The sequence below is a fragment of the Flavobacterium sp. genome (assembly GCF_004295795.1).
Classification (GTDB): domain Bacteria; phylum Bacteroidota; class Bacteroidia; order Flavobacteriales; family Flavobacteriaceae; genus Flavobacterium.
In genome coordinates this window covers 288,358-485,664 of record NZ_SEBR01000004.1, presented here as the reverse complement: position 1 = coordinate 485,664, position 197,307 = coordinate 288,358, and the positions used below count along the sequence as shown (strand labels likewise).

General features: G+C 47.9%; 178 protein-coding genes, 1 tRNA gene, 1 other RNA gene and 1 pseudogene. 84 read left to right on the top strand and 97 right to left on the bottom strand.

Features of this window, described 5'->3' with window-relative positions:
• Positions 1-817: 817 nt before the first annotated feature.
• The 10 genes from fabF to EOO49_RS05510 all read right to left on the bottom strand — a co-directional run bounded on the left by fabF (position 818) and on the right by EOO49_RS05510 (position 9,082).
• Positions 818-2,065: a beta-ketoacyl-ACP synthase II gene (fabF, locus tag EOO49_RS05555; RefSeq protein WP_290843551.1), complete on the bottom strand. Its 1,248-nt coding sequence runs from the start codon at positions 2,063-2,065 to the stop codon at positions 818-820.
• Positions 2,062-2,496 carry a PaaI family thioesterase gene (locus EOO49_RS05550; RefSeq protein WP_290843549.1) on the bottom strand — a complete coding sequence of 145 codons (435 nt, stop codon included), beginning with the start codon at positions 2,494-2,496 and terminating at the stop codon, positions 2,062-2,064. The genes fabF and EOO49_RS05550 overlap by 4 nt, the downstream gene beginning before the upstream one ends.
• A gap of 1 nt (position 2,497) precedes the next feature.
• Positions 2,498-3,241, bottom strand: coding sequence for an SDR family NAD(P)-dependent oxidoreductase (locus EOO49_RS05545; RefSeq protein ID WP_290843547.1), 744 nt, complete (start codon positions 3,239-3,241; stop codon positions 2,498-2,500).
• Positions 3,242-3,290: 49 nt separating this feature from the next.
• Positions 3,291-3,875, bottom strand: a complete 585-nt coding sequence (locus EOO49_RS05540; RefSeq protein ID WP_290843545.1) for a TetR/AcrR family transcriptional regulator — start codon at positions 3,873-3,875, stop codon at positions 3,291-3,293.
• 177 nt (positions 3,876-4,052) lie between these two features.
• Positions 4,053-4,532: a DUF1772 domain-containing protein gene (locus tag EOO49_RS05535; RefSeq protein ID WP_290843544.1), complete on the bottom strand. Its 480-nt coding sequence runs from the start codon at positions 4,530-4,532 to the stop codon at positions 4,053-4,055.
• Positions 4,533-4,759: 227 nt separating this feature from the next.
• Positions 4,760-4,981, bottom strand: coding sequence for a hypothetical protein (locus EOO49_RS05530; protein ID WP_290843542.1), 222 nt, complete (start codon positions 4,979-4,981; stop codon positions 4,760-4,762).
• Between the two features lies 1 nt (position 4,982).
• Positions 4,983-6,023, bottom strand: a complete 1,041-nt coding sequence (locus tag EOO49_RS05525) for a hypothetical protein (RefSeq protein ID WP_290843540.1) — start codon at positions 6,021-6,023, stop codon at positions 4,983-4,985.
• A 17-nt stretch (positions 6,024-6,040) separates the two neighbouring features.
• Entirely contained in the window at positions 6,041-6,763 is a 723-nt protein-coding gene (locus tag EOO49_RS05520) for a LytTR family DNA-binding domain-containing protein (RefSeq protein ID WP_290843538.1), read from the bottom strand.
• A complete protein-coding gene (locus EOO49_RS05515) occupies positions 6,760-7,848 on the bottom strand; it encodes a histidine kinase (RefSeq protein WP_290843536.1) in 1,089 nt (362 codons plus the stop codon). The genes EOO49_RS05520 and EOO49_RS05515 overlap by 4 nt, the downstream gene beginning before the upstream one ends.
• An 88-nt stretch (positions 7,849-7,936) precedes the next feature.
• Positions 7,937-9,082: a heparan-alpha-glucosaminide N-acetyltransferase domain-containing protein gene (locus EOO49_RS05510; RefSeq protein ID WP_290843534.1), complete on the bottom strand. Its 1,146-nt coding sequence runs from the start codon at positions 9,080-9,082 to the stop codon at positions 7,937-7,939.
• Between the two features lie 89 nt (positions 9,083-9,171).
• Between EOO49_RS05510 and EOO49_RS05505 the strand changes: the two genes are divergently transcribed.
• The 3 genes from EOO49_RS05505 to EOO49_RS05495 all read left to right on the top strand — a co-directional run bounded on the left by EOO49_RS05505 (position 9,172) and on the right by EOO49_RS05495 (position 11,633).
• A complete protein-coding gene (locus tag EOO49_RS05505; RefSeq protein WP_290843532.1) occupies positions 9,172-10,140 on the top strand; it encodes a sugar phosphate isomerase/epimerase in 969 nt (322 codons plus the stop codon).
• Positions 10,130-10,417, top strand: a complete 288-nt coding sequence (locus EOO49_RS05500) for a hypothetical protein (RefSeq protein ID WP_290843530.1) — start codon at positions 10,130-10,132, stop codon at positions 10,415-10,417. Before EOO49_RS05505 ends, EOO49_RS05500 begins: the two co-directional genes overlap by 11 nt.
• A 169-nt stretch (positions 10,418-10,586) precedes the next feature.
• Positions 10,587-11,633, top strand: coding sequence for an NAD(P)-dependent alcohol dehydrogenase (locus tag EOO49_RS05495; RefSeq protein ID WP_290843528.1), 1,047 nt, complete (start codon positions 10,587-10,589; stop codon positions 11,631-11,633).
• Positions 11,634-12,218: 585 nt separating this feature from the next.
• On the opposite strand, the gene EOO49_RS05490 is transcribed toward EOO49_RS05495, so the two are convergent.
• From EOO49_RS05490 to EOO49_RS05480, 3 genes are read right to left on the bottom strand one after another with little or no spacing between them, the layout of a single operon-like run.
• Positions 12,219-14,159 carry an OmpA family protein gene (locus EOO49_RS05490; RefSeq protein WP_290843526.1) on the bottom strand — a complete coding sequence of 647 codons (1,941 nt, stop codon included), beginning with the start codon at positions 14,157-14,159 and terminating at the stop codon, positions 12,219-12,221.
• Between the two features lie 12 nt (positions 14,160-14,171).
• Positions 14,172-15,095: a type IX secretion system membrane protein PorP/SprF gene (locus tag EOO49_RS05485; RefSeq protein WP_290843524.1), complete on the bottom strand. Its 924-nt coding sequence runs from the start codon at positions 15,093-15,095 to the stop codon at positions 14,172-14,174.
• A 33-nt stretch (positions 15,096-15,128) separates the two neighbouring features.
• Entirely contained in the window at positions 15,129-22,820 is a 7,692-nt protein-coding gene (locus EOO49_RS05480) for a gliding motility-associated C-terminal domain-containing protein (protein ID WP_290843522.1), read from the bottom strand.
• A gap of 398 nt (positions 22,821-23,218) precedes the next feature.
• Here EOO49_RS05480 and EOO49_RS05475 point away from each other — a divergent pair, with 398 nt between their 5' ends.
• From EOO49_RS05475 to EOO49_RS05440, 8 genes are all read left to right on the top strand, one after another.
• A complete protein-coding gene (locus EOO49_RS05475; RefSeq protein WP_290843520.1) occupies positions 23,219-23,941 on the top strand; it encodes a helix-turn-helix domain-containing protein in 723 nt (240 codons plus the stop codon).
• Between the two features lie 166 nt (positions 23,942-24,107).
• Positions 24,108-24,192, top strand: a tRNA-Ser gene (locus EOO49_RS05470).
• Positions 24,193-24,769: 577 nt separating this feature from the next.
• Positions 24,770-25,024 carry a hypothetical protein gene (locus tag EOO49_RS05465; RefSeq protein WP_290843518.1) on the top strand — a complete coding sequence of 85 codons (255 nt, stop codon included), beginning with the start codon at positions 24,770-24,772 and terminating at the stop codon, positions 25,022-25,024.
• Between the two features lie 445 nt (positions 25,025-25,469).
• Positions 25,470-25,865, top strand: coding sequence for a hypothetical protein (locus EOO49_RS05460; protein WP_290843516.1), 396 nt, complete (start codon positions 25,470-25,472; stop codon positions 25,863-25,865).
• Between the two features lie 13 nt (positions 25,866-25,878).
• A complete protein-coding gene (locus EOO49_RS05455) occupies positions 25,879-26,229 on the top strand; it encodes a DUF1330 domain-containing protein (protein WP_290843514.1) in 351 nt (116 codons plus the stop codon).
• Between the two features lie 45 nt (positions 26,230-26,274).
• Positions 26,275-26,820 carry a Crp/Fnr family transcriptional regulator gene (locus EOO49_RS05450; RefSeq protein WP_290843512.1) on the top strand — a complete coding sequence of 182 codons (546 nt, stop codon included), beginning with the start codon at positions 26,275-26,277 and terminating at the stop codon, positions 26,818-26,820.
• Between the two features lie 106 nt (positions 26,821-26,926).
• The gene (locus EOO49_RS05445; protein ID WP_290843510.1) at positions 26,927-27,778 is read left to right on the top strand and encodes an AraC family transcriptional regulator; all 852 of its coding nucleotides are present in this window, start codon (positions 26,927-26,929) and stop codon (positions 27,776-27,778) included.
• An 86-nt stretch (positions 27,779-27,864) separates the two neighbouring features.
• Positions 27,865-28,371, top strand: coding sequence for a DinB family protein (locus EOO49_RS05440; RefSeq protein WP_290843508.1), 507 nt, complete (start codon positions 27,865-27,867; stop codon positions 28,369-28,371).
• 199 nt (positions 28,372-28,570) lie between these two features.
• Here EOO49_RS05440 and EOO49_RS05435 read toward each other — a convergent pair whose 3' ends face one another.
• The 4 genes from EOO49_RS05435 to EOO49_RS05420 form a co-directional block, all read right to left on the bottom strand.
• Positions 28,571-28,834 carry an Atu4866 domain-containing protein gene (locus tag EOO49_RS05435; protein ID WP_290843506.1) on the bottom strand — a complete coding sequence of 88 codons (264 nt, stop codon included), beginning with the start codon at positions 28,832-28,834 and terminating at the stop codon, positions 28,571-28,573.
• A 63-nt stretch (positions 28,835-28,897) separates the two neighbouring features.
• Positions 28,898-29,788 carry an SDR family NAD(P)-dependent oxidoreductase gene (locus EOO49_RS05430; protein ID WP_290843504.1) on the bottom strand — a complete coding sequence of 297 codons (891 nt, stop codon included), beginning with the start codon at positions 29,786-29,788 and terminating at the stop codon, positions 28,898-28,900.
• Positions 29,789-29,798: 10 nt separating this feature from the next.
• Positions 29,799-30,647 (bottom strand): SDR family oxidoreductase, encoded by an 849-nt coding sequence (locus EOO49_RS05425; RefSeq protein WP_290843502.1) that lies wholly within the window; start codon positions 30,645-30,647, stop codon positions 29,799-29,801.
• An 88-nt stretch (positions 30,648-30,735) separates the two neighbouring features.
• On the bottom strand, positions 30,736-31,647 hold the full coding sequence (locus tag EOO49_RS05420) for a helix-turn-helix transcriptional regulator (protein ID WP_290843499.1): 912 nt from the start codon (positions 31,645-31,647) through the stop codon (positions 30,736-30,738).
• A 686-nt stretch (positions 31,648-32,333) separates the two neighbouring features.
• Between EOO49_RS05420 and EOO49_RS05415 the strand changes: the two genes are divergently transcribed.
• The 4 genes from EOO49_RS05415 (at position 32,334) to EOO49_RS05400 (ending at position 36,325) form a co-directional block, all read left to right on the top strand.
• A complete protein-coding gene (locus tag EOO49_RS05415) occupies positions 32,334-32,813 on the top strand; it encodes a hypothetical protein (RefSeq protein WP_290843497.1) in 480 nt (159 codons plus the stop codon).
• A 522-nt stretch (positions 32,814-33,335) separates the two neighbouring features.
• Entirely contained in the window at positions 33,336-34,322 is a 987-nt protein-coding gene (locus EOO49_RS05410) for a hypothetical protein (protein ID WP_290843495.1), read from the top strand.
• Positions 34,315-35,562, top strand: coding sequence for a S8 family serine peptidase (locus tag EOO49_RS05405; protein WP_290843493.1), 1,248 nt, complete (start codon positions 34,315-34,317; stop codon positions 35,560-35,562). The genes EOO49_RS05410 and EOO49_RS05405 overlap by 8 nt, the downstream gene beginning before the upstream one ends.
• Positions 35,522-36,325: a hypothetical protein gene (locus EOO49_RS05400; protein ID WP_290843491.1), complete on the top strand. Its 804-nt coding sequence runs from the start codon at positions 35,522-35,524 to the stop codon at positions 36,323-36,325. The genes EOO49_RS05405 and EOO49_RS05400 overlap by 41 nt, the downstream gene beginning before the upstream one ends.
• Positions 36,326-36,674: 349 nt before the next feature.
• Here EOO49_RS05400 and EOO49_RS05395 read toward each other — a convergent pair whose 3' ends face one another.
• Both EOO49_RS05395 and EOO49_RS05390 read right to left on the bottom strand, forming a co-directional pair.
• A complete protein-coding gene (locus EOO49_RS05395; protein WP_290843490.1) occupies positions 36,675-37,121 on the bottom strand; it encodes a hypothetical protein in 447 nt (148 codons plus the stop codon).
• 205 nt (positions 37,122-37,326) lie between these two features.
• The gene (locus EOO49_RS05390; protein ID WP_290843489.1) at positions 37,327-39,135 is read right to left on the bottom strand and encodes an amidohydrolase; all 1,809 of its coding nucleotides are present in this window, start codon (positions 39,133-39,135) and stop codon (positions 37,327-37,329) included.
• Positions 39,136-39,331: 196 nt separating this feature from the next.
• On the opposite strand from EOO49_RS05390, the gene EOO49_RS05385 reads away from it, so the two are divergent.
• Positions 39,332-40,021 carry a Crp/Fnr family transcriptional regulator gene (locus EOO49_RS05385; protein ID WP_290843488.1) on the top strand — a complete coding sequence of 230 codons (690 nt, stop codon included), beginning with the start codon at positions 39,332-39,334 and terminating at the stop codon, positions 40,019-40,021.
• Between the two features lie 60 nt (positions 40,022-40,081).
• On the opposite strand, the gene EOO49_RS05380 is transcribed toward EOO49_RS05385, so the two are convergent.
• Together EOO49_RS05380 and EOO49_RS05375 are read right to left on the bottom strand one after the other, a co-directional pair.
• Complete coding sequence (locus tag EOO49_RS05380; RefSeq protein WP_290843486.1) at positions 40,082-40,660, bottom strand: Crp/Fnr family transcriptional regulator; 579 nt, start codon at positions 40,658-40,660, stop codon at positions 40,082-40,084.
• A gap of 145 nt (positions 40,661-40,805) precedes the next feature.
• Positions 40,806-42,155, bottom strand: coding sequence for an alginate export family protein (locus tag EOO49_RS05375; protein ID WP_290843484.1), 1,350 nt, complete (start codon positions 42,153-42,155; stop codon positions 40,806-40,808).
• Between the two features lie 294 nt (positions 42,156-42,449).
• Between EOO49_RS05375 and EOO49_RS05370 the strand changes: the two genes are divergently transcribed.
• Positions 42,450-42,791: a nuclear transport factor 2 family protein gene (locus tag EOO49_RS05370; RefSeq protein WP_290843482.1), complete on the top strand. Its 342-nt coding sequence runs from the start codon at positions 42,450-42,452 to the stop codon at positions 42,789-42,791.
• A 48-nt stretch (positions 42,792-42,839) separates the two neighbouring features.
• Here EOO49_RS05370 and EOO49_RS05365 read toward each other — a convergent pair whose 3' ends face one another.
• Entirely contained in the window at positions 42,840-43,235 is a 396-nt protein-coding gene (locus EOO49_RS05365; protein WP_290843480.1) for a response regulator, read from the bottom strand.
• Positions 43,236-43,374: 139 nt separating this feature from the next.
• Positions 43,375-43,896, bottom strand: coding sequence for a GNAT family N-acetyltransferase (locus tag EOO49_RS05360; RefSeq protein WP_290843478.1), 522 nt, complete (start codon positions 43,894-43,896; stop codon positions 43,375-43,377).
• Between the two features lie 185 nt (positions 43,897-44,081).
• On the opposite strand from EOO49_RS05360, the gene EOO49_RS05355 reads away from it, so the two are divergent.
• The 3 genes from EOO49_RS05355 (at position 44,082) to EOO49_RS05345 (ending at position 48,928) form a co-directional block, all read left to right on the top strand.
• The gene (locus EOO49_RS05355) at positions 44,082-45,647 is read left to right on the top strand and encodes a helix-turn-helix domain-containing protein (protein WP_290843476.1); all 1,566 of its coding nucleotides are present in this window, start codon (positions 44,082-44,084) and stop codon (positions 45,645-45,647) included.
• Complete coding sequence (locus EOO49_RS05350; RefSeq protein WP_290843474.1) at positions 45,644-46,777, top strand: tetratricopeptide repeat protein; 1,134 nt, start codon at positions 45,644-45,646, stop codon at positions 46,775-46,777. Before EOO49_RS05355 ends, EOO49_RS05350 begins: the two co-directional genes overlap by 4 nt.
• A gap of 162 nt (positions 46,778-46,939) precedes the next feature.
• Positions 46,940-48,928: a GEVED domain-containing protein gene (locus EOO49_RS05345; protein ID WP_290843472.1), complete on the top strand. Its 1,989-nt coding sequence runs from the start codon at positions 46,940-46,942 to the stop codon at positions 48,926-48,928.
• Between the two features lie 78 nt (positions 48,929-49,006).
• On the opposite strand, the gene EOO49_RS05340 is transcribed toward EOO49_RS05345, so the two are convergent.
• Positions 49,007-49,372: a hypothetical protein gene (locus tag EOO49_RS05340; RefSeq protein ID WP_290843470.1), complete on the bottom strand. Its 366-nt coding sequence runs from the start codon at positions 49,370-49,372 to the stop codon at positions 49,007-49,009.
• Between the two features lie 364 nt (positions 49,373-49,736).
• Here EOO49_RS05340 and EOO49_RS05335 point away from each other — a divergent pair, with 364 nt between their 5' ends.
• Positions 49,737-50,072 carry a hypothetical protein gene (locus EOO49_RS05335; RefSeq protein ID WP_290843468.1) on the top strand — a complete coding sequence of 112 codons (336 nt, stop codon included), beginning with the start codon at positions 49,737-49,739 and terminating at the stop codon, positions 50,070-50,072.
• A 4-nt stretch (positions 50,073-50,076) separates the two neighbouring features.
• Here EOO49_RS05335 and EOO49_RS05330 read toward each other — a convergent pair whose 3' ends face one another.
• The 3 genes from EOO49_RS05330 to EOO49_RS05320 form a co-directional block, all read right to left on the bottom strand.
• Entirely contained in the window at positions 50,077-50,313 is a 237-nt protein-coding gene (locus EOO49_RS05330; protein ID WP_290843466.1) for a hypothetical protein, read from the bottom strand.
• 214 nt (positions 50,314-50,527) lie between these two features.
• Positions 50,528-51,010 carry a hypothetical protein gene (locus tag EOO49_RS05325; RefSeq protein ID WP_290843464.1) on the bottom strand — a complete coding sequence of 161 codons (483 nt, stop codon included), beginning with the start codon at positions 51,008-51,010 and terminating at the stop codon, positions 50,528-50,530.
• A gap of 36 nt (positions 51,011-51,046) precedes the next feature.
• On the bottom strand, positions 51,047-52,471 hold the full coding sequence (locus tag EOO49_RS05320; RefSeq protein WP_290843462.1) for an SDR family oxidoreductase: 1,425 nt from the start codon (positions 52,469-52,471) through the stop codon (positions 51,047-51,049).
• A 572-nt stretch (positions 52,472-53,043) separates the two neighbouring features.
• On the opposite strand from EOO49_RS05320, the gene EOO49_RS05315 reads away from it, so the two are divergent.
• The 4 genes from EOO49_RS05315 to EOO49_RS05300 all read left to right on the top strand — a co-directional run bounded on the left by EOO49_RS05315 (position 53,044) and on the right by EOO49_RS05300 (position 57,222).
• Complete coding sequence (locus tag EOO49_RS05315; protein ID WP_290843460.1) at positions 53,044-53,535, top strand: (2Fe-2S)-binding protein; 492 nt, start codon at positions 53,044-53,046, stop codon at positions 53,533-53,535.
• Complete coding sequence (locus EOO49_RS05310; protein WP_290843458.1) at positions 53,522-54,541, top strand: xanthine dehydrogenase family protein subunit M; 1,020 nt, start codon at positions 53,522-53,524, stop codon at positions 54,539-54,541. The genes EOO49_RS05315 and EOO49_RS05310 overlap by 14 nt, the downstream gene beginning before the upstream one ends.
• Positions 54,542-54,552: 11 nt before the next feature.
• Positions 54,553-56,793, top strand: a complete 2,241-nt coding sequence (locus EOO49_RS05305) for a xanthine dehydrogenase family protein molybdopterin-binding subunit (RefSeq protein WP_290843456.1) — start codon at positions 54,553-54,555, stop codon at positions 56,791-56,793.
• Positions 56,794-56,961: 168 nt separating this feature from the next.
• The gene (locus EOO49_RS05300) at positions 56,962-57,222 is read left to right on the top strand and encodes a hypothetical protein (protein ID WP_290843454.1); all 261 of its coding nucleotides are present in this window, start codon (positions 56,962-56,964) and stop codon (positions 57,220-57,222) included.
• Between the two features lie 10 nt (positions 57,223-57,232).
• On the opposite strand, the gene EOO49_RS05295 is transcribed toward EOO49_RS05300, so the two are convergent.
• The 3 genes from EOO49_RS05295 to EOO49_RS05285 all read right to left on the bottom strand — a co-directional run bounded on the left by EOO49_RS05295 (position 57,233) and on the right by EOO49_RS05285 (position 59,902).
• Positions 57,233-57,712: a DUF4385 domain-containing protein gene (locus EOO49_RS05295; RefSeq protein WP_290843452.1), complete on the bottom strand. Its 480-nt coding sequence runs from the start codon at positions 57,710-57,712 to the stop codon at positions 57,233-57,235.
• A 12-nt stretch (positions 57,713-57,724) separates the two neighbouring features.
• Positions 57,725-59,422, bottom strand: coding sequence for an FAD/NAD(P)-binding protein (locus EOO49_RS05290; protein WP_290843450.1), 1,698 nt, complete (start codon positions 59,420-59,422; stop codon positions 57,725-57,727).
• 69 nt (positions 59,423-59,491) lie between these two features.
• Positions 59,492-59,902: a response regulator gene (locus EOO49_RS05285; protein WP_290843448.1), complete on the bottom strand. Its 411-nt coding sequence runs from the start codon at positions 59,900-59,902 to the stop codon at positions 59,492-59,494.
• Positions 59,903-60,216: 314 nt separating this feature from the next.
• On the opposite strand from EOO49_RS05285, the gene EOO49_RS05280 reads away from it, so the two are divergent.
• The 4 genes from EOO49_RS05280 (at position 60,217) to EOO49_RS05265 (ending at position 63,330) form a co-directional block, all read left to right on the top strand.
• Positions 60,217-60,858, top strand: coding sequence for a (4Fe-4S)-binding protein (locus tag EOO49_RS05280; RefSeq protein ID WP_290843446.1), 642 nt, complete (start codon positions 60,217-60,219; stop codon positions 60,856-60,858).
• Between the two features lie 82 nt (positions 60,859-60,940).
• Positions 60,941-61,222 (top strand): GNAT family N-acetyltransferase, encoded by a 282-nt coding sequence (locus EOO49_RS05275; RefSeq protein ID WP_290843444.1) that lies wholly within the window; start codon positions 60,941-60,943, stop codon positions 61,220-61,222.
• Positions 61,223-61,276: 54 nt separating this feature from the next.
• Complete coding sequence (locus EOO49_RS05270; protein WP_290843441.1) at positions 61,277-61,819, top strand: YceI family protein; 543 nt, start codon at positions 61,277-61,279, stop codon at positions 61,817-61,819.
• 584 nt (positions 61,820-62,403) lie between these two features.
• Positions 62,404-63,330, top strand: coding sequence for a hypothetical protein (locus EOO49_RS05265; protein WP_290843439.1), 927 nt, complete (start codon positions 62,404-62,406; stop codon positions 63,328-63,330).
• Here EOO49_RS05265 and EOO49_RS05260 read toward each other — a convergent pair whose 3' ends face one another.
• A complete protein-coding gene (locus EOO49_RS05260; protein WP_290843437.1) occupies positions 63,331-63,990 on the bottom strand; it encodes a YceI family protein in 660 nt (219 codons plus the stop codon).
• Between the two features lie 139 nt (positions 63,991-64,129).
• On the opposite strand from EOO49_RS05260, the gene EOO49_RS05255 reads away from it, so the two are divergent.
• The gene (locus tag EOO49_RS05255; protein WP_290843435.1) at positions 64,130-65,023 is read left to right on the top strand and encodes a winged helix-turn-helix domain-containing protein; all 894 of its coding nucleotides are present in this window, start codon (positions 64,130-64,132) and stop codon (positions 65,021-65,023) included.
• 6 nt (positions 65,024-65,029) lie between these two features.
• On the opposite strand, the gene EOO49_RS05250 is transcribed toward EOO49_RS05255, so the two are convergent.
• From EOO49_RS05250 to EOO49_RS05225, 6 genes are all read right to left on the bottom strand, one after another.
• Positions 65,030-65,611, bottom strand: a complete 582-nt coding sequence (locus EOO49_RS05250; protein WP_290843433.1) for a Crp/Fnr family transcriptional regulator — start codon at positions 65,609-65,611, stop codon at positions 65,030-65,032.
• 142 nt (positions 65,612-65,753) lie between these two features.
• Positions 65,754-66,068 (bottom strand): hypothetical protein, encoded by a 315-nt coding sequence (locus EOO49_RS05245; RefSeq protein WP_290843431.1) that lies wholly within the window; start codon positions 66,066-66,068, stop codon positions 65,754-65,756.
• Entirely contained in the window at positions 66,065-66,448 is a 384-nt protein-coding gene (locus EOO49_RS05240) for a nuclear transport factor 2 family protein (RefSeq protein ID WP_290843429.1), read from the bottom strand. The genes EOO49_RS05245 and EOO49_RS05240 overlap by 4 nt, the downstream gene beginning before the upstream one ends.
• A gap of 42 nt (positions 66,449-66,490) precedes the next feature.
• A complete protein-coding gene (locus tag EOO49_RS05235; protein WP_290843427.1) occupies positions 66,491-66,847 on the bottom strand; it encodes a nuclear transport factor 2 family protein in 357 nt (118 codons plus the stop codon).
• A gap of 34 nt (positions 66,848-66,881) precedes the next feature.
• Complete coding sequence (locus EOO49_RS05230) at positions 66,882-67,535, bottom strand: hydrolase (protein ID WP_290843425.1); 654 nt, start codon at positions 67,533-67,535, stop codon at positions 66,882-66,884.
• A 196-nt stretch (positions 67,536-67,731) separates the two neighbouring features.
• Complete coding sequence (locus EOO49_RS05225) at positions 67,732-68,757, bottom strand: LLM class flavin-dependent oxidoreductase (protein WP_290843423.1); 1,026 nt, start codon at positions 68,755-68,757, stop codon at positions 67,732-67,734.
• A gap of 289 nt (positions 68,758-69,046) precedes the next feature.
• On the opposite strand from EOO49_RS05225, the gene EOO49_RS05220 reads away from it, so the two are divergent.
• Genes EOO49_RS05220 through moaCB form a run of 11 tightly spaced genes read left to right on the top strand, consistent with a single transcriptional unit; the run spans position 69,047 to position 78,841 of the window.
• Positions 69,047-70,165 carry an XdhC family protein gene (locus EOO49_RS05220; protein WP_290843421.1) on the top strand — a complete coding sequence of 373 codons (1,119 nt, stop codon included), beginning with the start codon at positions 69,047-69,049 and terminating at the stop codon, positions 70,163-70,165.
• Between the two features lie 2 nt (positions 70,166-70,167).
• Positions 70,168-71,148, top strand: a complete 981-nt coding sequence (gene moaA, locus EOO49_RS05215) for a GTP 3',8-cyclase MoaA (RefSeq protein ID WP_290843419.1) — start codon at positions 70,168-70,170, stop codon at positions 71,146-71,148.
• Between the two features lies 1 nt (position 71,149).
• Positions 71,150-71,740 (top strand): nucleotidyltransferase family protein, encoded by a 591-nt coding sequence (locus EOO49_RS05210; RefSeq protein WP_290843417.1) that lies wholly within the window; start codon positions 71,150-71,152, stop codon positions 71,738-71,740.
• Positions 71,737-72,915, top strand: a complete 1,179-nt coding sequence (glp, locus tag EOO49_RS05205) for a gephyrin-like molybdotransferase Glp (protein WP_290843415.1) — start codon at positions 71,737-71,739, stop codon at positions 72,913-72,915. Before EOO49_RS05210 ends, glp begins: the two co-directional genes overlap by 4 nt.
• A 33-nt stretch (positions 72,916-72,948) precedes the next feature.
• Positions 72,949-74,940 carry a TonB-dependent receptor gene (locus EOO49_RS05200; RefSeq protein ID WP_290843413.1) on the top strand — a complete coding sequence of 664 codons (1,992 nt, stop codon included), beginning with the start codon at positions 72,949-72,951 and terminating at the stop codon, positions 74,938-74,940.
• Between the two features lie 4 nt (positions 74,941-74,944).
• Complete coding sequence (locus tag EOO49_RS05195; RefSeq protein ID WP_290843411.1) at positions 74,945-75,679, top strand: sulfite exporter TauE/SafE family protein; 735 nt, start codon at positions 74,945-74,947, stop codon at positions 75,677-75,679.
• Entirely contained in the window at positions 75,679-76,176 is a 498-nt protein-coding gene (locus tag EOO49_RS05190; protein ID WP_290843409.1) for a molybdopterin-binding protein, read from the top strand. Before EOO49_RS05195 ends, EOO49_RS05190 begins: the two co-directional genes overlap by 1 nt.
• Positions 76,176-76,403, top strand: a complete 228-nt coding sequence (locus EOO49_RS05185; protein ID WP_290843407.1) for a MoaD/ThiS family protein — start codon at positions 76,176-76,178, stop codon at positions 76,401-76,403. Before EOO49_RS05190 ends, EOO49_RS05185 begins: the two co-directional genes overlap by 1 nt.
• Positions 76,400-77,515, top strand: a complete 1,116-nt coding sequence (locus EOO49_RS05180; RefSeq protein WP_290843405.1) for a HesA/MoeB/ThiF family protein — start codon at positions 76,400-76,402, stop codon at positions 77,513-77,515. Before EOO49_RS05185 ends, EOO49_RS05180 begins: the two co-directional genes overlap by 4 nt.
• Positions 77,499-77,939, top strand: a complete 441-nt coding sequence (locus EOO49_RS05175) for a molybdenum cofactor biosynthesis protein MoaE (RefSeq protein WP_290843403.1) — start codon at positions 77,499-77,501, stop codon at positions 77,937-77,939. Before EOO49_RS05180 ends, EOO49_RS05175 begins: the two co-directional genes overlap by 17 nt.
• Positions 77,939-78,841 (top strand): bifunctional molybdenum cofactor biosynthesis protein MoaC/MoaB, encoded by a 903-nt coding sequence (moaCB, locus tag EOO49_RS05170; RefSeq protein ID WP_290843564.1) that lies wholly within the window; start codon positions 77,939-77,941, stop codon positions 78,839-78,841. Before EOO49_RS05175 ends, moaCB begins: the two co-directional genes overlap by 1 nt.
• Here the strand turns inward: moaCB and EOO49_RS05165 are convergent.
• The 5 genes from EOO49_RS05165 to EOO49_RS05145 all read right to left on the bottom strand — a co-directional run bounded on the left by EOO49_RS05165 (position 78,835) and on the right by EOO49_RS05145 (position 84,771).
• Positions 78,835-79,968: a cysteine desulfurase family protein gene (locus EOO49_RS05165; protein WP_290843401.1), complete on the bottom strand. Its 1,134-nt coding sequence runs from the start codon at positions 79,966-79,968 to the stop codon at positions 78,835-78,837. The genes moaCB and EOO49_RS05165 overlap by 7 nt on opposite strands.
• Before the next feature lie 183 nt (positions 79,969-80,151).
• Entirely contained in the window at positions 80,152-82,311 is a 2,160-nt protein-coding gene (locus tag EOO49_RS05160) for a molybdopterin cofactor-binding domain-containing protein (protein WP_290843399.1), read from the bottom strand.
• 21 nt (positions 82,312-82,332) lie between these two features.
• Complete coding sequence (locus EOO49_RS05155; RefSeq protein WP_290843397.1) at positions 82,333-82,950, bottom strand: hypothetical protein; 618 nt, start codon at positions 82,948-82,950, stop codon at positions 82,333-82,335.
• Between the two features lie 18 nt (positions 82,951-82,968).
• The gene (locus EOO49_RS05150) at positions 82,969-83,433 is read right to left on the bottom strand and encodes a (2Fe-2S)-binding protein (RefSeq protein ID WP_290843395.1); all 465 of its coding nucleotides are present in this window, start codon (positions 83,431-83,433) and stop codon (positions 82,969-82,971) included.
• Positions 83,434-84,363: 930 nt separating this feature from the next.
• Positions 84,364-84,771 carry a response regulator gene (locus EOO49_RS05145; protein ID WP_290843393.1) on the bottom strand — a complete coding sequence of 136 codons (408 nt, stop codon included), beginning with the start codon at positions 84,769-84,771 and terminating at the stop codon, positions 84,364-84,366.
• Positions 84,772-84,990: 219 nt separating this feature from the next.
• Here EOO49_RS05145 and EOO49_RS05140 point away from each other — a divergent pair, with 219 nt between their 5' ends.
• The 4 genes from EOO49_RS05140 to EOO49_RS05125 all read left to right on the top strand — a co-directional run bounded on the left by EOO49_RS05140 (position 84,991) and on the right by EOO49_RS05125 (position 96,139).
• On the top strand, positions 84,991-85,500 hold the full coding sequence (locus EOO49_RS05140; RefSeq protein WP_290843391.1) for a DUF2004 domain-containing protein: 510 nt from the start codon (positions 84,991-84,993) through the stop codon (positions 85,498-85,500).
• 203 nt (positions 85,501-85,703) lie between these two features.
• Positions 85,704-89,039 (top strand): hypothetical protein, encoded by a 3,336-nt coding sequence (locus tag EOO49_RS05135; protein WP_290843389.1) that lies wholly within the window; start codon positions 85,704-85,706, stop codon positions 89,037-89,039.
• A gap of 151 nt (positions 89,040-89,190) precedes the next feature.
• Positions 89,191-94,632, top strand: coding sequence for a YDG domain-containing protein (locus tag EOO49_RS05130; RefSeq protein ID WP_290843386.1), 5,442 nt, complete (start codon positions 89,191-89,193; stop codon positions 94,630-94,632).
• 91 nt (positions 94,633-94,723) lie between these two features.
• Positions 94,724-96,139, top strand: a complete 1,416-nt coding sequence (locus EOO49_RS05125; RefSeq protein ID WP_290843385.1) for a glycoside hydrolase family 125 protein — start codon at positions 94,724-94,726, stop codon at positions 96,137-96,139.
• Here EOO49_RS05125 and ribB read toward each other — a convergent pair.
• From ribB to EOO49_RS05090, 7 genes and pseudogenes are all read right to left on the bottom strand, one after another.
• Positions 96,136-97,266 (bottom strand): 3,4-dihydroxy-2-butanone-4-phosphate synthase, encoded by a 1,131-nt coding sequence (gene ribB / locus EOO49_RS05120; protein WP_290843383.1) that lies wholly within the window; start codon positions 97,264-97,266, stop codon positions 96,136-96,138. The genes EOO49_RS05125 and ribB overlap by 4 nt on opposite strands.
• 584 nt (positions 97,267-97,850) lie before the next feature.
• Positions 97,851-99,284, bottom strand: a pseudogene (locus tag EOO49_RS05115) (LptF/LptG family permease); the annotation flags it as partial.
• A gap of 10 nt (positions 99,285-99,294) precedes the next feature.
• The gene (locus EOO49_RS05110) at positions 99,295-99,936 is read right to left on the bottom strand and encodes an outer membrane lipoprotein carrier protein LolA (protein ID WP_290843381.1); all 642 of its coding nucleotides are present in this window, start codon (positions 99,934-99,936) and stop codon (positions 99,295-99,297) included.
• Position 99,937: 1 nt separating this feature from the next.
• On the bottom strand, positions 99,938-102,448 hold the full coding sequence (locus tag EOO49_RS05105; RefSeq protein WP_290843379.1) for a DNA translocase FtsK: 2,511 nt from the start codon (positions 102,446-102,448) through the stop codon (positions 99,938-99,940).
• Positions 102,449-102,456: 8 nt separating this feature from the next.
• Positions 102,457-102,831, bottom strand: a complete 375-nt coding sequence (locus EOO49_RS05100; protein ID WP_290843377.1) for a diacylglycerol kinase family protein — start codon at positions 102,829-102,831, stop codon at positions 102,457-102,459.
• Positions 102,831-103,328 carry a thiol peroxidase gene (tpx, locus tag EOO49_RS05095; RefSeq protein WP_290843375.1) on the bottom strand — a complete coding sequence of 166 codons (498 nt, stop codon included), beginning with the start codon at positions 103,326-103,328 and terminating at the stop codon, positions 102,831-102,833. The genes EOO49_RS05100 and tpx overlap by 1 nt, the downstream gene beginning before the upstream one ends.
• Before the next feature lie 59 nt (positions 103,329-103,387).
• The gene (locus EOO49_RS05090) at positions 103,388-103,987 is read right to left on the bottom strand and encodes a hypothetical protein (RefSeq protein WP_290843373.1); all 600 of its coding nucleotides are present in this window, start codon (positions 103,985-103,987) and stop codon (positions 103,388-103,390) included.
• A gap of 65 nt (positions 103,988-104,052) precedes the next feature.
• Between EOO49_RS05090 and EOO49_RS05085 the strand changes: the two genes are divergently transcribed.
• On the top strand, positions 104,053-104,223 hold the full coding sequence (locus EOO49_RS05085) for a hypothetical protein (protein ID WP_290843371.1): 171 nt from the start codon (positions 104,053-104,055) through the stop codon (positions 104,221-104,223).
• Between the two features lie 118 nt (positions 104,224-104,341).
• Here the strand turns inward: EOO49_RS05085 and EOO49_RS05080 are convergent, their stop codons facing one another.
• From EOO49_RS05080 to EOO49_RS05070, 3 genes are all read right to left on the bottom strand, one after another.
• A complete protein-coding gene (locus EOO49_RS05080) occupies positions 104,342-104,599 on the bottom strand; it encodes a hypothetical protein (RefSeq protein ID WP_290843369.1) in 258 nt (85 codons plus the stop codon).
• Positions 104,599-104,913, bottom strand: a complete 315-nt coding sequence (locus EOO49_RS05075; protein WP_290843367.1) for a thioredoxin family protein — start codon at positions 104,911-104,913, stop codon at positions 104,599-104,601. Before EOO49_RS05075 ends, EOO49_RS05080 begins: the two co-directional genes overlap by 1 nt.
• Before the next feature lie 212 nt (positions 104,914-105,125).
• Positions 105,126-105,761 (bottom strand): peroxiredoxin, encoded by a 636-nt coding sequence (locus tag EOO49_RS05070; protein WP_290843365.1) that lies wholly within the window; start codon positions 105,759-105,761, stop codon positions 105,126-105,128.
• 241 nt (positions 105,762-106,002) lie between these two features.
• Between EOO49_RS05070 and EOO49_RS05065 the strand changes: the two genes are divergently transcribed.
• From EOO49_RS05065 to EOO49_RS05055, 3 genes are all read left to right on the top strand, one after another.
• On the top strand, positions 106,003-107,934 hold the full coding sequence (locus tag EOO49_RS05065) for an amino acid permease (RefSeq protein ID WP_290843364.1): 1,932 nt from the start codon (positions 106,003-106,005) through the stop codon (positions 107,932-107,934).
• Positions 107,935-108,026: 92 nt separating this feature from the next.
• Positions 108,027-108,593 carry a Crp/Fnr family transcriptional regulator gene (locus tag EOO49_RS05060; RefSeq protein WP_290843361.1) on the top strand — a complete coding sequence of 189 codons (567 nt, stop codon included), beginning with the start codon at positions 108,027-108,029 and terminating at the stop codon, positions 108,591-108,593.
• A gap of 78 nt (positions 108,594-108,671) precedes the next feature.
• The gene (locus tag EOO49_RS05055; protein ID WP_290843359.1) at positions 108,672-109,406 is read left to right on the top strand and encodes an SDR family oxidoreductase; all 735 of its coding nucleotides are present in this window, start codon (positions 108,672-108,674) and stop codon (positions 109,404-109,406) included.
• Positions 109,407-109,474: 68 nt separating this feature from the next.
• Here EOO49_RS05055 and EOO49_RS05050 read toward each other — a convergent pair whose 3' ends face one another.
• Positions 109,475-111,994, bottom strand: a complete 2,520-nt coding sequence (locus EOO49_RS05050; protein WP_290843357.1) for a T9SS type A sorting domain-containing protein — start codon at positions 111,992-111,994, stop codon at positions 109,475-109,477.
• A 128-nt stretch (positions 111,995-112,122) separates the two neighbouring features.
• The gene (locus tag EOO49_RS05045) at positions 112,123-113,337 is read right to left on the bottom strand and encodes an aminotransferase class I/II-fold pyridoxal phosphate-dependent enzyme (RefSeq protein WP_290843355.1); all 1,215 of its coding nucleotides are present in this window, start codon (positions 113,335-113,337) and stop codon (positions 112,123-112,125) included.
• Positions 113,338-113,495: 158 nt separating this feature from the next.
• Here EOO49_RS05045 and EOO49_RS05040 point away from each other — a divergent pair, with 158 nt between their 5' ends.
• A complete protein-coding gene (locus EOO49_RS05040; RefSeq protein ID WP_290843562.1) occupies positions 113,496-113,954 on the top strand; it encodes an Lrp/AsnC family transcriptional regulator in 459 nt (152 codons plus the stop codon).
• Here the strand turns inward: EOO49_RS05040 and EOO49_RS05035 are convergent, their stop codons facing one another.
• The 7 genes from EOO49_RS05035 to EOO49_RS05005 all read right to left on the bottom strand — a co-directional run bounded on the left by EOO49_RS05035 (position 113,955) and on the right by EOO49_RS05005 (position 117,840).
• A complete protein-coding gene (locus EOO49_RS05035; RefSeq protein ID WP_290843353.1) occupies positions 113,955-114,311 on the bottom strand; it encodes a hypothetical protein in 357 nt (118 codons plus the stop codon). It lies immediately after the preceding gene.
• 185 nt (positions 114,312-114,496) lie between these two features.
• Positions 114,497-115,249, bottom strand: a complete 753-nt coding sequence (locus EOO49_RS05030; protein WP_290843351.1) for a hypothetical protein — start codon at positions 115,247-115,249, stop codon at positions 114,497-114,499.
• Positions 115,250-115,305: 56 nt separating this feature from the next.
• Entirely contained in the window at positions 115,306-115,644 is a 339-nt protein-coding gene (locus EOO49_RS05025; RefSeq protein WP_290843349.1) for a hypothetical protein, read from the bottom strand.
• A 50-nt stretch (positions 115,645-115,694) separates the two neighbouring features.
• Complete coding sequence (locus EOO49_RS05020; protein WP_290843347.1) at positions 115,695-116,339, bottom strand: DUF1361 domain-containing protein; 645 nt, start codon at positions 116,337-116,339, stop codon at positions 115,695-115,697.
• A 40-nt stretch (positions 116,340-116,379) separates the two neighbouring features.
• Positions 116,380-116,676 (bottom strand): transcriptional regulator, encoded by a 297-nt coding sequence (locus EOO49_RS05015; protein ID WP_290843345.1) that lies wholly within the window; start codon positions 116,674-116,676, stop codon positions 116,380-116,382.
• 57 nt (positions 116,677-116,733) lie between these two features.
• Complete coding sequence (locus EOO49_RS05010; RefSeq protein WP_290843343.1) at positions 116,734-117,360, bottom strand: hypothetical protein; 627 nt, start codon at positions 117,358-117,360, stop codon at positions 116,734-116,736.
• Between the two features lie 210 nt (positions 117,361-117,570).
• Positions 117,571-117,840 (bottom strand): hypothetical protein, encoded by a 270-nt coding sequence (locus EOO49_RS05005; protein ID WP_290843341.1) that lies wholly within the window; start codon positions 117,838-117,840, stop codon positions 117,571-117,573.
• Positions 117,841-117,894: 54 nt separating this feature from the next.
• Here EOO49_RS05005 and lpdA point away from each other — a divergent pair, with 54 nt between their 5' ends.
• Positions 117,895-119,301, top strand: coding sequence for a dihydrolipoyl dehydrogenase (gene lpdA, locus EOO49_RS05000; RefSeq protein WP_290843340.1), 1,407 nt, complete (start codon positions 117,895-117,897; stop codon positions 119,299-119,301).
• A gap of 703 nt (positions 119,302-120,004) precedes the next feature.
• On the opposite strand, the gene EOO49_RS04995 is transcribed toward lpdA, so the two are convergent.
• Entirely contained in the window at positions 120,005-120,979 is a 975-nt protein-coding gene (locus EOO49_RS04995) for a DUF4349 domain-containing protein (RefSeq protein WP_290843339.1), read from the bottom strand.
• Positions 120,980-121,198: 219 nt separating this feature from the next.
• On the opposite strand from EOO49_RS04995, the gene EOO49_RS04990 reads away from it, so the two are divergent.
• The 3 genes from EOO49_RS04990 (at position 121,199) to EOO49_RS04980 (ending at position 126,255) form a co-directional block, all read left to right on the top strand.
• The gene (locus EOO49_RS04990; protein WP_290843337.1) at positions 121,199-122,494 is read left to right on the top strand and encodes an anthranilate synthase component I family protein; all 1,296 of its coding nucleotides are present in this window, start codon (positions 121,199-121,201) and stop codon (positions 122,492-122,494) included.
• 419 nt (positions 122,495-122,913) lie between these two features.
• Positions 122,914-124,224, top strand: coding sequence for a tRNA lysidine(34) synthetase TilS (gene tilS, locus EOO49_RS04985; RefSeq protein ID WP_290843336.1), 1,311 nt, complete (start codon positions 122,914-122,916; stop codon positions 124,222-124,224).
• On the top strand, positions 124,225-126,255 hold the full coding sequence (locus EOO49_RS04980; protein ID WP_290843335.1) for a cytochrome c biogenesis protein CcdA: 2,031 nt from the start codon (positions 124,225-124,227) through the stop codon (positions 126,253-126,255).
• A gap of 154 nt (positions 126,256-126,409) precedes the next feature.
• Here EOO49_RS04980 and EOO49_RS04975 read toward each other — a convergent pair whose 3' ends face one another.
• The 4 genes from EOO49_RS04975 to EOO49_RS04960 all read right to left on the bottom strand — a co-directional run bounded on the left by EOO49_RS04975 (position 126,410) and on the right by EOO49_RS04960 (position 129,517).
• A complete protein-coding gene (locus EOO49_RS04975) occupies positions 126,410-126,610 on the bottom strand; it encodes a helix-turn-helix transcriptional regulator (RefSeq protein ID WP_290843333.1) in 201 nt (66 codons plus the stop codon).
• Positions 126,600-127,079, bottom strand: coding sequence for a hypothetical protein (locus EOO49_RS04970; RefSeq protein ID WP_290843331.1), 480 nt, complete (start codon positions 127,077-127,079; stop codon positions 126,600-126,602). Before EOO49_RS04970 ends, EOO49_RS04975 begins: the two co-directional genes overlap by 11 nt.
• A gap of 586 nt (positions 127,080-127,665) precedes the next feature.
• A complete protein-coding gene (locus EOO49_RS04965) occupies positions 127,666-128,043 on the bottom strand; it encodes a PH domain-containing protein (protein WP_290843329.1) in 378 nt (125 codons plus the stop codon).
• A 274-nt stretch (positions 128,044-128,317) separates the two neighbouring features.
• Positions 128,318-129,517, bottom strand: coding sequence for a GAF domain-containing sensor histidine kinase (locus tag EOO49_RS04960; protein ID WP_290843327.1), 1,200 nt, complete (start codon positions 129,515-129,517; stop codon positions 128,318-128,320).
• Positions 129,518-129,637: 120 nt separating this feature from the next.
• Between EOO49_RS04960 and EOO49_RS04955 the strand changes: the two genes are divergently transcribed.
• On the top strand, positions 129,638-129,853 hold the full coding sequence (locus EOO49_RS04955) for a hypothetical protein (RefSeq protein WP_290843325.1): 216 nt from the start codon (positions 129,638-129,640) through the stop codon (positions 129,851-129,853).
• Between the two features lie 161 nt (positions 129,854-130,014).
• Positions 130,015-131,550, top strand: coding sequence for a YifB family Mg chelatase-like AAA ATPase (locus EOO49_RS04950; protein WP_290843323.1), 1,536 nt, complete (start codon positions 130,015-130,017; stop codon positions 131,548-131,550).
• On the opposite strand, the gene EOO49_RS04945 is transcribed toward EOO49_RS04950, so the two are convergent.
• From EOO49_RS04945 to panB, 10 genes are all read right to left on the bottom strand, one after another.
• Positions 131,547-132,737: an outer membrane beta-barrel protein gene (locus tag EOO49_RS04945; protein WP_290843321.1), complete on the bottom strand. Its 1,191-nt coding sequence runs from the start codon at positions 132,735-132,737 to the stop codon at positions 131,547-131,549. The genes EOO49_RS04950 and EOO49_RS04945 overlap by 4 nt on opposite strands.
• Positions 132,738-132,866: 129 nt before the next feature.
• Positions 132,867-133,070, bottom strand: a complete 204-nt coding sequence (locus tag EOO49_RS04940) for a hypothetical protein (RefSeq protein WP_290843319.1) — start codon at positions 133,068-133,070, stop codon at positions 132,867-132,869.
• A gap of 6 nt (positions 133,071-133,076) precedes the next feature.
• Positions 133,077-133,415 carry a DUF2085 domain-containing protein gene (locus tag EOO49_RS04935; RefSeq protein ID WP_290843318.1) on the bottom strand — a complete coding sequence of 113 codons (339 nt, stop codon included), beginning with the start codon at positions 133,413-133,415 and terminating at the stop codon, positions 133,077-133,079.
• A 45-nt stretch (positions 133,416-133,460) separates the two neighbouring features.
• Positions 133,461-134,318: a neutral zinc metallopeptidase gene (locus EOO49_RS04930; RefSeq protein ID WP_290843315.1), complete on the bottom strand. Its 858-nt coding sequence runs from the start codon at positions 134,316-134,318 to the stop codon at positions 133,461-133,463.
• 18 nt (positions 134,319-134,336) lie between these two features.
• Positions 134,337-138,353, bottom strand: coding sequence for a PAS domain S-box protein (locus EOO49_RS04925; RefSeq protein ID WP_290843313.1), 4,017 nt, complete (start codon positions 138,351-138,353; stop codon positions 134,337-134,339).
• Positions 138,354-138,440: 87 nt separating this feature from the next.
• Positions 138,441-139,232 carry a hypothetical protein gene (locus EOO49_RS04920; RefSeq protein WP_290843311.1) on the bottom strand — a complete coding sequence of 264 codons (792 nt, stop codon included), beginning with the start codon at positions 139,230-139,232 and terminating at the stop codon, positions 138,441-138,443.
• A 41-nt stretch (positions 139,233-139,273) separates the two neighbouring features.
• Positions 139,274-140,602: an aldehyde dehydrogenase gene (locus tag EOO49_RS04915; RefSeq protein ID WP_290843308.1), complete on the bottom strand. Its 1,329-nt coding sequence runs from the start codon at positions 140,600-140,602 to the stop codon at positions 139,274-139,276.
• A 39-nt stretch (positions 140,603-140,641) separates the two neighbouring features.
• The gene (locus EOO49_RS04910; protein ID WP_290843306.1) at positions 140,642-141,994 is read right to left on the bottom strand and encodes a hypothetical protein; all 1,353 of its coding nucleotides are present in this window, start codon (positions 141,992-141,994) and stop codon (positions 140,642-140,644) included.
• Between the two features lie 279 nt (positions 141,995-142,273).
• Positions 142,274-142,963 carry an RluA family pseudouridine synthase gene (locus EOO49_RS04905; protein WP_290843280.1) on the bottom strand — a complete coding sequence of 230 codons (690 nt, stop codon included), beginning with the start codon at positions 142,961-142,963 and terminating at the stop codon, positions 142,274-142,276.
• A gap of 43 nt (positions 142,964-143,006) precedes the next feature.
• Positions 143,007-143,825: a 3-methyl-2-oxobutanoate hydroxymethyltransferase gene (gene panB / locus EOO49_RS04900; RefSeq protein WP_290843278.1), complete on the bottom strand. Its 819-nt coding sequence runs from the start codon at positions 143,823-143,825 to the stop codon at positions 143,007-143,009.
• 405 nt (positions 143,826-144,230) lie between these two features.
• Between panB and EOO49_RS04895 the strand changes: the two genes are divergently transcribed.
• Positions 144,231-144,662 carry a DUF4440 domain-containing protein gene (locus tag EOO49_RS04895; RefSeq protein WP_290843277.1) on the top strand — a complete coding sequence of 144 codons (432 nt, stop codon included), beginning with the start codon at positions 144,231-144,233 and terminating at the stop codon, positions 144,660-144,662.
• Between the two features lie 62 nt (positions 144,663-144,724).
• Complete coding sequence (locus EOO49_RS04890; RefSeq protein ID WP_290843275.1) at positions 144,725-146,065, top strand: sigma-54 dependent transcriptional regulator; 1,341 nt, start codon at positions 144,725-144,727, stop codon at positions 146,063-146,065.
• On the opposite strand, the gene EOO49_RS04885 is transcribed toward EOO49_RS04890, so the two are convergent.
• Genes EOO49_RS04885 through EOO49_RS04875 form a run of 3 tightly spaced genes read right to left on the bottom strand, consistent with a single transcriptional unit; the run spans position 146,066 to position 147,458 of the window.
• The gene (locus EOO49_RS04885) at positions 146,066-146,449 is read right to left on the bottom strand and encodes a hypothetical protein (protein WP_290843273.1); all 384 of its coding nucleotides are present in this window, start codon (positions 146,447-146,449) and stop codon (positions 146,066-146,068) included.
• A gap of 1 nt (position 146,450) precedes the next feature.
• The gene (locus EOO49_RS04880; RefSeq protein WP_290843272.1) at positions 146,451-147,065 is read right to left on the bottom strand and encodes a hypothetical protein; all 615 of its coding nucleotides are present in this window, start codon (positions 147,063-147,065) and stop codon (positions 146,451-146,453) included.
• A 54-nt stretch (positions 147,066-147,119) separates the two neighbouring features.
• Positions 147,120-147,458, bottom strand: a complete 339-nt coding sequence (locus EOO49_RS04875) for a potassium transporter KefB (protein WP_290843270.1) — start codon at positions 147,456-147,458, stop codon at positions 147,120-147,122.
• A gap of 307 nt (positions 147,459-147,765) precedes the next feature.
• Here EOO49_RS04875 and EOO49_RS04870 point away from each other — a divergent pair, with 307 nt between their 5' ends.
• The 8 genes from EOO49_RS04870 (at position 147,766) to EOO49_RS04835 (ending at position 157,976) form a co-directional block, all read left to right on the top strand.
• Entirely contained in the window at positions 147,766-148,047 is a 282-nt protein-coding gene (locus tag EOO49_RS04870) for a hypothetical protein (protein WP_290843268.1), read from the top strand.
• Between the two features lie 86 nt (positions 148,048-148,133).
• Entirely contained in the window at positions 148,134-148,211 is a 78-nt protein-coding gene (locus EOO49_RS04865) for a potassium-transporting ATPase subunit F (RefSeq protein WP_290843560.1), read from the top strand.
• Positions 148,212-148,221: 10 nt separating this feature from the next.
• Positions 148,222-149,952 (top strand): potassium-transporting ATPase subunit KdpA, encoded by a 1,731-nt coding sequence (gene kdpA / locus EOO49_RS04860; protein WP_290843266.1) that lies wholly within the window; start codon positions 148,222-148,224, stop codon positions 149,950-149,952.
• Positions 149,949-151,997 (top strand): potassium-transporting ATPase subunit KdpB, encoded by a 2,049-nt coding sequence (gene kdpB / locus EOO49_RS04855; protein ID WP_290843264.1) that lies wholly within the window; start codon positions 149,949-149,951, stop codon positions 151,995-151,997. The genes kdpA and kdpB overlap by 4 nt, the downstream gene beginning before the upstream one ends.
• 186 nt (positions 151,998-152,183) lie before the next feature.
• Complete coding sequence (locus EOO49_RS04850; RefSeq protein ID WP_290843262.1) at positions 152,184-152,741, top strand: K(+)-transporting ATPase subunit C; 558 nt, start codon at positions 152,184-152,186, stop codon at positions 152,739-152,741.
• Positions 152,742-153,154: 413 nt separating this feature from the next.
• Complete coding sequence (locus EOO49_RS04845; RefSeq protein WP_290843261.1) at positions 153,155-154,471, top strand: outer membrane beta-barrel protein; 1,317 nt, start codon at positions 153,155-153,157, stop codon at positions 154,469-154,471.
• A gap of 677 nt (positions 154,472-155,148) precedes the next feature.
• A complete protein-coding gene (locus EOO49_RS04840; RefSeq protein WP_290843259.1) occupies positions 155,149-156,264 on the top strand; it encodes a sensor protein KdpD in 1,116 nt (371 codons plus the stop codon).
• Positions 156,261-157,976 carry an ATP-binding protein gene (locus EOO49_RS04835; RefSeq protein ID WP_290843257.1) on the top strand — a complete coding sequence of 572 codons (1,716 nt, stop codon included), beginning with the start codon at positions 156,261-156,263 and terminating at the stop codon, positions 157,974-157,976. Before EOO49_RS04840 ends, EOO49_RS04835 begins: the two co-directional genes overlap by 4 nt.
• A 398-nt stretch (positions 157,977-158,374) precedes the next feature.
• On the opposite strand, the gene EOO49_RS04830 is transcribed toward EOO49_RS04835, so the two are convergent.
• Positions 158,375-161,290, bottom strand: coding sequence for a gliding motility-associated C-terminal domain-containing protein (locus EOO49_RS04830; protein ID WP_290843255.1), 2,916 nt, complete (start codon positions 161,288-161,290; stop codon positions 158,375-158,377).
• A gap of 372 nt (positions 161,291-161,662) precedes the next feature.
• Between EOO49_RS04830 and EOO49_RS04825 the strand changes: the two genes are divergently transcribed.
• On the top strand, positions 161,663-162,733 hold the full coding sequence (locus tag EOO49_RS04825) for an AI-2E family transporter (protein ID WP_290843253.1): 1,071 nt from the start codon (positions 161,663-161,665) through the stop codon (positions 162,731-162,733).
• A 42-nt stretch (positions 162,734-162,775) separates the two neighbouring features.
• Here the strand turns inward: EOO49_RS04825 and EOO49_RS04820 are convergent, their stop codons facing one another.
• The 4 genes from EOO49_RS04820 to EOO49_RS04805 form a co-directional block, all read right to left on the bottom strand.
• Entirely contained in the window at positions 162,776-163,699 is a 924-nt protein-coding gene (locus EOO49_RS04820; protein WP_290843251.1) for a cupin-like domain-containing protein, read from the bottom strand.
• 150 nt (positions 163,700-163,849) lie between these two features.
• Positions 163,850-164,302, bottom strand: a complete 453-nt coding sequence (locus EOO49_RS04815; protein WP_290843249.1) for an NUDIX domain-containing protein — start codon at positions 164,300-164,302, stop codon at positions 163,850-163,852.
• Between the two features lie 67 nt (positions 164,303-164,369).
• Positions 164,370-165,812: a hypothetical protein gene (locus tag EOO49_RS04810; protein ID WP_290843247.1), complete on the bottom strand. Its 1,443-nt coding sequence runs from the start codon at positions 165,810-165,812 to the stop codon at positions 164,370-164,372.
• The gene (locus tag EOO49_RS04805) at positions 165,809-166,993 is read right to left on the bottom strand and encodes a hypothetical protein (protein WP_290843246.1); all 1,185 of its coding nucleotides are present in this window, start codon (positions 166,991-166,993) and stop codon (positions 165,809-165,811) included. The genes EOO49_RS04810 and EOO49_RS04805 overlap by 4 nt, the downstream gene beginning before the upstream one ends.
• 189 nt (positions 166,994-167,182) lie before the next feature.
• Between EOO49_RS04805 and EOO49_RS04800 the strand changes: the two genes are divergently transcribed.
• Both EOO49_RS04800 and EOO49_RS04795 read left to right on the top strand, forming a co-directional pair.
• A complete protein-coding gene (locus tag EOO49_RS04800; protein ID WP_290843245.1) occupies positions 167,183-167,629 on the top strand; it encodes a glycine zipper 2TM domain-containing protein in 447 nt (148 codons plus the stop codon).
• 143 nt (positions 167,630-167,772) lie between these two features.
• Positions 167,773-169,026, top strand: coding sequence for an NAD(P)/FAD-dependent oxidoreductase (locus EOO49_RS04795; RefSeq protein WP_366927232.1), 1,254 nt, complete (start codon positions 167,773-167,775; stop codon positions 169,024-169,026).
• Between the two features lie 33 nt (positions 169,027-169,059).
• Here the strand turns inward: EOO49_RS04795 and EOO49_RS04790 are convergent, their stop codons facing one another.
• The 3 genes from EOO49_RS04790 to EOO49_RS04780 form a co-directional block, all read right to left on the bottom strand.
• Positions 169,060-170,412, bottom strand: a complete 1,353-nt coding sequence (locus EOO49_RS04790; RefSeq protein WP_290843243.1) for a GH1 family beta-glucosidase — start codon at positions 170,410-170,412, stop codon at positions 169,060-169,062.
• A 278-nt stretch (positions 170,413-170,690) separates the two neighbouring features.
• Positions 170,691-171,005 (bottom strand): hypothetical protein, encoded by a 315-nt coding sequence (locus EOO49_RS04785; RefSeq protein WP_290843241.1) that lies wholly within the window; start codon positions 171,003-171,005, stop codon positions 170,691-170,693.
• A 106-nt stretch (positions 171,006-171,111) separates the two neighbouring features.
• Positions 171,112-172,536 (bottom strand): L-serine ammonia-lyase, encoded by a 1,425-nt coding sequence (locus EOO49_RS04780; protein WP_290843239.1) that lies wholly within the window; start codon positions 172,534-172,536, stop codon positions 171,112-171,114.
• Positions 172,537-173,403: 867 nt separating this feature from the next.
• Between EOO49_RS04780 and dnaK the strand changes: the two genes are divergently transcribed.
• Positions 173,404-175,299, top strand: coding sequence for a molecular chaperone DnaK (gene dnaK, locus EOO49_RS04775; protein ID WP_290843237.1), 1,896 nt, complete (start codon positions 173,404-173,406; stop codon positions 175,297-175,299).
• A 156-nt stretch (positions 175,300-175,455) separates the two neighbouring features.
• Here dnaK and EOO49_RS04770 read toward each other — a convergent pair whose 3' ends face one another.
• Positions 175,456-175,959, bottom strand: coding sequence for a hypothetical protein (locus EOO49_RS04770; RefSeq protein ID WP_290843235.1), 504 nt, complete (start codon positions 175,957-175,959; stop codon positions 175,456-175,458).
• A 100-nt stretch (positions 175,960-176,059) separates the two neighbouring features.
• On the opposite strand from EOO49_RS04770, the gene EOO49_RS04765 reads away from it, so the two are divergent.
• A complete protein-coding gene (locus EOO49_RS04765) occupies positions 176,060-176,653 on the top strand; it encodes a hypothetical protein (protein ID WP_290843233.1) in 594 nt (197 codons plus the stop codon).
• The gene (locus EOO49_RS04760; protein WP_290843231.1) at positions 176,640-176,855 is read left to right on the top strand and encodes a hypothetical protein; all 216 of its coding nucleotides are present in this window, start codon (positions 176,640-176,642) and stop codon (positions 176,853-176,855) included. Before EOO49_RS04765 ends, EOO49_RS04760 begins: the two co-directional genes overlap by 14 nt.
• On the opposite strand, the gene EOO49_RS04755 is transcribed toward EOO49_RS04760, so the two are convergent.
• From EOO49_RS04755 to EOO49_RS04740, 4 genes are all read right to left on the bottom strand, one after another.
• Positions 176,836-177,558, bottom strand: coding sequence for a carboxypeptidase-like regulatory domain-containing protein (locus EOO49_RS04755; RefSeq protein ID WP_290843229.1), 723 nt, complete (start codon positions 177,556-177,558; stop codon positions 176,836-176,838). The two genes, EOO49_RS04760 and EOO49_RS04755, sit on opposite strands and share 20 nt — an antisense overlap.
• Complete coding sequence (locus tag EOO49_RS04750) at positions 177,555-178,283, bottom strand: carboxypeptidase-like regulatory domain-containing protein (RefSeq protein WP_290843228.1); 729 nt, start codon at positions 178,281-178,283, stop codon at positions 177,555-177,557. The genes EOO49_RS04755 and EOO49_RS04750 overlap by 4 nt, the downstream gene beginning before the upstream one ends.
• Before the next feature lie 204 nt (positions 178,284-178,487).
• The gene (locus tag EOO49_RS04745; protein WP_290843226.1) at positions 178,488-179,342 is read right to left on the bottom strand and encodes an alpha/beta hydrolase; all 855 of its coding nucleotides are present in this window, start codon (positions 179,340-179,342) and stop codon (positions 178,488-178,490) included.
• Between the two features lie 533 nt (positions 179,343-179,875).
• Positions 179,876-180,925: a glutaminyl-peptide cyclotransferase gene (locus EOO49_RS04740; RefSeq protein WP_290843224.1), complete on the bottom strand. Its 1,050-nt coding sequence runs from the start codon at positions 180,923-180,925 to the stop codon at positions 179,876-179,878.
• 88 nt (positions 180,926-181,013) lie between these two features.
• Here EOO49_RS04740 and ffs point away from each other — a divergent pair.
• The 4 genes from ffs to fsa all read left to right on the top strand — a co-directional run bounded on the left by ffs (position 181,014) and on the right by fsa (position 184,313).
• Positions 181,014-181,112, top strand: an RNA gene (gene ffs, locus EOO49_RS04735) — signal recognition particle sRNA small type.
• Positions 181,113-181,237: 125 nt separating this feature from the next.
• The gene (locus EOO49_RS04730) at positions 181,238-182,053 is read left to right on the top strand and encodes an alpha/beta hydrolase-fold protein (RefSeq protein ID WP_290843222.1); all 816 of its coding nucleotides are present in this window, start codon (positions 181,238-181,240) and stop codon (positions 182,051-182,053) included.
• 470 nt (positions 182,054-182,523) lie between these two features.
• Positions 182,524-183,324, top strand: a complete 801-nt coding sequence (locus tag EOO49_RS04725; RefSeq protein ID WP_290843220.1) for an SDR family oxidoreductase — start codon at positions 182,524-182,526, stop codon at positions 183,322-183,324.
• A gap of 332 nt (positions 183,325-183,656) precedes the next feature.
• Positions 183,657-184,313, top strand: coding sequence for a fructose-6-phosphate aldolase (gene fsa / locus EOO49_RS04720; RefSeq protein ID WP_290843218.1), 657 nt, complete (start codon positions 183,657-183,659; stop codon positions 184,311-184,313).
• Between the two features lie 493 nt (positions 184,314-184,806).
• Here fsa and EOO49_RS04715 read toward each other — a convergent pair whose 3' ends face one another.
• Positions 184,807-186,255 (bottom strand): redoxin family protein, encoded by a 1,449-nt coding sequence (locus EOO49_RS04715; protein WP_290843216.1) that lies wholly within the window; start codon positions 186,253-186,255, stop codon positions 184,807-184,809.
• A 158-nt stretch (positions 186,256-186,413) separates the two neighbouring features.
• Here EOO49_RS04715 and EOO49_RS04710 point away from each other — a divergent pair, with 158 nt between their 5' ends.
• Positions 186,414-188,030 carry an ATP-binding cassette domain-containing protein gene (locus EOO49_RS04710; protein ID WP_290843215.1) on the top strand — a complete coding sequence of 539 codons (1,617 nt, stop codon included), beginning with the start codon at positions 186,414-186,416 and terminating at the stop codon, positions 188,028-188,030.
• Between the two features lie 36 nt (positions 188,031-188,066).
• Here the strand turns inward: EOO49_RS04710 and EOO49_RS04705 are convergent, their stop codons facing one another.
• From EOO49_RS04705 to EOO49_RS04690, 4 genes are all read right to left on the bottom strand, one after another.
• Positions 188,067-188,276 (bottom strand): hypothetical protein, encoded by a 210-nt coding sequence (locus EOO49_RS04705; RefSeq protein ID WP_290843213.1) that lies wholly within the window; start codon positions 188,274-188,276, stop codon positions 188,067-188,069.
• Positions 188,277-188,319: 43 nt separating this feature from the next.
• Complete coding sequence (locus EOO49_RS04700; protein WP_290843212.1) at positions 188,320-188,493, bottom strand: hypothetical protein; 174 nt, start codon at positions 188,491-188,493, stop codon at positions 188,320-188,322.
• Between the two features lie 71 nt (positions 188,494-188,564).
• Positions 188,565-188,732 carry a hypothetical protein gene (locus EOO49_RS04695; RefSeq protein WP_290843211.1) on the bottom strand — a complete coding sequence of 56 codons (168 nt, stop codon included), beginning with the start codon at positions 188,730-188,732 and terminating at the stop codon, positions 188,565-188,567.
• 95 nt (positions 188,733-188,827) lie between these two features.
• Positions 188,828-190,228, bottom strand: a complete 1,401-nt coding sequence (locus EOO49_RS04690; RefSeq protein ID WP_290843209.1) for a sensor histidine kinase — start codon at positions 190,226-190,228, stop codon at positions 188,828-188,830.
• Positions 190,229-190,863: 635 nt separating this feature from the next.
• Here EOO49_RS04690 and pyrR point away from each other — a divergent pair.
• From pyrR to EOO49_RS04655, 7 genes are all read left to right on the top strand, one after another.
• Positions 190,864-191,409, top strand: a complete 546-nt coding sequence (gene pyrR, locus EOO49_RS04685) for a bifunctional pyr operon transcriptional regulator/uracil phosphoribosyltransferase PyrR (protein ID WP_290843207.1) — start codon at positions 190,864-190,866, stop codon at positions 191,407-191,409.
• Between the two features lie 3 nt (positions 191,410-191,412).
• Positions 191,413-192,351, top strand: a complete 939-nt coding sequence (locus EOO49_RS04680) for an aspartate carbamoyltransferase catalytic subunit (RefSeq protein WP_290843205.1) — start codon at positions 191,413-191,415, stop codon at positions 192,349-192,351.
• A 1,207-nt stretch (positions 192,352-193,558) separates the two neighbouring features.
• Positions 193,559-193,888 carry a ribonuclease Z gene (locus EOO49_RS04675; protein WP_290843203.1) on the top strand — a complete coding sequence of 110 codons (330 nt, stop codon included), beginning with the start codon at positions 193,559-193,561 and terminating at the stop codon, positions 193,886-193,888.
• 134 nt (positions 193,889-194,022) lie between these two features.
• On the top strand, positions 194,023-194,928 hold the full coding sequence (locus EOO49_RS04670) for a ribonuclease Z (protein WP_290843201.1): 906 nt from the start codon (positions 194,023-194,025) through the stop codon (positions 194,926-194,928).
• 62 nt (positions 194,929-194,990) lie between these two features.
• Positions 194,991-195,635, top strand: a complete 645-nt coding sequence (gene pdxH / locus EOO49_RS04665) for a pyridoxamine 5'-phosphate oxidase (RefSeq protein ID WP_290843199.1) — start codon at positions 194,991-194,993, stop codon at positions 195,633-195,635.
• Positions 195,636-195,924: 289 nt separating this feature from the next.
• On the top strand, positions 195,925-196,425 hold the full coding sequence (locus EOO49_RS04660) for a CAP domain-containing protein (RefSeq protein WP_290843197.1): 501 nt from the start codon (positions 195,925-195,927) through the stop codon (positions 196,423-196,425).
• A gap of 268 nt (positions 196,426-196,693) precedes the next feature.
• Entirely contained in the window at positions 196,694-197,218 is a 525-nt protein-coding gene (locus tag EOO49_RS04655) for a CAP domain-containing protein (RefSeq protein WP_290843195.1), read from the top strand.
• Positions 197,219-197,307 lie beyond the last annotated feature (89 nt).

Genomic DNA, 197,307 nt, shown 5'->3' with positions numbered 1-197,307 from the left:
CTGAACTTCCTTAACTATCTCAATGGTTTAAAAATTTCCCGCGAAGGATTTCCAGTTCAGCGAAAGATGAAGCATCTTAATGTTCTTAATGTTCTTAATGTCCTTAATGGTTCAAAAAATGAAGGTCTGTCGATTTCTGTAAATCTGACAATCTGTAAATCCGTAAACCTGATATTTTACCAATTAAAAATACTTCGCAAAAAAATAAACCATTAAGGGCATTAAGTTCATTAAGCGTTGCGTTTTTGGCCCGATTATACAAACCGAAGCATTTTCATTTTAATGTTCTTAATGTCCTTAATTGTTCAAAAAATTAGCGTCTTATCGATTTACGACAATCCGACAATCTGACAAGCTGAAATTCATCAATCAAAAATACTTCGCAAAAAATTAAACCATTAAGGGCATTAAGTTCATTAAGCGTTGCGTTCGGAGTCCGGTTATATGAAGCTATTTAATCTGCTCAAATTTTTGAGCCGCGAATTGACAAATTTTTTCTTGTAATCGGCCAGTTTGCGTTACTCGGGTCGCAGGAAAAAGTATTTTGCCACGAATGCACGAATGATTTGGCCGATGATTTTTTTCCAACGGATACACAGGTTAAACGATTGCGCGGGTTTCTACGTCGTTTCCGGATTCACCACATGACCGAAACGCGCCACCAGCTAAACTTCCTTAACTATCTCAATGGTTTAAAAATTTTCCACGAAGAATTTCCGGTTCAGCGAAAAGCAAAGCGTCTTAATGTTCTTAATGTTCTTAATGTCCTTAATGGTTCAAAAAATTAGCATCTTATCGATCTCTGAAAATCCGAAAATCAAATATACTTCCCAAAAATGGTAGAAGCGGTATGTCCACCAAAACCAAAAGTATTGTTGACGACATAATTCAAATCGGCTCTGACGGCGTGATTGCGCACGATATCGACATCGAAATCAATCGCCGTATCAAGGGTTTCCAGATTGATGGTCGGCGGAACGATGCCGTGTTTGATCGACAGGATCGAAATCACGCTCTCGATCGCACCGGCCGCGCCGAGCAAATGTCCGGTCATCGATTTTGTGGCGGTGACCAAAACCCTGTGATCCCCAAAAACCGACTTGATCGCATTCAGTTCGCTCAAATCGCCTTGTGGCGTCGAGGTCGCGTGAGCGTTAACGCTGTCGATCTGTCCAGGTTTGAGGTTGGCGTCTTTCAAGGCTTTGAGAATCCCGAGTTTCGCGCCGTGGCCGTCAGCTGGCGTTCCCGTCAAATGGTAGGCGTCGGCGGCCATTCCACCACCGACGATCTCGGCATAGATTTTCGCGCCTCGGGCCAAGGCATGGTCCAGTTCTTCGAGAATCAACGCGCCCGCGCCTTCGCCGGCCACGAACCCGTCTCGGTCTTTGTCGAATGGACGGGAAGCTTCTTGTGGTGCGTCGTTGCGTTTGGACAAAGCTTGCGATGCGCTGAATCCGCCAAGCGAGGATTCGGTTATCGCGGCTTCCGATCCGCCTGCGATCATGACATCGGCTTTTCCCATCCGGATCGTGTCGAAAGCGTTGATGATGGCCGTGTTCGACGAAGCGCAGGCCGAAACTGTCGCATAGTTAGGGCCAAACAGTTTATGTCGGATGGAAATCACGCCCGCGGCAATGTCCACGATCATCTTCGGAATAAAAAACGGGCTGAACCGAGGCGTTCCGTCACCCGAATGGAATTCCTTGAGTTGTTGCTCGAACGTGGTGATTCCGCCGTTGCCCGATGCCCAAATGACTCCGACTTCGGCTCTTTGTTCGTCCGAAAAAGTCGAAAAATCGAGCCCGGAATCCAAAATCGCCTCGTCCGAAGCCGCGACCGCGTATTGCGTAAAAAGGTCGTATTTCCTGATTTCCTTGCGTTCGAAATAGTTTTCGGCATTGAAATCCTTGACTTCGTGGGCAAATTTCGTCTTGAATTTCGAAGTGTCGAATTTGGTGATTTCCGATGCGCCGCTTTTTCCGGCCACGATGTTTTTCCAGAATTCCCCAACCGAATTTCCTAGCGGCGTAATCGCGCCAAGTCCCGTAATCACTACTCTTTTCATCTTTGTTCGGTTTTAAGTAAGTTGGTGTAGCCTTTGGCCAGCAAGCACGTTCTGTCGGAATTCCAGATTTCGCATTGCGCATTCACGATCGTTTTGCCTTTTTTGTTTACCGATGTTTCAGCGATGATTTTCTCTCCGGCTTTGGCATTGGCGAAGTAATCCACGTTCAAATTGATCGACACGTAAAAAAATGGTTCTTCAAACTCGATCAGTGTCGCACCGATAGCATCGTCAATGATTGCAGCGGTGACGCCGCCGTGAAGCGTTCCGAAAGGATTCGTCATCTCGGGGCGCACTTCGTATTCGAAGACCAGATGGCCTTGCTCGACCTTGCGCAGCGTCGGCTTTAGCCAATTCATGAAAGCCGATGGTGAAGTCGACATCTCGCGCCCGACGTGGTCTGATAGAAATTTAAAAGCTCCCGGTTTCATATCAGCTGTTCAATGCGGCGAGCGCTTGTTGGGGCGATTGCAGGAAAAGTTGGTACAGATCGGCGGTCATTCCGGGATGGATTTCGTAAACATCGTCGGCAAAACCATCCAAAAGACTTTGGGCGACGGCTTGCGGTTCCATGCCATTTTCACCTCCGATTTCTTTCGAGAATTCCGTGTTGACCAAAGGCGGCATGAGCTCGAAAACCTTGGTATCATTGCCGTTTCTTTCGAGTGTGAGGCGCAAAGCCTGCGAATAGGAGTGAAGTGCGGCCTTGCTCGCGGCATAGGTTGGAAGCGTGATTCCGGGAACGAGTGCGACGATGGACGAGACATTCGCGATCGCTGCCGAACCGTTTTTGGAAAGCGTCGGAAGCAATTTTTCCGTCAGGCGGACAATCGATAGATAATTGGTCTGGATCTCGTCTGACGCTTTTTCGAACGCGTTGGCATTTTCGTCCGTAAGCTTGTAATATCGCGCGTTTCCGGCGTTGTTTACCAAGATGTTCAGCTTTGGAAATTTGTCTTTTACGGTGTCGGCAATTCTTTCGACGTCTTTTGGATTGGTCACATCGGCTTGGATGAAATCGACGTTTTGAAGTTTGGAAACCGCTTGTTCCAGCCGTTCTCTACTGCGACCCGTGATGATGACTTTGTTGCCGTTCTCGCTGAGGATTTTGGCGAGTTCAAACCCGATTCCCGAACCTCCGCCGGTAATCAAGACTGTGTTCTGTGAAGTTTTCATGTGTGTGATTTTAGATTATACCGATTGGTATATTTTGTTGAAAAAAAAATTAGAGCGTGTTTATGAAATCCCTCAAATTCGAGGTGATCATTTTCAGATGGGCTTCGTCCTGTGTGAGTTTTCCGATCATCGCCAATCCTTCGACGGTCGCCAGGATGAAGAAAGCCGCCGCTTCCGGATTGGTTTCGGCTTTGAATTCGCCCGCGTTTTTTCCGTTTTCGATCACGTCGGCAATTGACGATTTCCAACTCAGGAACGCTTTTTTGGTCACTGCTTTCAACTTGGGATGCGTGTCGTCGCTTTCTACCGACGTATTCAAAACAGGACAACCGCCGGCCAGGAATCGATCGGTAAAGAAATTGTCGTAAACGTTCGGGTAAACCATCAATTTCTCGCGATAGCTTTGCTTTTTGTCCATTTCCGACTGCAACAGCGCGCTCATTTTACCCAGATTGTACTTGAAAGCCTCGATCGCGACTTCGTCCTTGTTCTCGAAATTCCCGTAAATGCTGCCTTTCGTCAAACCCGTCGCATTGGTCAAATCCTGCAAAGATGTTCCCGCGTAACCCAGGCTGTTGAAGATCGGGGCGCTTTTTTCGATAATGAACTGGCGCGTGATTTCGGCTTTTTTCATGGGGATTTGAGTATTGAGTATTGAGTATTGAGATTTGAGTTTTGGGTTTTGAGTTTTAAGTTATGGGTTTTGAGTCTTAGGTTTGGGGATTTGGGATTTGATTTTTATAGCCCAAATTTATACCAATCGGTATATTTTATCCCAAAATTCCTATTGTTTTTTTCTATGAGAGGATTTTCAGGGTTGGTTGTGTCGGTAAATCCTGTCAATTCCGACAAAAGAGCAAACGATGCCGGACAGGACGACAAGCGAACGCACCCAATTCATCGAACTCCATTCCGAGGCAAGTCTTTTGAGCGTTTCGGTATCGGCGAGCTTTTCGGAGTTGAACATGATGTCGTTTCTTGGATGGAAGTAAATGAAGGTGAAAATGTCCGCAGCCAAGTACAGCGCGAAGGCCAATCCCAGATACAATCGCACCTTAGCCGATTTTTTCCAGTACAGAATCAGCGAAAGCAAAGCGAAAACCTGGGTCAGAGGTGAAAATATCTTGAAAAAATCTCCGGGATTTACGGTCTTGAAGTATGCTCTCGTCGCAATGACGCTGTTCGGGATGTCGCTTTCTACGGCGACCGCGTTCACCAATGAATTGTAGACGTTCACGAACAGGATTCCGCTGGCGAATGACACCGAGGCCAAAACGATCACTTTTCTCATAAATCCTATTTTTGGATGGGATTTAAAGATAGGATTTTTTGGATAAGTGTCTGAAAATATATGGCTTAATTGCCATGACAAATATATCCGACTTCAACTATTCGCCACGACGCAATCCGAGTAAGGTATATTTTCGAAGATTGATATTCGTGCATTCGTGGCCAATTGCAGTAAGCCACGAATTCACGAATCACTCTTGCCAAACGCATCGTTTCGCGGCAAAACTTTTATTCGAGCTCCACACAATCAAAACCGCGGCGGTTCAAAATGCCGATCACGATCACCGAAACCGGCATTTCACTGTCTACCCTAAGGATTTTGTCGCAGTCCTCGAGGTCGAAATTCCATTGTTTTACAAATTTTAACCGATTCAGATACGGCCGCAACGAGAGCGCTTTTCTCTCGCTTGTCACAGAAGTGCGAAAAACAGAAATGATGCTCGATTTCATACTATTTTTTTTTGGATGGAAGATTGTAGGAAAGCCCGAAAGACAAGTAACCAGTAGGTTTTTGGCTTGCGGACAGAATATAATCGTTGGTATTTTTTCCCCTTTCCGAAACACGCATGTTGAACATATTGGCCATTCCTGTCTTGGCGTAAGCGACGAATCCCGGATAGATGCAATGCTCGTAAGTAAGGCCAGACCGAAGTTCAAGCTGTCGGAAGTCGTAAACGTCGGCGTAATTCGGGTTGTTCGCATACATGTAGAATCCGTCGCCCGACAATTCGGTTCCGATAGAAATCCGTGCGTTGGAAAAAACCGGTCGCTTGAACAAAAGGCGTTGCGGCAAAATCAAGTCGAGCGACCATTCCGAATTCCGGAAACGGTGATCGACAGTAAAAACCGGAGCGGCCGGAACAGGCGACGCCGGATCGATCAGAACCACCAAACCAAGCCCGATCACGGTTCTTTCGGTGCGTTTCAAAAGCAACGTCGCGCCAATCGTTCCCTTGATTCGCTCGACGTCTTTGTGCGATCCATCGACGGTCAAACCTGCAATGTACACGATGGGTTTTTTGAATAAAGTCGCGTAATACATGCCGCCCAAAGTCGCGCCAATGTAGTGGTATTGGCCATTTTCCGAGAAAGGTCCGACGGCAGTCGAAAGCAATTCGGGATTTTTGATGTTGAAACTTTCGAATCGGTAATCGACATTGGCCGTCAAATTCCAGCGCTGTTTTTGGACAAGCGTTAAATTGGTCACGAATTTCCACTGCTGGTGATCGGTAATCCGGCCTTTGACGTAAGGTTTGTCATCCAATTCGGAATCGAAATCCGAAGGCGCATAAGCCCGATATTGCAGATCGAATGTACGCGTGCGTGGAAATTTGTCGGCAATCAGCTTGCGGACGCTGTCCTGGACTTTCTGCAACTTGTCCTGCGACTGCTTCTGCTCCTGCTCCTGCTCCTGCAACTGTTTCTGCTCCTGACCCTGAGCGGTGACGACAAGACACAGCGAGCCCACAAGCATTGTAAAACGCTTTTTCATAGATTGGTTTTTTAGGTTTAAAGAAGCGTAGTGTTGTTGCCCAGATATAGGTTTAGGAATTCTTTTCTATAGACTTCGCCAAGCGGGATTTCGACCGTGCCGATGTTCAGGCTGTGGTTGTCGAAAGCCGTGATATGTTTGGTGTTGACGAGATACGATTTGCTCACGCGCACGAATTTTTTTGCCGGAAGCAACTTCGAGATCGTGCGCAGGTTCATGGCCGTAATGAGTTTTCCGGAAGCGCAATGCACGACCACGTAATCTTTGAGGCCTTCGATGAACTGGATGTCGTCGAAAGCGATCTTGTGGAATTTCCTATCGGATTTTACGAGGATGAAGTCTTCGGATGCGCTCTCGACCGTGGTGCGCGACTCCTTTTCCCCGAGCAGTTCGTGATAGATCTTGGCCTTTCGGACGGCTTTCTCGAGACGTTCTTTCAAGATCGGCTTCACGATGTAGTCAACGGCTTCGACCTCGTAACTTTCGAGTGCGTATTGCGAAAATGCGGTCGTAAAGATCACGAGTGTGTCCGATGGGATCGTCGCTGCAAACTCCAATCCGTTGGTGCCCGGCATCTGAATATCCAAAAAAATAAGATCGACGGCATTGTCCTTGATGAAATCGGAAGCTTTTTTGGCGCCCGAGAAACTTCCCACGACCGAAAGCCCGCCAATTTCGCCCAGCAAAAGCAACATGCCTTCGCGCGCCAGCGGTTCGTCGTCAACGATGATGCAGTTCATATCGGCAAAATTAGGGTTAGGTCGTATTTGACAGGCGATTCGGAAATGTTCATTTCGTAGGTGTTGGAATACAAAAGCTCAAGACGTCTTTTGGCATTCGGCAGTCCGAGTCCGCCGCGGTTCTTTTCGCGTTTTTCGGTCGGTTTGGAATTCGTGCATCGGAACAGCAGTTTTTCATCCGATATCTCGAAAACGACTTCCACGTGCGTCGGGTTTTCGGAATCGGCGCTGTGTTTGATCGCGTTTTCGACAAAACTGATGAACAGGTTCGGCGGCAACATCAGATTGGTCAATTTGTCTGATTTGTGACTTTTATCGGCAACTTCGAGCGAAAAAGTAAAGTCGTCCCGACGCATTTTCTCGAGTTCGAGCAAGTCTTTTAGGAACTCAATTTCGGGCAGTAACAAAACCGATTGCGCATTGTTTTCATAAAGTTGGTACCGAAGAAAATCGGACAATTTGTGCACGGTCGCAATGGCCTGATCCGGATTTTTGCGAACCAAGACATTAACGTTATTCAACATATTGAACAGAAAATGCGGATTGACCTGATTGCGCAATTCGCGAAGTTCCAACTGAAGCGAATTGGTCTCGAGTTCGCTGATTCTCATATTGTCGATTGCCCAACGCTGGAACAATTTGATCGAAGTCGTCGAGAAAACCATCAGGACGATCATGTTTACGGCCACGAAATATTGGTGCATCATACTTTTGAATCCGTTTTCGTGCCCGCTTCTCGTAAAGACATAGCCGTCGAGGTAAGCGTCCGAGATGTAGGCCAACGAAAAATAGCCGCCGGAAATTATGGCAAGCAAGACCAAGAGGTACGCCAGATATTTTTCCTTGTAAAGCAATCTCGGAATCAACACATACATATTGAGGTAGAACATCGAAAGGAAATAAATGTTCCAGATGATCGATTTTTCCAAGGCGTACGGAAGTTCGATCTCGCGCGAATATCCGTTTCCGATAAAAACGATCCCAACGTAGATCCAAACCAAGGCGTGTCGCCAGAAACGAAAGCGCTTTTCGACCACGAAATCGATGAATCGGTTTTGGGAACAGGCTTTCTTGAATTTGTGCATGGATCGTGGTTGATGTCGCGAAATAACGACAATCGCCAAAGGTAAGGCGCGATTTTATACCAAACCCCGAATTTTTTCTACCAAACCCTCACAAGTAGCGTAACCAGGATTTGGCGTGTGCCGATTTGTATCGGGCGTACCACTTGACCGGAAAGTACAAGAGCGCGACGATTCCAATCCAGATCAAGTAAACCCAAGTGAGCGAAACGCCAGATTTTACCTGCATCGGATGTCCGAACCGCATGCCCGAGAAATCCATTTGGTCAAACGAAAAGCCTTGCGCCAAAAGCAAGATCACCAACGAAACGTGAATTGTGTACCAATGGATCAAATAGTAGAACATTGGGACTTTTCCGTAGGTTTTGAAGATTTCGGTCACTTTCGATTTTGTCTTTTCGGACAACCAAAGCAGCAAAAACATTACGCCTAAAGTGAGCAGACAGAACAAAAGCGTCGGCGGATACTTGGTCACGTTGAGGAATGACATTGCCGTAAAAACCAGATCTTTTTGCATCGACCAAGGCGAAATGTCACCGATGTTGAAATACCGCAATGTGACGAACAACGCCAGACAAGCGCTGCCAAAACCCAAAAGCAGGCTTTCGTATTTCCTTTTCAGGAAGAGATTTCCGAAGCCGAATCCCAGGAACAAGATTGCCGTCCAGGACAGAATCGGGTAGGCGTAGACGATCGCGCGTGTTCCAATCGGGATAAAATTCGGGAAGAACAGCAACGAGACCGATGTTTTGAGAGCGCCGTCGGTTACGGGCAAAATTGGTAGAATGGTTTGGATCAGAAGCAAAACAAGACCAATGATTCCGATGGTTTTTGGGGAAAGTTTTAAACAAAGTCCAAGCAAAATAAACCCAAAACCGATCGCGGCAATGACCTGAAACAAAAAGGTGTGGAAGCCGATATCGAACCAAATCCCGAAAGTGACGACGGTAAACTCGAGCAAAATCAGCCAAAGCCCTCGTTTCAAAAGAAAACTTTGGTTGGCGCGAACGTCGCCCGATTTCCGAAGCGACAAAAAAGCCGAAGTCCCGGCCAAAAACACGAACGTGGGCGCACAAAAATGCGTGATGAAACGCGTGAAGAAGATTGCCGGTGTCGTTGTGTTGAGATCGGTCGGATTCGCACCGATGGGAAAATGGAACAAATCGCGAACGTGGTCCAAGGCCATGACGATCATGACAATACCGCGTACGATGTCGATGCTTTCTATGCGCTTCATAAACAGTGATTTGGCCTAAATTTAAGCAACTCAATCGATTTCAGCCAAATTCCGATTAACTTTAAGCCGCAACTGCAAACACAAAAGCCATGAACAGACGACTTTTTCTCAAGCGCACGGGCCAATTCGGGCTTGCGACCCAATTTTCCCACCTTATTCTACCGCACATTTTCGGGGAAACCGACGAATGGTTCGACGCGAATCCAAAACCGTTCTTCAAACTTTCACTCGCCCAATGGTCGCTGCACCAAGCTTTCCAAAGCAAAGTGTTGCCCGCTCTCGAATTCGCCAAAGTCGCCAAGGAATTCGGGTTTGAAGGCCTCGAGTATGTGAGTTCGTTCTATTTGCCCGAAAAAGGACGCGAATCCGAACTCAAAGCCACCGTAAAAGAACTCAAAAAGAGAAGTTCCGATTTTGGGATGACGAACGTGTTGATCATGGTGGACGAAGGCGAAATCTCGACTGCCGACGAAGCCGTGCGAAAAACCGCGGTCGAGGCGCATTACAAGTGGATCGATGCCGCTGCCGAACTCGGTTGCCATTCGATACGCGTGAACGTATTTGGAGGCGAGACCGAAAAAACACCGGAAATCTGGATGGAAAAATCGGCCGAAAGCTTACGGAAACTTTGCGAGGTCGCGGCCAAATCGAAACTCAACGTGATCGTGGAAAACCACCAACTGCTTAGCGCCGACGCCGAAAAGGTCGCCAAGATCATGAAGATGGTCAACCTCAAAAATGTGGGAACACTTCCCGATTTCGGCAATTTCTGCCTTAAAAGAGAAGGCGGGGCGAGGTTCGAAGGCAAGTGCATCGAGGAATACGACCGTTACAAAGGCATGCAGGAATTGTTGCCGTTCGCAAAGGGCGTGAGTGCGAAGTCTTACGATTTCAACGCTTCGGGAGACGAAACGACAATCGATTACAAGCGCATGTTGCAGCTCGTGAAAGCGTCGGGTTATAAGGGGTTTATTGGGGTTGAATATGAAGGCACGCGTTTGAGTGAGGTAGATGGTTTGATGGCTACTAAGGCGCTTTTGCTGAAATATGGAGGATAGTTCGGTTGCAGAAGCAGAAGCAGAAGCAGAAGCAGAAGCAGAAGCAGAAGCAGAAGCAGAAGCAGAAGCAGAAGCAGAAGCAGAAGCAGGAGCAGTTGCAGAAGCAGAAGCAGTTGCAGAGCAGAAGCAGAAGCAGAAGCAGTTGCAGAGCAGAAGCAGAATCAGTTGCAGACGAAAAAATTGCAGAAGTATCAGACTTACTGCGGATAAATTTCCGGTGAAGTTTTCTTGTTTTGTGAATCGATCACATGTTCTGCCACTTTTTTCGGTTTCGTAAGTCTGCTACTGCTACTGCCACTGCAACTGCTACTGCCACTGCCACTGCCACTGCCACTGCAACTTTTGCACTCAACAACTCCCTGACCAATTAAACTCATCATTTCAAAGCGAAAAATCAAAAACCTTATCCGTAATTTCGTAAAACAATCTAAACAGATCAATCAACTATGACAACAAAAGCAAAAGGTTACGCGGCACAAACCGCCGAAACACCGCTCGCGCCTTGGGAATTCGAGAGACGCGACCTAAAACCGCACGACGTGCAATTCGACATTCTGTTCTGCGGCGTATGCCATTCTGATCTTCACCAGGCAAGAGGCGAGTGGGGCGGCGAAATTTTCCCGATGGTTCCGGGACACGAAATCGTAGGAAAAGTAGTGGCCGTAGGGAGCGAAGTCACCAAATTCAAAGTTGGCGATCTGGCCGGAACTGGCTGTTTAGTCGATTCCTGCCGCACTTGCGAAAACTGCGAAAAAGGCCTTGAGCAATATTGCGAAAACGTCGCCTCCCAAACCTACAACGGACTGGAGCAAGACAAGAAAACACCAACGTACGGCGGCTATTCGAACACGATCGTAGTCCACGAAGACTTTACGCTCAGGATATCGGAAAAACTGGATCTTGCTGCGACAGCGCCACTTCTGTGCGCGGGAATCACGACCTATTCGCCACTTCGCCACTGGAAAATAGGCAAAGGCGACAAAGTAGCGATCGTCGGTCTTGGCGGATTGGGTCACATGGGAGTCAAGTTCGCGGCAGCTTTCGGAGCCGAAGTGACTGTTTTGAGCACATCGGCAGACAAGGAAGCCGACGCCAAAAAACTCGGAGCCCACAAATTCGTCGTGACCAAAGACGCCGAGCAAATGAAATCGGTACGCGGCTATTTCAACTTCATACTCGATACGGTTTCTGCTCCGCATGACCTCAACGCATATTTGGGATTGCTTAAAACCGACGGCGTCCTTTGCGTGGTCGGAGTGCCGCCAAACGCGCAACCGGTGCACCATTTCAGTGTGATCGGAGGAAGAAAGTCACTGGCCGGATCGGGAATCGGAGGCTTGCCCGAAACTCAGGAAATGCTCGATTTTTGTGCCGAACACAACATCGTGTCCGAGATCGAGATGATCGACATCAAGGACATCGAAAACGCTTACGAGCGTATGACAAAAGCCGATGTCCGTTATCGTTTCGTGATCGATATGGCAACGTTGTAATCTCGAAATTCCATCGCGATGGCTATCGGGACCAGATTCCATTGGGAATCCAAAAAGCTCGGCTGTAACCTTTCGGTTTTGCCTCGAGCCTAAAAAAACAAAGAGTAAAAACTCCGGACTGAATGTTCGGAGTTTTTTGTTTGTAGACGATTCCTAATGTCAAGAGGTTTTGTTTTTGTTCATTTTGCGCCAACTAAGCAAAGCTTTGTGAAAGTTCCATGCTCAGTTTTAAAATTTGGTCCCGATAGCTATCGGGATGGAATTTCAAAAAAAAAACCGTCGATTAAGCGTCAACGGTTTAAAGTGCATTTAACTCAATTCCTATCTATGGCTTAAAGAATTGTGTCTCGCCAATTTCGGGCGGGCAATAAAGTGGAGTTGTTGTTCCGGATATGGGATCCGGTGGTATTTTGCTGTCGCGTTTTTTGATTGATTGCTGAGACTAATTTACATCAGGAGTTTGTGGTTCGATCGCCAAAACTAGCATTCGCGCAAATCGGTCGAGAATTCGCACGGAATTTCCCAAAAAGAAGAAAGCCGTCACGAAGACGGCTTTCAAAAACACCCAAACTTAAGTAACCTAACTTACTTATCGATTACGATGAAGTCGGAGCGGCGGTTGGCGAGGTGTTCGGCCTCGGTGCACTTGACCCCGTTCTTGCATCGGTTCGTTAGACGGCTCTCGCCGTATCCGATAGCACTCTCGATGCGACTGGCATCGATTCCTTTGGATATGATATAGTCTCTGGTAGATTTGGCGCGGTTGTCAGACAATTTGAGGTTGTAGGCATCTTTTCCTCTCGAGTCCGTGTGCGACTCGATCTTGATTTTGAGATGCGGGAATTTGGTCATCGCGAACACGACTTTGTCCAGCTCGACTTCGGCCAGTGGCGTGATCGCCCATTTGTCGTATTCGAAATAGATCGGGTTGACCGTAATTTTCTCGACATTGCCTTTTTTGGTGATCAGATCGTCATAGTTCGTGAGTTCGAAATTCACGTCCTTGGTCTGGTTGCCGTTCTTTTTGCCGATTTCGAGCTGTCGTTCCTCACGGCTGTGATTGGCCTTCGTCGCTGCAATCTTGTAGGTTTTCCCGCAAGGAACCGTTACGACATAATCGCCGTTTGCGTCGGTCGTGGCCGATGTGATTGGCGTGTCCATCAAGTCCGTGACGGAAACGGTCGCTTGTCCGATAGGCAATTTCGACTTGGCATTCGTGACTTTACCCGACACCAATTCGTCGCAAGGCGGCTGCACTTTCGTGAAGTAGTAGATGTCGTCGTCGCCTTTGCCCATTTCGCGGTTCGAGGAGAAGTATCCGAATTTATCCGTCGGATCGACGATGTAGGCGAAATCGTCCTTGTTGGAGTTCATCGGAGCGCCAAGGTTGCGAGGCTCGGAGAATTTCCAGTCGCCCGACATTTTCGATTCGTAGATGTCGAGTCCGCCCCATCCGAAATGTCCGTCAGAAGCGAAATACAGAGTGTTGTTGTTGAAAGACGGAAACATTTCCTCTCCGGGCGTGTTGATCATCGGACCCAGATTTTTGGCCGGACCGACCGTTCCCGCCGCATCGATCTCGGCTACGTAAATGTCGCTTCCGCCTTGTCCGCCGGGCATATCCGAAGCGAAGAACAACCATTTTCCGTCCGGACTCACTGAAGGATGTCCGGTAGAGTAGGCGTCGTTGTTGAACTGCATGTTCTCGAGCTTGCCCAATTTGCCGTCTTCCGAAAGCGATCCGCGGACGATCTTGAACTGGTTCGTGCCCGTCTTATCGTTCACGAGTTTTTTGTTGTTCTTGAGGATGTTCCTCGTATAATAAACCGTTTTCAGGTCAGGACTGAACGAAGCCGCAGCATCGTGATAGCGCGACATCGCATCCGAAAGGAAAGGCTGCACGTTTATGAGCGTCCCGTCGTTCACGTTTCTTTCGGCCACATAAAGATCGAGAAACGGCTGTTGGTTCCAATTGTACAGTTTTTGGTTGTACTTGGTCGTGTCCTTGGCCGATGCGTAGACGATTTTCTGTCCGTAGAATGCCGTCCCGAAATCAGATTTCGACGAATTCACGTCCAAAATCTTGATCGTGTAAAGCGGTTTTTCCTTCGAAAGGCTGTCCATCTGCTTTTTTTGGATGCCGTATTTGCTCATCAGCGCATTGTCGCCTTTGGACGAAAGGTAGTCCTTGGTCACTTTATCGGCCTTGGCATAATCGAGAGAAGCTTTTATCGACTCGGAATACTTGATGAAATAATCCTGTGGCAACGTGCTTCCCTGGATGTCATACAACATTTGGTAGTACTTGAGCGCTTCGCGTTTCTGACCGATGTTGTAATGCGAATCGCCGGCCATCTTGAGGATATCGGCACCCGGATTTTCCTTTTCGGCAAGCGCCTCGTCATACAACTTGGCCGCTTCAGAGAACGAATATTGCTTGTAAAGCCTTTCGGCGCGTTTTAGTTTCGACTGTGCCGATGCCATCGCGACCACGAGACACAGCATCATAATAAATAGCTTTTTCATGTTCGGGATGTTTTAGAAGAATCTTGGCGATTTGATCTGGGTCGTTTTCTTGTTCATCTGGAAGCGCAGCATGATCTCGTGCGTGCCTCTGTTGTACTTGTTGAGCTCGCTCGTCGTGAAATCGTAGGCATAGCCGATGAAGAAATCACGCGAGATCTGGAATCCGGCAAGGGCCGAAACCGAATCGTCGAAGCGATAAGCCGCGCCAAGCACGAACTTTTCCATAAACATGAAATTGGCCGAAACATCGAATTCTACCGGAGCTCCGGTCACGGCACGCGCCAGGACGGCGGGTTTGAACTTGAGCTGGTCAGAAAGATCGAATACGTAGCCACCGATGAGATAAAAGTGGAGGCGGTTGGGATCGACCTCTTCGGCTATGTCATCGTAATAGTCGCTTTTGATAAAACTGGGAACCGAAGCGCCTACATACCATTTTTCCCCGTACAGGTAAGCACCGGCACCAATCTGCGGAATGAACTTGTTGTCGATGTTCTGGTTCAGCAGTACATCGGCCTCGTCGTAAAAACGTCCTTTGGTCCAGTCGATGTTGAGTATTCTCGCCCCGGCTTTGAGTCCGAAGGCGAGTTTTGTGCTGTAACTCAAATCGATGGTGTAAGAAAAGTTCGCATCGAGGTAAATGTCGCGTGACGGCCCGAGTTTGTCCTGGACGGCCGAGAATCCGAGACCTAGTTTCTCATTCGAAAGCGGGCTGTGGATCGTGAACGATTGGGTTTCGGGCGCGCCCTCGATTCCCACCCATTGCGAGCGGTGAATCAGGACGGCTTCCAGACTTCCCGTAGATCCGGTATATCCGGAGTTTATTACAAGCGGATTGTACATGTATTGCGTATAACCCGGATCCTGTTGGGCATTTCCCTTAATGGCTAACATCAGGAAAAATGCCACACTGATTGTATATATGTTGAATCTCATGTTTACAAATTTTTGGTTTATGGCTTCTTCTGATTAGCGCAGGATGTATATCCAACCTGATTTCGTGACTCCGCTACCGTCGTTGAGTTCGAGCGTGTAGTAGTACGTTCCGGCAGGAAGCATCTTGTCCTGGTTGATCGGTCCGTTCTGGTTGGCCACGCCGTCCCAGTTGTTTAGGTAGCCGCGCTGTTTGTAGACCATGACGCCGTATCTGTTGAAAACCTGAAGCATGTTGTTCGGATAGTTTTCGATACAGTCGATGCGGAACGTCTCGTTCTGTCCGTCTCCGTTCGGAGTGAACTCGTTATACACGATGAGGCAGATCGGTTCTACCCAAGCCTCGGCTCCATTGTTCAGTACAGTCGAATCGTCAGGAACGGAATCTGCAATGTTCACCGCGTTCAGGTAACTTCCGGTAGGATTCACGGTCACAGTCACAGTCAATGTAGCCGATGTGTTTGCAGCGAGTGCAGGAATCGTCCACAATCCCGTTCCGGGAACATAAGTGCCGGCAGACGTATCGAAACTCACCAAAGTGTAACCTGATGGCAGATTCTCGTTGACAAGCACATCGGTAAAGTTGCTCGAACCGACGTTGTTCACGGTAATCGTAAAGGTCACCTGATCGCCGATTCCAGGATTGAACACATCAACCGTTTTCGAAATCGTAAGGTCAGAACAAACGTTGACGTTCACATTGAGCATAGCCGTCGCGGTGTTGCCGCAATTCGCATCGGTGTAAACCACAGTCAGCGCGCCAACGCCTATGTTCAGCCATTCGACCGTGATCGTATTGTCTGTCGAGCCACCGCCGGCGACAACTTGTCCGCCGACTACTGTCCAGAAATAATTGGTCATTCCGGCTTCTGTCGTGTACGTCACCTGTTCAGATACGCAAGATGTCGCAGCGCCGCCAGTGATCGTCGCCAATCCCGAACCAGAAACCATAACGTCGATCGCAAGTCTTACCGAGCTTTCGCAATTGCCTTGCACCAAAGCGGCATAATACATTCCGGTTTGCAATGGCGTTGTTGGCGTAAGGACTGTTCCGCCTGTCGCAGTCGTGTAGAAGACCACGTTGGGTTCGTTTACCTGCAGGTCGGCAACCGTCGGATTGTTCGCCAGACAGAATTGTTGTGAACTGTCGTTGGTAGTTGGCGTCGCAGGATTCACGATCGTGACTGCGATCTCCAATCTCACTGCACTTTCGCAACCGTTTGCGGCAATCGCGGCATAATACGTTCCGTTGGCCAAAGCCGTCGTAGGATCAAGAGCCGTTCCGCCAGTGGCAGTCGTGTAGAAAACCACTCCGGTTTCGTTGACCTGGATGCTCGCTACTGTCGGATTATCGGTTTGACAGAATTCCTGGGTCGCATCGTTCGTAGTTGGCGTTGCAGGATTTCCTACCGTAACCGCGATCTCGAGACGAATTCCGCTTTCGCAGACGCCATCTGAAAGGGCCGCAAAATACGTTCCGGTTACAAGTGGCGTCGTAGGAACAAGTGCCGTTCCGCCGGTTGCTGTCGTGTAGAAAAGCACTCCGGTTTCGTTCACCTGAATGTTGGCCACTGTCGGATTGTTCGCAAAACAGAAGTTCTGGCTTGCGTTGTTCGTGGTAGGCGTATTCGGGTTTCCGATCGTTACCGTAACCTCGAGACGTGTCGCGCTTTGGCAATTCACGTTTCCGAAAGCCGCATAGTAAATTCCGGCTACGAGTGGCGTCGTAGGGTCAAGTGTCGTTCCGCCTGTTGCGCCAGTAAAGAAAACCACGTTCGCTTCGTTCACTTGAATATCGGCAACCGTCGGATTATTGGCTTGACAGAAGTTTTGCGTGGCGCTGTTTGTCGTCGGAGTTCCCGGATCGTCGATCGTAACGGCAATCTCAAGTCGCACCGAGCTTTCGCATCCGTTCTCGACATTGGCCACATAATAAGTGCCGGCAGTCAAAGGTGTCGCAGGATCGATGGCCGTTCCGCCTGTCGCTGCGTTGTAGAAGACGACCGTGGTTGCATTGACCTGGATATTTCCGAATGTCGGATTATCGGCAATACAGAAAGTCTGTGTCGTATCGTTCGTCGTCGGAGCCGCCGGATCACTTACTGTTACCGCAATCTCGAGACGTGTTCCGCTTTCGCAGACGCCATCTGAAATGGACGCATAGTAAGTTCCGTTTGTCAAAGGCGTCGCAGGATCAAGTGCCGTTCCGCCTGTCGCAGTCGTGTAGAAAACCACTCCGGTTTCGTTGACCTGTATGTTGGCCACCGTCGGATTATTTACCAAACAGAAAGACTGGCTTGCACTGTTGGTCGTAGGCGTATCAGGATTCCCGATCGTTACCGTTATCTCGAGGCGGGTCGCGCTCAAACAAGTCACGTTTCCAAAAGCCGCATAATAGCTTCCGGCGACAAGCGGCGTTGTGGGATCAAGCGGCGTTCCACCGGTTGCGCTCGTGTAGAAAACCACTCCGGTTTCATTCACTTGGATATTGGCAACCGTCGGATTGTTGGCCGCGCAGAAGTTTTGCGTAGCGCTGTCGGTCGTAGGAAGTTCCGGATCGTCGATTATGACCGTGATCTCAAGTCTGATCGAGCTTTCGCATCCGTTTACGACATTGGCCACATAATAAACACCGGCCGTAAGCGGCGTCGATGGATCGAGAGGCGTTCCGACAGTAATTCCGTAGACGACCACATTCGGTTCGTTGACCTGGATATCGGCCACGGTAGGATTGTCCGCCAAACAGAAAGTCTGGGTCATGTTGTTGGTCGTAGGCGGCGCAGGATCGTTTACGGTAACGGCGATCTCAAGGCGCACATCGCTTTCGCAGACGCCATTGGTCAAGGCCGCATAATAAGTTCCTGTCATCAAAGGCGTTGCCGGATCGTAAGCATTTCCGCCATCGGCTGCATCGTAGAAAACCACTCCGGTTTCGTTCACCTGAATATTGGCGACCACCGGATTGTTCACGAAACAGAAATCCTGCGAATCATCGTTAGTCGTCGGTGTTCCGACAGAATCAACCGTAACGGCAATCTCGAGCCTTACCGAACTTTCGCAACCTGTTCCGGCTTCCACCAAAGTCACATAATAAGTTCCGGTGACCAAAGGTGTCGTGTCACTCAAAGGTGTTCCGCCCGTGGCAACGTCGTAAACGTTCACGTTGGTTTGGTTGATGGCCAGATCGGCAACCGTCGGATTCAAGCCCGAACAGAAAGTCTGTGTCGCATCGTCGGTAGTCGGAGTAGCTGGATTGCTGATCGTGACCGTGATGGCCAATCTGATCTCGCTTTCGCAAGTGCCGTCGACGATTGCCGCGTAGTAAATTCCGGCTACAAGCGGCGTTGTTGGATCAAAAGCCGTTCCTGCGATTGGAAGATTGTAGAAAACCACTCCGGTTTCGTTCACATGGATATCGGCAACCGTCGGATTGTTGGCCGCGCAGAAATTCTGGTTGGCATTTGTCGTGGTTGGCGTATCAGGATTTCCGATCGTCACGGTAATCGCCAGACGGATTTCGCTTTCGCAGACGCCGTCGGACAAAGTTGCATAATAGACGTTTCCGTCGACAAGTGGTGTCGTTGGAGCCAAAACGGTTCCGCCGATGGCCATGTCGTAAAAAAGGACGCCGGTTTCGTTCACCTGCAAATCAGCGACTGTCGGATTGTTGGCCGCGCAGAAATTCTGGGTTTCGTCAAGTGTGGTCGGAGTAGGCAATGCGCCAACTGTCACGATAACGGCCTCGAGGTTTCCGGCCTGGTTGATACAGGTCGTAGTGCTCGTTACCGCAACATAATAGGTGTAAGGACTGTTCGCATCGGTCAAACCTGTGATCGTGAGAACGCCTGTAGGTGAAATCGTGTAAGTCACGCCGCCCACGGTCAGTCCGTTTGTGATCGGTTGGGTCGTATCGTTCGTAAAATAGTAGGTGAAGACAGGATTTGTCAGTGAGCTCGACGGCGTGATCGTAGCCGTTCCGTCAAGACAGATTCCCGTATCGGAAACCGAAATATTTCCAGGTGTCGAGGCAGGCAAGATCGTAAAATTGATCTGCGTTCTGTCAGCCGGAGCTGTTTGGCAATATTCCGTTGAACTGAATCCGACGAAATACGTGTATGAACCTGGTGCAAGTCCCGTCAATTGAAGTGTCGCAGTCGATTGTCCGGCGATCAGAGTCTGTGTCGTGCCGTTGGACGAATACCAGTAGAATACAGGATTGGTGATCGTCAAAGCCGAGTTCAAGGTCGCGACCAAAGTCACGTTTCCGTCAGCGGCACAAATCGAGGTTTCGCTTCCGCCGTTGATCGTAACTGCTGAAATTCCGTTTGCCGGAGCGGTCGCAGTCACGTTTACCGTAACCGAGCCGCGGCTTAGGAAAGCACATCCGAAGCGAATGGGCTGAATCCAGTAAGTGCGAGGTCCGGCAGGTGTGTTGGCCGGAATCGTGAATGAGTTTCCGGTCGCCACGACGTTTCCGCCCACTTCGGCATCATACCAGATAAAATTGGTACAAGCGACCGGAGCGGCTTCAAGCGTAATGGTCTGACCTTGGCACACAGTGATCGTATTGGTTGGATCGGCACCGATGACGTGCGTATTGGCAAGTCTTTCGATGTCGTGAACGTTCAAGGATTCAAGTACTCCGGCAACGCCTCCAAATCTTATGCGAAGCCTGTCGAAAGGCGCGGTTGGCGTGAAAGTTCCGGCGGCAACCTGACCTCCGTTGAGCAATTGGAGTGAAAGTAGGGAAGAAGCAGATGCGGCGGCTCCCGAAGGCGCGTTGCCCAACATCGGCTGGATCGTGAGTCCGTTCAGCAAACTGAGGCTCAAAACCGTTCCGGGTCTTGAAAGCCTGATGCGAACCTGATCGCCCTGAACCGATGGCGTGTTGAAAACTACCGTCATTTCCGCGGCAGCGAGCACACCGACGCCGCTGAATATCGTGGCAGCCGTAGTCTGGCTCGCGTCGATGGCCTGGAAAGGATTCGTAACGCCAACCGTTGAGGTCAAAGCGCCCACTCCAAGGTCGACAACTCCATAAAGTACGTCTCTCGCATCGTCACCGCAGGCAACCTGAGTGGCCGGAGTCGCGTAGTAAGCTTCGAAAACTTTTGCGTTCTGCGCCAAACTTACAGTTGAGCCGATGATGATCCTTACGCCGTCATAGGCTTGCGGTCCTGATCCGTTTGCCGGCACGAAAGTGAATTCGAACGTGTTCTGTCCCGGAAGCAAATCGAGAATCGATCCCGAAACTGGTTGCGGATTCCCGATCTGGATTGGCGTTCCCGCTCCGTTTCTCTTTGTTCCGACTACCGAAAATCCGCCCAAAAGCGTCAATCCGCTGTATTCAGAACCGAGTTTTACGGTAACTGGCGTTCCGCCTGAAATCGTGGTTGGCCATTGCAAAGTCTGCCATGTCGTTCCTACGCCAAGCAGTCCGATTCCTGTCGTGATCGTCGAGAAGGTCTGAAGATTCTGGTCGACGGCATTCGGTCCGTTGGAAACGCCGCCAGTGATGATCGAACCCGAACTTTGGGTGGTGGCATAAACCGGTTGCGTCAACGGCGGACATTGTGTCGCGTCGATTACTGTAACGGTGATCGTGGTCGTGGCCGTACAAGTTCCCGTGGTAACGATTCCTGTAAACGTGTAAACGCCCACGGCAGTGAAAGCCGGAGTTACGTTAGAGGCCAAAGCCGTTCCGTTTTGATCGTACCACACGACTGTTCCATTTGGGGAAATCGCATTGAGCGTCACCGTGTTTCCGATGTTGGTCACGATGGCATTCGCCGGAACGTTGATCGTCGGTTGCGGCGTGATGGTTACGTTGACCGATGCCAAAGCCGATGCGCAAGTGCCGTTCGGACCTTGGGCTTGTATGAAATAAGTGCCGTTGGTCGTGATGTTCGCGGCAACTTCGGCGGTGATTGGAGCGTTGGCCGAGTTGAAGAACAGATAAGTGTTGTTCGGATCGAAATTCAAAATGGCATTGGCCAGATTCGCCGATCCGCAAGCTTGAAGATTCGCCTGCGCCTGAACGACCAACTGTTCCGAATACGTGACCACGACTTCCTTGAGCGTGCCAGCTGCATTCGTACAAAGTCCTTCGACCTGAAGCGCGATATAATAGGTTTGTGGCGAATTGGCCGCGGTAAGTCCGCTGATCGTAAGTGCGCCAGTCGTTGCGTCTTTTACATAGTTTACGCCCGGTGTGCCTGCAAAACCTGTCGTGATTTCCTGGGTCATGGCCTGACTGGTGTAGTATCGGATAACCGCATTCGGCAAAGCTGTCGTAGGCGTCAAAGTGATAGTTCCCTGACAGGCAGAAAGTGGAGAGGCGATATTGATATCAGCGGCCGTTGGAAGCGGAACGACATTCACGTTGATTCTCACTCTGGCCGATTGTTCCGGACATCCTGTGCGAACCGCGGCTACGTAATAAGCCGTTGTAGTATTCAGGACTGGGGTAACGAAAGGTTGGCCCGATTGCGTCGTAGCTAACGGCGTACCGCCTTGTGCCGCAGAAAACCATTGCAGTTCGTAGTTCGCGGCCGTGTTTGCCACGAGTGTCGCTGTGCTTCCGGCGCAAATTCTCGGATTCAAAGTGAACGGATCTGTTATTGTCGGGATTCTCGGTACGCGAGTGACTCCGAAAAGGTCGATACTTTGCTGTAATTGGACATTCAGCAACGAGTTGTAGCGCACCGTGATGCGGTTTGCGGGCTGTGTCGTCTGAAGTGAAATCGTCGCAATCTGGTTGGCCTGTAAAAGCCCGAGGACTTCTGGCGTGAGCAGTGATCCCAAAGTCACGGTCTGAACCGTATTCGGACCGTTTGCCGCAATGAATTGGATGCTGTTGGCCACGCCGACTTCCAACAAAGACGGACTCAATCTGAGCCTGATGTTGAATTGGTCGTTGGCATTGGAAACGCCGTCGAAGTAAACCGTTTGCTCGATCGATGCTGCCACGCCAAGGATTCCGAGACTCATCTGGGAGAAATTGGTCGTGCTGTCGTCTATCGCATTTTCAGGATTGGTCACTCCGGCTCCGGCAATCTGCAGCAAGTCGAGTGAGATACCGCTTCCGCTGAAAGACGTGTAGGACGGTTGTCCGCAATTGTCGGCGCTCGAAATGTAGAAACTGTCGTACACGTCGAGATTTCTCGTGTTGAAAAGTCCGACAAGACTTCCCAGGCGATTCGTCAGACGGATGCGATTGTAGGCTTGTGCAGGTGTAATGGCAATGAAGAAATCTCCATTCTTGTCTTTCACGATGCGCAGCCGGTTGGTCGCAAATTCGCCAATGTCCTGGCTGTCGCCTTGAAGAATTACGGTGCCGTCGTTTTTGGCTTGTACCGTAAATTCCTGGTTTCCGATCAATACACCGCCCAAAACATTCGACAAAAGTCCGCCAAGGCTTCCTCCTAGAAGGGCAGGCAAGAGGTTGTCGTCTGTTCTGATCTTGATGAATGACGTTGTGTTCGCGGGTAGCGTCGATCCGTACTGGAGTTCGACATGGCCCGAATAGGCCCCGATTCCCAAGGCTAATCCCGAACTGGCCCGAACACGTGCATGGGTGGTGAGGTTCCCATCTACAGCGTTCGCATTGTTGTCGGAATTACTTTGGCTTGAAATCGTCTCAGCGTAAACTCTTACCGACTGAGCAGTAACGCTCTGTGAGGATAAAATCGGTAAAAGTAAAAGCAAGATGTACAGGAACCCGTACATCCTAGGGAATGTAGAATTCAATTTCATAAAGTAAAATGTTAAGTTAATAGTAAGGTGTGGGGATCAAAGAGTATTTTTAACTATATCATTGTCTATTGTTTTAAAAATTAAGTTTTGTTTAATTGTTTGGTGTTTGAAAAATTTTATATTTGTCCACTGCTGTTTCTGTTTTTAAATACCACCTTACTTACAGACTGCGAGAGATTTCAAAAACAAAACTCCATAATGTCGCAAATTGTGATATTTGGAAACCCAGAACTAATCCGTCGATTGCGGGTTGTTTAAGGCCAACAGGCGTATAAATTGTAGCCCCCGACGATTTATATGGTTGAATTTTAACAAGAATTCATAACCATATTTTTATCTGCTGAGATAAAGATAACACACGTTTTGCGATTATGCAAGAAAAAAACTCACAAAATGCGAATGATGTTATCAATCGTTTAAAATTTTTATTGAAACTCAAGACTGATATTCAGCTTTCAGAGTTTCTTAACATCAAGCCAAACACCATTTCTACTTGGAAAAAGCGCAATAGTCTAGATTACGAAACAATAATCTCAATTTGCGATTTGTACGAGCTCGATCTTAATGAGGTTTTTCTTAATAAAAAGACTTTTGCGGATGCCGCAGGATCGACTCCGCTCATCACGAAGGAAGTGCAGTTCCAGTATGCAGCCGGAGCTGGCAGACCAGCTTTGTTAGAGAATGTTCCCAAATACAGTTTTCCGTTTATTGACGCGGCGAACTCGATGGCATTTCAGGTAGTAAGCAACAATATGTTTCCGCTGATCGACGAGAATTCGTTCGTTTTATGTAGCGCTTCGACAATTTCGGACGTTAAACAAAACAAGGTTGCCGTCGTCGTCGCCAAATCGAAAGGGATTTTCCTGAATCGCGTGACTTCCGAAGGATTCAAGAACGGTCAGCTTCACTTATTGAACGAGAATGATTTCTATAACGACATCGTGCTGGACGAATCGGAAATCGATGAGGTTTGGCTGGTGAAAGGCGTGCTTTCTTATGTGGTAAATACAGAAAGCAAGTTCACTTTCATCAACGACAGCCTCAAAAAGATCGATAGCTTCATCAAAAAGAACGAGATTACAGATAAGCGATAGGCTATTCTCGAAAGAAATGAATTTTTTTTCACCCGACTTGCGTTTGATTTCTAGGTCGTTATAAAGAGGAATTGCAATACTTTATTTTTTTGCCCAAAAATTGTTTGCAAAACAAAAAAGCGTTGTTATATTTGCAACCGCTAACGGAAACGGTGGCAGACTTATTGGAGAAATGGCAGAGTGGTCGATTGCGGCAGTCTTGAAAACTGTTGACTGTAACAGGTCCGGGGGTTCGAATCCCTCTTTCTCCGCAACAAAAGCCGGAAACTTTTCAGTTTTCGGCTTTTTTATTTTATGGCCGAAAGGTCAAGCTCCGCTTGAGCCTTTAGGCCATAAAATAAAAAAGCGAACGCTTGCCAAAGCGTTAGGCTTTTGTTGCAAGGATTCTCCTTTTGGGATCCACGAAGTAATCCCTCTTTCTCCGCTGAAATGCTTTTAAAGCACTTTAAAACCCCGTAAATCGCAGGATTTACGGGGTTTTTTGTTTTGTACAAATCATTTGGAATCGAATGAAACCAAAAAATAGGTGGAGGGAAAAATTTGATCGCTACTTCCACCTATTTTCTTTGGAGCCCTTGTAAGATAAGGCTGTTCAGAAAATAAACATCTTGGCCCGATTTGATAGTAAAAACTAATTTAGTACTATCAAGATAAAGATCGCTACAAAAATTTCCGCCTTATTTTATTTGAAAAGATCTAAGCCAACGTTAAAGACCTTGTTCCGCTTTTCCAACGCATCACTGTAAATAGCGAGGGATATGATTGTAGCGCAGGTAAGCTTGTTGATCCAGCGAAATTGTCGAACGCGGTCAGCGAAATATCATTGACATGAAACTGGTTCTTGCCAAAATTTATTTCCCTGAAGGAACTAACGGAACGCTGAAGCATAACGAACAAATTGGTTTGCCAGACCCTCAAATTACCATGGGGCAACAACAAGCGCAGGGTTTCGCGTGCAGATTTTGTGCAATTGAAGGCCCTGGCCTTGCTTTTTTACAACCTGTGCTGACCTTTACTTTCTATTTCTTCTTTTGTTTTAGAAATGATCACAGGGTAAAATTTCTCCTAAAAGTCACTGTCTAAAAAGAATATTCCATTCGAAAAAATAGTTTCCTGCCCGAAGATTGGCTGTTGGAAATTGGATTATTTAATGCCACATTGATGTTGCTTCGGAGATAAATTCCGGCGGGCGCGAAGGTTTTGGAAGGATGTCCCCAAAATAAAGTCAAAGCATCCCGGACAAATGGCGAAATTCTAAAACGGCATTTTCCGGGATGTAGAAAAAGCAGTGCATTTGATGGTTGATCACGAGACAGGTGGTGCTGTCCAAAAAAGTGTGACAGAAAAAACCTGGTGCGTTGGCCGCGCGCGTGGAACTTTGCGATATGACTTACATCCCGGTACAATCGTAGCCTTTTTTGAAACCTGTAACCTTTGTAGTAATTTGGAGTGAGCACGGTCTGACAATACCAATGTTGAAAATCAGAATGCTTGCGACTGGCAGTGCGATTTCAAAACGTTTAACTGGTTGAACTTTTTTATCGACACGATGGATGAACTTTACAGTATGGAAAATATAAACACAATTGAAAAAAGCATCCTCATTTATGTCAGCGCCTGGAATGAATGGGAGCCGGATGCGATTCGGGAAAAAATTGATCAATGCTGGGCGCCAAGGGGAACCTACGCGGACAAGCGCAACGAAACCGTATCCGGAACCGATGCTTTGACAGACCTCATCTTGCGCTCCCATGAATCGATGGGGCAACGGACAATGGAAATTTCAGGCCCTCCCGAGATCCACTTTAAAAAAGGACGTTTTTATTGGCTTGCAATCCGCCCTGATGATTATCCTATTCTGGGTATGGACTATTTCGAATTCGATGATAAGAACCTTATAACACGTATTGTGGGCTTTTTTTAAAAAAACAGAAACTATGATAACATTGCCAAATTTTGAATCGGGAAAAGGCCCGGTATCGATGTTCAACCTTGTGAAATTTAAGGACAGGGAGTATTATTTCGAAACCTATATTCCTGCTTTTGAACAGGCTTGCGCGGAGTTGGGATTGGAAGGCGTGAGAGTGTATATGGTCAATGACGTGGTTGCCAATATTCTTGGATCTGAAGATGATGACTGGGATGCCTTCGTGATCGTGGAGTATCCGGATGCGAATGACTTTAAGAAAGTGGCAGAAAGCGAAGCTTACCACAGAATTGCCGAACCTCACAGACTGGCCGCGCTTTCCGACCTTAAACTTTTTATGACAAGGCGCAGTGAACCATAATGCGTAAATTGCGTTATGCAGGAACTTATTTTGTCCAATTTTGCGATGCACGTTAAGCTGAATCTTGCCGAACAGGAAAAAGTGCTTTCGTTACTTCTTGAAAAAAAAGTAACGAAACGCACTTTCTTGTTGATGCCCGGCGAAGTCGAACGCCATATCTATTTCGTAAAAACCGGCTGCCTGCGCATGCTTTACACTGACGACAACGGGTATGAGCATACGATTTCCTTTCACCCTGAAAATTGGTGGTCGTGTGACATCGTCAGCTTTTTCAAAGAGAAACCCGCCGTCAATTCCATACAGGCCCTTGAAGACACAGAGGTATACTACATGTCTTTACAACAGCTTGAGGAACTGTTCATCGAAATCCCAAAATTCGAGCGCTTCTTTCGCATCCTTACCCAGAACGGTTACGAACTCTACCAGCGAAGGATTACCTCAAGTGTGTCTAAACCGGCAGAAGATCGATATTTGGAATTCAGGAAACTTTATCCGGGATTGGAGCACCGCATCGCCCAAAAACACATTGCTACTTATTTGGGCATAACGCCTGTATTTTTGAGCATGATGCGAAAGAGTAAGAAGTTATAGTTAGGAGGATTGGAAAACATAAGATCGGTTTCGGTAATCAGAATTTTGAATATGCGATCGCAAGCCGTTTGAAAATGCCAAAAGCCTACTAACTTTGCGGGTCATTATGAGCCTGCACGATACATCAAACCAATCAGCGAAAGAATCAGTATCGATAATTCGGTACCGTACTGACAATCCGATCGTCAAAGCCAAAATCGTGTTGAAGCAAAATTTGTTCACGTTTTTAATACAAGGTGAAAAATCGGTTCACTTTGCAGGGGAGCGGTTATCTGTGAAGCCAAATCAGTTTGTACTGTTAACAGCCGGAAATTGCCTGATGACGGAAAAAACAGCAATCGCGGGAGCGGATTATCACAGCTTACTGATGTTTTTTGACGGACAGTTGCTGCGTGATTTTTTTGTGCGCCATCCCTTCAATATCGCAAAGCCTGACATGACCAAAGCCAAGGCTTGTCTGTTGTTTGAGAAAGATTCTTTTTTGGAAAACTTCGTGCGATCGCTGGAATCCATACTTGAGGTGAAGGACGCCGTACATTACGAATTATGCAAGACCAAACTGGAAGAATTGCTGCTCTATATTTCTGGAAAGTATCCGGAAAAATTGATGGAGATACGAAATACCACCAATGAAACTAGCCAGGAATTGATTGTACGGAAAGCGGTCACGTCACATATAGGCGATGTGACAAGCGTTGACGAACTGGCATTTTTGTGCAATATGAGCCTTTCTACCTTCAAACGCCGATTCGCCGCCATCTACGGTACGAGCCCCAGTAAATGGTTGCTGGAAAAGCGAATGGATAAGGCGGCCAAATTGCTTCGGCAAGAAAAACTCACGGCAAGTGAGATCTACGTTGAACTTGGGTATGAGAACCTGTCCAGTTTTATCCAATCCTTCAAGCAACGATACGGGATGACTCCCAAACAGTATCAAATGTCCAGTTTGGACGTTTAGCGACACTTTCTGAACGATATCCCATCAGCCGACAGTAGTGTCCTCGGTTACCTTCGTACTACTAAAAAAACAGTACGATGCAAAACATGAAGGATTACTTTTTACAACTGGCGGAATACAATGCCTGGGCAAATAACCGGGCAATAGGTTGGATCACACAGATCAGCGACGAGCAATGGGAACGAAAGCTCGAAAGCAGTTTTGGCAGCATCAGGGAAACCGTTATTCACATTGCGAGTGCCGAAAAAATATGGGTTGATTTTTGGGCAATTACTCCCGAGCCTGTCTATCTGTCTTCTTGGTTCAATGGCACTAAGGAAGAACTGATCGCCATTTGGCAAAAGGCTTCAGCAGATCTCAAAAAAAACGTAGAAAATCAACCGGACGATAAGTTCGGACAAGAGGTGAATTTCGTATACTCGCACGGCGGCACTGGCCAAATGCCGTTTTGGCAAACTTTCGGTCACATCATCAATCACTCTACTTATCATCGTGGGCAACTCGTAACCTTACTGCGCACGTCAGGTTTTGTACGTTTGGGCAATACTGATTTGGCCACGCACTATCTTACCAATTATAATGCTAAAATATAATCCATGGAAAGTAAAAACCCTTAAAGCATACCGTTTAAGGGTTCTCGATACAGTAATTGTATTGTAAAAGCGTTTTGCCGTCCCGCTAACACCTTACTCTTCAAAAGAGGTCGAGTAAGACAATCTCTTCCATTTTTCCATTTCGGACTTCACGAGCGCCTGGCCCAGGCCTTTGGAAGCACCTGTGACCAACCAAACTTTAGCGCTCATCATCCTTTTTCAGGAAGATCATGCCGCCGTGATACAAAACGCCGTCCCTGAACTCGCCATCTGCACTGAAGCCGGTGTCGTCTTTGTAATCGATGTGATTCCCCGAGACGACAAAGCTGCCCTGATAGGCACTTTTTTTAGTGCCGCGCGCTTCGTCGTAACGGTTGCTTGGCAAGAGTTCCTGTTTAACATATCCGTCTTTTGTTACCCACATTCCCAGGTAATCTTTTGTTTCTTCCATTGTCGTTTCCATACTTTCAAAATTTAAGTGTATTAAATGCGAAAAGAATTCGGGGCTCAACACCCCGAAATCTTGTCACTTCTTGATCCTCAATAAGTGGCTGTAGCCCATAATCCTGAAGGCCCGCTCGGTCAGGGCTTCCCTGACGCCATTGCCGGGTTCGGCTACCCAGTCGGAGTAATCCACGGTATCCCTTAACGGCCTCTCACCTCTGGGCATCGCTATCAAATCGGCTATTTTGTCGGCGACGCTCTGGATTGGGGCATCCCCGAATCGGAAGAGGTTACGCAGCCCCGGCTCATAATTGTCGTAATCCTGTTGCAAGGAACCATAGTCCTTCAGGACGGATTCGTCTTTCGGGAACTCGGCCGTCGCGAAATGGGACGTGCCTTCCATGTAGACACCCGGCATCAGGATGGTGGTTTCGATACCGAACTGGCTGATCTCATAGGCCGTGTTTTCGGCCAAAGCGTCCAACGCCGCTTTCCCTACCACGTATGGCGTCATGAACGGAGCGGTAATGTTGGTGATACCGCTGCCCACGTAGAGAATAAGGCCGCTTCGCTGCTTACGCATGTACGGAAGTACGGCCCTGTTGAGCCTGTGCGCCCCGAGCAGATTGGTGTTCAGCGAACTTGTGAACTGCTCTGGCGTAAACGCTTCGGAAAAGCCGATGAACAAGTGGGCGGCATTGTGGACGATAACGTCTATGGTGCCTTCTTTCTCCATTATGACCTGCAAAGCGCTCCGACAGGAATCGTCTTTGTGGATGTCAAGGTCGACAATGTTGACGTTTTTGCCATTCTTTTCCACCTCATCGATCAAACGACTGGACTTTTGGATGTTCCTTCCTTGCGGATCGCGGATTCCCGCGTATACGATGTGGCCCTGGAGGGCAAGTGTCAAGGCGGTGTGATACCCCATGCCGGAGCCCGCACCTGTAATAAGTACTACTTGAGTTTTCATTTTGTAAGATCTAGATGTTTACGATCTGGGTCGAAGTTGCCAGACCTTCGTAAAAGGCGAGGTCGTTCTGGATAATGCCAATTTTGCGTTTGGCGACGGAGTAAGCATCTTTGCCGAGAAAGAGATGTACTGGCGAGCTTTCTTTTTCGGAAATTCCGATGAGGATTTCTACGCCTTTTTCGGGATCGTTCGGTTGGTTCCCGTTGATCTCATTGAGGTGATTCTGCTCGGACTCACGCGCACTTTTGTACTCCGCGATGGGGTTTGCCGCTCTTTTGACGGAGTCGCCGGTAAGGAATTCGGTACGGAAGTAGCCCGGGTAAACAAGGGTCACGTTCACGTCGAAATCTTTCATCTCCTCGGCAAGTGCTTCGGTGAATCCCGCAACTGCGAATTTGGTGGAGCAATAGACCCCGAAGACCGGATAGCCGCCATCGTAACCGCCAATCGAGGCGATGTTGAAGATGTGTCCGGATTTTTGCTTTCTGAGGAATGGCGCGGCATTGCGAATCACGTTCAGGGAACCGTAAACGTTTACCTCAAAGTTGTCTTTCACTTCGGCGTCGGTCAGTTCTTCCAATGTGCCGATAAGGCTGTAACCGGCATTGTTCACGATGACGTCGATTTGCCCGAAGTGGGCTACGCACGATTGGATGGCGTTTTTCACGTCTTGGTTGTCGACCAAATTCATCTTGAGAGGCAGAAACGATTCTGATGGCTGACCGATCAATTGCACGAGCGAGTCTACCGTCCTGGATGTTGCCGCAACCCGATATCCTTTTGACAACAGTTTTTTCACGAGTGTAAGTCCAAGGCCTTTTGAGGCACCTGTGACAAACCAAACTTTACCTTGTTTCATAATTTTAAGTTGTTAATTAATGATGAAACAAAGTTATTGTGACCGTACCTGTCTGGAATTGAAGCAATCAATCGAGAAGTTGAACAAATCAAATAATCGATTCCAGACGGTAGGCTTTTGGTGATTTGTGGACGGCTTTCCGGAAGAAATTGATGAAATGCGACAACTCTTCGAACCCAAGGCAGCGTGCAATTTCGTTGACGTTCCAAGTAGTTTGCTTCAACAGGATCTTGGACTCCTGCACTATCCTTTCTGAAATCAGCCCGGAGGTGGTCTTTCCGGTTGTTTCCTTGAGTGCTTTGTTAAGATGGTTGACGTGGATGTTCAGTTGATTTGCAAATTCAGAAGGTGAACGAAAAGATACCGTCTGGTTCAGGTCTTCAATGGGAAATTGGCGCTCCAGCAAATCCATGAACAAGGAAGATACACGCTCGGTGCCGTTTGATTTCATTTGCGACGGGGCTTTGAGCGTAGGCTGCAGCTTCAATGATAAGTGTATGATTTCGAAAATCTGGTTTCTAATGGCGTCATACTTAAACGGATAATCGGAATCCAGTTCCTGGAACATTTTCAGGAAGATGCTTTCGAACAGGGGAATCTGCTCTTTTTTGATTTCGATTATGGGATTGCCATCGGGCTGGAACATCGGATACTCTTTGAACGCACCGAACTGATTGAAGAAATCCTTTGAAAATATGCAGAAAAAACCGGTCTGTTTTTCATCGATAAAATCCCAGCTGTACGGAATGTGTGGATTCGCGAACAAGATTGCCTGCTCCTGTATCACTATTGATTTATCTGCGTAGTAGATATTGTTTTTTCCGACAATCAGGCTGACCTTGAAAAAATCTTTCCTGCTGTATGGCACCGGTTTGCTGTGAACGCCCGCGTATTCATCAAGCCTGAAAACGTTGAAATGTTCTAGTCCTGCATTTAAGTTTGCAGGGATATCTTCCACTTTTGTTTTATAAAAATTCTCTATTGATTGAGATGGCTCCATGTTTTTCTAGTAACAATTGGTAAAATACAATTCTGTTTAAATTTATGAAATTCCCCAATAGCTATTGATCTTGATCAGATTGTTATATAGTCAAATCTATAGTATGTCGCGACCTTAAGCGATTGTCATCTGAATATATTCGTTCATAGCATTACTTTTCTAGGTGCCTTATTAATGTTGGTTTTCAGGACGTGCATTTTTTTGATTTAGGATTTATGCGTTTCGGGTAATTTGCCAACTCCGGATTGGGCCGCACGTTCGGAGCCCAAACACCAATTGTTATCTATGTTAGGCGGCATCCGGGACAGTATCGTGGAACTAATAAACACACCAATGAGTACGATGGCTGATGGCGCAATCAGTGAAATTGTTCGTTAAAAACTTTACGAAGAGCTTACATCGCGGTTGCAGCATAAAGAAAGAATTGTAAAATGTTGTAACCGCAAGGGATTTATTTTTTTAACGCGATCGCCGGCAGTTTTTTAGTAGGTTAGGGGATATCTTACTTTAAGGATTCCGAACTCCCTTGTCAGAGAACATCTCGATGAGGCGGCTAGTTTGATTCGCAGCTTCGTGACGATCAATACAAAGTGGGAGCGGCGTAGTAGGAACTGAAAGCGGTACGATAATATGGCAATAGTGTGGAGCAACGCCACCCTCCAAAGTAATTTAATCACACGCGATAGATGAAATTTTTTCCAAGTACGGATTACGAATTTAAACTGAGCGGCAATCAGGTCGAGGCGATGGAAAGGCTTGAAAGAAGAACCGGAAAGTCAAGGGTCGCAGCGGCTAATCGACCTGAAAAGTCTTTTCTGGGTAGCGTTGATCAAAACCGCTTCACGCTCACCAGTTCACAAATTGGCGCCGGTGCGTTGTGTAAGCTTTCCGGGAAAATAGATAATGGCGTTGGCCGTGTAAAGGTAGAACTGAAGATGGCATTCAAAATAGTGTTTTCGGCCGTTTTTATTTTGCCAATTGGCGGGACGATATCTGAAATTTCGAAGACACCCGATAAAGCCTTGCTATTTGTCATAGTGGGCATCCTGCAATTCCTGATGATTCGTTTTTTCTTTATCGAATATTTCTTCTTTCGTCGATCTGCAAGAAAAAGCCTGGACAGGCTGAGCGATGTGCTTGACATAGAAAGCATAAAAAAGGTTTAGGCTGTGACACAGCGATTGCCTTTGAACCGAAATTATGCGAATTCATCACAGAAAGTGAACAGGTTAGCCAACCCTATACAAACGCATTTTTATATCTAAAATAATATCGTCACACCGGTTGTATCCGGTTTATCTTGATGTAAAGCTTTCGTCACCGCAGCATACGTAATCACGCTCAAGATACTTCTGCCAAAAGTCCCTGCGGTCGATCGCAAACTACCTGAAGTACAGGGAAAGCCGATAGCAAATCGGCCTCATATTTGGCGATCTTTTCCAAGAATACTTCCTTTTTTCCAACGCCTTTCCTTTCTAGGAACCAAGCAGTCCTTCTTCTTTTTCGTATCCATTAGGGTTGGGTTGTGTTGACTACAAAATATTGGATAGGTGTTTTTCCGGAATCCGATAGGGATTTGCATATTCCGAAATAACTGAAATATAGTAACTTACAGTCGTCGCTTTGATAGTTTGTCATCAGGTGATCTCTTGATGGAATAAATCAATTATTACTATAAATCAAATCTCATGAAAAAAATTTATGTTGTTTTGGGAGTACTGTCTATACTGGTTTCATACTCTCAGAAAAGAAACTTTACAGACAAAGGAAAAATCAATGTTTACGGCGAAACGGTGTGCCTCACTGTCACGGAGAATCCGGTTTGCGTGGACAGCTGCAAGAAGGCCGATGGCAGTTCGGTTTTAATCGGAGCTCTTGCTGCGACAGTAATTCCAGCGGTGGTTGACTTTATGGTTCCTGTAATCAAGCAAAAGGTCAAAAACAATGCATTGTCTTATACTGGCACATACAAAGCCGTTGTTTCGCGACATAATTTCTACAGCAAAAAATCCGAGGCATTGCTCCCGTCGTTCAAGATCGACCGTACGATTCTGGTTAAGGAAGGTGATGGGATCGTTCCAAGGCAAGCCACACAGATAGCTGTAGGTTCGGAGATTTCCAACGATAAAACAGCCTTTAGATTTTCTATTGCGGATGATTTGATCTACAGCTACAGTAAGGCGAAGACAACAGGTGATTACGATTATTTGGATCTACAGATCGAGATAAAGGTAAAATCGATGTCTGTAGTCAAAGGCGAACAAAAATTGATCGAGCTAAGAACTGTGCTGATCGACGTTCCTATCGTCCACGTTGGCACGACAAACAAGTTACGAAATACCTATTACAGTGGCTGGATTCCGCTTCCCGCAAGATCGCAAAGTAAAGGTGAGGTCAAAACAAAAACTACCGATCAAAAAACGACATCCACCAGTAAAGACAAAAAGTCTGCTGTCGTGGTTGAAAAGATTGAAAGCGAAAAAACAGAAAATGGTTTTGTCGATATTGATGGACCTAGTTGTCAATACGAACTTGAAGTTATAGTAACGGAGACAAATCCATACAAGATAAGGGCGGAAAATAAAAAAGAAATGATCGACGCTTCCAGCGAAGCCGGCGCAGCTGTTTTAAAAGCGCTAACTGCAGGATTGATAAAATCGGACGATAATGAATAGCTATAATCCAATGGCAATCAGACTTGCAATAGTATTGTGGTTTGGACTTTTCTTCATATCATGCAAGAATGAAAAAAACGAGAAGAATGAATCTGGCTCGGAAGTTTTTCCTGAAGAAAAATTCGTACAGTCGATTCCAGACGAATTCATACTAAGATATACTGACAAAGTGGTAGATAGCATGGACACGAATAAAGCAAATTTCGATGGAACAGAAAGGGCTGGAACCAACAAACGTGCTGTGGCAAATAAACTTGCAACCGAGCTGAGAAAGTTAGATTCCAAAGCGACAGTTCTAGGGTTTACGGAACGTTTCGCTTTGATAAAAACAGGACTGGGGAAAAATGCGTTGTCCTCGCTTCTCGGATCTAGCAGGATTCAATCTGTCCAACAGAATTATGTGATCAAATTCAAATTTGAGGAGATCAGGAAATTCACCGGTTCAACCAAAGAGCATATTCCTTGGAATATTTTGCGGGTGGGAGGTGGACGGTATTCTGTCATAAATGCGCGGGCTTGGGTTTTGGATACTGGGGTAGATCAAACTCACAAGGATATCAATTATGATGTGAGCTATTCAGCTTCATTTGTACCTGGCGAAGTAGCGGGTCGTGATTCGAAGGGACACGGAACGCATATTGCGGGCATAATCGGTGCGAGAGCGAACGGAGAGGGAGTCGTTGGCGTCGCACCGAACGTCAGAATTAGTTCAGTCAAGGTCATAGATAAGGATGGATCATTGAATTACGGCCGGTATTTGCAAGCCCTCGACTATGTCGCGTTGCATGCTGAGAGCGGCGATGTGGTCAATTTAAGTTTCGTCAGTAATCAGATCGAACCGAATGCAATCGAATTGGAGCTGTTGGAGCTGATTGTCGGGAAAGCTTCCATAGTGATAGCGGCCGGTAATGCGACCAATAATACAAATGGAGTGCGTCAGGATATCAATGATGTCCCAAAAGTATTTCCTGCTGCCTATAACATGCAAGGCGTTTATACTGTCAGTGCCTGCGACAAAAACGATCAACTCGCGTCGTTTTCGAATTACGGATTAGGTGTCGATTATGCCGAACCAGGTGTCGAAATTTTATCTACAGTGCCCGGTGGCTATGGTTATGACAGTGGGACAAGTATGGCCGCTCCTCATCTTGTGGGACTGCTACTCAAAGGAAACGTGAAATCGAACAGCTTTCTAAAAAGTGACCTGGACGGCCAGCCTGACCCTATCGGTACAAACTAATAATGCATCTATCATGGATTCTTTGAAAGAAATTTTTGGCGCGGTTGAAATAATTTTGCGATACGTCGTTTCGGGCTTCATAGCACTTTTGTCCTTGTCCTATTTGGACAACGTGTGTTTTGATTTGCTTTGCGATTTCTCGCTGATCTCGCCCTGGCTAATTTTTGGGATAGCAATCATCGTAGGAATATCTCTTTATGCGATACATCAGGCTTTATTCGACAAATTTTTTTACCAGAGGTGTCTGATCACATATTTGAAAAAAAGGGTTTTGGATCCGCGCCTTTACAGCGATGTGGTCGAGAGAAGGAAACAGCTGAATGAGGTCAAGAGCAACGAGTCGTCTGGAAATATATCGGCGACAGAGATCCGTTTCGAATTGTTCAGCCAGAGTTACCTTAGGAGAGCGAGTGGCAATGAGACGATACTTGCAATTCAAAAAATAATGGATCAGAAACTTGCTTTACTTAACTTCCTGTATTGCGCATCATATTCACTGCTCATTTCACTGATTCTTGGGTTCGGGCATCAATTTTTCTCGGAAAATAGTAGGATCACAACTTTAGATTTTTTTCATTTCGGGGTAATTTTAGCAATTTTGGTAGTTACTATCATGGCAGCGTTTAGATTGGATCTCAGAGTCACCGAAAGAGAAATGTGGGCAATCCAACATTACTACATCGAGCACTTTTCAGTAAGTGAACCTTCTAAACCCGTACGGAAAGCTGTTTTCATTGAAAAAGAGGAAGAACCAAATGATTGAAGTATGGATAACGAGCAAAGTGGCTATTTATCAGTATTTTTCCCACGGATTCCTTGATGATTACGAAGCAATCCCACTTTCCGCCAAGCGGATATTTTTCCGCGACGTCAACTCGCTATAAGATCACAAAGCCGCGATGGGTCGTGCCTTCTCAAATTTCGCAGCGATACGCGATCTGCAAAAAGAACGAAAACGGGTGTGCAAAGTCGTGCTGTATCCTTTGGCTTGATTGGAATTGAAGTCTGCAAAATAGAGTCTCATGAAGCGGGAGCATTTCTCTGAAACTCGTAGATAGATAGACTAGATGTAATAAAAAAGGCCTCCAACAGGAAGCCTTTTTGCTTTAGGATCATTTGGTGCCGCTACCAATGGAAGAACCCGGACCGCTAGTTGTGCCCGCGGCATTCGGTTTATTTACTGCGCCATTGCTGCCTTTATTTTCGGTTCCTGTGGTCGCGCCTGTTCCCGATCCGCTGTTTTTACTGCTGCCATCCGCTGCCGGTGTCATTGTGCCCGAAGCGTTCTTCGTAGTATTGGCGTTTTGGGTTTTCGTTTTGCCTGTACCTTTTTTGCCTGCCATTGGCTTTTTCTCTTTTCTGCTTCCGTTGTCTCCGGTCGTTCCCGTCGACGCAGGCGAAGTGTCGGTGCCCATTGTGCCGTTTTGCGCTTTAGTTGTCGTTGCGTTTTCCTTCGTTTTCTGTTCCGTCTTCATTTTGTCGGGCGAACGATTTTCTGTCTGAGCCGATGCAACGCCAAAACACAGCAATGCGGCGAGCGATAAAAATGCATTTTTCATGATAGTCGTATTTGGATTGTTGTTTTATTTCCGAAAGGTCAATATGTCTTTCTTAAGCATAAAGGTCTTGGATTGCCGCTGAAAGACATTACAGGATTATCCTTTCACGGGGCAAAGTTTCACAGCTACGACAGAAGATGTTTGACAGAAATCGGTGCTTCCGACAATCCGAAACATAGAAACTGCCATGAAATCACCACGGCTTTCATCGAGCTGTCGCCGAATCGGGTTGCTCTCCGAAATATCCGCCAAAGTATTTGATTGGCGACCAAGAAGGAACGACGTCAGGCAATTGCGGACTCAAGGAACGGTATTCTTGGACGCCATACACGACTCTTCCGCCAACGACGGTCAGCACGGCAGCAAGATTTTTGATCTCATCTTCGGCCACCGTGAAATAATCCGCATCCAAAAGCGCAAAATCGGCCAGATTTCCAGGTGCGATCCTGCCTTTATCACTTTCCTGATTTTCGAACCACGCGGCGCCTATCGTATATAATTTCAAGGCTTCTTCTCGCGTAAGGCGGTTGTCCTGTGCCAAGACGGTCGAACCCGAAACAGATTTGCCGGTGACCATCCAACTGAATCCAAGCCAAGGATTGCAAGAGGAAACCCGAAATGCGTCAGAGGTCATGGCCAACGGTATGCCGCTGTCGAACATAGCGCGCAACCTTGGCGTATACAACGCCTTTTCCCTGCCATGCGTTTTGGCGAATGCGTCTCCGTGAAGGAACATCTTGTTGTCCAAAGCGATGCCTCCCCCCAATTTCCTGACGCGTTCAACGTTTTCCATCGACAGTGTTTCCGCGTGTTCAATGCTCCAACGCATACCGTCAAGTGGCGTGGTCCGGTTCACTTTTTCGAGCGCGTCCAAAAAAGGCGTCGCGTTTTCATTGTAGGTAAGGTGCATCCGGAACGGGATTCTTTTTTCGATGAGTTTGCGCAGGTCTTCTTCGGCATATTTCATAATTTTTTCCTTCGGAATGATCACGGCCGGTTCGTCGAAATTCTCGTGGTCGTGCAGTTCAGGCCTGATCAGTTCACCCGTTCCCTCATATTCGTGGCCGTGCTCCATCGTCGGATGCAAATTTTGTCCGGGACTTATCGGGGCTAATTTCGTGATGCGCTCGATTTCGTTGTCTACCCAATTACTGTCGGGATTCAAATCAAGGCCAAGGTCGACGAACGGAAAACGCACATTGAGTCTGTTTTCCCGGATAAGTGTCTGCAAGGGAGCGTGTCCTTCGGGATAACCGATGATGCTGGCGCATTCGATTACCGAAGTGATCCCAAACCTGTTGAGTTCCTTGATGACGTAGGTTAGCGAGCTCACTTCTTCTTCGGGCGTCGGTCCCGGCGTCAACCCTTCGAGGGCGATGAACATGAACGTATTTCCGGTGATCACCCCGTTGTAATTTCCCTTTTTGTCTTTGTGGAGCTTTGTGCCATCGGGCATCTGAAACTTTGCTGTTCCCACACCCAAAGCTTTCCTCGCGGGTTGGTTTAGAAATCCCCAATTGTAGGCATAATGGAGCAGCAGCGGCCGGTTTGGAACGGCTTTGCTGAGTTCCTCGGGGGTAGGCATCCGGTTTTCGGCAAACTGATAAGGCGACCAGCCGCCGGTCACTCTTACCCATTGGCCTTCGGGCGTGCGCGCTGCCTGTTCTTTCAGCATCTCTAGTGCGCGTTTTAGTGTCGGAACGCCGTCCCATCTGACCTTGTGGTTGAAATTTCTTTCGTTGAGCGGATGGATGTGCGAATCCTGCAATCCCGGAATGAGTCGCCTGCCTTGTGCATCGATGATTTTGGTGTGGGAATCCTTCATGGCAAGAATCTCTGCGTCGTTGCCAACCGCATAGATTCGTCCGCCTTTTACCGCCAATGCCGAGGCCGTCGGTTGGGCAGCAGTTTGGGTGGTAATTTTGGCGTGGTGCACGATCATATCCGCACCAGATTGGCCGTGGAGTCCAATCGAAAGCATTGCCGTACAAAAAAGTGTAATTGTCTGTTTCATGATCTATTTTAGTTTGCGATTTCCTGATATTGCCGGCTTTTGGATTGCGGGACGTCTTAAAAGCCGATGGTGTTCCCAAATTTGAGTATATAGCATCTGCTTGGGTAAAATTGCGATCTGCTAAAGCCATTCCCTATGACTTTTGATAAAAAAAAACGTTGATAATTGTCAATGGTTTTTACCGCAAATTCGCTGTATGAACCGTTTGGCAAAGCCGATGCGACCCATTGCCAGGCATTCTGGAATCACCTATATTTATCGCATCGCCTGCAAGCTGCAAACCCAAGATTTTCATCAGATGCCAAACCAATTACTCCACTATATTTCCGATTATTCGGGTCAATCGCTAAGCGCTGCCGAAGCAGCTTTGATAAAGTCGATGTTCCAGGTAAAGAAAATGCGCAAGCGGCAGTTTTTTTTGCAGGCCGGAGACGAATGCACTGATGTCGCTTTCATCGTCAAAGGTGCGATGCGGCAATACAGGACAAGCGAGAAGGGAACGAAAAGCATCGTACAATTGGGCATCGAGAATTGGTGGGTAGGCGATAGGTCCAGTTTTTCGTTGGCACAACCTTCCATTTACAACATCGACGCCTGGGAACATACGGAGTTGAACGTAATCAGCAGGAAAGGGGTGCTGCAACTAATCGAGAATTCACCGGCTTTTGCCAAAATGGTCCGCGTCATGGACGAGCGTCATGCGGGCGCGACCCAGGAAAGGATCAGTGGCTACAATCTCCTTACGGCCGATCAGCGCTATGCGTCTTTCTCCGAAAGATACCCGGAACTCGCCAGCCGCTTTCCGCTGCATGTGATCGCTTCGTATCTGGGCATGACAAAAGAAACCCTGAGCCGGATTCGCGCCGCTTCAAAAACAGGAAAGTGACCGCGCGCAAAGTGCAGAAGATAAAATTTGTGAGGCAGAAAGCGTTTTCTTGTGATTTTTTCAGCAAAGCGACCGTCTGCGGATGCGGCTAAGCGTTTCCTTGGTGATGCCCAAAAAAGAGGCAACCATGCGAAGGGGAAAGCGATTGGCGAGTTGAGGGGAAGTTTGCAGAAAATCCTCGTAACGCTTTTCGGCGCTTGCCCCAATTTGGCTCTGCAGACGGCGTTGTGCGGCGATGCAGTGGTTTTCATCAAGTTTGATCCGCATTTCCACGAAAGCGGGAATGGCCATAAGGCGAGGGAAATTTTCCTTGTGGATGAGCAACAGATCGCAGTCTTCCCAAGCTTCGACATTATAAATGGACGGCGTTTCGCGAAAGTAGCTGTCACGGTCGCCGGCAAACCAATTCTCGATCTGGAGGCCGATGGTGATCTCGTTGCCTTTTTCATCAACCGAATATTGGCAAACCGCGCCTTTCAGGATAAAGCCCATGCACCTGCAAACATCTCCCTGATGCAGCAAATAGTGGCCTTTTTGATAATGTCGCGATACGAAAACCGCGCAGATTTCGGCGACCTGAGTTTCGGTCAGCGGCGTGACCGAGTGGTTTTCTATATAAGTGAGGAGTGCTTCGTGCATTTACCTTAAAAGTAGGGCATTTTTCGGTAGTAAAAACGTATGGTCTTCGCGAACGTCTTTTTGTGTGGAACTTTAGGTCAAGATAAACTTTGAGGCGATGTTGACCATTGTATATCCGTAAAAATATAGTTTTCTGATCGCCATCTTAAAATCGAAACGACAGCACCGATCCCACAAAAAATCCGTCCTTGTGATTTTGCACCGATTCGTCAATAAATGCGCCCGTTTGAAAATACTGCAAGCCCAGTCCTAGATTCACGAAGTCGTTGAAGCGGAAAGAAGCAGTGGTGATATAGGATGTTCCGATGTAGCGCCGATCGGAGCCCGCACCGGACAGATTGAGCATTCCGCCGGGCGTGTAAACACCGTCGTGTATAGATTGCCGCCATCCGAAGAGCGCCTCCAGACTCATACTCAGCCGCGGGCTGAAATTGCAGCTGAAATTTGGGTGTATCGATACCAGATTCGCCGGTCCGAGCTGTGGATTCATTCCGAAATAACCGCCGTTTGGATACAAGGCATTGAAAGTTTGCAGGTTGCCGTCGTCGCGCCGCTTGTCTCCGGAAATGATGTCGTTGCGCAGCTTGAAGGCAGGTTTTCCCCATAGTCTGTCGAACTGATAGCCGATTTCCGACGAAACGCCAAAAGCGCTGATTTGTCCGTTGCCGAATTTCCCCGATTGGTAGCCCGCTTCAAAATTGTAGGTAAATCCTTTGCCTTTTCGCCAGAGCCTTGCCCCGAAGGTATGCCGTATTTCTTTTGCCGTGCCTTCATCGAAAAAAGGTGTGTCGCGCGAGATCCCTAAATAATAAACATCGAGATTCGTGCTGCTGCCGACGGCTTGCGTGCCATAAACGCCCCATAAATTGGCTTTTCGCGTCGCGGAATTGTCGAAAAGTCCTTTCCGGACCGCGGGACTTGCCATGACAAAAGCGTCGAGTTTGAGCTTGGCGGATGCGAAGGCAATCTTGGCGCCATCGAAATACAATCTCAGGTTCGGTCCGTCGCGAACGTCGAGTATACGGCCGCTGCCATACTGGAGTTCCTGTCTGCCCAGGCGTACGGTCAATGTGTTTGCAGAATCCTTATAAGGTATGATATCCAAAAAAAGGTTCTGGACGTTGAGTCGGTCTTCGTCTATAGGACGCGGGCCCATTTTTCGACCGTCCTCGAGACCGCTTCTCAGTTGCACAAACAATCGGGATCTGGTTCCAAAATGGATATCGGTGTGAAGTTGGTAACGCTGCAACACATAGGTTTGGGCACCCGCGCCAAAACGTCCCCAATCCTCGTTGTGTGAATTGTCGACTTCCTGTCTTATTTCTCCTCCAAAAGAAAGATAATGCAGCCCATTTTGGGACAACCTGAAATATTTGATCTTTTCGTATGGTGTTCGGCTGCTGTCTTTCAAATGAGTATAATCCTCATCGAAGCGCATAAGTTTGAAGTTTTGGGCGTTGAGGTTGCGTTGCGATACGAGTAACAGCGATAGCATGAAAGTATATTTTACCGCAGTTGCAGCTTCTCGACAAGTCATTCGGCACAAACCGATGTTTGCGCTGTAGCTGCCAAAATGTACAAGGTTTTTTCCAAGGTGAAACAAGAGTTTGGTCATAGTACGATTATAGCGGAAACCTGCACAAAATTGCAGCTTAACCCACGCCTGAAAAATGACATTTGGTAAATAATTGCTTTGACATTTGTCAATAGCGAAAGTTTACGCGATTCCTACATTTGCTTGCGTTGGAGCCGAAGGTCGGTTGCCATTTAAACAATCAAAAACCATATCATGGAACTCGAAAAATTACAGAAAACACATGTGGCGGCATGGAATGAAAAAGACCGTGCGAAACGCGATGCACTTTTGGAAAGTATTTACGCGAAAGACATCAAGATGTACGACAAGGATTTCATTCTGAACGGAACTGCGGAAATTTCCGACTTCATCCAAAAACTGCAAGGCGATCCGGAATTCCTGTTTTCATCTGACGCAAACGCAGAACAACTGCAAGACAGCGTACGGCTTTATGGTCACATCCGCACCAGCGAAGGAATGCTCAAAAGTATGGATTTCTTTATTTTGGAAAGTGGCAAAGCCAAGCACTATTACGCGTTCATGAGTCCGGAATAAGGACGACGATGCGACTGGATTGTTCCGATGCCTGTCGCGTCGGGACTTTCAGTTTTTCAGCTCGGCATCCGGACGCAATTCAGTGGCAAGCAAATTTTTGAGGTCTTTGAGACTGTTGGGCTTGAGGTGATATTGCACGTCGTAGCGATCGAGCAATTCCCTGAAAAAATAAGGCACTTCTGTACCCGAAATGATGTGCACGGTAACTTTCGACATGTCTATTTTTTCCGAAAGGCTTTTGAGAAATTGCGGAGCCGTGGTTCCCGGAATCCAGAAGTCCATATAGATCAGGTCAGGCTGCGTGTGCGCCAAAGCCTTGAGTGCGGCCTCGAACGTCCCGAAAGAATGAAAATCCTTGCTGCCGAAACTTTCCAATGCTTCCTCGAAAAAAAGCCTGTCGTCCTGGTCGTCGTCCACGTGGAAAACGATTTTTTCCTTCTTCATGATGTTCCGCTAAATAGAGTCGCCCTAAGATACGACAGCAGACGTGAAACAGATTTCGACATTGCCTAAATTTTTGCAAAATTTCAATTCCGGTCAAATTTGTCAATTGCGTTGCCGATTTCCCTCGCGACAAGAAGCTTTATAATCTCAATCGGAACATCGAAAGCTCCGGATTTTCGGGCGCGGAATCACCCGATTTTTTGAAACCCAATCTCTCAAGAACCACGATAGATGGCAGATTGTCCTGGTGCGTCACGGCCTCGATCGACTTCATTTCAAGAACCTCGGCCGCATAATCCACGACCTTTTTGGCGGCTTCGGTCGTGATGCCCTGGCGTTGGTGATCGCGCAGGAGTTCGTACCCGATTTCACATTTGTCCGCATCGGACGCAAAGTCGAACAGGCAAATCGTGCCTATCAGTTTATCGCATCCGGTTTGGGTGATTGCCCAATACAAAAGGTCGTTGGCGTTTTTAGCCTGTATTCCGTCGATGAAATGCAGCGCTTCTTGTAGCGTTTCGTGCGGTTTCCTGTCGAGGAACTTGTTTATTTCGACGTCCGACCGCAATTGCAGGATTTCTTCGGAATCATTTTTCGACAGTTTCCGAAGCGTCAGTCGTTCGGTGGTCAGTATCGGGAAAGTTTGGACAATGCTTTTCACTTTTCAGGTGTTTTTCAGATGGTTGATTCGCGTTTTACTCCAGATCGTGACGAAGTTATGGAAAGATTCGCGAATTCGCGGTCGCAAAGCCAGTTCGGAAACCGCGAAAAATCAGATCAAGATCCCGAAGCTGGCCAAAGGGTAAGCATGCACTATTTAACACACATTTACTTTAGATTTGCAGGATGCGTCCGCCATTGGTATTTTTCGTTTTTTTCCACCTTTTCCTTTCTGGCCAAATCGCGGCCCAAAAGAATTCCGATCCGGATGCGCTGATCGCAAAGGCAAATGAATTCGTATCGAGCGACCCCGAAAAAGCGATCAAGATAGGCGAACACCTTTCAAAAACTATTTCGCTCGACCGACAGCGGTGCGATGTGGCTTTGTTCCTGGCAAAAAGCTGGTGCAACAAAGGACAGTTCGGCAACTCGCTGACTTCGGCATTTGAGGCAAAGAAACTTGCTGAGGCGAACGGGCTTAAGGAACAATTGTCAGATGCCGAAATCACCATAGCCTCGAATCTTCGGACGCTGCAACTCGATGACCAAAGTGTCCGCTATCTCGAAATGGCCGGCGACGATTTGGACGCTTCGGAAAAATCTGCCGCAAACAAACGACTGCTATTGGCTTACAACAACCAAAAAGCCTTGATTGCAAAGGAAAGAGGCGATTTTGAATCGGCATTGGTCTCACTTTCCAAATCCCGCGAAATTGGCGCGAAGTTTCCGGCGCAAAACCGCAACGAACTATCGGATGCGTTTTTTATTGGCGCACAAATCCATCTGGCGCGCAAACAGTACGATTCGGCTATCTCGAGTTTCTCGAAAAGCTTGACAACGTTGCCAAAAAACGGCAATGGTTCGGTTCAATATCTGCTTGTCGCGAATCAATTGGCATCGGTCTATTTTCAACAAAAACAACACCGGCAAGCCATCGATTTGTTGCTCAAAGCCGCGACGGTCGCCGACAAAATCGGGAACGTCCGTTTGCAGGAATCGGTAAACAGGCAATTGGCTTTCAATTATCTGGCGCTCGGAAATCAGGCAAAATACCGGTTTTACAACAAGCTGTATCAGCGTTTCGACGATTTGGCCGATACCTCGGAAAGCGAAGCCACGAACGTCGCCTTCAACCTGATAAGCGTCGATCTGGAAGCTGCCAATGCGTCTCGAAAGGCTGAATATGCGCGCTATTTTTATATGGCACTTTCGGCTGTTGTCGTGGCGTTGGCTTATTTTGCGTTTGTATTTTTCAGAAATAAAGCCCGTATTAGCCGTTTTTGCGAAATTCACGACTATCTGTCGCTGGATAAAAAACCAATCGATGAGGTCGCCGATGCAAACAAAAAAGAGCAGCCAAAACAACTTTCGATTCCAGCGGAAACCGAACAGAACCTGCTGGCCAAGCTCAGGAAATTCGAGTCCTCGAGCCGCTTCACGAGCAAGGAAATGTCGCTTGCGGTGCTTGCCGGACAATTCGATACGAACACCAAATACCTGTCGGAAATCATAAACAAGCACAGAGGCGACAATTTCAACACTTACATCAACAAGTTGCGCATCGCCTATATCGCCGACAAGATCAAAGGCGATCCGAAATACCGCAATTACAAGATCAAATACCTCGCCGACGAAAGCGGATTCTCCTCACACAGCAGTTTTGCCACGACTTTCAAAGCCATCGTCGGCATTTCGCCCACGGCCTTCATCGAGTTCGCGGGAGACGAAACTTTAAAGCCGAAAAAGACATGAGGAAAGCGATTTTTGGGATTTTTTGCAAAACCATTTTGCTGCTGTTTTTGTCGGTGGCGGGCTTGCACGCGCAATCGGGTGCGGTCGACAGCCTTTTCAAACAGGGCGCGTCGGAAATTTACGAGCATCCGGACAAGGCGATCCAAATCGGCAAGCGCATCGCCTCATCCGAAAACGCAAACATGCGCACGACCATCAAAGCTCTGGTCATGATCTCTGACGGCTATTCCTCAAAACGCGATTACAGGAAAGCGGTTGCCTATCTTATCGAGGCGCAGCATCTTTCGGACAAACTTGACGATCCGATCATCAGGATCCGGATTCTGACCAAGGCTGCCGTGCAATATCAGCAACTTCGCATTTACGACAAAGCCATCCGATTTCTGGACGAAGCGCGCGTTTTGAGTATGGCGTATCCGATAAAAGATTCGATCCAGCCGTTCCTGGGAACCAATTATACGATTCGCGGTTTTATCTACAAAGAACAACTGGATTGCGGAATCGCCATAGAATACTTCGACAAGGGAATCGCCGAATACAGCAAGATCAAAACGAATTTCCGCAATGCCAACCTGAGTATCATCAGCTACAACAAAGGCAATTGCTATATTTTGCTTTCGGATAATAAACTGGCCCGGAAGTGTTTCGACGAAGCCATCGCTTACGCCAAAATGATCGATGCCAAAAGTTTGCAGGCGTTCGCACAAAAAGGGCTTGCCGAAGTTTACGCGCTTGAGGGAAATTACAGCGCTGCGATTTCGGAACTGACCAAAGCCGAGAAGCTCGCTGCCAATGTTGGCGACCTTGTGCTGAATCAGGGACTGTATCGCGGACTCGCCGAAAATTACCTCGCGATCGACAACTGGGAAAAGTACCAGAGCTACCAGAACCTATATTTGATGACGCAGAACAAAATCGTCGAATCGGAACGCAAGTCGGTGGGCATTTCGCTTAAGGAACAACAGAAGCTTCTTGACGAGGATGCCGAAACCTCAAAGCGGAATCATCTACTTCTTACCGCAAGTCTTTTGGTTATACTCGCACTTGTGATTTTTCTGATTTTCAGAAACGAAAGCCGCACCGGAAGATCCATCAAAACACTCAAAACGGCTATCCAAAAACTTAAATAACGCGCCTTGCCCTGCATCGTGACGCTTTCGGAAAGGTGAACTTCAAGTTGCTGTGATCGTGTGGTTTGCGAGCTAAAAAAGCTTTCGTATTTCGTGAATTCGCAAAGCCATTCGCTTTATATCGGAAGGCTTTGTGAGTACATTGCGTAAAAAACGAAACAGATGAAATTGAATTTTACTCCTGGCAGGATCAAAGCCCTGGCGATTGCCGCGTTCGCGCTTCAAAGCGGATTGGCTTTCGCACAGATCGAATACCGAAAACTCGACGGATTCGGCAATGCATTGCTCGATATAAACGATTCGGGAAAGGCGATCAAAAAACAGGGCGTGTACGATTTTGCGACCGATGCGACCCAACCTATTGACGCCGAAGCGATCTCGCTCGCGGGCATCAACAACAACGGCGATCTGATCGGTTTGCTGCCGTGGATCGTCGACGGAGAAACCTATCTGCAAGCGGGTTTCAAGAAAAACGGGGTTTGGACGCCAATCGGCTATCTTGCGGGTGCGACTGTTGACGCTTCGGTAGTGTTGGGCCAAATCTCCGAAAACGGAAATTACATCACAGGCCAAATGACCTCGACCTGTTGCGACCAACAAGCGTTTTTGTATCACGTGGCGACGTCCAATCTCGAAAGGATCGCAACTGCCGAAACGCATTTTTCTGCGGGTTATTCGGTCAACGACTCGGGAATAATCGGCGGTTGGTATGACACCGAACCCGCCGGAGGCACTTTGCGCGTCCCGGCTTACATGACGACAGGCTCGATCACGACCAACGTACCGGACGAATTGCCGCAATTTCAGAACATCAACCAGGTTTCGGCCGTGACAAACGGGAACCTTATGGTGGGCGACCGCGACGGCGTGCCTTTCATTTTCGATCAAACCACGGGAACATTTACCGCATTCGAGGTTCCGGCGGGCTATTTCAACGCCACTTTTACGAGCGTTTCCGAAAACGGGATCGCGGTAGGCTATTGTCAGGCGGGATTTACGCGAGATGCTATCGTGTATCATCCTTCGCTTGGTCCACAACCGATATTGATCGCCGAAATCCTCGCGGCCAACGGCATCGAGATCACGTCATTTGACGGAAAACTGGGAACGGCCATCTCGATTTCGCCTAACGGAAATTACGTTTCGGGTTGGGAAAACGGGAACATCAATGCTGCTGATGGATGGGCGATCTATTTCGACGACCTTTTGTTGGGCAGCTGTTACATCGTTTGTCCGCAAGATATCGTGCTTGTCAGTCTTGACGGTCCTACGGTTGGCAACTACACTTTGAATTTCAATTGTTCCGACAATCCCGATGCGACAATCGTTTTGGTTTCGGGTCCGGCGTCCGGCTCGCTGTTTCCTTACGGTACGACAGAAGTTGTCCACAACCTTGTAGCTGCCGACGGAACGGTGTTGAACACTTGCAGTTTCACGGTCACGGTAAACGATTTCTATTGTATTCCGACTTTCGAAAGCGGGGAGGCGATCACTTTGGTGAGCGTTGCGGGCATCGTTAATGCATCCGCTGCCGATTCTACCGAAGCTTACGAAGATTTTACGGCCATTTCGGGCACGGTAAACATCGGATCGACCTATATCGCGACTTTCGAAGGCAACACGGGAGGCGAATGGACAGACTTTTTCACGGTCTACGCCGATTGGAACCAGGACGGGAATTTTTCTGAGGAAGAGCGCACCGACATCGGGACAATCAGCAATTCAAACGGAAACGACGGGGTTCAGATAAGCGGCGAGTTGATCGTGCCAGCGGATGCGTTGACGGGAACAACCACATTGCGCGTGATCAAGACTTTCGATGCTCCGGCCGAAAATGCTTGTAATCCGGGTTCTGATTACGGACAGGTCGAGGATTACACTTTGAACGTCGAGCCTGCGTTGGGAACTGGAGATTTCACTGATGCGCAGTTCAACTTCTATCCGAATCCGGTAAAGAACATTTTGCACATCTCACACACAACTTCGGTCAAGACGGTGACGGTTTTCAACATGCTTGGGCAGAAGTTATTGTCACAAGATGCGGGTAGCACATCGGTTGAAATCGATCTTTCGGCTTTGCCATCAGGACATTATTTGGTGAAAGCGACCTCGGACAACGCCGTGCGCACCTTCAAGATCGCAAAAAATTGAGCGTAATTATTTGAGTAGTGAGGCCGCTCGGAACTACTGGGCGGCTTTTTTTATTGCAACGAAATCAACGTGGAATTGTCAGTTTCTGGAAAAAGATCCGAAACCCTTTCGCAACATCTTGTCGAGTTCGTCCATGCCTTTGCCCAATGATGCGCGTCGCCAATCTTCGTAATCGCAAACGAAATAAGCGTCCGAATGGCGGTTGAGCAGAAATTCGACATTCTCGCAAAGATTCTCTAGTTGTTGCAACTCGATGAATTTCTTTTGGTCGGGCACCGAAATCAGGATGCGATCCCATTTGAAACATTCGCCTTCCTTGTAATCGGCTGGCTTAAGGCCGATGTACTCGAACACCGCACGAATTTTTGCCTCGTCCAATTCGCATTTTTTTTGGTTGAAGGCTTCGAGTTTATTGACTAACATAGTGTAAGAGGAATCGCTCATTTCAGATTTTGTTAGGAGATTTAGTCTTTAAGGTAAAAAATTCTCCCCGGTTTTGGAAAAATCAGGCGGAAAAATTTAAAAGGTGTCAAACACTCGCTACCACAAGTACAAATCGGTATAACGATTAAAAAAAATGATGTAAGCGATAGCATCCCGCAAACTGTAATTTTGCAGAAAACACTACGAATGAAATCTTTTATAATGCGCCTGTCAATCTCGATCCTAACAATAACGGTACTTGCCACAGTTTCGTTGCTTATTGTTGTCGTTCTGGGCTGAACTATTTGTCTTTGTTGTACTTACATGCCCAAAAAGGCGTCCGCGTTCAAAAAGGGCGTAACTTCGATTATTCAAATAAAACATATTGACAAACACGAACCTTGAACTCGACGGGATCCAAACGGCTTTCGAAAATATTCTTCACGGAAGCAAAAACTCTTACGAATCACACGAGGCCTTGCACAGGACTTTCAGTAATTTCACGGGACAGAATCTGTTGGTGCTCCAAAGTTATGTGACGCTGCCCAAAACCTATCATTTCACCAAATCGTCTTTTTTGACAAAATCGCTCAGCCCGATGGCTTTTACGTCAGATCAGATCATCTACAGCATTTGGTTCGTGCCCGCGAAAGATTCAAAGGAAGCGCTACAGATCCTCAATGATTTGCGTTTGCATCCCGAATATGAATTCCATTTTTGACAGCTCAATATCTGGCTTCGATTACGCTTTGGGCAAGTGCCCGTTGTATTTCATTTGCGACTTCTGCCGGCAACAAACGCTGGTAATGTTTGGCCACCGACGAAAAATACCACTCGCATCCCAGACAGTCGCCTACCGAAAAAGAGTAAGTGTAATAGGTGGCCAACTCGAAATATTCCAATTCAAAATCGGCTAATTTCTTGCCGTGTTCCGCCCGGATTTGTTTTAGCTTAAGACTCATACTTTCCCTCACGATCTTCTGCTCACGTATAAATCTCTCCATTGCTGCAAAGGAAAGCAATAGAGTTCGCAATCGGCGACTATTTTAGGGCTAAATGTGATAAACAGATGTTAAACTTGCGAAGTGCCCGACGAAGCCGAAATGCGACAAAGCCAACTATTTCGATATAACTAATTTTTGTCCGAACCAAATTCGGATAAGTTCGCGGTTCGCATTACGTGCCGGGATTTCCGGTTTTGAGATCCTTGTCGGATGGAATGGCCGAAAGCACGATCGCGCCTGCCACGATAAGGACGTTTTTGATGATGTATTGTCCTTCAAACGTCGGCATCAGAAACGCTTTCCAGGTTTCGGACGGAAAAAGGAGCAAAGGCGCAGCAGTTCCTATCAGATGCAAGACCAGCAAGATCAGAAATGGCTTGAGCCATCGTTTTACCAACAAACCGATTCCGATCACGCACTCAAGCACGGCCACGAAATACAGGCAACTAACGCCTTTGAGATATCCGAAAGTCAATTTTTCGAGTGTCCTTATCGCCAGTGAATCCGAAACACCCGATGGGCCGAGGAATTTCAAAATCCCAAACCACAATAGCACCGCGCATATCGAATACCGCAAAACCTCAAGCCGCCAATCTGTTTTATTTGCCTTGTTTTCCATAGTTTCGGTGAACGTGTTGTGTCGGTGAATTTTCATCCATCGGCAATTGATAAATCATTTTGAACCATCAGATCAGTCGTGCGTGGCGATCTTGTTTATCATGCCTCCAAAAATAAAATAGTGGAACGGCAACATCGCCAACCAATAAAGCCGACCCATCAAACCCAGCGGCCTGAAAGTGGCGGTTTGGTAAACCGTATCTCCTTTGATCTTGAATTCCAGCCAGGCTTCTCCCGGAATGCGCATCTCGGCGTAGAGCAAAAGGCGGTTTCGGTCTTTGTCCACGTGGATCACGCGCCAAAAATCGAGCGTGTCTCCAGCCGCCACCGAACCTGCGTTCTTGCGTCCGCGATTCAGCCCGACACCACCGAACATCTTGTCGAGAAAACCCCTGAAACTCCAAAGCCAGTTCGCGTAATACCAACCGTGAGCGCCTCCAATCGAGAAGATCTTTCTCGAAGCCTCGGCCGCATCTTCGGTCTTTCTCGTTTTCTTGTCGGTGTAAACGCCAAATTGTGGCACTTTGAGCAACTTGGCCACGGTTTTTTTGGAATACCTTCCGCCGTGCGCATCCTTCCAGCTCGAAAGCACCATGTTCTGTTCGATTTTGTCGAAAGCCATCCGGATCGCTTTTTCGTACGGAATGAGCGAAATCCCGAGGCGTTCGGCCAGGTCGTTTGGTTTTGCCACAACGTCTACTTTCATGCTTTCAACGAGATTGCGCGCCAGATCGTAAGAAGTCGAAGTCACAAAATACAGCCAAAACGAGGAAAGCTTCGGAGTCATTACGGGCAAGAGCAAAATCCTCCGCTTGAGTCCGCGTACGCGCGCAAATTCCAAAAGCATCTGTTTGTAATTCAGGATGTCCGGCCCGTAGATGTCGTAGTGTTTGTCGAATGTGAACTCTTCGAGCAAAACCTTGCTGAGAAATTGTATGACGTTGCGGATCGCGATGGGCTGGCATTTTGTCTTCAGCCATCTCGGGGCGACCATGACTGGCAGTTTTTCGGTCAGATCGCGGATGATCTCGAACGAAGCGCTGCCCGATCCCACGATGATTCCGGCGCGAAGAACGGTCGCGGGTATTTTTCCGCCAAATAAAATGTCCTCCACTTTCTTTCTTGAGGTCAGATGTTTCGACAACTGTTCCGAATTCACGATTCCGCTAAGGTAAATGACCTGACGGGCGTTGGTTCGCGACAAGGCAGTGGCGAAATTGCGCGCCGATTCTTCCTCGATCTTGCCGAAATCGGCGGTATTTCCCATGGAATGCACCAAATAATAGGCGGCGTCGATGTCCACAGGAATTTGCTCCAGCGATGCGGCGTCGGTGAGATCGACTTCAAGTACTTTCAGGTTCGAGCGCTTCCCGAAACGCGTCGCGTCGAAACCCGATACATTGCGCACGCAGCAGTAAACTTCGTGTCCCAATTCCAAAAGGGTCGGCAGTAGTCTTTGTCCTATGTAACCTGTTGCGCCGGTCAGCAAGATTTTCATGTCGTGAAATTTTACTTCAAGGTATCTCAAACTTGACGAAACACATCGGCTTTTGGCAATGTATTAGGAGTGTGTTTTTTACGGAACTGACAATCGGCCCATAAAATTGAAAATGTGGGAATTTTGCAATAGGCGATGTAACGGATTCGCGACGTCAGATAGTAATTTTGCCAACTCTTCATCCGAAAAAAAAATGAGAAACAGGCTCAACCACAACCGTCCCGATACTTTCGCCGTCTACTTTGGTTTTGCGATCGTTTTGCTTATCGGATGGTGTCTGTTGGCGATCCTCGAAGATTTTCCGAAATAACGCCCGTGGTCTTTCGCATCGGACAACGAATAAAATCCGCGAAATCCGTGAGAATCTGTTAAAATCGGCGTTCCAAATTATTTCCATCCGATAAAAAGGTCTCGATTTCGAACGGTTTGGAAACTTCTTTTCTGTAACGACTCTAAATAGCGCGACGCCCCAAACCATTAACATTCCCTTACCACGAAGCTTCGATTAAAAGCAGGAACTTACGTAGAAGGCCAATTTGAGTATTGGTTTCTGAGTCACTAAATCGGACAAAATGGATCAAACTACAACGCAGATCAATCTCCACGTAAACGGAAGAAACCATTCGCTTTCGGTCAGGCCGTGGGTTACATTATTGGATGCCTTGCGCGAACGCCTGCAGCTCACCGGAACAAAAAAAGGCTGCGATCACGGACAATGCGGGGCGTGCACGGTTTTGTGCGACGACAAACGCGTGCTGAGTTGCCTCACCTTGGCGGTAATGAAAGAAAATACTGTCATCACGACGATCGAAGGCATTGCAGAATCTGAAAACAGACTGCATCCTTTGCAGCAAGCCTTCATCGATCACGATGCTTTCCAATGCGGCTATTGCACGCCCGGACAAATTTGCAGCGCGATGGGAATGCTTATCGAAAACAAGGCGAATTCACGAGAAGAAGTCACGGAACTCATGAGCGGCAACCTTTGCAGATGCGGCGCAAACGAAGGAATCATCGATGCCATAATGTCCGTAAAGAAAAACCAGTCCCATGAATCCATTTAAGTACATAAAAGTCGCGAGCCAGCCGGAAGCCGTTTCGGTCGTTGCCGATATTCCGGAAGCGATGTTCGTCGCGGGCGGAACAAACCTGCTAGACCTTTGGAAATACGACATCGCCCATCCAAAAACGCTTGTTGACATAAACGATTTGCCCGAATCCAAGACCATAACGGAACTTCCAGACGGCGGATTGCGATTGGGCGCATTGGTGACAAATGCCGAAACCGCTTACCATCAATTGGTCGAGCAGCGCTATCCTTTGCTTTCCAAGGCGATCCTGGCGGGCGCTTCGGCACAAATCCGGAACATGGCAACCAATGGAGGCAATCTGTTGCAACGCACGCGCTGTTACTATTTTTACGATCCGGATGTGCCTTGCAACAAGCGAAATCCGGGTTCGGGCTGTCCGGCGAAATCGGGTTACAACAGAATCCATGCGATTCTTGGCGCGAGCGAGGACTGCATTGCGGTTTTTCCTTCGGATATGTGCGTGGCATTGGCGGCACTCGAGGCAACCGTGAATGTTTACGGAAGAAATGGCGAAAGGCAAATCCCGTTCTCGGAATTCCATCGGCTTGCCGGAGATTCGCCCCAAATCGACAACACGCTCGAAGCCGGCGAACTGATAACCTCGATCGATTTGCCCGCATCGGGTTTCCCGAAACATTCTTCGTACCTCAAATTGCGCGACAGACATTCCTATGCATTTGCGCTAGTGTCGGTCGCCACGGCTTTTGAGATGGACGGCAATACGATACGACAGGCCAGGATCGCACTCGGCGGTGTCGCCCACAAACCTTGGCGCGTTCCGACGGCCGAAGCTTTCCTCAAGGACAAAATCTATTCCGACGTCCTTCTCGAACAAGCCGCCGACATGATTCTGGAAGGCGCAAGAACATTCGAGCACAATGCGTTCAAGGTCGATCTGGCCAAAAAGGCGATCGTGAGAAATGCGCAAATGGCGTTGCATCCGGAAACACAGCGCATCGGCGCGCAACCTTCACTTTAAAACCACAGGAAATGTCGAAAGCACCTTATACCGGCCAAGCCATCAACAGAATCGAAGGTCCGTTGAAAGTAACCGGAAAAGCGAAATACGCAGCCGAATATGACGTTCAGGACTTGTTGCACAGCTACGTCGTGAACGCAAAAATCACCAAGGGAAGAATCGCGTCGATCGATACATCCGAAGCCGAAAAAATACCAGGCGTGATCAGGATTTTTACGCATGAAAACAGGCCGTCACTGGCTTGGTTCGATTTTCAGTATGCCGACATGGACGCGCCTCCGGGCAAGGTTTTCAAGCCGTTGTCTGACGATAGGATAAAATACAACGGACAGCCGATCGCGTTGGTCGTGGCCGACGATTTCGAGACAGCGCGTTATGCCGCCTCGCTCGTCAAGGTCGAATATGAACAGGAACCGCACGCCACCAAACTCGAAAGCAATCTCGACAAAGCGCGCGATCCGCAGAAAGGATTGGCCACGGCCTTGAAACCGCCTCCGCCAAAACCTACCGGAGATTTTGAAACCGCTTACGAAAATTCGGCATTCACACAAAATTCGATCTACCGCCACGGCACCGAACACCACAATCCGATCGAGCTTTTCGCATCGACCGTCGTTTACGAAGGCAAAGGAAAAATCACGATCTATGACAAGACGCAAGGCACGGTAAACAATCAGGTTTATGTGGCCAACGTTTTTGGGTTGCGTTTCAAGGACGTGCGTGTCGTCGCTCCTTTCGTGGGCGGCGGTTTCGGTTCCGGATTGCGTCCGCAGTACCAACTTTTTCTTTGTGTGATGGCCGCTCTCGAACTCAAGCGAAACGTGCGTCTGACTTTGGATCGGAAACAGATGTTCGCTTTTGGGCACCGTCCGCAAACGGTCCAGGAATTGAAGTTCGCGACCGATGAAAACGGGAAACTTACCGCGATGCACCACAAAGCCATTGGGGAAACCTCGACTTATGAGGATTATGCCGAGATTGTCGTGCCTTGGAGCCACAAGCTTTATCCGTGTGAAAATACGCTGTTCGAATACCAGTTGGCGCCGCTTGATCTGGCCAGTCCGATCGATATGCGCGCTCCGGGTGGCGTTACGGGAATGCCCGCCATCGAATGCATGATGGACGAACTCGCTTTCCAATTGAAGATCGATCCTTTAGAATTTCGGCTAAAGAATTATTCCGAAATCGATCCTTCATCTCAAAAACCTTTCACGAGTAAGGCTTTGCGCGAATGTTACCTCGAGGCGGCCAAGAAATTCGGATGGGAAAAACGCAATCCGCAGCCCGGAAAAACCGTAGACGGAAACCGACTCATCGGCTACGGAATGGCAACGGGAATTTGGGACGCCTACCAATTCCCGACGCGAATTCGGGCGACGCTTACCAAAGATGCGAAACTCGCGATCGACAACGCCACGACCGATATCGGAACTGGCACGCTTACGATCATGACGCAAATGGCCGCGGATCAAATGGGTTTGAAAATGTCTGATGTGAATGTTTCTTACGGCGACAGCAAAATGCCGTTTTCGATGTTTCAGGGCGGATCGGCGATGACTGCATCAGTGAGCGCGGGAATTGTCGTGGCGACAAAAGATCTTAGGAAAAAAATAGTGAAGATCGTCTCCAAGGCTGGAATCAAAGGTTTCGAAAAGGCAAACGAGGAATCGGTACTTTTTCAGGACGGGCGAATTTTGCTCAAAAGCGATCCGAAGATTTCAATTTCGCTGTCAGAAGTCATCCGAATCAACGAAAACCGCGAAATCAAAACAACCAAACTGGCCGGGCCTAAACTCCTCAAGCTTCGCAAATACAGCATGGCTACGCACAGTGCCGCTTTTGTAGAGGTGGAAATCGACAGGCAACTCAAGACGATAACCGTCAAAAAAGTCACGACCGCGATCGCCGCCGGAAAGATCATCAACCCTAAAACAGCGGGCAGCCAGATCAAAGGCTCGATAATTTGGGGCATGAGCAAGGCTTTGTACGAAGAAACGATCCTGGACGAAAACCTCGGGAAATACATGAATGCCAACCTTGGCGAATATCACATTCCTGTGCACGCCGATATTCCGGAGATAGACGTGATTTTTGTGGACGAGAAAGACGGAATCATCAACGAATTGGGCGTGAAAGGCGTGGGCGAGATCGGGATTGTCGCGGTTCCGGCCGCCATCGCGAACGCCATTTTCAATGCAACGGGAAAACGCTTGTATGATTTGCCTATCCACTTCGACGCTTTGTTCGAATGAATCCGTCAGAAAGCGACGAAATTGTTTTTTAGAATGCGGAATAGCTTCTAATATTGTTAAAATTTTTCATAAAGTGTAGTTTCGGAATTTTAAATATCGGTTATATTTAAAGTTACAATAACGAACACAAACACAAACCAACTGCGGTTAAATTGAAAAATTGTCTTTATGGAACAATTCGAGCAATTAGTTGAAAAGGCGCTTGGCAAACACTTGCTGGCGATGCGAAACGGCGGAAATCCCGAACTTGAATTTTCGGCCAATTACACAAAAGAGTATGTCTCGGAACACCTGGAAGCGTTCCGGAAAGAATTGCAGCAACTCGTGGCTTACGAGCTTCCGAACGAGATGAGTCGGGAAGAGGAACAGATTCGGGATTCGGTCCTGAAAAAGGCACTCGATAAATTTACGTCAGGCGGCGTTCTTTGATACCGATTTTTCAGCCGATGGTCTTTTTCCATTGCAGTTTGCGCTTTGCATAGTCAGGATTCGACTCGGCTTTTTTCCAGGCATCATAGAAAACTTTCGCGGCTTCGGCTTTTTCGGATTCACCCGTACCTTTTACCAGTTGGCGGTATCCGTCGTCTTTGTCGAACTTTTTTCCGCCTTTGTAGTTGGCGTATCTTCTGGCGCGCGTGAAGCCCATCTGCAAGTATTTTCGTGCCATGTCCGCGCCCACGAAGTCGTCTTTTTTGAGATAATCCAAAAACAATTCCAGGATTTTTTCGCTGCTTTCCGTGGCGATCTCACGCGTCTTGAATCTCCAGAATTTCCCGATTTCACCTTTGTAAGGCTCACAGATCAGAACGCCCTGTTCGCCTTTGCCGACCTTATAGCGTTCGGGATTTTCGCGGTAGTCGACCGTTGGTTTCCAGTCGTAGTTTTTGTTGTCGAAATCGAGATAGCTTGGCGTTTCCATCGGCTTTCACTTTCATGCTTTGACCAATCCCAATGCCTCGATAACCTTGCGCGAGGCCGTTTCACAAAAGTCCAGACCCGAATAATCCGGATTGAGTCCGCCAATGTGTGGCACGGCCATCACGAAAATCACTTCGTTGGCGTTTCCGAGCTCGTCGCAAACCTGGAAATTGTCGTTGATCTTGAGTCCGGGAACGGTCAGGTAGAAAGCATCGCCGTTACGCGTGACTTTTTCGGGCATGTTTTCCATATCGGATTTTCCCCTGGAGAAATCCCTGTAGCGAAGTTTTGCGGGAACCACCTTGCTCGAGGAAAGCAATCCTTTGAACGGAAACTCGGAAAACGGCAGATAATCCTGTCCGGTGCAGTCGATGAAAACTTTGTATTCCTCACGAAAGTAGTTTCCATTTCGCGAAAAAGTGACAGACGCGCCTTCTTCGCCCGGAACGATCTCGCTGTCTTGCCCAACGGCGACCAATTTCAGAATGCCGGCTTCGTGCAAAGCCATGAGTTCGCGGCCCGAACCTTGAGGCACGAAGGCGATGATAAGCGAAATGAGCGGCATCAACGATTTTTTGAGGCGCACCATGTCTTCGGCCGAAAAGTATTTCGCGGGATAATTCATGGCGTAACTCAAGGTTGCGAGCGCTTCTTTCCAGTGGATCGGTTTTTCTTTTTCTATGGAATTTTCGGCCTCTAGGAATTCGGCCCTGAACAATTCGAAAGGATCGGCGTCTTCGCGGAATTCCAGCACTTTTTCGGTGTATTCCTCGAGCGACAGTGCTTTTATCGATTCGTAATATTCCGGATGTTTGTTGCGAAGCGTTTTCAGGAAAATTTCCTCGTACACGAAATCGAGTGGCAGGAAACCGTCGTTCCTGGCGCGTTCGGACTCGATTTGTTCCTTGGTCAGAACTTGGTCTACAGAAAGATGCGTGTCGGCCAGATGGATTCTAACGGCGGGCAACAATCCGCTGCGGGAATGCATCACGATGCGGAAGTCGCGGCAATCGGGCGAAACCCTGTAATGCAATTTGTCGTTTTGTTCCTCAAAAGTTCCGTGTTGCCAAGCCAAAGTTTTTACCGCGTCGATCGCTGTCAACGAAGCGCCTTTTATGCCCACGGCGTGATTCACTTTCGAGGCGATTTTCGACGGCGGATATGGAGAATCGAAATAGCCCTTGACCTTTTGCTCGTTCCATTTTGGCCACACGTGTCCGGTGCAGATTATCACCGCGTCGCATTGCATTTCGGGTTTGTCGTGACAAGTGATCGTTATTTTGCCGTCTGCCGATTGCGCGGCATCGGTTACTTCATGTTCGAGAAAAATGTCGACCGTGATTCCGTCGCTTCTCAATTTGTCGATGAGGATTCGGAACTGACATTCGAGATAATCACCAAAAAGCAACCTGGGAACGACCTTGTATTCGTGGAAAGTCTCGACCTCGATGCCGTATTTTTGCGCGACCTCGGGATTTTTGATCACGAAATCGGTGAGGTCTTGCGGCAAATCCGGAATTTCGTTATCGGAAACATTCGTGACGTGTTCGCGTTTTGCACCGACCTCGCTGTATGGCATGCCCGCGCCCAATCGCGCACTCTTCTCGAAGACCGCTATCGAGGAATAGGGAAGGTCGTCCCTGAAATTTTTGAGCACGAACAACGCTGCCGGGCCGCCTCCGATTATGGCAAGTGTCTTGTTTTGGTTCATCGTTTGGTTTGCTGTTGTCGCATTGCGTTTTTTCCGATGGATTCGGAACTTGGAATTGGAAGCCGATAGCTAAATCCGGTTCACGTTCCCGTAAGAGAGCAAGTCGAGGATTTTTTCGGGCAGATCGTTGATTTCGGTCAGGTTCGACGGTTTCTTGAGAAAGTGGATGCCGGGCAACGATTCGATTTCGCTTTGTTCCGAATCGCTTTCGCCTCCGGAAAGCACGATAACGGCCGTCTTTTGCAGCACGCCGGCAACCGAGAGCAATTGCACTGCTTTTGTGCCAGTCAATTTGGGCATGTAATTATCCGTCAACAAAATTCTCGGCCTGGTGCCGCGTTCGAGGATTTCCTTGCAGATTTCTTCTCCGTCCGAAATCGTGCGTAAAACCTCAAACGAAGGATGGCGTTCGAACAAAAATTTGAGAAACTCTAGATCGTCCTTGTCATCTTCGGCGATCAGGATTTTTAGTGGCTCCATTGTCAAACCTTTTTTCAGTAAAATTCAACAAAAGCGCGCCGCCAAATCTTACGGATAAAATTTTTTTGATACATCATTTGCTTCTGTCGCCATTACTTCTGACTGATGCGATACTGTGCGGCAAGACCAAAGTAGGCCAATGCTGACGATTCGCGACAGTAGAAAACGTTGATAAATATCAACGCAATTTTTTATCATTTGTCATCGTGCTACGTGTGTGGTAATCGGCAACTTTGTAGGAGTTGCAAGGCTTGCTGACGAGATCCGGTTTGCTTGCATTTCATCCACAACCAAATTCAAAACTGTTACGCCCCATGCGCTATAATCTCGAAAAACCTGTTGTAAGCACGATCACTGACGAGAAATACAGATGTCACGTCGAGTGGCGAAACGGTTCGTTCATCGCGGACGAACCCGTAAAATACGGAGGAGGCGATACCGGCCCCGATCCTTACACGCTTCTGTTGTCGGCACTGGCTTCGTGCAAGATCGTCACGCTCCGGATGTTCATCGAAAAAGAAGGTTGGAACGTTCCCACGATAAGTGCGGCGGCCAATCTGTTCCAGGTGCGAAAAGAAGACGAAATGAAAACCACGATTGATTGCGACATCACGTTTCCCGACGCCGATCTCAACCGCGAGCAAAGGGATCGCCTTTTGAAAGTCGCCGAGAAATGTCCGGTTTCGAAAATCATCAAAGGTGAAGCCGAAGTGCGCACTTTCGTTTTCCACGACGAGCGAGAACTCAGCGGAAAAACGTATGCCAACGACTCGATTGCCGTCGAGTGGAAACCAAGTCTTTGTCAGCATTCAGGTCGCTGCGTGAGCCAGTTACCGGGCGTTTTCAAGTTGAAGGCAAGTCCTTGGATCAACGTGGACGGCGCTTCCGCGGATGCTTTGGCCGAACAGGTCCATAGATGTCCGACTGGCGCGCTTACCTTGGTCGATCCGAAATGAATCCGTGAAAATCTGTCAAGATCCGCGTTCCATCAAAATAACATCGGAACAAAAAAAAACACATAAAAAACGATCGAATCCAATGGAAATCAAGCAAAACAATACAGACAAAAGAGGCGAATTCGCAGCGTTCGTAAACAATGTCCAAGCCGGGCTGATGACTTATACCTGGGCAGGGAAAGACAAATTCATCATCGACCACACCGAAGTCGAACCCGATCACAAAGGAGAAGGCGTAGGGAAAGAAATGGTTTACAAGGCTGTCGCTTTCGCACGTGAAAACGGTTTCAAGATCATGCCGCTTTGCCCGTTTGCGCACGCGGTTTTCGATAAAAATGCAGAAATTGGCGATGTGCGTTGGTGATCAAAACGCAAAACCCGATCTCACATCCAAAAGCAACTTCACAAACCGAAACAAATGGAAACGAACAAAATCAAATGGGGAATCGATCCCGCTCACAGCGAAGTGGGTTTCAAGGTAAAACACCTCGTAGTGGCAAACGTGCGGGGCTTTTTTCGCGAATTTGACGCGAGTATCGTCACGACTGGCGAAGATTTCATGACGGCCGAGATCGATTTTTGGGTGAATCCGGCCTCGCTCGACTCGGGAAACGCGCAACGGGACGAACATCTTAGGGGAAGCGACTTTTTCGACGCTGACAACTTCAGGGAAATCAACTTTTCCGGCAATACATACGAGGAAGTCGACAAGGACGGCAGCTATGATATTTACGGCGATCTGACAATCAAAGGGATAAAACGCCAGGTGAAATTCCAGATCGAATTCGGAGGTATCGTCAAAGATCCTTGGGGAAATGAAAAAGCGGTCTTCCACGTAAACGGAAAAATCAACCGCACAGATTGGGGTTTGAGCTGGAATGCAACGCTTGATTCAGGAGGCGTTCTGGTTGGTGAAGACGTTTGGCTTACCGCCGAATTGCAGCTTGTGAGGCAATCTTGAACGTCGTGGAGACCTGATTTTGGAAGTAACGGCGAATATTCAAAAAACCTCGACGCGCACCTTAACTTCTCAATGGTTTAAAATTTACCACGAGAACTTTTGGTCAGCAAAAGCACAGCGTCTTAATGAACTTAATGCCCTTAATGGTTTTAAATTTGAGCCACGAATGCACGAATGATTTGCAGGTCTTTTTCGGACTTGATACACAAATCATACAGATTTCCGCTCCGCTTTTGGATTCCACGGATCGAACCAAAACACTGCCGCATCTGTAATGATTAATGAGTTTGCAAGCTTAAAGCCAAATTTTGCTTTAACCGCGAATGAGCGAATTTACGTTACAGGCGTGAAAGTAAATTCGCACATTGCTGGCGCCGGTTCACATTGCTCGGGTCGCCGCTAAATTTTTTTTCCACGAAAACTTTCGGTTAGCAAAGCACCGCGTCTTAATGAACTTAATGTTCTTAATGGTTTAAAATTTGAGCCACGAATGCACGAATGGTAGCACTTCCCAATTCAAACGTAGGAATTTCCAATGCCAGCACAACATCAACAAAAATCAACCGTTTAATCCTAAAAAAATCATGCAACCTTTCCACTATCTGTTTGTCGCGATTTTCGCGTTTTCGGTCAGCTTTGCCCAGGAAACGAAACCAATCAAAACGGCAACTTACCTCGAAGGCGATGTCGTGAAAATCCCTCTGACCATTGTACATGACTGGCCATTCATCGACGGCGAAATCAACGGCGTGAAAGGAAAATGGATGTTCGACACAGGAAACGACCAGGCCTTTTCGTTACACTCCAAGAAAGTCACGGGCGTCGCGTCCGAGAAAGCAGGCACCGGATTCGTCGCCAGCGGACAAACCTTCGAAGTCCTGAACTATCCGCTTGTCGAGCAGCTCAAGGTTGGAAAAAACGTGTACAGATCGGTTAAAAAAGTCAGGGGAAACAACTACGATTTCCTTGAAGCGATCACTGCTGACGTTATCGGTCAGATCGGATTCGGGTTTTTTGACGGCTACGATTTCAAAATCGATTATCTGAGAAAAGAACTCACTTGCTACAAGCAAAAAGACGGCGTCGAAAATTGGACAGCCCTCAAAAAAGACAAGCGTTACATCACGTCATTGCCTTATTTTACAAGAAGATTGGACAATCATCCGATGCTGAAAGTACAACACCAAGGCATCGATTTTCTCGTCACGTTTGACACGGGTGGCGGAAAAGGCAGCTTCACGATAGAAGACGCGAATTTCGAGAAATTGAAAGGCGATTTCGAAGCCTTTGTCGAAGATTCGGACACGCTTTACAAGTGGCGCAATATCAAGATCGACGAACGCCTCACGGTAAATCTTTTCGGAATGGACAGGGAATTTTCGAATCCGTCGCACAAACCTTTGCAGATCACCGAGAAGAACGTCATCGATTTCGACCATTCGTTTTTTATGCAATACATTGCGATTTGGGACACCAAAAACAAGGTGATCCACGTGTTGGAAAACAAGTAATCACTTATTGGCGCGTTCCGACGCGATATCAACGTGGAAGGCGATCGAATCGGATATCGTCTGATCGGCCAAAAGATCATAGAATTTCCCGGATTTGTAACGCACGTTCCATTTTGTGCGGTCGATCACCAAATTGCCTTTCATCCGGAAAATGCCGTCGCTGACTTCCAGTTTCGCAGGAAAACTTACAGGTTGCGTAATGCTTTTGATGGTAAGACTTCCGGAAACTTTCGCGTTTTCTCCGTCGGCTTCCGCTTTGTGGAGCACGATTGCGGCTGTCGGATACTTCGCTACATCGAAAAAATCGGGATCTTTTAGGTGATCGACCAGCCCGTTTTTGCGCGAGTGTTTGTCGTCTTCTATCGTATTCATGTCGATTTCGGCCGATCCGCCCATGAGTTGGCCGTTTTCGATCAGCAATTCACCTTTTGAAATATGGACGTAACCCATGTGGGCGTTCGATCCTATCAGATTTTTTCCTTTCCATGTCACGACGCTTTTCCTGGTGTCGATCGCGACATAGTTTTCCTTTTCGCCTTGTAAGGAAATGGCATTGGCTGACGTTTCGGCGTCATTTGCGACTTTCGTGTTTTGGCGGCATCCGAAGCAGAAAATTGCGGCGGTGAGAATCACAAAAGTGATCGAGTGCATTTTGTTCATGTTGAAAAATTTAAGTGGATTGATATGATCTTGCAAAGCCTTTCGGATTTGTTTCGGCGAAGTACTTCGATATTTTTGTGATGTGCCCGATTCGGATTGTAAATAAAAATGTAAACTTTGTAAATATAAATCCCTCTTCATGCTGACTAGCCGAAACCTCTTGACTGACAAAGGAAAGTACTTGTTTGGAGCCGTAGTGCTTTTTTGCATTTTGGCACTTTGCGCGGCTTTCGGCAGCACCGACAATGACGATTTTGCACTGGCCAGAAGAGAAGTTTTGCTTCGCAAGATCGGACACGAAGTACTGTTGCATTCCGGAGACAAGACATCGCGAGTGCTTCCGATAGAAAAAATCGCGGCCAATCGCTATCGGATAAGCTTCGGGAAAGAGCTGAACTTCGAATCTGATTTTTTGGTCAATACGACCAAGCGTTTGTTGGCGAAAGACCCAATTTCAAGCGATTACGTCGTCAACGTGCGCAATTGCGGCAAACCTGAAATCACTTTCGGATACGCCTTATCCAAAAACACAAAAAACGACATCGTCGCCTGTTCGGGAAGAAAGCAGCCCAAAGCCTGTTACGTAATAGAAATCACATTTATGCCGACAGAGACAAATTCTGTGAAAAACGGGTATCTCTTGGGAAGCCTGCCGCTTTTGGCATTGATCGGGTTTGTGTTTTTCAGGGCTTCCAAACCGCAGAAAATCGCGTCGGAATCCACGAATCCAGATGTAATGACGCTCGGATCGATGTCGTTCGACCCGACGGCACGCAAACTCATTACGAATTCGGAAGCGATAGACCTTACAAGCACGGAAACCCGAATATTGCGCATTTTCGCCAACTCGCCAAACGAGATCATAGAAAGAAGCCGACTGCAAACCGAAATCTGGGAAGATGAAAAAGGCGTGATAGTGAGCCGCAGCCTCGACGTGTTCATATCGAAGCTCCGCAAAAAACTAGAACTCGATCCCAAAGTGAAAATCGTTGTGGTTCGCGCGAAAGGTTACAGACTGGAAATCGCCCGATAGAAAGCATTACGAATTTCCCGCATGTCGGCGTATGCGACTCAAGGTTTCCTTCGTGATGCCCAAAAAAGACGCGATCATTCGCAAAGGAAATCGTTCCAGAAACTGCGGATAATGCTGCAAAAAATTCTCGTATCGCTTTTCGGCACTCGCGCCAATATGGCAAAGCAGGCGCTTTTGGTTCGCAATCGAATGGTTGTCGTCGAGTTTGATGCGCATCTCGATAAAGGCCGGAATTGCGACCATGCGATCGATATTTTCCTTGCTGATGAGCAGCAATTCGGAATTTTCCCAAGCATCGATGTTGTAGATTGAAGGCTGTTCCTTGAAGTAACTGTCGCGATCGCCGCACCACCAATTCTCTATCTGCAAACCCAGGATATTTTCGGTTCCTTTTTCATCGACCGCATATTGACGCATGGCGCCATTGACGATGAAGCCGTAATTTTTGCAGATTTCTCCTTCCTGAAGAAAAAACTGCCCTTTCCGGTATTTTCTAGGCACAAAAAGTTCTTTGACAACCGCGATTTCCTGCTCGGTCAAAGGTGTCGTGGCATGGCCTTGAATGAATGAAATTAGTGTATCGTGCATTGTGATAAAGATAGCGCAAATTTGGCCAATCCAAAAGCGGTTGCGCGTTCGGGCCAGTTTGTCCAAAAAGCGAATCAGCCCCAATTCGTGCCGGGACACAAATAAGGGCTGAAGCTGCTTGTAATCTGAATTTCGAGTCGACTCAAATAGGCAAAATGCTTCCTTTCATGCGATAGAAACTGCCGTCGGGCAAAGTCGCGTTGCTGTAGACGATGCCGTTTTCGTGGTCTTCGAGGTGCGTTACCGTCGCGCCCGTGATTTCCTTCCACGAAACCATATAGACATCGGGACGGATTTCCGTGACCACCGTCTGCACTTTTTCGGTATGTCCTACCTTAGTCAAATCGCTTCCCTCGAGTATAGTGAACTCAAGTGAGTTGTCCGATTCGAAAAACAGTTTGACCTTAAGGAATTCGGTTTCCATTTTGTAGGTATTTCCGGTCAGTTTGTTTTTCATGATGGCATGATGTCAAAAGAAGTCATGGCATTTCCGCTTGCCGATTTCGAAGCCGGCACAGCTTCCTGGACAACATCCCAATGTTCCGCGATTTTTCCTTTTTCGAGACGGAAAATGTCCACTACGATCACCGGAATCGGTCCCCAACCTTGCACGAGACTGTGCGTGATGACGATGTTGTCCTGCTCGACGATGATTCCGGGTTCCCATTTAAAGTTCGCATCGAGAATCGAAAGTATGTCCTTTAACCCATCGTGCCCGTTGGTCATCGACGGATTGTGCTGTTTGTAATCCTTTTGCCAAAAGCGTTCGATGGCGGTATTGTCTCTTTGATGGAAGAATTCCTCCATCGCCTTGAGTACGATCTGTTTGTTTGTCATTGTGGATTTTTTTATCGGATTTATTTTCCGGACGGATATCGGTCAGTCGAGAAATACGTAAAGTGCCTTGATTTTTCCGTCTTCGACCAGCGTGATATCAATGCCTGTGGCGACGGGCGCTTGCAAATCGCTTCCGATTCCCCAACTGGTTTTGGCCATATTGCCGTTGACCGCTATCGGCCTGAGCAGAAAAAAGGTGAATTCCTGCGGAAAGTTCTGCAAGACGTTTGTTACCGCGTCGTTTATGGCTTCATATCCGCTGGTTTGGTGTCCTTCCTCGAACAATTTTGCGTCGGCGGAATAAAGGCTTTCGATGATTTTGATCCTTTCGGATGCATCCCGTTGTGCCCAAACCTGTCTCAGGTTTTTTTCGACGAGTTCGGCTATTTCGTTTTCCATTGGATTTTTGTTTAGATGATGGACGATGTGACGCTCACACCGTTCCGGGTTGTGTCGCCAGGAGTTGCGCTTCCCAGATAGCCGCGATTCCGCTTGCGCCGCCATGGTCGGAAAGGATTTCGGTCAGTTCGGCCAAATGCGTCGTGCGAGCCCAGTCGCGTTGCCATTCGGACGCAACTGCAAGCCAGGTAATCGGAACAATTCCGGCCTGAACCATACGGCGCACGGCCATATCGTGACTTTCGTTGCTCACGCCACCGCATGCATCGGTCACGACAAAAACGTCATAACCTTCGGCCGCAGCCTGAATTGCGGGCATCGCCACGCAGATTTCGGTGAAAAGTCCGGCGATGATCAGCTGTTTTTTGCCGCTATCCCTGACGATATCGGTCACTTTCGGATCTTCCCAAGTGTTGATGAACGTGCGGTTGATCGGTTTCTGATCTGGAAAAACGTCCTGAAGTTGCTTGATGATCAAGCCGCCGCGTTCCTCGATCACGGTCGTCAGCACGGTTTGCACTCCGAAGGCCTTTGCGGTTTTGGCCAGCGCGACGGTGTTGTTGACGATCATCGTCGGTTCGTGGCTGTTGAGATTGGTGAATTGGTAAGGTTGGTGGTCGATCAATACCACGATACTGTTTTCGGGACGAAGCAAAGCCTCCAAACCTGTTTTTGCATTTTTTGACATGTTGTAGTTTTTTTTAAGTTCGAATAGTCACAAAATTGCAATTCGCCCCGCCAACGAACGATGACATTTGGTAAAAAAGCGCGTTGACAAAAGTCAATTCAGAGCCGATTTTTTTTCAAGATTCTGCTTTTTCGGAACATAAAAAAAGCCATTCCTGTTTACGGGAAATGGCTTTTCGGAGATCGTATCTACAAAATCAGTCAGTCGAGGTTTTGATTAAAGGAATCACTTTTGAACCGATGATTTCGATGCTGGCCAGCAATTGCCCGTGCGTCAAACCGGCGTTGTCCATTTGGAATGTAAAGCGGTCGACGCCACCGAGTGACCTGCTGTGACGCAACAATTTTTGGGCAACTTCTGTCGGATCGCCCACGACCAAAGCGCCACTCGGGCCGTTTTGCGCGTCGAAACGAGCTCGCGTTACCGGCGGCCATCCGCGTTCTTTTCCAAGTTTGGTCCAGAGTTCCTGATAGCCCGGGAAATAATCTGAAATGGCTTTTTCGGACGTTTCGCCCACGTAACCCGGCGAATGCAATCCGACCTTCAGATCTTCGGGCGCAAATCCTGCTTTTCGACCGGCTTGTCTGTAAAGGTCGACCAATGGAGCGAATCTTTCGGTTTCTCCGCCAATTACGGCGACCATCAAAGGCAAGCCCAAAGTCCCGGCGCGTACGAATGATTCCGGAGTTCCGCCAACACCTAGCCAAACCGGAAGTTTTTCCTGTGAGGCACGAGGATAAACGGGCTGATTGTACAAAGGCGGCCGGAATTCGCCTTTCCAGTTCACGAATTCATTGTCGCGAATCTGTAAGAACAACTCGAGTTTTTCTTTGAAGAGAGCATCGTATTCGCTGAGTTCAAAACCGAAAAGCGGGTACGATTCTATGGCCGAACCGCGTCCCACGACGATTTCCGCGCGGCCTTTCGAGATCAGGTCGAGTGTGGCGAAATTCTGGTAAACCCGCACGGGATCTGAAGTGCTGAGAACCGTTACCGCGCTGGCTAGCCGAATATTTGTCGTCCTTGCCGCGGCCGCCGCGAGAATAACGGCAGGAGCAGAGTCCAGAAATTCCTTTTTGTGATGTTCGCCAATCCCGAACACGTCAAGTCCTGATTTATCGGCCTGGACGATCCTTTCCAGCAGTTGTTCCATCGCATCGATACTGCTCAAAGTAGTGCTGCCGTACATGGCCGATGCGAAACTGTCGATTCCTATTTCCATTTTAGTCTTGTTGTTTGTTTACTAATATAGCGACGTAAAATTAGCGAAAGATGCGGCTGTTCCTGTTGATTTATGGTAAATAGAAGCGTTGATAAATGTCAATTTCCGGCTTTTTGACAGCAAAATTTTACAAGTCTCCGGAATAGAATGTGCGATCCCCGAAAGACGTGGACAAACTTTGATGTAGGAGTTTGATTTTCGTAACCAAACGTTTGATTTTCGTTAGCAATAGCCGTTTTATTGCGGTAAATTGCATGTAATTGGAACGATCACTTTTGCCGTTTGACAAATGAAGGAAACCCGCGACATACTTTTTGCCTACGAACAAGCTGCCAAACTCGGGCTCAAAACTGCGTTGGCGACTGTCGTCAAGGTCGATGGCTCGTCCTATCGGCAGCCGGGCGCGAGAATGTTGGTCACCGAAGAAGGAACGCTCACGGGCGCGATAAGCGGCGGTTGTCTCGAAGGCGACGCGTTGCGCAAAGCGTTGGTCTGCATGAATAATAACCACAACAAACTCGTCACTTACGACACTTCGCGGGACGAAGACGTCGAATTTGGCGTGCAGCTCGGTTGCAACGGCATCATCCATATTTTGTTCGAATCCATAGACGAAACCGATCAAGAAAATCCAATTGCCATTTTAAGGAAATCAGTTGGCGAAAGACGCGAATCGGCTGTCGTTACCCTGTTTTCCGAAACCGATAAAAGCAGTCAGATCGGAACGGTTTTCATGGCTTTCGCCGACGGAACGCGTTTCGGTCAGAATCTGCCATCTGATTTGCCAGCGGCGGTTTCTGCCGTTTTCGGATCGCGCAAAACATCGGTTATCACTTTTGAAAACGGGAATTCAGCCTTGATCTGCTACAATCCGCGTTCGGTGAATCTCGTGATCGCCGGAGCCGGAAACGACGTGATTCCGGTCGTGAAAGCCGCAAATCTCATAGGTTGGGAAACGACGGTCGCTGACGGACGCGCCACGCACGCCAAAGCCAGACGCTTTCCCGAAGCCGGTTGCGTATGGATTGGAAACCCGAAATCTGTTGTTGAAAATATCGCAATCGACGACCAGACTTATTTTGTGCTGATGGCGCACAATTACCAATACGAACTCGAGCTGCTCAAGCTTTTGCTCGACTACGACGAAATTCCTTACATCGGGATTTTGGGTCCGAGGACGAAATTCGAAAAGCTTATGGCCGATTTGTCCGATGCGCGAATTTTCGTGTCCGAAGAAAAACGGAGAATGCTGTTCGGTCCGATAGGATTGGACATCGGAGCCGAAACTTCAGAAGAAATCGCGATCTCGATCGTATCCGAAATAAAAGCTGTCATTTCAAGAAGAAACGGCGGTTCACTCAAGTTCCGAAACGAAAAAATCCATTCCGAAAAACCACAAAAAATCTGATCATGCTAAAGGACACTTTCGGACGAAACCACGATTACCTGAGGATTTCCCTGACCGACAATTGCAATTTGCGCTGTTTTTACTGCATGCCCGAAGAAGACTATGCGTTCGCGCCCGCGGCCAAACTCATGCAACCGGACGAAATCGAGCAGTTGGCAAAAATTTTTGTGGAAAACGGCGTGCGAAAAATCCGCTTGACGGGAGGCGAACCTTTGGTCAGGAAAGACGCTCCCAAAATCATCGAAAAACTTGGGAATCTCGGCATCGATCTGCACATGACCACGAATGGCGTGCGAATACACGAAATGCTTCCACAGATCATCGCGGCCAAAATCAAGGGCATAAACGTGAGTCTCGACACTTTGCAACCAGACAAATTCCAGAAAATCACCAGACGCGACCTTTACCATCGCGTGAGAAGCAACATCGAGCTTTTGCTGCAACACGAAATCCCGACCAAGATCAATGTTGTGGTCATGAAAGGCCTGAACGAGAACGAGATTCTCGACTTTGTCGCGCTCACCAAAAATTATGCTTTGGAAGTGCGTTTCATCGAATTCATGCCGTTCGCGGGAAATAAATGGACGGGAAATCAGGTTTTTACGCTTGCAGAGATTCTCGAAACCGTAAAATCCAAATACGAATTCCTTTCAATTGCTCCCGAAATCCACGACACCGCAAAAGGTTTCCTGATTCCGGGCCACAAAGGCACTTTCGCGGTCATAAGCACGATGAGTTCGCCTTTTTGTGAAGGCTGCAACAGACTGAGACTTACTGCCGACGGAAAACTCAAGAACTGCCTGTTCTCCAAGTCGGAAACCGATCTTTTGGCGGCTTTGAGAAATGGCGAAAATGTACTTGAACTGATTCAGGAAACCGTCACGGCCAAGGCCAAAGCACTCGGCGGACAATTCGAGGCAAACGGAGCCCAAAGCGATGCGGATAATATCGAAAACAGAAGCATGATCACAATTGGCGGCTAATATGGAAAAAACGGCAATAATTATACTCGCGGCAGGAAATTCCTCGCGACTCGGAAGTCCGAAGCAATTGCTCGAATTCAACGGGCAAACCTTGATTCGGCACGTGGTTTCGGAGGCGCTTTTGTCCAACTCCGACGTTTTGCTCGTCACGGGAAGCCAATTTTCCGAAATCGAGAAAGATGTCCAAGAACTCGATGTCGTGCTAGTTCGCAATCCCGATTGGGAAATGGGAATGGGAAGTTCGGTCCGCATCGGCACGCAACGCGCTCTCGAATTGTTTCCCGATGTCGATCAGGTGATTCTGGCGGTTTGCGACCAACCTTTCGTAAGCGCGTCCGTCTTTCGAAGCCTGATTGGAAAAGCTGCGTTGTCGCCACAAAACATCGTTGCCTCGTCTTATTCCGAAACCGCTGGAACGCCCGTGCTTTTCAAGAAAAAATACTTTTCGGAATTGCTTGTATCCGACGGGAAACGGGGTGCGAAAAAACTTGTCGAAAACAATCCTCAGGATTTGGTCATGGTGGCTTTTCCGAAAGGAGAGATCGACATCGACACCAAATCCGACTACGAAAAACTGACTCAAAAACCATGATAAGCGTTTCCGAAGCCAAGAAAATCATTCTCGAAAACACTACTTTTTTTCACAAGCGAAAGCTGACGCTAGCCGAAGCTTTCGGCTGTGTTTTGGCCGAAGATGTAATCGCCAAAACCGACATTCCCAATTTCGACCAATCGTCGATGGACGGCTACGCGATCCGGTTTTCGGACAGCAAAGATCCGATGGAACTCGTTGGGGAAATGGCGGCCGGAACCTCGAAACAACTTTCGATAAAACAAGCGCAGGCGACTCGAATTTTCACGGGCGCGCCGCTTCCAAACGGAGCCGATACGATCCTGATGCAGGAAAAAGCATCGGTCGAGAACGGGATTTTATCGGCCCAAGATGAAAATCTCAAGTTGGGTCTGCACGTCCGGCCAAAAGGTTCCGAAGTGAAATCAGGCGAGATCGCGATGGTCGAAGGCACTTTGCTGTCCGCGGCGGCGATCGGTTTTCTGGCCGGGATCGGGGAAACCGAAGTTTGCGTTTTTGCGCCTCCTCGCATCGGGATCATTTTAACCGGAAATGAGTTGCAAACGCCGGGAAATCCGCTGGAATTCGGGCAGGTTTACGAAGCCAATTCGCTTTCTTTGGGTTCGGCTTTGCGAAAATCCGGCGTTTCCGATATCGACATTTACACGGCCGAAGACGATCCTGAAAAACTGCAATCGGTGTTGCAGAAAGCGCTCGACTGGAACGATGTCGTGCTTTTGAACGGCGGCGTGAGTGTCGGCGACTATGATTTTGTGGTTGAAGCCGCGGCCAAAACGGGCGTGAAGCAACACTTCCACAAAGTGAAACAAAAGCCCGGAAAACCGCTTTTCTTCGGAAGTAAAAACGGCAAATTGGTGTTCGGCTTGCCCGGAAATCCTTCGTCCGCGCTTACTTGTTTCTATCAATATGTGTTGCCCGCTTTGTGCAGGATCATGAAAAAGGACAATCCGGTTTTGACTGTGAAAGCCGAATTGACGCACGATTATCCAAAACCTGTCGGACTCACGCATTTCGTGAAAGCGTTCTTCGAAAACGGGAAAGTCACGCCTTTGCACGCCCAGGAATCGTATCGCATGCATTCTTTTGCGCAGGCGAACTGCTTTCTGGTCTTGCCCGAGGATTCGTCGGGAATTTCGAAAGGCGAGACGTCCGAAGTGCATTTGGTTCCGCTCTAAAAACAAACTTCCAAACATCCGACAATAACCCAAATGAAACAATTTTTCACAAGTTTGGCGGTACTTTCCTCCGTGTGTGCTTTTGCCCAATCTGAAACCGGGAAAGACTCGATCAGCCAGCGTTTTCCGTTGGGCGAGGTCGTGATTTCCAAACCCAATGACCAAGATGCCGTGAGCGGTGCCAAGCTTGAGGATTTCGCCAAAACCGACGTCAGCAAAGCCATGAGCCTGATTCCGGGCGTTTCGATTTCTGCGGTCGGCCCAAGAAACGAGGCGATGGTGCAGGTGAGAGGATTCGATTTGAGACAGGTTCCGGTGCTTCTCGACGGCATTCCGGTTTACGTGCCTTATGACGGTTATGTCGACCTGGCGCGGTTCACGACTTTCGATATGAGCGCGATTCAGGTTTCCAAAGGCTACACTTCGGTGAATTATGGTCCGAATGCTTTGGGCGGCGCGATCAATCTTATTACGAGAAAGCCGTCCAGAAAATTGGAGTTGAATGGCGCGACGGGTTTTATTTCCGGCGGATTCCGGAGCAATCTCAACATCGGAACAAAATGGGAAAAATTTTATGTCCAGGCCGGAATTTCCAAGTTAAAACGCGATTATTTTCCGCTTTCGGACGATTTTACGCCAAATGCGAACGAAGACGGCGACAGGCGCGGCAGCTCGTATGCATCTGACGAAAAAATCCACATTAAAGTTGCGTACACGCCGACTGAAAAATCCGAATACGCGCTTGTGTATTCGAACCAAAAAGGTAAAAAAGGCTCACCGGTTTACGCCGGAAATGACCAGCAGAATACATTGTTCACGCGTCCGAGATTCTGGCAATGGCCAAAGTGGAACAAGGAAAGCCTGTATTTCCTGAGCAATACCTACCTCGACAGCACGCAATCGGTGAAAACCAGATTTTTTTACGACACTTTCAAGAACCAACTCGATTCGTGGGACGATGCGACTTACAGCGCCATGACGCGCCCGTACGCTTTCCGAAGTATTTATGACGATTATACCTTTGGCGGAATCGTGCAATATGACAGGGCTTTTGGCAGGCGCGACAAGGTTTCTGCGTCGGTCCAGTACAAACAGGACGTGCACCGCGAGCACAACGTGGGCGAACCAGAACGCACGATGAGCGATGGGACGTTTGCCATCGGACTCGAAAACGAACTCAAATTGACGCAGAAATTTTCGTTCCTCACGGGAGTCAGTTTCAACAATCGCTCCAGCGTGAAAGCCCAGGATTATGATTCGGATGCGAATTCGGTCAGCGATTATCCGTCCAACAGCAACAGCGCTTTCAATGTTCAGGGCGCGTTGGTTTACGATGTGGATTCACGAAATCAGCTGCGACTTTCGGTTGCGAGAAAAACCCGATTCGCGACGTCGAAAGACCGCTATTCGTATCGATTGGGAACGGCGTTGCCAAATCCCGATCTCGAAGCCGAATATGCGATCAACTACGATTTGTCATATAAAGGAACGCTTTTCGACAAGCTCAACGTTCAGGCCGCCGGATTTTACAGCAAAATCCACAACACGATCCTGATGGTCAACAACGTACAATTTGACGCAGATCAGCAGCTTTTCCTGAGCCAATTGCAGAATGTCGGCCAAAGCGAATACATCGGACTTGAACTTGGCGCCGATTACAAATTCTTCAAAGCCCTGACTTTGGGTGCGAATTATACTGCCATCAAACGCAACAATCTGACCAATCCCCAGGTTCGGCTGATCGATGTTCCTACGAGTAAATTCTTCGGTTACGCGCAATTCGAATGGAGGGACAAATTCATGTTTCAGGTGAACGGCGAATACAATTCAAGCCGATTTTCGACTTCTTACGGAACGCGCGTGAATCCGTTCGCGGTTTACAACACAAGTGCCCGCGTCAAGGTTTGGAACTGGTATTCGGTCGAGGCCGGAATCAACAACGTTTTCGACAAGAATTACGCCTACGTTGAAGGTTATCCGGAGCCGGGTCGCGTTTATTTCGCTACTTTAGTTTACCGATACTGATCGCATGAGCCTAGAGATTTTCTACATTTTACTGTTTTTCGTCGCGGCACTTTATTCGGCTGTAGGCCACGGTGGCGCGAGCGGCTATTTGGCGCTGATGGCCTTGTATGGTGTGACGCCTCAGGAAATGAAACCGACTGCGCTCACGTTGAACCTGTTCGTCTCGCTTACGTCTTTTATCCAATATTACCGCGGCAATTATTTCGTTAGGAACTTGTTTTTGGCGGTTTCGGCATCGTCCGTTCCCATGGCTTTCCTTGGCGGAATGATGACTTTGGAGGAAAACATCTACAAAAGGATTTTGGGTGTTTGCCTGCTTTTTCCTGTTGTTCGGTTTTTCTTTTTCCCGAATCCGAAAGACGAGGAAATGAAACCTTACAATCTCGTGACAGCTTTGGTTATCGGAGCTGTCGTGGGAATGCTTTCGGGAATGATCGGAATTGGTGGCGGAATCATTCTGTCGCCGATTTTACTCTTGCTCAAATGGACAAACCAAAAACAGACGGCCGCGATTTCCGCCTTGTTCATTTTCGTAAATTCGATCGCCGGATTGGCCGGACAACTCACGAAAGGAATCGCCTTCACACCCGACATGCTTTGGTACGTTGTGGTCGCGTTCACCGGAGGTTTGGCCGGAGCGTATTTCGGATCGCTCAAATTCTCCCAAAATATAATCAAGTACATCCTGGCGACGGTGTTGCTCATCGCCGCCTACAAACTCTTATTCACCACAGCCTAATGAAAAAAATTGCCGCTTTTTTGCTTTTCGTCTGTCTTTCGGCCAGCGCCCAAACCAAGAATTCCATTGCCGTCGAAGGTGCGATTTCGAAGCCCTTTTCGGTTTCTTTCGACGAACTCAAGTCGTTCAAACAAGTCGGTTTGGACAGTTTGGTGATCCTGAACCACAAGAAGGAATACAAATCGACGTTGAAAAAACTCAAAGGCGTCTTGTTGCGCGATGTTTTGGAAAAGGCCGATATCAGCGTGAATTCGCCCAAATTCCTAAGCGAATACTATTTGGTGGTCACGGCCGACGACGGTTACAAAGTCGTGTTCTCCTGGAACGAGATTTTCAACAGTCCGACTGGCGATAAAACCCTGATCGTAACCGAAATCGACGGAAAACCGAGCAGTTCCCAAAAAGAAGGAATTTTGTTGATAACGCCCACAGACAAAGCCACCGGCCGACGTTACGTCAAGAATTTTTCGAAAGTCGTTATCCAAAAAATCCAGTAATGCCAACGAAAGTACTGTCATTCGGAATGTTGTCGGAAATTACCGGAAGCGAATTTTCGGTCTCCGCCGAAGATACCAAAGCACTTGAATCGGAACTTTTCGATCGTTTTCCGAAGTTGTCCGAAATCAAATTCGCGATTGCCGTAAACAAAAAGATCGTACACGAAAAAACACCGCTTTCCCAAACAGACGAAATCGCGTTGATGCCGCCATATTCCGGAGGATGATGAATAGGAATCCAAGATACGAACGCCATTATGTCCTGAAAAACTTCGGGGTTTCCGCCCAGCAAAAATTGGGTGGCGCGAGCGTGCTTGTCGTTGGCGCAGGCGGTTTGGGTTGTCCGGTCTTGCAATATCTTGCCGCGGCCGGCGTAGGGAAAATCGGGATTTCCGACGGGGATTCGGTGGCTTTGAGCAATTTGCAGCGACAGGTTTTGTTCGTCACTTCCGATGTCGGAAAACCAAAGGCAAAAATCGCATCGGAACGTCTGAAAAATCTCAATCCCGAAATCGAGATACTGGAATTCGGGTTTCACATCGACAACAAAAACGCGATGGAAATCTTTCCGAAATTCGACATCATCGTCGATTGCACCGACAATTTCGCCTCTCGCTATCTCATCAACGACGCCTGTGTTTTACTCGATAAGCCGTTGGTTTTCGGGGCGATTTTCAGATACGAAGGGCAAGTCGCCGTTTTCAATCTGTCTGGCGAAACCGGACGCAAGACGAATTATCGCGACCTGTTTCCGATTCCGCCGAACGCGAATGAAGCACAGGATTGCAACGAAGCCGGCGTTTTAGGCGTTTTGCCAGGAACGATCGGAACGCTGATGGCCAACGAAACCATAAAGATCATAACCGGATTGGGATCGGATTTAAGAAACAAGTTGTTCACGATCAACGTTTTGGATTACCAGAATTATACGCTGGAAATTTCGCCGAATCCGAAAGCGAAAGTTCCGGAGAATGTTAATGCTTTTTTGGAAACCGATTACGAATGGCTTTGCGGAAACAAGATTGAAGGAATCGCCGGGATTTTTGCTGAAGATTTGCTGGATTATCTTAAATCGGACGGCATTTTGGCAATCGATGTGCGCGAAAATCACGAACTTCCAAAGGCAGATTTCGCACACGAACGTTTTCCATTGTCGGAACTCAAAAATGAACTTCCAGACATCGATTCACGGAACATCGTCGTATTTTGCCAAAGCGGAAAGCGCAGTCTCGAAGCCGCAAAATTGCTTAGGGAATCGCTTCCGACAAACACCAAAATCGCACATCTCAAAGGCGGGATCATCGCTTTACAGGAATTTTTACATGGAAAAACCAGTTAAGAACATTTTCGTCCAAGGCGCGATTCATCCTGCTTTCATCGCCGAAAGTATCGCCAAACATGCGACCAGGACCAATATTGGCGCGCACAGTATTTTCCTCGGGCAAATACGCGCTGATGAAATTGACGGGAAAACCGTTTCGGCAATCGACTACACGACTTACCAAGAAATGGCTTTGCAGAAAATGCACGAGATCCGGGAAGAAATTTTCGCTGACTTCGACCTGACTTGCATGCACATTCATCACAGTCTCGGAACCGTGAAAGTTGGCGAAATCTGTCTTTTCGTGTTCACCTCGTCCAAACACCGAAAAATGGCCATCGAGGCTTGCAACAAAGTTGTCGAACGCATCAAATCGGAGCTTCCGGTTTGGGGAAGAGAGCTGTTCGCCGACGAAACCTTTCAATGGAAAACCAATTCATAATGGTCGATATCACACACAAAACGTCCACTTTGCGAAAGGCGATCGCTTCGGCCAAAGTCGTCGTTTCCAAGCCTGAAACCATTTCGGCGATCGAAAACAGACAAGTTCCGAAAGGCGATATTTTCGAGTTTGCTCGCGCCTCGGCACTTTTCGCGATCAAGAAAACCAGCGACGTGATTCCCGATTGCCATCCGCTTCCCGTCGAATTCGCGTCGATCACGTATAAAATCGAGGGTCTGGCCGTCGTGATTTCGGTCGAAGTCCATACGATCTACAAAACCGGCGTCGAGGTCGAGGCTATGCACGGCGCGTCGGTTGCGGCTTTAGTGATGTACGACATGCTCAAGCCGATCGACAAAGGCGTGACGATTGAACAGATCAAACTCGTGGAAAAAACAGGTGGAAAGTCCGACGCGAAGTATCCGACCGATCTGAAATGTGCTGTGATCGTTTGCAGCGATTCGGTCTCGAAAGGCGAGAAAGAAGAAAGTTCTGGCAAGAAAATTGTCGAGATTTTGTCAGAAAACGGCCTCCAGGAATGCGAATACGAAGTGGTTTCGGACGACATCATCAGCATTCAATCCGCTCTCGAAAAATTCCTGGAAGCCAAAATGGACCTGATCGTTCTAACAGGCGGAACGGGACTTTCGCACCGGGACGTGACGCCCGAAGCCGTATTGACGTACATTGACAAACCGATTCCGGGAATCATGGAAACGGCGCGCGCTTACGGTCAGCAACGTATAAGAACGGCCATGCTTTCCCGCGGTATTGCAGGTTTTTCGGGCGATTCTTTGATCGTGACGCTTCCTGGATCGAAAAAAGGCGTCGAGGAAAGTCTGCAGGCGATTTTTCCTCAGGTCTTGCACGTTTTCAGTGTGCGCGACAATTCGCCTCACTGATTTCGGAACCGATTTACCAATTTGGTGATTTCTTTGACCGCGATCTTGATTTCGGCTTCGGTGTTGAATTTTCCAAGGCTGAAGCGAATCGAAGCCAAAGCATTTTCGTCGGACAAACCGATTGCAGACAACACGTGTGAAGGTTTTGTCGTGATGGCCGAACAAGCCGATCCGTTGCTCACGGCGATGTTCTTGAGTGCCAGGATCATGTTCTCGGATTCGGTTTTTGGGAAACAGATGTTTGTCGTATTGTACAACCTGTCCTTGCGATTTCCGTTCGTGAAACTGCCGTCGATTTTCAAGAGTTCCGATTCCAGAAAATCCCTGAGTTGTTCGATTCTTTGCGCATCCGATCGCATTTCTTCAAAAGCGATTTCGCAAGCTTTTCCAAATCCTATGATGGCCGGAACGTTCAGTGTTCCGCTGCGACGGTTTCTTTGTTGGCCGCCTCCGTGGACTAATGGCGTCAACTTTTCGGTTCCGGATTTTGTGTAAAGCGCTCCGATTCCTTTTGGGCCATAAAATTTGTGGGCGGAAAACGCGAGGAAATCCACGTCCAAATTCCTGACGTCTACCGGGATTTTTCCGACGGCTTGGGTTGCATCACAAAGGAATAAAACCTGGTTTTCGCGCGCGATTTTTGCCATTTCTTTTATCGGATGGATTACGCCTGTTTCGTTGTTGACAAGCATTGCACAAACGAGTAAAGTATCTGACGAAACCGCTTTCCGGAAGTTTTCAGAGTCGATTGAGCCATCGGCATTGACCGCCAATTTTTGCACTTCAAAACCTCGTGATTCCAGAAAATCGCAAGTGTCCAAAACCGCTTTGTGTTCGGTGGAAATCGTGACGATTTTGTTTTTTTGTTTCGGATGCAATCCTTTCAAAACGGAATTTATCGCTTCGGTCGCGCCCGATGTAAAAACGATCTCCGAAGGTTTGCAACCAATCAGGCTCGCTACATTTTCCTGCGCATTTTCGACGGCATCGTTGGCTGACAATCCAAATAAATGCGCTGAACCCGAATTTGCATATTCCGAGGTAAAAAACGGCAACATTGTTTCGACCACGCGATCGTCTGTTCGCGTCGTGGCGTTGTTGTCCAGGTAAATTATCTGTTTTTGCATGTTTTGATTCGGCCTCGATCGGTAAAAATCAGCTCGGTGGCAAATTAAGGCAACTAATTTGTTTTGTAATGTTCAAGCCACAAATGTCACAAATGTCCACAAATCTGATTCGTGAAAATTCGTGACATTCGTAGAATTAGTGGCTTTTCTTGCTCGATGAAAGCCTTTGAAAAGGCGCTTAATTCAGACTGATGCGAGGCTGAAAGGCAATTTTCGGATGCGTTTTCCGGTCAAATCAAAAATCGCGTTGGTAAGCGCAGGCGCAAAAGGTGGCAATCCGGGTTCGCCTACGCCGCCCGCATCGTGTTCGTTGTCCATGATGTGAACCTCGATTGGCGGAATTTCGTTGATTCGCGGCATTTGGTAGTCATAGAAATTGTGCTGCTCGACGACGTTGTCCTTGAAAGTGATTTCGTGGTTTGTGGCCGCGCCCAATCCCATAACGATCGAGCCCTCGATTTGAGCCTCGATGATGTCTGGGTTCACGTACCAACCACAATCCATCACTGCCCAGACTTTGTCGATCTTTACGCCTCCGTTTGCACTTTTGGAAACTTTTACGACTTGTCCGACTGTCGTTTCGAAACACTCGGTTATCGCAACGCCGAAGCCTTCGTTTTTCTTGCGTTTTTTCCAGCCCGAAACTTCTTCGAGTTTGTCTATCAATTTTTGGCAGCGTTCCTCTTTCAAGTGACTGCGTCGGAATTGCATCGGATCTTTCCCGGCTTCGTGTGCCATTTCGTCCACAAAACTCTCGTAGGCGAATCCGTTTGTCGAGGCATAAACCGATCGCCAGAAACTCACCGGAATCGTCGTCTCGAAAGGAACATCGGCGATGCTCAGGTTTTTGATGCTATCGTAGTAAGGTTTCAGGAAGCCTTCGCTTGTATTGTCGTTCGGTTTGTCTTTCGGGCCGCCCATCCAATGCGAGATGTTTTGTCCGGCCATGCGGAATTTCAATGCGTCTATCTTTCCGTCGTCGATGGTTCCTTCGCATCGGTAGGAAATTCCCGGTCGGAACGGGCCGATCGTCGCATCGTCTTCACGCGTCCAGATGACCTGAACAGGCGTTCCGATCTCTTTGGAAATGGCAACGGCCTCGTGTGGATAATCGGTCAGTGCCTTGCGTCCGAAACCACCTCCGAGAAACGTCATGTTCACGATCACTTTTTCCTTGTCGATATTGTATTTTTTCGAAACGTAATCCTGAATCCAACCGGGCGCTTGGACAGGTCCCCAAATTTCGATCGAATCGCCTTTGTAGTGCGCGATGCAGTTCAAAGGTTCCATTCCTACGTGCGATTGATAAGGCGTTTGGTAGACGACATCAAGTTTTTTTGCCGTTTTGGAAAGGATTTCGGTTGGATTTCCCTGCTTTTTAACCGACAGTCCTTCCTCAGTATGTAGCAAGTCCTGTTGCGTTTCGAAGATTTCAGGCGAACTCCAGTGCTTGAAGCCTGAACTTTCCCATTCGACTTTGAGCGCTTTTCGACCCTGAAGCGCCGCCCACGTCGAATCGGCCAAAACGACGACACCTTCGCGATCGAAAGCGAAATAACCCATCGTGGTCTTGAAAACGCGTTTCACACCCGGAACTTTCAGCGCGGCCGTAGCGTCAAAACTCTTGACTTTGCCCAAATATCTCGGGTCGCGTTCCACCGAGGCGAATTGCAATCCAGGAATGCGTTTGTCGAGTCCGAAGACCAGCGCGCCGTTGGTTTTCAAAGGCGTGTCGATGCGCTTCAATGGTTTGCGGATGATTTTGTATTCCGATATTTTCTTGAGTTTCGGATTGGTCGGCGTAGGTAATTTCGAAGCCGCTTCGGCCACTTTGCCATAATGTACTTTTTTGCCCGATGGTTTGTGGATCACGTGTCCGGATTCAGCATAGCACTGGGAAACCGGAACATTCCATTTGGCGGCGGCCGCGGCGATGAGCATTTCTCGTGCCGATGCGCTCAATTTCAACAGATTTTTATAGGCCGATCGGATTGTCGAACTTCCGCCCGTGATCTGTCCGCCGTATTTTTTCTCGTTTCCGATGGCGAAAATCACATTGATGTCCTTGAGGTCAACTTCGAGTTCTTCGGCCACGATCTGAGGAACCGAATGATACGAACCTTGTCCCATTTCGGCCCTGTGGTTCACGATCGTCACTTTTCCCGACGGATTGATGATGATCCACGGACACAATTCGATTTCTTCGGCACTCAATTCTGACGGACGGACCAAAGTTGGCGCGCCATCGGCATCGAAAGCAATTCCGAGGCAAAGCGCCACGCCGCCCAAACCGGTGAGCTTTAGAAAATTCCTTCTCGAGTTTTCGTTGTTATTTTTAGTCATTTTGCGAGCTTTAGTTGGAAGTTATTTGGCCGGAGCATAAGCCCCATTTTCAAGCCAGGTGATCCAGGCTTTTTTGAATTGGGCGTGCGTCAGTGGCGGAGCCGGTCGGCCTTTTCCCATGTTCCAGCCTGCTTTTACGAGGCCGTCGTCGGCGTGTTCGATGAGTTTTTTGTAGTCTTTGTTGCCGTTCTGTTTCGGGTCGACCAACTGTTTGGCCAATTGGTTGATGCTTCGGCCTTCGAAAACCATTTTCATGTCGGCAGGCGGCAAATGCCAGTTCGGATTTCCGGGCGGCGTGTGAACTCCGGCCGTGTTTTGCGGCTGATGGCAGTTGGTACACTTCATCGCATAAACGCCTTTACCGTCTTTGCCACGCTTTGGCTGCATGGCGTGCACGTGGCTGTCATCGCCTTGAAGCGGAATGTCGCCTTTTGGGTGGCAGTTCATGCAACGCGGATGCATCAATACTTTGTAGACTTGTCTGAAAGCCTTTACCGATGCCACGCTGTCTTTTTTGGGAGTCTTTATCGCCACGTAATCTTCGTCGGAAGACAGATTCGTCTTGATCGAAAATGCCATGGCCACGCCGATAAACAAAAGCGAGGCAACGATAAGACCGTATTTTTTTGTCTTTTTCATAGGTTGTTTCGTTTGTTGTTAACTGCCTTTCGATTGGATTTCGGCGGCTTTGTGGATCGCCTTGCGGATTCTCAGGTATGTTCCGCAGCGGCAGATGTTCCCGGCCATCGCGTCGTCGATGTCCTGATCGGAAGGATTCGGGTTCTCGCGAAGCAATACCGCCGCCGACATGATCTGTCCCGAATGGCAATACCCGCATTGCGGAACGTCGATTTCGGCCCAGGCTTGTTGCACCGGATGCTCGTTGTTTTGCGCCAGGCCTTCTATGGTCACGACTTGCTTTCCGTCGGCTCTCTTGACTTTGGTGACGCAGGATCGCACGGCTTCACCGTCGAGGTGCACGACGCAGGCTCCGCATTGGGCGACGCCGCAGCCGAATTTGGTTCCGGTTAGACCTATGGAATCGCGTATGGCCCAAAGCAAAGGCATTTCTGGATCGAGGTCGAGCTTGTGCGCTTTTCCGTTGACGTTCAGTGTTATCATAAGTGGTTGTTTTTCAATTCGTGCAAAACATAAATTTACTCCAAATCGAAAACGTGGGAGGTTGGTTTTTCAAACAATTTGTTGCGAAAATCAAACCGCGCTTCAATTTAAAACGGTTATAAATAGTTTGGAATCGGCTTTTTTAGGATTCTTTCTGCTGTTTTGTTAGCCACGGATAAATGGATTTCTGAATTTGCCGCGAAAAGTCTCTTGCCGTTTTTTTTAGCCGCGAATTCGCGAATTTTCTCGGTTTGTGTAGAAATTCGCGAATTCGCGGTTAAAAATTTTCAGACTTTTCTCGAGCGGTATTTCCACTATACCTTGGCGACAAGAACTGGCCACGAATGCACGAATTTGCATCTGCTGAAATTATTCGTGCATTGCCGCAGGCCAGTTCGCGTTGCTCGGGTCGTGGCTTAAAAATTTTGCGTTTGCTCCAAACTTGATTTCGGACGCTCGTCTTAACTAATTATTTTTTGCCGCGAATACACGGATTAACACATCGTAAATTCTATTGTGCTGATTTCCATTTTACTTGAAATTCACGGATTTTTAGTCAAAACGTGTCGGTTATTTTTGGGCACGACACGGGCAACGCGAGCTGGAAGGCTGTGCACGAATTTTCGAGAGCCGAAATTATTAAGCACTTTTTTAAAGCCGCGAATTCGCGAATTTTCCCGGTTTGTGTAGAAATTCGCGAATTCGCGGTTTGAAAATTCAGACTTTTCTCGAGCAGAATTTCCACTATTCCTTGGCGACAAGAACTAGCCACGAATGCACGAATTTGCATCTGCGGAAGTTATTCGTGCACTTTTTTAAACCGCGAATTCGCGGCTGAAAGATTTTTTGAAGTTGTTCGTGGCAGGGAAAAATATCGGCGGAAGCCAAAAAATAAGTGGGATAAAAAAGGAGTTGAAAAAGAAATTCGCCTCAACCGCCGCCTTTCGGGATAAAAAAAGCATCCGCGGAGACGGGTTTCGAGAAATCGGTGGCTAACGCCTGGGAAATAGTGTCGCGGAAATAATAGAAATTTTTGGACTTTTCAATAAATAGGTTCGCGCCGATGACTCGCGTGATCTGTACTGTTATCGCGTGTCCGCTAACGGTCAGCATCACCACGGGAAGGTTTCTGTATTTTGGGATGCGCCTGATGTTGCGCAGGATTTCCACTCCGGACATATCGGGAAGGTCGATGTCGAGAAATAGCAAAGTCGCCCGGTCGAGTGCCGAGATAAGTTTGTCCGCCCGATTGAAAATCTCGCAATCGTAGCCCAATTCTTCCAGAACCTCGGCCAAAAATTGCGCGTCGGCCGGATCATCTTCCATGTAGAAAATCATACTATTGAAAAATAAGTAATTTCAACGGATTCAAAAGCGTGGATGTTGCGGCATATTGAAATTGTATAAAAGTTTTTTTGCAAATATGCATTTTGTGGGAAACGACTTATTTTCGTGAGCGCATAAAAACAGGTTGCGAGCGCGCTAATTAACGAATATTATCCGTTATTCGCGTATCGGTTTCCGAAATTTACCGAATATCAAAACCAATCCCGCGACATGCTTTTTCCTGACAAATACACCTCTTCCTATTTTGGCGAACTCGACCTCAACGCGCTCGAATCCTGGCACGAAGCCGAAATCGAGTTGCATGGAAGAGCGGTCGAAATTGCGTTGACGTTTATGTCGGAAGACCGAAAGACCACGCGAGGAGCGCTTGCGAAAATCGACGAATTTCTCGATGGTTTTGCTTTGAAAATCAAACAGATAGAATCCGTTTTGGCCAAAGATTACCGCAGCGGGCGAACCGTCAAGCAGTACATCGACTTCCTGACCGAGGAAATTGACGAGGAGGAAATAATGGAAGTGATGCCGAATTATGAAGCCGATGCGTCGATCGAGGACAATATTTTCCGTCACATCCACTTGCTTAGTGCCGTGTTTTATCCCGAAGCGGGCGAGAACATTTTCGCGATTCTCGACTATTCGATTTCCAAGGAACTCACCGACGAACTTCTCGTGGCGCGGTTGAAGACCGACAATTCTTTGGACATCTTGATCGAAAGCTGAAACCGACACTTTTTTGGGTTTTTCTTTGGACGAAAGAACTGCGCCTCTTTTAAGCAAAATCGATGAAATGCACGAAAGATGGCGTTCGTCGATAGGTCATTGTTTTGCATCGAAAAAGTTTACGATTTGATAACCGACACATAATTTTGGCGTCTGCATCCTGAAAGACAAGCGTTTTAACTTTGTCCGAAAATGCAAATACGATGAAGGCAAAACTACGTTCAGGATTACTGGGTTACTTTTTTGTACTATTTTTTGTTTCAATTTATACCGATGCAAATGCCCAGATCGCATCCTGGACATACGAACCGGTGGTTGGAGCCGCGAGCGCACCAAACGCGAACGTAGGAACCGGAACGTCGGCCGTGGTGAACAACGGAGGCGGGACAATCGGAACGCTGATAAGAACCGGAATGGCAGGCACGGGTTGCGGCGCACAAAACGGCGTCAGTGCGTTCGCGCTCGAACCGTTCGATCCGGGAAGCGTGAACGAAGGCAATGGCGCGCAGTTCAATACGTCGACTGTCGGTTACCAGAACATAAATTTCACTTGGGACCAACGCTGGTCGAACACGGCCCCGAATACGATTCGACTGCAATACACGCTGAACGGCACGACGTGGACGAATTTCGCCATGACGGGAACAAACGGCTCGAACTGCGGCGGCTCGTTCACGAACGGCAAATTCCAGACGAATAACAACGGCGACCAATACAGGCGCATTTCCATCAACATGTCGGCTGTTACCGGAGCGAACAACAATCCCAATTTCGGGGTTCGCATCGTGGCGGCACATTACGCGACTTCGGGCGAATTCCGACGCGTGGAAGATCCGACACTTGCCGCGGGAACGGCCGGAACCTGGCGTTTCGACAACGTGAATTTTACGGGAACGTTGATTCCGGGACCGAATCCGTCGGTAATGAGCGGAACGACATCGATCTGTGCGGGCGCATCTGCCAATATAAAAGTGCAGATCACGGGCGGCCAATCGCCTTTCACACTCGTGTATTCCAACGGAGCGACCAATACGACCGTAAACAATTATACAAGCAACGCCAATATTTCGGTTTCCCCGACGGCGACCACGACTTATTCGATAGTTTCGGTCACGAACGCCAACGGTCAGGCCGGAACGGGAAATAGCGGAACGGCGACCGTAACGGTGAATCCGCTTCCTACGGTCAGTGCGACCAATCTCGTGACTTGCGGTACGGGCGCTTTCACGATGACAGGCGGACTTCCGACAGGCGGAACTTACAGCATCGGAAACACGTATTCGGGTCCGTCGACGACTTTTACGTACTCTTACACGAACGCCAACGGATGCACCAGAACCGTCGGACCTTTCACATTTACGAGAAATGTCGCGCCATCGGTAACTTCGCAATCGACCGCGACGCAAACCACTTGCCAGGGTTCGGCATTTTCGGCGATCTCTGTTGTGGGCGCGGGAACCGGATTATCCTACCAGTGGTATTCGAACGCGACGGCTTCGACTTCGGGCGGAACGCAGTTGACTTCATCGGCTGACATCGCTTCGGGATCACAATCGGCGGTTTTTACACCTTCGGCAGCGACCGTCGGAACTCTTTATTATTATGTGCAGCTTTCGGGAACTTGCAGTCCGGCGGCCAAAAGCGCGATTTCAGGAGCTTTTGTCGTGACTTCGGCGACGGTTCCGGGAACGGTAAATTCGAATCAGACGGTCTGCGCCGGAACGCTTGCTGCGCCGCTCACAGTATCGGGTCAAACCGGAACGATCGTCAAATGGCAAAAAGCGGACGATGCGGCCTTTACCACAAATGTGTCCGATATCGCCGTGACGACTGCCACGCTTGCATCGGCCAACATCGGAATCATTACCCAAACGACTTATTTCCGAGCCATCGTACAAAATGCGAGCTGTCTTGCAGTGCCTTCGAACGCTGTTGAAATCGCCGTAAAAGCCACGACCTGGAACGGATCAAGTTGGAATAATGGAAATCCTGATGCTACAAAATCCATTGTTTTTGAAGGCAATTATACGTCGTCGGGAAATATCGCCGTTTGTTCCTGCATGGTCAACTCGGGCAACGTGAACTTTCAGCCTGACGACACTTTGATCTTGCAGGACCAACTTTCGGTAAACGGCGGCTCAATGACTTTCGAGAACCACGCGAGTCTTGTTCAGGTCAACAATGTCGCGAACTCCGGTGTGATCCACTACAAGCGCGATACGACTCCGATCCGAAAATTCGATTACACTTATTGGTCTTCGCCCGTGCAAAATCAATTGTTGATAAATGTTTCGCCTTTGACGCGCCAGGACAAATTCTACTGGTTCAACGCGAGTACTTATGCGTGGACGAACGCGAATCCGAACACGACGACAATGCAACCCGGGCGCGGTTATATTTTCAGAGGTCCGGACGATTACAGCCAATCGATGCCAGTGGTTTACCACGCGACTTTCGACGGCGTTCCCAACAATGGCGAGTTTTCCATTCCGATTTTTGTGAACGGGGCAAACAATTTCAACCTCGTCGGAAATCCTTACCCAAGCGCGATCGACGCCGATTTGCTTATGGGCGATGCTGAAAACGCGGCGTCACTTGGAACGGGAACGACGATTTATTTGTGGACACACAACACGGCCGTGACAAGCCTTGAGTACATTTTCAGCGATTACGCGACCTACAATTACACGGGCGGAACCGGAACTGCGCCAGCGGTTTCTGCGGGCGCGAACACGAATGTCCCGAATGGGTACATCGCCTCCGGACAATCTTTTTTCATCCTGGGAAATGCCACAGGAACGGCCAAGTTCAAGAATTCGATGCGCGTTTCGGGAAACAACGATCAGTTTTTCAGAAGTGCCGCAAGTCAAAAAGACCGATTCTGGCTCGAGTTCAAGAATGCGCAAGGCTATTACAAACAGACACTTTTCGGATATATGCCGAATGCGACCAATGACTTCGACAACGGTTATGACGCTTTGTTGTTCGAGGGCGAAAACCCTATCAATTTCTACTCGATCTTGGCTACACAAAAACTTGCCATTCAAGGACGTGCTTTGCCGTTTGCCGATTCTGACGTTTTACCATTGGGTTACAAAGCCAATGCGGCCGGTACTTTTGAGATCAACCTGATGCAGACCGAAGGCCTTTTTGGAGCTCAGGATATTTTTCTTGAAGATCTGGCTTTGAATGTGATCCACGATCTCAAGCAAGGTTCGTATTCGTTCTCGACCGCGGCCGGAACTTTCGATTCGCGTTTCCGGATCAGGTTCACCGGTTCGTCTTTGGACACGCCGGCGATCGGGATTGAAAACTTCGATCTTCTGGTTTTCAGGCAGTCGGAAAATGTTGTGGTGAAAGCCAATGGAACCGAAATTTCAGCTGTGGAGATTTTCGATCTCAACGGAAGAAAACTCGTCGGATTCGAAAAAGTGGGAACTTCGGAGTTCGCTTTTCCTCTAGAGGTGAAAAACCAGACCGTGATCGCCAAAATCACGACTTCCGACAAAAAGACAATTTCGAGGAAAGTGTTGCTTTAGCCTGACATCCGAACCAAATAAAATCGATAAAAAACACCAAAAAGCGACCAATGACACGGTCGCTTTTTGTTAACAAAGGGATAACGTTAGGTTGTCGATTCTGCATTTTTGACGCGATAATTTAGACGCTCAAACAAATAAATCGCAATTAATGAGATCAACTTTACCCGATTCTTCAACGAATCAAAATTTCGGTAAGGTCGGCAGCTTGAGCTTCACGGATGCACTTTCCGCGGCCTTCAAGATGCAGTCCAAAAGACGCCTTAGCGGGTTTCTTTCGTTTTGCTCCATGGCGCTTTTCCTTTTCGGGATGGCGGCCAATGCACAAATTTCTTACTTGACGCCTGGCTCGAATTATACCCAGGATTTCAACAACCGCTACACGACGGTTCCCGGCAACAACGTTGTCGTTACGACTTCTCCGCTTCCCGCCGGATGGCAATTCGTGGAAGCTGGCGCCAATTCAAACACGACGCTGAGAAACGACAACGGTGCTTCTTCTACAGGAGATACGTTTTTCTACGGATCGACCGGCAGCAACGAACGCGCTTTGGGTTCTTACGCTTCGGGCAGTTTGACGTCGCAATACGGAGCGGTTTTCACGAACAATACAGGAGCGACCCTCACGGAATTCACGATCACTTACACAGGTGAGCAATGGAGAGATGGCGGAAACAGCTCGGCGGTATTCAACACGTTGACGTTCGCTTACGCGATCAATTCGTCTTCTGTCACTAGCGGGACTTTCGTAAACGTAACCAATCTCGATTTCACGGCTTTGGTGAACAACACAAGTGCCGATGTGGCAACTGACGGAAACGCGACCAACCGCAGAACAACCAAAACTTACACGGTAACGGGAATCAGCTGGCCGGCCGGACAAAATCTTTGCATCCGCTGGACGGACATAAACGATCCGGGAAATGACGACGGACTTGCCGTTGACGACTTGACATTCTCGGCAGTCGGTTCTACAGATCCTACAATCGAGACCACGGGAACTTTGGCCGCGGTCAACACGACTTACGGAACGCCTTCTGCCACGCCAAGATCTTATACGGTTTCGGGAACGAACCTCGGAACGAACACTCTTACGATCACGGCTCCGACAGGATTCGAGATTTCCAAAAACGGAATCGCCGGAACATACGCGACAAGCCAGACTTTGACGCCGTCAAGCGGAGCTGTTGCGAACACGACAATCTATGTAAGACTGGCTGCAACTACCTTGGCCGGAACTTGCACAGGCAACATCACACACGTCTCGGGAACGGCTTCGGCCAACAAAGCTGTGGTTTCAAGTACGGTTGCTCCAAAAGCGATCACGGTTTCCAACGCCGTCGCTCAAGACAAGATATACGACAGAACAACGACAGCGACGATCGCGGGCGCAACCGCGAACGGATTGGTCAACGGCGACGCGATCACGGTTTCCGGAAACGGGAATTTCCTCGATTTCAATGCAGCCGATGATAAATCGGTAGTAGCGGCGCTTGTCCTTGCTGGAACGCACGCTTCGAGCTACACACTTACGCAGCCGACAGGCCTGATTGCCGATATCAGTCCGAAAGCTTTGACTCTGGATGCGATTTCCATCGGAAACAAAATCTATGATGGCACGACCGAAGCGGTTTTCACGGCCACGTTGCAGGGTGTCGTTTCTCCTGACGAAGTCTTGTTGAATGCGACTGCGTTTTTCACGAGCGCATCTGCCGGAAACAGCGTTCCGGTGACTTCGACTTCGACCATTTACGGTGCGGATTCTGCCAATTACACTTTGACGCAACCGTCCGGACTTGCGGGTCAAATCTCGGCCAAAACACTTACGATCGAGAACGCCGTGGCCCAAAACAAGGTTTACGACGGCAACACGAACGCTCAGCTTACGGGCACTTTGGCTGGCGTAATCGCTCCTGACGAGGTGACTTTGACGCTTCAGGGACAATTCGCTTCTCCCGAAATCGGGCTTGACATCGCGGTGACTTCGACTAGTTTCATCTCGGGCGACATAGCAAATTATACTTTGACGCAGCCGACAGGTTTGACCGCGAACATTTCGGGTCAGGCATTGATCGACCAGACGATTACTTTCAACGCTCTGGCGGACGTGGTTTACGGAGACGCGAACTTCAATTTGACTGCGACATCAGACTCCGGTCTGCAAGTGGACTATTCGAGCTCAGATGAGAACATCGCGACGGTTTCGGGCAACGTGGTAACGATCCACAACGCAGGAACGACGACGATCACTGCCACACAAAACGGCGACCTGACTTATGATATGGCGACTCCGGTTGCCCGGACCTTAACTGTTTTGCCTAAAGCGCTTACGGTTTTGGCGTCGGCTTCAGACAAGGTTTACGATGCGACTTCGACTGCAGCGATTTCAGGAACGCTTCAGGGAATCGTCGGTTCGGATGTCGTGACTTTCATCGGAAACGGAATTTTCGCATCGACAAACGTCGGAACAAACATCGAAGTGCTATCGAATTCAACGATAGAAGGCGCCGATGTGGCGAATTACACGTTGACACAACCGACAAACCTTTCGGCAGACATAACGCCAAAAGCGCTTGCAGTGGAAAATGCCGTGGCTTCGAACAAGGTTTACGACACGACCACGGCCGCAATCATCGTGGGTGGAAATCTTGTAGGGATTTTGAACAACGACGAGGTGACTTTGGCGAATTTCGTCGGAAGTTTCGCATCGGCCAACGTGGCGAACGACATTTCGGTAAACGCGAATTTTACGTTGGAAGGCGCTTCTGCAGCGAATTATTCCGTAACGCAACCAAGCGATCTTTTCGCCGACATCACTGCTTTCGAGGTGAATCTTTTCGGCTTGACCGCACAAGACAAGCAATACGATCGTCTGACGACTGCCACGGTTTCGGGAACGCCTGTACTTGACGGTGTTTTCGCCGGAGACGACGTTACGGTTTCAGGAACTCCGGTCGCGAATTTCGACAACAAGAACGTCGGGACGCAAAAAACGGTGATCGTTACAGGTTACACTTTGGTTGGCGCGCAGGCAGCAAATTACGTTTTGGCACAACCTGCCGATGTTTTTGCCGATGTGACTGCCAAAGCCGTTACGGTTTTGAACGCTTCGGCGGATGACAAAAACTTCGACGGAACGACAGACGCGACAATCACGGGAACGCTTTCAGGCGTCATTTCTCCGGATGTCGTGACTTTGGTAGGAACTGGAACTTTCGCCCAATCAGGCGTCGGATCTGGCATTGCCGTGACTTCGACTGCGACTTTGGCCGGAAATGACGGCCTGAACTACGTGATCGATCCGCAACCGACAGGTTTGACGGCGAACATTTTGGCCGCTCCGGTGGCTTTGGCAAACTGGACTTACCAACCGCTTCAAGGCGCGACGACCACGCCAACGCCAAACGTCGGAACCGGAACTTCGGCTCTCGTCGGATCAATGACAGGCGCGGGAACAGCTACGGGAATGGACACGGCAACTGGTTGTGGCTCTCAGACTTCGGGCACAAACGCTTGGGCGATTTCCTCCGCGAATCCTGGATCGGCGAATGAGTCGAGTGGCGCGCGTTTCAGCACGAGTACATCGGGTTACCAAGACATAAAAGTGACTTGGGAGCAAAGATCTTCGGGTACTTCGGTAAACACGGTGCGTCTTCAATATACGACCAATGGAACGGCTTGGACGAATTTCACGATGACCGAAGCCAACACGACGTACTGCCTTGGAACTTTGAACAACGGACGTTTCGAGAACAGCGCGCAATCGGATCAATTCCGTCGTATTTCCGTCGATTTGTCGGCGATTTCCGGAATCAACAACAACCCGAACTTCGGTGTGAGGATCGTTGCGGCGCATTACCAGAATTCGGGTCAATTCAGACAGACTTCTACGCCTGCAAGCGTGGCTTCGGCCGGGACATGGCGTTTTGATAACGTGAAGATCGAGGCGACGCAGATTCCGGGTCCGTCTTCGGCTGCGATTTCGGGTTCGGTTGCGATCTGTGCTGGACAATCGGTCAACCTCTCGGTGGCTATCGTCGACGGAACGGCTCCGTACACTGTGGTTTACAACAACGGGACAAACAACGTGACTGTGAACAATTACGCAAGCGGCGCGAACATTGCCGTTGCGCCATCGGCTACGACCACTTATACGTTGGTTTCTGTTACCGATGCGACTTCACAATCGGCTGGGACGCTTTCGGGCTCGGCTACAGTTACGATCAATCCGAATTTTGATTTTTATGTGGATGCTGATTTCGACGGATACGGTGCAGGTTCGCTTGTGTCTGTTTGCGCTGTCGATGCCAATACGCCTCCGGCCGGCTATTCGTTGAACAACCTTGATTGTAACGATGCGCTTGCCGCGGTGAATCCGGGTGCGACCGAAGTTCCGTTCAACGGAATCGACGACGACTGCGACGGGACGATCGACGAAGGAAGCCAGATTTTCTCCCAAGTGCTTCCGTCACAATGCGGAACGACTTTGACCTCGATTTCTTCTTACGTTGGAGCGGTGAGTTTCGGAACGCCGGTTGACGGCTACCGATTCAGGATTGTCAATGTGGCTACGGGCGCTGTCCAGACAATCGATCGCGTGACGCCGAACTTCCAGGTTTCGCTTCTTCCGACATTCGATTATGCAGCGACTTACAGCGTTTCGGTACAATTGAGAAGAAACGGGACTTGGCTGAATTATTACGGTCCGGCTTGTCAGATATCGACTCCTGCGATTCTCGACCAAGGCGGCGCCGCTGCGGTGAATCCTTCACAATGTGGCATCGTTTTGCCTGCAATCAGCACGCTTATAGCCACGACGAGTTTGCCAAACGTGACAGCTTACCGTTTCAGGATTACTGATACTGCCACGAACCAACAACAGGTTTTGGAGAGAAGCACGAACTGGTTCGCCCTTACAATGCTCAACAATTACCTTTATGGAAGAACTTACGCCATCGAGGTTTCGGTAAAAACAAGCGGAAGCTTCTCCGGTTACGGACAACCTTGTTCGGTTACGGCTCCAACGGTGCCACAACTCACGAACTGTGGCGCGACGATCGCAAATGCGGGATCTGTAGTGGCGACGACGAGCTTGAACCGCGTGACTTCCTACCAATTCCAGCTCACGAACCTTTCGACTTTCGAGACGGTTTTCGTGACGCGTTCGCAAAACTATTTCACTTTCAACAACGTCGCGGGTTATGTGCCGGGAGCGACTTATGTCGTGAGTGTTGCAGTAATGACGGCAGGCGCATGGTCTGATTTTGGCGAAAGCTGTACGATCGTTGCTCCGGGCGGCGTTACGAGAGAAATCGTGAAAGGCGAGGAGACAAGCGCTCCGCAAGTTGCTTTCCGTGCTGTGGCTTATCCTAACCCTTATGCACAAGGTTTTGCACTTGATATGGATTCTTCGTCTGAAGAAAAAGTATCGGTCAAGGTTTACGACATGATCGGAAAACTGGTCGAGAACCGCGAAATCTCGTTCGAGGCGATCGAATCTGCACAATTTGGCGAGAATTATCCGTCAGGCGTTTACAATGTTGTCGTCAACCAAGGCGCCAATGTCACGACACTTCGCGTGATCAAGCGATAACTACCAGGATTTTTATTGGGAAAAGCCTCCGATTTTTTCGGGGGCTTTTTTTATTGCCGATTTCCGAAGCCAATTTCTTTAAATTTATGGAATGAAACGCAGACAGTTTATCCAGACTTCCACTTTGGCCACGCTCGGGCTTTATTTGTACGACTTTCTTCCGTCGGCACAAGGTTTTCCGATCGTTCGCGTGCCCAAAGCCCGACGCATGTTCAATTCTCCGGCCGTAGAGAAACTGATTTCGCAAATGAAGGTAAGTCTTCGCGATCCCGAATTGGGTTGGCTTTTCGAGAACTGTTTTCCGAATACGCTCGATACGACAGTCGATTTTTCGATCAGGAACAAAAAACCGGATACGTTCGTGATCACGGGCGACATCAACGCGATGTGGTTGCGCGATTCGACGGCCCAAGTGATGCCATATCTTGCTTTGGCCAAACAGGACAAGACTCTGAAACAACTGCTGGCGGGCGTGATAAACCGTCAGACGCAATGCATCCTGATCGATCCTTATGCCAATGCGTTCAACAAAGGTGCGACCGGAAGCGAGTGGAAGGACGACATCACGGAAATGAAACCCGAATTGCACGAGCGCAAGTGGGAAATCGATTCGCTTTGTTATCCGATAAGGCTATCTTACAATTACTGGAAAACGACAAAAGACACAAGTCCGTTTGGTTTCGAGTGGCAACATGCGATGAAACTCGTCGTCGATACATTACGCGTGCAACAGCGAAAGGATGGAAAAGGCCCGTACAGTTTCATGCGATCGTCGCCAAGAAGTATCGACACGCCGCCGCTCGACGGTTACGGTTTTCCGATAAAACCCGTTGGATTGATCGCTTCGATGTTCAGGCCTTCGGACGACGCTACCGTGTTTCCGTTCTTGATTCCGTCGAACTATTTCGCGATGGTTTCGCTTCGGCAACTCAGTGAAATGGCCCTTGAGATCGTCAAGGACAAAAGCCTGAGTCTCGACGCTTTGGAACTGGCTTCGGAAGTTGAATCGGCATTGAAAAAGTATGCGATCGTCGATCATCCGGAACACGGAAAAGTCTTCGCTTATGAAGTCGATGGTTTCGGGAACAGACTGTATATGGACGACGCAAACGCCCCGAGTTTACTGTCGATGCCGTACTTTGGAAGTTGCAAAGTGGACGATCCGGTTTACGTCAACACGCGCAAAATGATCCTGAGCGGATCGAATCCTTATTATTACGTCGGGAAAGCCGGAAAAGGAATCGGTGCGCCGCATACGCCCGAGAATTACATCTGGCACATCAGTCTTATCATGCAAGCTTTGACGAGCGTGGACGACGACGAAACACGTCAATGCCTGCACATCCTCAAAAACACGCATGGCGGAACAGGTTTCATGCACGAATCTTTCCACAAGGACGACGCGCGAAAATTCACGAGAGCTTGGTTCGCTTGGGCAAACACTTTATTTGGGGAACTTTTGTGGAAAATCTCGAAAGAGAAACCGCACTTGCTCAAAAATCTCTAGAACGCGACGTATTCGGTGATTTCGAGCCCGTAGCCAATCATTCCGACTCTTTTGGATTGTTCGGTTTTTGAGATCAATCGGATTTTACAGATGTCGATGTCGTGCAGAATCTGTGCGCCAATGCCGAAATCCTTGTTGTCGATCACGATTTTTGGAGCGCGCATTTCGCCTTGTTGCTGCAATTCCCTGAGTTCGGTAATGCGGTTCAGGAGCCCGTAGGCTTCCATATTTTGGTTGATGAACAACACGGCGCCTTTGCCTTCGTCGTTGATCAATTGGAACATGTCGTCGAGTTTTTGGTCGGCATCTGTGGTGAGCGTTCCCAAAATGTCGTTGTTGACCTGCGTCGAATTGATTCTTGTGAGAATCGGTTCGCCCGCATTCCAGGTGCCTTTCGTAAGGGCGATATGGACTTGTTTGTTCGTGGTTTGCACGTAAGCGCGAAGTCGGAAGGTGCCAAAACGCGTCTGCACATCAAAATCCTCTTTCTTGACGATCAACGAATCGTGTTGCATGCGATAAGCGACCAAATCCTCTATCGAGACGAGTTTGAGATCGAACCTTTTGGCGATGTCGTAAAGTTGCGGAAGTCGCGCCATAGAACCGTCTTCGTTCAATATTTCGCAAATGAAACCCGCGGGTTTGAATCCGGCGAGCCTTGCAAAATCAATCGCTGCTTCGGTGTGTCCGGTCCTTCTCAAAACGCCGCCTTGTTTGGCGATCAATGGAAAAATATGTCCAGGACGCGCGAAATCGTATGGTTTGCTTGTCGGATCGGTCAAAGCTACTACTGTCTTGGCTCTGTCTTCGGCTGAAATTCCGGTCGTCACGCCATGTCCTTTCAAGTCGACGGAAACCGTAAAGGCCGTTTCCATGTGGTCTGTGTTGTTGGAAACCATCGCGTGCAGGTCGAGTTCCTTGCATCGGCTTTCGGTAAGTGGCGCGCAAATGAGTCCGCGGCCGTGGGTTGCCATGAAGTTTATCATTTCGGGCGTGGCCTTTTCGGCGGCAGCCAAAAAATCGCCTTCGTTCTCGCGATCCTCGTCGTCGACAACAATAATGACCTTTCCATTGCGGATGTCCTCGATGGCTTCTTCGATGGTGTTGAGTTGTATGGTTGTTTGCATTGCAGTTAGAAATTGATTTCCGACAGCGCTCTTTTCAATTTGGCCCTGTTGTAGAAATAGATGAAGATGTAAAACGGGAAGCCGAGAAAGACCGAGAGGAAAACGTTCAATGCGATCTTTTGGTCGGTGATTTTTCCGATTTCCGAAAGCGTTTCTTCGGCCTTGTAAAGCGTTCCATAAAAGAAAACGATCGCCAAAATGGTCCCGATGAATCCGTAAATCGCGCCAAGCTGGAAAAGTCCGCCGCTGGCCGCGAGTAAAAAGTAGGCGATCAGCGCCACCGTCGAAAGCGTTCTGTATTCTTTGGACAATTCGATTGCGCGTTCGAAGTTGCGATTTGACAGGTTTCCTTCGCGCATCAGATCGTGTTGCGAGATGCCGCGGTTTTCGAGAATCTTGAGCGCGAGAATCCTTTTTGTATCGGTGTACCCGAATTGTTGTGCGTTCTTGACAATTCCCGTGAGTGCTGAATCTGACAGCTGTTCCAATTCCTGGGATTTGGAGTCGCTTCCGATCTCGACCGCACTCAGATCGACCAAATGATCGTCTGGCGTGACTGCAATCACGGTTTTTTTCTTCCTTCCGAAAATTTTCTGTACCGGATCAATAATCCAGTCGAAACTCACCGTGAACGAAATGTCGTTACTGGCTCGATACGTGAGTAATACAGCAAATGGCGTGAGCACGATCGACGACATCCATGCGCCAAGCCAAGCCGGAATCCCATCGCTTTGGGCCATTTTCTTGCCGAAAGTGTTGATGAAGTGGAACGTGATGAAAATCAGGATGGCGAATACGATCGGCAAACCGATTCCGCCTTTGCGGATGATCGCTCCAAGCGGCGCACCGATGAAAAACATCAGGATACAGGCGTAGGCGATCACGAATTTGTCGAAAAACGCCAATTGGTGGTTGTTGATGTTCTTGATGCCTTCCTGCATTTCGAAAACCGAACTCTCGATCGTGAAATTCGTGCTTTCGACATTCGAGGAAGCGATTTTGAGCAAGGCAGATTTGTCATCGGAGGAAAACTGCGACAATAAATCTTTTGGAAGTTCCTTTTTGACCGACGTGCTGTCGTTTGCGATCTTGTTCTTGGGCGCGAATTGGTTGGCGTTCGAAACGATTCCCGTGCGTTGGTAAATGTTGTCGGCGAACGAGATGATGTTCTTGTCGAAATCCTTGTGGAGCGAATCCAGCGTGTAATTGAGCTCGGACACGTTTAGCATGCTGTTTGTCGTGACCTTGTCATCCGATTCATCGAGCTTGTTGAGTTTGCTCAAATCCATGTTGATCACGTAGCGTTTGAACGAACTTTTGGCAAACGGCAATTTCTTGCGGTCTTCCATTTTGCTCGGCGTCATGTCTTCGTAATAATCGCCGTCTTTCAGTACGAGTTTCAAAACATTGGAATCTTCGCTCGTGACGAGTTCTCCGGTTTTAGATCGTATCACCGTAGGCGCATCCTGGTTCGAAACCGATTTCCTGTGAATGGTCACGCCCGTAAGTTGCGCGCCTTTTTCACCCGATTTCTTGTCGACCTTTATATTGTAGTTTCCGATGTCTGAAAACTGTCCTTCGGCAATTGCCATAGCGGGTTGCTTTTTGGCGATGTCGGCTCTGAAATTGATGAATTGGTATTCGGCGTAAGGAATGACGTTGTTGGCGAAAAAGAACGAGGCGACACTTAAAACGGCGATGAAAGCGATCAGGCTTCGCATAGAACGTTGAAGCGAAATCCCGGACGATTTCATGGCCGCGAACTCGTAATTCTCGGCAAAACTCCCGAAGGTCATGATAGAAGCCAAAAGCACCGAAAGCGGCAACACCAAAGGAATGATCCTTGGCATGGCAAACATGAGGAATTTTACGATAAGGAAAATGTCGAGGTCTTTACCGGCGAGTTCGGCGATGAAGAGCCAAACCGTCTGTAATATGAATATAAAAAAAAGGATTACGAACACCGTGGCGAACGTAATCACAAAAGATTTTAAGATATAACGATCAAGGATTTTCACTCCTGTGAAATCAGTCTAGTTTGTTGATGTAGTAATTCGGGTATTTACTCTCGGTAAAGGTAAACTGATTTTTCGACAACGGCTGATTGGTTTTAAAAGAATTAACAGTGAGTGTCGTCTTTGTGCCGTTTTTACCCATTTCGATCAGGTTGTAGATGTGTTTGGTCTGACTGTCGATGCCAAGCAAAATCTCTTTTCTCTGGTCTTTGGAAGAAATAGGAGTGAGCTTGATATACTGGATTTTACGGCCTTTGACGTTCTGTGAAATGTCCCACGAATACTTGTATCCCGATCCGAAAAACGTAAGCAGGCGGTTTGGCGTAATGGCGTTGTCGTCTTTTTCGCTATATTTCGAAATCGTGATTTCCTCGTCTTCGGGAATGACCGTGTAAGTCTTTTTCCCGTCGAAAATCTTGGTTACGCCCATGAAATTGAGCACGTACATATTGCCTTGCATCACGACGCTGCCCTTGCTTTCCTGGTTAACTTTTTCTTTGGCATTGTTGAGCGAATACTTGAAGTCGATGGTAATGTTGTCGTAACTCTTGACTTTTGCCGTGACTTCGTCCAGGAGTGCTTTCGCCTTTTTGTCCTGAGCCTGGCTCGAGAAAGCCATCAAAAGGAAGAAAGTAATCTGGAGTAATTTTTTCATCTTATTCATTTTGTTCGTTTGCGAAAAACTGGTCAAGTGCCTGCAAATCCGGGATATTTACGCCTCTTGCTTTACTGCCCTCGAATGGCCCGACGATTCCGGCGGCTTCGAGTTGGTCGATAAGACGTCCGGCGCGGTTGTAACCCAATTTGAGTTTTCGCTGCAAAAGCGAGGCCGAACCTTGTTGCGAAGTTACGATTACTTCGGCTGCATCCCTGAAAAGAGCATCTCGTTCGGAAATGTCATACTCAAGATTCGTGCCAACTTCGCCTTCCGGAACGTATTCAGGCAATAGATAAGCGCTCGGATAGGCTTTTTGCGAGCCGATGAATTCGGTGATTTTTTCTACTTCGGGCGTGTCTACAAACGCACATTGCACACGTGTCACATCGTTTCCGTTAGAGAAAAGCAAATCGCCTCGTCCTATCAATTGGTCGGCGCCTTGCGTATCGAGAATCGTACGCGAATCGATTTTGGACGTCACGCGGAAAGCGATCCTGGCCGGAAAGTTGGCCTTGATGATTCCAGTAATCACGTTCACCGACGGACGTTGTGTAGCGATGATCAAGTGAATCCCGATGGCACGCGCAAGTTGGGCCAAACGCGCGATAGGTGTTTCGACTTCTTTTCCGGCCGTCATGATCAAATCGGCGAACTCGTCGACGACCAACACGATGTAAGGCAAAAAGCGGTGTCCGGCTTCAGGATTGAGTTTTCGGCTCTTGAACTTGTCGTTGTATTCTTTTATGTTCCGAACCATCGCGTCCTTCAAAAGCGAATAACGGTTGTCCATTTCCACGCAAAGCGAGTTCAGCGTATGGATAACTTTGGTGTTGTCCGTGATGATCGCGTCCTCGGTATCGGGAAGTTTGGCCAGGTAATGGCGTTCGATCTTGTTGAAAAGCGTCAGTTCGACTTTCTTCGGATCGACCAGCACGAATTTGACCTCGGCCGGATGTTTCTTGTAAAGAAGCGAAGTCAGGACCGCGTTCAGTCCGACAGATTTTCCTTGTCCGGTCGCGCCCGCCATGAGCAAGTGCGGCATTTTGGCCAAATCGGCAACGAAAGTCTCGTTCGAGATCGTGCGTCCAAGCGCAATCGGGAGTTCCATTTCGGCTTCCTGGAATTTGGCCGATCCTATCACGTTTTTCATCGAGACGATCGTAGGTTTCTGGTTCGGAACCTCGATTCCGATTGTCCCTTTTCCGGGAATCGGCGCGATGATACGGATTCCGAGAGCCGAAAGCGAAAGTGCGATGTCGTCCTCGAGACTCTTGATTTTTGAAATGCGGATTCCGGCTTCGGGCACGATTTCGTAAAGTGTAACCGACGGGCCGACGGTCGCCTTGATCTGCGCAATGTCGATTTTATAGTTCCGAAGCGTTTCGACAATGCGGTTCTTGTTTTCCTCGAGCTCTTCCTGATTGATCGTGATTCCGCCGCCAGCGTAGTCTTTGAGCATGTCGATCGTCGGAAACTTATAATTGGAAAGCTCCAAGGTCGGATCGAAAAGCCCGAAATCTTCCACGAGACGCGCGGCCAGGTTTTCCTCGACAATGTCTTCTTCCGGCGCTTGCTCGATCACGAAAGCTTCATCGTCAGTGGTGATGATGTGCGGAGCGGCAACAGGCGTAGGAAGCGGATTGAAAGCGGCTTCGTGCTTGGTTTCGGTCGTAGAGAGCGAAATTTCGGACGAATGCTCGATCGTAGGACGCAACGCATCTTTGTCGATCTCGAACTTGGAGGCGACTTTGAGCACAGGTTCGGGAATTTCCTCGTCGTCTTCTTCTGGAAAAGGATTGAATTTCAGGTCTTGCCTCGGACTTTCTTCCACCGCAAATTCCTCGAGATTGTAGGCGTTTCCGTTCTCGGCAACCGGTGCAGGAGTTTTCATTTTTGCCAGTTCGGCGTCAAGCTCACTCTTGCGGCGTTCGAAGAAACTCTTGATCTTGTCCGGGGAAACCTTGATTTTGTAGATCAGGTAAATGATGATTCCGAAGGCAAGCACCAGGAAAGTTCCGGTACTTCCGATGTAATCCTGAAGGAAGATGTTCATTTCGTATCCGACCGTTCCACCGAGTTCGGGCAATGAATCGGCAAAAAAACCGAACAAAACTGACAAAACCACCAACGCGAACAGATCCCAGAACCAGATGTTCTTGAGTTTTCGCAAAGGCACGTCCAGAACCAAAAACGATCCGGTGAGGAAAAACAGCTTGACAAACAGGAAAGACGCGGCTCCGAAGCCTTTGAAAATAAAAAGGTCGGCGAGCCAGGCGCCAAATTTACCGAGCCAGTTTCTGGCCTTCAAACTGCGATCGGCCAACGAGACAAGCGTGCTTTGGTCTTCTCTCCAATAGATGAAAAACGAGATGAACGACAGCAGAAGCGCTATCGAGACAAGCACCAAAAACGATCCGATCAAAATCTCGTTTCGTCTGGAAATGCGGCGTCTTTTCTTCGGATCCTTGTTTTCTTCCGCTTTGGATTCGGTCTTTTTTGTCTTTGCCATTTATGGTTCTAAATGAATTTTGGTATGTAGATCAGCGCTCCGACGGCAATGGCTGTCATTGCGGCGAAAAATACGGCTCCGGCGGCGATATCCTTGATGAAACCGATTTTTTCATGAAACTGCGGATGTACGAAATCGGCGATTTTTTCCACGGCCGTGTTCAGTCCTTCTATACTCATGACCAATCCGATGGCGAATGTCTGCAAAATCCATTCGGTAGGTGAGATGTGCATTAGGAAACCCGCAATCGTCATGGCGATCCCAATCGAGAACTGCACCATCACGCTGTGTTCGGTCGTGATGAGTTTCACGGCACCCAAAAAGGCGAATTTGACGCTTTTGAGTCGTCCGCTTAAGAACGTCTTGTCTCTTTCGAATTCCATTACAGCGCAGCTAGAGCGGCTTCGTAATTGGGTTCGTTGGCGATTTCGGCCACTTGTTCGCTGTAAGCCACTTTTCCTTCCTTGTCGATCACGACGACCGCGCGGGAGTGCAAACCTGCGAATTTTCCGTCCTCGATCTCGAGTCCGTAGTCTTTCCCGAACTGTCCGGTCTTGAAATCGGACAGGCAATAGGCGTTGTCGATTCCTTCGGCTCCACAGAAACGCTTCTGTGCAAACGGCAAGTCGCGTGAAATATTGAGGATTACCGTGCCTTCGAGTTCCGAGGCTTTTTGGTTGAAAGTCCTTACCGAAGTTGCGCAGGTTGGCGTATCGATGCTCGGGAAAATATTGAGTACCACATTCTTGCCCGCGTAATCGGCCAAGGTCGCAGTGGAAAGATCGTCTTTCGAAAGCTCGAAATCTTTGGCAGTTTCTCCTTTTTTTGGAAGTTCGCCGTTGGTATGGATGGCGTTTCCGCCCAAAGTAACTGTTGACATAGTGTTTGTTTTATGGCACCAAAATTAAGAAAAATGCCGCGGAAGTCAGGCTTCGGCAGTTATTTCTGGGCTTTGAGCGCGTTATTTAAGTGTTTCATAAGATTGTAGAGTTCAAACGCCGCGTCTTGCCCTTGCACAAGCAGGATCAAACGCCGTTTTTCGAACTTGGACGACGTGACTTTATCGGCGCCCATAAGCCAAACGCTCACATTGGCGCGATCGCCTTCTTTTTTCCCGACGGGCGGAAAGGATTTCACGTCCTTGAAATCGTAAGCGCCCTCGTTGACCGTTCCGCCGGAAACGACGAGTTTTCCTTGCACGAAGGCTGCTTTTATGGCCGTCAGGTCTTTAGCGTTGTCGACCGCTTTTTCCGAGATGATCTTGGTTATCCGGGCTTCGGTTTCGGCGATCGTGAGTTTCTCGAAAATGTCTGTCGGGAATTCGGATTTGCGTCCGTCCCCGAACTGGATTTCCTTGATGTCGCCTTTGTCGATCACGTAGGAATTTCCCGGAACATCTGTTTTCCTGTAGTTTACCGTGGCCGTTCCTTCGCCTGTGATCTCGGCAGAAATCGTCGCGTTATATCGCGTCAGAATTTTGTCCTGAGCCAGGCAAATCGTTGAAATGGCAAGCATCGGAAGTAAAAAACGCAAATTCATCGGTTCCAAATTTCATGCAATATAGAAAAGGTTTGAGGCTTGGGATTGTGGGCGAAACAGAAGTTTTGAAGAAAGTAATAAACAAAATCGGGGAAACGGTTTTAGTGGCAGTTGCAGTTGCAGTAGCAGTAGCAGAAGAAGTAGCAGTGGCAGAAGAACTAGCAGTGGCAGAAAAAATAGCAGAAGAAGTAGAAGTAGCAGTGGCAGAAGCCGACGAATGGCAGAAGCGTTGGTAGTCGCAGCGTTTGTCTATAACAGAAAACGCCCTCGGAAAACCGAAGACGTTTCAACCAATCAATGTAATAAATAATGCTTATCGCAATTCGCAGGTCGATCGCTTGACCTTTCACGAATTTACTTGTCGATAGAGCCCAGCACGCGTTGCATGAACGCATTCAGGGCTTCTTTTTTGGGTGTTCCCGATTTTACCATTTTGGCGACTTCGAGCGCACCGTACATGTTCGAGATCAGTTCGCCAATCACGTCGAGTTCTTCGTCCTTAAGCGATGGAACTTCGGTTAACGCCTCGAGTACTTCGACGGCTTCGATCACGTAATCCTGATCGTTCTGTTCGATGAATTCCGTAAGGTGTTTGATTACAGGAAGTTTCATCAGTTGGCGGAGATTTCGGATACGAGTTCGCCCAAAACCTCGGCTTTGTTCGTCTGGGTTTCGCCAACCAACTTTCCGCCTTTGAAAGACGCGAATGTGGGAAGGTTCGAAACGTTGGCGAGTTTGCGTGATTCGGGTGAATTTTCCGCGTCGACGATCACGAAAGTCACGTTCTCGTTCTCCGATGCGAATTTCTTGAACTTGGGCTTCATGATTCGGCAATTCCCGCACCATGAGGCTGAATATTGGACGACGACTTTCTCGTTTTGGGAGATTACGTCTGATAGTGTGTCTGTTGTGAGTTCTAAAACCATGGATTTTGTTTGAAAATCCCAAATTCCAAATCCCAAATTCCAATTTTGAAACCTATTAGCTGCAATCGCTTCGCGATTTTGCTATGCTTTCACCGAGCCGGAATCTGTGGCAATTCAGCACGCATCCAATGTAACTTAGTGTAATTTCGGTATTACTTCGGTGCTACTTCGGCACAGCTTTGGAATTTGGAATTTGAGACTTGGAATTTTAATTAATTATTCAAGTAGCTTGCGACTCCTTCACGAGTAGCGCTCATCGCCTCTTTTCCTTCTTCCCAGTTCGCAGGACAAACTTCGCCTTTTGTCTGAACGTGTGTGTAAGCGTCGACCAAACGAAGGTATTCGGCTACATTGCGGCCAAGTGGCATGTCATTTACGCTTTCGTGGAAAACTTTTCCGGTTTCGTCGATAAGGTAAGTCGCGCGGTAAGTCACGTTCGAGCCTTCTACCAAAAGTGTGTCGTTTTCTTCGTCGTAACGCGATGACTCGATGTCGAGAATTCCAAGGATGTTGGCCAGGTTGCGGTTCGTGTCGGCAAGGATCGGATAAGTCACGCCTTCGATTCCGCCGTTGTTCTTTGGTGTGTTCAACCAGGCAAAGTGTACTTCATTCGTGTCGCAAGAAGCTCCGATCACGATTGTGTTGCGGCTTTCGAATTCCGGCAACGCAGCCTGGAAAGCGTGCAATTCTGTCGGGCAAACGAAAGTAAAGTCTTTCGGATACCAGAAAAGCAATACCTTTTTATTGTTGTTCACGGCTTCCTCGAAGATGTTGATCTTTAGGTTGTCGCCCATTTCAGAAATGGCGTCTACAGCGATGCTTGGAAATTTTTTACCTACGAATGACATAATTATTTGGCTTTAAAAGTTATTTTTATGCCGCAAAAATAGGTTCCGTATGCACGAAATTTCTATCAAAAATCATTATTAGATTTGATTTCGGAATAAGTTTCGGCTATTGTTGTCGGGAATATGGGAATGCTTCAAAATATTGGCAGGCGAATTACGAGCCTCGTAATTTTGGCCCGAAGTTTTTCAAAAAACCTTATTTTGCGCCGTTGAAAATTTTCAATCCTTTCACCAACAAAACATGGCATTTCAAGATTTATTCCGAAAAAAAAGCGTCAGTGACATTCTGCGTCAGGTAGAGAACAACGAGGCCGACGGGCACGCGGCATTGGGCAAACACCTCACGGCACGCGACCTGACAGCCTTCGGGATTGCAGCAATCATCGGAGCCGGAATTTTCAGTACAATCGGAAAAGCCAGCTCAGACGGCGGTCCGGCCGTAATTTTCCTATTCATCTTCACGGCGCTGGCCTGCGGTTTTGCAGCGTTCGCTTACGCGGAATTCGCCTCGATGGTGCCGGTTTCGGGAAGCGCTTACACGTATTCGTATGTCGCTTTCGGGGAAATCATCGCGTGGATAATCGGTTGGGCATTGATCATGGAATATGCCATTGGAAACATAACCGTAGCCATTTCCTGGAGCGATTACTTCACGAGCCTGCTCGATTCGGGCGGAATCAATCTGCCGCAATGGATGCAGATGGACTATCTGACGGCCTCGAACGGATTTGCCGACGCCACGAAATTGATCGAGAGCGGGAAAGCTTTCGCCGACCTCGACGCATCGGTACAACACGCTTACACAGCCTGGACGACTTCGCCAACAATCGGAAGCTTCCATTTTGTCGCCGATTTCCCCGCGCTTCTGATCATCATCATCATCACGGCATTGGTTTATCGCGGCATGAAAGAATCGAGAAACGCGAGCAATTTGATGGTTGCCGTAAAACTTTGCATCATCCTTTTGGTGATCGCCGTAGGTGTTTTCTATGTCGATACTGACAATTGGGATCCTTTTGCGCCAAACGGAGTGGCGGGCGTGCTCAAAGGCGTGTCGGCGGTTTTCTTCGCTTATATCGGATTCGACGCCATTTCCACCACGGCCGAAGAGTGCAAAAATCCACAAAAAGACCTTCCGAAAGGCATGATGTGGGCAATCATAATCTGTACTATATTGTACGTGATCATCGCTTTGGTCCTGACCGGAATGGTGAAATACAGCGAACTCAACGTGGGCGATCCGCTTGCGTTCGTGTTCGACAAACTCGATCTGAAATGGATGTCCGGAATCATCGCGGTAAGCGCCGTTGTCGCCATGGCAAGCGTTCTTTTGGTCTTTCAGATGGGACAACCCCGTATCTGGATGAGCATGAGTCGCGACGGACTGCTTCCGAAAAGGTACTCGCGAGTGCATCCGAAGTTCAAGACGCCATCTTATGCCACGATCGTTACAGGATTCGTGGTCGCTGTTCCGGCGCTTTTCCTGAATTTGACGATGGTCACAGATTTGTGTTCGATAGGAACGCTTTTCGCTTTCGTACTGGTTTGCGCCGGCGTTCTGACGCTCCAGAACCGCACCGATATTCCAAGGGGAAAATTCCGCATCCCTTATGTGAATTCGCAGTTCATCGTGCCGCTCGCGCTTGTCGCCGGACTGATTTTCGCGTTCACTTACAACAGCAAACAGACGATGGCTTTCATTACCAACGAGGCCAAAATGAACGATTCCAAGACGCTCGTGACTTCGATGACCAAAGAAGAAGTGGCGGCTTCGGCTCAATTCCTCAAACAGGAACACGAGTCGAAACTTACTTCGGGAACTGATCTCGAGGCCAATCTATCGGCGATTTCCAAAAACGACGAAAGCCAGTATATTTCTTTGGTGAACGAACTTCCAGTGCGTGAGCAAATCAAATACGAGTCAGGATTCGATCTTTTCAAGCACAAAATCCCGATGTGGATCTTTTTCGTAGTGCTCGTCGGATTGGCGATCTGGGCTTTCCGCCAGAAATTGTCGCTTATCCCGATGCTTGGCCTGATTTCCTGTTTGTACATGATGGCCGAACTTTCGGTCTGGAACTGGCTTTATTTCTCGATCTGGCTTCTCATCGGACTATCGATTTACTTCGGATTCAGCCGCAAAAACAGTAAGCTCAATCTCAAAACCGTTTAACTTCGAGCCCGCTTTTTACCGGCGGGTTTTGTTTTGCTGCCGATTTTGCTGATCGTACTCAATTCGGTCATTGCACCAACTAAATTGCCGATATGGAAAAGTTTATCGCGTTCGTGCTGCAGTTCGGGAATCTGAACAAACTGCAGCTTGATTTGATTATCGCGAAGTCGGAACAAATCCAACTTAAAAAAGACAACTATTTTTCCCAGGCCGGACAAATTCCAAAACAGGTAGGTTTTGTAGTTAAAGGCGTCATGCGAGGTTGTTATTACGACAAGCACGGACAAGAAATCACGCGCTGTTTCATTCCAGAAGACAATCTCGTGGTCGATTATCCGAATTTCGAATCGGGTTTGGTTTCAACAGAAAACATCCAGGCGGCCACAGATTGCGAACTTATCACATTCGCGAAGCAAGATTGGGACGAACTTTCGCGCTCGATTGCAGGTTGGGACAACATGAAAAACAAGATGGTACAACTTTGCATGTACCAGAAATCGCGCAAAGGCCCGGTGATTTCACACGATGCGACAAGTCGTTATCTCGAATTTCTCAAAAATTATCCGTCGTTGGTCAACCAGGTTCCATTGGTCCATATCGCATCTTATCTTGGCGTGACGCAACAATCCCTTAGTCGGATACGGAAAAACATCGGCTGAAAACGCTTTTTACCAAATGGTAAACCTTTTCGTTTTTTTGGATAAGAACTTTGCTGGCGAACAAAAAATCGTAAAAAAATGAAAAAAGCATTGATAACCGGCGCCAACAAAGGCATCGGACTAGAAACCGCCAAACAATTGTTGCGGCAGGGATTTTACGTCTATCTCGCAAGCCGCAATCCTGAAAACGGGCGAAAAGCGGTCGAAGAACTGAAATCACAAGGCTTGGCGAATATCGAATCGATACAACTTGACGTAACCAGCGAAGCTTCCGTCGAGAAAGCCAAGTCCGAGATCGGCCAAAAAACAGATGTGTTGGATGTTTTGGTCAACAACGCAGGAATCAGTGGCATAGCGCAAAGTCCGTCCGAGGCGACTATCGAAAACTTCAAAAGCGTTTTTGAAACCAATTTATACGGCGCAATCCGCGCTACGACGGCATTTCTGGATTTGCTTAAGGCATCCGATGCGGCGCGAATCGTCAACGTGAGTTCGAATATGGGCTCGCTAACCTTGGCCAGCGATCCGGATTATGCCGCTTACGACTATAAAGTTTTGGCGGCTTATTCCTCGTCCAAATCGGCTTTGAACATGTACACGGTTCACTTGGCTTACGAGCTCAAAGACACAAAAATCAAGGTGAACGCAGTTTGTCCCGGCTACACGAGTACTGATTTTACGAACCACGTCGGCGGTGAGCTGGAAGTTGCCGGAAAAAGGATCTCGAAATATGCTTTGTTGGACGAAAACGGCCCGACCGGCAAATTTTTCAGCGAGGAAGCGAATCCTGAAACGGGTGAAATTCCTTGGTGATGAACCTCTAAAAACAAAGAAACCCGCTGTTCGAAGCGGGTTTTGTGTTGGATGCAATCCGTGTAGTATCAGTATCGGATGAGCTTTTGGGTTTGGCTTCCGTTGGCCGATGAAAGCTTGAGGAGATACGTTCCCACCGAAAGTTTCGAGACGTCGATGACAGGATTAGGAGCCGATTCGGTTTTCAAAAGCAATTGTCCCGAAAGGTTGTAGATCACGGCTTTCACGTCAGATCCATCTTGGGAACTCACGTTTACAAGATTGCTGGCCGGATTCGGATACACCTTGAATCTCGAAACCGCATTGTCGGGCGTTCCGAGTTCGACGACAGTGGTTTGCGTCGTATTGGTCACGATCGGAAGGTTGTAATCGAAGTAGATGTTGGCCGTATTTTCGTAAACCGAAAACAAATCGAAAGCCTGATTTGACTTTACGGTATAAGTCACAAAGCCATGGCTGGCGGGTTCGTTGGCGGATTCATAAGGCAGATCGATTTCCTCGAACCAGAATTCCACCAAATTGTCTTTCCGTCTCATCTTGAACGCATGGCTCGAAGCGATCGGTCGTATGGACGCAAGGTTGAAATCACCGTTGATAAAGTCGGTAATCACGACGCTTTGGGCGTTTGCAGTTCCCGTATTCTGGAAACGGATCGTGTAGGTGAGGCCGTCGGTGAGCGTTTGCCCTAGCAAGACGATGTCACCTTGGGAAACTTGTTTGTCGTTGGGATCGAACGAATTCGCCACAGCTTTTAAGCAAGTGTCGTTATTGTCAGACATCGTTTCGTCTGCCGCTGCCGTGACCGATGCTGATAGGCTGACCGTGTTTCCGGAGTTTATCGGTGGCGTATCCGTCGGACCGTTTATGTTAAGCGTCACATCTATGATTCGCGTCTCGAAAGGCTTCAGATCGGTGAAATCCCAAGTGAGATTTCCAGCGGTTTGACTCGTTGGCGAAACCGAAGCGCTTAGGAATTCCTGAGTGGTCCAGAAATTTGCGGCAACCGTTCCGGCTTGCGTAGTCGTGCCTTGGTTGCGATAAATGATTCGGTATTTGGTGTCGAAACCGGCAATTGCGACGTCCATCGAAATCACGTCTATCGCCAGATCGTGGTGCGATCCGTTGGCCGAGACGCAAAAATCTGCGGTTTGTGAACTTCCGAATCCCGTGAAAGTCAGGTTGGCCGATGCCGGTGAAACCGTGAAATAGTCGGTATTGACCGACGGCGTCAAGGTCAGCGTCGCTCCCGAAGTCGTGGCGTAATAGCCGCCGAGGCCGTTCGCGTAAGCCGTATTCTGCGTAACCTGGGAATCGGAAGTCGCCACAGGAACGAAAGGCAATAATGGATCCGAGGCCGAACAGCCATTTCCGTCGAGATCGTATCGCACCAAACCTGAGGCTGAATTGAAAGTTCCCGGCGGATCGTAAAAACAGTTGACACTAACGGCGACATTGGGGTCGATATGCTGATGCACCCAATCTGGGCCACTTACGTAATTGGCCTGTTCGAGCGCATAGCCTTCGAAAGCATCGGTGCAAACCAAATTCAACGCCGGATTGTTGCTGAACGACAGACTTTGGATCGCACAATATCCGCCTTGGCAAGTCTCGAATTTCCCGTTCCTGAAATTTATCGTTTCAAGAAGCAGGTTGTCGTTGACCGTCAAAGTACTCAATCTGAGCTGCGCCCCAAAAGACAAAGATGTAAGTTGCGTATTGTTTATTTTCAGATTAGCGGTGCCGCCGACGCCTTCCGTTGCCCAGGGTCCGTATAGCTGTAAGTCTGAGGCATCGTCATAATTGTTCCCTGACAGATCGACCAAAGTGGCGTAAGAAATCGAAAAGGAAGAAAGGTCGAGCGATTCGAGTTGGTTGTTCGCAAGCGAAAATCCGAAGTCACAAGTCAGATTGTTCAGGTTGACCGATGTAAGCCCGTTATTTTCCACTGTCAGGAACAGGAACGTTTTTTCGCTTAGGTCGAGTGTCGATAGGCTCGAATTGTTTTTAATATCGAAAATCGACGCGCTCGACGACTGTAAGACAGGGAAATTGATCGAACCCAGCGCAGGATTGTCAGATATGGTGAAGTCATTTCCTACGTGCGTCATGGCCGGCAAGTTCACCGTTGCCAGTAGCCCGTTTCCGGATATCGAGAACGTAGTATTCGTCGAGGTGACACCGGGAAGGTTCAGGTTCGTAAAGGCGTCGTTGTCGTTGAACGTAAAATAGTTGATCATTCCGTTTATCCCAAACGCAGCGTTTGTAAGAAGCGGATTATTGCCTACGTAGACATCATTGTAGTTCGTCGATGGCGGCAAAACAAAACCGGTGACGCTGCTGTTGTAAAGGTAAAAATTGGAAAGTCCTGTAAAATACTGCAAGCCTTCCAGATTGTCGATCGCGGCTCCGTTGAGTATCAGTTCGGCGACATTCGCCGCTTCCTGTTGGCTGATTTCACCGTCTCCATCGGCGTCGTTCCAGGAATCGTTGAGCACTGCCGCCTTGAAATCGGGATCGGGAAAATTGATGATCTGGGCTTGTGCGGACAGCGCAAAACATCCGAAAAGGACGAAGTAAAGGTGTTTCATAACATCGGTTTGGTCTGCTAAATATAAGGCGTTCCAAACGATAATCTTCGTGCTTACAGTTTTTTGCAACAGGAAAACCAGCCTGAAATGCCACTCACAGACTGGTTTTGATGAACCGCAATTTGGTGTTAAGCCGAAACAGTATCGAGAATCCCGATTTCTTCCATACAGAATCTCATGTTGACGAAGGTGCGTTCGATGTCGTTGTCAAGCCCGATCGAAAACCTTATCAAACCGTCGGTCAAGCCCATTTCGATCTGTTCCTCGATTGGGATTTCAGAGGAAGTCGAAGTGCCCGGAGCGCTGAATAAAGTTTTGTAAAAACCAAGGCTGACGGCGAGATAACCCAAATTTCGTTTCTGCATCAGTTCCATAAGCTCGTTGGCTTTTTCGAGCGATCCGACGTCTATCGTGAGCATTCCGCCAAAGCCGTACTCGGGATTCATCATGCGTTTGAAGAGTTCGTGTCCCGAATGGCTTTTGAGTCCGGGATAAACCGTTTTGAGTCCGATTTCCTCGAATTTCTCCGCCAGATAGTGGGCGTTTTTGCTGTGCTGTTTCATCCTCAGGTGCAAAGTCCTCATGTTTTTCATCACGCTTGCCGACCGAAGACTGTCCATTGTCGGACCCAAAAGCATGGCCGCGCCCGAATTCACGTCTTTCATGGCCTCGACGAATTCGCGGCTGCCACAACTCACGCCCGCAACCGTATCGGAACTTCCGTTGATGTATTTGGTCAGGCTGTGGATCACGATGTCCGCACCGAGTTTTGCCGGAGAGACGGAAAGCGGCGAAAAAGTGTTGTCGACGACCAATTTGAGGTCGTGTTTTTTGGCGATGCGGGCCATTTCTGCAATATCGACGATTTCCAAAAGTGGATTGGAGACTGTTTCGCAATACAGGATTTTGGTCTTTTCGGATATGTTTTTCTCAACCGATTCGGGCTTCGTGAAATCACAGAAACTCGTCGCTACACCGAATTTGGGAGCGAAGTTTTTCAAGAAAGCGTAAGTTCCGCCATAAATCGTGCGGCTCGAAACGATGTGGTCGCCAGATTGGCAAAGCTGCAGCAAAGTCGAGGTGATCGCGCCCATTCCCGAAGCCGCCACGCAAGCAGCCTGAGTGCCTTCCATCGAAGCCAGCGCCTTGTTGAGGTAAAGGTTCGACGGAGACGAATGGCGCGAGTAGAGATAGCAGCCGTCGGCATTGCCTTCGAAGGTGTCGAACATCGTTTTGGCCGATAGGAAAGTGTAGGTCGAAGAATCTGAAATCGAAGGGTTTACGCCTCCGAACTCTCCAAAATATTGCAAGTCCTGAATGTTGTCTGCGGGATTGAAGTCCATGGTTTTGTGGATTAGTTTCTGACGCAAATCACAACAACACACGATAAAATCACAACACAAATTTCATAAATCGGAATATTTATCCGATAAAATCAATTTCAATGGATTATTTTTGGGATAGAAAACGATTTCGCTCCAATTTCCAGATTTTTTATCAGATGCACCTCGACACAACCGACCAAAAACTGCTTTCGCTGCTGCAACACGACAGCACACAAACCACCAAAGCCTTGTCAATCAAGCTTAACCTGTCGGCGACGGCGGTTTACGAACGCGTGCGAAAACTCGAAAGGGAAGGCGTAATCTCGAAATATGTGGCTTTGCTCGACCGAAAGAAAATCGGCAAGAATTTCGTGGTTTTCTGCCATGTAAAATTGCTGCAACACTCTCGCGAATTCCTCACGCGCTTCGAACACGAGGTCGTAAAACTCGACGAAGTGCTCGAATGTTTCCACATCAGCGGCGACTACGACTACATCTTGAAAGTTTGTGTGGCCGACATGGAAGAATACAGACAATTCATGGTTTCCAAGCTCACGACCTTGCAGCACATCGGCAGCACGCAAAGTTCGTTCATGATCGCCGAGGTCAAGAACACCACGGCTTTTGCGATCTGATCATTCGTGCAACATGACTTTGGCGACTTTCCCGTCGACGAATTCCAGCACAAGCGTCCGGCTGCTTATGGTCAGTATTCCGACTTCGGTTTGCGACAGGCGATAAAACATGAAATTGCCATCCGTTCGCGTTGGATTTCCCAGTTTTTCGAGGACTTCGGGTTTTGTCAAGCCTTTGAGTTTGTGTCCGTGCAGTAAGTCATCGACCATTGCTTCGCGGTATTGATAGCCATTTTGGTCGGCCGATTGCCATTTCGTCCTGTCGAATGGGATTCGGTGTAATTTTTCGTCAGATTTCCGGCACGCCGAAACAACGAGCAATAAAGTTACGAGAAAGTATAAAGTGCGTTTCGACATCATTATCGGCTTTGAAGTTCTGCATTCGATGGTGATTCACTATCTGATTTTTAAACCATTAAGAATTTAGGGAAATTGAGGTGTTCCGATGGCGCTCAGTCCGCAAATCCGCAATTCCGAAAATCAAAAAAAAGATTCCGCCCGCACAAATCCAAGCGGACGGAATCAGGGCACCACCAATCAAATCATTTCATTGGAACCAAATGCACAGGCGTTTCGGTTTCCTTGCGGATCATCCCGAAAGTGCTCCGGAATTTGGCGCCCATATCTTTCATGTATTGCCCAAAAGTCGGGCTTCCGACACTCAACACTTTTTGATGCCCAAACCACACGATGGTCGCCGTCGAGAAGAAAAACGTGCGGTAAACGGCGAACGCGACCGGTTTTATCGACCAATGGTGCGTGCGGTAAATCGCCAGCATTCGCTCGGCCTGGAAGTCGATGTGCCTTTCCTCGTCGATCAGGATGTCATCGCAAATCTGCTTCAAAAGTTCGCATCCCGTGGCATCTTTCAGCGATTGATAGAACAATTGTGCCGCGCTTTCTACCGTGATCACGGCCAAAGTCCACAATTCCATGCTCGTGTTGAAGTAGCGGATCTTGCGGAAAAGCGAGTCGCCCCAATCTTTGGAAACGCGTTTTTCGCCTATCAGATCGAGATATTTCCCAAGGTTGTTGCCGTGTTTCTGTTCTTCCTTGATAAAAAGTTCGACGGCGATCGGGTAGATGTAGTCGCCTTGCTGGTGCGCATATTTTTTGGATGCGGCGATCAAATGCGCTCCGTCAGAGGTTTCCCCTAGTTGCCACGCCTGAAGCGATTTGAGGATTCGGGCGCGTTGTCCAGATGACAATTTCGGTTCGATTGTCCAGTCGATGCGCTCTTGGGTTGCGTTGTGGGTGAAGTGGTTTGTCCAGTATTGGGAAGAATGTGTGTACATGGTTTTGGATTTAAGGATTTTCGGATTTTCAGATGATAGACGTCGTTCGTTCAATGTCAAAAGTCGATGGACTCGAAATAGATCATCGCGATCGGGATGTTGGCCAGTACGATCAGCATTCGGATGGCGAGTTTTTCCCTTTCCTCTGGTTCGGATGCGTACAGAATTACGAGATTGAGCAAAATGGCCGAGTTGACGAGGAACGCAATGACCACGAAAATGAGTCCGTAAACCGGCAAATCGCGAGTTATTGCGTGTCCGAACGGGCGGAATTTTTCGAGTACGAACAAAATGCTTCCGATTACAAATGAACCGACGGCGATGGCAGTCGACAGCTTCGTCGTGCTCTTGAGATAATTTTGGTAGTGCGGTTTTGTGATACTGGTGGTTTGCATTTTTTTTAGGATTTAAAGGATTATCGGATTTTAGATGATGGATGTCAGATTTAGTCGCTTGACCTTACACTTTCGGAATTCGGGATTCGGAAGAAGTAGTATATGAGAAGCAGCAAAGTGCCGTAACCGAGCGTGAATCCAATGACCCGCAGTTCGGTCAGCAGCGAGATCGAATCGCAGGCGATCGCGAGCGGATCGGATAAAATGTCCCAACTGTTATAGCGCTTGAAACGTCCCAGGTAAATTCCGAAACCCGACAGCAGCGCGCTGGCCGGAATCAGGAAATTCGCGATTTTGCCGAACGATTTTCTCCACACGAGATGCATCTGGCGCATCGAAAGCAATCCGAAGAGCAAACCCGAAATCGAGTAGGAAGCCAAAAGCAGCAAATCGAACCAGGCCGGCATCTTTTGGGTGAAATTCCGAAAGTGCAGGAAATCGGTCAAGATGTAAGGCGCGTTCGGGAGAAACAGCAGCCAAAACAGTGATAATAAGACGATTTTGGTTTTGGTCGGATCCGTCTTGGTGAGATGCAAGCTGACCAAAAGCGGCACGATCGCCAGAAAAAGGTTCCAGACGAGAAATCCGTAACCGATTCCCGAGGTCGCGAACATGCGAACGGTCATTAGCGCGAAATTGAATCCGACCAGCATCGCCAGCGCGGAAAGCATCGGACCTAAAGAAATTGTTTTCATAAAAGTACTTTGTATTTCAAAGTTAAATAGCAAAAAAATTTTAGCTCTTGCGGATCAGGGCTTCCAAAGCGTCTATGTGCGACTGGAAAGCCTCGCGTCCTGACTTGGTCGCCTTGTAACTCGTGTTGGGCTTTCGCCCGATGAACTGTTTCTCGACGACGATGTAATTTTCGGACTCGAGCGCTTTGGCGTGGCTCGCGAGATTGCCGTCGGTCACGCCCAAAAGTTCCTTGAGCGTGGCGAAATCTGCCGATTCGTTCACCGTAAGCACGCTCATGATCCCGAGCCTGATGCGGTGGTCGAATGCTTTGTTTATATTTTGGATGATGTTTTTCAAAGGTCAAAAGTCTAATGTCGAACGAGAATACGGACCCGAAATGACGCGTTGCAAATCTCAGGAATTCCGGTCGTATTTGAAATACATGATCGCGCCATAAAAAATGTGGCATACGCCGAAGCCGAGCGACCAACATTCGAATCCGTAGCCAGGATATTCGGCGTTAAAAAGTCCGATTACCAAAATGGTCAGGCCGAGGTAGCGCACGTCGCGGTGCGTGAACTTGCTGGCTTGGATGCAGGCGAGTCCGTAAAAAATCAGGGTTACGGGCGCAATCAGTCCGAAATAGGAGTGACGCAATAAAATGAGCGCGAAAATTCCGCCGGCAAACAGCGGGATCAAGAAGTTCACGATCAGTCGCTTGGAAGTCGCGTTCCAGATGCTTTCCTGATTTTTTCGGGCTTTCAGGTGCGTACAGATTAAAGCCGAAACGACCGAAAGCAGCAAAACGACAAGTCCGATACCGGCCACTTTGAAAAAAAGCAGGTTCTCGAAATCGCGATACCGCACGTAATAGTCCTTTTCGACTTCGGCCCTGATGAGCGAATTGGCCAGCCACGCACCAATCAAAGCGTAAGTTCCGGCAAACACGCCTGACAATCCGCTGAGCGACAAAAACTGCGTCGAGCGGTTCATCATTTTCCTGATGTCCTGAAGGTCGTCGAGATACTTTTGGTTTTCCATAGAAAAGTACTTTGAATTGCAAAGTAAATGAAGTTGGTTTTTGTGGCCAAATTTTCTCGCAGTTTTTTTCAATTAATAATTATGAATTAATAATTAATAATGGATGTTGGACTGGTTTGCGCGAGGGATGGCGGCATTGTGTGAGCTCTTTTGAATGCGATCAGCTTTCAAAAAGCGAGTGCCGTCCAGCCCGACGGCGGCTCCTGGACTTCAATCAGAGCCAACTTTTGCATGTCGACCGGACGTGCTGTGGAAATTGCCGCCGGCGCGCCCTTTTAATAAAAAGTGGCAGTAGCAGCGGTAGTTGCAGGTTGTGGTAGATAAATCTGTGTGCGTAAAGTCGTTATTTGTTACTTCTGCCACTGCCACTGCCACTGCCACTGCCACTGCCACTGCTTCTGCCACTGCCACTGCCACTGCCACTGCCACTGCAACTGCAACTGCAACTGCAACTGCAACTGCAACTGCAACTAAAACCATACATATTAAATTTGCTTTCGTACTTTTGTGTCACAAAATCAATAACCAATCACCATGAGTTCATTTGACGTAGCTGTCATCGGATCAGGTCCCGGAGGATACGTGGCCGCCATCCGTTGCGCACAATTAGGTTTCAAGACTGCCATCATAGAAAAATATTCGACGCTTGGAGGAACTTGCCTCAACGTAGGTTGTATCCCGTCTAAAGCGCTTCTCGATTCATCCCACCATTATCACGACGCAATTTCGCACTTCAAGGAGCACGGCATCGAGATTCCGGGTGAGATCAAGGTGAATTTTGAGCAGATGATTGCCCGAAAAGGACAGGTCGTTGACCAGAACGTGAGCGGCATCAAATACCTCATGGACAAGAATAAGATCACGGTTTTCGAAGGTTTGGGATCGTTTGAGGACGCGACTCACGTAAAAGTGGCCAAGTCTGACGGTTCATCCGAAACCATCGAGGCGAAATACACGATCATCGCGACAGGCTCGAAACCTTCGTCCTTGCCTTTCATCAAATTGGATAAGGAACGCGTGATCACATCGACCGAAGCCTTGAAACTCAAGGAGATCCCAAAACACCTTATCGTCATTGGCGGAGGCGTTATCGGCCTTGAGCTCGGACAGGTTTATCTGCGTCTTGGCGCCCAAGTTTCGGTAGTCGAGTATCTGGACAGGATCATTCCGGGAATGGACGCAGGCCTGTCGAAGGAATTGACCAAAGTCCTCAAGAAACAAGGCATGAAATTCTACACTTCGCACAAAGTGAAGTCTGTGGAAAACAACGGGGAAGGCGTGACAGTTCAAGCCGACGACGCAAAAGGCCAGACAATTACTTTGCAAGGCGATTACGCTTTGGTTTCTGTAGGACGTCGCCCGTTCACTGACGGATTGGCGCTCGACAAAGCGGGAATCAAGGTTTCAGACCGCGGAATCGTGGAGACGAACGACCATTTGCAGACGAACGTGTCGAACATTTACGCGATCGGCGATGTTGTTAAAGGCGCGATGTTGGCGCACAAAGCCGAGGAAGAAGGTGTTTTTGTGGCCGAAACTTTGGCCGGGCAAAAGCCTCACATCAATTACAATCTGATTCCCGGTGTGGTTTACACTTGGCCGGAAGTTGCGGCTGTCGGGAAAACCGAAGAGCAACTCAAGGAAGCCGGAATCGAGTACAAATCTGGCAGTTTTCCAATGAAGGCCTTGGGTCGTTCCCGCGCGAGCGGCGACACGGACGGTTTCGTGAAAATCCTTGCCGATGCCAAGACTGACGAGGTTTTGGGCGTCCACATGATTGGCGCAAGAGTTGCCGATTTGATCGCCGAAGCCGTTACCGCGATGGAGTTCCGCGCATCGGCCGAAGATATTTCAAGAATGTCACACGCTCACCCGACTTATGCCGAAGCGGTCAAGGAAGCGGCTTTGGCGGCTACCGAAAATCGTCCTATCCACATGTAATTCAGCGCTTTTTCGCTTCCGATTGCAGGAATTGAAAAATGTCCGAAGTGATTTATAGCATTTGAAAGCCTGGTTTTTCGACCGGGCTTTTTTTTGCTCTATTTTTATCCGACGCATAGAATTGTAGGAAATTTCATTTTGTCGGTTGGCGGAAAATGGTGATATTCGCCGCCTAATCAATCTGACACCAATGGCTGCAAACCAGAATTTCTTCCAAAAACCGAGCAAAAAACGACTAATTTTATTTGGAGCACTTTCATTTGTGAGCATATTGCTTTGTCTAATGGCGATGACTGAATTATTTACCGTTTCGCCTTTCCAAAGCCGCTATTTCATGATGTGGATCTTGATAGTGTTCAACCTCATTGCTTGCGTAAAGTTTTATGCCAATTATGCTAAGGCTCGCAGGGAATCCGGAAAATAATTGGGCTTAGATCGCAGTTCCGATAGCTGTCGGAGTCAAATTCCATCCCGATAGCTATCGGGACGAAATCCCAAATCCCAAATTCCAAATTCCAATCGCGAAAGCTTTTTGATCAAATTTCAATGTAGCGACAAGATTTATCTCGGGAATTACTCGGCTTTTAAAAAAATAGACCTACAAGGTTGAAAAAACCTTGCAGGTCGGGTTTGGGAAAACTTTGGCCGGGAACTCCGACGATCAAAAGTCTGCAAATCTGAAAATCCTCCAATCAGGGAATCGTCAAAAAACAACTTTCTTCTTCGAAAGTTTCTTCCAAACAAAGAACAAACCAAGTCCGATAAGGATAAATGGCCACAAGTTCAGCGCAAAAACGAGAATGCCTTCGAGAATGTACCAACCCGTTTTGAGGCTGTCCAACGCTTTTACGCCAAAACTCGTACGATAGACCTCGCTGTCAAGGTTGGCCAACGTCACGCTTTTCACGGCTTCGTCCTGATACAATTGCAAAGCGACGGTCGAGTAGGCAATCTTGTCTTCGAGCTCCATTTTCCTGAGCAAAGCCGCGTCGGAAGTTTCTTGTTTTGACAGCAGATTTTCCTCGGTATCGTTGATGTCGACGAGTTTTTTGCCCTTTCCGGCCACGGCGCCTTCGACTCTGGTCTTGAACCGCGACAGGCGTTTTTGTTCGAGTTCGGTCGATTTGAGTTGCAGGTTCACGTCTTCTGCCTTGATGATGCGATAATCGAGATAGCCGACTTCTCTCGAAATTGTTTTCAATGTCGCATCGAGATTGTAGTTCGGAACGCGAATCGTCATGTCGTTGTGAACCGTGTAAACCGTGGTGCGAACGATGCTGTCCTCGCTTTTCTTGATGTCGCGGGTTTCGTTTACCGAACTTTTGAGATCGGTGTTGACGACGAATCCGCCAGCCGAGGCAACCGCGTCTTCCACTTTGGTCGTCGATTGGGAGACGTTACTTACTTTGAAACGGATATCGGCCGTGCGAACGAATTTGCGTTTGCCGTCATTTGTCGCCACAGCCGCCGAAGACGAAAGGTTGTTTTCCGGTTTGCCCGAATTTCCGACGCTCGCCGTATCGGCCAAAGGCGATGCTTCCTCGGCCGCAGTTGCCTCCGCGGAAGCGTCATATTTGGCATCGGAAGCACGACTGACGTTTTCTTCTCTTGATTCTTGCTTGCATCCGACGGCAATGGCCAACAGCAAGCTTATTCCGAATAATGGAATCGTTTTCATAAAATTCAATGTTTTAAAGGTTAATGCAATAAAAAGGTCAAGTAGTTTTTAAACCATCGGCAAAAATTTTGAGAAGTTTATATTTGACGCTCACTAACAACCGTGCCAAAGTTTTTGGGAAGGCTTTACCGATTGTTTTATCGTAATTTTGGAACGGGAAAGTCGAATGTCGCACGACGCTCGGTCTATTTTCTATCGGTCTATTATCCATTATCAGAAATGCGCACCACCGCCCACCATAAAATCACCGACCCGAACGAATTCAAGGCCAAATTGCTGCATTGGTCGCAACAGTTCCGCGAGATCGTTTTTCTCGACGGAAACGGGTATCACCAGAAATATCAGGAGTATGACTGCGTGCTTGCGGCAGATGCTTTTTTGTCGTTAAAGACCGATCACCACAACGCTTTCCAGGATTTGCGCGAACTTCAGCAAACCACGAATGACTGGCTTTTCGGGTATTTGTCCTACGATCTCAAGAACGATACGGAAAAACTTGAATCGCAGAATTTCGACGGACTTTTGTTTCCGGACATGTACTTTTTTCAGCCGAAACGGCTTTTCTTGCTCAAGGGAAATCAACTCGAAATGCACTATCTGACGATGGCCGACGACGAAATGGAAGCCGATCTGCAAGCGGTCATCGACCAAAAAACAGATGTGCCGCACGCCAACGGCCGATTGTCAATTTCCCAAAGAATTTCCCAGAAAGATTACCTCAGGAAAGTCTCGAAAATGCTCGAAGCTATCCATCGCGGCGATATTTACGAGGCCAATTTCTGTATGGAATTCTATTCTGAACAAGCCAAAATCAACCCGCTTGAGACGTATTGCCGACTGAATACGATCTCCGAACCGCCATTTTCTGCATTTTTCCGCAATGCCGACGATTACCTCATGTCGGCTTCGCCCGAGCGCTATCTCAAGAAACAGGGCCGGAAAATCGTGTCCCAGCCCATAAAAGGCACCGCACGCCGAAGCGAAAATCCAAAAGAGGACGCCAAAATCAGACACGAACTCGTAACCAACCAAAAAGAGCGTTCCGAAAACATCATGATAGTCGATCTTGTGCGCAACGATCTTTCGAAAACGGCTGTGAAAGGCAGCGTCCATGTCGAGGAATTGTGTAAGGACTATTCTTTCCGTCAAGTGCACCACCTGATTTCGACCGTGATTTCAGAGCTTTTGCCCACGAAACGAGCTGTCGACGTGCTGCAAACCACGTTTCCGATGGGAAGCATGACTGGAGCGCCAAAAATCTCGGCCATGAAAATCATCGAGGAACTTGAGGAAACCAAGCGCGGTTTGTACAGCGGCGCACTCGGTTATTTCGCTCCTGACGGCGATTTCGATTTCAATGTCGTGATCCGCACCATTTTGTACAATGCGAGTTTGAATTATGTTTCTTTTTCGGTCGGAAGCGCGATCACGGCGGCTTCGAGTCCGTTGAAGGAATACGAGGAATGTTTGTTGAAGGCTGTGGCGATGCGCAAGGTTTTGGAAAGAAACGCGTGAGTTTAGTGCAGTGGCAGTGGCAGTGGCAGAAGCAGAATCGGTGGCAGCAGCAGTAACAGTTGCAGTTGCAGAAGCAGTAAAGGAGTCGAAACAGAAGCGGTGGCAGTTGCAGAAGCAGTAACGGTGTCTAAACAGAAGCAGTGGCAGTTGCAGCAGCAGTTGCAGTTGCAGTAACGGAGTCGAAACAAAAGCAGAAGCAGAACAGAAGTATGCGGTCGCCACGATGGCACTAGTTCAAATAAGTTGAAAAAGTTAGCGCTCGAAATTCATTCCCATTTTTCTAATTCGTGACTGCGACTGCAACTGCTGCCTCCGCAACTGCCACTGCTACTGCTACTGCTACTGCAACTGCCACTGCCACGCCGCTGCAACTGCAACTGGCGTTTGCTCTACAGAAACGAAAGCCGTAACTTCGTGCAATGCTTTCCAGATTCCAGCTTCACGTCGAAAAAAACCTTTCGTTCTTAAAAGGAAAACGCCTGTTGTTGGCCACGAGCGCCGGAATCGACAGCATGGTGATGATCGATCTATTCCAAAAATCCGGATTTGGGATTGGGCTTGTGCATTGCAATTTCGGGCTTCGCGAGGACGAAAGCGAGCGCGATGAAATTTTCGTTCGCGAGTTCGCAGCTGCAAACAAACTTTTGAGTCACGTCAGCAAGTTCGACACGAACCAGTTTGCCAAGGACTTCGGGCTTTCTATCCAGGTTGCGGCCCGCGAGCTTCGGTATAAGTATTTTCAGGAAATTCTCGAATCGGAAAAATACGATTACGTGCTCACGGCACATCACGCCGACGACAATCTCGAGACTTTTCTCATCAATCTCACGCGAGGTACCGGAATCGACGGCTTGACGGGCATTCCACAGCGAAACGAGAACGTGGTGCGTCCGTTGTTGCCTTTTTCGCGAGACGAGATCGCGGCTTATGCCAAATCGGAACAAATCGAATGGAGAGAAGACAGCAGCAATGCATCCGAAAAATACCTTCGCAACAAAGTCAGGCACCAAATCGTCCCGATCCTCAAGGAAATCCGTCCGGAATTTCTCGAGAATTTTTCGAAAACTCAGGAATTTCTCCTTCAGACGCAAACACTCGCCGACGACGCATCCTCGATCGTATTCAACAAAGTCGCCAAAACCTTCGGAAGCGAGACGAGATTCGACCTCGAACAACTCAAAATCCTTCCGAATTTCGCGGCTTATCTTTACGAATGGCTTCACGATTTCGGCTTTGCGAACTGGAGCGATATTGGCGATCTCGTGAATGCGCAATCGGGAAAACAGATTTTCTCCAAAACCCATGTATTGCTTAAGGATCGTGGTTTTTTAATCCTGTCGGAAGTCAGATCAGGACACGAAAAACGCGAATTCCGGATTTACAAAGGCATGTCGGGAATCGAACATCCGCTTAAAATTACCATAAAATCGGTCGAAAAAGCAGGCCAAAATTCAAATACGACTATCTTTGTCGACGCCGAAAAACTGCAGTTTCCGCTGGTGTTGCGAAAATGGGAGCAAGGCGATGTTTTCCAGCCGATTGGAATGGACGGAAGCTCCAAGAAAATCGCAAAATTTTTCAAGGACGCGAAGTTCTCTTTGCGCGACAAGGAAAATGCGTGGCTTTTGGTCTCCGGAAGCGACATCGTCTGGATCATTGGCCATCGCGCCGACGAGCGGTTCAAGGTAAATACACACACAACAAACATTTTGCACTTCGCACTCAATTAGATGAAACGGATTATTTTCTTGCTTTTGGCCGTACTTTCTGTCTCGGCCGGTTTCGCCCAAATCGTAAAACCTGCCAAGTGGTCGTCGAAAATCACGAAGGTTTCGGATACCGAATTCAAACTCACCATGTCGGCCGAAATGGAAGACGGCTGGCACATTTATTCGCAATTCACGCCAGAAGACGGGCCTTTGGCAGCAGTTCTCGAATTTAAGAACCAAAAGGGAAATTACGAACTTATAGGAAAAGCGCTCGAAAGTCCTACCAAACGCCAGTTCAACAAGGAATTTGGCGTGGATGAGATTTATTTCGAGCACAAAGCTGTTTTCACGCAGCGCATCAAGGTGACGAACGCCAAATTGACGACGGTCGAGCTTGCGCTTGATTATCAGATTTGTTCCGACAGATGCATTAATGAGACTGAAAAGTTCACGTTTGCCTTGCCCAAAATTCCCGAAGCAAAAGTTGCCGAAACGGGAAAAACAGTAGAAACTTCGACTGAGACGGTTGCTGCGAAAATCGATTCTGCAACGGCTGGCAAAACCGAAACGGCGAAGGTGGACGCGGCGAACGATGTTTCGGTTGCCAAAGTCACATCGGCTCCATTGCATCCTGAAGCAACGGAAAACCTGGGTTTGTGGACGATTTTCTTCCTTGCCCTTGGCGCCGGATTCGCAGCTTTGCTGACACCTTGCGTTTTTCCGATGATCCCGATGACCGTGAGTTTCTTTACAAAACAGAGTAAAAACAAGGCTGCCGGAATCAAGAATGCGATTTTCTACGGGATTTCGATCATCGTGATTTACGTCGGGCTCGGATTGGTCGTCACGGCGATTTTTGGCGCCGAAGCCTTGAACAACATCGCCACGAACGTTTGGTTCAACGTGATTTTCTTCGTGCTTTTGGTGATTTTCGCCTTGTCTTTTATGGGCGCGTTCGAAATCGTACTTCCTAGTTCCTGGGCAAATAAAGTCGACAAACAGGCGGATAGAGGTGGAATCGTCGGCATTTTGGCCATGGCTTTGGCCTTGGCGATCGTGTCTTTTTCGTGTACCGGAATTTTTATCGGAAATCTTTTGGTGGTTGCGGCCCGCGAAGGCGGTGTAGCTCCTTTGATCGGGATGTTCGGGTTTTCTTTTGCGCTGGCTTTGCCTTTCATGTTGTTCGCGATTTTTCCGGGTTGGATGAATTCGCTTCCTAAATCAGGCGGATGGCTCAATACAGTCAAGGTTTTCCTTGGATTTCTCGAGTTGGCGTTGGCTTTCAAATTTCTGTCGAATGCCGATTTAGTTTTGCAATTGCATCTTTTGGAGCGCGAGGTTTTCCTTTGTATCTGGATCGCGATTTTCGGTACTTTGGCGCTTTATCTTTTCGGAAAAATCCAGACGCCTCACGATAGTCCGATGACGAATTTATCCGTTGGACGCATTATGCTGGGCTTGCTCACCTTGACTTTTACGATCTATCTGATCCCCGGACTTTGGGGCGCGCCTTTGAAACTGATTTCGGCTTTTCCACCGCCTTTGCATTATAGCGAAAGTCCACAAGGTGTTGGCGGCGGATCTGGAGAAGTCGCACAGGCTTTGCCGGAAGGAGCGATGCTGGCCCACGGAATGGTCACTTTCAACGACTACGAAACCGGACTTGCTTATGCCAAATCTGTCAACAAACCCGTGATGCTCGATTTTACCGGACACGCTTGCGTGAATTGCCGAAAAGTCGAATCGAACATCTGGACAGATCCCGAAGTGCACAGAATCATGAAAGACGAATTGGTGCTGATCTCACTTTATGTGGACGACAAGCGCGACCTTCCGAAAGAACAGCAATATGTCACTCCCGAAGGTGAGGAAATCGAGACAATCGGTGACAAGTGGATGAACATGACAATCACGCGTTACAAGACCAATACGCAACCTTTGTATGTACTTCTTGGACCTGATGGAAAGGACATTTCCCCAACGATCAGTTATGTTAGTACGGACGAATACTTGGCTTGGCTCAAGGCCGGAATGGCAAATTTCAAGAAATAGTTCCCTAGTGCCTGAGTGAAAAGTTCCTGAGTTCCTTAGTTTTTTTCCGAGTCACAGACTCGGTCACACCTATCGCGAAGTTGCAAACTTCGCTCTCCAAAAACCAAAAAACCAATCCACCGACGGATTGGCTTTTTCATTACCTAAAAAGGTTTCAGTCCGTTTCCTCGAGCGTAAAAATCTGCTCGACCGACAATCCAAAAAACCTTGAAATCTTCAAGGCCAAAACTGTTGAAGGCACGTATTTCGCCTTTTCCATGGCGTTTATCGTCTGGCGGCTCACGCCAATCTGCTTGGCGAGTTCTTCCTGCGAGATGTCTTTGATCGCGCGCTGTACTTTGAGATTATTCGTCATCACGCAGGGATTTTTGGAGTTGGTAAAGCTTGATGTGGAAGCGGATCACGAAGAACAGCAAAAGCGAGAAAATGTTGATGCTTATCACGGTGAAATAGTAAGTTCCGAAGATGAAAATCGTGCAGAACAACATCACGGCGAAGTTGAAATAAACCGCCCAGATCAGACTTTCATACCGAATTTGCGCGATGTATTCGTCCTCGTTCCTTGTTCTCGAAAAGCCGACGAACAGGCCACCGAGAATGAGTAAAATAACAGCAATTTCGTCGAAAATGCTGTTCTCGATAAAACTGAAATAACTGTCTTTGCCCAACGGAAAGGAGTCGGCGATGGCAAAGACCTTCACATTGAGATATTGGTCCAGGCTTTCGCCTGCGTTGAACAGGAAAACTGCCATGACGAATCCGATCACGAACAGCAATACGCCGGCCATTTTGAACCGACGCGGAAATAAGAATTGTGTTTTCATTTGAAATGTGATTTAAAGTGATTGATGATTAAAACTCAATTCAAATGTAAAGTATATTTTACATTGTGACAAAATATTTTTACAAAAAGTTTTGTTTGCTTGACTTTTGGAGTGCCTGAGTGCCTGAGTTCCTGAGTTTTTGAGTGCCTAAGACTGGCGTTTAGATATTTGTTGGACGGGCATTTGGTCCCGATTGCTATCGGGATGGGATTTTTTAGGGTGGCGACGCGTAGCGAGCCAAGAAAAGCCGAATGCAATGGAGCCGATGCGAAGCGAGGCGTTTTGTTGTTTTGTGGTCAGATTTCGTTTTAGGAAACGGGACTGCGCGAGGGATGGCGGCATTGTCTAAGCTCTTTGGCCAGCCCCAAAAGCTGGGCAAAAGCGAGTGCCGTCCAGCCCGACGGCGGCTCTGGATAGCAGTTTGGAAGCGAATTGTTGCCGCAGAACGACTTGCTGTTTTGGTTTGCCGCCGGCGCGCCCAAGATTAAATTCCAAACTTGAAGCGATAAAAAAAAGAGCCCAATATGGACTCTTGTATTTTCGGTTTTCGAGTACTCTGGCACTTTTCGCTCAGGCACTCAGGTACTCATTTCAAAATATGCTGTCCCAAAATGCGATAGACCTCATTGATATTGTCGCTGCCTTTGCCGAAAGTTTTCTTGATCGGTTCGGTTTCGTCCTTGATCCAGATTTTCAGTTCGGCGTCGAGGTCGATGATTCCGGCGCTTTCTTTCGAAAATTTGATCACGTTGGCGTATGGAACCGAAAGGTATTCGGTCTTGCTTCCGACGAGTTGTTTTTCGACCAGGATAAGTCGTTTGTTGGTGAAAATGAACATGTCGCGCACGAGGCGGAATGCTTTTTCGATGTTTTCGCCCGGAATGATGATCGGTTCGAATTCTTTCGTGATGGCTTCTATGGAAACTTCAGAGGCGTTTCCGAGTATGGCGTTGAATAGTCCCATGATTTTGTTTTTTGTTAAAGGTACGTTTCTGGATTTTAGCTTGCCCCGTATTTTTGAAATTTTTGGGTTTGTTTTTGGTTGTGATGCCACGGTTTTTTGGACTGTTTTGCCACGAATGCACGAATTTTAGATGAATGTTGACCGATTTATGGAGTCAGCGCAAACGAAATGACACAAACCAAGATCCAGATTTGTGTAATTCGTGTCATTCGCATAATTCGTGGCTCAAGAATCAGAACCAAATCCTTGGTGGAAAATCGAGATTGCGCAGAAATCACTTTTTGAGATAGACCTTGAAAGTCGATCCGTGGCCGAGTTCCGATTCGACTTCGATGCGCCCGCCGAGTTTCTGGATGAGTTTGCTGACGGTCGAAAGCCCGATTCCGGTGCCTTTGTTACCCGAACGATCAGTGGTCCCAAGTGTTCCGAAAATCTCAAAAATCTTTTTGAACTGGCTTTCGGGAATTCCCGGGCCGTTGTCTTTCACGAACAGGATCACTTCGTCGCCTTTTAGGTCGCAACCGATCTCGACAATGCCTTTTTCCTTGTCGTTGTACTTGATGGCGTTGGCTATCAGATTGTACAAAACTTGTCCGAGCGCCATTTTATTTGACCAGAAACGCGATTTTTCATCGGGATAAATGAATTCGAAATCGCCTTTTACGTTCAACAGGTTCACGATATATTCGACAAATTCCTTGTATCGGATCTTTTCCCTTTGCGTGACATCGAGCGTGTCGTACTTGTAGTGTTCGAGGATTCCGTCGACGAGACTTTTGAGCTCTTTTGCCGATTGTCCGATGTAGCCGATCATCTGGCGGCCGTTTTCATCGAGCGATTGCCCGTACATATCGGTAAAAAATTCCGACAACTGCATGATGTTGTTCAAAGGTGATTTGATGTCGTGGGAAACCACGTGCGAAAACTGCTCGAGGTCTTTGTATCGCTGGGAAAGCGCGTTGTGGCTTTCGGTGAGTTTGTAGTTGTTTCGTCGAAGTTCGAGCAATTTGGTGACCTGATTGGCGAGTTTTTCCAAAGCTTTGATCTGGAACGGCTCGAGTTTTTTGGCCTTGTCGTCGATCACGCAAAGTGCGCCCAATGCAAAACCTTCCGGATTTACGATCGGGATTCCCGCGTACGCACCTATCACGCCTTCGGTCACAAACGGATTGTCGTGAAAACGGATGTCGTCCTTCACGTCCTCGACGATGAGATTTTCTGTCGGATTCGCTACGACATGTCCGCAAAAAGAAGTTTCCCGAGGCGATTCGGTGATGTCGAGTCCTATGCACGATTTGAACCATTGCCGTTGTTCGTCGAGCAAAGTGATTATCGAAATAGGAGATTCGCAGATCTCGGCCGCGAGTTTCGTGATGTCGTCAAAATCGTTCTCGGCTTCCGTATCGAGAACTTTATAGGACAACAACGCATCGAGGCGCTGCCTGTCATTTGCTGGTATTGGAGCGGCTATCATCGGGGTAGTTTTGGAGGTACAAATATATAGGTCAAATTTATTACGTCGGATGCGGAAAACCACATTTAACGGGGCTTTTGCAATGTTTGAGGTGGATTGTTGGAAAATGGAGGCGAATTTTTGGTTGCGGAAGCAGTTGCAGTGGCAGTAGCGGTTGTGGAAGTGGAAGTGGAAGTGGAAGTGGAAGTGGAAGTAGAGCAGACGCAACGGCAGAAGTTGAAGCAGGTGGACGCAGCTAGCGAAATGGCATTAAGAATAACTTGGCAGGTCTGTCTCGTCCGATACAAGCTTTGTTTTACTATTATGATGTTTATTGGCTTTGAAAACGCGTTCTGAGTCGCCACGTTTTTCTTCGGAGTCGCAGACTCCGTCACACACCGTGCGGAGTTAAAAACTCCGCACCCCAAAATGTTAATAACCTCCACCAAACAAACAATCGCAACTCAACACCGTTCCCTAAATTTACCAAATACAAGCCATCTAAATTTATATAAGCCATGTTAGTAAAAGTATTCGGATCAGCCGTTTTCGGCGTCCAAGCCACGACCATAACGATCGAAGTCCACATGGACAAAGGCATCGGCTACCACCTCGTAGGATTGCCGGACAACGCCATAAAAGAAAGCTCATACCGCATCGCCGCGGCGCTCAAGAACAACAATCTCAATTTTCCGGGAAAGAAAATCACCATCAACATGGCGCCGGCCGATCTGCGAAAAGAAGGTTCGGCTTACGACCTCACGATCGCGTTGGGAATTCTCGTGGCTTCCAACCAAATCCAGGGAACCGAAATCGACCGCTACATCATCATGGGCGAACTTTCACTTGACGGAAACCTTCAGCCTATAAAAGGCGCGTTACCGATTGCGATCAAGGCAAGGGAAGAAGGTTTCAAGGGCTTTTTCCTTCCGATGCAAAACGCCCAGGAAGCTGCGATCGTCAATGATCTCGATGTTTACGGAGTAGAAAATATCCAACAGGTCATCGATTTCTTTGACGGCAAAGGCGGAATCGAACCGACGATAATCGACACGCGGGAAGCGTTCAGCGCGCCACTTTCCACCGAATTCGACTTTTGCGACGTCAAAGGTCAGGAATCCATAAAACGCTGTATGGAAATCGCTGCCGCCGGCGGACACAACATCATCCTGATCGGGCCGCCCGGAGCGGGGAAAACGATGCTCGCCAAAAGACTTCCCAGCATTTTGCCGCCTATGACGTTGCGCGAAGCTTTGGAAACGACCAAAATTCACAGCGTCGCCGGAAAGCTCAAGGAGATCGGGCTGATGCGGCAACGGCCTTTCCGGAATCCGCATCATTCGGCTTCGAGTGTGAGTCTGGTCGGGGGCGGCAGTTTTCCGCAACCGGGCGAAATCTCGATGGCGCACAACGGCGTACTGTTCCTGGACGAATTGCCCGAGTTCAAACGAGAAGTGCTCGAAGTCTTGCGCCAGCCGCTCGAAGACCGCGAAGTGACGATTTCGCGTGCGAAGTTCACCGTGACTTATCCGTCTTCGTTTATGTTGGTTGCGAGCATGAATCCGAGTCCGGGCGGTTATTTCGCCGATTCGGATGCGCCTGTGCAAAGCTCGTCGATGGAAATGCAGCGCTACCTGAACAAGATTTCCGGGCCTTTGCTCGACCGCATCGACATCCACATTGAAGTGACGCCTGTGCCTTTCGAGAAGTTGAGCGAAACCCGGAAAGCCGAAAGCAGCATTGAAATTCGCGAACGGGTTACTCGCGCGCGCGAATTCCAGACAAGTCGTTTTGCGGATTCCGAAGGCGTGAATTACAACGCCCAGATGTCGGTCAGGCACATACGCGAATTTTGCGCGCTGGACGAAATTTCGATGCAATTGCTCAGAACCGCCATGGAAAGGCTCAATTTGTCGGCACGCGCTTACGATCGGATCCTAAAGGTTTCGCGAACGATCGCCGACCTTGATTCGTCACGAGACATAAAATCGGAACACATTGCCGAAGCGATCCAATACAGAAGTCTTGACCGCGACGGTTGGCTTGGCCGTTAGTTGAATCTATAAGCGGCGATTAGACTTACCGAGCTGTATTTCGCTTCCCAAAAATCTGCGTTTTTAAGTAGTCGGCGCGAGAAATCGCATCTTGCCTCGAGTGAAATCCTGTCAACGGAGATTCCGAATCCGCCAAAAGTTCCAAATGCGATCGACTGCATCGGAAAATCGGTCTCGGCGAAAGCATATTGGCTCTTAATTTTGAGCGAGGAGGAAAGCGCGAGATTGATGGAAGCGCCCGCGTTGAGGAACAACTTGGTGCGATCGGTCAGGAAAAAATAATGCCTTACGCCAATCGGAATCGAGACGAACGTATAATCGATATCGGTCTTGACATTACCCGTTTTGGAAACTTTGACGCTCGAAAATAACGGGGCGGCGATCAGTGCCCATTTGTTGCGGTTCACAGGAAGTACGATCTCTACTTCGCAGCCCGCAATTGGCGCGACTTTACTTTCGTCAACCTTGTCGAAAAAATCGTCGAATGTATTTTCAGATTTTATCTTGCCGAAAGCCACACCTGCGAAGAGTCTGAAGTTGACCTTGGTTTTGGTCGCAGCGTCGGTCGTGGCCGAATTTTTCTCATCGAACTGGAACGCTTTTCGGAAAACGGCGACCAGCTCTTTCTTGTTATAGGCCAGTTTTTCGACGTCTTTCTCGTTAATTCCTTCCGATTGTAATCTGGTAAAGAGCTGTTGTCGGAACAAATTGTTTTGGCCGATCCGGGAATCGTCGACCTTGTATTCCTTGAAAACCAATTGTTCGGGAACGGCGTCGTCAGAAGCGATAAAGAAGCGTGAAAGGTTGATGTCCTGGAATCGGAACAGCTTGGTTTTGCCGTCAAAAACCAATCTCAGGAAAATGGTTTCCGTTTCGAAAATGGGATTTCGCTGCTGGCTCATACTTCCGACTTGAGAAGACGACCTGTCGATTTGGACCGTGTGGCGTTCGAACGTGATTCCGCTTACCGAGAATGCTTTGACATTGGTAATAGAGGCTTTCCTGGTTTCGTCATCGGTCGAGATCTTGTATTCGAATCCGTACGGATTATTGTCCCAATCGAGGTTGCGGATCAGGCATTGGGTCGTCGTTCCGTCGTTGGCCGTGAATTGTCCTGTCTCAAATTTGATCTGCGCGAACGAAAGGACTGTCGTCAATAACGACAGCAAAGTATAAAGTTTGTTCATTTGGTGAATGTTGTGGCGCAAAACTAATTTTTTCGGATAGATTCGCGTTATGTCCAATGTTAATTGTTCGCGTAATCCACAAAAAAAAACCGCCCAAAAGGACGGCTTTCAATTCTTTACTTTTTCGGATCAGCCCGCAAGTCCTAAAATGACTTGAAGCACGATTCCTACGACAACACCTGCGATCGCGAGATAACAAGCACTTTTGGCTTTCTCAGGATGATCGTTTTTGTTCATTATCCAAATGATGAGTCCGGCAAGCGGAATCAAGAACGAAAGGATGGAAAGGCCAATGCCTAATTTTTCTCCCTGAGGTTTGAATTCTTCTGACATAATTGATTATTTGATGGTTAAATGTATTAGATCGACAATAAGCAGTCCGATTTTGGACGAGAACGACATGAGGCCGACGCCGGCAAGCAAACCTGTCGTGAACCGAATAAAGTTCGTGCTTTCGCGCGTGAAGTAAGCCTGCGTAAGTCCGTCGATTGCCGTCGGAAGGATAAACAAGACAGTTAGCGGCCAACTCAGCGAAACGACTTTGAAAAGGAACAACGGCATCGCGAGATAACCCAAATGGATTCCCGTACAGCGCGCGCAAACCGGAAACTGTTTCCCTTTCCAGAAAAAAGAGCGTTCGGGTTTTTGGTGGCAAGCCGTCAGGTGGAGTTTTTGCATGAATTGAAAATAAGCAAAAATTCCGAAAGTCGTGTCAAATTTGCATCAAATTCCGTTAAACGTATCGCCCTGCTGAATGTCGCCGCTCTCGAATCCTTTCATGAACCATTTCATGCGTTGTGCCGATGTGCCGTGCGTGAACGAATCCGGAACGACCTGTCCGCGAACGCGCTTCTGGATGGCATCGTCCCCGACCGCTTCGGCCGCGCTCATGGCTTCCTCTATGTCTCCGGGCTCGAGCATCTTGACGCGTTTTTCGTTGTAATGCGCCCAAAGTCCGGCGTAAAAATCGGCTTGGAGTTCGAGTGCGACCGAAAGCTTGTTGGCTTGGGCTTCACTCATTCCTTGCTGCATTTCGCGAACTTTTTGGGACGTGCCGAGCAACGTTTGGACGTGATGCCCGATTTCGTGAGCGATGACGTAAGCGATGGCAAAATCGCCGCCCTTCGCCCCGAAACGCGTCTGCAGTTCGTTGAAAAACGCCATGTCCATATAGACTTTTTGATCCGTCGGACAGTAGAATGGTCCAACCGAGGCCGTCGCATTGCCGCAAGCTGTTTCGACCGCATCGGTAAACAAAACCAGATTCGGTTCTTTGTAAGTCATGTCATTTTCGGAAAAAATCTGTTTCCAGACTTGTTCGGTATCGCCTAAAATGACGTCGACCATTTCACCGATTTTTTTCTCCTCGGCCGTGAGTTCGCGTTGCTGCGAAGGCGTTTGTACCGTTTGTTTCTGGATTACATCGATGATTTTTCCAGTGTCGCCGTCTCCGCCCAAAAACAGTTGCGCGATCACGACGATTACCGCGATGAGTCCGCCGCCGGCCGCGAGTTTTCCTCCTGACATGCCGCGTCTGTCTTCAAGATTTCCGCCGCTTCCGCTTCTTCCTAGCCATTTCATAAGTTGTTCGTTTAGTGGTTAAACCTTGTCTTTTTTGAGCCAAACCGACAGCATCTTGCGGATGTCTTCCTCGACGATCGGTTTGGGAATGTAGTCGTTCATCCCGGCCTCGAGGCACTTTTCGCGTTCGCCTTTTATGGTTCCGGCCGTGAGTGCGATGATGGGAATTCCGTCCGAAGTGAATTTACGGATTTCTTTCGAAGCTTCATACCCGTTCATGACAGGCATTTGCACATCCATGAAAATCAGGTCGGGCGCAACGGCCAGAAAACTGTCTACGGCCTGCTGTCCGTCAGGACATTCGAAGATTATGGCCTTCGGGAGAATTTTTCGGATCAAGGTTTTTGCGAGCAACATATTGATCTTGTTGTCCTCGACTACCAAAATGCGCACCGACTCCAAATCGAGTTCGAGAACCGTATCGTCCTTTTTGTGCGAAAGTACGGGTTCGAAGTCGCAGGTTTCGGACAAGTCCAAAGTGATGTCGAAGAAAAAGGTACTGCCGTGGCCGTAAAGACTTTTGAGTTGCAACTGGCTGTCCATCAATCCTAAGAGCTTGTTGGAAATGGCAAGTCCGAGTCCCGTGCCTCCGAATTTCTTGGTCGTCGAACTGTCTTCCTGAGAAAAAGCGTCGAAAATCTTGCTTTGGTTCGAATGCCTTATTCCGATTCCGGTGTCTTCGACGGCGAACAGCAATTGCGCATTGTCTGGCGTCCGTTCGAGCAATTGGACAGAAAGTTCGATCGTGCCTTTTTCGGTGAATTTCACTGCGTTGCTCATTAGGTTGACCAAAATCTGCTTCAATCTGATCTCGTCCACGATGATGCATTTGGGAACATCTTCGGCAATCGAAAGCGAAACCTTGAGGTTCTTGACCCGGGAATCGTATTCGATGAGTTTGGTGATGTGCTTGCAGAGTTTGAACAAATCGGTGTCTTCTGGCGTAAGCTCGAGTTTTCCGGCTTCGATTTTCGAGAAATCCAGAATGTCATTGATGATTTCCATGAGCGCATTGGCCGATTGGTTGACCGTGTTCATGTATTGGTGCTGGATGTTTTCCATATCGGTTTTCATCAAAAGGTCGGTGAACCCGATGATGCCGTTCAAAGGCGTGCGGATCTCGTGGCTCATGTTGGCCAGAAACTCCGATTTGGAACGGTTCGCGGCTTCTGCCAGCTCTTTTTCCTTGACGGCCGTCTCGTTCTTTTTGCGCTCGGTTATGTCTAGCAGAATTCCTTCGATGAAATGCACTTCGTCTTCCTTGCTGATCACGCCTCCAAATTCCTCGACCCATCGAATTTCGCCCGATTGGCGCACGATCCTGTATTCGAGGTGGAACGTTTCGCCTCTTGAGATCGCCGCATCGCGTATGGATTTTCCTTTTTGTACGTCGTCCGGATGCACCAAAGTCGGGAACCATAGGCCTTCCTCGAGAAAAGCTTTTTGCGGATAACCCGTAAGTTTTTCCATTTCCTGGTTCAGGTAGACGAGTTTGCGGTCGGCGTTGAGCAGGTAAACCGTTCCCGGGATATTCGCGGCCAGAAGACGGAATTTTTCCTCACTTTCGTTGATGATGCCTTCGTTGATATTGCGCTCGATGGCCATCGAAATGTTGCTCGCCAGCGATTGCAGGATCGTGATTTCGTCTTCGGTCCATTCGCGCTCGAACTTGACGTCGAAGACCAACATTCCGTACAGTTTCTGTCTGATCGTCAGCGGAAGCGAGAGTACCGAAACCGATCCGAGTTTTTCGAGAAGCCCGCGCATGTGTTCGTTTTCGATATTTTTTACGATGGAATGATACGGACGATTGGCCAACATCGACTCGATAATATCCGGAACCATCGCGTAAGGCAACTCGGCCAATGCAGGATTCGGAGGCGTGATCCCTTCAATCGGACCCATCCAGCGGTGCCTTTGCTGAACGGAATTGTTGCGTTCGTTGTTGACGAAAAACGAGATGCGATCGACGTTGGTCACTTTTCCGACAGAATTCAGGATGCCTTCGAACAGTTCCTCGGTATTTCGGCTGATGAAAAAATTCCCCGTGTTTCGCGTAATGGCCGACAAAATTTCACTTTTATAAGCCAGATTTCTCTCGGCCTCGCGTCTCATTTGCGATTCGATGGCAACTGCGGTGAGATCGGACACGGATCTTGCGAACGAAATGTCCTCGCTGTCCCAATCGCAATGTTTGGAAGTCGATTCGAAACAGACGACGCCCTCTATTTCCCCATTGATGAAAATTGGCGTGTCGAGCAGCGATCTGATTTCATGTCGCGGAATATAATCCCGAAGCAATTCGACAGTCTGCGGATTTTTTTCCACATTGGAAGCCACGACCTGTCGCTCGTTTTCCAAGGCCGTGAAATATTCGGGATAATCCTCCCTTTTCAGCGAATGTTCCTCGTTCGCAAGCGTTCCCAAAACGTTGAACATGGCCGTGCAAGTGATGTTGTCCTTTGAATAAGTCCAATATCCGGTGCGGTCGACAGCCAGCGATTGGCCTGACAATTTGAGGATTTGCGTCAGCACGTCGGCGATTTTTTCCTGATCGCCAAAACTCATCTCGCCGATAATCTTGAGCGTCTCGTTGTACCGCTTGACCTTTTTTTCCTTTCGCGCTTTTTCGTCGGCCAACGATTTTACCAACGTGATATCGCGTGCGATTACAGAGAATCCGATGATCTTGCCGAAGTCGTTTCGCTTGATATTCACACTTTGGGAAACCCAGACGTTTTCGCCTTCCTTGTTCACGAACGGGAAGATCTGGATCGGGTAGAAGCTGCGGTTTTTGGGCGCGGTGTCATATTGGGCGCGGATTCTTTCGCGGTATTCGTCCACGATGAATTCGCTGTAGTGCCTTCCGTAGAAATCTTCGGCAGAAAAACCCAAAGTCGCCTCGGTAAACGGATTGACGTAAGTGTAATTGCCGTGACGGTCGGTTTCGTAAATGATGTCAGATGCCGATTCGATCAGGTTCTTGTATTGGTTCTGGACGTGCACGTGATGCGTGATGTCTTGTCCGATCCCGATAAAAAGATTGTCGGAATACTTCTTGTCCTTCCATTGGATGTATTTGTATTCGCCGTTGGAACACTTGAGTTTGCGCACGTAAAGTCGGCCGTCGGTATAATCTTCGTGGTATTCCTCGCCCACGAATTCCTGATCTTGGGTCAATTTCCAAAATTCCATTCCCATGACCTGATCTGTGGAATAACCGAGAATCTCGTTCACGCCTTCGCTGCAAAAAACGACTTCGCCTTTGCGATTGGTCGCGATGATGAGCGAATTTCCCTTGTTGACGATTTCGTTTGCGAATAAGAATTTGTCTTTTGTATTAAGGATTCCGATGTGTTTCGTGTAGTGGAAAACCGTCGTGATCAGGCAGGCGTTGAACAGGATCGCAACCGTTTTTTCGTCGATCGTCGATGTGATTAAAGCCACGAACAGCAACGCGAAAGTGCATACGACGAAAATCAGGTAGTGGCGGATCGTCCTGAAAACGCTGTACGAAAAAAAATAGGCCAGGATGAATTCGGTAATTGAAATGATCTCGAGCGGTTGTGTGGCCAATTTTTTCGCGAGAAAAGTGAGATAGGCGACGAAAGCCACGAAAAAGACCTGTCTGATTTTTAGATAAAGCAACGCCCATTTTGCACTGGCGTAGTAAAGTAGCAGCAAGATCGCGCTGAAAACCACATTCTCGATGAGTTCGCTTTTCTGTCTGACGTTGAAGAACTCCAAGAAGATTTCGGTCACGAAGAAAATGATCCCGAAAAAGAGCAGGTAAAGCCGGAATTGTTCGGGATCTGAATCAATTTCCGAATAATTCGATACGAAGTCCTTGTTGAAACGCGTCTTCTGGTTGAAAGTCAGGTAAAGCAGTACGCCCGTCAAAATCAGCATTGTCGCCAAAAACCAGCTTTTCGAGGCGATGGCTTCTGGAATTCCGGCGTCCTGAACCGACGCAAAAGCGCTGCCCGAAACGAAGATCGCGAAGAAGAAAATCAAAACGCTTGAGTAAGAGCGCATACAGGCAAGTTTAGCCCGATAAAATTATGAAAATAAGCGAATCGGCAATGTTACAGTTGATAAATTACCCAACAATCCGCAGCTTTTTCACAAATTGTCAGAAATTCCTATTTCGTCGATCTCATTCTCATTGGCAATGCCGACAGCTTGCTTGTAGATCGCATAATTCATCACAAAAATAAACGGGTAAGTAAACAGGATTCCGATGCAAAGCGCCACAAATCCGACGCTGGCCATGAATGCCGAAACGATCACCAATCCCAAAATCAGCCAAAACTTCCTGAACAGGATCGTCGGACTGGCCGAAATAGCCGCCAGCGGTTTGAGTCCGCCGAAGACCACCAAAGGCACGACGAACATCGTAAGCAACGAAATGATCGAGCTGAAAGCCGCGCCAATAAAGAAAAGATCAGGGAAATACGCCTGAGAGACCAAGGTGATGCAAACGCTCACGCCCGAAATCAGCATCGACTGCGAAATCAACGGCCCAAAATAGGGCGGCCTGTAACCCGCGAAAGCGTCCGAAAAGTAAACTTCCTCACCGCGATCGACCTTGTTGGCCATCATGAAAAGTCCGCCCACGAATGGACTTGCAAGCGCAAAAGCCAACGACATAGATAAAGTGGAAATCGCCATGGCCATAAAAGCAGTGCCGTTATCGCCGGGAAAAAAAGCGGTCAGGACGCCAATTACGGCACTGAGTCCGACCATGACGCCAAACCACAATATCGTCAGCACAATCCCGAAAACCAGACAGGCCAAACCCGCGGTCAGGATCATGTTTTTGTGGATGTCGATGGCTTTGCTGAGCGTGCCCGAAAAATCAAGTTCGTATCCATTCGACCTGATTTCATCAAGTCTTTTCGCGATTTTGTCCATAAATTGATCTGAGCGGCAATTTTACGGAATTTACGCCAGTTTTACAGCCATTTGAACCATTTTCTCACGATGGAAATTTTGTTTTTGTAAGGCGCGTACCGAAGCGGAATATCGAGCCAGGTCGCACGTTTGACCACCGATTTTCTGTGGATGAAAGCCTCGAAACTGTGTTTTCCGTGGTAAGATCCCATTCCGGAATGCCCGACGCCGCCAAAAGGCAAGCGATTGTTGGCGAAATGTACGACCACATCGTTGATGCAGCCGCCTCCGAACGAATAGCGTTTCATGAGCCTTTTCGTTTCGGTAGAATCGTCGCCGAAAACGTATAAAGAGAGTGGTTTTTCGTACCGATTCACAACCGAATCGAGCTCGTCCTGAGAAGAAAATCCGATGACGGGCAAAAGTGGCCCGAAGATCTCGTCTTTCATGATTTCGGAATCCAAGTCGGATTCGTCTATGACCGTGGGCGCGATGTATTTCGTTTTGAGATCGGATTGTCCGCCGTGCACAACTTTTTCGTGCGCTATAAGATCGACAAGCCGTTGCCAGTGTCTTGCCGTGATGATTCGAGCGAAGTCAGGACTTTCGGAGGGATTATTTCCGTAGGCCGATTCTATCTCGGATTTCAGAAGCGTCAGGAATTCCGACTTTTTCGATGCGTCAACCAAAACGTAATCAGGCGCGATGCAGGTTTGTCCGGCGTTGAGGAATTTTCCCCAAACAATCCGTTTGGCCGCGATTTTCAAGTTGGCCGATTTAGTGACGATGCAAGGATTTTTTCCGCCGAGTTCCAAAACGACCGGCGTCAGGTTTTTGGCCGCGGCCTGTGCCACTTTTTTTCCGACCGATACGCTTCCGGTAAAGAAAATTTTGTCCCAACGGCGTTCCAGAAGTTTTTCGGCAACCTCGCTTCCGCCTTGAAAAACCTCGACTTCTGTGGCGTCGAAAACTTCCGAAATGATCCTTGAAACGATTTCGGACGTATTAGGCGTCAACTCCGAAGGTTTCAAAATGACGGAATTTCCCGCTGAGAACGCAGCGATTACGGGCAACATCGAAAGCTGGAAAGGATAATTCCACGGCGCGATCACCAAAACGCTTCCGAAAGGCTGTTTTACGATATGATCCGTTGAAGGAAAATTCAATATCGATGGAAAAACGAATTCATCCTTCGACCAACTTTTGAGGCTGCGGATCGTGTTCCGAAGTTCTGACATCACGATAAAAGTCTCGCTTAGAACCGCTTCGAAAGCAGGTTTTTGGAAATCAAGCCGCAGCGCTTCGATGATCGCATTTTCGTTTTGCGTGACGACGTGCAACAGTTTCTTGAGCGCTTCCTTGCGCTTTCCAACCGATTTGTGAAGTTCCATTCGAGAGTGATTTATCCAAATATAGTCAGAAAAAGCACGTTAGTCGAGGCCGAAACTGTATCCGATGAAAGCGTCGGCTTGTTTGTTGTCGGCGATCAGATTCGTAATTATCGAACCCGAACCGAGGTAGAATCCGTAGGCGCGAAACCCGATTCCGCCCGAGATTCCCGAGATTTCGTTGCTTGACCAGTTCGACCAGACCTCAAAATGCTGCAAAGCGAAACGCGGGGCGATCGAAAAAACGTTTTGATAGGTGATCTGGTCGTTTGCCTCATCGCCGTTCAATTTTTGTTGGATGTAAACCGAAGCGAAGAATTTCGGGACGATCTGAACATCGGCATAAGCGGAAAAGACCGTAGGAAGTTTGACCTTGAACTCGCGTTTTGTGCTCACGGTTCGGTCGAGATAGCCGCTCGCGAGCAAAATGTCTTCAATTTCCTCTAGGCTTTCCACGTTCTGGAATTGGTTCAAGTTAAGCGCCTCAATGCCTTGAATCGAAAGTACATAATTGGTTTGTGAATTATTAGAATCCTTGAATTTCATCGAGCCCAGATTGCGCAGCGCGAGGCCCGCGTTGAGTCGATATTTTGTGGGATCGTTTTGGTCGACAAATCGGTAATTCACTCCAAAATCTGCCGCTACGCCGCCTAGGCGACCAAAAAGCGAACTCGTGTAGTCGCCGAATTTCGTGAATTCATCCCCGAGATTTCCCGAGTAGGCGATGTTCAGGTTGGCCGATGCATTGGTCAAATTCACGTCTCCCAAATTGTTTGTGATCGTGCCGTTGAAGCGATCGGCCCCGAAATTGGCGTACGAAGCCGGAAACAACAGTTTGAAAGTCGCACCGGCACTGAGTTTGTGCGTTCCGTCGTCGTAGAAATTATTCGCCGCCGAAAGTCCGATTTCGCCCCAGGTCGTTCCGTTGAGACGTTGGTTGAAGTTGTTGTTTATCGTGGTCGATCCGTTGATCAAAGCGTTAAGTGTCGCCGTCGAGACCGCGTCGCCTATTTTTACGTCGACATCGACCAGATCGAGTTTCGCGTAAGCTTTGGACGTCAGCGCAAAGGCCCATTTGTCGACTTTTATCGCGAATCCGGGGCCGTAAAGTTCTCCGTCAAATCTCAGGTCGACGGCTTCTGTTCCGCGAAAAATCAGGCTTTCGAAACTCTCGCTTCCAAATAGATCGCCAAACCCGATCTTGTTGTTGTTGGCATTGGCGCTCACCGAAAATAGCTGGACTTCATATTTGGAACTCAGGTTGGCAAGTTCAGCAGGATTCATCCCGGATTGGATCAATCCGATTCTTTGGGAAGTCGTGGCCCCGGCAAAATGCTGTTGTGCAAAGCTCGAAAATCCGACGAAAATCAAAAAAGTGGCAGCTAAAGTTTTCATGTGTAGCGATTTAGGATTGAAGCTACAAATGGTAACGTTTTTGGGAGTTACAGTATTGTTGGGTGAAGTTGTAAAATTAGTGGCTGATCATGGAGTACCTGAGTGCCTGAGTTGTTGAGTGCCTGAGATGCGTGGCGGCGATTTGTTGTCGTATTGTCGGCTTTACGACTCGGTTTCTGCTTCTGCTTCTGCTTCTGCTTCTGGTACTGCCACTGCTACTACCACTGCTACTGCCACTGCTTCTGCTTCTGCCACTGCTATTGCAAACTGCAACCGCTACTAAACTGCATTCCAAATCGGGTCAAACGGAACCGGCGCCACAATCTCGACAGGTTCTTTTTTGACCGGATGCAGGAAGGCGAGTTTTCGTGCGTGCAAATGAATTCCGCCGTCCGGATTGGATCGGTCGAAGCCATATTTGAGATCGCCTTTTATCGGACTGCCAATAAATGACAACTGGGAACGTATTTGATGATGACGACCCGTATGTAAGGTGATTTCCAGCGCGAAATAGTTGTTCAGTTCCTTTATCACTTTATAGTCGAGAACCGCTTTTTTGCTGTCGGGAACTTCTTTTGGGAACGCTTTGGACGTGTTCGATTTTTCGTTTCTTTTGAGGAAATGTTCAAGCGTATCGGCCTCCTTCGCCGGACGATTCTTGACCACCGCCCAATAGGTTTTTTGCGTGTCCCGATTCTTGAACAGCTCGTTCATGCGTTCGAGCGCTTTTGACGTTCGGGCGAACAGGACGATTCCCGTGGTCGGTCTGTCGAGGCGGTGCACGACTCCCAAAAACACCTCTCCGGGTTTGCCGTATTTGTCTTTGATGTAGTCCTTGACGACGTCCGACAGCGGTTTATCGCCGGTTTTATCGCCTTGCACGATGTCTCCGACGCGCTTGTTTATCACAATGATGTGGTTGTCTTCGTATAAGACTTGCAGGTTGTCTTTGGTTGAGATCGTTTTCATGGAACTAGAGCCGCGTTAAGGAAGCAAGTGGCAAAACCTGAGATCAATATTGCTCCTTCTCGTTAGGAAAATCCGAATTCTTGACATCCTGGTGATATTGCGCCAGTGCACCCGTCATGATATCCCACAAATTCGCGTATCGGCGCAGGAATCTCGGGCTGAATTCGTTGTTCATTCCAAGCATGTCATGGATCACCAAAACCTGTCCGTCAACGCCGCCGCCCGCACCTATCCCGATGATTGGAATGCTCACGCTTTTGGCGACTTTTTCGGCCAGTTGCGCCGGGATTTTTTCGAGTACTATCGCAAAGCAGCCCAGTCTTTCGAGCAACTTCGCGTCTTCCATGAGTTTTTCGGCTTCGGCTTCTTCCTTGGCGCGTACCGTGTAGGTTCCGAATTTATAAATCGATTGAGGCGTTAAACCCAAATGTCCCATGACGGGAACGCCCGCGTTCAGGATGCGTTTTATCGATTCCTTGATCTCGAATCCGCCTTCGAGTTTGAGTGCGTGCGCACCGCTTTCTTTCATGACGCGAATCGCCGAGCGCAAAGCCTCCTTTGGGTCGGACTGATATGTTCCGAAAGGCAGATCGACGACCACAAGAGCGCGGCTCACAGCCCGAACCACAGACGAAGCGTGATAGATCATCTGGTCTAAAGTGATAGGCAAGGTCGTTTCGTGACCCGCCATGACGTTCGACGCGGAATCACCCACGAGAATCACGTCAACGCCCGCCGTATCGACCATTTTGGCCATCGTGAAATCATAGGCGGTCAGCATGGAAATGCGCTCGCCATTGTGTTTCATCTCGATAAGGGATTGGGTTGTGATGCGTTTGTAGTCTTTTTTTGCAACTGACATGTGTTTGTTTTTTGAGGGTTTAAAGGTACGCGAATTTATTTTTGGGCGTTGCGGCGGTAGCAGGCTTTTTGTGCTTGATTTTGGTTTTTGGCCGCCGCCGGGCTGTCCGCTGTATCTTTTGACCGGCTGCTGGCGCGCCGGTCAAAAGGATGCCGCTGCCATCCCTAACGCACTTGGGTGATTATTTGGGGAATTTGGGTTGGATGGGATTTTTTTGGTGGTACGCGGCTTGTCCGCTTGCTTCGCGCGGACAGCGCCGCTCAAAATTGCTATGGGTTTGCCAGTTCGCGAAGTTTGTAACTTCGCGAAACGCGTGCCCGAGTCTGTGACTCGGAAAAAAACTCAGGCACTTTTCACTCCAATGTAACAAATCCCAAAACGCCCACACCAACAAAAAAAAGAACCATGAACAAACTATTGGTAATCCTAACGCTCATCGCTACCCAATCGGCACTGTCTCAAGACGTCGCAATCAGGAAAACAATCGAGGATTTCTTCACCGCTTTTCACGCCAAAGACACCACGGCGCTCAAAAAGACGTTCGCCAAAGAAATGGTATTGCATTCCATTGCCGAGAAAAACCAGGAAGCCAAAGTGTCGGTCGAAAACACCAATACGTTCCTGAAATCAGTGGCCGAAATCCCGGCAAACCTGAAATTCGAGGAAAAACTGCTGTCGTGGAAAATACAGCAAGACGGCACGCTGGCTCACGTCTGGACGCCATACGAGTTCTACATCAACGGACAAAAAAGCCATTCGGGCGTGAACTCGTTTTCGCTCGTCAAGGAAAAAGACGGGTGGAAAATCCTTTATTGTGTGGACACGCGACGCCGGTAGAATTTGGGATTTGGAATTTGGGTTTTGGGATTTTAAAAAATTGTTTTGCCTAATTTTACACCATGACCTCAATCCTGATTATCGACGACGAAGAAAAACTGCGCGGGCTTTTGGCGCGAATCATCAAAGGCGAAGGTTTCGAGGTTGTCGAGGCGCAGGATCTCAAATCGGGATTCAGGAAGTTGGAGCAACAACATTTCGATGTGGTTTTGTGCGACGTCAAGTTGCCTGACGGAAACGGCGTCGATTTCGTCCAAAAAGTCAAATCGGCATTCCCGAGTGTCGAAATTTTGCTTTTGACGGCTTTCGGAAATATCCCTGACGGCATCCAAGCCATGAAAAACGGAGCGTTCGACTACATCGTCAAAGGCGACGACAACGACAGGATCATTCCGCTTTTGCACAAGGCGTCCGAGAAAGCACAATTGCGCGAACAAGTCCAAAACCTCAAAAGCCAACTTGGCGACAAGTATTCGTTCGAAAAGATCGTCGGCAACTCCAAACCGATTCTCGCCGCGATCGATCTTGCCCGTAAAGTTTCCGTTACCGATTCCACCGTTTTGTTACTTGGCGAGACCGGAACGGGAAAAGAAGTTTTCGCGCGTGCGATACACGAGAACAGCGGCAGAAGCGACAAATCTTTCGTGGCATTGAATTGCAGCGCGTTCGGGAATTTGCTTGAGAGCGAACTTTTCGGGTACAGGCAAGGTGCGTTCACTGGCGCCACAAAAGACAAGAAAGGATTTATCGAAGAAGCCAACAACGGAACGCTTTTCCTCGACGAAATAGGAGAGATGCCGCTCGAATTGCAGGCCAAACTGCTTCGCGTGCTCGAAACCAAAGAATTCATCCGCGTGGGCGATACCATTCCCAGAAAGTCGAATTTCCGATTGCTTGCAGCCACGAACCGCAATCTCAAACAGGAAAGCGAACAGGGCAAATTCCGTCAGGATCTGTATTTCCGACTCAACATTTTCGAGATCGCGATTCCGCCATTGCGCGAACGTGCCAAAGATGTTTCGGCTTTGATCGACTTTTATGTGAAGCAATTTTCCGAAAAGGTCAACCGGAAAGATCTTGCGGTTTCAGACGAATTCGTGTCCGCGATGCAAACCTATTCGTGGCCGGGAAACATCCGCGAGCTCAAAAACGTGATCGAAAGAGGCGTAATCCTGGCATCGGACGAAGGTTTGACCACAGATTTACTTCCGACCGAAATAAGACATTCCGAACAAAATCCAACGAAAACCAATTCCGCGTTCTCGATCGCATCCGCAGAAAAACTCCAGATACAAAAAGTGCTCAACTACACCAAAGGAAATAAGGCCGAAGCCGCGCGGTTGCTCGAAATCGGCGTGGCGACTTTGTACCGAAAACTAGAAGAATACTCGCTCGAAAAATAATCAGTTCCTGAAATTTCGGATGTTTTTGGCAGTTGCGTTTTTGACTTTTTCCGACAATTCGCGGTACGTCAATTTTTGGCAATCGGCGCAATTTTCATCAGACAAAACCGTCAGATCGAATCTATAACCGTTTTTCATCGTCAGCCATTCCTCGATATAAGCCGACTTTTGGCCTTCGATCACCAAAAAATCGCGGTCGTCAAAATGCGCGATCCCAACTTTCGACCCAAGATTGTCGAGCACCAAATCGCCTTCTTCCGACTCGAAATAAACGGCCTGCAAATCGCCGTATCTGTCCTCGATTTCCATGAGATAGCCCGCCCAAACGAGGAATCCGGTGAAAGAAAACAGCAGTAAAAATCCAACGAAAAGTATTTTTTTCAATCTAGTTTTTATTGTAGAAACACTGGCTTCCGATTGCGCCTCCGCCGTATTCAAGCGCAAGGTTTTTGTTAACAAGAATATATTGGCAGCCGTCGTCGTAGTTTTTTTTGTCTTGGATCGGATGCTTGAAAATGTTGAAGGAATACATTCCCATCCCGCTTCTCTGGAACAGGATTTTCGTGGGCTCGCCATTCTCGATCCCGATACAATCGGCTGCGTCGAGTTTGTCCCGAAGCGTTAGCAGCGTCTCGGTATTCCAACCCAAAAACTTGATTTCGTTCTGCAGTTTTTCGCCTTCAAGCTCGAGATTCCAGTCCAGAAATTCGGTCTTGACTTGCGTTCGGGTCGCGTTTTGAGAATAGATTCCGAACCGATTTACCCTGTTGCCGTCGAATTCGATCTCGACGGTTTTGTCTTTTGGGACGATTTGGTCGTAGTACGAAATGACCTCGTGAATCTCGGTTTTGTGGTCGGTAAATTCCTCTTTGAGATCGGAAACCGAGTAATCCTTGTCGAAAGCGCCAAAAGCCGACAGGAAAAACACGAACCAAATGCCTACAAAAACAAGGAAGATGCCGGCTATGATAAGCAAGCTGATCAGGATTCTCTTTATCACGATATGTTAGTTGGAAAGTTGGATTTTTTGGATTTGTCGGACGATTCTATACTATCAATCCCAAAGCGTCCCGTCCAATCCCAAGACGATCCCGATCCATAGCGCAAAAAGAAATCCAATGCTGCCGATGCACAAAGCCAGGATTTTTGTCGTGTCCGATTGTGTTCTCAGGTTTTTCATCAGATAAAAAAATCCGCCACCGGCAGCGCCAGCCATAGGTGTCAGGCAAAGCGGACGGACTCGCCAATTTTGCGGCCATTCGGGATTCGGGTTCGTTACATTGAAAACGAAAACACAGATTACGGCTAACGCGATCGCCGCGCCAATCAAGGCCGTGAATGCGAATTTGCGCGGATTGATGGCGAACGGTTTTTGGTTTTGTATTTGACTCATGACTGATATTTTAAAAGTACTTTGAATTGCAAAGTTATAAATGTTTTTGATTTACGGATGTTTTGGATGGAATTTTTGAGATCGAATTTACTTTAGCTTATGAGAGTTGACTTAGGCACGAGTTGCTTTCATCGATTTGAACAGATATTCTGTTCATTTTGAGAAAACCCTATCATTTTGATCCGATTTTTTGCCTCGCAAAAGCACTTGTGAAAATGTCAATTTACTGTAAGTCAGTTTGTTGTTTTTTGAATCGGAACATCGGAACAACTATTGGTATAAGTGGCGCGAAACAAAATCTCAAAAAATGAAAAATCGCATCACCACGATTTATAAGCAAGCCGACCGCTTCGCCGAAATCACCAAAGCCTTCATAAGAACCGGAAACATCGCCCGAGCCAAAAAATGTCTGGCGGTGGCCGAAAAGCTTTTTACCGAAGGCAACCAACAAACCAAAAACGCGATCGCGAACACTTACGTATTCTCGGTCACGACTTTTATGGAACTGCGAAACTGCCGCATCGCGAACCTTTTCCCACAATCGCTTCGGGCCGAATATGTGCGTCAAATCAACACTTTGGGCGTATAATGGAGACGATCCTGCTTTTTTTGCTCGCCGTGGCGATGTTCGGCATTTGCTACAAATCGGTTGATTTTTTCGAAAAGATCTGAGCCATGACCGCACTTTTTATTGTCGCACTGCTGGTTTTCGGCTATCTGATTTACGTGTTGATCAAACCCGAGAACTTCTAAACCAACCTTTATGTATACAGAATTTGTAGGAATCGCGCTGGTTTTCGGCCTCGCGATTTTGCTCTCGATCCCTTTCGGGAAGTTCATCGCCAAATCGTTTTTGGGCGAGAAGACGTTCGCCGATGGGTTTTTGAATCCGATGGAAAAAACGATCTTCCGTCTTTCCGGTATCGACCCGACAATCGAAATGACGTGGAAACAGCAACTCAAAGCGATGCTCGGAATCAATTTCCTATGGCTCGTACTTTGTTTCGGAATCTTGCTTTTCCAGGGTTTCCTTCCAATGAATCCCGACGCGAATCCGTCCATGTCGCCAAGCCTTGCGTTCAACACCGCGATATCGTTCGTCGTGAACTGCAATTTGCAACACTATTCGGGCGAATCCGGACTGAGCTATCTGAGCCAGATTTTCCTGATGTTTTTACAATTCGTTTCCGCCGCGACGGGAATTGCCGCAGCCGTTGCGGTTTTCAACGCCATGAAAGAAAGGACGGCCGAAACCATCGGGAATTTCTACAACTATTTCGTCAGGAGCTGCACGCGAATCTTGCTGCCTTTGGCGTTCGTGATAGCGATCGTGCTGTGCTTCAACGGAACGCCGATGACCTTCGAAGGAAAAGACAAAATCGTTACGCTTCAAGGCGATTCGGTCGCGGTTTCCCGTGGTCCGGCCGCGGCTTTCACTGCAATCAAACATGTCGGGACGAACGGCGGCGGATTCTTCGGAGCCAATTCGGCGCATCCGCTCGAGAATCCGAATTACCTGACGAACGGCGTCGAATTATGGGCGCAGATGATCGTTCCTTTCGCGATGATTTTCGCACTCGGCTTTTACCTCAAACGCAGGAAATTCGCCTACGTGATCTTTGGCGTGATGACGATCGGATTTTTGCTTTTGGTGATTCCGACCTTGATTTCGGAAACGAACGGAAATCCGGCTATAGCCCAAATGGGGATTGCCCAAAACGGCGCAATGGAAGGAAAAGAAGTGCGTTTCGGTGCGCCAATGACAGGATTTTGGAGCATCGCCACGACGGTAATCTCGACGGGTTCGGTCAACGGCATGCACGATTCGACGATGCCAATTTCAGGCGCGATGCAACTCCTGGCCATGATGGTCAACGCGTTCTACGGCGGATGCGGCGTCGGATTGCTCAATTTCTACATCTTCATCGTACTCGCGGTTTTCATTTCGGGCTTGATGGTTGGCCGGACTCCGGAATTCCTGGGCAAGAAAATCGAGGCACGCGAAGTCAAGATCGCCGCGTTCATCGCGATTCTGCATCCGCTTTTGATCTTGTCTGGAACCGCTTTGGCTGCTTATTTCGCTTCCGCGGATGCGCCGATGGGTTATTGGTTCGATGGAAATGCTTCGGCTTGGCTCAACAATACCGGCGCTCACGGTTTCTCCGAAATGTTATACGAAAACACTTCGGCCGCGGCCAACAACGGTTCGGGATTCGAAGGTTTGGCCGACAACAATCCGTTCTGGAACATTCTCACGGGAATCTTGCTTTGGTTCGGACGCTTCCTTCCGATAATAGGACCGGTCGCCATCGCCGGATCGCTCGCCAGGAAAAAGTTCATCCCGGAAAGTTCGGGCACGCTCAAAACCGATACGCCAATCTTCGGAATCATGATTTTCGCCGTCATCGCGATCATCGCCGCGCTGAGTTTCTTTCCGGCACTTGCGCTTGGTCCGTTGGCCGATTATTTTTCCCTTAACCAAAATCTGAAATGACAACCAAAAACAACTCCCTTTTCGAGCGCGACCAAATGATGTCGGCTTTGAAACAAGCTTTCGCAAAACTGAATCCGGCCGTGATGATCAAAAATCCAGTCATGTTTACAGTCGAGATCGGAACGGCGATCATGTTGGTCGTTTGCCTGTCGATTTTGTTCGGACACGAAGGCGAAGGCAGTTTTACCTACAATTTCATCGTTTTCGTGATTTTGCTCTCGACTTTGCTGTTTGCCAATTTCGCAGAAGCGATAGCCGAAGCCAGAGGAAAAGCCCAAGCCGACAGTTTGCGCCGCACGAGAGAAGAAACGCTGGCCAAAAAATGGCTGGAAAACGGACAGCTCGAGCAAGTCAATTCGTCCTTTCTCAAAAAAGGCGACTTTTTCGTCTGTGAAACCGGCGACATCATCGCGATGGACGGGGAAATCGTCGAAGGGTTGGCCACGATAGACGAAAGTGCCATTACGGGCGAAAGTGCGCCCGTGATAAGAGAATCCGGAGGCGACAAAAGTTCGGTTACCGGCGGCACGAAAGTCTTGTCTGATAGGATAAAAGTGCTTGTCACGTCTGAACCCGGAGAAAGTTTTCTCGACAAAATGATCGCTTTGGTCGAAGGTGCGAGCCGTCAGAAAACGCCCAACGAGATCGCTTTGACGATTCTGCTGTCGGCTTTCACGCTAATTTTCATCATTGTCTGTGTCACGCTCAAACCTTTCGCCGATTACGCCCAAACGCCAATCACGATCGCGGCTTTCATCTCGCTTTTCGTGTGTTTGATCCCGACGACAATCGGCGGACTGCTTTCGGCCATCGGGATTGCGGGGATGGACAGGGCTTTGCGAGCGAACGTGATCACGAAATCGGGCAAAGCTGTGGAAACCGCGGGTGATATCGATGTTTTGCTGTTGGACAAGACCGGAACGATTACGATCGGAAATAGGAAAGCGACCAATTTTTATCCGGCCCAAGGCGTGTCTTTTCACGATTTCGTCGAAGCTGCGGTTTTGAGTTCGCTGTCAGATGATACACCCGAAGGAAAATCGATAGTCGAGTTGGCCAATCAAATGAACCAGGATGTCGGTCTGGACTTGTCAGAACTGACTTCAAGCATTTCCGAGTCGATCCGATTCACGGCCGAAACGCGAACGTCAGGCGTGATCCTGAAAGATAGGACCGACATCCGAAAAGGCGCGCAGGATGCCGCGAGAAACATCGCCAAAACCGCCGGAAACGATTTCCCGATCGCCACCGCCGATAAAGTCACGATGATTTCCGCGAACGGCGGAACGCCACTTGTCGTTCTCAAAAACGGCCAGGTGCAAGGTGTGATCGAACTTCAGGATATCATCAAAACGGGCATGAAAGAAAGGTTTGAGCGCCTTCGGAAAATGGGCGTGAAAACCGTCATGGTCACCGGCGACAATCCGCTTACGGCCAAATTCATAGCCGAAAAAGCCGGTGTCGACGATTTTATTGCCGAGGCCAAACCCGAGGACAAAATGAACTATATCAAGAACGAACAGGCGCAAGGCAAACTCGTGGCGATGATGGGCGACGGCACGAACGATGCTCCGGCCTTGGCTCAAGCCGATGTTGGCGTGGCGATGAATTCGGGAACGCAAGCCGCCAAAGAAGCCGGAAACATGGTCGATCTGGACAACGATCCGACGAAACTCATAGAAATCGTCGAGATCGGGAAACAGCTTTTGATGACCAGAGGAACGCTCACGACCTTTTCGATCGCAAACGATGTGGCCAAATATTTCGCCATCGTGCCCGCGCTTTTCATCACTGCGATTCCGGCTTTGCAAGGCCTGAATATCATGCGGCTGCATTCTCCCGACAGCGCGATTTTGAGTGCTGTGATCTTCAATGCGATCATTATTCCGATGCTGATTCCGTTGGCGCTCAAAGGCGTCGCGTACAAACCTCTCGGCGCAAGCGCAATTCTCAAACGCAACCTGTTGATCTACGGACTTGGCGGGATTGTCGTGCCTTTTGTCGGGATCAAGCTTATCGATCTGGCCGTTTCGGTTTTTGTTTAGGGCTGTGAGTTGTGAGTTGTGAGTTTTGAGTTTTGAGTTATGAGTTGTGAGTTGTGAGTTGTGAGTTGTGAGTTATGAGTTGTGAGTTGTGAGTTGTGAGTCAGAAAAATCAGCGCATTTCTTGTGCTGTCTATCGGTGTAAAACTGTCTTGATTCTCGGCTCTTACGTTTACTTAATCCAAAAAAATGAAAAATCTAAAATCCATGTTGCGACTGACCTTGGTGTTGATCGTGTTGTTCTGTGTGTATTATCCTTTGCTGGTTTTCGGAATTGCCCAGGCGGCGCCGAATCGCGGCAAAGGCGAAGTGTTGACGCTTGACGGAAAGACCGTCGGCTACAAGAGAATCGGGCAGAAGTTCGACAAACCCGGATTTTTTTGGGGACGTCCGTCGGCGGTCGATTACAATGCGGCCGCAAGTGGCGGAAGCAACAAAGGCGCGTCGAACGCCGAATATCTGAAGCAAGTGCAAAAGCGCATCGACACTTTCCTGATCGCGCATCCTTATCTCGAAAAAGCGCAGATTCCGTCCGATATCGTAACGGCTTCTGGCAGCGGACTCGATCCTCATATTTCGCCCCAGGCCGCGCTGATTCAGGTGAGACGAGTGGCCAACGAACGCCATATCAGCGAATCCGAAGTAAGGAAATTGGTCGGGAAACATATCCGGAAACCGACTATCGCGGGCACGGAAACGGTAAATGTGCTTGAGCTGAATCTCGAGTTGTCGGCTAAATTCCGTTGACTAAATCCTAATGACCAAATTCCAATTACCAAATCCAATGACCAAATGCCAAGAATCAAATCCTAAGAATCAATCCGAATGACAACATACCAAGAATCGAATCCCAATGACCAATCCTAAATCCAAATCGGGGAGAAACGGATGGTTCTGTACAAGATTTAACAATTTTTACAGATTTTCTGTAATCAGGATTGCGGCCGATTTTGTAGGGATACCACATCAGCCCCTTCCCTGAAGGTAAAGTACGGATTCTGAAAATATTCCAGGTAAAGAAAGCCAACAAGTAATGAACAATCAAACGACTTCTGACAATCTGAGAAAAGCAATCCAAATTCCAAAATCCGATCATGGGATAAAAAGGTTCTGAAACCTCGAATCTCCATGCTCAAAACTAAAACCTCAATACTAAAAAAATGACTTCATACAAAATTCTGGCAGCCACACTCCTCGCCACACTTGGCCTTCAAGCCCAAACCGATACGATTCCAAAACCCAAAATACCGTTCGAAGGCTACGACCTTTCATGGGTGAACGGCCAGAACCGACAAACCGATTTCCCACTTCAGCTCAAGGATAAGGCCGGCGAGGTGATCGTGACCGGCGTGGTTTATGTCGATTCGTATTACAACTACGATTTCCATCATCCGAAAGACAATACGCACACGATTTCCTCTGCGATCGGGCGCTCGAACGAGTTCACGATCAATATGGCGAGCATCGGTCTTGAGACGAATTACAAGAATGTGATTGGCCGACTTTGGCTGCAATACGGGCAAATGGGCGCGATCGTCCAGGATTTGGATGCAAGCGTCGGCCACGGACGCAATACGAGCGTCGACAATCTCAAGAACATCCGCGAAGCTTCGGCCGGTTATCACTTCAATGTCGATTACGGACTCAATGTCGAAGCTGGGATTTTCATGAGTTACATCGGACTCGAAAGTTATGTTTTGGGCGAGAACTGGTCGTATCAACGCAGCGCGGTTTGCGATTTTACGCCATTTTATTTCCAGGGCGCGCGCGTGCAGTATTTTCCGTCCAAGACTTTGAAAACCGAACTTTGGCTTTTGAACGGCTGGCAATCTTACAACAGCTGGAACCAAAGCCTCGGATTGGGTTCGTCCACGTATTGGCGTCCGAACGAGAATTTGCAGGTCGTGGCGAATTTTTACCTGAACGGAAAAGACTCGAGAAATTCAGATGTGGCGCGTTTCCACCACGACAACAGCGTCGTCTACCGTTATTTCAGGAACAAGCAGAGTAGCGGGATTTCGCAGGCGGCGTTCAGTTTGAATTCGCATTATGGATTCCAGTCGGGCGACGGCATCGAGGCCAAGGACAATTATATGTTGGGCACTTCACTGGCCAATCGCGTCTGGTTTTGCAAGAATAAATTGGCGCTGACTTTGCGCGCGGATGCGATTACGAATCCGGGCGCTTACCTCGCATTTTCGCCTTCGCCTGTCGCGGATAACGATTTCAATGACGCTTTGGCCGCCGGAAAAGATTTGAAAATGTTCCAAGGCACGGCGACTTTTGACGTGATGCCGAACGATTTTGTGACCTTTCGACTGGAATATGGTTATCGCTCGAGCAACATTCCGTATTTCGCCGGACCTGGAGGCACGACTTCTCCCGACGGTTGGGTCGATACGCCGACTGATACGTGGCGTCCGGATTTGAGAAAAAGCGAGAACAGGATTACTTTGGCGGTGAGTTTCAGGCTTTGAATTTTGGTTTGCGGATTTATTGCCTTCCGATCTTCGGATCGACTCATTTTCCGAATGAAAGATTTTGGATGGAACGCGAAGTTTGTATTTCGATACTTGAACCTCTTTTTAACAATTTTTACAGATTTTCTGTAATTGACTTATTCAGCGATTTTGTAGGGATAAACATTCGCCCCTTCCCTGAAGGTAAGATACGATTTCGGGAAATACGTCGGCCAATAACACCTATAATTAACATCGAAATAGTATGGTTTCAATAGTTTTATTGTCCGACGATCCGCCAAACAACGATCCGGCAATCAAAACAATACGCCAAACCTACAATTAACAAATTTTACAGATTTTCTGTAATTGACTTATTCACCGATTTTGTAGGGATAAACATTCGCCCCTTCCCTGAAGGTAAGATACGATTTCTGGAAATACGTCGGCCAGCAACACCTATAATTAACATCGAAATAGTAAGGTGTCAATACCTTCATTATTCGATAATTCGCCAGCTGAAAATCCGCAAATGCGCCAATTCAACAAACCGTTATCCATTGTTTGCCACGAATCAACGAATCTGGACAGCAATCAGTCCGAAAATCAAATCTGTGAAATTCCGCGAAAATCTGCCGAAATCCGCTTTCTGAAATCCTTCAGTCCGTCAACACGAAAAGCCAAAAAAACAACAAATGGCCGAACCTGAACATTTCCTGGAACTCATCCAAAAATCGCGACGCGGCAAATTCAAGATCTACATCGGAATGTCGGCCGGAGTCGGCAAGACGTTTCGCATGTTGACCGAAGCGCACTCGTTGCTCAAAAACGGAATTGATGTCAAAATCGGGTATGTCGAAACCCACAATCGTCAGGAAACGTACGCACTGCTTGACGGTTTGCCCGTAATTCCGCGAAGACGGCTTTTTTACAAAGGCAAAGATCTTGACGAAATGGACGTCCAGGCGATCCTGAATTTGCGTCCCGAGGTCGTGATCGTCGACGAATTGGCGCACACGAACATCGAAGGCAGCAAAAACGAGAAGCGCTGGCAGGACGTTCTCGAGATTCTCGAAGCCGGCATAAACGTGGTTTCGGCGGTGAATATCCAACACATCGAAAGCCTTAACGACGACGTGAAGCGCATTACGAACATCGACGTGAGGGAACGCGTTCCAGATAGGGTTTTGCGGTTGGCCGATGAAGTCGTGAACATCGATCTGACGGCCGATGAACTGATTTCACGTCTCAAGGAAGGCAAGATTTATTCTTCGGATAAAATCGCGTCGGCACTGCGGAATTTTTTCAAATCGGAACAAATCCTGCAATTGCGCGAACTGGCGTTGAAAGAAGTCGCGAGCCAGGTTGTGCGAAAGGTCGAAACCGAAATGCCCAAAAGTGTTGCGGTTAGGCACGAGCGTTTGCTTGCGTGTATTTCGTCCAACGAGAAAACGGCAAAAAACGTGATCCGGAAAACCGCGCGTCTGGCCAATTATTACAATTGCGGCCAATGGTTCGTGCTGTACGTGCAGACGCCGACCGAAAGTCCGGATAAAATCGCGCTCGACAAACAACGCCATTTGATCAACAACTTCAAATTGGCTGTCGAACTTGGTGCCGAAGTCGTGAGGATCGACCGAAAATACGCATCCGATGGCATTCTCGAGATCGCATCCGAAAAGAAAATCACCACAGTCTGCATCGGGAAACCACATTTCCGATTGTTTAAAGTAATTTTGAGTACGTCGATCTTTAGCCGATTGCTCAACCAATTGTCGCGCTCGAACGTCGATCTAGTCCTGCTTTCATGAAAACGAAAACCAAACTCAATCTGGCCGTCGGGCTTTTGCTGACGCTGATTTTACTGCTTACCGTGCTGGGTTCGTACTATATTTTTGCCATAAAACGCGATACCGAAAACATTCTCAAGGCCAATTACAACACGCTGGAATATTCGCGGAAAATGTTGTCGGCTTTGGATGAGATGAAAATCGGGAATGCCGATGCGATCGCGGCTTTCGAGCAAAATCTGAGCAAACAGATCGGGAACATTACCGAATCCGGAGAAGAAAAAGTCACTAGGGACGTTCAGGTGAATTTCGGCCAACTGAGGCAAAATCCAGATGACGAATCGGTCAAAGCCAACATCCGCCAAGGCATTTTCGAGATCATGAAACTCAATATGGACGCGCTTAAAACCAAGAGCGACATGGCCAAAAACACGGCCGAGACCGCCAATTGGGTAATCGCCATTGCGGGCTGTCTTTGCTTTCTGATCGCTTTCAACCTGATGGTGAACCTTCCCAACCACATCGCCAATCCGATTCGCGAACTCACCGAAAGCATCCGGCAGATCGCCAAAGGAAATTACCGACAGCGCCTACATTTTGCGAACGATGGCGAATTTGGTGATTTGGCAAGATCGTTCAACGTCATGGCGCAAAAGCTTCAGGAATTCTCCGATTCCAACCTCAATCAGTTGCTCGTCGAGAAAAAACGCATCGAGACTTTGCTCGACAATATGCACGATCCGGTGATCGGCCTCGACAACAACGGGATTATTTTGTCGGCCAACGATGAAGCCTTGAAAATAATGGGCTTGAAACCAGTTGATGTCATCGGGAAACCGGCAGCGGAAGTCGCTTTGAGAAACGATTTGCTCAAGTCCTTGATCGTGAACGAATTCGAAAGTCCCAAAGCGCATCCAATCAAGATTTTTGCAGATGGAAAGCAAAGCTACTTCGAACGGGAAAACGTCGAAATCAACGTAATCCCGACCGGAGAAGACGAAGCTGTCGCCATCGGAAACTTCATAATCCTAAGGAATATCACGGTTTTCAAGGAACTCGATTTTGCCAAGACGAACTTTATCGCAACGGTTTCCCACGAGCTCAAAACGCCCATAGCGTCGATAAAACTGACGCTGAAATTACTCGAGAACGAGCGCACGGGAAATCTGAATCAGGACCAGAAACACTTGCTCGAAAGTATTGGTGACGACAGTTCGCGCCTGCTCAAGATCACGGGTGAATTGCTCGAAATGTCGCAACTCGAAACCGGAAACATCCAGTTAAAAATCGGTAAATGCGCTGTCGCGGATATCGTTTCGACGTCGGTCGAGGCCGTGAAAACACAATCGGAACAAAAGAAAATCGCCCTCGTTTCACAAAATTTCGACCTGCCCGAAATTCGCGCCGACAAAGACAAGACTTCGTGGGTGCTGATCAATTTCCTCACGAATGCGATTCGCTATTCGCCCGGGAATTCAACGATCGAGATCTCGGCAAAATCAAGTGGAAACCTCGTGAGAATAGGCGTCAAGGATTTTGGTCAGGGCATCGACCGCAATTACCAATCCCGAATCTTTGACCGCTATTTCCGCGTTCCGGGAAGCGACTCGTCAGGAACCGGTTTGGGATTGGCCATAAGCCGTGAATTCATCGAAGCCCAGGGCGGCAGCGTCGGCGTTGAGAGCGATCTTGGTTTGGGGAGCTTTTTTTGGTTTGAATTGCCGTTGGGGTGAGTTTTTTAGTTGCAGTAGCAGAAGCAGAAGCAGTTGCGGTGGCAGTGGTAATCGCAGTGGCAGTCGCATCGGATGTAGAAGCGATGGAGGTGAAGATAAATCGAAACTTACTTGAAAATCTTTGCGAAAATTTTCCGTTTTAAATTACGGACTGTCTAATTTCGGTAAAAGAATATTCGGTACTTAGCAAACAGTGGCGGGACGAACATTTCTTCATTGTGCTGTTTTGCCACTGCTTCCGTTTCCTAAGCTACTTTCTGCTTCTTCATTCTGCTTTCGTATTTCTGCTTCTTCATTCTGCTTTCGGACACTGATTTCTGCCACTGCTACTGCTTTCTGCCACTGCTACTGCTACTACTTTCTGCCACTGCCACTGCTATCTGCAACTGCTCCAAAAACTACTGAGCGCGATTGACATAAATCCAACCCGTCTTAGTCTTCCTATCGTCGAAATTGATGACGTAATAATAAGTGCCGTCGGGCAGTTCATTTCCTTTGTCGCTCTGGCCGTACCATTCTTTTTTGTAGCCTGATTTCGCGTAGACTTCAGTTCCGTATCGGTTAAAAATCTGCAAGCGGCTTACGTTGAAACCCTCGAGGTCGAAATAGTCGTTCAGCCCGTCGTTGTTGGCCGAAATCCCTTTTTGGATCGTACAAAGCGTCGAGGTGACATTTACGTTCTGTTGCGAACTGCAGCCGTTTTGCGTAACCACGAGTTCGTACATTCCGGGTGCTGAAATGGCGACCGAAGCCTGTGATCCAATCTGCGTTCCATTCGGACCGAACCAGGCGTAAACCGAATTTGAAGCGTCGGATTGAACCGCATTCAACACATAACTCGCACCGTCGCAACCTTGAGAAATCGAGAAATCGGGCGCTTCGTTTACCGTAATTGTCAACGTGGTCGCAGTTGCGCATTGCCCAATATTTGGCGTAAAAGTGTAAATCGTCGTCGCGGAATTGTCCAAAGCGGGCGACCAAGTTCCTGTGATTCCCTCGGCAGATGCGGTTGGAAGCGGACTCAAAGTCGAACCTGCACAAATTGGCGCAATTGCGGCAAAAGTCGGAACAATCGGCTGATTCACGACAATCGTAAGCGTCGTCGCATTGGCACATTGACCCGCATTCGGTGTAAAAGTGTAAACGGTCGTGGCCGAATTGTTCAAGGCGGGCGACCAAATTCCCAAAATTCCCTCGAGTGAAGTCGTCGGTAACCCGGACAGGTTTTCGCCCAGGCAAATTGGCGCAACCGAAGCGAAAGTAGGAGTGAGGTTCGTTTGGTTTACGGTGATCGTCAAGGTCGCAACCGACGCGCATTGTCCGGCATTCGGAGTGAATGTGTAAACGGTCGTGGCCGAATTGTTCAAAGCCGGCGACCAGGTTCCGACGATTCCTTCGTTTGATGTCGTAGGAAGCGGACTGAGCGGCGCGCCAGAACAAATAGGGCCAACCGATGCAAAAGTTGGAGTCGTTCCGGGATTCACGGTGATCGTCAATGTCGTTGCCGAGGCGCATTGTCCGGCATTTGGCGTAAATGTGTAGACGGTCGTGGCCGAATCGTTCAAAGCCGGCGACCAAGTTCCCGAAATGCCGTTGTTCGATGTTGTGGGCAATGCCGAAAGATTTCCGCCCGAACAGATCGGACTGACCGAAGCAAACGTCGGAACGGTTCCAGGCGTTACCGTCACAGTCACCGTTTCCTGATACTGACAGGTCGTCGCCTCGCGGAAAGTGATGTCGTCCAACGCGAAATCATTCCCGCCGCTGGCCGCATTCTTGTCGTAGATCGCGAAATTCGCAGTCGTGTTCGCACCCGAATTCCAATCGTAGGAAACCTGCGTCCACAAACAAGTCGCGCCCGGAGCCAAAACTGGCGCGCCCTGGGAAACGCCGTTGATTCGCACTTCGAGATTCGCCGGATTTTCGGGAGAAACCGAAGCGACATAATAGGAGAAAGTGTAAGTCGTATTCGGCAAAACCGTCACAGGATTTTGGTTGCTCCAAGCGATCACATTGCCCGTAGGATCTGTCGCTCCGTCAAAAACCATGAGGTTTCCGCTTCCCGAAGTGTGGTCGCCGCAAGACGAAAATGCCGTAAACCAAGCGCTAGGATTGGTCACGATGCTGTACGCTGCCTGAACTCCGAAAGGATTCGGGTTTTCCACATAAGTGTATTCGGTCGTGAACAAAGTGTCGCCTTGCGAGAAATCACCGTTCTGGATCAGGTTTGTAGGATCGAATGACGAGCCCGAAGTCACGGTGTAAGTCGTAGTCACCGTCGGGCTGACCGTTTGCGTACTATTGTTGGGATTCGTCAGCGAAGCATCCGGCGGATTGGCCGTCCAAGTGTATGAATTCGCTCCGCCTGTCGCCGTCAAAGTTGTCGATTGTCCGGTGCAGATCGTCGCATCGGCACTCACTTGAAGGCTGTTTGGCGCAGCAAGTACGATCGCTGTTTGGGTGAATTGTTGTCCGTTTGCATCCGAAACCGAAACAGTGTAAGTTCCTTCGCCCAAACCCGTAAAAATACCGTTGTTGTTCGATTGCGTCGTCGTTCCGGTAAGATTGTAAGCTGTGTAAGGCAAAGTTCCGCCTGTGAGATTTACCGTGATCGCACCGTCATTTGTGGTTGGACAGGTCGGATTTACCGAAACGAAACTTCCCGCGAACGGCAATCCGCCTTGCACGATCGAAAAATCGTCCACCGCGAAATCATTTCCTATTGGCCCGGGATTGTTGGTCTTGAGGCGCACCATGACGTTATTTGCCGCGGCCACGAACGAATACTGGACATTCACCCAGCCTTCGGACGGAAGTGGCGCAAGGAAATTCTGGTTCGCCGGATTGATGCTGTTGGCGTTCACGAAAAAGAGTCCGATGCTGGCACGCGTCGAGGCGTCGTCAGTGACTTCGTTCGAAACCGATCTGATCCAGAAGCTGAACGTGTAGGTTGTACCGGCCGTGAATCCGCCAATCGCGCCGCCCGTGCTTCCCGTCGTCCAGAAAAATCGGTTCGACAAAAGCGATCCGTCCACGATCAGCATATTTCCCGTTCCCGAAGTGTGATCGCCACCCGAAATGTAAGTCGAATTCATCAACACAGGATTCGTCGTCCTGGCGTAGAATCCCGGTGAGCTCGTGCCGTTTAAGGGATTGATCTGCGTGTAGTCGTGCACGAAAAAGCCCGTTCCGCTTCCTCCGGTTTCGAAATCGCCGTTGGTCAGGATTTGGGCTTTCGCCGTCCCGCTTCCGAAAAGCGAAAAAATGAAAATCAAAACTATTTTCCCTAAAAAATGATGTATTCTTATTTTCATGGTTTGTTTGGTTGGTGGATGCTAAAAATAGCGCATGTTGTCGTGTTTGCGATTTTTGCATCGCACATAAAAACCATACAGTTTCGACTTTTTCCGAAACTTGCCATGATAAAGTCTTTTTCGGGTTTACGGACTGATTTTGTGAGAATTGTTTGCGGTTTGATGTGGTGTTGTAGTGGAATGCAAACGATTTCGTATGGACAAAACCTGGTTATTTGTTCCGACGGTGGCTTCAAAATCAGCTTTTGCAACGAAATCGTGCAATTCAAAAACGACTTTCCCGACTTTTTAACAAACGGCGCAAATCATGATATTTCCAAGACACGCTTGCAAAGGTTTGCCTATCTTTAGTTCATAACCGAAAAAATTTCCATGCGCACAACTCCGTTTTACACCCGTTTGGCCCACGTCCTTTTTTGTTTGATCGCGTTGATTTACATCGCCATAATTGGTGAAACCGTGATCGCGCCTTTGCTTTTCGGGCTGCTTTTTGCGCTGTTGTTGTTGCCTTTGGCGCGGTTTCTGGAATTTCGGCTAAAGTTCAAACGCGCTTTGGCCACGACCGTGACGTTGGTTTGCATGAGCGTTTTGGTACTGTCGGTGCTGTTTTTCCTAATCGGGCAACTGTCTGACCTTTCCGGTGACATTCCGGCGTTTCGCGAGCAGCTGCTCAAGGCCACGACCAGTTTGCAGGATTGGGTTTCGGATACTTTCCACGTTGACAATTCCGATCAGATCGCTTACGTCAATCAGGCCGCCGACGGCGCTCTTGCCAAAGGAACTTCGCTCGCGGGCGAGGCTTTGCTGTCTGTTTCATCGATCGTGCTTTTCCTGGTTTTCACGTTTCTGTACACGTTCTTCATCCTGCTTTACAGACGTTTGCTACTGCGTTTCATCGTGGCTTTGTTCGCCGAAGAACACGTGGGGATCGTGAACGGAGCCGTCGCCGAAATCAGGTTCATCGTAAAGCGCTACGTGAGCGGATTGCTTATACAGATGGCGATCGTGGCCGCGCTTACGTGTTCGGCTTTTGGCGTTTTCGGAATAAAATATGCGATGATTTTGGGTTTGGTAACCGGGATTTTCAACGTGATTCCATACATCGGGATTTTTGTTTCGCTGCTTTTGAGCCTGCTAGTGACGTTTGCCACGGGAACGAGCACCGACGTACTTTTCGTGTTGATCGCCTTGTTCGTGATCCATTTGTTCGACAGTAATTTCGTGATGCCCAAAATCGTCGGATCACAAGTCAAGATCAATCCGCTTGCCGCTTTGCTGGGATTGTTCGTGGGCGAAATGATTTGGGGCGTGAAAGGCATGTTCCTGAGCATTCCGATGATTGCCGTGCTCAAAGTGGTTTTCGATCGCGTCGACGGCCTCAAGCCTTGGGGAATTTTTGTCGGGGAAGAAGTGGTTGTGGAAAAACCGTCGCCTGACGAATGATTCCGGCTTAAACCCAAAAGAAAGTTTTCCCTGCTCCGATTCTTACTTCAACAACGCATTCGTACGCCGAATCGCCTCGGCATCTTTGTAATCCAGCCAGGCCTGACCTTTTCGTCTGCGCATGAAATTGTCATAATTTCGATTGATCACCAAATTCACGAGACCTTTGAAAAGATTGCGCGGACGTCCGGCCAAAGACCTCAGGCTGAGCGAAAATCCGGCAGTTTCATATTTCATGTAATGCCACCAACCTTCGGGCATATAAAGCATTTCGCCGTGGTTGAGATGCGTAATGTAAGGATTGATTTGGCGAAGTGCCGGAAAGCGCTCGAAATCCGGTTTGTCGAAGTCGATTTCCTCGTGACAGATCCATGAATAGGGAAGTCTGTACATGTATTTTGTATCGTCTGGCGAAACCAGCACGCACTGTTTTTTTCCCTCGAAATGAATGTGGAAAATATTCGGGAAATCGACGTCGTAATGCATGAAGACCTTTGCGCCCTCGCCACCGAAAAACACCAGTGGCAAGCCCTTGAGAAGTCTTATGCCAAGCTTCGGCCATTTCATGTCAGCCTTCATTGCCGGCACGTTCTTCAACAAATTGAAAAGGAAAATCCTCAAATCGGTCGGGCCTTTCTTGAGAATGGCAATGTACTCTGACATCGTCATGGTAAAATCGGGCTCGTTGACTTTTTTGGTGTAATCGGTTTTGCGACTGTCGTAAAGCGGCACCTGGGTTTCTCCGGCCATCTTTTGCAGAAAATCGAAATTCCATTTTGAAAAAGCGGGCCAGTCCTCGATTTGCCGCGTGATCACGACAGGTTTTTGGCGTCTGTAATAGTTTTCGAGAAACTCCTTTTTGGTAAGGCTTTCCACGCGGTCGATGTCTGTATAGTTGAATTGTTGCTGCAAAATGAAGGACAGATTGGTAAGTTCGGTCAAGCCGATGCGTGACAATTCCAGCATTCGCCTCTCAACCGATTTCTGCTCGAATTTACGGCTTTTCCTGCATCGGAAATCACAAATTTACCAACAACATTTTAGAGGCTTTCCGCAGCGAAAACATGCTTTGGCGGACAGTCGCAAACCATATCCTTCGAGGTCAAATCCAAAAAGTCAAGCATACTCGGAAATTTCCAGGAGAAACGCTTTTTGTGCCTCGTTGATCTTTTCCAGCGCGCCGTCAAGCGGAAACCATTCGGCCTTGTCGACTTCGGGAATCTCAAGTTTGCGTCCCGACCTTGGCGGCCATTCGATCTCGAAAGTGTTGCTGACGGTATTTTCGGCTTCCACGAACTTTTCCAAAGCCCAAGCGTGCACGATTTTTCCGGACTTGAGTTTCACCGATTCGAGTTTGCGGTAGTTTGCATCCAAATCGAGAACGTGCCCGGTTTCTTCCCCAAACTCGCGAACCGCCGCGTGCAACGGATTTTCATCGGCCAAGAATTCCCCTTTCGGAATCGACCATGCGCCCAAATCCTTGTTTTTCCAAAACGGTCCGCCCGGATGCACGAGAAAGAACCGCAAAGGCCGGGTTTGGTACAAAAGAATGCCGGCAGACTGTTTCATGCGACTTTTTCCTAAAGGTAGAAAATTGTCGAACGAAACGGCCTGCCGGCAAGTTTTTATGTTTGTATCAGTTCTTCTCCTCGGTCAGGAACATGAACTGCATCTCGTTGTCCTGCGTCATGCGCGTGAGCAGCATTTTGTTTCCGTCCTTGAAGTAGTGCGAAAGCTGATTGACGTAATCGAGATAAGGATCTGTGTAACGATCATACCAGAAATAAGTTTGGATCGACGCCATTTTGATGTCGTAATTGCGGTCCGGATCGATCTGGTAGAATCCTTTTTCCTTTCCGGCGACGACTGTCGTGTAGCCGTCTTTCACGGTCAATCCGTAAAGGTGGAAAAGTTCGGCGCGGCGCGTCACATCGGTCGTAAGTTTCTTGACACTTTTGACTGTTCCGTCGAGGTTCAGCACGTAAAGGAAAGCGCCCGAAAAATTGTAAGGCTTCGGCTCCCAAGCATTTTGCATGCTTCCGACGTTGTTCACCTTGGCTTGGCGAACTTCAGATTTCGCCTCGACATAAACCTCGATCGCATCGCTGTGCACGATCACGTGTCGCCAAAGCGCTTTCTCGATGTCTTTGGTCTGGTTCAATTCGTCGATTTTAGGATTGTTCAGGATCGTCGCGCTCGCCAGATCGTAAAGCATCAGATTCGAGAAATCGCCACCTCTGATTCCTTTGGTAGGCGAGTTGAAGGCTAGCAGATAATCGGAAGCGCCAATCGAGACCGCTTTTGGTTCCTGGATCTTGATGGCCTCGGCTATCGGTTTTTCGACAAGTGCCGAAGCGTCTCCGTAAGCGATCGAGAATCCGGTCTTGAACCCTTTGGCCGAACGCAGGAAAACCACTTTTGAATTGTTTGTCACGTCGAAACTTTGGGTCACGAATTCGTCGGCGAACGAGAATTCCTTTTCCCACGAAGGCTTCAGCGAAGTGCCGTCTAAAACCAGAACGCGGTTTTTTTCGGGCTCGTTCTTGGCGCGGTACAGGTTGTAGTTGAGGGCGATAAGGCGGTTGTTGTCGGTCTTTTTCATCGAGGCCGATCCTGATTTCATCGCTGACAGAATATCGTTCACCATAAGTTCGGTGCTCGTGAATTCTCCCGACTTTTTATCGAAAACGTGCATTGTGATAGCGCTTTTCTTGGCCTTTCCGGAGTAAGTGTCGGTGAAAACGGCGACGCGGTCGTCCTGGGTCACGACGAATCCGAGGTAATTATAAAGCGTACTGATGTCGAATTTAGGGAAATCGTAAGTGAAAGTCTTTACCAGTTTATTGGTCTGGTCGAATTTTCGCAACACCATTTGGCGTTTGGCGGTCAATCCGTCGGTGTTGATTACAGAAAGCAGGTAATGTCCGTAATTGTCGGCAAGCACCAAATTCGGGTCTTGTTCGATCTTAGGATCGTACGCAAATTTCTCCCCAAAAGACGTCTTGAGTTTCGTGGTCTGCGAAGTTCCCGAAAACGCCAAAGTCAGCGTCAGGGCAATCGTGAGTAAGTTGCGTATCATTTTTTGGAATAGATTTCTTTTTCGAGTTTGGCAAGTTCGCTTTCTTCAGACGAAGACAGCTTGATGTAAATAAGGTTTTCCTGCAATTGGTTCAGGATTTTTTCGGCTTCGGTCTTGCGGTTCAAGGCCACGTTCAAACGGATAAGGTTGAAATACACGAACTGCGCGATCTTGGCGTTGAAATCGGCTTTGGGATTCTTGTAGTCGATTTTTTGCAAAGCGGCGTTCCAAATGTCGATGCCTTTCTGCATGTTGGCATACGCGATCTGGTTCGATTCGGCCGCGCCCGGTTGCAGTTTCTTCAGGTTCGTGGTCACGTAGATATCGGCTTTGGCCAAATCGTCATATTGTCCTTTGTTCTTGACACTTTGCAGCACGATGGTCTTGTTGGCCGCGGTGTATCCGAATTTTTGGTTCAGAAGCGCATTCACGCCGGCGATCACTTTGGTCAGATGTCTTTTTTCTTCGGATGCCTTGTCGATATTGTTGCTCGGAACCGACGAAAGGAAAGCGAAATCCTTGAAAAGAACCGTGTTGAGTTTTTCAACTCCGTTTACTTTGACGACAACTTTTGTAGGTTGGTTGATGAAAGTCTGTCCGTTGTTGTCCTGGAACGTCGGGCTTTTGATGTCTACGTTCACATCGACGTAGTTCGCTCCGCGCGAGTAACCGTCAATGTTGATCTGGGAAGCCAGAACGTTGTTGTCTACGATTGAGAAGTTCTTGAGGTTCGGCTCCTGATAAACTGGCGGAGCAGGTTTCACGTAAACCGGTTTGGTAGGAAGCACGAGTTTCGGATTCTTTCCGGCTTCGGTCATCGTGAGACGCTCGAGCATTGAAAGTTTCTTGAATTCGGTCTGTTCCAACTCATAAGTGCTCTTGGCTTTTGCAACGTCAGCGTCGTGTTCCTTGAGTTTTTCATTGTAGTCGACCTTGCTTTGGGCAACTGTCTGGTCGTAATTTTTCACGGCCAATGCGTGGTCTTCCTTCGATTTTTTGACGATGTCCTCGGCCGTTAGGCTGTAAGGCGAGGTAACCGTGACATTGAAATTGCGGTTCGCTTCCTCTACGCTTTCTGAAGGTTGGTTCACAGATTGGAACTCGACTTTCTCTGACGAAATGCTCTGCGCGCCTGCGCTCAATCCCATTAAAATAACCGAAACGACGGCTATTGCGTTCATTCTTAAGTTCATTTGCGTTTTTTTAAAATCGGGCAAATGTAATCCGATTATGTAAGTTGACGCCAAAACGTGTGTTAATGTTTGGATTACCAAAAAAATGCGCCTTGTAAAACTTTCGGAAAATCGTATAACGACTTGGCGAAATCGCGGCACTACCTTTGACCCATAACCTGACAAAAGTAAAGTATCATGAAAAAGTTAGCACTTCTATTAGTTACGGCTCTAGCCTTTACGGGATGTAAGGACATGGCCGCCGAAAAAGCCCAACAAAACCAACAACGCGAGCTGGATTCACTCAAAATGGTGATGCAACAACAGCAAGCTGAACAAGAAAGACAACGCGTAGTCGACTCGATGAACGCAGTGGCCGATGCCCGCGCCGCCGAAGCCAGAAGAGTCGCCGCCAACAATAACGCCGGAGCTGCTGCTCCAGCCGCCGCGCCCCAGAAGAAAGGCATGAGCGGTACTGCAAAAGGCGCGCTTATCGGAGCCGGTGCAGGTGCGATTACCGGAGCTTTGGTCGACAAAAAAGGACCTGAAGGCGTAATCGTGGGAACGCTTGGTGGTGCCGCAGTTGGTGCCGGAACCGGAGCTGTTCTTGAAGACAGGGCGAAAAAGAAAGCAGCAAATAAGTAAGTCGCAGTTGCAGTAGCAGTTTGAAGCCAAACGTAGTAAGGGCAGAAGCGTACTGATAACCAGACTTAAATAAGGACAATAACTTCTCTATATACAACACGAGGCAACTCGACGAGAAACCGGATCTGAAAAGTTCCGGTTTTTTGTTGGAAATTTACGACATGAAAACAATTGTGGTAGGAGCGGGCGCGGCCGGACTTATGGCGGCTTACGAACTTTCGCGAAAAGGCGTGGATGTTATGGTGCTGGAAGCCAACGACAGAATAGGCGGGCGCGTCCACACTTTTATTCCTCGCGGATTCACGAATTTCATAGAAGCCGGAGCCGAGTTCATTCACGGAAATCTGCCGCTCACTTTGGGCCTGATGAAAAAGGCCAAACTCGAATACATAGCGGCTTCTCTCGAAATGACTTCGTTCGGGAACGGACAGTTTTTCGAAAGTTTCGACTCGAAATATTGGAGCGATTTCGCCAAATATGCTTCTCGACTCAAACGCGATTGCACGCTTTCGGAATTTTTGAACCGATATTTTCCAGATAAAAAACACGAGCCTTTCCGAAAGGAATGCCACGACATGGCGCAAGGTCTCGATCTGGCCGATCCTGACAGATTGAGTATGTTTTGCATCCGACAGGAATGGACGAGCCACGAAACCCAATATCGCCCGGTTTCGGGTTACGCGCCTTTGCTGGGTTTTTTGGCCGATTCGATCGCGCGAAACCACGGGAAGATTTTGTTCGGACACAAAGTCGAAGCGATCGAATGGCAAAAAGGAGGCGTAGAGGTCAGTGCGAATTCGGGCGTTTTTTTGGCCGATTCGGTGATAGTGACAACAACTTTGGGCAATCTTCAAAATCGCAATATCGCTTTTGAGCCCAGGTTCGACGACGGTTTTTTCGATGAAATCGGATTTGGCGAAGTGCTCAAGATCGTGTTCGAATTTGAATTCCCGTTTTGGGAAGAAACGCAACCCGACCTTGGATTTTTGTTCACCGAAGAAGAATTCACATTTTGGACGCAACTCAGTTTAAGGCGTCCGATTTTGGTCGGATGGATCGGAAACGACCGCGCGTCAGAACTTTCGGCTCTATCCGACGAAGTTTTGTCAGAAAAATTGTTGGCCAAACTGTCCGAAGCTTTCCCGAAATACGAAGTTAAGAAGATCCTGCGCGCCAAACAGATTTTCCGCTACACGAAAGCATCGGAAACAAACGGCGGGTATTCCTGGACGACGACGCAAAGCAAAAAAGCGATTTCCCAAATCAATAAGGGAATCGAGAACACGATTTGGTTCGCGGGCGAGGCTTTCGAGAGAACGGGCGACGTCGGAACAGTGGAATCGGCATTTCAAAGCGGCCGTTACATAGCGCGTAAAATACTCAAAATGAAAATTTAAGCATTTGACAATTCGCGATTCGGACGAACTTTATCAACCCAAAGATCTGAGTCCGTCAAGGAAATCGCGAAACCAGAATCCCGATTCCTTGACCGTGCGTCGCTGCGTTTCAAAATCGACGTGAACCAACCCGAATCTCGCGTTGTAACCTTCGGCCCATTCGAAATTGTCGGTCAGCGTCCACACGAAATAGCCGTTTACATTTACGCCTTCGGTTTTGGCGCGATGCAGTTGTTTCAGGTGTTGTTTTATGTAGTCGATGCGTTTTTCGTCTTGCACTTTTCCACCCGAAATCACGTCCTTGAAAGCCGCTCCGTTTTCGGTCAACATGATTTTCGGAAGGTTCGGATACCTTGAAAACTGCTTGAGCAATTCGTACATCGATTCTGGAAAAACTTCCCAACCCATTTCGGTAAAAGCAACATTTCGCTTTGTAGCGGGCACGAGTTTGGCGCGCAAATAAGGTGTAAAAATTGAAGATTTGACGACTTCTCTCGTGTAGCATTGCAAGCCGATGAAGTCGAAATCGAACGCCATATTCGCCACGTCATCGGGTTGCATGTATTTCTCGATTTTCTTTAGAACCGACAAATTTTCGGTCGGATAACCCAAGCCCAACAAAGGCTCGATGAACGAGCGATTGAGCAAAGTGTTGACGCGATCGGCGGCGAGAACGTCTTTTGGACTGGCGGAATTCGCCGTAATGTGCGTGCAGGAAAGCGTCGTGCCGATATTGGCATGCGGAAGTTCCGACTTTAGGATTTTTCCCGCCGAAGCAGTAGCCAAAGTCGCTTGGTGCACGGCTTTGAGAAAGTTCGGAAGCCCGCGTTTTCCCGGAGCGTGAATGCCAAGGAAATAACCCGCGCCAGTAAAAACCGACGGCTCGTTCATCACCATCCAATTCTGGACGCGATCGCCGAAATGCCGGGCGCAAAACAAAGCATATTCCGAAAACCATTCGACAATATCGCGATTGGTCCAACCGCCTTTTTTCTCGAGTTCAAGCGGCAAATCCCAGTGGTAAAGCGTCACCCAGGGATCGATTCCCCTTTCAAGCAGATGGTCGATCAACCTGTCGTAAAACGCGATGCCTTTTGGGTTCACCGGACGCATTCCGCTGGGGAAAATCCTGGGCCAACTCAGCGAAAACCGAAAGTTCGGGATGGAAAGTTGGGTCAGGAAATCGATATCCCGCTCGAAAGCGTTGTAGAAATCGCAGGCCGTTTTGGCGTGCTGTCCGTGTTTTATCCTGCTTTTTGAATCGGTGAAAACATCCCAAATCGACAGGCCTTTGCCATCTTTGTCGTGCGCGCCCTCGATCTGGAAAGCAGCCGTGGAAACGCCCCAAGCGAAATCCTTTCCAAAATCCGGTCGGTTCAGGTCCATTAAGGAGTCAATGCAGGAATGAGGATTGCAAAGCTCTCTTGAACAGCCAGTTGTGGATAAATGCGGGCAATATTTTGAAAAACAGTGACATGCGATTTTTTATGCAAGTTACCGTTTGTGTTGTTTTTGGAGGTCACGTCAAGGTTATGAAATGGTCAAAGAAAATCCCAAATCCCAAAACCAAAAATCCGAATTCTCGCGTTGAACCTCGAGTCAGAAAAGGTAAAATCTGCGACGATTCGGGAAGATTCGCATTTCAAAATCCGAAAATCCAAAAGTCAATCCCGATTAAGTCTCTTTTTATGTCCTTTTTTCCAAACAAGCTGAAATCCGATCACCGACAAAAAGGCCAGAAACAGAAAAATCGCCAAAGTGTAATAAGTCGTTCTTGGCATGATGCTTCTAACGTGTTCGATCTTGGCTTCGACATCGAGCAATTTTGGCGCGGCGATCAAAAGCGCGATCGCGACGGCGATGTTGATTTGCGTGATAACGGAATATTTGAGGTTGATTTTTTGGGCGATGCTGAAACTTCCCAGAATCAGTTGGCTTGCGATGGGCAAGAACAGGATTATGACTACTATGTGGAACATGGCATTTGGGTGAAAGGTTGAAAATCGTTCGTGCGATTGTCCGTCAAGCGGAAAATCCCCTTTAAGTTACGATTTTTCGAATTGCGTCGGAACGTTTTGACCTGAATTAACAGTCGGCCATGTTCACCGCGATCGCGAGTCCGCCTTCGGAAGTTTCCTTGTATTTCGCGTTCATGTCCTGAGCGGTGCGCCACATCGTATCGACGACTTTGTCCAACGGGACTTTGGCGTTTTTGGCATCGGTTTCGAGCGCGAGTTCGGCGGCGTTTATGGCTTTTATCGCGCCCATGGTGTTGCGTTCGATGCAGGGAATCTGGACCAATCCGCCAATCGGGTCGCAGGTCAATCCCAAGTGGTGTTCCATTGCGATTTCGGCTGCCATGAGGACTTGCTCCGGAGTTCCTCCCAAAAGTTCGGTCAAAGCTCCGGCTGCCATTGCCGAGGAAACCCCGATTTCGGCCTGACATCCGCCCATCGCGGCAGAAATCGTCGAACCTTTCTTGAAAATACTGCCGATTTCTCCGGCGACCATGAGAAATTTCTTGATGTCGTCGTTGCTCGCCGTATGGTTTTCGATTACCATATAATACATCAGGACTGCCGGGATCACGCCCGAGCTTCCATTGGTTGGGGCAGTCACGACGCGGCCTAATGACGCATTGACCTCGTTTACGGCCAAAGCGAAACAGCTAACCCATTTCAGTATCGAACGGAATTTTACCTCGGTTTTTCTGATCGTCTGCAGCCATTCCTGAGGATTCGCGTACGGTTTGTCGCCGATCAGGTTCTTGTGCATGTCGAAAGCGCGCCTGCGAACGTTGAGTCCGCCGGGAAGAATGCCTTCGGAATGGCAGCCGATATACATGCATTCCAGCATCGTGTCCCAGATTCGCATGAGTTCGCGGTCGATATCTGCTTCCGAACGCATCGATTTCTCGTTTTCGTAAACGATCCCAGAAATGGATTTGCCCAGATCATTGCAATATTTCAAGAGCTCGTCGGCTTTTTGGATCGGATAGGGAAAAGCACATTTGATGATTTCCTTGGCCTTCGCATTCGGACGGTCTTCTTTCACGACGAATCCGCCGCCTATCGAATAGAAAGTCGACTCGTACTGAAAATCGCCATAGTAGGCCGTGAATCTTAGTCCGTTGGCGTGGAATGGCAGGAAGTTTTTGTTGAAGACGATGTCCATCAGGAACGAAAACACGATTTTTTTCTCGTTTCCGAGCAAAAGCGAATTCGAGTTCTCGATGTCTTTTATGATGGATGAAATGTTCTCGACGGGAATGTATTCCGGGTCCTGTCCGGACAAACCCAGCATAACTGCCAAATCTGTGGCATGGCCGGTTCCGGTCAGGGACAGCGATCCGTAAAGGTCGATCCTGACGCGTTCGATATTTTCGAAAATGCCGTTTTCGCGCAATTCCGACAGGAAACGTTCGGCTGCGCGCCAAGGTCCGAGCGTGTGTGAACTCGAAGGTCCGACGCCAATTTTGAGCATGTCGAAAACGGAGATGCATTCTTCCATTGCCATTGTATGGGATAAGCCGATTTGGGACTTTGGTGCAAATATAGTAACGCAGGCATTGAAATCGATTTCGGAAATGTGAATGTTTTGGAATTTGATGTAAAATTTTGTGAATAGCAGAAAAATTTGTCTCAAATCCCAGATTCTAAATCCCAAATCCCAGTCCCGATAGCTATCGGGACAAATTTCAAATGCGAAAAGCTAAAACTTGCAGTACGAAATTCAATTCTTCGCCTTATAGCAATGGAACTGTCGTGTTTGAGGGATTCGAAAGTAAAAAATCTCGATTCTTGGTTAAGACGCAGGATCAGATTTCCTGGGGATTTTGGCCGTTTTATTGATTCGGTTAACACTTTCCTTTTTTTTGAAGTCAAAAGTTACCCGAAACCGCGAATTCATAGCCCCGATGCAAGCGGATAGCCTTTTGCAGGAAGCACCTTGGTTTTTCACGGCTGCAACAGCGACCAGCGGAAGCTCGTTGCAGTCGTAGAAAAAGCTGGCGCTTGCAAAAAAGCTAGCAGCGGGCAGCGGGTAAGAGCTTAAAATAACGACGACTCTAATTTTGTCGAAAAAAAGTTTCGTTTTTTATAATATCGCTGATGACGATTTTGTAGGGATACTACACCAACCCCTTCCCTGAAGGTAAGATCGGAATTTCCGAAATAAGTCGTTTACAGAAAAACCGTAGTTTTTGTTAAATGCAGGTTATCGATAAAGTCGGGATCTTGCCCAGGTAGGCTATCGCGATGAAAATTGGATTTAAAAAATGTCATCTTGTCATACCAAACTGACAAACGCAGTAATGGCACAACAATTGACTAAGGACTGCCAAATTCAAAGTAAACACACAAAATTAAACATAGAATCATGGGAAAAATAATCGGAATTGACTTGGGTACGACCAACTCCTGCGTTGCCGTAATGGAAGGTAACGAGCCTGTCGTAATCCCGAACTCCGAAGGAAAACGCACCACGCCTTCGGTAATCGCATTCGTTGAAGGCGGTGAAATCAAAGTGGGTGATCCTGCAAAACGCCAGGCGGTGACCAATCCTACAAAGACGGTCGCTTCGGTAAAGCGTTTTATGGGGAACAAATATTCTGAGTCACAAAACGAGGCCGGACGCGTTCCTTACTCGGTTGTGAAAGGTGACAATGACACGGCCCGCGTCGACATTGACGGACGCTTGTACACGCCACAGGAATTGTCAGCGATGACACTACAGAAAATGAAAAAAACGGCCGAGGATTATCTTGGCCAGACAGTTACCGAAGCGGTAATCACCGTTCCGGCTTACTTTAACGATGCGCAGCGTCAGGCGACCAAAGAAGCGGGTGAGATCGCGGGCTTGAAAGTCATGCGTATCATCAACGAGCCGACTGCAGCCGCTTTGGCCTACGGACTTGACAAAAAATCGACAGACCAAAAAATCGCGGTTTATGACCTTGGTGGCGGTACTTTCGATATCTCGATCCTCGAATTGGGTGACGGCGTTTTCGAAGTATTGTCTACAAACGGAGACACGCACCTTGGAGGTGATGACTTCGACCAAGTGATCATCGATTGGTTGGCAGACGAGTTCAAATCGGAGGAAGGCGTTGACTTGCGTCAGGATCCGATGTCATTGCAGCGTTTGAAAGAAGCTGCCGAAAAGGCGAAAATCGAGTTGTCCTCATCGGCTCAGACCGAAATCAACTTGCCATACGTTACGGCTACGGCTTCAGGTCCGAAGCACTTGGTGAAAACATTGACGAAAGCCAAATTCGAGCAATTGGCCGATACTTTGGTGCGTCGTTCGATGGAACCAGTTGCAAAAGCGTTGAAAGATGCAGGTTTGTCGAAATCGGACATTGACGAGGTTATCTTGGTCGGTGGATCGACACGTATCCCGAAAATTCAGGAAGAAGTGGAGAAGTTCTTCGGAAAAAAACCTTCGAAAGGCGTAAATCCTGACGAGGTTGTGGCCATCGGAGCAGCGATCCAAGGTGGTGTTTTGAGCGGAGACGTGAAAGACGTATTGCTTTTGGACGTTACGCCACTTTCGCTAGGAATCGAGACTATGGGCGGCGTATTGACGAAATTGATCGAATCTAACACGACAATTCCAACCAAAAAATCACAGGTGTTTTCGACTGCCGCTGACAACCAACCGAGCGTGGAAATCCACGTTTTGCAAGGAGAACGCGCCATGGCGACTGACAACAAGACGATCGGACGTTTTCACCTGGATGGCATTCCGCCTGCACAAAGAGGCGTTCCTCAGATCGAGGTGACTTTCGATATCGATGCCAACGGAATCATCAAGGTTTCGGCAACTGATAAAGGAACCGGAAAGTCGCACGATATCAGAATCGAGGCTTCATCGGGCTTGACCCAGGAAGAAATCGAGAAAATGCGCAAGGACGCCGAAGCCAACGCCGACGCCGACAAAAAAGCGAAAGAGAAAGTCGAGAAACTCAACGAGGCCGACAGCATGATTTTCCAGACCGAAGCCCAATTGACCGAACTTGGCGACAAGCTTTCAGAGGCGAACAAGTCTAACGTTGAAACAGCTTTGGCGGAATTGAAGACGGCTTACGAAACGAAAGATGTAGACGTGATCCAACCGGCGCTTGACAAAGTGAATGCCGCCTGGAAAGCTGCTTCGGAAGATATGTACAAGCAAGGTGAAGCCGCTCAAGGCCAGCCGCAGCAAGACGCTCCTCAAGGTGATGCGAATTCTGGCGATAATGTCCAGGATGTCGATTATGAGGAAGTGAAGTAAATTAATAACTATTAATTAATAATTGTTAATTAATAATTGTTAATTAATAATTGTAGTTAACCGGATTGGAAACAGTCCGGTTTTTTTATGGATTATAGGCGAAGACCAAAGATGAGTAGACAATAGACGTCTTCGTCTGACGCAAATCGTTATCTGTCAATCGATTTTGAGGCTTTCGATTATTTTGAGGAAATCCGGTTCGTATTTAGCGTAGTAATCTGCGCGATAGCCCATGAAACAGACGATATAAAATTTGTCACCAGATTTTGTCGTGTAAAATTGAGACCTTGTTTCGTCTTCCTGATTTTTCTGTGAAGTCGTGAAAAAATAGTAAAGCCTGCCGCCAAAATTCGCTTCCTTTCCTCCCGAAATCTTGTTTCCGTTTTTTTGCGACAATTTCATGTAGTTGAAAGTCAAGGTGTCCAACGATTCCTTTTTGTCTTCCGACACGTGTATCCAAAGCGATGCCGCCGGACGATCGTTTTCCAACCGCATTGCTGTAAACGATACGGACCTGTTAGGATTTTTGTAATTAGGCTTCCAGTTTTTGGGATAGGAAAGCGCAATGCCTAAATTTCTATCGGAATGTCTCTCGAAATTTAGTTGGCAAAATCCGGACTGGCTTCCGAAAATCATCGCAAAAAGAAATAAAATTCTCATAAACACGTTTTTCTGTTTCCATTTATCGGTTCGTCCGAAGATAAGAAATTAACAATTCGGCTATGTGAATTTTCGTATTTTGCCGTAAATCCAAATCACTATGAAAAAAATATTCTTTGTCGCTTTGGCCTTGTCGCTCACTTGCACATCGGCTATTGCCCAAAAATCAAAAAAATCGAAAAGCAAGGCCAAAACTACGGTGGCGGCTGGTCCAAAATCTTTTGCAAAAGCCGATAATTTGAGCGTCGACTACAGTAAAAACAACCTTTTCCTGACTATTTCGCCATCCAAGGACACGGTAAGTCTTAGGAAAGTAACGATGAGCGAACCGAGCGATGTCGTGGTCAAACCGATTTCCTGCAGCGGAAAACAGCTTTACGCCGTAACGTGGACCGAAAAGAAAAAACAGGGCGATGCCAAAACCAAACTCGAGGACATTACCCAAAAGAATACGACTATCGTGGATGTGGAATCGAAGGCGAAAGTGCTCGAGAATATCGAACTCGCGAACCATATCACAGAAAAAGTATATCTGTCGGCAGATAAATATGTTTCGGAGACGCAGGAAAAAACACGTCGCGAAGGCTTCGAATGCAGTCTTGGCGCGAACGGCGAAGTTTATCTCAAGAACAAATCGACGCAGACGAAATTGGTTTACGATACCAAAACCAGTAAGTTCATTGCTAAAAAATAGGGTAGAAGCAGTAGCAAAAGCAAATGCAGTAGCAGATGCAGTAGCAGATGCAGAAGCAGTAGTAGTTGTTGTGCCGGATAATAGCTCTCGAGAAATCGGGGGCTTTTTTTTAGCGTTTTTTCCGGTTGTCGATGTTTTTAGAAAGGCGTCCGATGTGATTCTTTCCGGAAATTCTCACGGTTTCATCGGAACCAATTTCTAACCTTATAATAAGCACGTTTGAAGATATTGCTTTTCGAAACCACGACTTCGCCCATAAACGCAGCGTTTTCCTTCAGGTTCACATCGCAAACCATGGAATCGCCAACTGGGAAAGTGGTATCGCTGTATCCGATGTACGAAAACACAAGCCGGTCGCCTTTTCGAACTTCGATGCGGTACTTGCCGTTAACGTCCGTCGAAGCCTGGTTTTTGAGATCGAGATTGGTGACGGAAACGCCAGGAAGCTTGTCCGAGTTGTCAAAAACCGTTCCCACAAGCGTAAAAAAATCGCGTTCTTCGACAAACATCACATCGCCCATAATTTCCGTTTCCACGATTTGTGTTGTATCGATTACGACTTCTTCCAATGGATTTCCGACGAGCAAGACCGTTTGTTCATTCGGTTTTTCCTGGGCTTGGGCCGATGCGACCGACAGCATTCCCAAAACCCCCGAAGCGACGTATGGCAATAAGACAGACGGTTCACGAGGCCCGACCAACTCGCGTCCGAGTTGCGATCTGGTAAATCTTCCGCAGATTTTGTCGGAACTTTTTAGAACGGAAATGATCTCGCGATCGGGCGCATTCGAAAAATCGTGCACTTTCTTTTCGCAAGTACCGCAAAAACGGCCTTTGTCATCGGGCGACATTTCGCTCCAATTCTCGTGGCAAGGCTTAGGGATTTTCAGGCTGTATGTTTTCATCGGAACCAATTTCTAATTTTGTGATAGGTGCGTTTTACGAAATTCGGGCGATGATAGATAGCGTATCCGCTAAAAACTATTTCATCGCCTAACGTAATTCCGCCTTCGGACATAGCAACGTCAACTGTGTCTCGCGCTCCGATTTTCACCTGGACGTCGGTATAGCCTATGAAAGAGAAAGTAAGTGTTTGTCCTTGCTTGGCTTCGATCTGATACTTTCCGTAAATATCGGTTTGCACGCTGATCTTGGTTTCATTGACTGTCACATTTGCCCCTGGAATTGCGATTTGGCTATCTGAAACAATTCCGGAAATGACTTTTGTCAAAGCGGCGATCGCGACAGTATCTTCGGAAACAAAAGGTTTTTCGGCAACTTCAACTTCGCCCAATTTTTCTCCAACCAAAAGAACTACCTGAGGTTTCGGCTTTTCCTGAGCTTGCATCGAAGCAAAAGACAACATAGCCAAAACGCCCGACGCCGCAAGTAACCAATTATGAGATTTGTCTTCCGCGACTATCAATTCGCGTTCGAGCTGGCTTTGGCGAAAGCGTCCGCAGACATTCTTGTTCTGGGCGAAGTAAACGGCAATCTGAGCGTCGGTTGATTTGGTGAAATCGATCACGTTCTTTTGACAGGAATTACAAAAACGCCCTTTTTCGACAGGTGACATCTCACTCCAATTTTCGTGGCAAGGCGTCGGTATTTCTATGAATAGGTTTCTCATTTCTTGTTTTTTACGAGTTGCAGCAGTTCGCCCGATTGCACTTCAGGGTTTTGCAAAATGAGCCAAAAACAAAAACGTCCGACCAAAAACAGGAGTTGCGGATTTTCCTGGGAGCGGTCGGACGCGAGTGATGTAGGAACACCTTTTGTCGTCGGCTTTTTTATAAAGATGTCCGATCGGCAAAAAAGGTTGGGATGGATTTTATCAATTGAACTTATTTTGGAAAAAGGCCACGAGACGCGCCTGGAAATCGGCCGAGTCTTGTGCGTTGAACGTGCCGTGCCCGCCAGTCGGATATAAATAGGCCTCGTTGTAAACGTTGAAACTGTCCAGTCTTTCCTTGAGTCGCGACTGCTGAGTGACCGGAATCAAAGGATCGAGGCCGCCGTTGAACTGGATTGTCGCCGGAGATGACGCGCTGACGTGCGTTCGCGGACTTACCTCGGCATAGATTTCTGGGTTCTGTTCAAAGGTAAAATTGCCGACCAAAGCCGTGAGTCCGCCTTGGAACAACGGATGGTTCAGGTAATTCGGATCGGTGAAATCGGTCGGTCCGACAAGACTGCAAATCGCCTTTACCTCGTGATCAGGATCGTAATCGTATCCGTAAAGCATCGACAAATGCGCACCCGCACTGGCTCCGATCAATCCGTATTGGTTCGAGATCTGATAATTTTCGGCTTTGAGAAAATCGATAGCTTTCTCTATGTCCTGGATTTGCTTGGGAAAACCGGGGCTTGCCGCCGTTCCAAGTCTGTATTCGAGATTGACGATAGCGTGGTTTGGGAAGACGGCTTTGAGCCCGGGGATGAAAAATGCCATATCGGAACGCGAGCCGCCGCTCCATCCGCCGCCGTGGATCAGGATAAAAACTTTGGTTTGGGAGGTTCTGTTGGCCGGAAGATAGACGTCCATTTTTTGCTGTGGATCGCCTCCGTAAGCGACATTCATAAGCGTTTGGGCTTGCAGATTCGGCGTATCCTGTTGATTTTCGTCATCGGACGAACCGCAGCTTGCCGCCAAAAAAAGCGCGAGTAGGAGTGAGGTCAAGTATTTCATAGTCGTGTTGTTGTGACGATAAAGTACGACTTTGCGGTTGAACACTGCTTTCGATTAACCTGTTTTTGTGATTTTTGCCGCAGATCGGGCTTGATTTTCGACAGATTTCCACACAAATAAATTCGTGCATTGCCTATTTTTCAACCGCGAATTTGCGAATTCAAGTTTGGGACAGCGCGTAAATTCGCGAATTCGCGGCCAAATTTTTTGCAGTTGAATTGGCTGAAGATAAGCTCATGCATTACCTATTTTTCAACCGCAAATTTGCGAATCGAGTTTGGCACAGCGCGTAAATTCGCGAATTCGCGGCCAAATTTTTTGTAGTTGAATTGGGTGAAGATAAGTTCGCACATTGCCTATTTTTCAGCCGCGAATTCGCGAATTCGAGTTTGGCACCGATCGTAAATTCGCGAATTCGCGGCTGAATTTTTTGCAGTCGAATTCGGGTGAAGATGAATTCGCGCATTTGTGGAAAAAGATAAATGCCACAAATGCACGAATAAATGTGAATTTCCGAAAAGTCGATTCGCGGCTTACTCCGAAATTTTGATCTCGAACATCTTATCCCAGTTCTTTCCGGTCACGAAAAAAGTGTTGGTTTTCTTGTTGTAAGCGATTCCGTTCAAAACTTCCGAGGCCGGATTCTTGAGTTCCTTGCGCAAGTTCACCAAATCCAGGACGGCTTCGACCGAACCTGTTTTCGGATCGATTCTCGCGATGACGTCTTTTTGCCACACGTTTCCGTAGATTTTTCCGTCGACCCATTCGAGTTCGTTAACGGCTTTGATCTTTTGGGAAGTCGTGTAAACGTTGACGTAATCGAGCATTTTTTGTGTTTTCGGATCCATTTTCCAGATTTTCTCCGTTCCGTCAGAACAGTAGATGAATTCACCGTCATTCGTCATTCCCCAGCCTTCGATTTTCCTGTCGTATGAAAACGTCTTGACGCGCTTGAAATTTCCGGGATTGTAGATGAATCCTACGTTCGATTGCCATGTGAGCGCGAAAAGTTGGTTGTTGATTACCGTGATTCCTTCTCCGAAATAGTGTTGCTCGAGATCAGTTTGCTTGTAGGCCTTCCCGGTTTTTAGGTCGACTTTTCGAATGAACGAACGTCCGTTTTGGCCGGTGCTCTCGAGTAAAGTGTCCTTGTAGAATTCAAGGCCTTCGGTAAACGCGGCCGTGTCGTGAGGAAAAGTTCGGACTACGGTATATTTCAATGGTTTGGCGATCACGCTCGACATGACTTCCACCCTTGCCGTGATTTCCTCGGCGGCCGTCGATCCTTCGAAATAGACCAAAGCCTTCAGTTGCTGGTAGCCAAGTTTCGCATCGGCTAACGAAAAACTGCAATTTCCGGCGCCTTTTACAGCCGAAACGCGTTTTTCATTGGCGTAAAACGCGATGCTGTCTATGGCCTTGTCTTCTGGATTCGCGATCACCAAATCGACCTTGTCGCCAACTTTGTAGGCGGTTTTGAACTTGGATTCATCAAAAGAAAAGTGTTTTTCACCCAATTTTGGATTTTCGCAACCGTTGAATGCCAAAGCTAAAAACGTGGCTGCCAAAAGATTATATTTCATTGTTAAGGAAATTTCTGGATTAAGGCGCAAATCCCGTATTTATTGGGGTGCGCGTTTGCGAAAATACGAAAAGATTGTATATTTGCAACGGCAAGTCCTGCGCGACCAGCTCCTGTAGAATCCCCCAGGATGGGAACATAGCAAGGGTATATGGTTGTAGCGGTGCGACGCAGGTCGCTTGCCATCTTTTTTACTTTGAGATCTCCTTTCGGGAGATTTTTTTGTTTGTATTGCGTCCGTCCGCTACTGCTATTCCGCCGCTACTTCTGCTACTGCTACTGACACTTTCCCCAATCTTCGTACCTTAGGACCATGAAAAAACTCCTTTCCCTTTTCGCGTTTTGTTGCGTCGCAACAACATTTGCCCAAACCGAAACTATTTCCCAAAAGCCGCTTACGATAGGAGAAATCAAGACCATAAAGTCAGCGGTGTTGAACGAGAATCGGCAAATCAACATCTATTTGCCACAGGGTTACGACAAGGATAAATCGTATTCGGTGGTTTATTTGCTGGACGGCTCGCTCGGTGAAGATTTCCTGCATGTGGTTGGTTTGGTGCAGTTTTTCAATCTGATGTATACGATGCCGGAGACGATTGTCGTCGGAATCGAGAATGTCGACCGCAAGCGCGATTTCACCTTTCACACCGATCTGAAAGAATTGACCGACAAATATCCTACGACGGGACATTCCGATGACTTCATCCGGTTTCTTGAAACGGAACTTTTGCCATACATAAAATCGAACTATAAAACCACAAATGAAAATTACCTGATAGGCCAATCCCTTGGCGGACTTCTTGTCGGCGAGATTCTGCTCAGGAAACCGCAGCTTTTCTCGCATTACCTTATCGTGAGTCCGAGTTTGTGGTGGGACGATGAAAGCCTGCTCAAAAATGCGAAAGTGGTCGTGTCCAAAAACGATTACAAAGGCAAATATGTCTATGTGTCCGCTGGTGGAAAGGAAGATAAAATCATGCAAAAAGACGCGGACGTTTTTTACAAAATCATCGCTGCAACAAAAGGCGTAAAGTCGGATTTCGCTTTGCTGTCCGACGAAGACCACGGAACGATCCTGCACCAAAGTTTGTACAAAGCTTTTACCAAATTATTCAAACCTCGTTACTGATATGAAATTTCTGCCGTCATCCCCATGTTGTACACGGACGAAATCGAGGACACGATCGCTTTCTACGTAGGCATTCTGGGTTTTATTTGCGGCGAATCGAATGCCGAAAGGGGTTGGGCGGCGTTGCGTCGAAACGAATGTGAGATCATGCTCTCCAAACCAAATTCGCGCACATTAAAACCGATGACGTGGAAACTTTTTGGGCGCAAATCAAGGACAAAATAGCTATTGGACTGACCTTTCATTATGTAATCTTTATCGACGAAACTTTAACAATAATTACATAAAATCTGTAATCAGGTCGGCTAGATTTTTTTTAGGGATAAACACCGGCCCCTTCCCTGAAGGTAATTTCGGGAAATTCCGAATACGCCACTTACAGAAAATCTGTACTTTTTGTTAAAAGATTATCTATAACGCTTCTAAAAATTATTCGGACTTTTGCACAGGTAAAAATCCAGAATCGAAACATGAAAACCATCCTAATAACTGGCGCCTCCTCGGGACTGGGCAAAGCTGTCGCCGAATATCTTTTCCACAAAGGGCACAATGTTTTCGGGACAAGCCGAAACCCGGAGAAAGTGCTCAATTCGCCTTTTCCATTGCTGGCGCTCGATCTCAACAAACCTGAAACCATAAAACGTTGCGTGGACAAAGTCGTAGGTATTGCCGGAAGTATCGATGTTTTGGTGAACAATGCCGGCGTTGGGATTCTTGGGCCGCTTGAGGAAATTCCTACAGACGAGATCCGCAGTCATTTCGAGACGAATTTATTTGGACCGATCGAGGTGATGAAAGCGGCAATTCCACATATGAGGGCGCAAAAAAGCGGCCATATCATCAACATCACGTCGATTGCGGGCTATACGGGATTGCCTTTTCGCGGGGCTTATTCGGCATCGAAAGGCGCTCTGGAACTCTTGACCGAAGCGATCCGAATGGAAGTGAAAGGTTTCGGGATCGAAGTCTGCAATTTGGCGCCGGGAGAATTCGCCACGGATATCGCTTCCAGGAGATATTACACGCCTTTGTCGCCTTCATCCGCTTATGCCGAAGTTTACGGACGCACCATCGAATTGGTAAATCAGCACGTGAATTCGGGAGACGATCCAATTGTTGTGGCGTATGAGGTCGAGAAGATCATCAATACGACAAAACCGAAAATACACTACAAGGTCGGGCCATTTTTGTCAAAATTCTCGATTGTACTGAAAAGGATTTTACCCGACAAGACTTACGAGAAAATGCTGATGAAACACTACAAATTATAGTTAAATGTATCTTGCACACTTATTTGTTTTCAATGGGAAATAAGTCGTACTTTCGTAGGACATTGCGTTAGGGATGTGAGCGGATATCCTTTTGCCTGCAAAATGCTTGTTCAAAAGCCATAATTCGTGCAAAAGATAGCAGCGGCAGCCCGACGGCGGCTTTTTGGATTCGTTGAGGCGAACAGTTCTTGTGGCAGAATATGGTTTGTTTTGGAACTTGCCGCCGGAACGCCCAGATTTAGGTAACAGTTGCAGTTGCAGATCCAGAAGCAGTGGCAGACACGTTGGTTACTTCATTCACAGCACAAAATAAACACACATAATACTATACTATGAAATTTTTTATCGATACGGCTAACCTTAGCGAAATCAAACAGGCTCAGGAACTCGGAGTTCTTGACGGAGTGACTACGAACCCGTCGCTTATGGCCAAGGAAGGCATTACGGGCACGAACAATATCCTCAAACATTACGTCGACATCTGCAATATTTCGGACGGTGACGTGAGTGCCGAGGTAAACGCTCTCGATTATGACGGAATGGTCAAGGAAGGCGATGAGTTGGCTGAACTTCACGAGCGCATCGTGGTGAAATTACCGATGACCAAGGACGGCATCCGCGCCTGTAAATATTTTTCAGACAAGGGAATAAGGACTAACGTCACGTTGGTATTTTCACCGGGTCAGGCGCTTCTGGCTGCCAAGGCCGGTGCGGCTTACGTTTCGCCTTTCGTAGGACGTTTGGACGACATTTCTACCGACGGATTGAACCTTGTTCAGGAAATTCGCGAGATTTATGACAATTACGGGTATGAGACCGAAATTCTGGCGGCTTCGGTTCGCAATACGATGCATATCGTGAATTGTGCCAAAATCGGGGCTGATGTGATGACTGGACCGCTTTCGGCTATTTTGGGCTTGTTGAAGCATCCGTTGACCGATATTGGTCTGGCGCAATTCGTAGCCGATTTCCAGAAAGGGAACAAATAAGATTTTTGCTGATATTTTTTGAAGCCGCGGATTTGTTCGCGGTTTTTTTGTTGGCTTTTTTTGATGCGGATTTTTTTGGTGGTTTCGCCAGATTTTCAATTACTGACTTTGTAATTCAACCGCGAATTCGCGAATTCAATCTTGATCGCGTCAATGAATTCGCGAATTCGCGGCTTAACTCTCTTAGATTTTATTAGATATGCGGCAAAGCAAAAAGCAAATGATTACGGATAGCTAACTTCCTTAACGCCCTAATGGTTTAAAAAATATAGTTACGAAAACGAAATGCCTTACTGTTCTTAATGATCTTAATGGTTTATTTTGTTTGTAAAGCCACGACCCGAGCAACGCGAACTGAAGTCAGGTAATGTACAAATTGAGAAGTATTTTACGTGTAAAAATTCCAACCGCGAATTCGCGAATTCATCGACAGATTTTCAATTAGTGTACTAACCTTCAGACGATAGTCCGGACAAATATTGGCGAGTCGGCGTTATCGGGAAGTTATTATTGTGGAATTCGCGTTGGCGTTGGTCGACAGTTCTTTCTCGAAGTTCACGTCAAACAGGTTCGCGAACGCATTTTTGATCGTGCCGTCGGAGTTCGTGACGATAGTACGATGGATTTTCGTGATCGCCCATTTGTCCTTGACACTCTGGAAATCGAGACAACGCGTCTCTACGATGCCGGTGGTTTTGTAATTGGCGAGAATTCGTCCCCATTTTTCCTCGTCGTCGTCGAGATTGATGGCCACGAACTGATAATCGGGATGCGCCAATTTGAGTTTTGCCACTTTATTGTGAGAGGCGCGAAAGTGCGATTCAAGTTTGCTCGTCCAACAGAAATACACGGTTTTTTTGCCTGTAAAAGTTGCCGATGAAATCGTTTTTCCGTCAATTCCGACCAAATCGACTTCGGGTAATTCATTTCCGGCCTTGAGCTGTTTTATGGCCAGGCCGATCTTATTGATCTCGTTCTTTTTGCTGTTGTCGGTAGAGAATTTGTGGAAGATCTCGAGGAACTTGTGGTTGTTCTCCATGTTCTGGTCTTCGAGCAGATAACTGAAAGCGATATTGTTCAGGATGATGTTCTTGACCTTGTCGTCCTTGATAAGCGTGTCCGCAATCTCGAGTTTGGTGATGTTTTCCTTGAGCGCCAAATCGGCTTCGGAATAATGATTGTGATAATTGATCGCCGATCGATTGCCAAGCATGTGTGACAGATAGCTGATGTAAGGCGCGTAACCGAGCAATTCCTCGTCGTTGAAATCTACATTTAACCTGAAATCGTAATATTCCTGCGGAATTTCATCGGTCAAATCGACGCCTGTCCTGACTCTGTGCACCAACGGATAAATCTCTTTCTTGGAATAGTAATGAAAATCGACGGCGGCCTTGGCGAACTTGTCAAAATCATCGCTCCATCTGATCTCGTCTTTTTTTGTCGCATAGAATTTCTTCGAGGCTTCGTACGATTTGTCGGCGGCTTTCTCGAATTCGGAAACTTCGTAATCGAAAATCGGGTAGAATTTGTTCTTGTCGGCTTCGTTCTTGAGATACATTTCCATGAGGAAATTGTTCTTCTGGTCGCCACGTCCGCAAAAAACCACCGATTCGTCAAAATCACGCGCATTGACGCGAACCATCAAACTGTCGTTCTTGTCGAAATAGACATATTGGTATTCGGGATCGTGCCGGAAGGAGTAAAGTCCGGGCGCAAGCGAATCGAATTGTTTGAAAAAGGTATTGTCGTCCTTGAGCGGAATGGTGTCAATCACTTCTCCGTCCTTGCAGAACAGCACATATCGGTTTTCCGGATTGAGTACTTCGCCTCCGAAAAAAGCGGTGTAATCCTTTCGGCCGTACTTCTTGTCACACGACATCAACAACAACATTAGAGCGCACGGGATCACCAAGGTGCGGATCATTTTCAGGTCTGGCATAAATCAACGGATGTGCAACAAAAATATGCGCGTGATACTAAAGTATTTGTTAAGGCATAGTTAAATGTAATTTGCCCATTTTTAGGCGTTTGCGCGCAAGGATTAACGCGTTTTTTTTGCTATTTTTGCACCACATTTTTTAAAAGCCATTACCTAAGATGCTAACAGTAAATAATTTATCGGTACAATTTGGTAAACGTATCTTGTTCGACGAGGTAAATACCGTCTTCGCGGATGGGAACATCTACGGCGTGATCGGAGCCAACGGTGCCGGAAAATCAACTTTTCTCAAAATTTTGTCAGGCGATTTCGATCCGACATCGGGCAACGTGTTCCTTGAACCGGGCAAGCGTATGTCGGTCTTGAACCAGAACCACAATATGTTCGACGAGCACACCGTGCTTGAAACGGTGATGATGGGCAACAAGGATTTGTTTCGCGTGAAGACAGAAATGGACGCGTTGTATGCCGATTATGACGACAAGAACGCCGACCGCATAGGGGAATTGCAGGTGCAGTTCGAGGAAATGAACGGATGGAATGCCGATTCTGACGCCGCCACGATGTTGTCCAACCTCGGAATAGGATCGGAGCACCATTACACGATGATGGCCGACCTTGACGGAAAGCTCAAAGTTCGCGTCCTTTTGGCACAGGCGCTTTTCGGAAATCCAGACGTATTGATCATGGATGAGCCGACGAACGACCTTGACCTTGAAACTATTACTTGGCTCGAGAATTTCCTGGGCAACTACGAAAATACGGTTATCGTCGTTTCCCACGACAGGCACTTTTTGGACGCGGTCTGTACGCATATCTCAGATATCGACTTCTCCAAGATCAACCACTACTCCGGAAACTACACTTTCTGGTACGAATCGAGCCAGTTGGCCGCCAAACAGCGCGCCCAGCAAAACAAGAAGGCCGAGGAGAAAAAAGCCGAACTCGAAGAGTTCATCCGACGTTTTTCGGCTAACGTAGCCAAGTCCAAGCAGGCGACTTCGCGTAAGAAAATGATCGAGAAACTCAATATCGCCGATATCAAACCATCGTCCCGCCGTTATCCCGCGATCATTTGGGAACAGGAACGCGAGGCCGGCGACCAGATTTTGAACATCAAGGATCTTGCGGCTTCGGTCGACGGGGAAACGTTGTTCACGAATGTCGACCTGAACATGGCCAAAGGCGACAAGATCGTCGTTTTCTCCAAAGATTCACGCGCCACTACTGCATTTTACGAAATCCTGAACGACAAGCAAAAAGCCGATGCCGGAACTTTCGATTGGGGAATCACCACGACACAAGCTTATCTTCCGGTGGACAACCACGAATACTTCAACGTCGATTTGAACCTGGTCGATTGGTTGCGCCAATGGTCGAAAACCGAAGAGGAACGCGATGAAGTCTACGTGCGTGGATTTCTTGGCAAAATGATTTTCTCCGGTGAGGAAGCGCTGAAATCGGCGAGAGTTTTGTCCGGAGGTGAAAAAGTGCGCTGCATGACATCCAAAATGATGATGCAAAGAGCCAATGTTTTAATGTTCGACGAACCGACAAACCACTTAGATCTCGAATCGATCACGGCTTTCAACAACTCGCTCAAGAACTTCAAAGGTTCGGTGTTGTTTACGACACATGACCACGAATTCGCGCAAACCGTCGCCAACCGCGTTATCGAGTTGACTCCGAAAGGCGTAATTGATCGTTACACGACCTTTGACGATTACCTTGACGATCCAAAAATCAAGGAGCTCAGAGCCAAAATGTATTCATAAAGAAAAACCGCTGTTGATCGCAGCGGTTTTTTTGTGTTAGTCGATAAGCGAAGTCTTGAATTCCAGCAGCTTTTTCTTGGTTCGGAAAAACGATTCCCTGACGACTTCATAATACTTTTCCACCGCTTGGTTCTTGATTCGGATGGCTTCGTTATCATAGTGGTTCCCTTCGAAATAGACCGGATGCGAATGCAGGTAATGTCTCAGAATCGTTCGGTTTTCGGGAGAGATCCTAATTTCGTACATTGGGTTTTGCAGCATTTCCGAAAGCGATTCGCGAAATTTGTGCTCAATATCGCCAAACTTGGAAGGCTTTGGCGCGCTTGGCGAAGTGGCTGAAAATGAATTTGTCGTGCAAAGCGATCGCGATTTCGGTTTTGAGCTTTGTGTACAGTGCTTTTTTGAATTCGGGCGTTGCGTTTACGGAATAGATCTTGTTTGTTTGGTTTCCAAAAAATAACATTTTGGACGAATTCGACACAAAAAAAAGACCGCCCGAAAGCAGTCTTCAAATAGCAATTTTTGTTTCTGGTGTTATTTTCTGAACCTCGAGATTATCCAGATGATCAAGGCCAAAATGGCGATCACGATAAAGATTCCGACGCCCATTCCGGCTTTGAAAACTCCTTCAAAGAGTTCGCAGCTTGTGAGAGTGAGCGAAAGGAAGACGAGTGCAAATGTGTAAAGTGAAAAACGTTTCATGGTTGGGTCGTTTAGGATTTGTTTTTCAAAGTTCCGAAAAACGCGAGCCCGCTTCCTTACAGCATTTTTGTAGAATTTTGCAGAATTAGTCCGGATTATTTACACGGCAGGTAAATCGTGAAAGTCGCGCCTTTTCCTTCTTCACCGTGAGCCGTGACGTAACCGTCGTGATTTTCGACGATTTTCTTCACGATGGCCAGTCCGATGCCTGTTCCCGAATATTCTTCTCGCGTGTGAAGGCGCTGGAAAACCTCGAAAATACGTGTTTGGTAGGTTGGGTCGAAGCCGATTCCGTTGTCTGAGACCTCGATTTTTGAAAATGCCTTTTCAGATTTTTTCGCACCCGGGATTTCCCATTCCTTTACGATGGAATGCGCTATGACGATATGTGGTTTTGTGCCGTCGGCCGTGAATTTTATGGCGTTCGAGACAAGGTTTATCAGCAATTGCCGGAATTGGGAAATGATCACGCGAACTTCCTTTTTTCCTTTCACCTCGACCTTGGCGCCGCTTGCCTGGATTTCTTCCGATAGTTCGTCCTTGACTTCGTTCACGATCAGGTGCAGGTCTTCTTCTTTTGACGGGAAAATCTCTTTGTTCACGCGCGAATAGGCAAGCAAATCCTGGATCAGGTTCTGCAGACGGTTTGCCGCTTCCTGAGTTCTTTTAAGGTAATTTTGCCCTACATCGGATAAATTCTCGTTGTCCTTATCGATGATTCGGCTGATGAACGTCTGCATTTTTCGCAACGGTTCCTGAAGGTCATGACTGGAAATGTACGTGAACGATTCCAGTTCCTTGTTCATCTGGTCAAGTGCCGTGTTTCGTTGCTCGAGTTGTGCATTTCGTTCCTCGATCTGCAGTCGTAACGAGGTCGAAGTCGTCAGTTCGCGGTTTACCATAAAATAGGAAGCGATCAGCACCAAAAGCGCCGCCACGGTCAGAAATACCGTGAACAAAGGCGTGATGAGCATTTCTTCTTCGAGTGCGACCTGCCGAAGTTTGAGCAACATGTCTTCTTCCTTGCTCATGTGGGCGATATGCAGCCTGAGTTCGGTCATGATCTTGCGCGCGCCCAGCCATTGTCCTTTCTGGATTTTGTGCATTTTCGACTCTTTGAGCAAATAACGCATATAATCGATCCGCCTTTTGACGATCTCGCGAAGCTTGATCAGGTTCATGCGTTGGGAATAGTTGTCTGTGGTGTGTTCTTTCAGATGTTCCGTCTCGATATTGAGTTCCGATAAATTCAGGTTGAAACGATCGAGATATGTCGAATCCTGGGTCAGGATGAATCCGCGAATGCCGGAATCTGCTTCCGAAACCGAAATGTAGATGTTCTGCAGGTCGAGTTTTACCTGAGTCGTGTGGTTGACCAACTCTGCCGACCGATGCAAAGAAGCTATCCGATGATAAGAAAGAACCGAAAGCAGCAGCAGCAAAAAAGCCGAAGATATGAAGATGATTCGTACGCGGTTGAACCGAGGTTGTTCCATTTGGGGAGGAAGCTTGAGTGAGCGTACTAAGATAATTCAAAAATCCAAATTGCAAATTCAAAATCCAAAATCCAAAATCCAAATCCCAAGTTCCAAATCCCAAATCCCAAATTCCAAATCCCAAATTCCAAACTCTGGCTTGACGCGTTTTTGTTGCAAAATTGTCTTCCTGTGTTGGCGAGCGCAACAAACTTCAGATTCGAATGCTTTTTTTTGCACGGATTTTTTTGCCTCGGATCCACATTTAGAGGTTAGAATCGACAACCTACATTTAACAAAAACGGCAGATTTTCTGTACCGATCGTAATTTGGAAAATCCGACCTTTGCTTTTAGGGGAAGGGGCGGATGTATCCCTACAAAAAATGCCAGATATCGGATTACAGAAAATCTGTAAAAGTTGTTGATTTTTTTATGGTCTACGATGCAACTTAAATGTCTGACAAACCAAAACACTTCTTTTGACGCAAGGCCAATACAAATCACACTTCCAAAGCAAAAAATTTTAAGATGCGAGATGGAGTTCGGAAGTTGGTCCGGATAACTGTCGGAATTGGTCCCGATAGCTATCGGGATGGAATTTGGGAATTGAAATTTTTAATCCCTACCTTTACATCCCGAAACACAACACGTCACTATGGGTCAGAAAATATTGCTCACCGCCAAGGAAGTCAATATCATCCTGCATCGCCTGGCTTGTCAGTTGATTGAAAAGCACCTCGATTTTTCCCAAACTTTACTTATCGGAATCCAGCCGCGCGGCACTTTTTTGGCCGACCGACTCAAAGCCATGCTCGAGAACGACTATGGTGTAAGCGATGTGAAACTGGGTTATCTCGACATCACGTTTTTCAGGGACGACTTCCGCCGCAGGGAAAAACCGCTCGAGGCCAATTCGACCAGGATCGATTTTGTCGTAGAGAACAAAAACGTGATTTTTATCGACGACGTACTTTACACCGGGCGTAGCATCAGCGCCGGACTTACGGCTTTGCAGTCTTTCGGACGTCCGAAAGAAGTGGAACTTTTGGTGCTCATCGACAGGCGCTTCAGCAGACATTTGCCGATCCAACCCGATTACCGCGGACGACAGGTCGATTCGATCAACGACGACAAGGTCAAGGTGAACTGGACGGAAAATGAAGGCGAGGACGTCGTGTATTTGGTAAACAACAACAATTAAGGAATGGGCGAGTTAAGCGTAAACCATCTTTTAGGAATAAAATATATCACAAAAGGCGATATCGACCTTATTTTCGAGATCGCCGACCACTTCAAGGAAGTCATCAACCGACCGATCAAGAAAGTGCCTTCGTTGCGCGACATCACGATCGCCAACATCTTTTTCGAGAACAGTACGAGAACGAAATTGTCTTTCGAGTTGGCCCAAAAAAGGCTTTCCGCCGATGTGATCTCGTTTTCGGCGGCTCAGTCATCGGTAAAAAAAGGCGAGACTTTGATCGATACGGTAAACAATATCCTGGCCATGAAAGTCGATATGGTCGTGATGCGGCATTCGAGTCCGGGCGCGGCTTACTTCCTCTCTCAAAACGTAAAGGCCTCGATTGTAAATGCCGGAGACGGCGCGCACGAACATCCGACCCAAGGTTTGCTCGATTCGTTTTCGATCCGCGAGCGTTTCGGCGAAGTAGGCGGGAAGAAAGTCGTTATCGTGGGCGACATTCTGCATTCCCGTGTGGCTTTGTCGAACATTTATGCTTTACAGATGCAAGGCGCCGAGGTCAAAGTCTGCGGGCCGAAAACCTTGATTCCAAGATATATCGAATCGCTTGGCGTCACCGTCGAGCCAGATTTGCGGAAGGCTTTGGAATGGGCCGATGTGGCCAATATGCTTCGCGTCCAGAACGAGCGCCTCGATTTCAGTTATTTCCCGACGACGCGCGAATACACGCACCAATATGGAGTGACCAAGGAGCTCTTGGACTCTTTGGACAAGGAAGTCGTCATCATGCACCCCGGCCCGATAAATCGCGGGGTCGAGATCACTTCTGATGTAGCCGACTCACAGCAGTCGGTAATTTTGGATCAGGTGGAGAATGGCGTTGCGGTTCGGATGGCCGTGATTTACCTTTTGGCTTCCAAGATCAAAGGGTTTGGTGGTTGATTGTAACTTTTTTAAATGGGATTATATGGAACGCTTCGGCGTTCTTTTTTTTGGGATTTTTATTTTTGGATTGACTCGAACGGCAAGGTTTTTCGACTAGTTTGTTTTTCTTTTAGGCTGGAATTGAAGATTCAAGATAATTACTTCAAATCAAGTCGCTTTGCTCTTTTACCATTAAGTTCATTAAGAGCATTTAGGTTCATAATCTATTTTTTACAATTAGGATAGTTAAGAAAAGTTAAGTCGCTTTGCTCTTTTTGATCCGACACGACCTGCAAGGTTTTTTCAACCTTGTAGGTCTTTTTGTTTAGGTTGGAATTTTGAATGATTGAGATGGTAAGAGAATTTAGATCCCCTTGCTCTTTTTGATTGACTCGAACTCAAGGTTTTTTCAACTTTCTTGTTTTCGTTTAGGCTGGAATTGAAGATTCAAGATAATTATTTCAGATTAAGTCGCTTTGCTCTTTTACCATTAAGTTCATTAAGAGCATTAAGGTTCAGAATCTATTTTTTACAATTAAGATAGTTAAGAAAAGTTAAGTCGCTTTGCTCTTTTTAATCGATACGACCTGTACGATTTTTTCAACCTTGTCGGTCTTTTTGTTTAGGTTGGAATTGAAGATTTAAGATAATTACTTCAAAGTAAGTCGCTTTACTCTTTTACCATTAAGTTCATTAAGAGCATTAAGGTTCAGAGTATATTTTTTACAATTAAGAAAGTTTAGAAAAATTAAGTCGCTTTGCTCTTTTTGTGATCGACATGACCTGTAAGTTTTTTTAACCTTATAGGTCTTTTTGTAGGTTGGAATTTTGTTTTTTCTGTGGAGTCACAGACTCCGCCACACGTTTCGCGAAGTTTCAAACTTCGCGACCGAAAACGAACACCAAAGCCTAAATTCCACAAAATTCCAGCCCGGATGCAAGCGGTTAGCCTTTTGAAGAAAAACAAGATTTTTTGTTCGTTTGCCAAAGCGACCAACGGAAGCTCTTGGCAAACGCTACAAAAAACGGGTTTTTCAAGAAAGCTAGAAGCGGGTCAGCCGGATTGCTGCCAAATTAAAATCCCAAACCTGCAACTGCCACTGCCACCGCTACTGCTACTGCTACTGCTACTGCTACTGCTACTGCTACTGCTACTGCAACCGCATCTGAACCGCAACTGCAACCGAACTTTTCCTATCTTTGTTTACAACCAAAAAAATGCGCCATGAAAGTCGAAAACAAAGGAAATATTTGTATCGTCAAGGACAATCAGCACGATTTGACGGCTTTTTTGATGAAACTCACGCACGAGCACAAAACGTTCGAAAAATCGAACCTGATCGTTGACGTTTCCCACCATTCGGGCATCAGTGTCAAGGAAATCAATGCTTTTTTACCGCTTTCAAAAACCCATAAAAAAGGCAAGAAATCGTTTGTGATCATTGCCAATGTCGATTTCAACAAAGCGTCCGAAAAGCTCGTGATCGTTCCGACGCTGCAAGAAGCGCACGACGTCATAGAATTGGACGAGATTGAGCGCGACCTCGGGTTTTAAACAAGTAACAATTAACAATTAATAATTATTAATTAATAATGGCACTTTGGTCGGTTGGCGGGAATTGGTTAGTTGACTCAAATTATTAATTAATCATTATTCACTATTAATTATCAAGCACTAATTCCATTAGGATGAAGTTGACGATTTTAGGCTGTTATGCCGCCACGCCACGAACTTTTACGAATCCGACTTCACAGGTTCTCGAGATCAGGAATCGGTTGTTTCTGATCGATTGTGCCGAAGGAACGCAAGTCGCGCTTCGCAAGAATAAAGTCAAGTTCACAAGAATCGAGCACATTTTCATCTCGCACCTGCACGGTGACCATTTCTATGGATTGATCGGGCTGATTTCGTCTTTCACGCTGTATAATCGGCAGAACGATCTTCACGTTTACGGCCCGAAAGGCGTCAAGGAAATCATTTTGCTGCAATTGCGCCTGGCCAATTCTTTCACTGGTTTCAATCTCTATTTTCACGAATTGACCTCAAAGGAAAGCGAGTTGGTCTACGAGGACGAAAAAGTCACGGTGCACACCATTCCGCTCAAGCACCGGATTTATACGAATGGTTATCTCTTCCGCGAAAAAGTCGGTTTGAGGAAACTCGATGTCGGGGCGGCCGAAAAATATGGCGTGGACAAAGTCTATTACCGCAACATCGTTTTGGGAAAGGACATCACGCTCGACAACGGAACGCTTGTGCCGAATTCAGCACTGACAACCCAAGCCGACGCCCCAAAAAGTTACGCCTTCTGTTCGGACACGCTATATAATGAGGAAATGTTGCCATTGGTCAAAGATGTCGACATGATGTACCACGAGGCGACGTTTTTGGAATCGGAAGCCGAGCTGGCGATCAAGACGATGCATTCCACTGCAATCCAGGCCGCGACGATAGCCAAGTTGGCCAATGTGAAGACCTTGCTGCTTGGGCATTATTCCACGCGTTACGATTCCATTGAGAAATTTCGCGAGGAAGCCAACACCGTTTTTGGCAATGTCTTGTTGGCTGATGACGGCTTGAGTTTTGATTTTTAGGTTATAGCTGATAGACGAATAGACGACGTCGTTCGAAAACGGATTTTAAGATTTTACTTGTTATGGAAGATTTAAGCAATTACAGACAATCCTACGAAAAAAGCGAATTGGACGACGCGGGATTGCCCGACGATCCAATGGCACTTTTCACGAAATGGTTTCACGAAGCCGACGAATCGGGATCGGTTCAGGAAGCCAATGCGATGACGGTCTCGACTTTCGGTTTGGACGGCTTTCCCAAATCGCGAGTGGTGCTTCTCAAACAGTATACGTCGGAAGGATTTGTGTTCTATACGAACTATGAATCCGAAAAAGGGAAAGCGATTGCCGCCAATCCTAATTTGTGCCTCTCCTTCTTTTGGCCGGGTCTGGAGCGCCAAATCATCGTTAAAGGCAAAGCTGAAAAGGTGTCCGAAAACACATCTGACGGCTATTTCGAAAGCCGACCGGACGGAAGCAAGCTCGGAGCGATCGCGTCCCACCAAAGTGAAGTCATTCCTTCCAAGCAGTTTCTTGAGGAAAAGCTACGGAATCTCGAAGCGGAATTCGTCGAAAAGGAAATCCCGCGTCCGGATTATTGGGGCGGCTATCTTGTAAAACCTTTCGAGATCGAGTTTTGGCAAGGTCGTCCGAACAGGTTGCACGATCGCATCCGATACAAATTATCAGAAGAATCTTCCTGGACAAAAGACAGATTGTCGCCCTAAGGAAACGCAACGTCACACAACCGCTTTTATCAAGGCGGTTTTTTTGTACCCCGTAACAAACAAAATTACAGTAAATTGTAGGAAAATTACATAATGTAAATACAAAAATGTGCATTTCATCGATTTTATTTGGCACTTAAACGACACTTGCCGTAATATTGACTCAAGAAACAAATACCAAACGTTCTTACACCCTTAAAGTTTTTTGCCCCACAATCTACTTTAAACATCCAAAATAACACCCAAGCCATTTGCCCCACATCTGCCTTGATTTAACCTACTAGTGTCTATGAAAACAAATCTACTCAAGACTGTACTATTGTGCGCATTCGTGTTTACACTAAATTCATGCTCATCTGATTCAGATGAAAACAGCGCACCTGCAAAACAAGAAACCGTAGTTGACTACAACTATTCGGAACTTGAACTCCAAACCGCAAAACTCATCAACGATTACCGCGTAAGCCAAGGTTTGAATGCTTTGGAACTTGTGAACTACGTATCGGTAAAGTCAGAAGAACACAACGAATACATGATTTCGAACAAAGTGGTGAACCACGATCAGTTCGAACAACGTGCCCACGACATCATGTCGAATGTTGGCGCGGTGAAGGTCAACGAGAACATCGCCTATAATTATCAGGCGCCGTCCGGAGCTTTGAACGCCTGGTTGAACAGTCCTGGACACAAAGCCAATATCGAAGGAAATTTCACACACTTCGGGATTTCCGTGAGCATCGATCCATCGACCGGAAAAAAATACTACACCAACATTTTCATTAAAAAATAAATTGAGTTGAATTAAATTTTGTTTTTGTTTTGACGAGAAAAACCGCCTTCCCAAAGGGCGGTTTTCTATTTTATGGACTTTTTGTTTTTGGATGATTTATTGTCGGACGTCGGCTATCGAACTGTCACTTGTAAGATTCGACTTGACAAATCACCTCAAAAGATGCAGTTCATCGGATATATTCAATATTTCATCTAGGTTTTTCGTTATCCCGATAATGGAAAAGGCTTCCCAAAAGCCTGAAAGTCAAATCCAAAACTTAGCCCAGATGAAAAAGTTATTTCTATTCGCTTTGGTAGCGATCGGATGGTTTGCCGTTTCCTGTTCGTCAGATTCGGATTCCGATGCCTTGCCAACAGCCAATCCAACTCCCGACGAAACGGTTTCCGGCGGACAATCCGGTTCGTATTCCTATAACGCAGACGAACTCGATATGGCGCGCCTTATAAACGAACATCGTCAGGAAATGGGCGAAGGGTCGCTCGTGTTGCAGGATTACGTCTCTTTGGTTTCGCAAAATCACAACACCTACATGATCGCCAATGAAGTCGTCAACCACGATTTGTTCGGGCAGCGCGTGGACGAGTTACGTCGCGAAGTTGGAGCGAACGATGTGGCCGAAAATGTCGCTTTCAATTATCAGACATCGGTTGGCGCTTTTGACGGATGGCTTAGCAGCGACGGACATCGGACCAATATCGAGGGCAATTTTACACACTTTGGCGTTTCGGTTTCCGGTGATGGACAGGGTCGGAAGTATTATACCGCGATTTTTGTTTCCATCATTGAGTGAAAGAGCGACTTCCAAATCTCAAATTCCAATCCCGATAGCTATCGAGACAAATCCCAAATCGCTGAGCGGATGACTCCAATTAACGTGAT

Coding starts and splice junctions, on each gene's coding strand:
- fabF (WP_290843551.1), bottom strand. CDS start 2,065: ATGAAAAGAGTAGTGATTACGGGACTTGGCGCGATTACGCCGCTAGGA.
- EOO49_RS05550 (WP_290843549.1), bottom strand. CDS start 2,496: ATGAAACCGGGAGCTTTTAAATTTCTATCAGACCACGTCGGGCGCGAG.
- EOO49_RS05545 (WP_290843547.1), bottom strand. CDS start 3,241: ATGAAAACTTCACAGAACACAGTCTTGATTACCGGCGGAGGTTCGGGA.
- EOO49_RS05540 (WP_290843545.1), bottom strand. CDS start 3,875: ATGAAAAAAGCCGAAATCACGCGCCAGTTCATTATCGAAAAAAGCGCC.
- EOO49_RS05535 (WP_290843544.1), bottom strand. CDS start 4,532: ATGAGAAAAGTGATCGTTTTGGCCTCGGTGTCATTCGCCAGCGGAATC.
- EOO49_RS05530 (WP_290843542.1), bottom strand. CDS start 4,981: ATGAAATCGAGCATCATTTCTGTTTTTCGCACTTCTGTGACAAGCGAG.
- EOO49_RS05525 (WP_290843540.1), bottom strand. CDS start 6,023: ATGAAAAAGCGTTTTACAATGCTTGTGGGCTCGCTGTGTCTTGTCGTC.
- EOO49_RS05520 (WP_290843538.1), bottom strand. CDS start 6,763: ATGAACTGCATCATCGTTGACGACGAACCGCTGGCGCGCGAAGGCATG.
- EOO49_RS05515 (WP_290843536.1), bottom strand. CDS start 7,848: ATGCACAAATTCAAGAAAGCCTGTTCCCAAAACCGATTCATCGATTTC.
- EOO49_RS05510 (WP_290843534.1), bottom strand. CDS start 9,082: ATGAAGCGCATAGAAAGCATCGACATCGTACGCGGTATTGTCATGATC.
- EOO49_RS05505 (WP_290843532.1), top strand. CDS start 9,172: ATGAACAGACGACTTTTTCTCAAGCGCACGGGCCAATTCGGGCTTGCG.
- EOO49_RS05500 (WP_290843530.1), top strand. CDS start 10,130: ATGGAGGATAGTTCGGTTGCAGAAGCAGAAGCAGAAGCAGAAGCAGAA.
- EOO49_RS05495 (WP_290843528.1), top strand. CDS start 10,587: ATGACAACAAAAGCAAAAGGTTACGCGGCACAAACCGCCGAAACACCG.
- EOO49_RS05490 (WP_290843526.1), bottom strand. CDS start 14,159: ATGAAAAAGCTATTTATTATGATGCTGTGTCTCGTGGTCGCGATGGCA.
- EOO49_RS05485 (WP_290843524.1), bottom strand. CDS start 15,095: ATGAGATTCAACATATATACAATCAGTGTGGCATTTTTCCTGATGTTA.
- EOO49_RS05480 (WP_290843522.1), bottom strand. CDS start 22,820: ATGTACGGGTTCCTGTACATCTTGCTTTTACTTTTACCGATTTTATCC.
- EOO49_RS05475 (WP_290843520.1), top strand. CDS start 23,219: ATGCAAGAAAAAAACTCACAAAATGCGAATGATGTTATCAATCGTTTA.
- EOO49_RS05465 (WP_290843518.1), top strand. CDS start 24,770: ATGAAACTGGTTCTTGCCAAAATTTATTTCCCTGAAGGAACTAACGGA.
- EOO49_RS05455 (WP_290843514.1), top strand. CDS start 25,879: ATGATAACATTGCCAAATTTTGAATCGGGAAAAGGCCCGGTATCGATG.
- EOO49_RS05450 (WP_290843512.1), top strand. CDS start 26,275: ATGCACGTTAAGCTGAATCTTGCCGAACAGGAAAAAGTGCTTTCGTTA.
- EOO49_RS05445 (WP_290843510.1), top strand. CDS start 26,927: ATGAGCCTGCACGATACATCAAACCAATCAGCGAAAGAATCAGTATCG.
- EOO49_RS05440 (WP_290843508.1), top strand. CDS start 27,865: ATGAAGGATTACTTTTTACAACTGGCGGAATACAATGCCTGGGCAAAT.
- EOO49_RS05435 (WP_290843506.1), bottom strand. CDS start 28,834: ATGGAAACGACAATGGAAGAAACAAAAGATTACCTGGGAATGTGGGTA.
- EOO49_RS05430 (WP_290843504.1), bottom strand. CDS start 29,788: ATGAAAACTCAAGTAGTACTTATTACAGGTGCGGGCTCCGGCATGGGG.
- EOO49_RS05425 (WP_290843502.1), bottom strand. CDS start 30,647: ATGAAACAAGGTAAAGTTTGGTTTGTCACAGGTGCCTCAAAAGGCCTT.
- EOO49_RS05420 (WP_290843499.1), bottom strand. CDS start 31,647: ATGGAGCCATCTCAATCAATAGAGAATTTTTATAAAACAAAAGTGGAA.
- EOO49_RS05415 (WP_290843497.1), top strand. CDS start 32,334: ATGAAATTTTTTCCAAGTACGGATTACGAATTTAAACTGAGCGGCAAT.
- EOO49_RS05410 (WP_290843495.1), top strand. CDS start 33,336: ATGAAAAAAATTTATGTTGTTTTGGGAGTACTGTCTATACTGGTTTCA.
- EOO49_RS05405 (WP_290843493.1), top strand. CDS start 34,315: ATGAATAGCTATAATCCAATGGCAATCAGACTTGCAATAGTATTGTGG.
- EOO49_RS05395 (WP_290843490.1), bottom strand. CDS start 37,121: ATGAAAAATGCATTTTTATCGCTCGCCGCATTGCTGTGTTTTGGCGTT.
- EOO49_RS05390 (WP_290843489.1), bottom strand. CDS start 39,135: ATGAAACAGACAATTACACTTTTTTGTACGGCAATGCTTTCGATTGGA.
- EOO49_RS05385 (WP_290843488.1), top strand. CDS start 39,332: ATGAACCGTTTGGCAAAGCCGATGCGACCCATTGCCAGGCATTCTGGA.
- EOO49_RS05380 (WP_290843486.1), bottom strand. CDS start 40,660: ATGCACGAAGCACTCCTCACTTATATAGAAAACCACTCGGTCACGCCG.
- EOO49_RS05375 (WP_290843484.1), bottom strand. CDS start 42,155: ATGCTATCGCTGTTACTCGTATCGCAACGCAACCTCAACGCCCAAAAC.
- EOO49_RS05370 (WP_290843482.1), top strand. CDS start 42,450: ATGGAACTCGAAAAATTACAGAAAACACATGTGGCGGCATGGAATGAA.
- EOO49_RS05365 (WP_290843480.1), bottom strand. CDS start 43,235: ATGAAGAAGGAAAAAATCGTTTTCCACGTGGACGACGACCAGGACGAC.
- EOO49_RS05355 (WP_290843476.1), top strand. CDS start 44,082: ATGCGTCCGCCATTGGTATTTTTCGTTTTTTTCCACCTTTTCCTTTCT.
- EOO49_RS05350 (WP_290843474.1), top strand. CDS start 45,644: ATGAGGAAAGCGATTTTTGGGATTTTTTGCAAAACCATTTTGCTGCTG.
- EOO49_RS05345 (WP_290843472.1), top strand. CDS start 46,940: ATGAAATTGAATTTTACTCCTGGCAGGATCAAAGCCCTGGCGATTGCC.
- EOO49_RS05340 (WP_290843470.1), bottom strand. CDS start 49,372: ATGAGCGATTCCTCTTACACTATGTTAGTCAATAAACTCGAAGCCTTC.
- EOO49_RS05330 (WP_290843466.1), bottom strand. CDS start 50,313: ATGAGTCTTAAGCTAAAACAAATCCGGGCGGAACACGGCAAGAAATTA.
- EOO49_RS05325 (WP_290843464.1), bottom strand. CDS start 51,010: ATGAAAATTCACCGACACAACACGTTCACCGAAACTATGGAAAACAAG.
- EOO49_RS05320 (WP_290843462.1), bottom strand. CDS start 52,471: ATGAAAATCTTGCTGACCGGCGCAACAGGTTACATAGGACAAAGACTA.
- EOO49_RS05315 (WP_290843460.1), top strand. CDS start 53,044: ATGGATCAAACTACAACGCAGATCAATCTCCACGTAAACGGAAGAAAC.
- EOO49_RS05310 (WP_290843458.1), top strand. CDS start 53,522: ATGAATCCATTTAAGTACATAAAAGTCGCGAGCCAGCCGGAAGCCGTT.
- EOO49_RS05305 (WP_290843456.1), top strand. CDS start 54,553: ATGTCGAAAGCACCTTATACCGGCCAAGCCATCAACAGAATCGAAGGT.
- EOO49_RS05300 (WP_290843454.1), top strand. CDS start 56,962: ATGGAACAATTCGAGCAATTAGTTGAAAAGGCGCTTGGCAAACACTTG.
- EOO49_RS05295 (WP_290843452.1), bottom strand. CDS start 57,712: ATGGAAACGCCAAGCTATCTCGATTTCGACAACAAAAACTACGACTGG.
- EOO49_RS05290 (WP_290843450.1), bottom strand. CDS start 59,422: ATGAACCAAAACAAGACACTTGCCATAATCGGAGGCGGCCCGGCAGCG.
- EOO49_RS05285 (WP_290843448.1), bottom strand. CDS start 59,902: ATGGAGCCACTAAAAATCCTGATCGCCGAAGATGACAAGGACGATCTA.
- EOO49_RS05280 (WP_290843446.1), top strand. CDS start 60,217: ATGCGCTATAATCTCGAAAAACCTGTTGTAAGCACGATCACTGACGAG.
- EOO49_RS05275 (WP_290843444.1), top strand. CDS start 60,941: ATGGAAATCAAGCAAAACAATACAGACAAAAGAGGCGAATTCGCAGCG.
- EOO49_RS05270 (WP_290843441.1), top strand. CDS start 61,277: ATGGAAACGAACAAAATCAAATGGGGAATCGATCCCGCTCACAGCGAA.
- EOO49_RS05265 (WP_290843439.1), top strand. CDS start 62,404: ATGCAACCTTTCCACTATCTGTTTGTCGCGATTTTCGCGTTTTCGGTC.
- EOO49_RS05260 (WP_290843437.1), bottom strand. CDS start 63,990: ATGAACAAAATGCACTCGATCACTTTTGTGATTCTCACCGCCGCAATT.
- EOO49_RS05255 (WP_290843435.1), top strand. CDS start 64,130: ATGCTGACTAGCCGAAACCTCTTGACTGACAAAGGAAAGTACTTGTTT.
- EOO49_RS05250 (WP_290843433.1), bottom strand. CDS start 65,611: ATGCACGATACACTAATTTCATTCATTCAAGGCCATGCCACGACACCT.
- EOO49_RS05245 (WP_290843431.1), bottom strand. CDS start 66,068: ATGAAAAACAAACTGACCGGAAATACCTACAAAATGGAAACCGAATTC.
- EOO49_RS05240 (WP_290843429.1), bottom strand. CDS start 66,448: ATGACAAACAAACAGATCGTACTCAAGGCGATGGAGGAATTCTTCCAT.
- EOO49_RS05235 (WP_290843427.1), bottom strand. CDS start 66,847: ATGGAAAACGAAATAGCCGAACTCGTCGAAAAAAACCTGAGACAGGTT.
- EOO49_RS05230 (WP_290843425.1), bottom strand. CDS start 67,535: ATGTCAAAAAATGCAAAAACAGGTTTGGAGGCTTTGCTTCGTCCCGAA.
- EOO49_RS05225 (WP_290843423.1), bottom strand. CDS start 68,757: ATGGAAATAGGAATCGACAGTTTCGCATCGGCCATGTACGGCAGCACT.
- EOO49_RS05220 (WP_290843421.1), top strand. CDS start 69,047: ATGAAGGAAACCCGCGACATACTTTTTGCCTACGAACAAGCTGCCAAA.
- moaA (WP_290843419.1), top strand. CDS start 70,168: ATGCTAAAGGACACTTTCGGACGAAACCACGATTACCTGAGGATTTCC.
- EOO49_RS05210 (WP_290843417.1), top strand. CDS start 71,150: ATGGAAAAAACGGCAATAATTATACTCGCGGCAGGAAATTCCTCGCGA.
- glp (WP_290843415.1), top strand. CDS start 71,737: ATGATAAGCGTTTCCGAAGCCAAGAAAATCATTCTCGAAAACACTACT.
- EOO49_RS05200 (WP_290843413.1), top strand. CDS start 72,949: ATGAAACAATTTTTCACAAGTTTGGCGGTACTTTCCTCCGTGTGTGCT.
- EOO49_RS05195 (WP_290843411.1), top strand. CDS start 74,945: ATGAGCCTAGAGATTTTCTACATTTTACTGTTTTTCGTCGCGGCACTT.
- EOO49_RS05190 (WP_290843409.1), top strand. CDS start 75,679: ATGAAAAAAATTGCCGCTTTTTTGCTTTTCGTCTGTCTTTCGGCCAGC.
- EOO49_RS05185 (WP_290843407.1), top strand. CDS start 76,176: ATGCCAACGAAAGTACTGTCATTCGGAATGTTGTCGGAAATTACCGGA.
- EOO49_RS05180 (WP_290843405.1), top strand. CDS start 76,400: ATGATGAATAGGAATCCAAGATACGAACGCCATTATGTCCTGAAAAAC.
- EOO49_RS05175 (WP_290843403.1), top strand. CDS start 77,499: ATGGAAAAACCAGTTAAGAACATTTTCGTCCAAGGCGCGATTCATCCT.
- moaCB (WP_290843564.1), top strand. CDS start 77,939: ATGGTCGATATCACACACAAAACGTCCACTTTGCGAAAGGCGATCGCT.
- EOO49_RS05165 (WP_290843401.1), bottom strand. CDS start 79,968: ATGCAAAAACAGATAATTTACCTGGACAACAACGCCACGACGCGAACA.
- EOO49_RS05160 (WP_290843399.1), bottom strand. CDS start 82,311: ATGACTAAAAATAACAACGAAAACTCGAGAAGGAATTTTCTAAAGCTC.
- EOO49_RS05155 (WP_290843397.1), bottom strand. CDS start 82,950: ATGAAAAAGACAAAAAAATACGGTCTTATCGTTGCCTCGCTTTTGTTT.
- EOO49_RS05150 (WP_290843395.1), bottom strand. CDS start 83,433: ATGATAACACTGAACGTCAACGGAAAAGCGCACAAGCTCGACCTCGAT.
- EOO49_RS05145 (WP_290843393.1), bottom strand. CDS start 84,771: ATGATTTTCTACATGGAAGATGATCCGGCCGACGCGCAATTTTTGGCC.
- EOO49_RS05140 (WP_290843391.1), top strand. CDS start 84,991: ATGCTTTTTCCTGACAAATACACCTCTTCCTATTTTGGCGAACTCGAC.
- EOO49_RS05135 (WP_290843389.1), top strand. CDS start 85,704: ATGAAGGCAAAACTACGTTCAGGATTACTGGGTTACTTTTTTGTACTA.
- EOO49_RS05130 (WP_290843386.1), top strand. CDS start 89,191: ATGAGATCAACTTTACCCGATTCTTCAACGAATCAAAATTTCGGTAAG.
- EOO49_RS05125 (WP_290843385.1), top strand. CDS start 94,724: ATGAAACGCAGACAGTTTATCCAGACTTCCACTTTGGCCACGCTCGGG.
- ribB (WP_290843383.1), bottom strand. CDS start 97,266: ATGCAAACAACCATACAACTCAACACCATCGAAGAAGCCATCGAGGAC.
- EOO49_RS05110 (WP_290843381.1), bottom strand. CDS start 99,936: ATGAAAAAATTACTCCAGATTACTTTCTTCCTTTTGATGGCTTTCTCG.
- EOO49_RS05105 (WP_290843379.1), bottom strand. CDS start 102,448: ATGGCAAAGACAAAAAAGACCGAATCCAAAGCGGAAGAAAACAAGGAT.
- EOO49_RS05100 (WP_290843377.1), bottom strand. CDS start 102,831: ATGGAATTCGAAAGAGACAAGACGTTCTTAAGCGGACGACTCAAAAGC.
- tpx (WP_290843375.1), bottom strand. CDS start 103,328: ATGTCAACAGTTACTTTGGGCGGAAACGCCATCCATACCAACGGCGAA.
- EOO49_RS05090 (WP_290843373.1), bottom strand. CDS start 103,987: ATGAATTTGCGTTTTTTACTTCCGATGCTTGCCATTTCAACGATTTGC.
- EOO49_RS05080 (WP_290843369.1), bottom strand. CDS start 104,599: ATGAAACTTCCTGTAATCAAACACCTTACGGAATTCATCGAACAGAAC.
- EOO49_RS05075 (WP_290843367.1), bottom strand. CDS start 104,913: ATGGTTTTAGAACTCACAACAGACACACTATCAGACGTAATCTCCCAA.
- EOO49_RS05070 (WP_290843365.1), bottom strand. CDS start 105,761: ATGTCATTCGTAGGTAAAAAATTTCCAAGCATCGCTGTAGACGCCATT.
- EOO49_RS05065 (WP_290843364.1), top strand. CDS start 106,003: ATGGCATTTCAAGATTTATTCCGAAAAAAAAGCGTCAGTGACATTCTG.
- EOO49_RS05060 (WP_290843361.1), top strand. CDS start 108,027: ATGGAAAAGTTTATCGCGTTCGTGCTGCAGTTCGGGAATCTGAACAAA.
- EOO49_RS05055 (WP_290843359.1), top strand. CDS start 108,672: ATGAAAAAAGCATTGATAACCGGCGCCAACAAAGGCATCGGACTAGAA.
- EOO49_RS05050 (WP_290843357.1), bottom strand. CDS start 111,994: ATGAAACACCTTTACTTCGTCCTTTTCGGATGTTTTGCGCTGTCCGCA.
- EOO49_RS05045 (WP_290843355.1), bottom strand. CDS start 113,337: ATGGACTTCAATCCCGCAGACAACATTCAGGACTTGCAATATTTTGGA.
- EOO49_RS05040 (WP_290843562.1), top strand. CDS start 113,496: ATGCACCTCGACACAACCGACCAAAAACTGCTTTCGCTGCTGCAACAC.
- EOO49_RS05035 (WP_290843353.1), bottom strand. CDS start 114,311: ATGTCGAAACGCACTTTATACTTTCTCGTAACTTTATTGCTCGTTGTT.
- EOO49_RS05030 (WP_290843351.1), bottom strand. CDS start 115,249: ATGTACACACATTCTTCCCAATACTGGACAAACCACTTCACCCACAAC.
- EOO49_RS05025 (WP_290843349.1), bottom strand. CDS start 115,644: ATGCAAACCACCAGTATCACAAAACCGCACTACCAAAATTATCTCAAG.
- EOO49_RS05020 (WP_290843347.1), bottom strand. CDS start 116,339: ATGAAAACAATTTCTTTAGGTCCGATGCTTTCCGCGCTGGCGATGCTG.
- EOO49_RS05010 (WP_290843343.1), bottom strand. CDS start 117,360: ATGGAAAACCAAAAGTATCTCGACGACCTTCAGGACATCAGGAAAATG.
- EOO49_RS05005 (WP_290843341.1), bottom strand. CDS start 117,840: ATGGTTTTAGTTGCAGTTGCAGTTGCAGTTGCAGTTGCAGTTGCAGTT.
- lpdA (WP_290843340.1), top strand. CDS start 117,895: ATGAGTTCATTTGACGTAGCTGTCATCGGATCAGGTCCCGGAGGATAC.
- EOO49_RS04995 (WP_290843339.1), bottom strand. CDS start 120,979: ATGAAAACGATTCCATTATTCGGAATAAGCTTGCTGTTGGCCATTGCC.
- EOO49_RS04990 (WP_290843337.1), top strand. CDS start 121,199: ATGCGCACCACCGCCCACCATAAAATCACCGACCCGAACGAATTCAAG.
- tilS (WP_290843336.1), top strand. CDS start 122,914: ATGCTTTCCAGATTCCAGCTTCACGTCGAAAAAAACCTTTCGTTCTTA.
- EOO49_RS04980 (WP_290843335.1), top strand. CDS start 124,225: ATGAAACGGATTATTTTCTTGCTTTTGGCCGTACTTTCTGTCTCGGCC.
- EOO49_RS04975 (WP_290843333.1), bottom strand. CDS start 126,610: ATGACGAATAATCTCAAAGTACAGCGCGCGATCAAAGACATCTCGCAG.
- EOO49_RS04970 (WP_290843331.1), bottom strand. CDS start 127,079: ATGAAAACACAATTCTTATTTCCGCGTCGGTTCAAAATGGCCGGCGTA.
- EOO49_RS04965 (WP_290843329.1), bottom strand. CDS start 128,043: ATGGGACTATTCAACGCCATACTCGGAAACGCCTCTGAAGTTTCCATA.
- EOO49_RS04960 (WP_290843327.1), bottom strand. CDS start 129,517: ATGATAGCCGCTCCAATACCAGCAAATGACAGGCAGCGCCTCGATGCG.
- EOO49_RS04950 (WP_290843323.1), top strand. CDS start 130,015: ATGTTAGTAAAAGTATTCGGATCAGCCGTTTTCGGCGTCCAAGCCACG.
- EOO49_RS04945 (WP_290843321.1), bottom strand. CDS start 132,737: ATGAACAAACTTTATACTTTGCTGTCGTTATTGACGACAGTCCTTTCG.
- EOO49_RS04940 (WP_290843319.1), bottom strand. CDS start 133,070: ATGTCAGAAGAATTCAAACCTCAGGGAGAAAAATTAGGCATTGGCCTT.
- EOO49_RS04935 (WP_290843318.1), bottom strand. CDS start 133,415: ATGCAAAAACTCCACCTGACGGCTTGCCACCAAAAACCCGAACGCTCT.
- EOO49_RS04930 (WP_290843315.1), bottom strand. CDS start 134,318: ATGAAATGGCTAGGAAGAAGCGGAAGCGGCGGAAATCTTGAAGACAGA.
- EOO49_RS04925 (WP_290843313.1), bottom strand. CDS start 138,353: ATGCGCTCTTACTCAAGCGTTTTGATTTTCTTCTTCGCGATCTTCGTT.
- EOO49_RS04920 (WP_290843311.1), bottom strand. CDS start 139,232: ATGGACAAAATCGCGAAAAGACTTGATGAAATCAGGTCGAATGGATAC.
- EOO49_RS04915 (WP_290843308.1), bottom strand. CDS start 140,602: ATGGAACTTCACAAATCGGTTGGAAAGCGCAAGGAAGCGCTCAAGAAA.
- EOO49_RS04910 (WP_290843306.1), bottom strand. CDS start 141,994: ATGAAAACTTTAGCTGCCACTTTTTTGATTTTCGTCGGATTTTCGAGC.
- EOO49_RS04905 (WP_290843280.1), bottom strand. CDS start 142,963: ATGAAAACGATCTCAACCAAAGACAACCTGCAAGTCTTATACGAAGAC.
- panB (WP_290843278.1), bottom strand. CDS start 143,825: ATGTCAGTTGCAAAAAAAGACTACAAACGCATCACAACCCAATCCCTT.
- EOO49_RS04895 (WP_290843277.1), top strand. CDS start 144,231: ATGAACAAACTATTGGTAATCCTAACGCTCATCGCTACCCAATCGGCA.
- EOO49_RS04890 (WP_290843275.1), top strand. CDS start 144,725: ATGACCTCAATCCTGATTATCGACGACGAAGAAAAACTGCGCGGGCTT.
- EOO49_RS04875 (WP_290843270.1), bottom strand. CDS start 147,458: ATGAGTCAAATACAAAACCAAAAACCGTTCGCCATCAATCCGCGCAAA.
- EOO49_RS04870 (WP_290843268.1), top strand. CDS start 147,766: ATGAAAAATCGCATCACCACGATTTATAAGCAAGCCGACCGCTTCGCC.
- EOO49_RS04865 (WP_290843560.1), top strand. CDS start 148,134: ATGACCGCACTTTTTATTGTCGCACTGCTGGTTTTCGGCTATCTGATT.
- kdpA (WP_290843266.1), top strand. CDS start 148,222: ATGTATACAGAATTTGTAGGAATCGCGCTGGTTTTCGGCCTCGCGATT.
- kdpB (WP_290843264.1), top strand. CDS start 149,949: ATGACAACCAAAAACAACTCCCTTTTCGAGCGCGACCAAATGATGTCG.
- EOO49_RS04850 (WP_290843262.1), top strand. CDS start 152,184: ATGAAAAATCTAAAATCCATGTTGCGACTGACCTTGGTGTTGATCGTG.
- EOO49_RS04845 (WP_290843261.1), top strand. CDS start 153,155: ATGACTTCATACAAAATTCTGGCAGCCACACTCCTCGCCACACTTGGC.
- EOO49_RS04840 (WP_290843259.1), top strand. CDS start 155,149: ATGGCCGAACCTGAACATTTCCTGGAACTCATCCAAAAATCGCGACGC.
- EOO49_RS04835 (WP_290843257.1), top strand. CDS start 156,261: ATGAAAACGAAAACCAAACTCAATCTGGCCGTCGGGCTTTTGCTGACG.
- EOO49_RS04830 (WP_290843255.1), bottom strand. CDS start 161,290: ATGAAAATAAGAATACATCATTTTTTAGGGAAAATAGTTTTGATTTTC.
- EOO49_RS04825 (WP_290843253.1), top strand. CDS start 161,663: ATGCGCACAACTCCGTTTTACACCCGTTTGGCCCACGTCCTTTTTTGT.
- EOO49_RS04820 (WP_290843251.1), bottom strand. CDS start 163,699: ATGCTGGAATTGTCACGCATCGGCTTGACCGAACTTACCAATCTGTCC.
- EOO49_RS04815 (WP_290843249.1), bottom strand. CDS start 164,302: ATGAAACAGTCTGCCGGCATTCTTTTGTACCAAACCCGGCCTTTGCGG.
- EOO49_RS04810 (WP_290843247.1), bottom strand. CDS start 165,812: ATGATACGCAACTTACTCACGATTGCCCTGACGCTGACTTTGGCGTTT.
- EOO49_RS04805 (WP_290843246.1), bottom strand. CDS start 166,993: ATGAACGCAATAGCCGTCGTTTCGGTTATTTTAATGGGATTGAGCGCA.
- EOO49_RS04800 (WP_290843245.1), top strand. CDS start 167,183: ATGAAAAAGTTAGCACTTCTATTAGTTACGGCTCTAGCCTTTACGGGA.
- EOO49_RS04790 (WP_290843243.1), bottom strand. CDS start 170,412: ATGGACCTGAACCGACCGGATTTTGGAAAGGATTTCGCTTGGGGCGTT.
- EOO49_RS04785 (WP_290843241.1), bottom strand. CDS start 171,005: ATGTTCCACATAGTAGTCATAATCCTGTTCTTGCCCATCGCAAGCCAA.
- EOO49_RS04780 (WP_290843239.1), bottom strand. CDS start 172,536: ATGGAAGAATGCATCTCCGTTTTCGACATGCTCAAAATTGGCGTCGGA.
- dnaK (WP_290843237.1), top strand. CDS start 173,404: ATGGGAAAAATAATCGGAATTGACTTGGGTACGACCAACTCCTGCGTT.
- EOO49_RS04770 (WP_290843235.1), bottom strand. CDS start 175,959: ATGAGAATTTTATTTCTTTTTGCGATGATTTTCGGAAGCCAGTCCGGA.
- EOO49_RS04765 (WP_290843233.1), top strand. CDS start 176,060: ATGAAAAAAATATTCTTTGTCGCTTTGGCCTTGTCGCTCACTTGCACA.
- EOO49_RS04755 (WP_290843229.1), bottom strand. CDS start 177,558: ATGAAAACATACAGCCTGAAAATCCCTAAGCCTTGCCACGAGAATTGG.
- EOO49_RS04750 (WP_290843228.1), bottom strand. CDS start 178,283: ATGAGAAACCTATTCATAGAAATACCGACGCCTTGCCACGAAAATTGG.
- EOO49_RS04745 (WP_290843226.1), bottom strand. CDS start 179,342: ATGAAATACTTGACCTCACTCCTACTCGCGCTTTTTTTGGCGGCAAGC.
- EOO49_RS04740 (WP_290843224.1), bottom strand. CDS start 180,925: ATGAAATATAATCTTTTGGCAGCCACGTTTTTAGCTTTGGCATTCAAC.
- EOO49_RS04730 (WP_290843222.1), top strand. CDS start 181,238: ATGAAAAAACTCCTTTCCCTTTTCGCGTTTTGTTGCGTCGCAACAACA.
- EOO49_RS04725 (WP_290843220.1), top strand. CDS start 182,524: ATGAAAACCATCCTAATAACTGGCGCCTCCTCGGGACTGGGCAAAGCT.
- fsa (WP_290843218.1), top strand. CDS start 183,657: ATGAAATTTTTTATCGATACGGCTAACCTTAGCGAAATCAAACAGGCT.
- EOO49_RS04715 (WP_290843216.1), bottom strand. CDS start 186,255: ATGCCAGACCTGAAAATGATCCGCACCTTGGTGATCCCGTGCGCTCTA.
- EOO49_RS04710 (WP_290843215.1), top strand. CDS start 186,414: ATGCTAACAGTAAATAATTTATCGGTACAATTTGGTAAACGTATCTTG.
- EOO49_RS04705 (WP_290843213.1), bottom strand. CDS start 188,276: ATGTACGAAATTAGGATCTCTCCCGAAAACCGAACGATTCTGAGACAT.
- EOO49_RS04700 (WP_290843212.1), bottom strand. CDS start 188,493: ATGTTATTTTTTGGAAACCAAACAAACAAGATCTATTCCGTAAACGCA.
- EOO49_RS04695 (WP_290843211.1), bottom strand. CDS start 188,732: ATGAAACGTTTTTCACTTTACACATTTGCACTCGTCTTCCTTTCGCTC.
- EOO49_RS04690 (WP_290843209.1), bottom strand. CDS start 190,228: ATGGAACAACCTCGGTTCAACCGCGTACGAATCATCTTCATATCTTCG.
- pyrR (WP_290843207.1), top strand. CDS start 190,864: ATGGGTCAGAAAATATTGCTCACCGCCAAGGAAGTCAATATCATCCTG.
- EOO49_RS04680 (WP_290843205.1), top strand. CDS start 191,413: ATGGGCGAGTTAAGCGTAAACCATCTTTTAGGAATAAAATATATCACA.
- EOO49_RS04675 (WP_290843203.1), top strand. CDS start 193,559: ATGAAAGTCGAAAACAAAGGAAATATTTGTATCGTCAAGGACAATCAG.
- EOO49_RS04670 (WP_290843201.1), top strand. CDS start 194,023: ATGAAGTTGACGATTTTAGGCTGTTATGCCGCCACGCCACGAACTTTT.
- pdxH (WP_290843199.1), top strand. CDS start 194,991: ATGGAAGATTTAAGCAATTACAGACAATCCTACGAAAAAAGCGAATTG.
- EOO49_RS04660 (WP_290843197.1), top strand. CDS start 195,925: ATGAAAACAAATCTACTCAAGACTGTACTATTGTGCGCATTCGTGTTT.
- EOO49_RS04655 (WP_290843195.1), top strand. CDS start 196,694: ATGAAAAAGTTATTTCTATTCGCTTTGGTAGCGATCGGATGGTTTGCC.